Here is a 228,133-nt window from a genome sequence, read left to right as displayed (position 1 = left end):
GCGCCCCAGGGCGCGGACGGGACCCGGCCCTCGCGCACACCTGGGCCTGCCCCTGCCGGAGCACCCGGGCCTGCCCCTGCCGGAGCACCTGGGCCTGCCCCTGCCGGAGCACCCGGGCCTGCCCCTGCCGGAGCACCCGGGCCCGCCCGTGCCGGAGCACCCGGCCCCGCCCGCGCCGGAACACCCGGGCCCGGCCCCGCCGACGCTCTCGATCCCGATGCCGATCCCGTGCAGGCCGCTGCCGTACGTACCGACGCCGCTGCCGTGCCTACCGACACCGACACCGACACCGACACCGGTCCCAGCGCCGATGCCCCACGGGGCGGTCCCGACGCCGACTCCCTGCCTGCGGGCGACGCGAACCCCGACGCTTCCGCCGACCGCGCGCCCGGGACCGGTCGCGGCGGGGCGCCGCGCGGGCTCTCCACCGGGCGCCGAGGACCCGTCGACCCGGTGAAGGCGCTGATGCACCGGCACCGCGCACTCTGCGAACGCGCCGTCGACCCGCTGGAGATCGCCGCCGGGCTGGAGGCCCACGGCGTCACCGACCGCACCGCCGCCCGCTACCGGCACCGGGATGTGTTCTCGCTCGCCGAGGAACTCTTCGCACGGGTCCCGGGGGTGGCGGGGGAGAGCACGGAGGCGCCCTGCGCTCCGGCGCGCGACATCGAGACGCGCGCCGCCTGGTCGCTGCGGGCCCTGCTGCCCGGGGCCGCCTGCCTGGCGACCTTCGTGACCCTGAGGCTCACCGACGGGGTCCTCGGCGGCGGAGCCAGGCTCGCCGTCGGCGGGGGCGGCGCGCTCCTCGCCCTCGTCTGCCTCGCCGTCGCCCTGCGCAGCGGCCCGCTCAGCGCCCACGGCCGGACCACCGGCGCCACCGGCCCCCTCTGCTGCTGGCTCCTCGGCTACGTCGTCTACGGCGAGGCCTTCCTCCACCAGGTGCTCACCGGCGGACCCGAGGGCCCGTGGGACCTCACCCCGGCCCCGCTGCTCGGCCTCGCCGTGGCGCTCGCCCCCGCCGCCTGGTGCGCCCACCTCTTCTCCGTGCACGCCCACCGCCGGCTCCGCGGCAGCCGCGCGCTGGAGGAGTTCGCCGCCGGGGTGCGCCCCCTGCTCTTCGCCGCCGTCGCCGCCTTCCTCTGCGTGCTGGCCGTCCTGCTCTATCTGGCGGGCATCGGGGCGGGACCGGGCGGTTCGGCCGTCGGGGCCGCCGCGCTCGGCGTACTGCTCCTGCTGGCCCGGCTCCTCACCGTGCACGGCTTCCCGGAGCCGGCCGCCACCGGGCTCGGCGTCGCCTGCGCCGTCGAGGCCGCCGCCCCGGCCCTCGTCCTGGCCGGCCGGCTGCCCGGACTCGACCTCGTCGCCCGCCCCGTGCGAGCGCTCGTCGAGGCCGGGGGAACCGGCGCCGTACCGGCTCTGGCCTGCGCCGCAGCCGCACTCGGCCTGCTGGTCACCGCCACGGCCGCCCTCTCCCGGGCCTCCGCCCACACCGCCGTCTGAGGCGGCCCCAGACGCCCCGCGGAGCCGACGCCGCGGGTTTCCCTCCCCACCGCAACTTCCCCAAGGAGACAACGGACATGACGCCCCAATACCCCGCACCGGCAGCCCGCCGTCGGCACCGAGGGGGCGCACGATGAGGGTGCTGCTGCTCGGAGCCAACGGCTTCCTCGGCCGGTTCGTGGCCGACCGGCTGCTCGCCGACCCGGCCGTCCACCTCACGGCGCTCGGCCGGGGCGACGACGCCGACGTGCGGTTCGACCTCGCGGGCGGCAGCCCCGGAGCGCTCACCCGCTTCCTGGACGCCGTCCACCCCGGAGTCGTCGTCAACTGCGCCGGCGCCATCCGGGGCGGCGCCCGCGACCTGACCCGGCACAACACCGTCGCCGTCGCCACCGTCTGCGAGGCCATGCGGCGCAGCGGCTGCACCGCCCGCCTGGTCCAGGTCGGCTGCTCCTCGGAGTACGGGCCCTCGCAGCCCGGCTCCTCCACGGCCGAGGACGCCATCCCGCGCCCCGGCGGCCCGTACGGCGTCAGCAAGCTCGCCGCCACCGAACTGGTCCTGGGCTCCGGCCTGGACGCGGTCGTCCTGCGGGTGTTCTCGCCGGTCGGCCCCGGCACCCCGGCCGGCTCCCCGCTCGGCCGGCTCGCCGAGGCGATGCGCCGGGCCATGCAGGCGGGCGACGGCGAGCTGAAACTCAGCGGACTCGGCGTCCAGCGCGACTTCGTCGATGTGCGCGACGTCGCGCGCGCCGTGCACGCCGCCTCGCTCTCCGCCGCCCAGGGCGTCGTCAACATCGGTACCGGCCGCGCCGTGCGCCTGCGCGACGCGGCGGCCGTCCTCGCCAAGGTCGCCGGATACGCGGGCGCACTCCACGAACTGGACACGCCCCCCGCCCGGCTGCCCATCGGCGCCCCCCGCACCTCCGCCGAATCGGTCATGGAGCACCTCTCCGCGACGCCCTCCCCCTACCCGGACGGCTGCGGCGCCTGGCAGCAGGCGGACGTGCGCACCGCGCGCGACCGGCTCGGCTGGCGCCCCCGGATCAATCTGGAGGAGTCGCTGGCCGATATCTGGATGGAGGCGGCGTGCCGTATCTGACCCGTACCGGCACCGTCCCCCGGGCCGGTGGCACCGAACGGTTCGGCTTCGGCGTCCCCGGCTGCGCCCATCCGCTGCTGGCCCCGGCCGAATGGGCCGAGCTGGCCCGCCCCGGCACCCCGCTGCACTGGGCTGTCCTCGACGTCGACAACGGCCCGGGGACCCGCCCCGACCCGCACTGCCTGGACGCCGCGGGCCGGCTGCGCAACGCCAGGGAGCGGGCGGAGCACGACGCCGGACCGCGCGACGCCGTCCGCGCCTCGGCCGGCCGGCTGCTGGGCCGGCTCGACCTCGGGCACGGCACCCGCCCCTTCGGCGAACTGCTCGACGACGCCCGCTGCTATCTGGAGTGGTACCGCGTCGACGGCTTCTACCTCGACCGCTGCCCGGCCGGCCGCCCCGGCCTGCCGGGCGTGCGGCGCCTCACCGCCACGCTCGCCGCCTTCCTGGCGGACACCGGCGGCGGGCGCCGCGGCCATCTGGTGCTGGGGCACGACACCCACCCGTATCCCGGATACGCGGAGGCCGCCGACCAGCTCGTCACCTTCCGCGGCGCCTGGTCCGACTACCGCTGGTCGCAGGTGGCGGAGTGGACCGCCGACTATCCGCCGAGCCGCTTCGCCCACTTCGTCCACGGGGTGCCGCGCACCCATCTGGACGAGGCGATGCGGATCGCCCGCTGGCAGGGCGCCGGGACGATCTTCTTCACGGACCGGACCACGGACACCGCACCCGGCGGCGCACCCGGCAGCGGACCCGGACAAACCGATCCATTCGCGACGCTGCCCAGGTACTGGGACGAAATCGTCTCGCGGATCGGACCTCCTATCTCGGAATGAGAAGGGGCGTGGCAGTGTTACGGCAAGAACAACCGTACGTAGTCGAAGTACGTAGAAACCGACCACCTGCATTGTTGAGGTTCCTGTGTCGCTGCCACCCCTGGTCGAGCCAGCTGCTGAGCTCACCGTCGACGAGGTCCGCAGGTACTCCCGCCACCTGATCATCCCGGACGTCGGGATGGACGGGCAGAAGCGGCTGAAGAACGCGAAGGTGCTCTGTGTCGGCGCCGGCGGCCTCGGTTCGCCGGCCCTGATGTACATGGCCGCCGCCGGTGTCGGCACGCTCGGCATCGTGGAGTTCGACGAGGTCGACGAGTCGAACCTGCAGCGCCAGGTCATCCACAGCCAGGGTGACATCGGCAAGTCCAAGGCCCTGTCGGCCAAGGAGACCGTGCAGGGGATCAACCCCCTGGTCAACGTGGTCCTTCACGAGGAGCGGCTGGAAGCCGACAACGTGATGGACATCTTCTCCCAGTACGACCTGATCGTGGACGGCACGGACAACTTCGCCACCCGCTATCTCGTCAACGACGCGGCCGTCCTGCTGAACAAGCCGTACATCTGGGGCTCGATCTACCGGTTCGACGGCCAGGCGTCCGTCTTCTGGTCCGAGCACGGTCCCTGCTACCGCTGCCTCTACCCGGAGCCGCCCCCGCCGGGCATGGTGCCGTCCTGCGCCGAGGGCGGTGTCCTCGGTGTGCTCTGCGCCTCCATCGGCTCCATCCAGGTCAACGAGGCCATCAAGCTGCTCGCCGGCATCGGCGACCCGCTGGTCGGCCGGCTGATGATCTACGACGCCCTGGAGATGCAGTACCGCCAGGTCAAGATCCGCAAGGACCCGGACTGCGCGGTCTGCGGCGAGAACCCCACCGTCACCGAGCTCATCGACTACGAGGCCTTCTGCGGCGTCGTGTCCGAGGAGGCCCAGGAGGCGGCGGCCGGTTCCACGATCACTCCCAAGCAGCTCAAGGAGTGGATCGACGCCGACGAGAAGATCGAGATCATCGACGTCCGCGAGCCGAACGAGTTCGAGATCGTCTCGATCCCGGGCGCGACGCTGATCCCGAAGAACGAGTTCCTGATGGGCAACGCCCTCCAGGACCTCCCGCAGGACCGCCGCATCGTCCTGAACTGCAAGACCGGCGTCCGCAGCGCCGAGGTCCTCGCGGTCCTCAAGTCGGCGGGCTTCGCCGACGCGGTGCACGTCGGCGGCGGCGTGATCGGCTGGGTCAACCAGATCGAGCCCGAGAAGCCGGTGTACTAGAACGACGCGAAGGGGCCGGTCCGCACCGCAGGGTGCGGACCGGCCCCTTCGCCGTGTCCGGAACGCGGGCCCGTCAGGAACAGGTCGTGCCGTACTTCGGCACCTTCCCGTTCAGGAAGTACGCGTCGACCGTCGTGGTCACACAGCTGTTGCCGCCGTAGGCACCGTGCCCCTCACCCTTGTTGGTGACCAGCACGCCCACGCCCTTGCCGAGCTTGTCGGCCATCCTGCGGGCGCCCTCGTACGGCGTCGCCGGATCGCCCGTCGTCCCGACGACCAGGACCGGACCGGCGCCGGGGGCGCTCGCCTCCGGGGTGAGGTGCTCGCCCGCCACCGGCCAGCCCGAGCACCAGCCCGCCGTGTCCCAGGCCAGGAACGGACCGAAGACCGGGGAGATCCGGGTGAACTCCGGCAGCAGCGCCTTCGCCTGCTCCACCGTCGGCCGGGCCTTGCTGTCCGCGCAGGAGATCGCCCGCTGCGCGTGGTTCTGGGTGTCGTAGCGCCCGCTGTCGTCCCGGCCGTTGTACGAGTCGGCGAGCCGCAGCAGCATCGAGCCCCGGCCGCCCTCCGCCTCGTCGAGGGCCTGGGTGAGCGTCGGCCAGCTCTCCTTCGAGTACAGCGGCAGCACGATCCCGGTGATCGCCATCGACTCGTTGAGCGTGCGGCTCGTCCCGGTCGGCAGCGGTTTCGCGTCGATCCGCTTCAGCAGGGCGGCGATCCGCCGGGTGCCCTTCGCCGGGTCCTGCCCGCGGTCCTTCAGATAGTTGTCCAGCGCCCGCTGGAAGCCGATCGTCTGGTTGCGGGCGTGGCCCGTGCTGTCGGCGGTCGGGTCGACGACGGCGTCGAGGACGGTCCGCCCCACACGCTCCGGGAACAGGTGCGCGTACGTGCCGCCCAGCTCCGTCCCGTACGACATCCCGAAGTACGTCAGCTTCCGGTCGCCGAGCACCTGCCGGATCAGGTCCATGTCACGGGCCGCGTTCGTCGTGGTGACATGCGGCAGGACCTTGCCCGAGAGACGCGCGCACCCCGCCCCGAAGTCCGCGCCGTCCTTCATGAACGCCGCCGCCTCGGCCGCCGTGTCCGGCGTCATGTCGACGTCCCGGTACGCGATGTCCTGCTCGCGGTCGCTCCGGCAGCGCACCCCGGCGCTCCGCTCCACCCCGCGCGGGTCGAAGCCCACCAGGTCGTAGCGGGTGTTCAGCGTCCCGTAGCCCCCGGCGGCGCGCGGCAGGATCGACACCCCGGAGCCGCCGGGGCCGCCGAAGTTGAACAGCATCGAGCCGAGCCGGCGCCCCTTGTCCCGGGCCGCCTTGCGGATCAGCGCGATGCCGATGGTGTCCCCGTCGGGCCTGGCGTAGTCCAGCGGCACGCGGACCGTCGTGCACCGCCACGCCGAGCCCGGGGCGCTGTCGCCCTCGGGGGCCTTGCAGCGCTTCCAGTCCAGGCGCTGACCGGTGAGCGAGGCGGGCAGCGGCCGCGCGGCGTCCGCGGTGGGCGAGGCCGACGCGGCGGAGGAGGGGGACCCGGCCGGGGAAGGCGACGACGACGCCCCACCGCCGTCCGCCCGCTCACCCGGCTTGTCGTCCGACCCGTCCCCGCAGCCCGCGAGCGCCCCCGCCAGCAGCAGTGCGACGGCGGCCAGCGCCCCGGTCCGTGCGTGTACGACCACGTGTACGTCCCTCCCCCTGTGACTGCCGCTCCGGCAGTGCGCCCCATCGTAGGCGCGGCCCGGGACCCGGCTAACCGCACACCGTTCCGGCCGGCGGCACCTTCCCGTCCAGCAGATAGCCGCCCACCGCCTTCTGCACACAGGCGTTCTTGCTGTTGTACGCACCGTGGCCCTCGCCCCGGTACGTCATCTCCACACCGACGCCGTCGCCCAGGGCCCGCGCCATCGCCCGCGCGCCCGCGTACGGGGTGGCCGGGTCGCCGGTGTTGCCGATGACGAGGACCGGGGCCGCGCCCGGGGCGCTGACGTCCGGGTGGTTCCAGACGCCCTCGACCGGCCAGTCGGTGCAGCCCATCAGGCCCCAGCCGAGGTAGTCGCCGAAGACCGGCGAGGCCTCGCGGAAGGCGGGAAGCTTCTCCTTCGTCGTGTCCAGGGTGAACCGCTGCTTGGAGTCGGCGCAGTTGATGGCGGTGTTGGCCGCGGCGGAGTTGTCGTAGTGGCCGTCCTCGGAGCGGCCGTTGAGGGAGTCCGCGAGGGCCAGGAGCAGTCCGCCGTTGCCCCCGTCGGCCTCGTCCAGGCCCTGTTCCAGCAGCGGCCAGGTCTCCTTGGAGTACAGGGCGGCCGCGATGCCGGTGGTGGCCTGGGTCTGCGTCAGCTTCCGGTCGCCCAGCCCCGCGATCGGCCGCTTCTCCAGCTGGTCGAGGAGGACCGCGACCCCCTGCTCGACCTCCTGCGGGGTGGCGCCGGGCAGTTTGCAGGCGTCGCCCCGGTCCACACAGTCCTTCGCGAAGTTGTCCAGGGCGAGCTGGAAGCCCCTGGCCTGGCCGAGGGCCGACTCCTCGGCGTCCTCGGTCGGGTCGACGACCGCGTCCAGGACCGCCCGGCCCACCTTCTCGGGAAACAGGTGCGCGTAGACGCCGCCCAGTTCGGTGCCGTACGAGATGCCGAAGTAGTGCAGCTTGTCGTCCCCGAGGACCTGGCGCATCAGATCCATGTCGCGGGCCGCGTTCGTCGTGCCCACGAAGGGCAGTTCCTTGCCGGAGTTCTTCTCGCAGGCCGCCGCGTACGTCTTCGTCTGCTCGGTGAACGCCTTCTCCTCGGCCGGGGTGTCCGGCGTCCCGTCGCCCTGGAAGCGCTTGTCGAGCTGCGCGTCGTCCTCGCACTCCACCGCGGCGCTGCGGCCGACCCCGCGCGGATCGAAGCTCACCAGGTCGTAGCGGGTGCGGAGCTTGTCGTACGTGGTGCCGAAGGCGGGCAGCGTGGCGACGCCGGAGGCGCCGGGGCCGCCGAAGTTGAAGACGAGCGAGCCGATCCGCTTCTTCCCGTCGAGGGCACGGGCGCGGACGAGGGCCAGTTCGATGGTGTCGCCGTCCGGGCGCGCGTAGTCGCGCGGGGCCTTCATGAACGCGCACTCCCACACGGCCCCGCCCGGCAGCGGCGTGGGCGAGGCACCGCCGCCCTGGGCCTGCGAGGGGGCCGGGCACGGCGACCACGTCAGGCTCTGCGAGGCGAGCGAGGACGGGGTGGTGGACGCGGCCACGATCTCGGCCGTGCGCACCGTCCCGTCCGGCAGCTCGGTGCTCTCCTTGTCACCGCCGTCCGAACAGCCGGTGAGCGGAAGGAGCACGGTCGCGGTGGCGGCGAGGGCGGCGGCACGCAGGGCGGGGGAGGTCCTCATCACCCCATCGTGCGGCGGCGCCCCGGGGGGTGCACGGGGCGCCGGTCCATGCGGGTCAACCGGCCGGGGCCGGTCCTACAGCTCGCCCTTGCGGGTCAGATGGTTGAAGCACAGCCAGCCCGGGAGCACCGGCAGCCACAGCGTCATCAGGCGGAACAGCAGAACGGCGGGCGCGGCGACCTCCTTGGGCAGACCGACCGCGATCAGACCCAGCGTCAGCGCGCCCTCGACCGCGCCCATGCCGCCCGGTGTCGGGGCCGCCGAGCCCAGCGCGTTGCCTGCCAGGAAGACCACCGCGATGCTCGCGTAGCTGAGGTGCGGGGTGTCCGGACCGCTGAACGCCCGGACCGAGGCGTCCAGACACATCACGAACACACCGGTCAGCAGCAGCATCCCGCCGATCCCGGTGAGCAGCTTCTGCGGCCGCTGCACCACGTCCAGCATGCGCGGCACGACGCCCGCGAACAGCGACCGCACCCGGGTCACCACGAACTTCCGCAGGAACGGGATGGCCGTCACCACCAGCACCAGCACCGCGACCGTCAGCAGACCCGCGATCACCGTCCTGGACGGGGTGAGCGAGGACGGCGTCTTCTCCGTCCCCGTCAGATAGCCGAACGCGGCCAGCAGCACGATGTGGCAGCCGAGACCGAACAGCTGCGAGGCGCCGACACTGGCCACCGCCAGCCCCGGACGCACCCCCGACCGCTGGAGGAAGCGGGTGTTCAGCGCCACCCCGCCCACCGCGGCCGGTGCCACGATCTTCACGAACGAACCGGCCACCTGGGCCAGCACCGTCTTCCCGAACGGCACCCGCTCGGGCACGAAGCCCAGCAGACTCATCGCCGCCGCCACATAGCTGAGCGCCGAGAAACCGAGCGCCGCCGCCACCCAGCCCCATTCCGCCTGCTCCACCACGGCCCCGAAGTCGGCCTCGGTGACCTGCGAGATCAGGAAGTACGCGGCGATGGCACCGGCGATGAAGCTGAACAGGGTGCGCGGCTTGATCCGCTCCAGCCGGACCGGCTCGACCGGGGCCTGCGGCCGGATCAGCAGCACCTCCTGGCGGATCCGGGAGAGCAGATCCTCCTCGCGGGCGCCGTCCAGCGCGTCGTCCATGGCCCGTTTCTCGGCCTGCTTCTCGGTGCGCTGCGACTTGCGGGCGGCCTTGCGCCCGGTGCCCCTGGCCAGCTCCGCGTCGTGCGCCCGCGCCCGCTTCGCCGCGTCCGACGCCTCCAGCACGGCCTCGCGCTCGCGCTGCGAACGCTCCCGGGCCAGCCGGCGCAGCTGCGCCCGGGTGGACCGGCTGAGCGCGATGGGCTGGAGCAGCGGCAGACAGTCCGCGACGGCGTCCGGCCCCAGCACCTCCAGCGCCGCCGCCACCGCCCGCTCGGGACCGATCCGCAGCCCCGTCGTGGTGAGCAGCTGCGCCACGTCCATCCGCAGGACCAGATCGCCCGCGGCGATCTCGCCGCCGCGCAGATCGGTGACGAAGACCGTGCCAAAACGATCCACCAGCACGGCGTCGCCCGTGAGCCTGCGGTGCGCGATGCGCCGCGACTGGAGCGCCTTCACCTGGTGCCAGGCACCGCGCACCAGCGCGTCGGTGATCTCGTCGTCCTCCAGCGCGTCCAGGGAGCGCCCGCCGATGTGCTCGTAGACCAGCATCACGGCGTCCGGGCCCAGCTCGGAGGTGGCGATCAGCTTGGGGGCGTTGGCCCCGGCGGCGATCGCCGCGTACGCGAGCAGCGCCTCCTGCTCCAGGGCCTGGCGCAGCGACTGGATCGACCGCCGCTGGGTGATGCCGCGCAGCGTCAGCCGGCGCCACACCCGGTAGAAGAAGCCCTGGGCCTGCTGCTCGCGGTCCACGACCGTCACGTCCAGCGGCGGTCCGTCCTCCAGCGAGACCAGATAGCGGCGCCCCCGGTCGCCCTGGTCGACGAAGTCCGGCGCGTCCTCGGCCCGTATGGCGCTGACCGGACGGAAACCCACGTGGCGCAGCCCGGCCATCAGATGCTGGCCGGTCGGCCGGACGTTGGGCGAGCCGACCGCGTACAGCGTGCCGTACGCGACGGTCCAGCCGATGAGCACGGTCAGGATGATGGAGAGCGGTGTCGTGAACCCGCCCACGAGCATGGTGAAGGCGTCCAGCAGCAGCACCATCCACAGCACGACCCGCCAGCGCGGCCGTCTCGCCATGCCGACGGCCGTCATATAAGCGATCACCGGGGCGAGATAGCCGTGGACCGGATCGGTCAGTTCGGCGCCGGGCTGCGGCTGGGTCAGCGCGTCCTGGATGGTGCCGGAGGCGGACTTGGACACCCAGAGGTCCGTGGCGAGCGTCACCCCGTGCGCCAGCACGGCGGCCAGCACCCCGTCGGCGATCCGCAGCCCGTCGCGTTTGACCAGCCGCTCGATGGCGAAGGCCACCGGGACGAGCAGCACGGCGATGCTGGAGACCAGACCGGCCAGCTTGATGAGGAGGTCGGGCGCCTGGCCGGTGCCCTTGTTGATGTCCTGTTCGAGGCCGGTCGTGGTGCCGTGGGCGAACGCGGCGACGGAGAACAGCACGACGATCGCCAGCACGCCGACGAGCAGCCGCAGCAGATCGGAGGGGCGGTGCACCCGGGCGGGCAGCAGCGGTTCGTCGCCCGAGACCCGGTCGGCACCCGTCTCGTCGGCGGTCGCGAGCGTCGACCCGGACGGATGCTCCGCGGGGTCCCGCGGTGCCGTGTCCAGCTGCCGCTCCGCCTCCTGGGGGCGCGGCTCGGCATCAGAGGCGTCGGCCGCCTTCGGTGGCTGCACGCCCTGCTCCTTCGTCGCCTCTGATGGGTCTTCGTGGTCTCGTATCACCGGTCACCGTCCGCACGATGGTGGCACGGTCGCCCCGCGGAGGGGGGCATCAGGGTGGGATGCCCCGATGCGCGATGCGCAACATACGCTCCATTCCCCCCGCCCGCACACTTCCCGGGGACGTGGACGCGGGTCCGCCCGCACTGTCGGTGGCGTACGGCAGGATGGGCCGGATGAGCGAACCTTCGACCGCCGACGCGCTGCCGGAGTACGCGGAGCGCGTGCTCGACGTCGCCGAACTGATCCCGCCCGGCCGCGTCATGACCTACGGCGACGTCGCGGAGTGGCTGGGCGACGGCGGACCGCGCCAGGTCGGCCGGGCCATGGCGCTGTACGGGGCCGCGGTGCCGTGGTGGCGGGTGGTCCGCGCCGACGGGACGCTGCTCCCCGGCCACGAACTGCGTGCGCTGGATCACTACCGCGAGGAAAACACCCCGCTGCGCGAGGCCCCGCGCGCGGCGCAGGGGCACGTGCCGCGCCTCGACATGCGGCGCGCGCGGTGGGACGGCGTGCCCGGGGGGCCGGCCGGTGCCGGCGGGGAAGCTCACACCTGACAGCTTCGGCCATCCGGACGCCCAACCGGCGGAGCCGGGTCCGTACGACGTACAGGGAGTACGGGGCGTACGCGCGCCGCGCGCCCCCTCGGGCGCCCGCGCCGGGCCGGAACCACCGGGCGACGGCGGCCCGCACCCCGGCGCCCCGGCGGAACGTGACGATCCACGCATCCGTCCCGCCCCGATCCGGGCCCCGGCCGGAGTAGCGTCGTCAGTTCGCGGCATCCGCCGCACCCCGAACCCCGGCAAGCCCAGCAGCCCCGCAGACCCACCAGGACCGGCGATCCCCACGTGAGCTCCTCCTCCACCACCCGGCACAGTCCGCACCGTCCGACACGGCGCCGGACCGCGGGCGCGTACCGTCTGGTGCGCACCCGGCCGGGCTCCGTGGAGCCCCCCCTCCTGGACGCGGCGCAGCGCGCCGTGGTTGATCACCCCGGCGGACCGCTGCTGGTCCTCGCCGGTCCCGGCACCGGCAAGACCACCACGCTCGTCGAGGCCGTCGCGGCCCGCGTCGACCGGGGCGCCGACCCGGCCCGGATGCTGATCCTCACCTTCAGCCGCAAGGCCGCCGTCGAACTCCGCGACCGCATGGCCGCCCGGCTCGGCGCCCTCCGCGGCCCGCAGGCCACCACCTTCCACTCCTTCTGCTACGCCCTGGTCCGCGCCCATCAGGACGCCGATCTGTTCGCCGACCCGCTGCGGCTGCTCTCCGGCCCCGAACAGGACGTCACCGTCCGCGAGCTGCTGGCCGGCCAGCTCGACCTGGAGAAGGAGGGGCTCTCCGGCATCCGCTGGCCCGAGGAGCTGCGCGCCTGTCTGACCACGCGCGGTTTCGCCGACGAGGTGCGCGCGGTGCTCGCCCGCAGCCGTGAGCTGGGCCTCGGCCCCGACGCGCTCGCGGACTTCGCCCGCCGCACCGGCCGCCCCGACTGGGGCGCCGCCGCCGCCTTCCTCGCCGAGTACCTGGACGTCCTGGACGCCCAGGGGGTGCTCGACTACGCGGAGCTGGTCCACCGGGCCGTGCTCCTCGCCGAGCGCCCGGAGGTGGCGGCGCTGCTGGCCGGCCGCTACGACACCGTCCTCGTCGACGAGTACCAGGACACCGACCCGGCCCAGGTCCGGCTGCTGCACGCGCTGGCCGGGAACCGGGGGAGCACCCCGGGCGGCGGCGGGGGCCGGGACCTGATCGCGTTCGGCGACCCGGACCAGTCGATCTACGCGTTCCGGGGCGCCGATGTGAACGGCATCCTGGACTTCCCCGAGCGCTTCCGCCGCGCCGACGGCGCCCCCGCCCCCGTCGGCGTCCTCACCACCTCGCGCCGCTCCGGCGAGGCGGTGCTGGCCGCGACCCGGCTGCTGACCCGGCGGATGCCCCTCAACCGGCTGCCGTCGGCGAAGGTCCGCGCCCACCGCGAGCTGGCCGCCGTCCGCGAGGGCGGCAGCGTGGAGACGTACACCTACCCGACCGCCTCCGCCGAACTGGAGAACATCGCCGATCTGCTGCGCCGGGCCCATCTGGAGGACGGGGTGCCGTGGCGCGAGATGGCCGTGCTGGTGAGGGCCGGCGGCCGGACGATCCCCGCCGTCCGCCGCGCCCTGACCTCGGCGGGCGTTCCCCTGGAGGTCGACGGCGACGACCTGGCCCTGCGCCACGAACCGGCGGTCGCCCCCCTGCTGACCGCACTGCGCACGGTCGCGAAGGCCGCGCTGCGACGGGGCCGGGACACGGAGGCGGAAGCGGCGGGCGGTGCCGACGGGGCCGGTGGTGCCGACGGGGCTGAAGGTGCCATCGGAACCGGTGAGGCCGACGGAGCCGGTGATGCCGACAGGACCGGTGATGCCGCCGAGGCCGGTGGCGCTGACGTGGCTGACAGTGCCACCGGGACCGAAGCGGCGACCGAGGCGGCGACCGAAGCGGCGTCCGAAGCCCGGCCCGTCACCTCCTGGCTGGACACCGAGACCGCGCTGACCCTGCTCTCCTCGCCGCTGGGCGCCATGGACGCCGCCGATCTGCGCCGGCTGGGCCGTGCCCTGCGCGACGAGGAGCGCGACGCGGGCAACCGGCTGCCCGCGCCCTCCGGCGAACTGCTCGCCCGCGCGCTCGCCGAACCGGAGCGGCTGGTGACGCACGATCCGGCGTACGCCCGCGGCGCCCAGCGCCTCGGCGCGCTGCTGCGCGCGGCGCGCGAGCTGCTGGAGCGCGGCGGCACCGCCGAGGAGGCCCTGTGGGAGCTGTGGTCGGGCACTCCGTGGCCGGCCAGGCTGGAGCGCGCGGCCCTGCGCGGGGGCGCCGCCGGGCGCAACGCGGACCGCGACCTCGACGCGGTGTGCGCCCTCTTCGAGACCGCGGCCCGCGCGGAGGAACGCACCGGGGGGCGGGGCGCGCTCAACTTCCTCGAAGAGGTCGACGCCCAGGACATCGCCGCCGACACCCTCACCCGCCGCGCGGTGCGGCCCGACGCCGTCCGCCTGATGACCGCCCACCGCTCCAAGGGCCTGGAATGGCACCTCGTCGTCGTCGCCGGGGTGCAGGAAGGGCTCTGGCCGGACCTGCGGCGGCGCGGTTCACTGCTCGAAGCGGACCGGATCGGCCGCGACGGCATCGCCGAACCCCTCACCCCGGGCGCGCTGCTCGCCGAGGAGCGCCGGCTCTTCTACGTGGCGGCGACCCGCGCCCGCGACCGCCTCGTCGTCACGGCGGTCAAGGCCCCGGCCGACGACGGCGACCAGCCCTCCCGCTTCCTCACCGAGCTGGGCGTCGAGCCCCGCGACGTCACCGGCCGCCCGCGCCGCCCCCTCGCCGTCGCCGCGCTCGTCGCCGAACTGCGCGCCACCACCGTCGACCCCGAGGCCTCCGAAGCGCTGCGCGAGGCCGCCGCCCACCGCCTCGCCCGGCTCGCCGCGCTCGCCGACGACGAGGGGCAGCCGCTCGTCCCCTCGGCCCACCCGTACCGGTGGTGGGGGCTGCACGAACCGACCCGCTCGTCCGTTGCGCTGCGCGACCGGGACCAGCCGGTGACCCTCTCCGGCAGCGCCCTGGACCAGCTGGCCCGCACCTGCGCGCTCCAGTGGTTCCTGGGCCGCGAGGTGAAGGCCGACGCCCCGGCGACCGCCGCCCAGGGCTTCGGCAACGTCGTCCACGTCCTGGCCGACGAGGTGGCCTCCGGCCGTACGCCCGCGGATCTGGCCGTCCTCCTGGAACGGCTCGACTCGGTCTGGGACGGGCTCGCCTTCGACGCCCCCTGGAAGTCGGGGCAGGAGAAGGAGCAGGCCCGTGTCGCCCTCGAACGCTTCCTGCGCTGGCACGTCATGGACCGCGCCGGCCGCACCCCGGTCGCCAGCGAGCACGACTTCGACGTGACGCTGGAGGCGGGGGAGTACGAGGTGCGCATCCGGGGCTCCATGGACCGGGTCGAGCGCGACGCCGAGGGCCGGGCCTACGTCGTCGACTTCAAGACCGGCAAGCAGGCCCCGACGAAGGACGAGGTGGCCCGCCACCCGCAGCTCGCCGTCTACCAGCTCGCCGTGCGGGAGGGCGCCGTCGACGAGGTCTTCGACGGCACCCGCCCCGAGTCCGGCGGCGCCGAACTCGTCCAGCTGCGCCAGGCCGCCCCCAAGAAGGAGGGCGGCGACACCGCGCCCAAGGTGCAGTCCCAGCAGCCGCCCGACACCGAGTGGGTCTCCGACCTCCTGGCGACCGCCGCGGGACGGGTCCTGGACGAGCGCTTCACCCCGTCGGCCGGCCAGCACTGCACCCACTGCGCGTTCCGCGCCTCGTGCAGCGCGCGGCCGGAGGGCCGGCACATCGTGGAGTGAGGCCCGCCCGTCAGACCTTGCGGGCCACCACCCCGTACACGCTCACGTCCGCGTCCGTGACGTCGTCGATCCGCCGGTAGCGCGTACGGTCCAGCGCGTCCAGACCCGCCACGAACTCCGGGTCCGGATCGGCGGCCTCCGGCAGGTCCACGACCTCCTCGGGACGCCACCGGTGCACCGGAACGACACCCGGCTCCAGCATCTCCAGGCCGTTGTCGGTGACGAAGCGCTCCACCTGGGCGCGCGAGCGGCGGACCATGGCGAAACCGCGCTCCTCGAACGCCTTCGTCACCTGCCCGACCTGCTCGGGGTTGAGGTCCGAGCTGAGATTGCTCAGGATCAGATGGCTGCCGGGCGCCAGGGCGCCGAGCAGCCGCTCGACGATCGGGTACGCCTCGTCGTCCTCGATGAAGTGCAGCACCGCGGCGAGCACCAGGGCCACCGGCCGGTCCAGGTCCAGGGTGCGGCGGGCCGCCTCCAGGATCGTGTCCGGATCGCGCAGATCCGCCTCGATGTAGTCGGTGCGCCCCTCCGGACCGCTGGTCAGCAGGGCCTGCGCGTGGACGAGGACGACCGGGTCGTTGTCCACGTACACCACCCGGGCGTCCGGGGCGATCGCCTGGACGATCTGGTGCACGTTCTGCTGCGTGGGCAGCCCCGTGCCGACGTCCAGGAACTGCCGCACCCCGGCCTCGGCGGCCAGGGTCACCGCCCGCCGCATGAAGTCCCGGTTGTGCCGCACCGTGAGGTATCCGCGCGGATTGGCGCGCAGCGCCATGGCCGCGGCCTCCCGGTCCGCCGGATAGTTGTCCTTGCCGCCGAGGAAGACGTCGTAGACCCGCGCCGGGTGCGCCTTCGTCGTGTCGATGCGCTCCCGGAGTTCCGCGGCGTCCGGGGCGGGGGCGTCGGCGCTCATATGACCGTCCTCGTAAGGCTGTTGATGCGACAGGCAGTCAATGTAGACGGTGAGCGGGGGCGGAGGTTGTCGGTGGGGCCGGTTAGCCTCGGTGGAGTGTCCCCTCGCCTCACCGATCCCGAGCAGCTCAAGGAGCTCCTGGGGATCCCCTTCACCCCGGAGCAGACCGCGTGCATCGTCGCGCCGCCCGCCCCCCAGGTGATCGTCGCCGGCGCCGGGTCCGGCAAGACCACGGTGATGGCTGCGCGCGTGGTGTGGCTCGTCGGGACCGGACAGGTCGCCCCCGAGCAGGTCCTCGGCCTCACCTTCACCAACAAGGCGGCCGGCGAGCTGGCCGAGCGCGTCCGCAGGGCCCTGGTCGCCGCCGGGGTCACCGACCCCGACACCCTCGACCCGGACGACCCCCCGGGCGAGCCCGGCATCTCCACGTACCACGCCTTCGCCGGGAAGCTGCTCACCGACCACGGGCTGAGGATCGGACTGGAGCCCACCACCCGGCTCCTCGCCGACGCCACGCGCTACCAGCTCGCCGCCCGCGTGCTGCGCGAGGCCCCCGGCCCGTACCCCGCGCTGACCAGGTCGTTCCCCACGCTCGTCAGCGATGTGCTGGCCCTCGACGCCGAGCTGGCCGAACACCTCGTACGCCCCGAACAGCTCGCCGCGTACGACACGGGGCTGCTGCACACCCTGGAGAGCGCCCGGCTCACCAACGCCGACCTGCGGAAGATCCCGGAGACCGCCGGGGCCCGCCGGGAGCTGCTCGCGCTCACCCGCCGCTACCGGGACGCCAAGCGCGCCCGCGACCTCCTCGACTTCGGCGACCAGATCGCCCTCTCCGCCGAGCTGGCCCTCACCCGCCCCGAGGTCGGCGCCCTCCTGCGCGAGGAGTACCGGGTGGTCCTGCTCGACGAGTACCAGGACACCTCCGTCGCCCAGCGGCTCCTGCTCTCCGCCCTCTTCGGCAGCGGCCCCGGCGGCGTCCCGACCGGCCACGCCGTCACCGCCGTCGGCGACCCCTGCCAGGCCATCTACGGCTGGCGCGGCGCCTCCGTCGCCAACCTCGACGACTTCCCCCGCCACTTCCCGCACGCCGACGGCACCCCCGCCGCCCGGTACTCCCTCAGCGAGAACCGCCGCAGCGGCGGCCGCCTGCTGCACCTCGCCAACGGGCTCGCCGCCCCGCTGCGCGCCATGCACGAGGGCGTCGAGGCCCTGCGCCCCGCCCCCGGGGCCGAGCGCGACGGCCTGGTCCGCTGCGCCCTGCTGCCCACCCACGGCGAGGAGATCGCCTGGCTCGCGGACGCGATCGCCCATCTGGTGCGCACCGGCACCGCACCCGGCGAGATCGCCGTCCTGTGCCGCACCGCGGGGGACTTCCCGCAGATCCAGGCCGCGCTGGTCGCCCGCGACGTCCCGGTCGAGGTGGTCGGCCTGTCCGGACTGCTCCACCTGCCCGAGGTCGCCGACCTCGTCGCCGTCTGCGAGGTCCTCCAGGACCCGGGGGCCAACGCCTCCCTGGTCCGGCTGCTCACCGGCCCCCGCTGGCGGATCGGCCCGCGCGACCTGGCCCTCCTCGGCCGCCGCGCCCGCCTCCTCGTCCACCGGGCCGCCCACGGCGAGGACGCCGACCCCGACCGCAGGCTCGCCGAGGCCGTGGAGGGCGTCGACCCGGCCGAGGTCATCTCGCTGGCCGACGCCCTGGACACCTTCCTCGACTCCGGCGGCGAGGACGACCGGCTGCCCTTCTCCACCGAGGCCCGCGTCCGCTTCGCCCGGCTCGCCGCCGAGCTGCGCGAGCTGCGCCGCTCGCTCGCCGACCCGCTGATGGACGTCCTGCACCGGGTGCTGGCCGCCACCGGCCTGGAGGTCGAGCTGTCCGCCTCCCCGCAGGCCCTGGCAGCCCGCCGCCGCGAGACCCTGGCCAACTTCCTCGACGTCGCCGCCCGCTTCGCCGCCGTCGACGGCGAGGCCACCCTCCTCGCCTTCCTCGCCTTCCTGCGCACCGCCGTCCAGTACGAGAAGGGCCTCGACAACGCGCTGCCCGGCGGCGAGAACACCGTCAAGGTCCTCACCGCCCACAAGTCCAAGGGCCTGGAATGGGACGTGGTGGCCGTGCCCGGCCTGGTCACCGGCCAGTTCCCCAGCAGCAGGGCCCGCGAGGCCTGGACCACCCAGCCCCAGGTCCTCCCGCACGCCCTGCGCGGCGACACCGCCACCCTCCCCGCCCTGGACACCTTCGACGCCCGCGGGCTCAAGGGCTTCAAGGAGGAGATGAAGGACCACCAGAACACCGAGGAGCTGCGCCTCGGCTACGTCACCTTCACCCGCCCCCGGAGCCTGCTCCTCGGCTCCGGCCACTGGTGGGGCCCCGACCAGAAGAAGCCGCGCGGCCCCTCCGCCTTCCTGCACGCCCTGTACGACCACTGCGCCGCCGGCCACGGCGAGATCGAGGCATGGGCGGACGAGCCCGCCGAGGACGCCGAGAACCCGTCCCTGGACGGGGCCGCCGCCGACCACGCCTGGCCGCTGCCCCTGGACGGCACCGCGCTCGCCCGCCGCCGCGCCGCCGCCGACCTCGTCATGGCCCATCTGACCGCCCTGGAGTCCGGCGGCCCGGCCCCGGACGCCGTTGCGCACGACGCCGTCCCCGAGGAGCCCTGGGCGGACGGCAGCCTCTTCGCGGACGGGGACACCTTCCCGGACGGGGACCCGTTCCCGGACGGGGACCCGTTCCCGGACGAGGACCCTTTTTCGGACGAGGAGCCGTTCCCGGACGAGGAGCCGTTCCCCGAGGACGAGCCGTTCCCGCAGGACGGGCCGTTCCCCGACGAGCAGCGGCCCGCCGGCCGCCCGGCCCGCGACCAGGCGCCCACGCGCCCCGACGACGGCCCGGCCCCCGCCCCCGCCCGGACGGCCGCCCCGCACGTCCCCGCGGCCCGCGCCCCCGAGCGGGCGAACGGCCGGCTCACCCCGGAGGAGGCCCGCACCCTGGCCTCCTGGGACCGCGACCTCGACGCCCTCGCCGGAGAGCTGCGCCGCGCCCGCGCCACCGTGCGCGACGTCCTCGTACCGGCCTCGCTCTCCGCCACCCAGCTGCTGCGCCTGGCCGACGACCCGGACGGCTTCGCGCAGGAGCTGGCCCGGCCCATGCCCCGGCCCCCGCAGCCCGCCGCCCGCCGCGGCACCCGCTTCCACGCCTGGGTCGAGTCCCGCTTCGAGGAACTGCCGCTGCCCCTGCTCGGCCCCGACGAACTGCCCGGGGGTGACGAGAACGACACCGACATCGCCGACGAGCGCGATCTCGCCGAACTGAAGGAGGCCTTCGAGCGCACCCCGTACGCCCGGCGCACCCCGTACCGCGTGGAGACCCCGTTCCAGATCACCCTGGCCGGCCGGGTGATCCGGGGCCGTATCGACGCCGTGTACCGCACGGGCGACACGTACGAGATCGTCGACTGGAAGACCAGCCGCACCCTCACCGCCGACCCGCTCCAGCTCGCCGTCTACCGGCTGGCCTGGGCCGAACTGCACGGTCTGCCGCTCACCGACGTCACCGCCACCTTCGTCTTCGTCCGCACCGGCGAGTGCGTCCGGCCGGCCCGGCTCCCGGGCCGGCCCGAACTGGAGCGGATCCTCCTGGACGAGCCACCGCCCGCGGCCCGATAAGCTGAAGGTCATGAGCGACACCCCGGACAACGCCGTCCGTACGTACACCGAGCAGCACCGCGCGGCCTTCCTCGACGACCTCGCCGAGTGGCTGCGCATCCCCTCCGTATCCGCCCAGCCGGAGCACGACGGGGACGTACGGCGCAGTGCCGAGTGGCTGTCCGCCAAGCTGAAGGAGACCGGATTCCCGGTCGCCGAGGTCTGGGAGACCGACGGCGCGCCCGCCGTGTTCGCCGAGTGGCCCTCCGACGACCCGGACGCCCCCACGGTCCTCGTGTACGGACACCACGACGTCCAGCCCGCCGCCCGCGAGGACGGCTGGAGCACCGACCCCTTCGAGCCGGTGATCCGCGACGGACGGATGTACGGGCGGGGCGCGGCCGACGACAAGGGGCAGGTGTTCTTCCACACGCTGGGCGTCCGCGCCCACCTCGCCACGACCGGCCGCACCGCCCCCGCCGTCCACCTCAAGCTCCTCGTCGAGGGCGAGGAGGAGTCCGGTTCCCCGCACTTCCGGGCCCTGGTCGAGCAGCGGGCCGGCCGCCTCGCCGCGGACGCCGTGATCGTCTCCGACACCGGCATGTGGGACGAGACCACCCCGACCGTCTGCACCGGCATGCGCGGCCTCGCCGAGTGCGAGATCGAGCTGCGCGGACCGGACCAGGACATCCACTCCGGATCCTTCGGCGGAGCCGTCCCCAACCCGGCCACCGAGATCGCCCGGCTGGTCGCCGCGCTCCACGACGCCGACGGACGGGTCGCGGTCCCCGGTTTCTACGACGGGGTGGCCGAGCTGACCGAAACCGAACGCGCCCTCTTCGCCGAGCTGCCCTTCGACGAGGCGACCTGGCTGCGCACCGCCCGCTCCGGCGCCGCCTCGGGCGAGGCCGGATACTCCACGCTGGAGCGGATCTGGGCCCGCCCCACCGCCGAGGTCAACGGCATCGGCGGCGGCTACCAGGGCGCCGGAAGCAAGACCATCATCCCCTCCGCCGCCCGCGCGAAGATCAGCTTCCGGCTGGTCGCCGGCCAGGACCCCGACCACGTCCAGCGGGTCGTCCGCGCCTGGGCCGAGTCCCGCGTCCCCGCGGGAATCAGCCGGACCATCACCTTCCTCCCGGCCACCCGGCCCTGCCTCACGCCGCTGGACCACCCCGCCCTGCAGGCCGTGGCCCGCGCCATGGGCCGGGCCTTCGACCGGAAGATCCTCTTCACCCGCGAAGGAGGCTCGGGACCCGCTGCGGACCTCCAGGACGTGCTCGGCGCCCCCGTCCTCTTCCTGGGCATCTCCGTACCGTCCGACGGCTGGCACGCCCCCGACGAGAAGGTCGAACTGGACCTCCTGTTCAAGGGTGTGGAGACCACCGCCCATCTCTGGGGCGAACTGGCGGCCGCACTCCGCTGAATCCTGAACACCCGATCCATCCCGGGGGAGTAGGAAGCACCTGTGAGCACCTTCGACAACGCCACCACGGACCGTCCCATCGGCCTGACCGCGCCCAGCGGCATCGACCGCGCCGCGCACCACCGCCTCGACGAGGCCTGGCTGGCCGCCGCGTGGAGCCACCCGACGACCCGGGTCTTCGTCGTCTCCGGAGGGCAGGCGCTGATCGACGACACCGAGGACGGCACCGAACTCGTGATGACCCCGGCCTTCGAGGCCCCGGTCACCGAGACCCACCGCTACTTCCTCGGCACGGACGCGGACGGGGTCAGCTACTTCGCGCTCCAGAAGGACTCACTGCCCGGCCGCATGGACCAGTCGGCCCGCCCGGCCGGTCTGCGCGAGGCCGGACTGCTCCTCGGCCCCCGCGACGCCGGACTGATGGTGCACGCGGTGGCGCTGGAGAACTGGCAGCGGCTGCACCGCTTCTGCTCGCGCTGCGGCGAGCGCACGGTGATCGCGGCCGCCGGCCACATCCGCCGCTGCCCGGCCTGCGGCGCCGAGCACTACCCCCGCACCGACCCGGCGGTCATCATGCTCGTCACCGACGACCAGGACCGCGCGCTGCTCGGCCGCCAGGTCCACTGGCCCGAGGGCCGCTTCTCCACCCTGGCCGGATTCGTCGAGCCCGGTGAGTCGATCGAGCAGTCCGTGGCCCGCGAGGTGTTCGAGGAGGCGGGCATCACCGTCGGCGAGGTCGAGTACCTGGCCAGCCAGCCCTGGCCCTTCCCCTCCAGCCTGATGCTCGGCTTCATGGCGCGGGCCGAGACCTTCGAGATCAACGTCGACGGCGAGGAGATCGAGGAGGCCCGCTGGTTCTCCCGCGAGGAACTGACCGCCGCCTTCGAATCGGGCGAGATGCTTCCCCCGTTCGGCATCTCGATCGCCTCCCGCCTGATCGAGAGCTGGTACGGCAAGCCGCTCCCGAAGCCGGTCCGCGCGAGCTGACCGGTCCCCGGTCCCCGGTCCCGGCACGAACGCGACCGCCCGCCGCTCCCCGCCCTCGCGGACGGGAAACGGCGGGCGGTCGTGGTCCGGCTCCGCGGGCGGCGCCGGACCGGACGGTCGGATCAGGCGCCGATCTTCTGCTTGACCTGGGCCAGCGAGGGGTTCGTCAGGGTCGAACCGTCCGGGAAGAGCACGGTCGGAACCGTCTGGTTTCCGCCATTCGCCTTCTCGACAAAGGCCGCCGACTCCGGGTCCAGCTCGATGTTGACCTCGGTGTACGCGATGCCCTCGCGGTCCATCTGGCCCTTGAGCCGACGGCAGTAGCCGCACCACGTGGTGCTGTACATCGTCACAGTGCCCGGCATGTCTTCGCGCTCCTCTGTCTCATTCGGTTCCGGCACCCCACCACGCCCCGTCACGGTGCGATCCCTCACGTCCGGACCGCCGGGGCGCGCGTTGCCGCACGGAAGGGGAACGTACGTGACCTGGCCACCATTCCCGCGACCGCCCCCGGGTGTCCGGGATTACGCCGTGCCGGAACGCCCCTCGCACGACCCGCGCCGGTCCTACTAATACGGCACCCCTGTGGACAGGCCCCGCTCCCGCCCCTCACGACCTGGCAGCATGGCGGGGTGACATCAGCAACGCATTCCACCCTCTTCCCTCAGGTCCCCGACTCCGCCGACGCCGTCCTGGACGGGCTCGACCCCGAGCAGCGCGAGGTCGCCGTGGCCCTCCAGGGACCGGTCTGCGTGCTGGCCGGAGCCGGTACGGGCAAGACCCGGGCGATCACGCACCGCATCGCCTACGGGGTGCGGGCCGGGATCCTCCAGCCGACCAGCGTGCTGGCCGTCACGTTCACCAACCGCGCTGCCGGGGAGATGCGCGGACGCCTCCGCCAGCTCGGCGCGGAGGGCGTCCAGGCCCGCACCTTCCACTCCGCGGCCCTCCGCCAGCTCCAGTACTTCTGGCCGAAAGCAGTCGGCGGTGACCTGCCCCGGCTGCTGGAGCGCAAGGTCCAGCTGGTCGCCGAGGCCGCCACCCGCTGCCGCATCCGGCTCGATCGCACCGAGCTGCGCGATGTCACCGGCGAGATCGAATGGGCCAAGGTCACCCAGACCGTCCCCGCCGACTACCCGGCGGTCGTCGCCAAGTCCCAGCGCGAGGCCCCGCGCGACCCCGCCGAGATCTCCCAGGTCTACGCGATGTACGAGCAGCTGAAGCGCGACCGCTCGGTGATCGACTTCGAGGACGTCCTGCTCCTCACCGTCGCCGTCCTCCAGGACCGCCACGACATCGCCGACCACGTCCGCCGCCAGTACCAGCACTTCGTGGTCGACGAGTACCAGGACGTCAGCCCGCTCCAGCAGCGGCTCCTGGACCTCTGGCTCGGCGACCGGGACAGCCTCTGCGTCGTCGGCGACGCCAGCCAGACGATCTACTCCTTCACCGGAGCCACCCCGGACCACCTGCTGAACTTCCGCACCCGCCACCCCGGGGCCACCGTCGTCAAGCTCGTCCGGGACTACCGCTCCACCCCGCAGGTCGTCCACCTGGCCAACGGACTGCTCTCCCAGGCCCGCGGCCGGGCCGCCGAGCACCGCCTCGCCCTGGTCTCGCAGCGCGAGCCCGGCCCCGAGCCCTCCTACGTGGAATACGCGGACGAGCCCGCCGAGGCCGAGGGCACCGCCCGCCGCATCCGCGACCTGATCGCCGCCGGGGTCCCGGCCGGCGAGATCGCCGTGCTCTTCCGGGTCAACGCGCAGTCCGAGGTCTACGAGCAGGCCCTCGCGGACGCCGGCGTGCCCTACCAGCTCCGGGGCGCGGAGCGGTTCTTCGAACGGGCCGAGGTGCGCGAGGCGGGAGTGGCGCTGCGCGGCGCGGCACGCGCCGGTTCCAACGACTCCCTGCTGGACGACGCCGAGGGCCTGCCCTCCGAGGTGCGCGCCGTGCTCTCGGCCCTGGGCTGGAGCGCCGAGCCGCCCGCCGGATCGGGAGCGGTGCGTGACCGCTGGGAGTCCCTGGCCGCCCTGGTCCGGCTCGCCGAGGACTTCGAACGGGCCAGGCCCGGCGCCACCCTCTCCGACCTCGTCGCCGAACTCGACGCGCGGGCCGCGGCCCAGCACGCCCCCACCGTCCAGGGCGTCACCCTCGCCTCCCTGCACTCGGCCAAGGGCCTGGAGTGGGACGCCGTGTTCCTGGTCGGGCTCACCGAGGGCATGATGCCGATCACCTACGCCAGGACGGACGAGCAGATCGAGGAGGAGCGCCGGCTGCTCTACGTCGGCGTCACCCGGGCCCGACTCCACCTCGGCCTGTCCTGGTCGCTGGCCCGCTCGCCCGGCGGCCGGGCGAACCGCCGCCCCAGCCGGTTCCTGAACGGGCTGCGCCCCGGCTCGACGGCCCCCGGCGGCCGCGCCGCGGCCGTCGGCGGCGGAGGCGTCGAGCGCCCGGCCGGTGCCGCCCGCCGCCGGCAGCGCGGGCCCGCGCGGTGCCGGGTCTGCGGCAGGACCCTGACCGACGCCGGCGAGATGAAGCTGATGCGCTGCGACGACTGCCCGTCCGACATGGACGAGGCGCTGTACGAGCGGCTGCGGGACTGGCGCGCCGTCCGCGCCGGTGAGATCGGCCAGCCCGCCTACTGCGTGTTCACCGACAAGACCCTGATGGCCATCGCGGAGGCCGTGCCCGGCACCGAGGGCGAGCTGGCCGGGATCTCCGGGGTCGGCGCGCGGAAGCTGGGCCGGTTCGGCGCCGCCGTGCTGGACATCTGCGCAGGTGGGGACGGGTTCGACCGGTCCGAGGAGGACGACGGCGAGGAATGAGAAAAACTCGTCGGAAAAATAGTTTGCGCCCGCCCCAGTCATCACCATAGGTTCTTAACCACGGGAACAGCGGCTTCTCTGAAGCCCGGATCCTGTGCTGTACTTATCCAAATACGCAGGACCGGTTCACCCGGTCCCCCGAGACGCCGAGAGGAGGCGATTGAAGTGATCAGCATCATCGAGACCAACAAAATGACCGATCTCTCGGTCGTCTCCGCCTGCTCGCTCGGCCTCGCCTGCTCCAAGGATGTCTCGCTGCGCGGCACCGGTCTGTCCGGCATTCCTGCCTTCGGTCCGCTGTCTCTGTCGAGCCTTCCCGTGCGGGAGCGCAATGAGCGACCGGCCCAGGCACCGGCAGCAGCAGTAGCGAAGGGACAGGCCCAGGCCTATGCCTTTGCCGCCGTCGGTGCGGGAGCGGGAGCCGAAGCCGGTCAGAAGATGACGCACCACCACACGATGTGGGCCTTCCGTGGGCCTGAACCCTGGAGTGATCCAGCCTGATCGACGATCAGGCCGGCGCCTTCAGGGCCGCGGAACCCCACTCGGGATCCGCGGCCCTTTTGTTTTGTCCGAACGGACGAGACAGCACGAAGGAGCCTCGGAACAAGCAGGACCTGGTACCAGCCACCCCCCGGCCAACACGCCGGAAACGACCAGACGAGGACACCACCACCGTGCAACTCGAAGCGCACGCCCCGTCCGTACCGCCTTCCGACACGATCCCCCCGCCCGGCTCCACGGAGGACTCCACCTTGATGCCCCTCACCGCGCTCACCGCGCTCGACGACGCCATCGAGAACCTCGGCGTACCCGTCCCCTGCCGCTCCTACGACCCGGAGGTCTTCTTCGCCGAGTCGCCGGCCGACGTCGAGTACGCCAAGTCCCTCTGCCGGACCTGTCCGCTCGTCGAGGCCTGCCTCGCCGGCGCCAAGGAGCGCCGCGAGCCCTGGGGCGTCTGGGGCGGTGAGCTCTTCATCCAGGGCGTCGTCGTCGCCCGCAAGCGGCCCCGTGGCCGTCCGCGCAAGAACCCGGTCGCGGCGTGACCGCCGACCTGGGGGTTCCGGCCCCCAAGCACCTGAAGCGCATCGGAACCATCGACCGTCCCCTCACCCACGACCCCCGAAACCAGGCAGCAATGACCCTCCCCACCAGTGAGCCCGTCGGCTCCGCGACACCGGACGTCACCATCATCGGCGCGAACGACTCGCGTCAGAACAGGACCCGTGAGATGCAACTCATCCCAGAAGCCCTGGCTCGTGCCCATATGCACGACCGCCTGCGCGAAGCGGAGTCGGAGCGCCAGGCCCTGCGCCTGGTGGCCGCCCGCCGCATGCAGCGCCGGGCCGAGCGCGCCTCGATGCGCGCCCGCCGCGCGCTCGCCATGGCGGTCATGCACTGACCCGAGCAGGACCGCAGTACCCGCAGTACCCGCCGGGGCACGGCCGCTCTCCGTGCCCCGGCCCGCACCACCACCCACAGCAGTACCCCTACCGCGGGGCCGGTCCGCTCGGACCGGCCCCGCGGTCGTGTGCGCGGGACCGGCCCGCCGTGACCCTCGCTCGTCGGGGCCTCGATGCCCGGTGGAGGCGGGCGGGAGCCGGGGCCGGGGAGCCGGCCGCTGTGGAGGCGGGGGCGCGAGGACGGCGTTATCGTCACGAGATGGACGAGCACCAGCACCCCGGAGAGGCCGGTCCCGACGACATCGTGTGCGCGCTGTGCGGCGCCCGCGCCGAGAACGGCACCCCGCCCCCGACCTGGCTCTTCTCCGTGGAGAACGGCAGCCGCCGCTACTTCTGCGAGGTCTGCTCCCGCGCCCACATCAGAGCGGTCGAGGGCCGCCTCGACTCGACCTGGTGGTGACGGCCGGAGCCCACCGGGACACCCCGCCGGAACCCACTCACACCATGTCCGCCGGCTCCGGCTTCACTTCTACCTCCGCCTTCGTCCTCGGTTCGACGCCCGGTTCGACGGCCGGTTCGACGGCCGGCTCGGTGTCGGGCTCGTCGGAGGACTCGGCGGTGAATTCGGGGTCGGTTCCGGCGGGGGTTCCGTCGGCGGTCGCGGCCTCCGGCAGGACGAACCCCGGGAGCCAGGACTCCAGTTCGTCGCGCAGCCGGACCGTGGCGCCCAACTGGCACAGCACCCCGATCGTGCTCAGCGTCACCCGGTGTATCAGCAGATAGGAGGGCGGCAGGTTCAACTGTTTGCCCAGCTGATGGGCGGGCGAGCGGGGGTCCGCTATGCGCGCGGCCTGGCTGCGCATCCACCCCCGGGTGAAGGTGAACTCCTCCACCTCGGCCGGCTCGATGATCGGCAGGAGATAGTCGAGCACCGCTTCGGGATCGAGGTCGATGGAGTCCTTGACGAACCCCTCCGCGCGCAGCATCTCGTACACCGCGACGGCGTCGCCCCCGAGCGTCAGCCGCAAGGAGTCCCCGATGGGCCGGGGCAGTCCGCCGGGCAGCCGGTCCACGGTCCCGAAGTCCAGCACCCCCAGCCGCCAGCCGTCCACCCCGTCCCGAGGGTCCGCGCCCTCGTCACCGGCCGGAGGCAGCAACCGGAAGTTCCCCGGGTGCGGGTCCGCGTGCAGCAGCCCCGTGCGCGCCGGACCCGAGAACAGGAACCGGGCGAGCAACTGCCCGGCCCGGTCCCGCTGCTCGCGGGTTCCCCCGCTGATCACCTCGGCCAGCGGCACCCCGTCGACCCACTCGGTGACCAGCACCTGCTCGCCCTGGTGGACCACCCCGGGGACCACCACATCGGGATCGTCCGCGAACTCCTCGGCGTGCTCCCGCTGCGACCGCGCCTCCTGCTCGTAGTCCAGCTCCTCCGACACCCGGTCGCGCAGCTCCGTGATGAGCGGCTTGATGTCCATGCCCGGAACCAGCGGGCCGAGCAGCCGGGCGAACCGGCTCAGCTGCGTCAGATCGGAGAGCAACGCCTCTCCGGCGCCCGGATACTGCACCTTCACCGCGACATCCCGGCCGTCGTGCCACACCGCCCGGTGCACCTGGCCGATCGAGGCGGCGGCCGACGGCCTGTCGTCGAACTCCAGGAACAGCTCCCGCCACCCCTCACCGAGCCGCTCCTCCAGCACCGCGTGGACCGTGGCCGCCGGCAACGGGGGCGCGGCCTCCTGGAGTTTGGTCAGAGCCGCCCGGTACGGTCCGGCGACCTCCTCGGGCAGCGCCGACTCGAAGACGGACAGCGCCTGGCCGAGCTTCATCGCCCCGCCCTTCAACTCGCCCAGCACCTTGAAGAGCTGATCGGCCGTGCGCTGCTGGACCTCGCGGGCCACCAGCTCCGCGGACTTCCCTCCGATGCGCCTGCCCAGCCCCCACGTGGCACGGCCGGCGAAACCCAAGGGCAGCGCGGCCAGCTTGGCGGTACGGGTGACCGCCTTCCGGGGAAGATCAGACATGTGCCCCTCCAATTCCCAGACTGCCGCGCTGCGTGCGGCGGTTACCCGGCCATTGTGTCGTGCGCCGCGCCGGCGCCGGAGGTGCGCACCCCCTCAGTGTGCCCACCCGCGCCACAGGAACAGTCGAGGTGCGCCGCGATCCGTTCCCGCCGCCAGTCCAACAGCGGCAGCGCCGCCTCCCAGCGTGCCCCCGTGCTGCCCGGCAGCTCTCCGTCGAGGAAGGCCAGGGCGTGCGCGGCGGCCAGCCCCGCCACCGCCGTCGCCAGGGCGAGATCGCAGGCCTGGGCGCCGGAGCGCCGGCCGGACCGCCACTGGGCCACCATCCGGGGCCACTGCGGATCCCGCTCGCGCCGCCCCCGGTCGAGGCAGCCCGCGCAGGCCGTGCCGCCCGGCAGCACCAGCGGCCCGACGAACCCGGTCGCCTCCACGACCCCGGCATAGAGATGCGGAGTGCCCGAGGCGATCCACGGCTCGGCGGTGCCCGGATCGGGGACGTACGCCGTGAATCCGTCACGCGGAGCGACGACGATCAGCGACAGTCCCGGCTCACCGCTCCGGTGGCAGGAGCCCCGGCCCCCGGAGCGGGGCAACGGTCCGGGGGAGGAGCGGCGGACGAGCCGGCCCGCCGCCGTGTCCCGGCGTTCGCCGACCGCCGAGGGCGGCAGCCCGCCGGGCGCCACGTCCCGGGGCTCCGCGCATCCGCCGTCCATGACCTCGACCCGGCCGACCCCGGCCCCCGACAGCACCGCCGCGAGCGTGGCACCGACCCGGCCCGCGCCCCGGACCTGGACCCGCATGGAGCGGCGGGCGGCGAGGCGGCGCATCGCACCGCCCGGTTCGGGATGGACGACGGAGAGCGAGGCGAGGTCGGGCCGCCGGCGCTCCAGCGCGTCGGCCCGTGCGCGCAGGGCCTCGGCGTCCGGACCGCCCGCCCGCACGTCGTCGACGAGCCCCGCCTCCGACAGCCGTCCCACCAGCGTGTCCACATGGTGATCGCTCAGGTCGAGCGCTCTGGCCTCCTCGCGCAGCAGCGGCATGCCGCGCGTTCCGTCGAGTAGTTCCAGGAAACAGCCCGTCGCCCCGTCCATCGGGCCGACCTTCACGGCATGCGCGGGTGTCACGCCGAATTGCACGGTTCCGTTGCCGCGCCAGGCGCGACGCAATGCGGGTTTCAACATCGGATGCACGGCTTCCCCCGGTCTGTGCGGCTGTGCGAGATCCATTGCCAGAATGCGACGGACCGGGGAAGCGCGGGAAAAGTTGTCCACAGGGGAGGGGTATTAGTCGTTCAAATGGTGCAAGGCTCGGGACGGATCATGGGCGAACCGTCCCGGAGGCGGGACTTCCCCCACGTACAGCGGGTAACGTCGGGGCGTGCCCGCCGACCCGTCACCCGGCTTCGGGGAGACTTCCGCGCGCCGCGCCGGAACCCACCGGCGCAGTGCGGCCGACCACCAGCCCCGTGCGTCGGCGACGAGCGCGGTCGAGGTCCGCAGGAGCACCCGCCGCAGCAGAACGGTCTCCGCGTACCGGGAGGGCGACCGCACGATCGTGCTGATCCCGGCCCGGATGTCCGAGGCCGAGGAGCAGCGCTGGGTCAGTGTGATGCTCGACAAGCTCGCCGCCCAGGAGAACAAACGCACCCTCGGTGACACCGAGCTGGCGGAGCGCGCGGAGCGGCTGTCCGCCCAGTACTTCGACGGCCGCGCCCGGCCCGTGTCGGTGCGCTGGGTCACCAATCAGAACACCCGCTGGGGCTCGTGCACCCCCGCCGAGGGCAGCATCCGCCTCTCGCACCGGCTGCAGGGCATGCCGGAGTACGTCGTCGACTACGTCCTCGTCCACGAGCTGGCGCATCTGCTGGTTCCCGGGCACGGCCCGCGGTTCTGGCGGCTGCTCGACGCCTATCCCCGCACCGAGCGGGCGCGGGGCTATCTGGAAGGCGTCGTGGCGGCCGAACGGCTGCCCCACCTGCCCGCCGCGCGCGGCGAGTGACGTTCGCGATTCTGTACCGGGTCGGTACCGGCTTGGTCCGGTGCCCGAGTTTGCGGTTAGCCTGGCGCGACGCATTCACCTTCCGGATGGGGGACGGTCGTTACGCATGGCCAGGGAATTCCAACGCGGCCACAAGGCCAAGATCAGTGATCTGACACCGGGGACGGACCTGTACGTAGGGGTGCAGATCGCCGGCCCGGGGCTGTCCTTCGACATCAGCTGCTTCGGCCTGGACGCCAATGAGCAGTTGTCCGACGACCGTTATTTCATCTTCTTCAACCAGCCGAAATCGCCCGAGGAGTCCATTCAGCTGCTCGGCGCCCAGGCCGGTGACACGGAGTCCTTCCGCGTCACGCTGGACCGCATTCCGGCGAACATCCACAAGCTCTCCTTCACCGCGACGGTGGACGGCGCAGGGCAGATGTCGCAGGTCGGGCCCGGGTACATCCGGATCGTCGCGGGCGGCGAGGAGGTGGTGCGGTACGCGTTCACCGGCGCGGAATTCACCACCGAGCGCGCGGTGATGCTGGGTGACTTCTATCTCAAGGACGTCTGGCGGTTCGCCGCCGTCGGCCAGGGCTTCGACGGCGGTCTCGAAGCACTCCTGAAGAACTTCGGCGGCGAGGTCGCCGAGGAGGAGGCCCCCGCCGCCCCGCAGCCGCAGTCCGCCGCCCCGGGGTTCGCCCCGCCCGCGCAGGCCGCGGCGCCGCCCGCGTTCGGTGCCCCGGCCGCCCCGGCGCCCGCCGCGCCGCAGGCCCCGCAGCCCGTCGCGCCTCAGGCCCCGTCCTTCGGCGCCCCCGCGGCCCCGGCCCCCACGCCGCAGCAGCAGATGCACGCGGCGCCGACGATCGTGGCGCCCCTGGCCCCGCAGGGCGGCAGCGTCCCGCCCCCGCCGCCGCCCGCCCCGTACGGCCAGCAGCCCCCGCAGCAGTTCGGGCAGGTCCCGCCGCAGGCGCCCGCCGCCTTCGGCCAGCCCGCCCCCGCCCCGTACGGTCAGCCGGCCCCGGCTCCGTACGGCCAGCAGCCGCCCGGCATGCCGCCGCAGGGAATGCCGCCCCAGGGCATGCCTCCTCAGGGGATGCCCCCGATGGGCATGCCGCAGGGGGTGCCGCAGACCGGTGCCGGACTGGTCGCCGCGCTCCAGCCGTACAAGGAGACCCCGACCGGTCAGCGCTGGACCCCGCAGAACCAGAAGCTCATGCGCGTCGACCTCACCGTCGGCGGCGCCGGGGTGCTGGCCCGCCAGGGCAGCATGGTGATGTACCAGGGCAAGGTCGACTTCTCCTACAAGGGCGCGGGCTTCGCGGGCCGGATCGTCGGCAACGCCACCGGCCAGGAGATGCAGCTGATGCGCTGTACCGGCCGCGGCCAGGTCTTCCTCGCCGAGGACGCCTCCCATCTGCACTCCATCGAGCTCCAGGGCGACGGCATCTGCGTCTCCGCGGAGAACGTCCTCGCCTTCGACGAGTCGCTCCAGTACGAGGTCCGCAGGATCGAGGGCCACGGCATCCCCGGCGGCGCCCTGTTCACCATGCAGTTCCAGGGCAGCGGCACCATCGTCGTCAAGACCCACGGCACCCCGGTGGTCCTGCCCGTCACCCCGACCACCTTCGCCGACTGCAACGCCGTGGTGGCGTGGTCCTCGGCCTCCCAGGTGATCATCTCCAGCCAGGTCCGGCTGCGCCGCAACGCCTACCCCGGCCACAGCGGCGAGACCGTGAACCTGCAGTTCCGGGGCGCCCCCGGCAACTTCATCGTCGTCCAGCCCTACGAGGTCTGAGGGAGCCCGTCATGAACCAGCAACTCGCGGGCTACGCCCCGACCCCCGTCACGGCCCGGATGGAGAACCACGGCCATTCGATGCTGAAGGTCGCCATGGCGACCGGCCAGGACCTCTTCGCGCGCACCGGCTCGATGGTCGCGTACGAGGGCTTCATCCAGTACGAGCCCAACCCGCCGGCCGTCCGCCAGATCGCCTCCCAGTGGATCACCGGCGAGGGCATGCCGCTCATGAAGTGCACCGGCGACGGACTGCTCTACCTCGCCGACTACGGCGCCGACGTGGTCGTCGTCCACCTCAACAACGAATCGCTCTCGGTCAACGGCACCAACGTCCTCGCCTTCGACGCGAGCCTCACCTGGGGCGTCGAGCGGGTCAAGGGGCTCGCCAAGTTCGCGGGCCAGGGCCTGTGGAACGTGTGCATCTCCGGCAGCGGCTGGGTCGCCATCACCTCGCGCGGCACGCCGATCGTCGTCGACTGCGGGCGCGGCGAGGACGAGACGTACGTCGACCCGGACGCCCTCGTCGCCTGGTCCCCGAACCTGAAGGTGAAGGGCAAGCGCAGCTTCAAGGCGTCCTCCCTCATCGGGCGGGGCAGCGGCGAGGCGTTCCAGATGGCCTTCTCCGGCCAGGGGATCGTCGTCGTCCAGCCGAGCGAGGACAGCACCGACCGGCTGCGCGTCCGGAACTGACGGGGAGGGAGAACACCACCATGCAGAGTTCGCTTTTCGGCTACACGGAACAGCAGTCCCAGGAGCGGTACACCGTTCAGAACCCGCAGCTCCTCAGGGTCGCGCTCACCGGCCAGGACGACGTCCTCGCCCGCAAGGGGGCCATGGTCGCCTACCAGGGGCTGATGGAGTTCGACGGCGAGTACCAGTCGCACGGCCAGCGCCGCGCCCGCGCGAGCACCGGTGAGGGCCTGGACCTGATGCGCTGCTCCGGCCAGGGCACCGTCTTCTTCGCCAACCTCGCGCAGCACGTCCACGTGGTGGACGTCGACCACGACGGTCTGACCGTCGACAGCGCCTACGTCCTCGCGCTCGACTCGTCGCTGCACTTCGAGGTCATCGCCGTGGACAGCCAGTACGGCATCTCCGGCACCGGCAAGTACCAGCTCAACATCTCCGGCACCGGCAAGGTCGCGCTGATGACCTCCGGCCAGCCGCTGATGATGCAGGTGACACCGGACAAGTACGTCAACGCCGACGCCGACGCGATCGTCGCCTGGTCCAGCTCGCTGCGGGTGCAGATGCAGGCCCAGACGCACTCCTCGGGCGTGTTCCGCCGCCGCGGCAACACGGGCGAGGGCTGGGAGCTCAGCTTCCTCGGACAGGGCTACGCCCTGGTGCAGCCGAGCGAGGTGCTGCCTCCGCAGAGCGCCCAGATCGGACAGGGCCTGCGCGCCCAGTACGGCATGGGCCAGCAGGGCGTCCACGCGCAGAACCAGGGCAACGCCTGGAACTGAGCCACCCGCCCCCGTGTGCGACGGGTGAGCCGGGCGCACGGCGGTGGACGGGTAAGGGGCGGTCTCCCAGGAGACCGCCCCTTACCCGTGTCCGAGGTGCCCGTCCTACCGGGCGCCGTCCAGCAGCGCACGCGTCCGTTCCACGAGCCGGACCACCGAGGCGTCCGCGACGGCGGCGACCTCGTCGTAGCCGAACCAGCGCAGGTCCAGGGACTCGTCACTGATCCGCTCGGTCGCACCCGACGGCGCCAGCGCCGCGTACTGCACGTCCAGATGCCAGTGGCACGGTGCCGGGATCGGATGGCGGTCCAGGACCACCGGACCGCCGTCGAGCAGGGTCAGCCCCGGGATACCGGACTCCTCCGAGGCCTCCCGCAGCGCCGCCGCGGCCGGCGTGGTGTCACCGGGCTCGCAGTGGCCGCCCATCTGCAGCCACATCCTCAGCTTCCGGTGCAGCGTGAGCAGCACCTTGCCGCGCTCCGGGTCGACGACCAGGGCGCTGGCCGTCAGATGCCCGGCCCCGCAGGCCTTCCACATGCCGTCGGGATGGCGCGCCAGATGGTCCAGATAGGCCAGGCGCAGCTCCTCCTGGGCGGCGTCCGCCCCGGTCCCGTACCCCTTCAGCACGAGGACGGCTTCGTCGTACAGGCTCACTTGTCGGTGTCGTCCTTGCCCTTGCCGTGGTCCTCGCCGCCGGCCTCGTCCGGGCCGGGGGCGTCCTCGGGGGAACCGGCCGCGGTCCCGCCCGATCCGCTCGCCGCCTCGCCGAGCATCTTGTCCAGCTCGGAGAAGTCCATCTGCTCGTGGTGGACGAAGCCGTCCGGATCGTCCAGGTCGTGGGCGGTGGGCAGCATGTCGGGGTGCTCCCACAGCGCGTCGCGCCCGTCGAGCCCGCGCGCGTCCGTGAGCGAGGCCCAGAGCCGCGAGGCGTCCCGCAGCCGCCTCGGCCGCAGCTGGAGGCCGATCAGCGTGGCGAAGGTCTGCTCGGCGGGACCGCCGGAGGCACGACGCCTGCGCATCGTCTCGCGCAGCGCGTCCGCCGAGGTCAGCCGGGACTTCGCGGCCTCGTGCACCACCGCGTCCACCCAGCCCTCGACCAGCGCGAGCGCCGTCTCCAGACGGGCCAGCGCGGCCTTCTGCTCGGGGGTGTCCTCCGGCTGGAACATGCCCTGCTGGAGGGCCTCCTGCAGCTGCTCCGGCTGCGAGGGGTCGAACTGGCCGACCACGTCCTCCAGCTTGCTCGTGTCGACCTTGATGCCGCGCGCGTACCCCTCGACCGCACCGAACAGGTGCGAGCGCAGCCACGGCACATGGGCGAAGAGCCGCTGATGGGCCGCCTCGCGCAGGGCCAGGTACAGCCGCACCTCGTCCTGCGGCACGCTCAGGTCCTTGCCGAAGCGCTCGACGTTCAGCGGAAGCAGTGCGGCCTTGCCGGCCGGGCCGAGCGGCAGCCCGATGTCCGTCGAACCGACCACCTCGCCCGCCAGCACGCCGACGGCCTGCCCGATCTGCTGACCGAACATGGCCCCGCCCATCGAGCGCATCATGCCGATCAGCGGCCCCGCCATCGCCTGCATCTCCTCGGGCAGCACATCGCCCATGGCGAGGCCGACCCGCTCGGCGACCGGGTCGACGAGCTTCTGCCACGCGGGCAGGGACGCCTCCACCCACTCCGCACGGCTCCACGCCACCGTCGACACCGCGCCGGAGGGCATCGAGGTGACCCCGTCCAGCCAGAGATCGGCCAGCCGCAGCGCCTCGTCGACGGAGGCACGCTCCGACGGGCCGACGCTCGCGTCCTTGGTGCCGTCGGAGGTGCCCTGGGAGACCGTCTGGCGCGCGATCTGCTTGGCCATGTCCCAGTTCACGGGACCGCCCTCGTAGCTCAGCATCTGGCCGAGCTGCTGGAAGGCCGCGCCCAGGTCGTTCGGATTCATCGAGCCGAACATGGCGGCGAAGGGGTTGTCACCGCCCGTGCCGGGACCGAAACCGAACGGGTTCGCCGGACCGCCCGAACCCTGCCCACCTCCGGTGGGGTCGTTCTTCTTGCCCTTGTCGCCGTCGTCCGGCTCCTCCGGCGGAAGGCCGAATCCGAATGGGGTGTCACTCACGGGTTTCCTCGGCTCGTAGGGCCGTCGGTTCTCACCGACGGCGACTGCCCGACATCACCATCCAGCGTAGACACCAAGTCCGCTCGGGGCCTCAGTGCTCCGCCTGCTCCCGGGCTGCGGCAGGATGGACGCCACCTGGTACGCACGCGTCCTTCGGGTACGTACTGAAGACAACCGCTGGAGACGCCCGGTGAGTTCCCCAGATCCACAGGTTCGCGCAGCGCGAAACCTGCCCGCTTCCCCCTACGAGGACGAGCCCGAGAAGAAGTCCGCCCCCCACCGCTCCAGAAGCCGCGGTCCGGTCGTGGCCGTCACCGGAGCCGCGACGGGCGTCGGTGAGCTGCTCACCGCCCGCCTCGCGGCCTGCGAGGAGATCAAGCAGGTCGTCGCCATCGACGAGCGGCGCGGCGAGGTCTCCGACGCGACCTGGCACATCCTCGACGTGCGCGACCCCGCCATCGCGGAGAAGCTGCGCGGCGCCGACGTCGTCGTGCACCTGGCGCTCGATCTGGACCTGGAGACCGACCCCGCCGCCCGCACCGCCTACAACGTGCGCGGCACCCAGACCGTGCTGACGGCGGCGGCCGCCGCCGGTGTCCACCGCGTCGTGCTGTGCACCTCGGCGATGGTCTACGGGGCCCTGCCCGACAACGACGTGCCCCTCGCCGAGGACGCCGAGCTGCGGGCCACCGCCGAGGCGACCGGCGTCGGCGACCTGCTGGAGATCGAACGGCTCGGCCGCCGCGCCCCCCGCGCCCACCCCGGCCTCCAGGTCACCGTGGTCCGCCCCACCGTCCTGGTCGGCGGCACGGACACGGCGCTGACCCGCTACTTCGAGTCCCCGCGCCTCCTGGTCGTCGCCGGATCGCGTCCCACCTGGCAGTTCTGCCACGTGGACGATCTGGTCACGGCCCTGGAGTACGCCGCCCTGGAGAAGATCGACGGGGAGTTCGCCGTGGGCTGCGACGGCTGGCTCGAACAGGAGGAGGTCGAGGAGATCAGCGGCGTCCGCCGCATGGAGCTGCCCTCCGCCGTCGCGCTGGGCGCGGCCGCCCGGCTGCACCGGATCGGTCTGACCCCGTCCCCGGCGGGCGACCTCGCCTACACCATGCATCCCTGGGTGGTCAGCGTCAGCAGGCTGCACGACGTGGGCTGGCGCCCGGCCTGGACGAACGAGGAGGTGCTGGCCGCGCTCCTCGAAGAGGTCGAGGGCCGCCACACCGTCGCCGGCCGCCGTCTCGGCCGCAAGGACGCCACCGCGGCCGGGGCGGCCGGGGCGACCGTGGCCCTGCTCGGCACCGCGGCCCTGGTGCGCCGCGCCCGCAAGGCCCGCCGGCGCATCTGAGGCGCGGTCCCCGCAGGGGGAGCCGCGAGCGGCCGGGGCCCTCCGCGGGAGCTGTAGAAGGCTCCAAGGCGGAGGGCGGCCCGCCGGGCGAAAGCGCTATTCCGCGTTGTCCGAGCCGTACGGCACGATGGACTCCATGGCACCCACGCATGACCATCCCGGCGAGCACGCGGCACAGGACCCGATCCGGCTGCTGGAGATCCGCGACACCCCGCTCTCCGTCGACGAGGTCTTCCGGGCCGTCGGGGACGACGCCGCCGGCGGCATCGCGCTCTTCGTCGGCACCGTGCGCAATCACGACGGCGGCCAGGACGTCGGGGCGCTGGGCTATTCGTGCCACCCCTCGGCCCAGGACGAGATGCGCCGGGTGGCGGAGAAGGTCGCCGCCGACTTCCCGGTCCGGGCGATGGCCGCGGTCCACCGGGTGGGTGAACTGGCGGTGGGCGATCTCGCGGTCGTCGTGGCGGTCTCCTGCCCGCACCGCGCGGAGGCCTTCGAGGCCTGCCGCAGACTCATCGACGACCTCAAGCACGAGGTCCCCATCTGGAAGCACCAGCGCTTCTCGGACGGCACCGAGGAGTGGGTCGGCGCCTGCTGAGCGCCGGCCGTGCGGGGCGGCGGCCACCCCGATTTGCGTAACCGACCCCCTGCCGTGAGCGTTGGTCCTGCAGATGGTTAATCTGCTGATCGTTCAGTTGCGGTCGCTCATGGGGTAGGGAGGTCGTGATGGCAGCACTCGCCTGGTTGTTGATTCCGCTTTTCGCTGCGTTCGGTGCCGCGATATGGGGAAGCTGGGCTGCCCGTAATCGTACGACCGGCGATGTCACCGAACTCGCCGGTTATGCCCGGTTCCGCGAGGCGATGGAGAAGTCGCACTCCGGTTCCGAGCCTGTCGAGCAGATATCGAACGTCTGACGCCATTCCCGGCGTACGCAGTCGCCAATCCGCGATCCGTCGTCCGCCGCCGCGGCAGTACCGCGCCCTCGCCGGCCGCGGCCGCCGCTCCCGTACGGACCGGCCCCGACGGTGCACGGGCGGGCCCTTCCCGTACTGTCGTTCCATGCCACGCCGCACCGCGACGATGCTCGCCTCCACCCTGATCCTCATCGCGCTCCTCTGTGCGGGCGTGCTGATCAAGGTTCCGTACTCGGAGATGTCCCCCGGACCGACCGTGAACACGCTCGGCGACGTCGACGGTGAGCCCGTGCTGCAGATCACCGGCCACAAGACCTACGAGACCTCCGGCAACCTCAACATGACGACGGTCAGGGTCACGGGCGCCGACTACCACATGAACCTCGTCGAGGCCGTCTACGGATGGCTGGCCCACGACAGCGTCGTGGTCCCGCACGACACGCTCTACCCGAACGGCAAGACCGAGGAGCAGTCGACGCAGGAGAACGCCGAGGAGTTCAGCCAGTCCCAGGAGAGCGCCAAGGTCGCGGCCCTCACCGAACTCGGCATCCCGGTGAAGTCCCGGGTCGTGGTCTCCAGCGTCATCAAGGACAGCCCCGCGCAGGGCAGACTGCACGCGGGCGATGTGATCAGGAACGTCGACGGCACGGCCGTCGAGCAGCCCGAGGACGTGGCCAAGCTCGTCACCCGCCACCGGCCCGGTCAGGACGTCACCTTCACCATCGTCCCGGCCAAGACCGCGGCGGCGGCCGAGAAGGCCGGCAAGGAGCCCGAGGGCACCGAGAAGGTCGTCATCACCACGGAGAAGGCCCCCAAGGAGAACCGGGCGATCGTCGGCATCCAGGCGGGGACCGACCACACCTTCCCGTTCAAGATCGACATCAAGCTCGCCGACGTCGGCGGCCCCAGCGCCGGCCTGATGTTCTCCCTCGGGATCGTCGACAAGCTGACCCCGGGACAGCTGACCGGCGGCAAGTTCGTCGCCGGCACCGGCACGATCGACGACAAGGGCAAGGTCGGCCCGATCGGCGGGATCAACATGAAGCTCGTCGGCGCGCGGAACGCGGGCGCCCGCTACTTCCTGACCCCCGACGCGAACTGCGAGGCGGCCGCCTCCGACACCCCCGACGGGCTCACCCTGGTCAAGGTCAAGACCATCGACGACGCCAAGAAGTCGCTGGACCTGATCCGCACCGGGGACACGGACGGCCTGCCGAGCTGCTCGGCGGGCTGACCGCGCCCCCGCGCGGCGGGGACGGGACGGGTCAGGACTCGAAGGTGGCGGCCAGTGCCTCGGCCAGCCCCGGGACCAGGCCCGCGCCGGTCAGCACCTCGTTCGGCGAGTCCTTCTCGCGCAGCCGCACCGCCGACTCACGGGCGCCGTCGCGGAGCACCGCCACGGTCATCCGGACCTCCTGACGGTCCGGATGGCGGGCCACCCACGCGGTCAGCCGGGCATCGTCGAGGTCGTCCGGCACGGAGGCCTCGGCGGACGGCGGCAGCATCAGCCGCTCCACCGTCATCGCACAGCCGACGACCGCGTCCGGCCAGGCGATCGTGGCGAGGAACTCGTCCAGCGCCGTACCGGCGGGCAGCTCCTCCTGCTCGATGGGGGTGAGGGCCGAAGCGTTCGTCGTATCGCCGTCGAGCCCGAGCTGGGCGGCCAGGCCCGGCTCCTGGACCCGCAGCTGAGCGGTGTCGACCAGGGCGAACAGCCGGGCGGGCTGGTCCCAGCCGAGCGTGGAGATGTACTCGTCGATTTCGAGCACGGCGACGGTCAGCGGACTGGCTGCCATCGGGGGGCCCGAGGGGGAAACGTTGGACATGGGCAACATCCTGCCTCCTTCCGCCCCGGGAACGGGAACTAGGTAAAGCGTCAGTAAGTTGCATAGGTGGGCTCTACGATCGCTGGGCCCGCTCCACACGACCGCGAACTTCGAGGTGCGCACGTTGGCTTTCCAGATGCCGGACCGCGGCGGAGGCCCGACCGGGCCACGGATCAGAGTCGGCCGCCCGTCCCGGCGCGCCCGAACCCTGCTCATGACACTGGGCGTCCTGGCGATTCTCGCCATGGCGTTCGTCATGTTCGCCGGGTTCTGGACGGACTGGCTCTGGTACAGGTCGGTCGCGTATTCGTCCGTCTTCACCACCACCCTGTGGACCAAGATCGGGCTGTTCCTCGTCTTCGGACTCCTGATGGCGCTGGCCATCGGCGTGAACATCTGGCTGGCGCACCGGCTCCGGCCGCCGCTGAGCGCGATGTCCCTGGAGCAGCAGAGCCTGGACCGCTACCGGATGACGCTCGCCCCGTACAAGAAGTGGGTGCTGCTCGCGATCACCGCGCTCGTCGGTCTGATCGCCGGAGCCTCCGCCTCCGGCCAGTGGCGCACATGGCTGCTGTACGTGAACGGCGTGTCGTTCGGCCAGAAGGACCCCCAGTTCCACCTGGACGTCTCCTTCTACGCCTTCGATCTGCCCTGGTACCGCTTCCTGCTCGGCTTCGGCTTCGCGGCCACGGTGCTCTCGCTGATCGCCGCCGCGCTGACCCACTACCTGTACGGCGGGCTGCGCATCACCAGCCCCGGCGCGCGGGCCACGGGAGCGGCCACCGGCCACCTCTCGGTGCTGCTCGGGATCTTCGTCTCGCTGAAGGCGGTGGCCTACTGGCTCGACCGCTACGGCCTGGCCGTGAAGTCCAGTGACTTCAAGGCCACGGACAACTGGACGGGTCTGCGCTACGTCGACGCCAACGCGTACCTGCCGGCGAAGACGATCCTGTTCTGCATCGCGGCGATCTGCGCGGTGCTGTTCTTCGCGACGCTCTGGCGCCGCACCTGGCAGCTTCCGGTGATCGGCTTCGGACTGATGGTCCTGTCCGCGATCCTGATCGGCGGGCTCTACCCGGCGATCGTCCAGAAGTTCCAGGTCCAGCCGAACGAGCAGGCCAAGGAAGCCCCGTTCATCCGGAAGAACATCGAGGCCACGCGCCAGGCGTACGCCATCGACGACGCGAAGGTCACGGACTACTCCGGCAAGTCCACCACCGACGACGAGGCGAAGCTCCGCGCGAGCGCGGACAGCGCCGCCAGCTACCGGGTCATGGACCCGAACGTCGTCTCCCCGGCCTTCCAGCAGCTCCAGCAGAAGAGGAACTACTACCAGTTCCCCAAGACGCTGGACGTCGACCGGTACAAGGACGAGAACGGCCGGGAGCAGGACACGGTCATCGGTCTGCGCGAGCTCAACCTCCAGGGCATCCCCAAGCGCAACTGGATCAACGACCACTTCACCTACACCCACGGCTACGGCGCCATCGCCGCCAAGGGCACCTCCACGGGCAAGAACCCGACGGGTTCGCCCGACTTCACCGAGTCCGGTCTGCCGACCACCGGTGAGCTGGGCGAGTACCAGCAGGAGATCTACTACGGCGAGAAGACCGAGCAGTACTCCATCGTCGGCGGGCCCCAGAAGGAGCTCGACTACGAGGACGACGGCGAGAAGACCACCAGCTACCAGGGCAAGAGCGGCGTCAGCCTCTCCAACGCGTTCAACCGCGCCGCCTACGCGGTGGCCTTCAGCGAGCCGCAGATCCTGTACTCGGGAGCCATCGGCGACGGTTCGCGGATCCTCTACAACCGCACGCCCAAGGAGCGCGTCGAGGCGGTCGCCCCGTGGCTGACCATCGACGGCGACGCCTACCCGGCCGTGGTGAACCACCGCATCCAGTGGGTGGTCGACGCCTACACCACGACCAACGGCTACCCGTACGCCTCGCGCACCACGCTCGGCGACACCACGGCCGACTCGCTGACCACCAACCAGCGCGCGGTCGTCGCCCAGCAGAACCAGGTCAACTACATCCGCAACTCGGTGAAGGCCACCGTCGACGCGTACGACGGCAAGGTCACGCTCTACGAGTGGGACACAGAGGACCCGGTCCTCAAGACCTGGCGCAAGGCCTTCCCGGGCACCGTGAAGCCCAAGGCGGACATTCCGCAGGACCTCATGGACCACCTGCGCTACCCGCAGGACCTGTTCAAGGTGCAGCGCGAACTGCTCACCCGCTACCACGTCACCAGCCCCGCGCAGTTCTACAGCGGCAGTGACGCCTGGCAGGTGCCGGACGACCCGACCAACAAGGAGTCGGGCTCCGTTCCGCCGTACTACCTGAGCATCAAGATGCCGGACCAGACGGACCAGAAGTTCTCGCTGACGACGACGTTCACCCCGAAGGGGCGGCCCGACCTGGGGGCGTTCATGGCGGTGGACGCGGATGCCGCCAGCAAGGACTACGGCACGATCAGACTGCTCAGAGTCACCTCCACGGTGAAGGGGCCCGGCCAGGTACAGAGTGAGCTCAACGGCAACGACGACGTCGCCGAGTTCGTGAGGAACCTGAAGGGCACCGACTCCGACATCGAGTACGGCAACCTGCTCACGGTGCCGCTCGAAGGGGGCTTCCTGTACATCGAGCCGGTGTACACGCGCGGTGGCACGCAGAACTACCCGCTGCTGCGCAAGGTGGCCGCCTCCTACGGTTCGAAGATCGTCTTCGAGAACAGCCTCGGGGAGGCGCTGAACGCGGTCTTCGGGGTGGAGGGCTCCGACACGGGCGAGCCGCCGGGTGACACCACGCGGCCGCCGAGTGACACCACGCAGCCCCCGGCCACCGGGGACACCGCTCTGAAGAAGGCCATCGCCGACGCGCAGAAGGCCTACTCCGAGGGCGAGGCGGCCCTGAAGAAGCAGGACTGGGCGGCCTACGGCAAGGCCCAGGACGACCTCCAGGACGCACTGCAGAGGGCGGCCGCCGCGCAGCCCAAGGCCGGTGCGCAGGGGGCCGCGGACACGCCGAAGAAGCCGGCTGCCTCGGCGAGCGCCGACAGCGGCGGCTGAAAACCCGGTAAGGCTCCACCTCCGCGTCGTGATACGGTTTGAACACAACGACGCGGGGTGGAGCAGCTCGGTAGCTCGCTGGGCTCATAACCCAGAGGTCGCAGGTTCAAATCCTGTCCCCGCTACTGAATGACGAAGGCCCGGATCCTCCAGGGGATCCGGGCCTTCGTCATGTCGTGGTGACTTTTCTGTGCAGTCTGCGTGAAGTGCGGTTCATGTGACGCCAGTTGGGCACGAGCGTGTTTGACTTGTCTCCCTGTGGGCATGTCGACAAAACGCTGAAGTGACCTCACACGCCGCGCTATACCAGGTGTACGCGGGTTGCAGGTGGTGGGACGATGGTATTTATGGGGGACAGGGCAACTCTGTTGGAGACAGGGCGGTTTGTGCAAAAGCACGTCCATCCGGCGGAAAAAGTGGCGGATGCGCGGTTTGCCGCTGCCGCCACGCAGTACAACGACCACATCGAAGCCTCCGAGACCGACGACCGCACCGAGACCGCCGAGACCGCGGAGAGTGCCGCGACCACAGAGAGTGCCACCACCGCCCCGACCGCCGACGCCGTGGAGGACGCCGACCGCGCGGACAGCGAGGCGACCGAGGACAGCGCCGAGAACGAGGCGCGCCACCGCCGTGCAGCCGACGCCGGGGACACCACGTCCATGAGCGTGCTCGGCGCGTTGCTGCTGCGCCGCGGGGACCTGAGCGGCGCCGAGCCCTATCTGCGCGCGGCCACCGCCGACGGCGACCGCGCCGCCGCCAACAACCTGGGCGTCCTGCTGCACCAGCGCGGCTATCCGGACGAGGCGGCCGGCTGGTGGCGGATCGCCGCCGTCGCCGGTTCCGCCGCCGCCGCGCACGCGCTGGGCCGCCACTACCGCGAACGCGGGGACGAACCGGCCGCCGAGTACTGGCTGCGCCAGTCCGCCGAGCAGGGCCACGCGCTCGGGGCGTACGCCCTCGCCGACCTGCTGGAACACCGGAGCGACGTGGGCGCGGAGCGCTGGCTGCGCGCCGCCGCCGAGCAGGGCCACCGCGAGGCCGCCTACCGGCTCGCCCGGCTGCTGGAGCGCGGAGCCACCGACGACGCCTTCGGCCCCGGTCTCGGACCGCGCGGCGGCCGCGAGCGCTCCGCCGCGCGCCGCGACGACGGCCCGGTCGCCGGGCCCGACGCGGGTCGCGTGGGGGAGGCCGAGCAGTGGTACCGGCAGGCCGCCGCGCGGGGCCACCGCCGTGCCGCCCTGCATCTGGGCGCCATCCTCGAACAGCGCGCCGAGCCCAAGGAGGCCGGCCGCTGGTACCTGATGGCCGCCAAGGCCGGGGAGGCCCGTGCCGCCTGCGCGCTGGCCTTCCTGCTGCGGGACGCGGGAGACACCGAGAGCGCCGCCGTGTGGTGGCTGCGCGCCGCCCAGGACGGCGACGGCAACGCCGCCAACGCCCTCGGCGCGCTGCACGCGGCCCGCGGCGAACAGCAGACCGCCGAGCGCTGGTACCGCGCGGCGATGGACGCCGGAGACGTCAACGGCGCGTACAACCTCGGCCTGCTCTGCGCCGCCCAGGACCGTACGCCCCAGGCCGAGCAGTGGTACCGCCAGGCCGCGTACGCCGGGCACCGCGAGGCCGCCAACGCGCTGGCCGTGCTCCTGCTCCAGGCCGGGGACGCGACCGGGGCCGAACCCTGGTTCTCCAAGGCGGCCGAGGCGGGCAGCGTCGACGCCGCCTTCAACCTCGGCATCCTGCACGCCGGACGCGACGAGGACCGTACGGCCCTGCTCTGGTACGAGCGTGCCGCCGCGGCCGGGCACACCGAGGCCGCGCTCCAGGTCGGCATGGCCCTGCTGCACCACGGCGAGGAGCGCGAGGCCGAGCGCCATCTGCGCTGCGCGGCCGGGGGCGGCAGCGCCGAGGCCGCCTTCCGGCTGGCCGGGCTGCTCGACGCCCGGCAGCCCCCGCCCGGCCCGCCCGCCCTCGGGGAGCCGATGCCGCAGAAGAGCGAGTGCGAGGAGTGGTACGAGCGCGCGGCCGAGCAGGGGCACCGCCGCGCCCAGGTCCGCGTCGGCATGCTCGCCGCCGCGCGCGGGGACGTGGAGAGCGCCGGCCGCTGGTACCGGGAGGCCGCCGAGGCGGGCAGCCGCAACGGGGCCTTCAACCTCGGACTGCTCCTCGCCCGCGAGGGCAGCGAGCGCGAGGCCGCGCTCTGGTGGAGCCGGGCCGCCGCCGACGGCCACGGCCGGGCGGCGCTGAGGCTGGCCCTGCTGGCCGCGCGGCGGGGCGAACTGGCCGAGGGGCAGCGGTGGTGCGCGCGCGCCGTCGAGCTGGGCCCGGCCGAGGTCGCCGAGCGCGCGGCACGGCTGCGCGAGGCGCTGCACCAGGAGCTGACCGCGTAGGCCCGGTCCGGGACCCGCCCCCGGGCGGGCCCCGGACCGGCCCGCCTCAATGAATTTGCGCTGGTCCGGGGCGTCACGTACTGTTGGGTTCACCGACGCGGGGTGGAGCAGCTCGGTAGCTCGCTGGGCTCATAACCCAGAGGTCGCAGGTTCAAATCCTGTCCCCGCTACTGAAGACAGAGGGCCGGGTCCTGAAAAGGACCCGGCCCTCTGTGCGTGTCCGCGTGCCGGCAGCCGGTCAGGGCCGGTGGCCGACCGCCTCCTCGTACAGGGACCGGTTCACGGCCCTGTCCTCCGGTACGGGCGCGCCCTCGGAGACGCCCGCGTCGGCGTACGCCCGCTGGAGCCGGTCCGTCGTCCCCTTGCGGATCTCCCAGTCCATCCGCAGGGACGGGGTGGACTTCAGGGTGGCCTCGTCGATCTTCATCAGCCGGGCCAGTTCGGTGACGAAGGCAGGGCTGGATTTGTAGTCACCGGCGAAGTAGGTGTTCACCGTGCGGATGTAGGCGCGGAGGAAGGCGACGCCGGCGTCCGGGTCCTTGTGCAGGAGGTTCGGGCCGAACAGCAGACCGCCCAGCGGTTCGCCGAGCGGCTGGCCGCCGAGGAAGGCGTACCGCTTGTCGCCGTCGACCTTCCGCCAGACCGGGTCGAGCAGCCAGGCCGAGTCCACCCCGCCGTTGCGCAGTGCGGTGAGCACATCGGCGGAGCCCAGCTGCTGGAAGCTGATCCGGTCCAGTCCGCCGCCGTGCTTCTTGAGCGAGGTGTCCATGGCGTACGCGATCACGGAGCCCTTGCCGATCATCGTGCCGAGCTTCCGCCCCGCCATGTCCACGTGCTCGGCGCTCTCGCCGTCCTTGAGGCGCACCCACAGTCCGCTCCTGGAGCCCGGGTCGGGGGAGAAGTTGCCGGCGACCCAGGCGATCGCGAAGCCGCCGTTGATGCCGTTCATCACGGCGGCCTCGGGGGCGGCCCACTGGGCGTCCACATCGCCCTTGGCGAGCAGGGGCAGGGCGTCCGGGGTGGGCAGCACCTTCAGCTCGACGTCCAGCCCCTCCGCGGCGAACTCGCCCTTGGCGACGGCGACCTGGAGGGGTGCCACGTACTCGGCGCTCAACGTGCCGGTGGCCACGGTGATCTTCCGCTTCCCCGCCAGCGGCCGGGCGGCGGGCGCGCCCTTCTCGCAGCGGGCCGGCGCCCGGGTGGGGGAGAGGTCGGCGGGATCGGTCCAGCCGGTGGCGGAGCAGCCGGCCACGGGCGTCACGGTGCGGGGCGACGCGGCCGGGGCGGCACCGTCCGCGGGGTCGTTCGCGGCGCAGGCGGCCGCGCCGAGCAGGGAGACCGCGACGAGCAGCGCGGTGCGGGCGAGGGAAGGACGTATGCGCACAGTGCCTCCGTACGGGGAGCGGGTGGAGCCGTTCACGACTGGCCGCGGCCGCGGTCGCGCGGGGCCCACGGGGTGAGCACCCGGCCCGCGATCCGCACCACTTCGGAGAAGACGACGCCGAGCACGGCGACGCAGACGATGCCGACGAACATCACGTCGTTGCGGAACAGGGCGCGCGAGTCGAAGATCAGGTGCCCCAGCCCGTCGGCCGCCGCGATCTGCTCGGAGGCGACGATGACGAGGACCGCGACCCCGGCGGCGATACGGGCGCCGACCAGGACGGCCGGGAGCGAGGCGGGCAGCAGGATGTGCCGGAACATCTGCCAGGGCGAGGCGCCGAACACCTGCCCCGCGTCCCGGTGGCCGGACGGGACGGCGAGGACGGCCGCCATCGTCGAGATCCAGACGAAGAAGAAGACGGTGGCGGCGACCAGAGCGATCTGCGGCCCCTCGCCCAGGCCGAACATATTGAGGAACACCGGCAGCAGGGCCAGCTTCGGGACCACGTAGAGGGCGTCGAGCAGCGGTTCCAGGGCGGCTCTGACCAGGGCGAGCGAGCCCATCAGCAGCCCGAGGGCGTAGCCGGCGACGGTCCCGACGGCGTAGCCGCCGAGGACGCGCTTGAGGGTGGCCCGGACATCGGGCCACAGCTCGCCGTCGGCCGCGCGGTCCCAGCCGTCCGCGAGGATGGTGGAGGGCGCCGGGTAGACGCGCGCGTCGATCCAGGACCGGGCGGCGGCCAGCTGCCAGAGCAGGACGAGCACCAGCGGCACGGCGACGGCGAGCGCCACCTCCAGGGTGCGGCGCCTGCGGTGGGTGCGTACGGGATGCAGCTCCCGGGGGCCGGGGCGGCGGACCAGGAGCTGTTCGTCGGCGGGGGCGGACTTCACCGTGGTGCTCATGCGCGCACCGCCCCGGTGGTGACCTCGCCGCGCAGCAGCTCCCACAGTTCGCTCTTGAGCGCGGTGAACTCGGGCGCGGAGCGGACGGCGCCGGTGCGCGGCCGGGCGAACGGGGGCCGGCGTTCGGCGATGATCCGCCCCGGCCGGGCGGACATCACCAGCACGCGGTCGCCGAGCACCAGGGCCTCCTCCAGGCTGTGGGTGATGAAGAGCGTGGTGGTGCGGGTGGTCTGGGTGAGTTCCAGCAGTTCGTCCTGGAGGATCGTGCGCAGTTGGGCGTCGAGCGCGGCGAAGGGCTCGTCCATCAGCAGCAGTTCGGGTTCCACGGCGAGCGCGCGGGCGATCGCCACCCGCTGGCGCATCCCTCCGGAGAGTTCGGCCGGGTAGGCGTCGGCGAAGTCGGCCAGTCCCAGCCGGGCCAGCCAGTCGCGGGCCCGGCCGTCGGCCTCGCGGCGGGGCACGCGCTGGATGTCGAGGCCGAAGCGGACATTGGCCAGGACCGTCTTCCAGTCGTGGATCCCGTAGTCCTGGAAGATCATCGCCGCCGGACGCGGCGAGGCCGTACGGATCGACAGCTCGCCGGCGCTGGGGCGCAGCAGTCCGGCGGCGATTCTCAGCAGGGTGGACTTGCCGCAGCCGGAGGGGCCGACGAGGCAGGTGAACTCGCCGGGTGCGACATCGAGGTCGACGGGGCCGAGGGCGGCGAGGGCGCGGCTGCCGCGTCCGAAGGAGCGGGACAGGGCGCGGGCGCGCAGCTTGGGGGCGGTGGTGGGCGCGGCTGACGGGGGTGGGTTCGGGTGCGGGTCTCCCACGGGTCTCTCCTCGTACGGGTCGAGGTGCCCGGCCGTCCCGGGGGCGGCCGTGATCGCCGACGACGATATGACGGTCCGTCAGATTCGGGAAGGGGGTGCGCGCCGGATCGCCGGATCGCCGGAGGTGCGAGGTTCGGGTGGACGCGCGACGCCCCCGCCGGGAGGCCGGCGGGGGCGTCGGTGAGCGGGGTGGTTCAGCCGGTCGCGGCGCAGCTCGGGCAGATGCCCCGGTATGTCACCTCGACGCCGGAGACGGTGAAGCCGAAGCGCTCGCCGTCCGGCAGGTCGGCCAGCGGGTCGCCGGCGGGGTGCACGTCCCGGATCACGCCGCAGCGGCCGCACACCAGGTGATGGTGGGGGCGGTGGGCGTTCGGGTCGTAGCGCTTGGCCCGGCGGTCGGTGGTGACCTCGACGACCTCGCCGAGGGTCACCATCTCGCCCAGCGTGTTGTAGACGGTGGCGCGGGAGATCTCGGGCAGCCGGGTGACGGCGCGGGCGTGGACCTCGTCGGCCGTCAGGTGCACATGGTCCCCGTCGAGGACCTCGGCCACGACGCGCCGCTGCGCCGTCATGCGCCAGCCGCGTCCGCGCAGTCGCTCAAGGAGGTCACTCATGCGCACCAGCCTAACAGTGGTGTGGACCAGGTTCTGAACTGGTGTGACTTTGGACCCCAGATTGACTTGGACTTAGTCCAATGTAGGATCGATTTCGCAGAAGGCAGGGACAGGCCGCGCACGCCACGACCGCATCGCGGGAGACGGGTGGGGCGCGGGATCGACGCAGGAGGCGCACGTGACACAGGGACCGCTCACCACGGAGGCCGGCGCACCGGTGGCCGACAACCAGAACAGCGAGACCGCGGGTGCCGGCGGCCCGGTCCTCGTCCAGGACCAGTCGCTGATGGAGAAGCTCGCCCACTTCAACCGGGAGCGCATACCGGAGCGCGTGGTGCACGCCCGCGGCGCCGGCGCGTACGGCACGTTCACGCTGACTCGCGACGTCTCCCGGTGGACCCGGGCGAGGTTCCTCTCCGAGGTCGGCAAGCAGACCGAGACCTTCCTGCGGTTCTCCACCGTCGCGGGCAACCTGGGATCCGCCGACGCGGTGCGCGACCCGCGCGGCTTCGCGCTGAAGTTCTACACCGAGGACGGCAACTACGACCTCGTCGGCAACAACACCCCGGTGTTCTTCATCAAGGACGCCATCAAGTTCCCCGACTTCATCCACACCCAGAAGCGCGACCCGTACACCGGCTCCCAGGAGGCGGACAACGTCTGGGACTTCTGGGGGCTCTCGCCCGAGTCGACCCACCAGGTGACCTGGCTCTTCGGCGACCGGGGCATTCCGGCGACGCTGCGCCACATGAACGGCTACGGCTCGCACACCTACCAGTGGAACAACGAGGCCGGTGAGGTCTTCTGGGTCAAGTACCACTTCAAGACCGACCAGGGGATCAGGAACCTCACCCAGGACGAGGCGAACAAGCTCGCCGGTGAGGACCCGGACAGCCACCAGCGGGATCTGCGCGAGGCGATCGAGCGCGGCGACTTCCCGTCCTGGACCGTGCAGGTCCAGATCATGCCGGCGGCCGAGGCGGCGGCGTACCGCTTCAACCCGTTCGACCTCACCAAGGTGTGGCCGCACGCGGACTACCCGCCGATCGAGATCGGGAAGCTGGAGCTCAACCGCAACCCCGAGAACGTCTTCGCCGAGGTCGAGCAGTCGGTCTTCAGCCCGGCGCACTTCGTGCCCGGCATCGGCCCGTCCCCGGACAAGATGCTCCAGGGCCGTCTCTTCGCGTACGGCGACGCGCACCGCTACCGCGTCGGCATCAACGCCGACCACCTGCCGGTCAACCGCCCGCACGCCGCCGAGGCCCGGACCAACAGCCGGGACGGCTATCTCTACGACGGCCGTCACGCCGGCGCGAAGAACTACGAACCGAACAGCTTCGGCGGACCGGCCCAGACCGGCCGCCCGCTGTGGGAGTCCACCCCGGTCACGGGCGGCACCGGCACCCACGAGGCCCCGTCGCACGCCGAGGACGACGACTTCGTCCAGGCCGGGAACCTCTACCGGCTCTACTCCGAGGACGAGAAGGCCCGGCTGATCGACAACCTCGCGGGCTTCATCGCCAAGGTCTCGCGCGACGACATCGCCGAGCGCGCGATCGGCAACTTCCGCCGGGCCGACGCCGATTTCGGCAGGCGGCTGGAGGCCGCCGTCCGCGAGCTGCGCGGCTGACCGGAGCGGGTCTCAGCCCGCCAGCTCCACCGGACGGCGCCGGGCCGGCGTCCAGCAGCGGATGATGTCGCGCACCGAGACGATGCCGACCGGCCCGTCGCCGTCCAGCACGATCAGATGCCGGAAGCCGCCGTGCGTCATGGCCTCGGCCGCCTCCTCCAGGGTCCAGGTGGGGGCGGCGAAGACCACCTCGGTGGTGGTGTGGGCGGAGGCGGTCTCCGTGTCGGGGTCCTGGCCCGACCCGACCGCGTCGAGGATGTCGCGCTCGGTGAGGATGCCGAGGCCGCAGGTGTCGGGATCGTGCACCACGGCGGCTCCGATCCGGCGCGCCGACATCAGCCGGGCGGCGTGGCGCAGGGTGTGGGCCGGGCCGATGGTGAGGACCAGCGTGCTCATGGCGTCTCGGACGAGCATGGGGGAGCCACCTCCTTCGTGAAGCGGCCACGTGAGCCGATTCACAAGTTCACAAGTGGGGGGACTCTCAGAGTCGCACCGATACGGGGCGGCAACAAGGGGTGGTGAGGGACGTTCGAGGGGCGTGCGGTGGTGCGGCACGCCCCTCGAACGCCGTTCCGGCCCGGGAGGGCGCGGCGCTTCCGTCAGTAGCGCTGGTTCAGATAACCCAGCAGTTCGCGGTGGAGCGTCCCGTTCGAGGCCGCCGCGTTCCCGCCGTGCGGGCCGTCCACGCCGTCGAGACTCGTGAACCGGCCGCCCGCCTCCTCCACGATGATCGCGTTGGCCGCCATGTCCCACAGCGACAGCTCGGGCTCCGCGCAGATGTCGACCGACCCCTCGGCGACCATCATGTACGGCCAGAAGTCGCCGTAGCCGCGCGTGCGCCAGCAGGCCCGCGTCAGATCCAGGAAGCCGTCGAGCCGGCCCTGCTCCTCCCAGCCGGTCAGCGAGGAGTACGCGAACGAGGCGTCCGCGATCCGCTCCACCTGGGAGACCCGGATCCGGCTCGCCGAGGTCAGACTGCGGCCGGTGAACGCGCCCGCGCCCTTGGCCGCCCACCAGCGCCGGTTCAGCGCCGGGGCCGACACCACGCCGACCACCGGCCGGAAGCCGTGCTCCCCGGCCTCCATCAGGGAGATGAGCGTCGCCCAGACGGGAACGCCGCGCACATAGTTCTTGGTGCCGTCGATCGGGTCGATCACCCAGCGGCGCGGACCCGTCCCCTCGATCCCGTACTCCTCGCCGAGGATCGCGTCCCGCGGCCGTGCCCGCTGGAGATGGCCGCGGATCAGCTCCTCGGCGGCCTTGTCGGCCTCGCTCACCGGCGTCATGTCCGGCTTGGTCTCGACCTTGAGGTCCAGGGCCTTGAACCGGTCCATCGTCGCGGCGTCGGCGGCGTCCGCCAGCACGTGGGCGAGGCGCAGATCATCGTGGTAATCGGGCATGCGGTCACAGTATCCACCGCCGCCGGGGCGAGCCACAGGGCCCCGGAGGGCCGCGAGGACCCTTGACAGCACCGGAGACCCGCTCAAATCTGAAACCAGGATCCCCTGGGGCTTCGGGTGCATGGCGGTCCGGGAGGCGACGATGCCGACGGCGCGGGAGGCACTGCTGGACGCCGCGCACGCGGCGCTGTCCGCCCGGCCCTGGCCCGCCGTGCGCATGGTCGACGTGTCCGCCGCCGCCGGGGTCTCCCGGCAGACCCTCCACAACGAGTTCGGCGGCAAGGACGGACTGGCCGCCGCCCTCGTCGCGGGCGCCGCCACCCGCTATCTCGCCGGAGCCGAACGCGCCCTGGCGTCCCCCGGCTCCCCCGGCGACCGGCTGGCCGCCCTCGCCGCCTGGACGGTCCGCGCCACCCGGGCCGACGCCCTGGTCGCGGCCCTGCTCACCGGCCACTGGGACGCGCGCCTACCGCGACCCGCCGCCCTGTCCCGGCACCTGCCGCCCCAGGCCCGCCCCCGCACCGGCGCGGGGCCCCCGACCCCCGGCGAACTCCTCGGCCGGGTCCGTGACCGGGCCGTCGCCGTACTCACCGCCGGACACCCCGCAGGCGATCCGGCCGCCACCGCCGTGACCTGCGAACTGGCCCTGCGTCTCGCCCTCTCCTACGCCCTGGTGCCTCCGCCCCCGGGGCTGCCGGGGGACGGGATGCCGCTGGTGCGGGACGTGGTGGACCGGCTGCCGGACGTGGCCGCCTGAGCGGGGCGCGGCGGACGGATCAGTGGGAGGAGCCGGAGAGCTGGAGCCCGATGACCCCGAGGATGACCAGTGAGATCGACACCAGTTTGAGCGTGGAGACCACGTCGTTCAGGAAGATCATGCCGTAGATCGCGGTCCCCGCCGCGCCGATCCCGGTCCACACCGCGTACGCGGGCCCCACGTCGAGCTTCTTCAGCGAGAGCGTCAGCAGACCGAAGCTGCCCAGGGCGAACACGGCGAAGGCGATGGTCGGCCAGAGCCGGGTGAAGCCGTGCGAGAGCTTGAGGCAGACGGCGAAGCCGGTCTCCAGAAGTCCCGCGACCACGACCAGCAGCCACGCCATCGTCAGTGCCCTCCCACTCGGTGGCCGCCCAGGGCCATGGGCGTGATTATGCACTTACCGGTCGCGGGTGATCGCAAACGTCGCCCGGCCGGTCACCGCGCGTCGCCCGCCGGGCAGCCGCTCAGTCGCCCTCGCGCCGCTCCCGGGTGTCCAGCAGCCGCCGCAGCGAGTCCAGCCGCGCCGGATCCGCGTGCCCGGCCGCCACCCAGGCGTCCAGTGCGCATTCCGGTTGCCGGCTGTCGTGGGTGCAGCCGCGCGGGCACTCCTCGGCGCCGGGCTGGAGGTCGGGGAAGGCGTTGATGACCCGCGAGGGGTCGATGTGGTTCAGCCCGAAGGACCGGACGCCGGGGGTGTCGATCACCCAGCCCCGGTAGTCCGGCAGCGGCAGGGCGAGCGCCGAGGTGGTGGTGTGCCGGCCCCGGCCGGTGACCGCGTTGACGACCCCGGTGGTACGCCGTCTGTCCTTCGGCACGAGCGCGTTGACCAGGGTGGTCTTGCCGACGCCGGAGTGGCCGACGAAGGCGGTGACCCGGTCGTTCAGCTGCTCGCGGACCCGGTCCGCGGCGTCCCCGTTCTCCAGTTCCTCGCGGCTGGTCACGATGAACGGCACCCCCAGCGGGGTGTACGCCTCCAGCAGCTTCTCCGGGGAGGCCAGATCGGACTTGGTCAGCACGAGCAGCGGCGAGAGCCCGCCGTCGTACGCCGCCACCAGACAGCGGTCGATCATGCGCGGGCGGGGTTCCGGATCGGCCAGCGCCGTGACGATGGCCAGCTGGTCGGCGTTGGCCACGACCACGCGCTCGAAGGGGTCGTCGTCGTCCGCGGTCCGGCGCAGCACCGAGCGGCGCTCACCGATCCGGACGATCCGCGCCAGGGTGTCCTTGTCGCCGGAGAGGTCGCCGACCAGGGAGACGGTGTCGCCGACGACCGCGGCCTTGCGGCCGAGCTCGCGGGCCTTCATCGCCATGACCGTGCGGCCGTCGACCAGGCAGGTGAGCCGCCCGCGGTCCACGGTCAGGACCATGCCGTCCTCGGCGTCCTCGTGCTTGGGCCGGATGTTCGTCCGCGGCCGGTTGCCCTTGCGGTTGGGGCGGACGCGGACGTCGTCCTCGTCGGGGTTCTTGCCGTAGCGGCGCATGTCTCAGGCCCCGAGCATTCCGGTCCACATCCGCGGGAAGTCGGGCAGGGTCTTCGCGGTCGTCGCCACGTTCTCGATCTCCACTCCGGGGACGGCAAGGCCGATGACCGACCCGGCGGTGGCCATCCGGTGGTCGTCGTACGTATGGAAGGTACCGCCGTGCAGCGGTCGCGGCCGGATACGGAGGCCGTCCGCGGTCTCGGTGACGTCGCCGCCCAGCTCGTTGATCTCCTTGGTGAGGGCGGCCAGCCGGTCCGTCTCGTGCAGCCGCAGATGGGCCACGCCGCTCAGGGTGGAGGGGGAGTCGGCCAGGGCGGCGACGGCGGCGATGCCCGGGGTCAGCTCGCCGACCTCGCCGAGGTCGACGTCGATGCCGTGGATCCGGCCCGATCCGGTGAAGGTCAGCCCGTGCTCGGTCAGCTCGCAGGAGCCGCCCATCGCGGTGAAGATCTCGCGCAGCGCGTCACCGGGCTGCGTGGTGCGCAGCGGCCAGTCGGGAACGGTGACCCGGCCGCCGGTGACCAGCGCCGCGGCCAGGAACGGCTGGGCGTTGGACAGGTCCGGCTCGATGGTCAGATCGCGGCCCAGCAGCGCCGAGGGGGAGACCCGCCAGACGTTCGGCTCGCCGCCCGTCTCCGGCTCGTCGACCTGGGCGCCGACGGCCCGCAGCATGTCGACGGTCATCCGGATGTGCGGCATCGAGGGCAGCCGCTCGCCGGTGTGGCGGACCTCCACGCCCTGGTTGAAGCGCGGCGCCGACAGCAGCAGCGCCGAGACGAACTGGGAGGACGAGGAGGCGTCGATCGCCACCGGTCCGCCGTCCAGCGCCCCGCCGCCGTGCACCGTCATCGGCAGCCGGCCGCGGCCGTCGTCGTCGATCCGGGCGCCGAGCACCCGCAGGGCGTCGATGACCCCGGTCAGCGGGCGCTCGTAGGAGCGCGGGTCGCCGTCGAAGCGGACCGGGCCGTTCGCCAGCGTCGCCACCGGCGGCAGGAAGCGCATCACCGTGCCGGCGTTGCCGACGTCGACGGTGACCGCGCCGCGCAGACCGGCCGGGATGACCCGCCAGGCCTCGCCGGAACCGCCGCCGGAGGAGCTGGAGGACACCGTCTCCTCGATGCCCACGCCCATCGCGCGCAGCGCGTCGGCCATCAGCAGGGTGTCGCGCGAGCGCAGCGGGCGGCGCAGCCATCCCGGCTCGGCGGCGAGCGCGGCCAGGACCAGCGCGCGGTTGGTGACCGACTTCGATCCGGGCACGGTGACGGTGGCGTCGACGGGGCCGCTCGCGTGAGGGGCGGGCCACAGGGCAGGGTGCACGGAACTTTCGGTCATGGCCTCACTTTAGTGGTTCCCAACGAACCCCGATTTCGATCAAATGCGATGAAATCCGGGCGTAACCCTGACGTGGTAGAGGGTGCCCGCACCGTGCGGACCGGCATCGGTCACAGCCCCAGCAGCCAGCGCCCGCCACCGATCAGCGAGCAGAGCGACACCGCGTGGAACAGGAACAGCCACAGCGCCGCCGGGACGTCCGTCAGCCGGGAGAGCTGGTCCGCGTCCGAGTCCGGGGCCCCGCCGCGCCGCCGCTTGGACTGGAGCTCGAAGGGCGGCCGCACCCCGCCCATCAGCAGGAACCACACCACGCTGTACGCGAACAGCGACTGCCAGGCCGCCGAGGCCAGCCACGACATCAGCAGGAACAGCGAGCCGGTGAGGATCACCGTCAGCGCCCCGTACACATTGCGGATCATCACCAGCATCACCGCGAGCAGCGCCGTGGCCAGCCAGAGCAGCAGCGTGATCCGCCCGTTCACCAGCAGCCAGGCCCCGCCCAGCCCGAGGAGCGAGGGCGCGGTGTAGCCCGCCGCGGCCGTCAGCACCATCCCGATGCCGGTGGCCTTCCCCCGGCTCACCGTCAGTCCGCTGGTGTCCGAGTGCAGCCGGATGCCCGACAGCTGCCGCCCGGTGAGCAGCGCGACCAGCCCGTGGCCGCCCTCGTGGGCGATGGTGATCGCGTTGCGCGTGAGCCGCCATATGAGGTTCGGTACGACGGCGATCATCGCCGCCGTGGCCGTGACCACCACCAGCCACTGCTCCGGGGCGGGCTGGGTGCCGAAGACGCGGTCCCACAGGTGGCCGAGGTCGGTGCTGTCCATGGTGCGGGCGGCTCCTTGCGCTGTTGGCGTCCGGGCGGGGCGGCGGTCGTGGCAGTCTGGCACTTATGTGCGGACGGTATGCAGCGAGTCGGCGGCCCGAGGACCTGACCGGACTCTTCCAGGTGGAGAAGTGGGAACCGGCCGAGGAACTGGAACCCGATTACAACGTGGCGCCGACCAAGGAGGTCTACGCCGTACTGGAGCGTCCTGTGAAAGACGCCGACGACCGCCGTCCGGTTCGCCAGCTGCGCGCCCTGAAGTGGGGACTCGTCCCCTCCTGGGCCAAGAACCCGGACGGCGCCGCCCGGATGATCAACGCGCGCTCCGAGACGCTCCACGAGAAGCCGTCCTTCCGCCGCCCCTTCTCCGCCCGGCGCTGCATCCTGCCCGCCGACGGCTATTACGAGTGGGTGACCGGCGCCGAGGAGCGGCAGCTGGAGGAGACGGGCCGCCGCAAGCGCCCCCGCAAGCAGCCCTACTTCGTGACCCCGGCCGACGGTTCGGTCTTCGCCATGGCCGGAATCTACGAGTTCTGGCGCGACCGGACCCTGCCGGACGACCACCCCCGGGCCTGGTGGGTCACCTGCTCCGTCATCACCACCGAGGCCGAGACCACCCCGCTCGCCGTCGCCCCCGCCGACGGCCCGTCCGCCCTCGCCGACATCCACCCCCGGATGCCGCTGATGCTCACCCCCGACCGCTGGGACGCCTGGCTGGACCCCGCCCGCACCGACGTGGACGAACTGCGCGGACTGCTCACGCCCCCGCCCGGCGGCCTGATGCGCGCCTACCCGGTGGCCACCGCCGTCAGCAACGTCCGCAACAACGGCCCCGAACTCCTGGAGGAGCTGGCCGCCCCGGAGGTGGGCACCCTCTTCTGAACGACGCGCCGGACCCCGGCCCGCTTGCCCCGGCTTGGTTGGATGGGCGCGTGACAGCCTCCGAGACACAGCCCCGCACCGAGACGGTCGACACCGGGGCGGGCACCGCCCGGATCACCTGGGCGCCCGCCGAACGCCCCCGCCTCCTGCTCGCGCTCGGCCACGGCGCCGGGGGCGGCATCGAGGCCCGCGACCTCCGGGCCCTGGCCGCCGCCCTCCCCGCGCACGGGGTGGGCGTCGCCCTGGTGGAGCAGCCCTGGCGGGTCGCCGGGAAGAAGCTCGCGCCCGCCCCGAAGACCCTGGACACCGCCTGGCGCGGGCTCTGGCCGGCGCTGACCGCCCCCGGGCTCCCCGTCGTCGCGGGCGGCCGCAGCGCCGGCGCCCGGGTCGCCTGCCGCACCGCGGCCTCCCTCGGCGCCCGCGCGGTCCTCGCCCTGAGCTTTCCGCTGCACCCGCCGGGCCGCCCCGAGCGGAGCCGCGCCGACGAACTCCTCGGCACCGGTCTGCCGACGCTCGTCGTCCAGGGCGGCAACGACCCGTTCGGCCGCCCCGCCGAATTCCCTCCGGGCGACTACCGGACGGCCGAGGTCCCGCACGGCGACCACGGCTTCGCCGTACCGAAGAAGTCCGGTCTGACCGAGGCTCAGGCCATGGACGTGCTCACCACCGCGGTGACGGACTGGCTGGCCGGAATCGAGTGATCCACGCCCGGGAATGCCGGGTGGACGACCGCTGTTGTTCCGGACGTCGGTACACCAACGTCGTATGTGGAGAGGGAGTCCGTCGCATGGGTTCGACCATCTGCCCGCGCCGCTCGAACGCCGCTGACCTGGAGTGGACGGTGCTGCATGCGGCCAAGACCACTTCCGAGCGGGCCCGGGGCGGATCCAATCGACCCGCCGTCGCGGACCAAGGTCGACTATTCTCCGATGCGAGCGGCCCCGGTCTCGCGGCCGCCACAGCGTTGGAGGAGGTGGGTCCGGTCACAGGGACCGACACAGGGACCGACGACGGCCGCCCGCAGGAGACGACCGCCGAGCGAAACGCGCGCTTCGAGCGCGACGCGCTGGGCTTCCTCGACCAGATGTACTCGGCCGCGCTGCGCATGACGCGCAACCCCGCGGACGCCGAGGACCTGGTCCAGGAGACGTACGCGAAGGCCTACGGTTCCTTCCACCAGTTCCGTGAGGGCACCAACCTCAAGGCGTGGATGTACCGCATCCTCACCAACACCTTCATCAACTCGTACCGCAAGAAGCAGCGCGAACCCCAGCGCAGCGCCGCCGAGGAGATCGAGGACTGGCAGCTGGCGCGTGCCGAGTCGCACATGTCGACCGGTCTGCGCTCCGCCGAGTCCCAGGCGCTCGACCACCTTCCCGACTCCGACGTGAAGGCCGCACTGCAGGCGATCCCCGAGGAGTTCCGCATCGCGGTCTATCTCGCCGATGTCGAGGGCTTTGCCTACAAGGAGATCGCGGACATCATGGGAACCCCCATCGGTACGGTGATGTCCCGACTGCACCGGGGCCGCCGTCAACTGCGCGGCATGCTGGAGGACTACGCCCGTGACCGCGGGCTCGTCCCCGCCGGTGCCGGTGAGTCGGACGATCGGAAAGGCTCGGGCTCATGAGCTGCGGAGAGCCGCACGAGACGGAGTGCGCAGAGGTCCTCGACCACCTCTACGAGTTCCTGGACCGGGAGATGCCGGACAGTGACTGCACCAAGTTCGAGGTGCACTTCGGCGAGTGTTCGCCCTGCCTGGAGAAGTACGGCCTGGAGCAGGCCGTGAAGAAGCTCGTCAAGCGCTGCTGCGGCCAGGACGACGTCCCGGCCGATCTGCGCTCGAAGGTGATGGGCCGGATCGAGCTGATCCGGTCCGGGCAGGCGGTACCCGACCAGGACGTCGCGGTGGCCGACACCGAACTGCCGACCGCCACCAAGGACTGAGCATCACCCGAACGTGCTAATCGCCGACGACTCCGCTCGGCCGCGGAGCCCCGCTCGTTAGCCTGGCGCCTCCATTGGCGACCTGGGGGGCGGGCGGATCGGGTGAGAGCCACACGGCGCGCGGTGTGGGCGCACGTCCTGACCGTCGCGCTCCTCGCCACCGGGTGCGTCCTGCCCGCGCTGCTTCCCGGCGCGGGCACCGCCTGGACCACCGTCGGACTGCTCGCCGGGCTCTGTCTCCTGTGCGAGCTGCCCGGCCGCCGCCCCCTCCTCGGCGGCTCCGTGCCGATCACCGCCGGATCGGTCTTCCCGCTGCTCCTCGTCGCCGCCTTCCTGCTGCCGCCGGCCGCCGCCGCGCTCGTCGCGGTGCCCGGCTCCCTGGCCGGACGGGTCGAGAAGCCGCCGGCCGCCGCCCGCCGTGTCTGGCGGGCGGCGCGGCTCGCCGTCTCCGTCTGGGCGGCCTCCGCCGTCCACGCCCTGCTCGGCGGGGACGGCACCCTGCCCGGTGCCCTGCTCCCCGCCTGCGCCGCGGCGGCCGTCTTCAGCCTCGTCCTGACCGCCCTGGACGGCTCGATCCTCGTCGTCGCCGAACATCTGCCGCCGGCACGCGCCTGGAGCGGGCTGCTGCCGCGCGCGCTGGGCCCGCACCTGGTCCACGGACTGGCCGGACTGATGATGGCGATCCTCTGGAACAGCTCGTACGGGCCGCTGGCCGCGCTCTTCGTCCTGCTCCCCGTGTACCTCTCCTGCTGGGTCTTCGCCCAGTACCACCGGGAGGAGGCCGCGCACCGGGCCACGATCCGCGCCCTGGCGCAGGCCGTCGACATCAAGGACGCCTACACCCGGGGCCACGGCGAACGCGTCGGCCGCGCCTCCGTCCTGATCGCCCGGGAGCTGGGCATGGCCCGCGAACGCGTCGAGATGCTGCGCTTCGCCGGGATCCTCCACGACATCGGCAAGCTCGGTGTGCCCACCCGGGTCCTGCGCAAGGACGGCCCGCTCACCCCCCAGGAGCGCCGGGTGATCGAGCTGCACCCGGAGTACGGCCACGAGATCGTCCGGGGCATCGGCTTCCTCGGCGAGGCGCGGGCCGCGATCCTCCACCACCACGAGCGGCTCGACGGCAGCGGCTACCCCTACGGACTGTCCGGCCGCCGGATCCCCGAGTTCGCCCGCGTCGTCGCCGTCGCCGACGCCTTCGACGCCATGACCTCGACCCGGTCCTACCGGCCGGGCCGCCCGGTCCCGGCCGCCCTCGACGAACTCAAACGGTGCGCCGGCACCCAGTTCGACCCGCGCATGGTCCGAGCGCTCGCGCGCGGCCTGGAACGGCACGGCTGGGCCCCGAACGCGGTCACCGGCGACGAACTCCCCGGCCCCCGGCACGCGGCCCGCCCGGACCCTCCGGCGGACCGGCCCCCGCGGCACGGCCGCCCCGCCCCGTCCCGGCCGGCCGAGCGGTGAGCGCCGCCCTGTGCGTCCGGGGCGCGGCCCTGGCGCTCTGCGTCACCGCGCTCGCGCACACCCTCTGGCACGGCATCCACCAGCCCGGCCACGCCCTCGCCTTCGGACTGCTCATCACCGTCGGCGAGCTGGCCCGCCGGGGCGCCCTGCCGCAGGAGCGGGAGCCCGCGCCGCTCGGGGCCGCCGGGGCCCTCGCGTACGCGCTGCTCGGCCGCAGCGGCGGGGAGCCCACCGGCCACGGCGTGCTCCAGGTGATCGCCGTGCTCGTCGCCGCCCAGCTCGTCGCCTCGGTGCCCCACATCGCGCGCGGCAGCGGGCCGGGCCCCGACCGGCCGGCCCGCCGGGTCCTCACCGTCGCCTTCGCCGCCGTCTGCTTCCAGCCGCTGTACAACTCCGGCCGCTCCGCGTCCTGGTTCGGCGACGGACCGTACTACGCGGCCTTCCTGCTCGTGCTGCTCGGGCTCACCGCCCTGTGCGACGCGGTGCTCGGCGCCCTGCTGGCGCGCTCCCGCGCGGTGCCGCGCGGACTGCGCGCCGCGGGCGCCACCCCCGCACCGTACGGTCCGCTGCTCCGCGACGAGCTGCGCGGGCTGCTCGGCATCGGCTCGGCGGTCTGCGCCACGGGCGCGGTGATGGCGCTCGGGGTGGCCGCGGCCGGACTGTGGGCGCTGCCCGTGCTGTGCGTCCCCCTGCTGCTCACCCAGGTGTCGTTCCGGCGCTTCACGGCGGTGCGCACCACCTACCGGCAGACGATCGCCTCGCTGGCCCGCGCCACCGAGATCGCCGGATACACCCCGCCCGGCCATGCCCGCCGGGTGGCCGGGCTCTGCACGGCCGTGGGGCGTGAGATGGGTCTCTCCGGCAGCGAGCTGACCGTCCTGGAGTACGCGGCCCTGATGCACGACATCGGCCAGCTCTCGCTCGTCGACCCGGTGCCGGACGGGGCGACCGCGCCGCTGCCCGCCGCCGAGCAGCGCCGGATCGCCCTGCTCGGCGGGGCGGTGGTGCGGCAGACCGGGGTGGACCCTCGGGTGGCCGTCGTCGTGGAGTCGCAGGCCGACCCCTACCGCGAGCAGCCGCTGTCCGCCAGGATCGTCCGGGCGGTGAACGCATACGACGACCTGTGCGGGGAAGGTCCCAGCGGGCCGCTCGGAGCGCTGGAGCAGCTCAGGCTCGGGACGGGCCGGGACTACCAGCCGCAGGTCGTGGAATCGCTCGCCCGGGTTCTCGCCAGGGGCGGTCTGACCCCTGTCCCACCTGGGTAACCCATGGGTAATGAGCGGGTGCCCTGCCGGGCATGGTTGGATGCGAAGAGAGCGGAAAACGAGGGTGTCCAGTCGGGACAGGCGGGAATCGTGAGGATCTTCGGGAAGGTACGGCATCGGCCCTCCGCCTCTTGGCGGCAGGCCACGGACCGCGCGTTCACGCTGATCGGCGACGGCCGGTACGAGGACGCGGGCGCGCTGCTGACACGCGCGGCGGACCTGGAGCCCTGGCTCTCCGAGTCGTGGTTCAACCTGGCGCTGCTGCACAAGTTCCGGCACGACTGGGAGCAGGCCCGTGCCGCGGGTCTGCGGGCCGTCGCGCTGCTCGACAAGGAGTCCGGGGCCCCGGACTGGTGGAACGTGGGCATCGCCGCCACCGCGCTCCAGGACTGGCCGCTGGCCCGTCGCGCCTGGCAGGCGTACGGGCTGCGGGTGCCCGGCGGCGGGCAGCAGTCGCCCGCCGCGGCGAACGAGCCGGTCGGGATGGAGCTGGGCAGCGCCGCCGTGCGGCTGTCGCCGGAGGGCGAGGCCGAGGTGGTCTGGGGCCGCCGGCTGGACCCGGCCCGGATCGAGGTGCTGTCGATCCCGCTGCCGTCCTCCGGGCGCCGCTGGGGCGAGGTCGTCCTGCACGACGGGGTGCCGCACGGCGAGCGGATCACCGCGGCCGGGCCCTCGTACCCGGTCTTCGACGAGATCGAGCTGTGGGCCCCCTCGCCCGTGCCGACCTGGGTGGTGCTGCTGGAGGCGGCGACCGAGGCGGACCGGGACGCGCTGGAGCAGCTGGCCTCCGACGCCGGATTCGCCGCCGAGGACTGGTCCTCCTCCGTCCGGCTGCTCTGCCGGGCCTGCTCGGAGAGCCGGATGGAGAGCGACGAGGGCGACGGCGAGCACCTGGACCCGCACGACCACAGCGAGCCGGGCCACCCCGGCCCGCTCGGCCACCGCACCTCCGGCGAGCTGTGGGTGCCGGAGCGCGAATGCGGTCTGGCCGCCCCGGCCGGGCTGGTGCGCGGGCTGCTGGACGGCTGGGTGGCCGACAGCCCGGACAGCCGTGAGTGGCGGGATCTCGAAGAAGTCTGCTGACGGGTGCCCGTAGGCTGTACGGGCACCGGGTTCCGGTGCCGGTGCCGGGTGAGAAAGGCGTATGGCGGAGATGGCGCAGCAGGAGACGGACGAGCGGACCACCGGTGTCGACGAGGAGGGCTTCCTCATCGACACCGAGGACTGCGAGGCGCGGGAGACGGCCCACCGCGAGCGCGGTACGTCCCGCCCGATCACGGTGGTGGGCAATCCGGTCCTGCACAAGGAGTGCAAGGACGTGACCGTGTTCGACGAGGAGCTGGCCCGGCTCATCGACGACATGTTCGCGAGCCAGCGGACGGCGGAGGGCGTGGGCCTGGCCGCCAACCAGATCGGCGTCGACCTGAAGGTCTTCGTCTACGACTGCCCCGACGACGACGGCGTCCGGCACACGGGGGCCATCTGCAATCCGGTGCTGGAGGAGCTGGCGCCCGAGCAGCGCGTGCTGGACGACTCCAACGAGGGCTGCCTCTCGGTCCCGACCGCGTACGCCTCGCTGGCGCGCCCGGACTACGCCGTGGTGCGCGGGCAGGACGCCGAGGGCAGGCCGGTGCGGGTGCGGGGCAACGGCTACTTCGCCCGCTGCCTCCAGCACGAGACGGACCACCTGTACGGGTACCTGTACATCGACCGGCTCTCCAAGCGCGACCGCAAGGACGCGCTGCGGCAGATGGCGGAGAACACCCCGCGCTACGAGACCGTCCCGAACGACTGAGACCGTGTGACGGCTGGGACCGTGGTGAACGTCCGTGACCACGGTGAACGGCCGATCGCGACCGCAGGCCCCGTCCCGGAACCCCGGGACGGGGCCTGCGGCCTCTCACTCGACGGTCAACTTCCGTTCCTACGCGCGTAGTTGACGCGCGTTGACTCCTCCGACAGGCTTTCCCCCCACAGAGTCTCCGTCAGAGGGAGCCCCCCATGCTCAGACGTTCCGCACGCCTCCTGCTCGGCCTTGTCATGATCATGGCATCGGCCTTGGGCGGGGTGGTGCTCACCGCCTCCTCGGCCCAGGCCGACGGCTGCTACACCTGGACCCGGACCCTCTCCCCGGGGGCCACCGGCAACGATGTCGTCCAGCTCCAGATCCGGGTGGCCGGATACCCCGGGTACAACTCCGTGCTCGCCATCGACGGCTCCTACGGGCCCGCCACCACGGCCGCCGTCAAGCGCTTCCAGGCCGCCTACGGACTGGCCGCCGACGGCATCGCCGGCCCCGCCACGCAGTCGAAGATCTACGCCCTCCAGGACAACGACTGCACCCCCGCCCACTTCACGTACGCCGAGCTGAACCGGTGCAACAGCACCTGGTCGGGCGGGGCCGTCGCGGCCGGAACGGCCAAGGCCAACGCGCTCAGCACCATGTGGAAGCTGGAGGCGCTGCGCCACGCCCTCGGCGACCGCCCCATCAACATCAACAGCGGATTCCGCTCGTACTCCTGCAACAGTGCCGTCGGCGGTGCCTCCGGCAGTCGCCATCTGTACGGTGACGCGGCCGACCTCGGCGGAATCGCGTTCTGCACCCTCGCCAAGCAGGCCCGCTACCACGGCTTCCGGGGCATCCTCGGCCCCGGCTACCCCGACCACAACGACCACGTCCACGTGAACCAGGGCCCGACGCACTTCTGGTCGGCGCCCAACTGCGGCATCTGACACCGCGGAGGGGGCCGTCGGACGTCCGGCGGCCCCCTCCCGTGCGTCCGGCCTCAGGCCGCCTCGGTGAGCGCGTCCGGCCCGCGGAAGGTCCTGCGGTACGCCTGCGGGGTGGTCCCGAGCGCGCGGACGAACTGGTGGCGCAGGGCCGCCGCGTTCCCGAAGCCCGTCCGCCCGGCGATCGTGTCCATCGTCTCGTCGGAGGTCTCCAGCAGATGCTGGGCCAGCAGGACCCGCTGGCGCAGCAGCCAGCGGTAGGGCGTGGTGCCGGTCTCCTGCTGGAAGCGCCGGGCGAAGGTGCGCGGCGACATATGGGTCTGGGCGGCCAGCTGCTCCACGGTCATCTCCTGTTCGAGATGGCGCTCCATCCACGCCAGCGTCTCGCCGACCGTGTCGCAGCGGTCGCGGGGCAGCGGGCGCTGGATGTACTGCGCCTGGCCGCCGTCGCGGTGCGGCGGCACCACCATGCGGCGCGCGATCCCGTTGGCCGCGGCCGGACCGTACGCCTGCCGGACCAGATGCAGACAGGCGTCGATGCCGGCGGCCGTGCCCGCCGAGGTGATGACCGGCCCGTCGTCCACGTACAGCACGTCCGGCTCCACCCGGGCGCGCGGGAAGCGCTGGGCCAGGACGTCCGCGTGCCTCCAGTGCGTGGTGCAGCGCCGGCCGTCGAGCAGCCCGGCCGCGCCCAGCAGGAACGCCCCCGAGCAGACGCTGAGCACCCGCGCGCCCCGGTCCACGGCCCGCCGCAGCGCGTCCAGGACCTCCTCGGGGAACTCCCGGTCGCCGAAGCGGCTGCCGGCCGGGACCGCGATCAGATCGGCCTCCTCCAGCCGGTCGAGGCCGTACGGGGTGTGGATGGTGAACCCCGCGTGGGTGCGCAGTTCGGGGCCCTCGGCGGAGACCACCGCGAAATCGTGCACCGGCAGTCCGTCGTCGCTGCGGTCGAGTCCGAAGACCTCGCACAGCACGCCGAGTTCGAAGGGGTGGACGTCGTCGAGCATCAGGGCGGCGACATTCTTCAGCATGACCCCAGTGTGGCAGTAATTCGATGCTCCATGACAGTCCTGCCACTGACGCTCCGGCGTGCGAGCGACGACAGTAGAGACATGAACGCAATCGTGAACATCCTGGGCATATCGGCCGTCATCGTCCTCGTCCTGACCCCCGCCCTCCTCGGCATCGCCCGCGAGCGGCGCATCGACCACGCCCTGCGCGAGGCGGAACGCAGCCGCGCCACCGAACCCCCCGGAACGGCGGACGCCGCACGGCCGGTGGCGGCCGCACGGCGTCCGTACGTCAGAAGCTGGGCGCGCGTCTGAAGGCTCTAGAAGTCGTCGTCGAACCCGACCGTGCCCTCCACCGCCACCTGGTACGCCGAGGGGCGGCGCTCGAAGAAGTTGGTCAGCTCCTGGACCCCCTGGAGCTCCATGAAGGAGAACGGGTTCTCCGAGCCGTACACCGCCGGGAAGCCCAGCCTGGTCAGCCGCTGGTCGGCGACGCACTCCAGGTACTGGCGCATCGAATCGGTGTTCATCCCCGGCAGCCCGTCCCCGCACAGATCGCGGCCGAACTGCAGCTCCGCCTCGACGGCCTCCCGCAGCATGGCGGTGACCTGCCGCTCCAGCTCCTCGTCGAAGAGCTCGGGCTCCTCCTTGCGGACCGTGTCCACCACCTCGAAGGCGAAGTTCATGTGCATGGTCTCGTCGCGGAACACCCAGTTGGTGCCCGTGGCGAGACCGTGCAGCAGCCCGCGCGAACGGAACCAGTACACGTAGGCGAACGCACCGTAGAAGAACAGTCCCTCGATGCACGCCGCGAAGCAGATCAGGTTCAGCAGGAAGCGGCGGCGGTCGGCCTTCGTCTCCAGCCGGTCGATCTTCTCGACCGAATCCATCCACCGGAAGCAGAACTGCGCCTTCTCCCGGATCGACGGAATGTTCTCCACCGCCGCGAACGCCGCGGCCCGGTCCTCCGGATCGGGCAGATAGGTGTCGAGCAGCGTCAGATAGAACTGGACGTGCACGGCCTCCTCGAAGAGCTGCCGCGACAGGTACAGCCGCGCCTCGGGGGAGTTGATGTGCTTGTACAGCGTCAGCACCAGATTGTTGGAGACGATCGAGTCCCCCGTCGCGAAGAACGCGACCAGCCGGCCGATCATGTGCTGCTCACCCGGTGAGAGCCGGGCCAGATCGGCCACGTCCGAGTGGAGGTCGACCTCCTCGACCGTCCAGGTGTTCTTGATCGCGTCCCGGTAGCGCTCGTAGAAGTCCGGGTAGCGCATCGGCCGCAGCGTCAGCTCGAAGCCCGGGTCCAGCAGGTTCTTGCGGTCGTCGGTGCTCACTGGCAGGCCTCGCAGGATTCGGGATTTTCGAGGGAGCAGGCGATCGCGTCCGCGTCCGGCGCCGGCGCCTGCGCGGGGACGGCGGCGCCGGAGGCCGCACGCGCGATCCGGGTCGCCGGACGGGACCGCAGGTAGTACGTCGTCTTCAGCCCCTGCTTCCAGGCGTACGCGTACATCGAGGAGAGCTTGCCGATCGTCGGCGTCTCCAGGAACAGGTTGAGCGACTGGCTCTGGTCGAGGTACGGCGTACGGGCGGCCGCCATGTCGATCAGGCCGCGCTGCGGGATCTCCCACGCCGTGCGGTACAGCGCCCGCACCTCCTCGGGGATCCAGGCGAAACCCTGCACCGAGCCGCTCGCCTCGCGCAGCGCCTCACGGGTCCGCGCGTCCCAGACGCCGAGCGCCTTCAGCTCCTCCACCAGATAGCCGTTGACCTGGAGGAACTCACCGCTGAGCGTCTCGCGCTTGAACAGGTTGGACACCTGCGGCTCGATGCACTCGTACACCCCGGCGATCGAGGCGATCGTCGCGGTCGGCGCGACGGCCAGCAGCAGCGCGTTGCGCATCCCGGTCCGCGCCACCCGGGCGCGCAGCGCCTCCCAGCGCTCCGGCCAGGCCGGCTCCGTGGCGTAGTGGTCCGGGTGCAGCACACCGCGGGCGGCACGCGTCTCGGACCAGGCGGGGAGGGGGCCGGAGCGCTCCGCGAGATCGCACGACGCCTCGTACGCGGCGAGCATGATCCGCTCCGAGATCCGCGTGGACAGCGCACGGGCCTCCGCGGAGTCGAAGGGCAGCCGCAGCTTGAAGAAGACGTCCTGGAGCCCCATCGCGCCCAGCCCCACCGGGCGCCAGCGGGCGTTGGACCGGGCGGCCTGCTCGGTCGGGTAGAAGTTGATGTCGACGACCCGGTCCAGGAAGGTCACGGCCGTGCGGACGGTGGCGTCCAGCCGCTCCCAGTCGATCGTGCCGCCCTCGACGAACGCGCCGAGGTTGACGGAGCCCAGGTTGCAGACGGCCGTCTCGCCGTCGTCGGTGACCTCCAGGATCTCGGTGCACAGGTTCGAGGAGTGCACCACGCGGCCCGGCTCGGCCGTCTGGTTCGCGGTCCGGTTGGAGGCGTCCTTGAACGTCATCCAGCCCTGCCCGGTCTGGGCCAGCGTCCGCATCATCCTGCCGTACAGCTCACGGGCCGGCAGGGTCCTGCGCGCCAGGCCCCGGGCCTCGGCGTCCCGGTACGCCGCGTCGAACTCCTCGCCCCACAGGTCCACCAGCTCCGGCACGTCCGACGGCGAGAACAGCGACCAGGCGCCGTCCGCCTCCACCCGGCGCATGAACTCGTCCGGGATCCAGTGCGCCAGATTGAGGTTGTGCGTGCGCCGCTGGTCCTCGCCGGTGTTGTCGCGCAGTTCCAGGAACTCCTCGATGTCCGCGTGCCAGGTCTCCAGGTAGACCGCGGCCGCGCCCTTGCGCCGGCCGCCCTGGTTCACCGCCGCCACCGAGGCGTCGAGCGTCTTCAGGAACGGCACGATGCCGTTGGAGTGCCCGTTGGTGCCCCGGATCAGCGAACCCCGGGCGCGGATGCGGGAGTACGGCAGACCGATGCCGCCCGCGTGCTTGGAGAGCCGCGCCACCTGGTGGTAGCGGTCGTAGATCGAGTCCAGCTCGTCGAGCGGCGAGTCCAGCAGATAGCAGGAGGACATCTGCGGGTGGCGGGTGCCGGAGTTGAAGAGCGTGGGGGAGGAGGGCAGATAGTCCAGCCGGCTCATCAGCCCGTACAGCGCGGCGACCTCGTCCAGGGCGCGCGCCGACTCGTCCTCGGCCAGTCCCGCGGCGACCCGCAGCATGAAGTGCTGGGGCGTCTCGACGACCTGGCGGGTGTGCGGGTGGCGCAGCAGATAGCGGCTGTGCAGGGTGCGCAGCCCGAAGTAGCCGAAGCGGTCGTCGGCCCCCTCGGCGAGCGCCTTCTCCACCAGCGCGTCCAGCGCACCCGCGTGCCGCGCCGTGAACGCCGCGGTGCGGTCCGCGATCAGTCCCTCGCGGTGACCCACGGCGACCGAGGCGGAGAACGAGGTGGCGCCCTGCCCGGCCGCCTCCTGGGCGATGGCCAGGGTCAGCAGACGGGCGGCGAGCCGGGAGTAGGCGGGGTCCTCGGAGATGAGCCCCGCGGCGGCCTCGGTGGCCAGCGACCGCAGTTCGGCCTCGTCCGCGCGGGCGCTGCGGCCGCGCAGCGCGGCGGCGGCGACCCGTCCGGGGTCGGTGTCGGGCAGATCCGCGGTGAGCGCGGTCAGGGTCCGCAGCAGCGCGGCCCCCGGTCCGTCGTCCGTGGTTCCCGTTGACTCGGCCGCTGAGACCGGATCGGCTGGCGCGATGGTCACCTGGTGCTCTCCCTCGCTCGGCTCGGGGCCGTCGGGAGCGCGGGGCAGCCGGGCGGAGCGGCACCCGGACAGGGCGGCACTCCGTGCGGCGTCCACCGGCCCATCCACGAGGCCCGGACGTCTGGGCACCCGGTTCGGTCGAGCCGGGTGCGCTGTCGGCAGGTCCTCGGACTGGAGGTGCGCGAAAGCGCACCGAACACACCGTTGCGGGACAGTTCCGGATTCGCACCGGATTCCCCTGCGGCGACAGCGAGCACGAGCATACATGTGGGGGCCGCCGGATGAGGCAGCCCCCACATGTTGTGTCGTACGCGAACTCAGACGGAGGAGCGCAGCTCCAGCCGGTAGGTCAGCAGCTTCAGGTCGTCGATCGGATCCCAGTCCCGCTCGGGGGTCCGCACGAAGCCGAGGCGCTCGTAGATCCGGTGCGCCCCGTACATGGTCGGCTGGGTCGACAGGACCAGGCCCGTGACGCCTTCGGTGGCCCGTGCGCGGGCGATGCAGGCCCGTACGAGCGCCTCGCCCGCACCGGCCCCGCGAGCCTCCCGGGCGACCGCCAGCATCCGGAACTCCGCCTCGTCCGGCCGCGCGATGTCCGCCCAGGGATTGCCGGGCGGCGCGTAGGTGACCCCGCCCAGCACCCGCCCAGCGGCGTCCGCGGCCACCAGCACCTCGGCCTCGGCGGCCCGCCGGGCCACGTCGCGCAGCTTCAGCAGATACGGATCGCCGGTGCCGAAGTCCAGCAGATCGTCACCGAGATAGGCCTCGGCGGTGATCTCGCCGAGAAGGGCGTGCTCCGAGGGCTCGACCGGCCGGATCGTCATGTCCATGGGCGGAGTGTGCCCCACACCCCCGCCCGGTCCGCAACCGGGTTACCGCGCCCGCGCGCGAACGGGCCGCCGCGCCCCCGGCCCGCGGGGGTGCGACGGCCCGTGACCTCGTGTCAGTGGCCGCCCGGCGCACCGGCGGTGGCCGGCGGGAGCACCTCGGACACCCCCGGGTCGCCCGAGTCCGCCGTGTAGTCCTCCGGGGAGGTCTCGTCGACGCCCGCGGGGGCCTTCAGGGCGTTCAGCACGAACGTGAGGACCACCACCACGACGACGTTGAGCACGAAGGCGGTCAGACCGATGTAGCCGATCTCGCCGAGGCCCGGGATCTCCTTGGAGGAGCCGCCGAAGTGCTTCTGCGTCGGGCTCGCCACCCCGTACGCGGCGGCGGTGCCGTAGATCATGCCGACCGCCCAGCCGGCCAGCAGCGCCCAGCGGTGGAACCAGCGGGTGAAGAGCCCGCCGACCAGGGCCGGCATGGTCTGGAGGATCCAGATCCCGCCCAGCAGCTGGAAGTTGATCGCGACCGTCTTGTCCATGGTGAGGACGAAGGCGAGGGCGCCGACCTTCACCAGCAGCGACACCAGCTTGGAGACCTTGGTCTCCTGCTCGGGCGTCGCGTCGGGCTTCAGGAAGTCCTTGTAGATGTTGCGGGTGAACAGGTTGGCCGCCGCGATGGACATGATCGCGGCGGGCACCAGCGCGCCGATGCCGATGGCGGCGAAGGCCACGCCCGCGAACCAGTCCGGGAACATGTTCTCGAACAGCTGCGGGATCGCCAGCTGGCCGTTGTCCACCTTGACCCCGGCGGCGATCGCCATGAACCCGAGCAGGGCGAGCAGGCCCAGCATCAGCGAGTACAGCGGCAGGATCGTGGTGTTGCGGCGGATCACGTCACGGCTGCGGCTGGAGAGCGTCGCCGTGATCGAGTGCGGGTACATGAACAGCGCCAGCGCGGAGCCGAGTGCCAGCGTGGCGTATCCCCAGTGCCCGGCCTCGCCCGGGGCCAGCGCCCCGGTCGGCTTGCCGCCGGGCGGCCCGGCGAACTTGTCCGCCGCGGCGGAGAAGATGTCGTCGAAGCCGCCGAGCTTGATCGGGATGTAGATGATCGCCACGGCGATGACCAGGTAGATCAGCCCGTCCTTGACGAAGGCGATCAGCGCGGGCGCGCGCAGCCCGGAGGAGTAGGTGTACGCGGCGAGCACCGCGAACGCGAGCAGCAGCGGCAGGTCCTTGACGAACCAGTTGGTGTTCTCGCCGCCGCCGACGCCCATCACGTCCAGCACCGCCTGGATGCCGACGAGTTGGAGCGCGATGTACGGCATGGTCGCCAGGATGCCGGTGACGGCGACCGCCAGCGACAGCCCCTTGGAACCGAAGCGGCCCCGGACGAAGTCCGAGGTGGTGACGTAGCCGTGCTTGTGCGACACCGACCAGAGCCGGGGCAGGAAGGTGAAGATCAGCGGGTAGACCAGGATGGTGTAGGGCACCGCGAAGAAGCCGGCCGCGCCCGCCGCGTAGATCGCCGCCGGGACGGCGACGAAGGTGTACGCGGTGTAGAGGTCGCCGCCGAGCAGGAACCAGGTGACCCAGGTGCCGAACGACCGTCCGCCCAGGCCCCATTCGTCGAGGCTGGCCTCGTTCTCCGCCTTGCGCCAGCGGGCCGCCATGAAGCCCATGACGGTCACGGCCACGAAGAAGAAGATGAAGACGCCGAGCGCGACGCCGTTCACGCCGTCCTTCATGCCGACTCACCCCCCTTGCGGGCGCGCTGGTCGCGCTGCCACAGCTTGTACGCGATCATGGTGAGTGCCGTGGAGATGAGCACCCAGAGCATCTGGTACCAGTAGAAGAACGGGATCCCGATGAAGGTCGGGTCGATCTTCGCGTACGAACCGACCCACAGCATCGCCACGAACGGCGCGACGAGGCACAGGGCGATGACCACCCGGACCGGGGTGATGGTGGGTGGTTTCTCGTCAGGATCTGCTGACATGGCGGCGACTCCGTCCCCTCGCTGAGCACCTGTAATGCGCAGGAAATCTAGGGCAGTGTCCCGGCCACCGTCACCCCCCGTCCGCATTGCGGTCCGGCAACGGTCCTCGTGAGGCGTACGGCTGGTCGAAATGGCCTTATGTGTCGGGGAGTTGGTCCAGACCAATGAGGGTGCGGGTGCCGATTCCGGGCAGCGGAAAGCCCCCGTGGAAGGGCTCCCACGGGGGCTTCGGTTCCGGTGGCCGGAAGAGGCCGCCCCGGTCAGTCCAGCGGCCGCTTCAGACGCGCCACGAACTTGTACCGGTCGCCCCGGTAGACCGACCGCACCCACTCGACGGGCTCGCCCTGCTCGTCCAGCGAGTGACGGGACAGCATCAGCATCGGCAGGCCCACGTCCGTACCGAGCAGACCGGCCTCGCGCGGGGTGGCCAGCGAGGTCTCGATGGTCTCCTCGGCCTCGGCCAGCCGCACGTCGTACACCTCGGCCAGGGCCGTGTAGAGGGAGGTGTACTTCACGAGCGAACGCCGCAGCGCCGGGAAGCGTTTGGCCGAGAGATGGGTGGTCTCGATGGCCATCGGCTCACCGCTGGCCAGGCGGAGCCGCTCGATCCGCAGCACCCGCCCGCCCGCGTTGATGTCGAGCAGCCCGGCCAGGGTGTCGTCGGCCGTCACATAGCCGATGTCCAGGAGCTGGGACGTGGGTTCCAGCCCCTGGGCGCGCATGTCCTCGGTGTACGAGGTCAGCTGCAGGGCCTGCGAGACCTTCGGCTTGGCGACGAAGGTCCCCTTCCCCTGGATGCGCTCCAGCCGGCCCTCCACGACCAGCTCCTGGAGCGCCTGGCGCACGGTGGTGCGCGAGGTGTCGAACTCGGCGGCCAGGGTCCGCTCCGGGGGCACGGGTGTGCCCGGCGGCATGGTGTCCGTCATGTCGAGGAGATGTCGCTTCAGCCGGTAGTACTTCGGGACGCGTGCGGTGCGCGTGCCCGCACCCGCGCCCGTCTCGTTCTCCGCACTGCCCCCGTCGGCACCCATGGCCCGCCTTCCCGACTGCTGCGTTGCTGCCGTCACCGGCTCCTCCGTCTGTCGCGGCTCACATGGTGGCACGGTCCGGTCACGGCTCGTCGCCCTCCCTCAGGTGTCGGTCCTATAACGGACGCGAGTGCACTTCTTATACACCCTTGACACCCCTAAAGGTCTAGGCCAAGCTCCCGGTACTGGTCTAAACCATTAAAGACCAGGTCCCAGCCCCAGCAGTACTCGTCGGCGTTGTCTTGCGTGGTGGCAGGGGGTTGCAGCATCCCTGAGGAGGGTGGCGTGAAGCGCAAGCTCATCGCGGCGATCGGCGTCGCGGGCATGTTGGTTTCCATCGCGGCGTGTGGTTCGGACGACGACAAGGCGTCGTCGAAGGACCCGAAGGACCGCAAGGAAACGCTCACTGTCTGGCTGATGTCGGACGCGCAGAGCACGTGGCCCGAACTGGTCAAGGACGTCAACAGCCAGTTCAAGGCGAAGTACCCCAACGTCAAGGTCAACGTCCAGTACCAGACGTGGGCGGACAAGGCCAAGAAGCTGGACGCCGCTCTGGCCGGCGACAAGTACCCGGACGTGGTCGAGCTCGGTAACACCGAGACGATGACCTACATCCTCAACGGGGCCCTCGGCGAGATCGACCCGAAGAAGTACGAGAACTCGGACACCTGGATCAAGGGTCTCAAGGACACCTGCTCCTTCGAGGGCAAGCAGTACTGCGTTCCTTACTACGCCGGCGCCCGCGTAGCGATCTACAACAAGGACATGTTCAAGGCCGGCACCGGCAAGGACACCCTCCCCGCCACCCAGGACGAGCTGACCGCCGCGCTCGACAAGATCGGCGAGAAGTACGGCAAGGACAAGGCGTTCTCGCCGCTGTACCTGCCGGGCCGCTACTGGTACGCCGCGATGTCCTACGTCGCCGCCGAGGGCGGGTCCATCGCCAAGTACGACGAGGGCAAGAAGGAGTGGAAGTCCACTCTGTCGACGCCGGAGGCCCAGAAGGGCATCACCGACTTCGTCGAGCTCGTCAAGAAGTACAACCACGGCGACAAGACCAAGGACGAGGCGGACCACGCCAACGTCATGGCCAACGAGAAGACCGCTCTTCTCTACGGCAACGGCTGGGAGGCCGGCAGCGTCGTCGACTCCAAGGCGAACGGCAACCCGAAGCTGAAGGACAAGATCCTCACGGCGGGTATGCCCGGCCCGAACGGCAAGGCGCTCCCCTCCTTCATCGGCGGCTCCGACCTCGCCACCATCTCCAAGTCGAAGATCCAGGATCTCGGCGAGGAGTGGATCTCGATGTTCACCTCCGAGAAGTCGGAGGAGGTTCTCGCCTCGAAGAACATCCTTCCGAACAACACCAAGCAGCTTGAGCCCCTGAAGGCCAAGCCGGAGACCGCGGCCATCGCCAACGCCGTGCCGGACGCCTGGTTCACCCCGATCGCCCCCGGCTGGACCGCGATCGAGAAGAAGGAAACGCTCGAGATCATGCTGCTCGACATCATCAAGGGCAAGTCGGTCGAGGAGGCCACCAAGGCCGCCGACGCGGAGATCGACTCGATGATCAACAAGGAGTCCTGAGCCCCGAGCTCACGGAGTCCGAGCCGGTGAGCGTGTGAGGCACCGACTCATCTGATCGTCCACGGGGGTGGTGGGCCCGAAAGGGGCTGCCACCCCCGTCCTCCGGTACCCGGTCCGAAACGGAAGGCAAGCACAATGAGTGCCGCCGATATGAAAGCAGCCGACCCGCCGGTGTCCGTCCCGCGGGCCCCTGAGGGTGCGGATCCTCAGCTCGCGAGAAACGTGAACCGTAAACCGCGGAAGGCCGGCGCTCTGCTGCCGTACCTCCTCATAGCACCGGCGTTCATCGCCATCGCCGCAGTCTTCGTCTGGCCGTTCATCAAGACCGTCATCATGTCCTTCCAGGACGTGGGCCGGCGCGAGCTGTGGTCCGGCGCGGACGCTCCCTGGGTCGGATTCGACCAGTTCACCAACATCCTCGGCGACGGCGAGTTCTGGGACGTCGTCTGGCGGACGATCATCTTCATGGTCGTCTGCGTGGCCGCCACCATGGCCGGCGGGCTCGGCCTGGCCATGATCATGCAGCGGATGTCCACCTGGGTCCGGCTGCTGCTGACCGCCGCGCTGGTCGCCGCCTGGTCGATGCCGCTGCTGGTCGCCACCTCCATCTTCCGGTGGTTCGCGGACTCCGACTACGGCGTCCTCAACATGGTGCTCGACAAGTACCTCGGGATCGACGCGCAGGGCCACAACTGGTTCCTCGACCCGAAGCAGGGCTTCGTCATCATCGGCTCGGTCGTCGTCTGGGGAGCCATCCCCTTCGTCACCGTGACGCTCTACGCCGCGCTCACCCAGGTCCCCAAGGAGCTGGAGGAGGCCGCGTCCCTGGACGGTGCCGGAACCACCGGGGTCTTCCGCTACGTCACGTGGCCGGTCATCAAGCCCGTCTTCCAGATGGTCGCCACCCTCTCCGTGCTGTGGGACTTCAACGTCTTCGCCCAGATCTTCCTGATGCGCGGCAACAAGCCGGAGCCGGAGTACTCCGTCCTCGGCATCTACTCGTTCGAGAAGGCATTCGAGTCCAACTCGTTCAGCCAGGGCGCTGCCATCTCGCTCATCACGGTCCTGCTGCTGTCCGGCGTCGCCGTGTACTACCTGCGCCAGCTGCTCAAGATCGGAGAGGTCGAGTGAGCACCTCCACCCCCCAGGTCCTCCGCCCGGACCGCAAGAAGAGCCGGATCGGCTACAACATCGCCGGCCTCGTGGCCTTCGTGCTCATGGCCTTCCCGGTCTACTGGCTGGTCATCAGCGCCCTGCGCCCCAACGCCGAGATCCGCAGCTACGACCAGACGCTCTGGCCGTCGTCGATCACGTTCGACAACTTCTCGCGCGCGATCAAGCAGCCGAACTTCGGCACGGCCATCGAGTCCAGCCTGATCGTCTGCGGCGTCGCCGTCCTGGGCGGCATGCTGCTCGCGACCATCGCCGCGTTCGCCATCGGCCGGTTCCAGTTCCGCGGCCGCAAGTTCTTCATGATCGTGCTGCTCGTCGTCCAGCTGCTGCCCCCGACGGCCATGCTGATCCCCATCTACATCCAGCTGAACGACCTCGGCGGGCTGAACGAGTACTGGGGCGTCATCGTCATCTACCTCGTCTCCACCCTGCCGTTCGCCACCTGGATGATCCGCGGCTTCGTGATCAACATCCCGCAGGAGCTGGAGGAGTCGGCCATGGTCGACGGCTGCAGCCGGATGGGCGCCTTCTGGCGGGTCACCTTCCCGCTGCTGGCCCCCGGCCTCGCCGCCGCCTCGATCTTCTCGCTCATCACGGCCTGGAACGAGTACCTGCTCGCCTACGTCGTCCTCCAGGACAACGACAAGTACACCCTCAACGTGTGGCTGATGAACTTCACGACCTCGCGAGGCATCGACTACGGCGCGCTGATGGCCGCATCCACACTGATCGCCATTCCGGTCGTGGCCTTCTTCCTGCTGGTGCAGAAGCACATGGCAACCGGCCTCACCTCCGGCGCCGTGAAGGGATAACGCCTCCCATGACCACCCTCGTTTCCAGCACGGACACCGTCACGCGCGACGCCCTCGCGGTGCTCCAGCCGGGCTTCACCGGCACCACGGCTCCCGAGTGGCTGCTGCGCCGGGTCTCCGAAGGCCTCTCCTCCGTCGGCCTCTTCGGCCGCAACATCGAATCGCCCGAGCAGCTCGCCGCGCTCACCGCCCAGCTCCGGGCCGAGCGCGACGACGTCCTCGTCGCGATCGACGAGGAGGGCGGTGACGTCACACGGCTGGAGGTGCGCCACGGCTCGTCCTTCCCGGGCAACCTCGCGCTCGGCCACGTCGACGACACCGACCTGACCCGCGACGTCGCCCGGGAGCTGGGCCGCCGGCTCGCCGCCTGCGGCGTCAACCTCAACTGGGCGCCCTCCGCGGACGTCAACTCCAACCCCGGCAACCCGGTCATCGGCGTCCGCTCCTTCGGCGCCGACCCCCACCTGGTCGCCCGGCACACCGCCGCCTACGTCGAGGGCCTCCAGGCCGCCGGCGTCGCCGCCTGCACCAAGCACTTCCCGGGGCACGGCGACACCGCGGTCGACTCCCATCACGCGCTGCCCCGCATCGACGTGGACCTGGAGACCCTGCACGCCCGCGAACTGGTCCCGTTCCGGGCGGCCATCGCGGCCGGCTCCAAGTCCGTGATGAGCGCGCACATCCTGCTCCCGGCGCTCGACCCGGACCGCCCCGCCACCCTCAGCCCGCAGATCCTCACCGGTCTGCTGCGCCGGGAGCTGGGCTACGAGGGCCTGATCGTCACCGACGCCGTGGAGATGCAGGCCATCGCCTCGACGTACGGCATCGAGCGGGGCTCCGTCCTCGCGATCGCGGCGGGTGCCGACGCCCTGTGCGTCGGCGGCGGCCTCGACGATGACGAAACGGTCCTGCGGCTGCGCGACGCCCTCGTCGCGGCCGTCCGCACCGGTGATCTGCCCGAGGAGCGGCTGGCCGACGCCGCTGCCCGGGTGAGGGCCCTCGCGTCCTGGACGCAGCGGGTCCGGGGGGCTGTCCCGGAGCCGGGCGCGGCAGTGCAGGAGGGGACCGCGCCCGGCACCGGACACGGTGTCCCGTCCGACATCGGCCTGATCGCCGCGCGCCGCGCGGTGAAGGTCACCGGCTCCGCCGAGCCGCTGACCGGCCCGGCCTACGTGGCCGCGTTCACCCCGGTCGCCAACATCGCGGTCGGCGACGAGACCCCCTGGGGCGTCGCCGCCGAGCTGGCCCGGCTGGTGCCGGGCACCGGGACCGACACGTACGACGGCGGCGCCGAGGACCCGGCGGCCGCGGTGCTCGCGGCCGCGGGGGAGCGGCGCATCGTCGCGGTGGTGCGCGACGCGCACCGCCACGCGTGGATGGCGGGGGCGCTCGACGCGCTGCTGGAGAGCCGTCCCGACACGGTCGTGGTCGAGATGGGCGTGCCCCAGGCCGAGCCCCGGGGAGCCCTGCACATCGCCACGCACGGCGCCGCGCGGGTCTGCGGCACGGCGGCCGCCGAGGTCATCGTGGCCGGCCACACGGGCGCCTGACGCCCCGGGGCCACCCGAGACGAGAGGGCCGGGACACCGAACGGTGTCCCGGCCCTTTCGCGTACGCCGGTTCAGATGCCCTGCCAGGCCGGCTTCGCCGCGTAGGTGGCGCGGAAGTAGTCGGCCAGCTTCAGCTTGGAGGCCGCCGCCTCGTCGACGACGACCGTCGCGTGCGGGTGCAGCTGGAGCGCCGATGCGGGCACGATCGAGGCGACCGGACCCTCCACCGTCTGGGCCACCGCGTCCGCCTTGCCCTCGCCCGTGGCGAGCAGGATCGGGTGCCGGGCCTCCAGGATCGTGCCGATGCCCTGGGTGATGACGTGGTGCGGCACCTGCTCGATGTCGTCGTCGAAGAAGCGCGCGTTGTCGACCCGGGTCTGCTCGGTCAGCGTCTTGATCCGGGTGCGGGAGGCCAGCGAGGAGCACGGCTCGTTGAAGCCGATGTGGCCGTCGGTGCCGATGCCGAGCAGCTGGAGGTCGACCCCGCCCGCCTCGGCGAGCGCCTTGTCGTACGCCTCACAGGCGGCCTGGACGTCCTCGGCGCTGCCGTCGGGGCCCATGAAGGAGGACTCGGAGAGGCCGAGCGGCTCGACGACCTCGCGCAGCACCACGGAGCGGTAGGACTCCGGGTGGCCCGCCGGCAGCCCGACGTACTCGTCGAGCTGGCAGATCCGGGCGCGCGAGGCGTCCACGGCGCCGGAGCGGACCTTGGCGGCCAGCGCCTGGTAGATGGGCAGCGGGGTCGAGCCGGTGGCAACGCCGAGAAGTGCGTCGGGCTTACGGCCGAGCAGGGCACCGATGGCCTCTGCGATCAGTTCGCCGCCTGCCTTGGCGTCCGGGACGATGACAACTTCCACGCGGGGCCTGCCGATCTAGAGTGACGTCATGTGGTATAGACCAATCAAAGGCATAATCTAGCAGAACTCGCGCCCCCGGACACGGCTGTGGGGGGCCCGTCGGGCGAACGGCGGAAGGCCGTCCGGGCGACCCGCCCCCGCGGTCCGCTGGTGGCCCCCGGCCCGCGGTCCGCTGGTGGCCCCCCGGCCCCCGTGGTCGACTGGGACCCATGCATCGCGACACCGCGCGGGAGGTACCAGACATGACCGCCACGTACCCGGCGGACGAGAACGAGCGTCCCGGCCGGATCATGGCCGGGGAGATGGCCGAGCAGCCCGCGATGCTCCGCCGCGTCCTCGGCCGAGGGGCCCCCGCCATCCGCGCGGTGGCCGCCGAGATCGCCGCCCGCGCCCCCCGCTTCGTCCTGCTCACCGCGCGCGGCAGCTCCGACAACGCCGCGCTGTACGCGAAGTACCTGCTGGAGATCAACCTCGGGCTGCCCTGCGGACTGGCCTCGATGTCCACCACCACCGCGTACGGCGCGAAGCCCGACCTCAGGGACGTCCTGGTCGTCACCGTCAGCCAGTCCGGCGGCTCGCCCGACCTGGTCGCCTCCACCCGCGCGGCCCGGGAGGCGGGAGCCGTCACCCTGGCCGTGACCAACAGCCCGGACTCGCCGCTGGCCGCGGTCTCCGAATACCACATCGACATCCTGGCGGGCCCGGAGAAGGCCCTCCCGGCCACCAAGACGTACACCGCCTCGCTGCTCTCCCTCTACCTCTTCACGGAGGGCCTGAGGGGCGGCGACGGGGCGGCCGCCGAGGTCCTGCCGGACCTCGCGGAGGCGGTCCTGGCCCGCCGGGACGAGGTGCGGGCCCTGGCGTCCCGCTACCGCTTCGCCGGGCGCATGGTCATCACCTCGCGCGGCTACGGCTACCCGACGGCCAAGGAGGCCGCGCTCAAGCTCATGGAGACCAGCTACATCCCCGCGCTGTCCTACTCCGGAGCGGACCTCCTGCACGGCCCGCTCGCCATGGTCGACAACGTCTCCCCGGTGATCGCCGTGGTCCCCGAGGGCCGGGGCGGCGAGGCCCTGCGGCCCGTGCTCGACCGGCTGCGCGGGCGGGGCGCCGATCTCTTCGTGGTCGGGGCGGGGCCGCGGGTGGAGGAGGCCTCGGCGGGCTTCGTGCTGCCGACGGCCGGGGTCGCCGAGGAGGTCCAGCCGGTGCTGGAGATCCTGCCGCTGCAACTGCTCGCCTACGAGGTGACGATCGCCCGGGGCCAGGACCCCGACGCGCCGCGCGCGCTCGCCAAGGTCACCGAGACCCGCTGACCGGGTCCGGAAAAACCCGCGGGCCGCGGCGCCTGGCCGGGACCCTCAGCCCGACCGGCACCGCAGCCCGGAGGAGGACCGCCCTCGCGGGCGGCCGGCTCGGCCGGCGGTGTGCGGTGCCCCCGGCCGGGGGGAGGCGCCTGCGCGGTCAGGGCAGAGAGCGCGGCGGCCTCGTTCCGCCCTCCTGTGCGGGGAGAGCGGAGCCTTGTCTTGAGCATTGTGGACTAGACCATTAACCCCTGTCCATCTGTGGGGTACGACAATTTCCGGCCCTTCTGTATGCACGGACGGGCGGGCCGCCCGGTTCGGCGCTGTGCGCGTGCGCGGGTACGCTCGCACCCGTGCCCTCCATGAACGACCTCGTACGCCAGCACACCGCCCTGAGCGATTCCGACCTGGAATGGCTCCACCTGCTGGTCTCGGAATGGCAGCTGCTCTCCGACCTGTCCTTCGCCGACCTCGTTCTCTGGGTCCCCACCCGCGACGGCACCCGCTATGTGTCCGTGGCCCAGATGCGGCCCAACACCGGCCCCACCTCCTACCAGGACGACATGGTCGGCCATCTGGTGCCGCGCGGCCGCAGGCCGCTGCTGGACGCCGCTCTGGACGAGGGCCGGATCGTGCGCGAGGGCGACCCGGAGTGGCGCGAGGAGGTGCCCGTACGGGTCGAGTCGATCCCCGTCCGCAGGGAGGGCCGGGTCCTCGGCGTCATCGCCCGCAACACCAACCTCCTCACCGTCCGCACCCCCTCGCGGCTGGAGCTCACCTACCTCCAGTCCGCCTCCGATCTGGCGCAGATGATCGCGGCCGGATCCTTTCCCTTCCCCGGCCAGCAGGTCGACATGGACGCCTCGCCCCGGGTCGGCGACGGGCTGATCCGGCTCGACGCCGACGGCGTGGTGCAGTACGCCAGCCCCAACGGCCTCTCCGCCTACCACCGGCTCGGCCTCGCCTCCGACCTGGTCGGCCAGCACCTCGGCGGCATCACCGCCGAACTCGCCCCCTCCCGGGGCCCGGTGGACGAGGCCCTGGTCAAAATGGCCAGCGGCTACGCGCCCCGTGAGTTCGAGGTCGAGTGCGCCGGCGGGGTCATCCAGCTCCGTGCCATCCCGCTCAAGCCCAAGGGCGTCCGCATCGGCTCCCTGGTCCTGCTCCGCGACGTCACGGAACTGCGCCGCCGCGAACGCGAGTTGATCACCAAGGACGCCACCATCCGGGAGATCCACCACCGGGTGAAGAACAACCTCCAGACGGTGGCCGCCCTGTTGAGGCTCCAGGCCCGCCGGATGGACTCCCCCCAGGGCCGGGAGGCGCTCAACGAGGCGGTCAGGCGCGTCGGTTCGATCGCCATCGTCCATGAGACGCTGTCCCAGAATCTGGACGAGCGGGTGGAGTTCGACGAGATCGCCGACCGGGTCATCGCGATGGTCGCGGAGATCTCGCCCGGCAAGGTCACCTGCCGCCGCACCGGACGGTTCGGCATCCTCGACGCCGAAGTGGCCACCCCACTGGCGATGGTTCTCACCGAAGTGATGCAGAACGCCCTGGAACACGCCTTCGGCGTCGCCGAGTCGGGCACCGTCGAGGTCTCCGCGGTCCGCGGCGGCCCGTCCGCCGAGGCGCGGCTGCTGATCACCGTGCAGGACGACGGCTGCGGACTGCCCGAGGGCTTCGACCCGCAGCGGGCCGGCAACCTCGGACTCCAGATCGTGCGGACCCTGGTGGAGGGGGAGCTGGGCGGCACCTTCGGCATGGTCCCCGCTCCGGAGCGCGGGACGCAGGTGGTCCTCGACATTCCGGTCCGCGCCGAGAAGTAGTCTCCGCCGCCGCCCTCGGGCGGCGGCGCGCACAGCAGAGAGCCCGGACCGTGGGTGACGGTCCGGGCTCTCTGGTCAAGCATGCGCTTCGGGGGTACTGCGCGCTGCGACTCGGGGGGCGGGATGGTGCGTACGCGCTGTACGCGCCGCCTGGCTGAGGTTCGTAGCGGTGGCGTCGGTCAGGCGCTGGCGTTGCGCGCCCGGTTACGAGCGGCGCGGCGCTTCATTGCGCGGCGCTCGTCCTCGCTGAGGCCACCCCAGACGCCGGAGTCCTGGCCGGACTCGAGCGCCCACTGCAGGCACTGCTCCATGACGGGGCAGCGACGGCAGACGGCCTTGGCTTCCTCGATCTGCAGCAGCGCAGGACCGGTGTTGCCGATGGGGAAGAACAGCTCGGGGTCTTCCTCACGACAAACGGCGTTGTGACGCCAGTCCATGGCTGCTACCTCTCCTTGGTATTACGTAACTGTTGCTTGTGAATGTGAACGCTTTCACGAATCCCTCCGCACGAGTCGGGCCGACGCCCAGATGAACTGGTTGTGGACCTGTGCGGTGAGGAGGGGTTCTGGCTCTCAGTGGAGGCTGGTGTTGCGGGCCGTCCCGATCGCCATGTAGAGATTCGCAAACCTCGGCGACGGATACAACCCCTTCTGGAAAGTTTTTTTTGATTCCTCGGTGTCGGCTAGGTCACAGCCGTACTTCTAGAGGGTGGAGCCCAGTCCAAACGTTCGAGTTAAAGGACTTTGGTCCCTTCCACTCACACAATCACACGCAGTGCACGGCGAACGCCTGTGAACGTCACACTCGTACGCAGTCCCAAGTGGTCGCCGTCCATCTGGAAGGGCAGCGGCGCCTTGGAATGCAAGGTGAAGTCCGTGAGGTCGTGCAGGGAAACGGCGTGCTTGCCGCGCGGGCCCTTCTCGGGGCTCGACGTCAGCAGCTGGGTCGCGTAGCGGGTGACCGCCGGGGTGGAGAGTTTCCGCAGGCCGAGGACGTCGAGCCCGGTGTCGAAGGAGGCGCGGGGGGAGGCGTACATCGGCTTGTTCCCCAGATACGTCCAGGGCGCCGTGTTGCAGATTATGGAGAGCGCCAGATCGGTGACCGGATCCTGTCCGGGCACCTCCAGCGTGATCGCTCCCTTGCGCCGGTTCGGTTCCTCCAGGAATTGCCGGACGACCTGGCGCACATAGAGCGCGTGCGTCGAACGCTTGCCGCGCTCCCGGTGCTGTTCGACCCGGCCGACCACACCCGCGTCGAATCCGAGACCGGCGCAGAAGGTGAACCAGCGCGCGGGCACGGATTCGTCCTCGGAGCCCGGGGTGCCGGCCGCCAGACCGAGCCCCACCGTGCGCTCCGTACGGTTCGCCAGGGCGTCCAGGATCGCGCCGGTCGCCTCCACCGCGTCGTTCGGCAGCCCGAGGGCGCGGGCGAAGACATTGGTGGAGCCGCCGGGGACCACGGCCAGCTTCGGCAGGTGGTCGATGTCGGGGCCGTTGTGCAGCAGCCCGTTCACGACCTCGTTGACCGTGCCGTCGCCGCCGAGGGCCACCACGAGATCGATGTCGTCGCTCTCGGCGGCCTGCCGTCCCAGGTCCCGCGCGTGCCCGCGGTACTCCGTGGTCACGGCCTCCAGCTTCATCTCGCTGGCCAGCGCGTGGATGAGCACGTCACGGGTCCGCGCACTGGTGGTGGTAGCAGCTGGATTGACCACGAGAAGTGCGCGCATGACCGCCAGACTACCTATCGCGGCGCACGGGTCTGAAGTCCTGCCCGCAGGGCATCACGCTGCGTGAGGGTGCGGGCGCGGTGGGCCCACGCGGCGGAGCCGGGCCGGCGGCACGGCGACCCCGGCTTCGCTTTCGCGGCCCCGGGATGCCAACCTGCAGGGGTGAGTACTCAGGAGAACGCGCCCTCGCCGCTGCCGATGGCCGAGCCCCCCAAACCGGCCAGGATCGCGCTCGTGGCCGGACTCAACGTCCTGGAGGGCGCCGCCCTCGTCGTCGGCGGCGTCTACATGCTCGTCATGGGACTGCTCGGCCGCCCGGACAGTCCGCAGCAGGCGGAGATGGGCGGGCTGACGCTGATCGCGCTCGGGCTGATCCCGCTGGCCGCCGCCCGGGGACTGCTCCGCCGCCGCAGCTGGAGCCGGGGACCGGCGCTGATCACGCAGATCATCGCGCTGCCGGTGGCCTGGACCCTCCTCCGCTCGCACGGCGCGCTGATCCCCGCCGGGATCGTGCTCGCCGCCGTCGCGCTCACCGCGCTCTTCCAGCTGGCCAGGCCCGCGACCATCCAGGCCCTCGGCATCCGCAGGCCTGGGGCGGACCCCGGCACGGACACCGGGGCCTGAACCCGGTCCGCCACCCGTCGGACTCCTCCGCCGGGGTCCTCCCGCCGGAAGTCTCCCGCCGGAAGTCTCCCGCCGGGGTCCTCCCGTGCGGACGCCTACTCCTCGACGAGCAGCCGCTCGCGCAGCTGGGCCAGGGTGCGGGCCAGCAGCCGGGAGACGTGCATCTGCGAGATGCCGACCTCCTGCGCGATCTGCGACTGGGTCATGTTGCCGAAGAACCGCAGCAGCAGGATCCGCTTCTCGCGCGGCGGAAGGTCCTCCAGCAGCGGTTTCAGCGACTCCCGGTACTCGACGCCCTCCAGGGCCTCGTCCTCCGAACCCAGCGTGTCCGCGACCGCGGGGGACTCGTCGTCCGTGTCCGGCACGTCCAGCGAGAGCGTGCTGTACGCATTGGCCGATTCCAGCCCCTCCAGGACCTCTTCCTCGGAGATGCCCAGCCGCTCCGCCAGTTCGTGCACCGTGGGCGAGCGGCCGTGCAGCTGGGAGAGCTCCGCGGTCGCCGAGGTCAGCGAGAGCCGCAGCTCCTGGAGACGGCGCGGCACCCGCACCGCCCAGCCCTTGTCGCGGAAGTGCCGCTTGATCTCGCCGACGACCGTCGGCGTCGCGTACGTCGAGAACTCGACGCCGCGCTCCGGGTCGAAGCGGTCCACCGACTTGATCAGACCGATCGTGGCGACCTGGGTGAGGTCGTCCAGCGGCTCCCCGCGGTTGCGGAAGCGCCGGGCCAGATGCTCCACCAGCGGCAGATGCATCCGCACCAGCCGGTTGCGCAGCTCGGCCTTCTCCGGCGAGCCGTCGGGCAGCTTGCCCAGCTCGATGAACAACGCCCGCGCCCCGCTGCGGTCGTGTGGGTCGTGGTGTCCGTGCTCGCTCATCTGGCCTGCCCGCTCCGCCTGCGACTGCTCCACCGCGACCGTACGGCCCGCGGGCCTCTGCACCCCGTCCACCGCACGGGCGAGGTCCGCCCCGTCCACCGGATGAGGCAGGGCCTGCTGCTCGGGGATGCCCGCTGGGCGCGCCACCCCCGGTCGGATCGTCTCGTCCCGCACCGGACCGTCCCCGTTCCCGTCGCTCACGCCGGCCCGGGTCCCGCGCCGCGCTGTTTGTACAGGCTGATGCTGACCGTGTTGTCGTCGCCGACCGAGGAGTCGACCTTTCCGGCCAGTGCGGAGAGCACCGTCCAGGCGAAGGTGTCGCGCTCCGGTGCCCGGCCGTCGGTGGTCGGTGCCGCCACCGTCACCTCGAGCGAATCGTCGACGAGCCGGAACACGCAGCTGAGGACGGAACCGGGCACGGCCTGCTGGAGCAGGATCGCGCAGGCCTCGTCGACCGCGATGCGAAGGTCCTCGATCTCGTCGAGCGTGAAGTCCAAACGGGCTGCGAGACCGGCCGTGGCCGTTCTCAGCACCGACAGGTAGGCACCCGCAGCGGGCAGCCGGACCTCTACGAAGTCCTGATTCCCGGGCTCGCCTGCGATCTGGGACACCCTCACCTCCAAGGTGGCACAAACTCGTTCGAGGATCCGGGAAGGGCGCCCCGGAGCCATGTGGTACGTCTTCGGTTCTTGGTCCGGCGACGCTATCGCGATCCATGATGCCGTGTCGTCGAAACCCCGTCCCATGACTGTCACTCATGGTAAGCCCATGAGCACACACAGTGCCTAGGGGTGTGTGGTGGTCAATTACGAACAACAGGCGCCGGTTTGACGTACCCAGACGTCACACGATCGAACCGTCCTCGAAGCACCAGCGCCAGCTCTCGCCGGGTTCGAAGCTCCGCATCACCGCGTGACCGGTCTCCTTGAAGTGCCCCGTCGCATGCTGTCCGGGCGAGGAATCGCAGCAGCCGACATGGCCGCATATCAGGCAGAGTCGCAGCTGTACGGGGTGGGTGCCGGTCTCCTCGCACCCGGGACAGGTCACCGTGAGGGGTGTGGGTTCGGGGCGCGGCAGATTCGAGACGTGCGGGCACTCACTCATGATGGCCAGGTTACGACGGATGTGAGGACCTCCGAGATGGACGCTCTGCCCCTGGTGGCACTGGTCGCGGCGAGCGCCGCGGTGGCGGGACTGGCCCGCCGGACCCCGGTGCCCGCCCCCCTGCTGCTGGTGGCCCTGGGGCTGATCGGGGCGTACGTGCCGGGGGTGCCCGACTACACCCTGGACGCGCACATCGTGCTTCCGCTCCTGCTGCCGCCGCTGCTCTACACCGCCGCGGTGGACAGCTCGTACCTGGACCTGCGGGCCAACGTCCGCCCCGTCGCGCTGCTCTCGGTCGGCTACGTACTGTTCGCGACGGTGGCGGTGGGGTGGCTGGCGTACCGGCTGGTGCCCGATCTGCCGCTCACCGCGGCCCTGGTGCTCGGCGCGGTGATCGCCCCGCCGGACGCCGTGACCGCCGCGGCCATCGCCCGCAGGGTCGGTCTCCCGGCCCGCGTCACCACGATCCTCCAGGGCGAGTCCCTGGTGAACGACGCCACCGCGATCACCGCCTACAAGGTGGCGCTGGCCGCCGCCGTGGGCGAGGGGATGAGCTGGGGCGAGGGCGTCGGGGAGTTCCTGCTGGCCTCGGTCGGCGGCGTCGGGGTCGGCCTGCTCCTCATGGTGCCGCTGCACTGGCTGCGCACCCACCTGACCGAACCGCTCCTCCAGAACACCCTGTCGCTGCTGATCCCCTTCGTCGCCTACGCGGCGGCCGAGCGCGTGCACGCCTCGGGTGTGCTCGCCGTGGTCGTCGTCGCCCTCTATCTGGGCCACCGCTCCTGGCAGGTCGACTTCGCCACCCGGCTCCAGGAGGCGGCCGTCTGGAAGATGGTCGCGTTCGTCCTGGAGTCGGCCGTCTTCACCCTGATCGGCCTCCAGCTGCCCGTCGTCCTGAAGGGGCTCGGCGCGTACGCCGTCGACGAGGCCCTCTGGTACGCGGTCGCGGTGTTCCTGGCGGTCGTCGTGGTCCGGTTCGTCTGGGTCTACCCCGCCACCTATCTGCCGCGCGTGCTGTCCGCGCGCATCAGGAGAAGGGAGCCCGAGACCAACTGGACCTCGCCGCTGATCGTCGGCTGGGCCGGGATGCGCGGGGTCGTCTCGCTGGCCATCGCCTTCTCCATCCCGATGGTGACGAGCGCCGGCGACGACTTCCCGGCCCGCAACCTCGTGCTGTTCCTCACCTTCACCACGGTCATCGGCACCCTGGTGATCCAGGGCCTCACCCTGCCGGTGCTCGTACGCCTGCTGAAGCTCCCCGGTCGTGACGCGCGGGCCGAGACGCTGGCCGAGGCGCAGGCCCAGAGCCAGGCGTCCGCGGCGGCCGAGGCGCGTCTGGAGGAGCTGCTCGCCGACCGGCGCAACCATCTGCCCCAGCCCCTCACGGACCGGCTGCGCACCGTGCTGGAGCGCCGCCGCAACGCCGTGTGGGAACGGCTGGGCGCGGCCAACCCGGTCACCGGGGAGTCCGCCGACGACACCTACCGCCGGCTGGCCGGCGAGATGATCGAGGCCGAGCGCGAGGTCTTCGTCCGGCTGCGGGACGAGCGGAGCATCGACGACGAGATGATGCGCACCCTGCTGAGGCGGCTGGACCTGGAGGAGGCGGCGGCCTACCGGGAGGAGTCCGGCTGAGCCGGGGCGTCACCGGCCGGCTCCGGGCGCCCGGTGACGACGGCCGCGACCGTGGTGCCGGCCGGGAAGGCACCCTCCTCGGCGAGCGCGGTGAGGGCGTACAGGAGTTTGGCCACATAGAGCCGTTCGACCGGCAGTCCGTGGCGGTCCTCGAACGCGTCGGCGAAGGCGTGCAGCGCGGGGGTGGTCCGGGCGTAGCCGCCGAAGTGGAAGCGCTCCTCCAGCCGCCAGTCGCCGGCCGGCCCGCCGAACGCCTCGTGCTGGAGGGCGCGCACGGTGTCGCCGAGGAAGCCGCCGCGCAGCACCGGGACGCCGAGGGCGCGCTGACCGGGGGCCAGTCCGGCGGCGAGCCCGGCCAGCGTGCCGCCGGTTCCGCAGGCGACCGCCACCACGTCCGCCGCCCCGCGCAGTTCGCGCCCCAGCTCCGTACAGCCGCGCGCGGCCGCGGCGTTGCTGCCGCCCTCCGGGACGACCACGCAGTCCTCGTGGCCCCTCAGCAGCTCCGCCAGGACGCCGGGGTCGTCCTTCGCCCGGTAGGTCCGGCGGTCCACGAAGCGCAGCCGCATCCCGTCGGCCGCGCACCGGGCGAGCGAGGGGTTCAGGGGGCGGCCGGCCAGCTCGTCGCCGCGGACGATCCCGACGGTGCCGAAGCCCAGCAGCCGGCCCGCGGCGGCCGTGGCCCGCAGATGGTTGGAGTAGGCCCCGCCGAAGGTCAGCAGGGGCCGGCCGGCCGCGGCGGCGATGTTCGGGGCGAGTTTGCGCCACTTGTTGCCCGGCAGGTCCGGGTGGATCAGGTCGTCGCGCTTGAGGAGGAGCGTGACGCCGCGGCGGGCGAACCGCTCGTCGTCGACGGGCCGGAGGGGCGAGGGGAGCGCCGGCCGCAGCCCGGAGAGGTCCGGGCCCCGGTCCGGCACCCCGGGAGGCGTGGCGGGCATGCCTCCATTGTCGCCGCTCCCCGGTGGCGGCCGGGGCGGGCCGCCGGCTACTTCAGGCGTTCCTGGATGCGCGTGCGCATCGACGTCATGGAGAAGCCGCGCGGATCGACCTTCCCGGGCTGCCACTCGCGGTGGCCGATGACCGAGCGGGACGTCCAGCGGTGGTGGCGGCAGACGGCGGCCGAGGCCCGCGCGATGGCGTCGAGCTGGACGGCGGGCCAGGGGTCCTCGCCGTCGCCGAGGTTCTCGCACTCGAAGCCGTAGAAGTGCCGGTTGCCGTCGGTGTTGGCCTCGTTGTCGGGCGGCAGGCCCTTCTCGGCGATCACCGCGCGCAGCACGTCGTCGTCGCCGAGACCGGCGTGGTTGGCCCGGCCGTAGCCCACGAGGTGGACCCGGCCGTCCTTGGCGATCACCCCGTGGCAGAGCGGTCCCGGCAGGGCCGGGTAGCCGTCGCGGCAGATCCGGACGGTGGACGCGGTGCCCCGGGTGACGGTGTGATGGATCATCACACCGTTGACGGGTCCCCAGGCGCCCTTGTGGTTGCGGTTGTGCGTACGCCAGTCGCCGACCTGGACCACGGTGAGCCCCTCGTTCTTCAGGGCGGCGAGGAAGGTGCTCGCGGACATGGGTGTGGACATGACCGACTCCTTCGTACGTGGGGGAGTATGTCCGTACAGCGCTTCTACCCGACGCGTGGGGCCCCGGACCACTCGGGCGAGTGTTCCGGGGCCCTGTTCGGACGCTGTGCGAGCCGATCCGGTCAATTCCGGGTGCGCGGCGCGGCGTTTCAGTCCTGGGCGAGCCAGAGGTCCGGGCCGAAGACCTCGTAGTGGATGTCGGCGGCCGGGACGCCCTTGGCGAGCAGCTGGGTGCGCACGGCGCGCATGAAGGGCAGCGGGCCGCAGAGGTAGGCGTGGGTGCCGGAGGCGACCGTCACCGCGGACAGGTCGACCAGACCGGTGCGGTCGGCGGGGTGACCCGGCTCCGGGTTCTCGTACCAGAAGTGCGCGGCGGAGTCCGGCAGCTTCCCGGTGAACAGGGCGTGGTCGGCGCGCAGCGCGTGGTCGGCGGGGGAGCGGTCGCCGTGCACCACGGTGACCGGGGCGCTGTGGCCGGTTCCCGCCAGGTGCTCCAGCATCGCGAGGATCGGGGTGCAGCCGATGCCGGCGGAGGCCAGCAGGAGGGGGGCGTCCTCGGACTTCAGGACGAGGTCGCCGTACGGCGCGGAGACGCGGAGCCGGTCGCCCTCGCGGACGTGGGCGTGCAGATGGCGCGAGACCTCGCCGTCGGGGGCGTTGTCGCCGAGCACGCGCTTGACGGTGATGGTGCGGTACGGGGAGCCGGGGGCGGAGGAGAGGCTGTACTGGCGTATCTGGTGGGCCCCGTCGGCCAGTTCGACCTGGACGGACACGTACTGGCCGGGGCGGAAGGCGGGGGCGGGCGAGCCGTCGGCGGGGCGGAGGCGGAAGCTCGCGACGTCCGGGGTCTCCTCGGTGCGGCCGACGACCTCCCACGCGCGCCAGACGTCCCCGGCGACGACGCCCTGCTGCGCGTAGAGCCGCTCCTCGACGGCGATGAGCGCGTTGGCCATCAGCCAGTAGACCTCGTCCCAGGCCGCGGCGACCTCGGGGGTCACCGCCTCGCCCAGCACCTCGGCGATGGCCGCGAACAGATGGGTGTGCACGACCTCGTACTGGTCCGGGGTGACACCGAGCGAGGCGTGCTTGTGCGCGATGCGGTCGAGCATCACGTCCGGGCGGGTGCCGGGCCGCTCGACCAGCTGCGTCGCGAACGCGGCTATGGAGCCGGCGAGCGCCTGGCGCTGCGCGCCGGAGGCCTGGTTGCCGCGGTTGAACAGGTCGCGCAGCAGCTCCGGGTGGGCGTCGAAGAGCTTCGTGTAGAAGAGATCGGCGATGTCCCCGATGGCCGCGCCGACGGCGGGCAGGGTGGCACGGACGGTGGCGGTCGACTGCTCGGAGAGCATCGGATCCTCCTCGGTTCTTTGAATTGGCATCTGAGATGCGTATTTAAGGGCAGTGTAGGAGCCCGGCCGCGGGGCTCCTGCGGCGGGGGGTGGTTCGGGGTGTGCGGCTGGGCCGGTGCGGGTGCGAGGGGCCTCGCCGGCGCGCTCTCAGGCGTCCGGCGGGGGCCGCCGGCCGATGCCGAGCAGCAGGGGGCCGGTGGGAGAGGCGACCAGTTCGGCGACGGTGAGCGGGTCGAGCGAGGCGTGGAAGGCCTCCGTGGCCGCGCGCAGCGCGTGGCGCAGCCGGCAGTCCGAGCGCAGCGGGCACGGGGTGGCGCCCTCGCACTCGACGACGTCCTCCGGGCCCTCCAGCTCGCGCACCAGCGCGCCGATGGAGGCCGTGCGGCCCGCTCCGGTGAGGGCGAGACCGCCGCCCCGGCCGCGCCGCGCCTCGACCAGGCCGAGGTGCTGGAGGCGGGCCACCACCTTCGCGGTGTGCGAGTACGGCACCTGCATCGTCGCCGCCACCTCGCGGGTGGTCGGCGGGTGCTCGTCGGTGTCCGTGACGACGGCGAGACGCATCAGCACGCGCAGTGCCACGTCCGTGAATCTCGTCAGCCGCATGCCGGTCACGGTAGGTGAATTTGCATGGCGGATGCAAATTAATGGAGGGTGGCGGCATCGCGCGCCGTTGTGCCCATCCCAAAGGCCGATTAGTCACACTCTTTTGTGTAATGGCGTCCCGAGTCCTCATGCTGAAAGGCTTCTTCTCGCAGGTCAGCCGATGATTCGAGAGGACGACAGATGTCCGTTGGTGAAGAGGTTCAGAACGCGCAGCTGCCCCCGCAGCAGAGTCTGGGGACGGCAGCGGCGCGGAACCTCGCGACGACCACCAAGTCCGCTCCGCAGATGCAGGAGATCACCTCGCGGTGGCTGCTGAAGATGCTGCCGTGGGTGCAGGTGCAGGGCGGCACCTACCGGGTGAACCGCCGACTGAGCTATTCGGTCGGCGACGGCCGGGTCACGTTCGTGCAGACCGGGGGCCGGGTCGCGGTCATCCCCGCGGAGCTGGGGGAGCTTCCGGCCCTGAGGGACTTCTCGGACGAGGAGGCGCTGGCCGAGCTGGCCCGGCGGTGCGAGCAGCGGGAGATCCCGGCCGGCCAGGTCCTGGCCACCGCCGGGGACGACGCGGACCAGGTCTTCCTGCTGGCGCACGGCAAGGTCGAGAAGACCGGCACCGGACCCTACGGCGACGAGACGAAGCTGGGCGTCCTCGCCGACGGGGCGTACTTCGGGGACCACTCCCTCATCGCCGGCGACGCCACCTGGGAGTACACGGCACGCGCCGTCACCGACTGCACGGTCCTGACCCTGTCCCGGGCCGATGTGCTCAACCTCGCCGAGCGCGCCCCCGCGCTCCGCGCCCACCTGGACGGACTGCTCGCCCTTCCGCAGCAGCGCACCAACAAGTACGGCGAGGCGGAGATCGACCTCTCCGCGGGCCATGTCGGCGAGGCCGTCGTCCCGCACACCTTCGTGGACTACGAGGCGGCGCCGCGCGAGTACGAACTGAGCGTCGCCCAGACCGTCCTGAAGGTCCACAGCAGGGTGGCCGACCTCTACAACCAGCCGATGAACCAGACCGAGCAGCAGTTGCGGCTCACGGTCGAGGCGCTGCGCGAGCGCCAGGAGCACGAGCTCATCAACAACCGCGAGTTCGGCCTGCTCAACAACTGCGACTACGGCCAGCGGCTCCAGCCGCACGACGGGGCGCCGAGCCCCGACGACATGGACGAACTGCTCTCGCGCCGCCGGGGATCCAAGCTCTTCCTCGCCCACCCCCGCGCCATCGCCGCCTTCGGCCGCGAGTGCAACAAGCGCGGTCTGGTGCCCGAGAGCGTCGACGTCGGCGGCCACCACGTGCCGGCCTGGCGCGGCGTCCCGATCTTCCCGTGCAACAAGATCCCGGTCTCCGACGCCCGCACCACCTCGATCATCTGCATGAGGACCGGCGAGCAGGAGCAGGGCGTCATCGGCCTCCAGCAGTCCGGCATCCCGGACGAGATCGAGCCCAGTCTCTCGGTCCGCTTCATGGGCATCGACGAGCAGGCGATCATCTCGTACCTCGTGACGGCCTACTACTCCGCGGCCGTCCTCGTCCCGGACGCCCTCGGTGTCCTGGAGAACGTCGAGGTCAGCCGCTGGCGGTGAGTCCGCGGGGCCCGGACCCGGTCCGGGCCCCGCCGGCCCGCCGCCGGCGCACCCACCGCAACCACCACGTCCCGGCCCCGGCGGCCGGCGCCCCGGCCAGTCCACCGGGCGGGCCGCCGGGGCCGGGACGGCAACGACCGGGGTGACCGATTGACCATGACCCGTACCGACGCCGCGACCGAGGGCAACGAGGCCGCGGCGCTCCTGGAGTACACCCGGACCCTCGTCGATCCGCATCTGCGGGCCGCGATCGCCTCCCTGCCCGGCTCGATCCGCCGCGTCGCCATGTACCACTTCGGCTGGGAGAACGCCGACGGCAGCCCCGCCGCGGGCGGTGCGGGCAAGGCGATCAGACCCGCGCTCGTGCTGGCCGCGGCCCGCGCGCTGGGCGGCGACCCGGACGACGCCGTGCGCGCCGCCGTCGCCGTCGAACTGGCCCACAACTTCACCCTGCTGCACGACGACGTCATCGACGAGGACCGCACGCGCCGTCACCGGGCCACGGCCTGGACGGTGTTCGGGATCCCCGACGCCGTCATCGCGGGCGACGCGATGCTCGCCCTGGCCCAGCGCCTCCTCGCCGAGGACCCGCGGCCGGTGTCCGGCCGCGCCTCGGCCCGCCTCTCCACCTGCGTCATCGAGCTGTGCGCCGGCCAGCAGGCCGACTGCGCCTTCGAGGAACGCGGCCCGGAGGAGGTCTCGCTCGACGAGTGCCTGACCATGGCCACGGCCAAGACCGGGGCGCTGCTCGGCTGCGCCTGCGCGCTGGGCGCGCTCTGCGCGGGCGGGGACGAGCGGGCCGTCGGCGCGATGGACGGCTTCGGCCGGGAGGCCGGACTGGCCTTCCAGCTCATCGACGACCTGATCGGCATCTGGGGCGACACCGCGCGGACCGGAAAGCCCGTCGGGGCCGATCTCGCCGCGCACAAGAAGTCGCTGCCGGTCGTCGCCGCGCTGACCTCGGGCACCCCGGCGGCGGCCGAACTGGCCGCGCTCTACCGCGGCCCGATGAACACGGCGTCCGAGGTGCGCCGGGCGGCCGAGGCCGTGGACCGGGCCGGCGGCCGGGACTGGGCGCAGGTCTGCGCCGCCGACCGGATGGCCCGCGCGGTGCACCACCTGTCCCGGGCGGTGCCGGACCTCTCGGCGGCGGGCGATCTGCTGGCCCTCGCGGAGTTCGTCACGCGCCGGACGCACTGACCGCGCGCCGGAGCGCGGCCGGGGAGCGCCCGGAACCCGCTCCGGCACCGGCCGGGAGCGGGACGGAAGGCGGCGGAGACCAGGGGGAGGAGGGAGGCGGAGCCGGATCGGACCGCGCCCCCGCGGGGAACCGGGGGGCGCGGGGAAGGGAACGCGCCGAACCGGCCACCCCGGCCGGGGAACGGCGTGCGGGCGCGGACCCTGCGCGGCGGGCGCGCGCGGCGAGCGCGGCGGGAACAGGAGGGAGGACGTCGGCGGCGTGGCGGAGACCGGACGGGAGGGTGCGGCGAAGATGCGGGGCAGGAGGATCGGCCGAGGTCACAGGGGTGATCCGAGTAAGCGGAGGGCGGCCGGGGGCATGTCCGTGCCACGGGCTACAGTCCGTGCCCATGACAGATGAGTCGTGGGCCGGGTGGTACCGGGACCGACAGGGATCCGATGCCGTCATCCTCACCACCGACGGACAGCAACTGCGCCTGCGCATCAGGGGCGTCGACTTCGAGGGCGGCAGCTTCGACGCCCTGCGCCCCGTCGTGGGCGTGGCCGGGGAGAGCGGGGTGTTCACCCTCGCGGACGGGGCGCTCGACGACTGCCTCCTGGAGTGGGACCTGCCGTTCCCGGTGACCTCGGAGGGGGAGGTGCACCAGGCGACGCTGAGCTGCCTGTTGTCGCTGCGCAGGCCGGAGCCGTATCTCTCGCTGGAGCTGCGCTACGGCGGCGCCGCCTTCCGGTCCCACCGGGCCGAGAACGACTTCGCCTCCGCGCTCGCCACGATCCAGCGCGCCCTCCCGCCGGGGATCCGGCTCCAGACGTGCATCGCCTGTGCCTTCTCGGACTACTTCCCGGCACCGGGCCGGGGCCTGTCGGGCGGCCTCGCCTGCTTCCGGGGCGCGAAGGACGCGTACCGCGAGGTGGCGGGCGAGGGCGATGTGCTCGGTCTCTGGGACCGGCGCAGCGGTTTCGTCCAGGAGGTCTGGAGCTGCCGGGAGTTCGAACCCCGCCCGGACACGGGCGCGGGCACCGGCCACCGCGGGGCGTTCCCGCTCGAAACGGCCTGAATCGGCAGAAGGGCCGGTCCGCCCGCGTCGGACCGGCCCTTTGCCACGCCTTCATTGTTCTACTAACATGCGAACAAGGGAGGTTTTAATGAACCGGAAGACCATCGGCCGCGCCGCTCTCGCCGCGTTGCCGTTCCTGCTGGCGCTCGCCGTCGACCTGATCCTGTACGCCGCCTGGCGCGACCGGCTGCCCGCCCGGGTGGCCAGCCACTTCGTGGGCAACGGCCGGGCGGACGACTACGCGGACCGCGGCTCGTACCTCGTCGTCACCGCCGTGCTGCTCGTCGGCATGGCAGCGCTGTGGGCGGCGATGCCCGCCAACGGAAAGGTCCGCGGCCGCTCGTACGCCCTGACGCTCGCGGGCGGATACGGCACCGCTGCGTTCCTGGGCTACCTCATGGCCGTGGTCCTGTACGTCAACGTGGACGCCGCCGTCGACGCGGAAGGGGCCGCCCGGGACGTCTCGTTCCCGATGTGGCACCTGGCCGCCGCACTGGGCGTCGGTGCCGTCGGCTTCGCCGTCGGACTGCTGCCGGCCGGGCTGTTCCCCGTACCCGAGGAACCCGCGAAGGACATCACGGCCGACGCGGAACGCATCGCGCTGGCCGACGGCGAGGTCGCCGGGTGGGGGCGCAGTGCCGGGTCCCGCTGGCTGCCGGCGGCGGCGGCCGCGACGGGCGCCGGCGGGGTCGCCCTGATCGTCACCACGGGCTGGGCCTCCGGCCTTCCCCTGCTGGTCGTGGGCCTGCTCCTGGCGACGTTCTCCCGCCCGTACGTCACCGTCGACCGGCGCGGCATCACCGTCTCCGGGCTGCTCCCGTGGCCCCGCGTCAGGGTGCCGCTCGACCGCATCGAGACGGCGGCCAGCCGCGACATCAGCCCCCTCGAATACGGGGGCTGGGGCTACCGGATCCGTCCCGGGCGCACCGGGGTGATGATCCGCTCCGGCGAGGGCATCGTGGCGCGGCTGGCGAACGGCCGGGACTTCGCGGTCACCGTCGACGACTCCGCCACCGGCGCCGCACTCCTCAACACCCTCATCGACCGCCGCCGGACAGGACACTGACCATGCTCTTCCGGGTCGACCCCACCTCCACCGTGCCGCTCGGCGACCAGATCGCGGCCTGTGTGCGCCGTGCCGTCGCCGACGGCACGGTGACCCCCGGCGAACGGCTGCCCGCCGCCCGCGTCCTCGCCGAATCCCTCGGGGTGAACGTCCACACGGCCCTGCGCGGCTACCAGCGGCTGCGCGAGGAGGGCCTGATCGAACTGCGCCGGGGCCGGGGGGCCGTCGTCGCGGACGGCGCCTCCCCGCACCGCGCCCGCCTGCTGGACCGGCTGCGCGAGGCGATCGCCGAGGCCCGTGAACTGGGCCTGACGGAGGACGAACTGCTGACCCTGGTCCGCACCGAACTCGCCTCCGGCTGAGCCGCACGCGTACGCCGAAGGGCCACCCCGTCCTGCGAGGTGGCCCACCGGCGTCAGCGGGGAAGGACCTGGACGGTCAGGAGCGGGCCCCCGCGAGCGCGGCCGCGAAGCCCCACTGCCAGAGGTAGTTGACCTGGTTCCGCTCGGAGGCGTTCGGGTACGGGTTGGTGCACGAGGTGCCGGGGCCGCCGCCGGACATCAGCTCGCTGCACGGGCCCGAGTAGTGGTCGGGAAGGCCGAGGACGTGCCCGGTCTCGTGGGCCGTGACGCGGGTCGAGTTGTACTGCTGGTTCTGCGCGTAGTCCAGCAGGATGTAGCCGTTGCCGTGGCCGTCGGTGCTCGCGTACGAACCGCGCGGGTCGCTGCCCTCGTAGTACGCGAAGTCCGCGTTCGAGCCCTCCTGGAGGCGCACGCTGGAGACCGAGCTGTTCCAGATCTGGGCGCTCGCGGCTATCTGGGAACGGAAGCTCGGGGCGTTGGCGGCGCTGTAGACGATGGTGACGGCCTGGACGCCGGGGTTGGCCGCCCGCTTCTCGGCCACGGACTTGGCCACCGCCTCGAAGAACGCCTTGTTCCCGGCCTCGTTCTCCCGCGCCGCCGAGGAGGAGGCGTACGCGGCGGTCGGGGCGCCGGCGGACACGGGGGCCGGGGCGGGGGAGGCGGAGGCGATCGCGGGGCCGCCGCCCAGCGCGGCGGCGAGGCCGAGGCCGAGTCCGAGCACGGCCGACATGACGGTCCTGGGGTGTCTCATGGGGGGTGTCTCCTGCCGGTTACCGGTTGGGGGGACCCCGTCCGGTCAGCGGACAAGGACGGGGGCGGTACGCAGCGAGTGTCGGGGAACCGGGGCCCGTGCGGATGATGCCAACCACCGATAACGCCGCCCTATCACCCGCCTCCGCCCGCCCGGCACAGGACTCCCCGGCCGGGGGCACGGCCGGTCGACATCACGCCAAACACCCGCTGAATCCGGGGTGTTCGATGGCGTAGCACCCTCTGGTGCCGGTGGCGGAGCCGCCCTACCCTCGACGGCATGGAGCTTGAGGTGAGACACCTCAGGGCGCTGTGCGCCATCGCCGACACCGGCAGCCTGCACCGGGCGGCCCGCACGCTCGGGGTCAGCCAGCCCTCGCTCACCACCCAACTGCGCCGCATCGAGAAGGCGCTCGGCGCCGAACTGTTCAGCCGCGAACGCACCGGCTGCCGCCCCACCCTCTTGGGCCGCGCCGTCATCGGCCGGGCCCGCCCCCTCGTCGACGGCATGAGCGCGCTGGTCACCGACGCCAAGGCGGAGGCCGACGCCGCCCGCGCCGGCGGCCCCCGGCTGCGCATCGGCTGCACCGCGAGCCGCGTGATCGGCGGCTGGCTGCGCCGGCTCCGCACCCGGCTGCCCGGCACCGACATCTCGCTCCGCGTCGACGTCTCCGCCCGCGCGCTGCTGGGAGCGGTCGACGCCGGCCGGCTCGACGTGGCCTTCGTGCACGAGGTGGAGGGCTGCCCGCTGCCCGTGCCCGAGGGGCTGGAGCAACGGGTGCTCCTGGAGCGCGAACCGCAGTTCGTCTCGATGGCCCGCGACCACCCGGCCGCCGCGCTGCCCGTCGTCGACCTCGCCGACCTGGCCGCCGACCGGTGGATGGTCGACCCGACCGTGGACGGCGAATGGGACGGGCTGCGCCGGGTGTTCGGAGCCGCCGGTCTGGCCCCGACCGTCCTGCACGGCGACTACCTCACCGCCGCCTCGCTCATCGTCCTCGGCGAGGCGGTCGCCCCCTGCCAGCCCACCTCCGGCCCGCGCGACGACATGGCGATCCGCCCGCTGCGTGACGACCCGCTCGCCGTCCGCCTGCTGCTGGTCGCCCGGCCGGGCACCGACACGACGGCCGTGTACGGCGAACTGGAGGCGGCCTACCGCGAGGCGGCCCGCCGCGCCGACGACTACCACGCCTGGCTGCTGCGCCACCGCAGCCCGCTCGCCCGCTAGGGCGTGTCCGGAAAGTAGCGCCGTCCGCCCGTAGGGCTGAACTTCGAGGGAGCGGGCCCCGATTCAGCCCAGAGCGAGGACCGTTCCGGTGCGGCGCGCGGCCGGGCAGAGTCGGACGCATGAGGCTTCTGATCCTGGGCGGTACGGAATTCGTCGGCAGGGCGGTCACCGAGGCGGCGCTCGCGCGCGGCTGGGAGACCACGCTGTTCCACCGGGGCCGCCACCCGGCCCCGCCCGGGGCAGCCGAGATCTTCGGCGACCGCACGGAACCGGACGGACTGGCCGCGCTGGCCGCCGCGGCGGATTCCGGCGGCACCGGCCCGGCCTGGGACCTGGTCGTCGACACCTGGAGCGGCGCGCCCCGGGCCGTCCGGGACGCCGCCCGGCTGCTGTCCGGCCGCGCCGCGCGGTACACCTACGTCTCCAGCCGCTCGGTGTACGCCGATCCGGCACCGGCGGGCCTGCCCGAGGACGGCCCGGTGGTCGCGGACGCCTCGCCCGACGCGGGCGACGACGTCGGCTACGCCGAGGCCAAGCGCGGCGGCGAACTGGCGGCGCTGGACTCCTTCGGCGACCGGGCGCTGCTGGCCCGCGCGGGACTGATCCTGGGTCCCTGGGAGAACATCGGCCGGCTGCCGTGGTGGCTGACGCGGATCGCCCGCGGCGGCCCGGTGCTCGCCCCCGGCACACCGGACCTGGCCGTGCAGTACATCGACGTCCGCGACCTCGCGAGCTGGCTCCTGGACGCCGCGGAGGCCGGGCTGCACGGCCCGTACAACCTGACCAGCCGCTCCGGGCACGCGACCCTGGGCGAGCTGCTGGACGCCTGTGTGCGGGCCACCGGTTCGGACGCCGAACTGCGCTGGACCGATGCCGGGCGGATCCTCGCGGCGGGCGTCGCCCCCTGGACGGACCTGCCGGTCTGGCTGCCGCCGGGGGAGGTGTACGACGCGATCCACCGGGGCGACGTCGGCAAGGCGTACGCGGCGGGGCTGCGCTGCCGGCCGGTGGAGGAGACCGTCGCGGACACCTGGACGTGGCTGTGCGGCATCGGAGGAACGGCTCCGCACCGCCCCGACCGCCCGCCGGTGGGCCTCGATCCGGCCGTGGAGGCGAAGCTGCTGGCGGACTGAGCGCGCCGGACCCCGGGCCATCCGGCGTGGCATGCCACGCGAATGACGTATAAACCTGCATATTGCGCTGTATGGGAACAAAGAAGAGTAGAAGCGGCAAAACATACCGCGTGGCGGTGACGGTGGCGGCGGCGACCGCCGTCGTGGGCGCTCTCGCCCCCACGGCGGCCGCCGATCCGCTGCCGGGCGGGCTCGGCCCCTGTCTCGGCGACGACTGCCCTTCGTCCTGGCAGGACCCCAACAGCGATCCCGTCACCCACCACGACAGCAACATCAACATCTATGTGGGCGGCGACTACCTGGTGCGCGAGGCCGCCGCGGAGGCCGAGGGGAAGATCGTCGCCCTCGGCCGCTTCGACATGACGAAGCGGGAGGGGGCCTCGCAGATCTACAACGTCGGCGTGGCCGGAGTGGGCTCGCGGGTGCCGCCGCCCAACGGCTCCGACTATCTGACCGTGGGCGGCGATCTGACGGTCCAGAGCGGGAAGCGGCTCCTCGCCGAGGAGGGGGAGAACCACGGGGTGGTGCGCCACGCCGGGGACCTCTCCGGGACCGTGATCCCCGACGCGGTCCACGACCCGGACGCCGCCGCGCCGTACACCGCGCTCCGCGGGGAACTGGCCGAGGCCAGCCACTGCTACGCGTACGACGACGACGCCGACCACCGGCGCCCGGCCAACGGCACGGTGGAGCGGGACGGTTCGGACACGTACTTCACCGGAGACGGGACCTCCGCCCTCCAGGTCTTCGCCGTGGACGCCGATGTGACCTCGGCCTCCGGCGGCCAGACGGGCATCGTCTTCCGCGACGTCCCGGACGGGGCGACGGTGCTGGTCAACGTGTACGGGAGCGCGCGCAGCGTCAGTACGTACATGGGCTCGCTGCCCCAGGCCGGACTGCGCGAGCGCCTGATGTGGAACTTCCCCGACGCCACCGAGGTCGGGCTGAAGGGCACCGGGCAGTTCCAGGGCAGCGTGCTGATCGGGCAGCCGTCCAGCATGGCGACCGTCGCCGTCAGCGGGGTCAACGGCCGCTTCTACAGCGCCGGATCGCTCACCCACACCTCGGAGGGGGAGTCCGGCGGACAGGAGTTCCACTCCTACCCCTTCGACGGCGATCTGCCGGACTGCGGCGAGGAGCCCTCCCCCTCGCCGACCCCCACCGACTCGCCGACGCCGACCCCGACGCCCACCCCCACGGACACCCCGACCCCCACCCCGACGCCCACCGACACCCCCGGCCCGTCCCCGTCGCAGACGACCCCCGGCCCCCGGCCCACCCCGACCCGCCCCGCGCCGCCCCACCCCGGCGGCGAACTGCCCGACACGGGAGCGCGCGGCGGTGAATGGGTGATCGGCGGGATCGCCGCCGCCCTGCTGGCCGCCGGAGCGGCGGCCACGGTGATCGCCCGCAGGACGCGCCGGCGCGGCTAGCTTGGGCTCATGGCCGAACTGCTGCACCTGACGGAACGCCCGTTGTGGGAGGCGGCCCGCGGGACCGGGACGTACGAGATGTCCACCCGCGGCCGCACCCTGCGCGACGAGGGCTTCATCCACTGCTCGCTGCCCCATCAGCTCGCCGGGGTGGCCCGCATGCTGTACGGCGCCGGGGACACCGGCGAGGACCTGGTGGTCCTCGTCATCGACCCCGCGCGCCTGTCCGCCCCCGTGCGCCACGAAGCGCTGCGGCCCGGGGGCGAGGAGTTCCCGCACATCTACGGACCGGTTCCCGTCGGGGCGGTCGTGGAGGTGCGCCCCTGGCCGTACGAGGAAGGCGACCCCGTATGAACGACGTTCACCCGTCCGAGCCCGTCACCGAGGGCCCGTTGACCGCCGTCACCGGAGCGAGCGGCGCGCTCGGCGGCCGGGTCGCCGCCCGGCTGGCGCGGGCCGGGGTGCCGGTGCGGCTGCTGGGCCGCGATCCGTCCCGGCTGCCCGAACTGCCGGGCGCCGTCGCCGCGCCGCCCGCCCCCTACGACGACGGCGAGGCGATGCGGCGCGCGCTGGCCGGGGCCCGCACCCTGTTCCTCGTCTCGGCGCACGAGAGCCCGGACCGGGTGCGCGCCCACACGACGGCGGTGGACGCCGCGGTCGCGGCCGGCGTCGAACGGATCGTGTACGTCTCCTTCCTCGGCGCCGCGCCCGACGCCACCTTCACCTTCGCCCGGGACCACTGGGAGACCGAGGCCCGCATCCGGACCTCCGGGGTCCGGTACACCTTCCTGCGCGACAGCTGGTACCTCGCCGGCCTCCCGGCGATGACCGGGGCCGACGGCGTCCTGCGCGGGCCCGGCGGCGACGGCCGGGTGGCCGCGGTGGCCCACGAGGACATCGCCGACGCGGCGACCGCGGTCCTGCTCTCCGACACCGACCCGACCGGCCCGACGCACGACGCCATGACGTACGACCTGACCGGCCCCGAGGCGTTCACCCTCGCCGAGGCCGCGGCGGAACTGAGCCGGGCCAGCGGACGGACCGTCACCTATGTGCCCGAGACCCGGGAGGAGGCGTACGCCTCGCGCGCCGGCTACGGGGCGCCGGACTGGGAGGTGGCCGGCTGGGTGACCTCGTACGAGGCCATCGCGGCGGGGGAGATGGCCACGGTCTCCGACGCCGTGCCGCGCCTCACCGGCCGTCCGGCGACGAGCCTGGCCGCGTATCTGCGCGAGCACCCGGCGAGCTACCGCCATCTGCTGACGCACGACTGACCGCACCCACCACGGGATCCGCCGTCACGGCCGTGCGATCCGGACGGGAACACCATGCGTACGGAAACCCCCTGGGGCCCTTGGGAGCCGATGGCGCTCGACGAGGCGGTGCGGCTGCTCGCCCCGCTCGGCGGGCCGTGGTGGATCGCCGGCGGGTACGCGATCGAGCTGGCCGTGGGCCGGGCCTTCCGGGCCCACGCCGATCTCGACGTCCTGCTGCCGCGGGGGGACCAGCTCGCCGTGCAGCGGATCCTGCCCGGAGCGCAGTGGTGGGCCGCCGATCCGCCCGGCACGCTGCGGCCCTGGCTCCCCGGCGAGATCCTGCCGCCGGGGGTCCACGACATCTGGTGCAGGCCGGGCCCGGACGAGCCGTGGCGGGTGCAGTTCATGCTGGACGACGTGGTGGACGGCGACTGGGTGTACCGCCGTGATCCGCGCATCCGGCTCCCGCTGGACCGGATCGGCCGGGTCACCGCCGACGGGATCCCCCACCTCGCGCCCGAGGTCCAGCTCCTCTACAAGTCCCGGTCGCCCCGGCCCAAGGACGAGCGGGACTTCGAGGAGGCGCTCGCCGTGCTGGACGAGGACCGCCGCTCCTGGCTGACCGAGACGATCACGCTGGCCGAGGGGGCCGGCCACCCCTGGGCGGCCCAGCTGCGCGCCCCGGCCACGGGCTGACCGCGGTCCGCCGGGCGCCTCACCGTACGTACGCGCCGGCTTCGGCGGCGGCGGCGGCCGCGGTGGCGGCCCGGTCGGCGGCGGCCTCGTCGAGCGGGTCGCCGCTGGCCAGCAGGCGGTAGTAGAGCGGGGCCGAGACGGCGCGGATCACCTCGTGGGGGTCGGTGCCGGCGGGCAGCTCGCCGCGTTCGACGGCGTCGGTGACGCAGCCGGACCACTCCTCGATGCGGATCGCGTAGAAGCGGTGGAGGGCCTGCGCCGTGCGGTCGTCGCAGGTCGCGGCGGCGATCACCGAGCGGAACAGGGCGCCCTGGCGCGGATCGGCGAGCGTGTCGAGCACCAGACGGGCGTTGGCCCGCAGGTCCCCGGCGAGGGAGCCGGTCCGGGCGCGCGGGACGGACTCCTCGGCCATGGCGTCCAGCAGGTCCGCGATCAGACCGGTGGGGGTGGACCAGCGCCGGTAGACCGTCGTCTTGCCGACCTCGGCGCGGCGCGCGACATCGGCGAGGTCGAGCCGGTCGAAGCCCTGCTCGGCCAGGGCGTCACCGGCCGCACGCAGGACGGACTCGCGCACCCGGGCGGTCCGGCCGCCGGGCCGGACCGTACCGGGCTCGCCCTCCGCGCTCCGCGCGCTCTCCACACCCTTCGACGTCATAACGGGTCTCCAGTTCCATTAGTGCCACGTCTTCTGCTACGGTCGCCCCATCTTAACGGAACCACGGAACCATTAAGACTTCCGTTCGAGGAACGTCCGAGGAGGACGACCATGTCCGCACCCAGCCACGCCACGCAACGCGACACGGGCACCGCCCCCGCCGCCGCCCGCGCCACCGCACCGGCGCCGCCCCGTATGACGGGCCGGCAGCGGCTCGTCCTCACCCTGCTCCTCGGCGCCCAGTTCATGATCGCCGTGGACTTCTCCATCCTGAACGTGGCACTGCCGGTCGTCGGCGAAGGACTCGGCTTCTCCCTGGCGAACCTCCAGTGGATCGCCACCGCCTTCGCCCTGGCCGCCGCCGGATTCACCCTGCTCTTCGGGCGGATCGCCGACCTCGTGGGCCGCAAACGCCTCTTCGTCGGCGGCATGGTCGTCCTCGGACTCGCCTCCGCGCTCGGCGGACTGGCGACCACACCCGAGGTGCTGCTCACCGCCCGGGTCCTCCAGGGACTGGCCACCGCCGCCGTCACCCCGGCCGGACTCGCCCTGCTGACGACGGCGTTCAAGGAGGGCCCGCTGCGCGAGCGCGCCCTCGGCCTCAACGGCGCGCTCATGTCCGCCGGCTTCACCGCGGGCGCCGTCCTCGGCGGGCTCCTCACCGATCTGCTCTCCTGGCGCTGGGCCTTCTTCGTCAACGTCCCCGTCGCCGCGCTCGTCGTCGCCCTGGCCCCGTCCGTCCTCACCGACTCCCGCCCCGCGACCCGGCCCCGGCTCGACATCCCCGGCGCCACGACCGTCACCGGCGGTCTGCTGCTCCTCGTCTACGGGCTGACCCGGGCGGGCGAGAGCGGCTGGACCACCCCCGTCACACTCGCCGCACTCCTCGCCGGGGCCGTGCTCCTCGTCGCCTTCCTGTTCATCGAGCGCCGGGCGGCCGCCCCGCTCGTCCCCGTCCGCATCCTCCGCCGCCGCAGCGTCATCTGGGGCAACACCACCGGCCTGATCGCGTTCGTCACCGAGACCTCGCTGGTCTTCCTGCTGACCCTCTACCTCCAGAAGGTCCTCGGCTACACCCCGCTCGCCACCGGACTCGCCTTCGGCGTCCTCGGCCTCGGCACGGTCACCGGCGGCACCCTCGCCGGCCGGGTCGTCGGCCGCCTCGGCACCCGCGCGACCATCGTCACCGGCGGAGCGGTCCAGGCCGCGGCCACCCTCGCACTCGTCGCCCTCGGAACCTCCGGCGCCTGGATCTGGCTGCTGCTCGCGGCCACCTTCGTCGGCGGCGTCGGCAACATGCTGATGATCGTCGGCTTCATGGTCACCGCCACCTCCGGACTCCCCGACGAGGAACAGGGCCTGGCCACCGGCCTCGCCACGATGACCCAGCAGGTCGGCATCACCCTGGGCATCCCCGTCATGAGCGCCGTCGTCACCGCCCGGATGGCCGGACTCGACGCCACCGGCCCGCATGCCGTCCTCTCCGGTGTCACCGTCGCCGTCCTGGTCAACGCGGGCCTCGTCCTGGCGGGCGCCCTGCTCGCCGGAGCGTTCCTCCGCCCCCGCGCGGCCGGGAAGTGACCCCCGCCACCACCCGCACCGCAGCCGGCCTTGACCGGCCCGTTCACCGCGAACGGGCCGGCCCCGCCGCGTACGCACCGGGTTCCGCATACGCCCCCGCAACACCCCATGCCCTGCGATGGACGTATGAACGACACGCTCTCCCCGTCCGCGCCGCCCGGCCGGACCCACCGGACGGTGCTCCTCGTCCTGGCCGTCCTCGGCACGGCCGGCGCGGCCCTCGTCCTGCGCGGACCGCTGATGATGGTCGCCCCGCGCTGCTTCTCCGGGAACGGGTACGCCTGCTACGGCACCTTCAACGGCGTGGTGCTCCTGACCCTGCTCGCCCTGCCGCTCTCCGCGCTCCTCGTGTGGGCCCTGGCGCACCGGCGGCGGCGCGCGGGGGAGACGGCACCCTGGCGGACCTCGGTGGCCGAGGTGGCGATGGTCCACGGCACGGTCCCGTTCGTCTGGATGACGATGATGCCGGGATCCGCCCCCGGGGTCGCGCCCGCGCGCGTCAGCCTGGTCCCCCTGCGGGACCTCGTCACGATGGGCCCGTTCGGCATCATCGGCAATCTGCTCGTCCTCGCGGCGGTGGGGGCCTTCGCCCCGGTCCGGTACGCCGCCGTCGCCACGCTGCCGCGCGTCCTCGCCCTGGGGGCGGGCTGCTCGGCGCTGATCGAGACCGCGCAGTACGTGTTCCGGCTGGACCGGGTCTCCTCCGTGGACGACATCCTGGTCAACGCTGCCGGGGCCGCCCTGGCCGGACTGGTCTCGCGCCCCTGGTGGGCCGCCCGGCCGAAGGCCCCCGCACGGACATCCCCGTATATCCCGGACGCGGCCTAGGCTTCCGGCATGCGCGTACTGATCGTGGAGGACGAGCCGTACCTGGCCGAGGCGGTACGGGACGGGCTGCGGCTGGAGGCGATCGCCTCGGACATCGCGGGCGACGGGGACACCGCTCTGGAACTGCTGTCCGTCCACACCTACGACGCCGCGATCCTCGACCGCGACATCCCGGGACCCTCCGGCGACGAGGTGGCCCGGCACATCGTCGCCTCCGGGAGCGGCACCCCGATCCTCATGCTGACCGCCGCCGACCGGATCGACGACAAGGCCACCGGCTTCGGACTGGGCGCCGACGACTATCTGACGAAACCGTTCGACCTGCGCGAACTCGTCCTGCGGCTGCGCGCGCTCGACCGCAGACGCGCGCACCCCCGCCCCCCGGTCCGCGAACTGGCCGGACTGCGCCTGGACCCCTTCCGCCGCGAGGTCCTCCGCGACGGGAACCACGTCGCCCTCACCCGCAAGCAGTTCGCCGTCCTGGAGGTGCTGCTCGCGGCCGAGGGCGGGGTGGTCAGCGCCGAGGACCTGCTGGCCCGCGCCTGGGACGAGAACGCCGACCCGTTCACCAACGCCGTCCGCATCACCGTCTCCGCCCTGCGCAAGCGGCTCGGCGAACCCTGGGTCATCGCGACGGTGCCGGGGGTCGGCTACCGGATCGAGGCCCGTCCGGAGCCCGGAACGGACCCGTCGGACCATGCGTAGGGCACCGGGCGGCCGCCGCCCCGCCGACCGGGCGTCCGGCCCGAGCGTCCGTCTGAAACTCACCCTCAGCTACGCCGGATTCCTCATGCTGGCGGGGACCCTGCTGCTCGCGGCGGTGTGGCTGTTCCTCCTGCGGTACGTCCCCGAGCGGGCCCTGCTCGTCACCGACGGCGCGCCGGTGCACGGGGTGTTCCCCGTACGCTCCAACCTCCTGCGGGTCTTCGCCCCCAGGGCCGCCGCCGTGCTGGTGTTCCTGCTGGTCCTGGGGCTGGCGGGCGGCTGGATCCTGGCCGGGCGGATGCTGGCGCCGCTCGCCGCGATCACGGACGCGGCCCGGACCGCGGGCACCGGGACCCTCTCGCACCGGATCGGGATGACGGGCCGCCGGGACGAGTTCCGGGAGCTGGCGGACGCCTTCGACTCGATGCTCGGACAGCTGGAGTCCCACGTCGACGAGCAGCGGCGCTTCGCCGCGAACGCCTCGCACGAACTGCGCACCCCGCTGGCCATCTCGCGGACCCTGCTGGACGTCGCCCGCAAGGATCCGGGCCGCGACCGGGACGCACTCCTCGACCGGCTGGACGCGGTCAACACCCGGGCGATCGACCTCACGGAGGCGCTGCTGCTGCTCAGCCGCAGCGACCGGGGCCTCGCCGCTCCCGAACCGGCCGACCTCTCGCTCCTGGCCGAGGAGGCCGCCGAGACCCTGCTGCCCCTGGCCGAAGCGCGCGGTCACGCGCTGGACGTGACCGGGGGAGCGGCCCCGGTGACCGGCTCCCCCGAGCTGCTGCTGCGGATGGTGACCAACCTGGTCCAGAACGCCCTGGTCCACAACCTCCCCGACCACGGCACGGTGACCGTCCGCACCGGTACCGACGGCGGGACGAGCGTGCTCCGCGTCGAGAACACCGGCCCCGTGCTCCCGCCCGGACCGGTCCACACGCTCGTCGAACCCTTCCAGCGCGGCACGGAACGCACCCGCACCGACGAGCACGCGGGCGTGGGGCTCGGACTCGCCCTCGTCGACAGCGTCGTTCGCGCCCACTCCGGCACCCTGTCCCTCACCCCGCGCCCGGCCGGCGGACTCGTCGTGACGGTCCGGCTGCCGGGCGCGGGCGGCTGACGCCGGAGGGCTCAGCCGGTGGGGCCGGCCGGGGGAAGGGTGGGCAGGTAGCGGGGGGCCCGGCGGCCGTCCAGCCGGTGTTCCACCGCCGCGCCCAGGGAGAGCAGTTCGGTGTCCTGGTGGCGGCCGGCCATCAGGAGCAGCCCGACCGGCAGTTCACCGACGAAGCCGGCGGGCACCGACAGCGAGGGGTAGCCGGAGACGGCGGCGGGGGTGGACGACGGGATCACGTCGTTGTCGCCCCGGGCGCAGTCGGTGGTCCAGGCGGGCGGGTTCGCCGGGGAGGCGATCGCGTCCAGCCGGTGCTCGGCCATGACCTCGTCGATGGAGCGCCGGGAGAGGTCCGCCAGCTCGGCGCGCATCGCCACGTACGCCGGATCGGTGGTGGGCGGCGCGACGAGCGCCTGCTCGAAGAGCTCCTGCCCGGCGAAGCAGCTCTGCTCCTGCGGGTGGGTGCGGTTGAACTCGATCAGCCCGGCCAGATCGCGCGGCCCCTCGCGGGTGGCGAGGTAGGCGTCGATGTCCCGGTGGAACTCGCTGAGCAGCGCCGGGAATTCGAGTTCGGCCAGACGGTCCTGGTAGGGCAGGTCCACCTCGACGACCGTCGCGCCCGAGGCCCGCAGCCGCTCGGCGGTGCGCGTCATGAGGGCGTCCACCTCGGCCCCGAGGACGGGCAGCCGCCACAGGCCGATCCGCTTGCCGCGCAGGGCGCCGGGCCGGGCCGCCGCCTCGGCGAGGTCCGGGGCGTTCGCGGCGCGTACGGTGTCGCCGCCGATGACCGACAGGGTGAGCGCGGTGTCGATGACGTTCCGTGCCATGGGCCCGGCCGTGTCCTGTTCGGCGGAGATCGGTACGACGCCCGACTGGCTGACGACGCCGAGGCTCGGCTTGAGCCCGACGACGGCGTTCATCCCGGCGGGGCAGACGATGGAGCCGTCCGTCTCGGTGCCGATCGCCACCTGGGCCAGCGACGCGGCGAGCGCGGCGGCCGAACCGGCGGACGATCCGCAGGGGTTGCGGTCCAGGACGTACGGGTTGTGGGTCTGGCCGCCCACCGCCGACCAGCCCGAGGTCGGCCTCGCCCCGCGGAAGTTGGCCCACTCGGAGAGGTTGGCCTTGCCGAGGATGACCGCGCCGCCCGCCCGCAGTTTGGCGACGAGCTCCGCGTCGGCCGCCGGAGGCTTGCCGGCGAGCGCCAGGGAGCCCGCGGTCGTCGGCAGGTCGCGGGTGTTCACGTTGTCCTTCAGCAGGACGGGGATGCCGTCCAGCGGGCCGCGGGTCCTGCCTAGCCGGTGCCTGAGATCGCTGGCCACCGCCTGCTTCAGGGCCGTCGGACTGGTGCGCAGGACCGCGTTGATTCTCGGGTCCACGGCCTTGATGCGCCGCAGGTACGCGAGGGTCAGCCGGACCGAGGAGAGGGAACCGCGGTCCATCCGGGCCTGCAGTTCGGGAATGGTCACCGTGTCGAGGTCGATGCCGCCGACCAGCGTCGATTCGGCGGATCGCGCCGAGCCGCCGGGGCGGGACTGGGCGGCCGCCGGGGAGCCGGGCGCCGCCGCGACCAACGGGGCCACGACCAGGATCGCGGTCAGGGCCGCCATGCTTCTCGTTTTCATGGCGCACACCCCACTACATGGGGGCCGTACGGCACAAGAGGTACCGGCGCGTCGTCGCGCCGTGCTTCCGGATGCCTCAACTCCGCCCGTTGCAAGGGGTGTTCGCGCCGCAGGTCGGGGCCCGTGCGCCCGTTCCGAGGGGCGCGGAGGGCCGTGCGAGGCCCCTTGACGGCCCCCGCTCCTTCGCTAAGGTCTAGACCTGCAAGCGTCGGTCTAGACCTTCGCATGTGGGGTTGCCTCATCGGCAACGTCGTACGTTCCCCCGGGCGGACCCGACGTGTACCGAAGGGAAATTGATGTCATGCGCATGAAGAAGATCTGGGCCGCGGCCCTGGGCGCCCTGGTCGCCCCCGCAGTGGCCCTGAGCCTCCCCGCCCCCTCCGCGAGCGCCCACGGCTGGGTGGTCTCCCCGGCCAGCCGGCAGGACCAGTGCGCCAACGGCGTGGTCAAGTGCGGCCAGATCAAGTGGGAGCCGGCCAGCGTCGAGGGCCCGAAGGGGCTGCGCACGTGCAGCGGCGGCGACGCCCGCTGGGCCGACCTGAACGACGACAGCAAGGGCTGGCGCGTCACCCCGGTCGGTACCACCGAGACCCTGACGTGGACCATCGAGGCGCGGCACGCCACCAGCAACTGGCAGTACTTCATCGGCGACACGAAGATCGCCCAGTTCAACGACGGGGGCCGCATCCCCGCCGCCTCGGTCAGCCACCAGCTGAACTTCGGCGGGTTCACCGGCCGGCAGAAGATCCTCGCCGTCTGGAACATCGCGGACACCGCCAACGCGTTCTACGCCTGCATCGACGTCAACATCGGCGGTGGCGGCGACGGCGGTACGGGCGGCGGCGACGGCGGCACCGGAGGCGGTGACGGCGGAACGGGCGGCGGCGACGGCGGAACGGGCGGCGGCGACGGCGGCACCGGGGGCGGCGGTGAGGAGCCGGGCACCTGCACGGCCGGGGCCTGGGGCGCCGGCACCGTCTACAACGGCGGCGAGACCGTCTCCCACAACGGCCACACCTGGCGGGCCAAGTGGTGGGTGACGGGCGAGGAGCCCGGCACCACCGGCGACTGGGGCGTCTGGGAGGACCTCGGCGCCTGCTGATCCCGTACCACCGGGCACGACCACCCGAATCGAGCACAACCGGCCGGCGCGGCCTTCCGACGAGCCCGCGCCGGCCGCTGCGCACACGCCCGCACCCCCGGCCTCTGCGCGCACCCCCACTCGCCACCCCCTCCTCCCCCCCCCGCATCGGATCTCCTCCACCCCACCGGGAGACAGCGTGAGAACGCGATACCGCCATCGTCTGCTCGCCTGCGCCACCGCCGCCCTGCTGGGCGGCGCCGGCGCACTGATGACCCCCACCCCCGCCCAGGCGGCCAACCTGCTGACCAACCCGGGCTTCGAGACCGGCACCCTCGGCGGCTGGAGCTGCTCGGGAAGCACGGGCTCCGTCGTGAGCACGCCCGTGCACGGCGGCACCCGCGCCCTGGCCGGCGCCGCGAGCGCCTCGGACACCGCGCGGTGCGCCCAGACCGTGTCCGTACAGCCGAACACGCAGTACTCCCTCTCGGCCTGGGTGCGCGGCTCGTACACGTACCTCGGCGTCACGGGCGGTACGTCCACCTGGACGGGCTCCGCCGCCGACTGGAAGCAGCTGACGGTCTCCTTCACGACCGGGGCCTCGCAGCAGAGCGCGGAGATCTACCTCCACGGCTGGTACGGGCAGGGCACGTACTACGCGGACGACATCAGCCTCGACGGTCCCGGCGGCACCGGCGACACGCAGGCCCCCTCGGCCCCGGGTGCCCCGCACGCCACCGGCACCACCGCCACCAGCGTCTCGCTCGCGTGGAGCGCCGCCACCGACAACGTCGGCGTCACCGGATACGACGTCTACCGCGACGGCACCCTCGCGACCTCGGTGACGGGGACCACGGCGACGGTCGGCGGGCTCGCGCCCAGTACCGCGTACCGCTTCACCGTCCGGGCGAAGGACCGCGCGGGCAATGTGTCGCCCGACTCGGCGGCCGTCACCGTGACGACCGGTGAGGGCGGGGGCGGCGGCGACCGCTTCGTCCAGGCCGCCCCGTACCTCTACCTCGGCTGGGGCAATCCGCCGAGCCCCACCGAGGTCATGCAGGCCACCGGCATCAAGTGGTACACCATGGCCTTCGTCCTCGCGCAGAACGGCTGCAACCCCGCCTGGGACAGCCAGCGGCCCCTGACCGGCGGCTCCGACGAGGCCGCGATCAAGGCCATCCGCGCGGCCGGCGGCGATATCGTCCCCTCCATCGGCGGCTGGAGCGGAAACAAGCTCGGCCCCAACTGCTCCACCACCGAGGCACTGGCCGGCGCCTATCAGAAGGTCATCGACGCCTATGACCTCAAGGCCATCGACATCGACATCGAGAACACCGACGAGTTCGAGAACGCGGCCGTCCAGGACCGCATCCTCGGCGCCCTGAAGACCGTCAAGCAGAACAACCCCGGCCTTCGCACCATCGTCACCATCCCCACCCTCAACACCGGCCCCAACTCCTGGGGCAACCGCCTCATCGAACGCGCCCAGGCCCTCGGCGCCGACATCGACAACTTCACGATCATGCCGTTCAACTTCGGCGGCCAGGCCGATATGTACGGCAACACCGTCAAGGCCACCGAAGGCCTCAAGGCCAAGCTCGTCTCCACCTTCGGCTGGACCGACGAGCAGGCCTACCACCACATCGGCATCTCCGGCATGAACGACTCCAGCGACGCCGGTGAGGTCACCACCGCCCAGATCTGGACCCAGATCCGCGACTGGGCCAACGCCCACGACCTCGGCCGGCTCGCCTTCTGGGCCGTCAACCGGGACCGCCCGGCCTGGCAGTTCACCTCCATCACGGCAGGGTTCACCGGGTGACCCGCCCCGGCGTACGCCCTTCCTCCCGGGGGCGTACGCCGGGTCATTCCTCGACGAAGTACGACCAGAAGTCCACGGTGACCCGCCCCCCGAGGTCGCTCGCCCGCCCGCCGAACTCATGCCGCACATAGTCGGCGAGATCGTTCCCGTACACGATGATGTCCGTCTGGACCACGGACAGCACCGGATGCCCGCCCGCACCCCCCACCCCCGGCAGATACCGGTGCCCGTACACCGGCACCAGCTGCGGCACACCCTCCAGTTCACTCCGCGCGACCCGCACCGCCTCGTCCGTGCCGGCCGGCCTGGGCGCCCACCCCGGATACCAGAACCCGTTGTACTCCACGTCGAACAGCACCCCCTCCACCGGCCGCGCCAGCCGTGCCGCCAACTCCTCGTGGTCACCGTCCCGCCAGTCGGGCCAGCGTGCTGCCCCCCGGGGCAGCCCGACGGAGAGAAAAGCCCGATGATCAGCCGCGAACACAAACCCGAACCGGCTTTCGGCGGCGTCGAGTTCCTGCTCGGTGAGCCCCGGCCCGATCTCGGTCCGGAGCAGCCCTTGAAGGGCGCGGGCGGCGTCGGGGGTCAGCGGGGTGTCCATACCGGCAGCGTAGTGAGGGAGCGGCGTACCCCTCTCCAAGCACTGGCGCCATGCATCCGGCACCGTACCTGCTGCCGTTCCACGCGGGCGGTGACTCCAGCCGGTACGCCGTTCGGGCTGCCGGTGAATCAGGATGCCTTCCCCGCGGCTCCTGGGTAGCGTCCCCCGGGTGAATCCTCACCTCATCGACGATGTGCCCGACGGCCTGACCCGGCGAGCGCGGTACTTCGTCGCCGTGCACGGCGTCAAGGTCGACGTGCGCCCCGTCGAGGGCTGGGTGGAGTCGATCGCCCTGGCCCACCACGCATCCCTGTGGGCCAAACAGATCACCCAGTTCGTCGGTGACGACGCCGATGGCATCGACCTGAACGGCTACGCGCCCGTGCGCGAGGTGCGGGGCCTGTCCGACACCTGGTGGAGAGGGCCCGACTCCCTGGTGGCGGTCTACGGCGGGGAGGCCACGGCGCTCAACTTCCCGAGAGGGCGCGTCGCGGTGGTCTACTCCGGACTCGACGCGTGGGGACTGCGAGGCGATGCGGACGACGTCGGCTGACCTTGTCGTCCGACGGGGTTCGCCGGCCCCCGTCAACGGCCCGGAAAAGCAGACCGCACCCGGGCCGTCAGCGACGCCGTGGTCGGCGGACTGCGGCCCGGGTGCGGGCAGCTGAGCGGCGTGACCCGCGGAGGTGCAGGTCAGGCCGTTCAGAGGGAGATCAGGCCTTCTTGGTCTCCCAGAAGATCTTGTCGATCTCGGCGATCAGGTCGAGGGCCTTCTGGCCCGTCGCCGGGTCGGTCGAGCCCTTGGCGGCCGAGAGGGCCTTGAGGGCGTCGTTGACCAGCTGGTGGAGCTGGGGGTACTTCTCGAAGTGCGGGGGCTTGAAGTAGTCGCTCCACAGCACGGAGACGTGGTGCTTCGCCAGCTCGGCGCGCTGCTCCTTGATGACCACCGCGCGGGCCCGGAAGTGCGGGTCCTCGTTGGCCTGGTACTTCTCCTGGACGGCCTTGACGGACTCCGCCTCGATGCGGGCCTGGGCCGGGTCGTACACGCCGCAGGGGAGGTCGCAGTGGGCGCTGACCTTCACCTTGGGGGCAAACAGGCGGGAAAGCATGGAGCTGTCCTTCCTCGTGATCGTCTTCTCAGGTGGGACATTACTCCGTGAGAGACGTGAATTCGTGGGTGCCCCCATGGGCTTAGGCCAAAAGTCCAGGGTGAGGATGAGACCAGTGGCCGAATGTACGTAACCCTGTGGGGGACACGGTGTACGGGACGGACCGGGGAGGTGCGGGAGAGATGCGGGAGGTGCCTGAGGTGCCGGAGCCGGCCGGGGAGCAGCCCGGACGGGGGGCGGGGGCGCGGGCGCGGTTCCAGGTGGTGGAGGTGACGGGGCCCTCGATGGTGCCCACGCTCCATCACGGGGACTGGCTGCTCGTGCGGTACGGGGCGCGGGTGCGGACCGGGGACGTGGTGATCCTGCGTCATCCGTTCCAGCAGGACCTGCTGGTGGTGAAGCGGGCCGCGGAGCGGCGGGCCGGCGGATGGTGGGTGCTGGGGGACAACACGTTCGCGGGCGGGGACAGCACGGACTACGGGGTGGTGCCGGAGGAGCTGGTGCTGGCCAGGGTCCTGGTGCGGTACCGGCCGCTGACGAAGGATCAGCGCTCGGTGCTGGGCGCCGTCGGCTGGGCCGTGTCCGCGCTGCGGCCGGTCTCGTCGGCGCGGCCGGGCGCGGCGGCGCGTTCGGTCTCCAGGCGTTTGCGGGCCCGGTAGGCCGCCACGTTGGCACGGGTCGCGCAGCGGTCCGAGCAGTAGCGGCGCGAGCGGTTGGTCGAGGTGTCGAGGTAGGCGTTGCGGCACGGCGCCGCCTCGCACAGGCCGAGCCGGTCCGCGCCGTACGAGGTCAGGTGGAAGGCGAGCCCCATCGCCGCGATCGCCGCGTAGCCCGAGGTGGCGTTGGACGGGTGGTCGGCCAGATGCATGTGCCAGTCGGGCTTCCCGTCCGAGTCCCGGTGGTCGTGCCCGGAGATCTGCGGGCTCACCGGGAACTCCAGCAGCAGGGAGTTCAGCAGGTCGACCGCCAGGGTCTCGTCGCCGGTGTCGGCCGCCTCGAAGACCGCCCGCAGCCGGGCCCGTACCGACCGGAAACGCGTCACGTCCGCGTCCGTCGCGCGCCGCGCCGCCTGCTGGTTGACGCCGAACAGTTCGCGGACCGCCTCGACCGAGGTGAGCGTGTCCTTGCCGCGGGCCGGCTCCTCGGTGTTGACCAGGCGCACGGCGTAGTCCGAGTAATAGGCCAGTTCCACTTGTAGTCCTTACGGCGTCGGTCTAAAGTCGGTCCGGTGGTGAAGTAATGGGCTGTTGCCAGTCCAGGGTATTACATCGGGAGGTACGGATGACCGAGACAGTGACCGGCGCCGACTGGCAGGCCTGGCAGACGAGCTGGGACCGCCAGCAGGAGTGGTACATGCCCGACCGTGAGGAGCGCTTCCGGGTGATGCTCGACATGATCGAGGCCTTCACCGGACCCGCCCCGCGGGTGCTCGACCTCGCCTGCGGTACGGGAAGTATTACGGACCGGCTGCTCCGCCGGTTCCCGGAGGCCACCAGCACCGGCGTCGACCTGGACCCGGCCCTGCTCGCCATCGCCCGCGGATCCTTCGCCGGGGACGAGCGGGTCGCCTTCGTCACCGCCGACCTCAAGGACCCCGACTGGACGGCGAAGCTGCCGTACGACGCGTACGACGCGGTCCTCACCGCCACCGCCCTGCACTGGCTGCACAGCGAACCGCTCGCCGCGCTCTACGGGCAGATCGGCGGGCTCGTCCGCGACGGCGGCGTCTTCATGAACGCCGACCACATGATCGACACCGGCACCCCCCGGATCAACGCCGCCGAGCGCGCCCACCGGCACGCCGGCATGGACCGGGCCAAGGCCGCCGGGGCCCTCGACTGGGCCGAATGGTGGGCCCTGGCCGCCAAGGACCCGGTCCTCGCCGGACCGACCGCCGAACGGTTCGCCATCTACGGAGAGCACGCCGACGGCGACATGCCGTCCGCGGCCTGGCACGCCGACACCCTGCGCGCCTCCGGTTTCGCCGAGGCCCGTGCCGTCTGGTCCTCGCCCTCCGACAGCCTGGTGCTCGCGGTGAAGTAGCCGGCCCCGCCCTCCGGCGGCCCTGCCGCGCACCTTCCGGCCTCCCGGTTCTTGCCCTGGAGCGGGACGGGGGAGAACCATGGTCCGGGGCGGTGCGGACGACGGTCCGCGCCGCCCCGCCAACATTTCCGGAAACCCCTGCAACCCCGGCGCCCACCCGCCGCACTGGAAGGGTGAGACGGTCCGCGCCCGCGGACCCGGAGAGGGGCGCTGACGATGCGGAGCGATGACGACGCCGCGCTGCACGCCTTCGTCGAGAGCCGACGCACCGCACTCTTCCGCAGCGCCTACCTGCTCTGCGGAGACCGGCACGAGGCCGAGGACCTGGTCCAGGCCACGCTGGTCAAGGTGGTGCTCGGCGGACGGCGGCACGGACGGCTCGACAACATCGAGGCGTACGCGCGCAAGACGTTGGTCAACACCTTCATCGCGGCCCGCCGCCGGTTCTGGCGGCGCGAGCACTCGTACGGCGAGCTGCCCGACCGGGCGGCCCACGCACCCGACACGGACACCGGCCTCGCGGTACGGGCGGCGCTCGCCCGTCTCACGCCCAGGCAGCGGGCCGTACTGGTGCTGCGCTACTGGGAGGACCTGAGCGTCGAGGCCACCGCCGCGGTGCTCGGGATGCGGGAGAACACGGTCAAGAGCCACACGGCTCGGGGGTTGGCGGCGCTGCGCGCCGAGATGGCGGAGGAACTGGTATGAGCGACGTACGGGAACTGCTGGGGCGGGCCGCGGAGGACGCGGGGCACCCGGTGATCAGCACCGAGGTGGTGTACGCCAGGGCCGCACGGGTCCGCAGGCGGCGCCGCGCCGTCGTGTCGGCCGCCGCGGTGTGCGCGGTCGCGGCGGGGGCGTTCGCCCTGCCCGGCCTCACCGCCGGACCGGAGAACAGCCCGCGGACCGCGTCGGTGGCGGCCCCGGTCGCGGCCGACGGCGGCCGCGCCGAGCGGGTGGCCGCGCTGCTGCCCGAGGGCGTCGGCGCGATCCAGCAGGTGTCGCTGGCGCAGATCATCAAGAACGCGACACCCGCCCAGGCCAAGGAGAAGCTCTACGGACCGCTGGACGGGCAGTACGCCGTGCGCCGCGACGGCGGCGTCGGCTATCTGACCATCACCCTCCAGCCGGCGAAGTCCCTGGAGAGGAAGCGCGGCGGCTTCCCGCCCGAGGCCGACCTGTGCCACCCGGGCAACGGCGAGCCCGCGCCCGCCGACTGCGTCCGCGAGGCGCTGCCGGACGGCCGCGTGCTCACCCTCTGGAGCGACGCCATGAACTACGGCGACGGCACCCCGCAGTGGGGGCCCGAACTGGTGGCCCGCCTGACCCTGAAGGACGGATCCGAACTGGCCGTGCGCGACAGCACCGGTTTCGAGTCCGACCGTTCCCAGGGACCGCTCCTGAAGACGCCGCCGCTCACCCGTGAACAGCTGCGCGCCCTCGCGCTCCGGCCGGAGCTGGTCGCGAAGAAGTAGCCGGCCGCGAAGAAGCAGCCGGCCGCCGGGACACGACGAGGGCGGTACGGAACCGGTCCGTACCGCCCTCGTCGCGTGCGTCCTACAGCACCTTCGACAGGAACGACTTCGTCCGGTCGTGCTGCGGACGGGTCAGGACGTCGCGCGGATGGCCGGACTCGACCACCACACCGTCGTCCATGAAGACCAGCGCGTCGCCCACCTCGCGGGCGAAGCCCATCTCATGGGTGACGACGATCATCGTCATCCCGTCCTCGGCCAGTCCGCGCATCACGTCCAGGACGTCGCCGACCAGCTCCGGGTCGAGCGCCGAGGTCGGCTCGTCGAAGAGCATCAGCTTCGGCTCCATGGCCAGCGCACGGGCGATCGCCACGCGCTGCTGCTGGCCCCCGGAGAGCTGCGAGGGATAGTTCCTCGCCTTGTCGGACAGGCCGACGCGGTCCAGCAGGCGTTCCGCGCGGGCGCGGGCGACCGCCTTGGACTCCCGCCTGACCTGGACCGGCGCCTCCATGACGTTCTCCAGCGCCGTCATGTGGGGGAACAGGTTGAAGCGCTGGAAGACCATGCCGATGTCCCGGCGCTTCAGCGCGACCTCGCTGTCCTTCAGCTCGTAGAGCTTGTCGCCCTTCTGGCGGTAGCCCACCAGTTCGCCGTCCACGTACAGCCGGCCGGCGCTGATCTGCTCCAGGTGGTTGATGCACCGCAGGAACGTCGACTTGCCGGAACCGGACGGGCCGATCAGACAGAACACCTCGCGCGGGGCGACCTCCAGGTCGATGCCCTTGAGGATGTGCGCGGTGCCGAAGGACTTGTGGACGCCCTCGGCCTTCACCATGGCGGTCATGCCATGCCTCCCTTCGGGCGGCCCAGCGACAGCACGTTGGTCCGGAGCTTCTGCAGCGGTGTGGGCGGCAGACTGCGGCTGGATCCGCGTGCGTAGTACCGCTCCAGGTAGTACTGCCCGACGCTGAGCACCGAGGTCATGATCAGGTACCAGGCGGCGGCGAGGAAGTACATCTCCACCGGCGACCCGGAACTCTGCCCGATGTCCTGGGCGTTCTTGAACAGTTCGTAGAACTGGACGGCCGCCACCAGCGAGGTCGTCTTGAGCATGTTGATGACCTCGTTGCCCGTCGGCGGCACGATCACGCGCATCGCCTGCGGGATGATCACCCGGCGCAGCGTCTTGCTGTGGCTCATGCCCAGCGCGTGCGAGGCCTCCGTCTGGCCCTCGTCGACCGAGAGCAGTCCGGCGCGGCAGATCTCCGCCATGTACGCGGCCTCGTTGAGACCGAGCCCGAGCAGCGCCGTCAGCAGCGGCGTCATGAAGCTCGACCAGTAGTCCTTGTAGATCGGCCCGAGGTTGATGTACTCGAAGACCAGACCCAGGTTGAACCAGACGAACAGCTGGACGAGGACCGGGGTGCCCCGGAAGAACCAGATGTAGAACCACGCGATCGACGAGGTCACCGGGTTCTTCGACAGGCGCATCACGGCCAGCAGGACGCCGCCGACCACGCCGATCACCATCGACAGCGCGGTCAGCAGCAGGGTCTGGCCGACGCCGTCGATGATGCGGTCGTCGAAGAAGTAGTCCGGGACCGCACCCCAGTTGATTTTGCCCTGGCTGAAGGCGTAGACGATCGAGGCGAGTGCGGCGAGGGCGACGAGCGCCGCGACGTACCGGCCGTAGTGCCGGACCGGGATCGCCCGGATGGTCTCCGGGGCGGCCGTCGCGGCGGTGGGGGGCGCGGCCGGGACGTCGTCCGGGCCCGTCTTCTTGATGTCAGTCACGGCTGATGCCTTTCATCGCCGGATCCGGTCAGGAGCCGCCGTTCACCTTGGCCTCGGTGATGGCACCGGCCTCGACGCCCCACTTGGCGATGATCTTCTCGTACTCGCCGTTCTTGATGATCGCGTCCATGGCCGCCTTGATGGCCTTGGTCAGCTGGTCGTTGCCCTTGGCGACGGCGATGCCGTACGGGGCGGCCTCGACCTGCTCGCCGACGAGCTGGAAGTCCTTGCCGCCGCCCGAGGTCTTCACCGCGTACGCGGCGACCGGGAAGTCGGACGAGCCGGCGTCGGCACCGCCCGAGCGCAGCCGGGTCTGGGCCTCCAGGTCGGTGTCGTAGGACTCGATGGCGATCTTCTTGCCGCCGGTGCACTTCTTGGACTCGGCCTTGGCCAGGTCGTTGGAGACCGTGTTGCGCTGGACGGCGATCTTCTTGCCGCAGAGGTCCGCCCAGGTCTTGATCCCCTGGTCGTCCCCCTTCTTGGTGTAGATGGAGACGCCCGCGGTGAAGTAGTCGATGAAGTCGACGCCCTCGCCGACCTTCTTCTTCGTCTCGGGGTCGACACCGTTCTGACGGTCCTTGGTGTCGGTCATCGCCGACATCGCCAGGTCGTAGCGCTTGGCGCGCAGACCCGTGATCAGGGTGTCGAAGGTGCCGTTCTCGAACTGGAACTCCACGCCCAGCTCCTTGCCGAGCGCGGCGGCGAGGTCCGGGTCGATGCCGACGGTCTTGCCGGACTTGTCCTTGAATTCGACCGGCGGGTACGCGATGTCCGAACCGACCTTGATGACGCCCTTGGACTTGATGTCCGCCGGGAGCAGGTCGGCGGGGGAGGACCCGCCGTCACCCGACTGGGCCGAGGCCGAAGCGGCGTCGGTCGTGTCGTTCTTCGTCTGGTCGCCGCAGGCGGTCAGCAGCATGGTGCCGGCGACCGCGATGGCGCCGACCGCGGCAAGCCGGGACTTAGCGGTTCGACGGATGGTGCGTGCGGTCATGGTGGGGCTCCTCCGGCAGGTGAGGGGGGCATTGCCAGGCGATTGACACACAGCGTCGGGAGTCGCCGCCTTGTGTGATTACGGCATCTTGCCATTCGGACTAGCCCAAACAGGGGGCGCAGCATGTCAAAATCGGGTAACGGGACACCCCCGTAGCCAGTGGGCCGGCACACACAGGCCGGACCTTTCTCTGGAAACGCTTCTTCCTGCCGGAAGATCCTCCGCCTCGGACCCGTTCCGGGCGGATTTCGTCTCGGTGGGCCGACGTGCGCGTATGTCCCCCTATGAGACGCGTCACCGTGGGCATACCGACTCGTCCGCGGTACCCCCTGTCCGGTAAGAAGGACGCTTACACCCCTCATCCGGGGCTCAGGGCGCGTGTGCGGCGCGCCCGCGCGTACGTAGTTCCCCCTGCCGGGGCGGGCCAAATCGCCCGGCGCAGGGCATGTACGCGGTGCCCGCCCACCCCTCCTCAACCAGGAGTGGCCACCCTCAAACGATGAAGACTTAAGGGGTCAACACCATGGCAGCGGAGATCGTCAACCCTCGCAGCGACAGCAGTACGGAGAGCGCCACGGACGAGCCGTTCGATCCGGCCTTCGCGCTCCACCGGGGCGGGAAGATGGCCGTGCGGGCCACCGTCCCGATCCGGGACAGGGACGACCTGTCCCTCGCCTACACACCGGGCGTGGCGAAGGTGTGCAGCGCCATCGCCGAGAATCCCGAGCTCGTGCACGACTACACCTGGAAGTCCCAGGTCGTCGCGGTCGTCACGGACGGCACCGCGGTGCTGGGGCTCGGCGACATCGGGCCCGAGGCCTCCCTCCCCGTGATGGAGGGCAAGGCCATCCTGTTCAAGCAGTTCGGCGGGGTGGACGCGGTGCCGATCGCGCTCGCGACCACCGACACGGACGAGATCGTGGAGACCGTCGTCCGGCTCGCCCCGTCCTTCGGGGGCGTCAACCTGGAGGACATCTCGGCGCCGCGCTGCTTCGAGATCGAGCGCCGGCTCCAGGAGCGGCTCGACATCCCGGTCTTCCACGACGACCAGCACGGCACCGCCGTGGTCACCCTCGCGGCCCTGCGCAACGCGGCGAAGCTCTCCGGGCGCAGCCTCGGCGATCTGCGCGGCGTGATCTCGGGCGCGGGCGCCGCGGGCGCGGCCATCGCCAAGTTCCTCCTGGAGGCCGGGATCGGCGATGTCGCCGTCGCCGACCGCAAGGGCATCGTCAGCCGGGACCGCGAGGACCTGACCGACGTCAAGCGCGAGCTGGCCGCACTCACCAACCGGGCCGGGCTCTCGGGCCCGCTGGAGGTGGCGCTGGCGGGCGCCGACGTCTTCATCGGCGTCTCCGGCGGTACGGTCCCGGAGGCGGCCGTCGCCTCCATGGCCCCCGGGGCCTTCGTCTTCGCCATGGCGAACCCGAACCCCGAGGTCCACCCCGACATCGCGCACAAGTACGCGGCCGTCGTGGCGACCGGGCGGTCCGACTACCCCAACCAGATCAACAACGTCCTGGCGTTCCCCGGCATCTTCGCCGGCGCGCTCCAGGTGCGGGCCTCGCGGATCACCGAGGGCATGAAGATCGCCGCGGCGAACGCGCTGGCCGACGTGGTGGGCGACGAGCTGGCCGCCGACTACGTGATCCCGTCGCCGTTCGACGAGCGGGTCGCCCCCGCCGTCACGGCCGCCGTGGCCGCCGCCGCCCGCGCGGAGGGCGTCGCCCGGCGCTGAGTCCGGGCGGGCGGAGAAACGGGGCCGGTGTCTCCCCCGGGGACACCGGCCTCTGCCGTTGGCGCGGGGCGGCGCGTGTCACAGCCGCAGCCGGTTACGCGGGAGTAGCGCGGCCCCTATCGTCGGCCCCATGTTCGCCGCCTACGCATCCCGCCTCGACCGCGACCACCCCCTCGACGGCCTTGAGCTGGGCGAACGCCCGGCCCCTCAGGCGCGTCCCGGGTGGACCACCGTCAACGTCCGGGCCGCCTCCCTCAATCACCACGACCTCTGGTCCCTGCGCGGCGTCGGCCTCGCCGAGGACCGGCTGCCGATGATCCTCGGCTGCGACGCCGCGGGCGTCGACCAGGACGGCAACGAGGTCGTCCTGCACTCCGTCATCGGCCAGACCGGCCACGGAGTCGGTCCCGACGAGCCCCGGTCCATCCTCACCGAGCGCTACCAGGGCACCTTCGCCGAGCAGGTCACCGTCCCCAGCTGGAACGTGCTGCCCAAGCCGAAGGAGCTGAGCTTCGAGGAGGCCGCCTGCCTGCCCACCGCCTGGCTCACCGCGTACCGCATGCTCTTCACCAACGCCGGGGTGCGGCCCGGTGACTCCGTGCTGGTGCAGGGCGCCGGCGGTGGGGTCGCGACGGCCGCGATCGTGCTCGGCCGGGCCGCCGGGCTGCGGGTGTACGCCACCAGCCGCGACGAGGCCAAGCGCCGGCGGGCCGTCGAACTCGGCGCCGTCGAGGCGTACGAGCCCGGCGCGCGGCTGCCGCACCGGGTCGACGCCGTCATCGAGACCGTCGGCGCCGCCACCTGGTCGCACTCCGTCAAATCGCTGCGCCCCGGCGGCACCCTGGTCATCTCCGGTGCCACCAGCGGCGACCGCCCCGCGCACGCCGAGCTGACCCGCATCTTCTTCCTGGAGCTGAAGGTCGTCGGCTCGACCATGGGGTCCCGGGACGAACTGGAGGACCTGCTCTCCTTCTGCGCCGCCACCGGGGTGCGGCCCGTGATCGACGAGGTGCTGCCCCTCGACCGGGCCCGGGAGGGCTTCGAACGGATGGACTCGGGCGGCCAGTTCGGGAAGATCGTGCTCACCGTCAACCAGGGTTGACACCTCCCGGATGTCAACGTAAGTTGACATCATGACGGAAGCAACGGATCTCGCCGAGCGTGCGGGCGACCGCGACCCCCGGGTGGGGCTGCGGTCGGTCGCCGCGCTGCGGCGGCTGCTGGAGCAGCTCGAAGCCGTACAGGTCAGAAGCGCCCGGGTGCAGGGCTGGTCGTGGCAGGAGATCGCGGCCGAACTGGGCGTCAGCCGACAGGCCGTGCACAAGAAGTACGGGAGGCATTGATGTTCGAGCGATTCACCAAGGGCGCCCGCGCCACCGTGACGGGCGCCGTGACCCTGGCCGAACGGGCGGGCGCGGACCGCGTCACCGAGGAGCATCTGCTCCTCGGCCTGTTCGACACGGCCGAGGGGCGGGCCTCGTTCGCCCTCGGGGCCCTGGGCCTCGTGGACCACCGGGCCGCGGTCGAGGCCGCGCTGTTCGAGGCGCGCAGGCGCGGCGGCATGAGCAGGGCCGACGCCGACGCCCTCGCGGACATCGGCATCGACCTCACCGCGGTCGTCTCCCGGATCGAGGAGGCGCACGGCGAGGGCGCCCTGTGGGACGGGCGCCGCCCCCGGCGCGGCCGCACCGGCGCCCCGCGCTTCAGCCGGCCGGCCAAGAAGATCCTGGAGAGGTCGCTGCGGATCGCGCTCGGCCGCGGCGACCGCTTCATCGGCGAGGAGCACCTGCTGCTCGCCCTCACCGCCACGCCCGGCGTGGTCGCCGACGTCCTCGCCGAACACGGCGCGACGTACGCGACGGTCGAACGCGCCCTGTACGGCGAGGGCGGCGCGGGCCGGGAGCGCAGGGCGGGCTGAGCGCGGGGCGGGTTCCGACGGCGGGCGTCCCGCCTGCCGCCGGAACCCCGCCGGAACTCCGGCCTACGTCCCGGCGCCTCCGCCGTCCTCCGTGTCGCCGCGCAGCAGCGCGCCGATGTGCGCCGCCGCCGTGGACAGATGGCGGCGGGCCTCCGCGAGCTGGTCCTCCGTCACCCCCCGGTCCCTGGCCGCGTCCCGGATGTCGTCACGGAAGCGGTCGAGCAGCCGGTCCAGATCGCGCGCCGGATCGCCCGTGCCGCCGGTGTCCTTGCCCCATTCGGGATCCGTGTCCGCGGCGTCCGGCTTGATGTACGGGGCCCAGGTGCCGGTACGGGCGAAGCCGCCCAGCTGACCGGTGATCTCGGCCAGCCCCTCGCGCACGCCCGCGGGCCAGTCGCCCCGGGCGAAGTGCTCCTGGACCTGACGGGCGGCGTTCTGCATCTGCTCACGCGCCCGGTCCTGGGCCTCCTTGGCCTGACGGCGGGCCCGCTGGGCCTCCTCGCGGGCGCGCCGGGACTCGTCCTTCGCCCGGCGGGCCTGCTCCTTCCACTCCTGCTTCGCCTTGCGCAGCTCCTCCTTCGCGCTGCGCCAGGCCTCCTTGTCGCCCAGATCGGCGAAGTCGCCGAGATCGCCGAACGGGGAGGACCCGCCCGCCTTGCGGCCCGCGCGGGAGGGGCCGGGGTGCCGGGACTCGTCGGCCGCCGCGCGCATCTCGCTGCGCAGCTGACCGGCCGCGCCCCGCACGTCGTCGCGGATCTCGGCGGCCAGCTCGGAGACCGACTCCCTGATCTCCAGCTCCAGATCGGCCAGCTCGCCGGTGCGCCCGGCCAGTTCGGCGCGGCCCGCGTCGGTGATCGAGTACACCTTGCGGCCGCCCTCGGTGGCATGGGTGACCAGGCCCTCGGCCTCCAGTTTGGCCAGCCGGGGGTAGACCGTGCCCGCCGAGGGCGCGTACAGGCCCTGGAACCGCTCCTCCAGGAGGCGGATCACCTCGTAGCCGTGGCGCGGGGCCTCGTCGAGCAGCTTCAGCAGATAGAGGCGGAGGCGGCCGTGGGCGAATACGGGCGGCATGTCAGAGCACCTTTCCGGTCGGCTCGGCGTCGTGCGGACCGTCCTCGGCGGGCGGGCGGCGCAGCAGGGCGATCGATCCCGAGACCGTCGTCGCCCTCAGTGTGCCCGTGCCGGAGCCCAGGGTGCCCGTGATCTTCTTCGCACCCCACTGGCCGCTGACCCGCAGGTCCTCGAAGCCGTTGGAGACGGAACCGCTGGCGGTGTTCGCCTCCACCTTCGCGTCGGCCGGGTGGGGCAGCCGGATGGCGATCTCGCCGGAGACCGTGGTCAGCCGGATGTCGGCAGGGCGGCCCGTCGGGTCCAGGTCGAGCACCATGTCGCCGCTGACCGATTCGGCCTTCACCGCCGTGCCCGCGCCCTCGACGACGGTCAGATCGCCGGAGACGGACTGGAAGCGCAGCTCCCCGGTGACGCGCTGGGCCTCCACATTGCCGGAGACGGTCTCCGCGCCGACCGGGCCGGCGAGCCCGACGAGCGTGGTGTCGCCGGTCACGCCGCGGACGTCGGTGCGTCCGCGCACCCCGGAGACGAAGGCCCCGGCCCCGACCACGCCGACCTCCACCCGGGAACCGGCCGGGACGGCCAGCGAGACCTCGGCACGGCGGGTCCAGCCCTTGCGGTCCAGCCACTTGAGGAGGCCGTGCCAGGCCAGGTCCTCGTACGCGACCGTCAGGACGCCGTCCTCCTGGGTGACCACCAGCGGCGGTCCCTCGATGCCGGAGACCTCCAGCCGGGCGGTCGGTTCGTCGGTGCCGACGACATTGACCGTGCCGTTGACGATGCGGACGTTCAGCGCGGTCACGGGTTCCTCGAAGGCGAGCTTGCGCGGCTCGGCGACGGCCCACGTCGACACAGGCATGGATCTGACCTCCCAGGGAGTGCGACGACGCAACATATCGCGTCTCTTGAAGAACACGATATATCGCGGATTCGTGAAGTCAAGACGCGAGGGGAGGGGATGGGGGAGTGCCCATACGGGATCAAAAGAGGTCATCACGGGTGGATCTGCCCTACCGTGTGGGGCATGGACGCGACCTCACCCGTGGGTGCACTGCTGCTGTGCCGGGCCGAACCGGAGACCGTGCGGCCGGTCGCCCAACTGCTGCGCGACCGGATGCTGCTGGCCCCCGCCGGGGACGGCTGGAGCGTGCTGGTGCCCGAGGGGCGTCCCTGGCGGGGCGGGGGCGACGACGCCGGGGCACCGGCACCGGACGGGACCGTGGAACCCGTCGACCGGGTGCTCGGCGGCTGGGCCACCGCGCTCGCGGTCGGATCCACCTGGCCGGTCCTCGCACTGTGGTGGGACGCCGACCGGGCCGGATACACGCTGGCCGCCGGGTTCCGCCGCCCGGTCGGCTACGTCTGGCTCGCGGACGGCACCCCGGCCGGCGAGGACGAGGCGATGCGGACGTTCGCCGAGCGGCTCGGCCTCGATCCCGTCCTGGACGTCCAGGTCCTGGAGGCGCTGACCCGGCCCGATCCGGAGGCCGACGGACGGGCCAGGCTGCGCGGGCTGCTCGCCGTCCTCACCCGCACCGGGCTGGAGCTTCCGCCGGGACTCGACCCGGGCGAGCCCTCGCACCGGCTGGCGGCGGGTGCGGACGCCTGGCCGCACGCCGAGCGGATCACCTGGACCGGCTGGCGCGACGCGGTCCTGGCCGAACTCGACGTCGTGGAGTCCAGCCGCGTCGGCCCCTGGATGCGCGGACCCCGGGCCCGCGCCCTGGCGGGCGCCCAGCTCGCGGCGGGTCTGCCCCTCGCCCTCTGGGGCGCGTCCCGGCGCAGCGGCGGCTGGGTCGTCGCCGGGGTCCTGCTGATGGCGCACGGGGCGCTGGGGCTGGCGTACGACCGGATCAGGGACGACGGTCCGGGCGGCACGTCCCCGGGGAACGGGGCCTGAACGCGGGGGCCCCGGGCCCCGGCGTTCAGGCCCGGTCCGGCTCCGGTCCGCCGGGCGGGTCCTACTCCTCGTCGTCCTCGTCGTCCAGCCGGGCCAGCCACGTGGCCAGCCGCTCGACCGGAACCTCGAAGTCGGGGTTCAGGTCGACGAACGTACGCAGCTGCTCGGCGAGCCACTCGAACGTGACCTCTTCCTCGCCACGCCGCTTCTCCAGCTCCTCGATACCGCGGTCGGTGAAGTACATACCCACAGTTTAAGGGCCTGTCGGACGCCGTTCGGACGCGGTCGCGGAGCCCCGCGCGCACGGTCGAGAACCGACCCGCCGCCCCCTCGCGTCATGGTCGATGTCTCTCGCATCGGCCCCCTGCGGCCGTTAATCTGCGGGTAGTTGGGGAACGGGGGGTTCATGGAGGACAACGGGTCCCGCATCACGCGCATCGAGATGCCGGACGGCACACCGGTCTGGGCGCGCATCTCCGGGGCCGGGGAACTGGACGGGCCCGAGCCGGGCGGTCTCACGTTCACCGACACCGGCTTCGCCGGTGACGTCGCCGACCGGGTGCAGGCCGGGGTGCAGGCCCGGGTCGAGAGCCTGCACTCCGTCGTGACGAGCGTCGCGCGCTCGCTCGCCGTACCGCTGCGGGCCGTCCGGCCGGACGCCGTCAGCGTCGAGTTCGGCATCGAGCTGACCGCCAAGTCCGGCAGGGTCGTCGGGCTCCTCGCGGACGGCGAGGCCAAGGGCGCGATCAAGGTGACGCTCACCTGGAACGGCGGCGGCCCCCCGGTCGACCCGCCGGCCCCCGCCGCCCCGCCCGCGCAGATCCCGGCCCCGTCACCCGCACCGGCCCCCGCGGGACCCTTGGTGCCGGCCCCCGCGGGGCCGCCCGTGCCGCCGCCCCTTCCCGCGCACGCCCCGTCCGCGCCCCCGGTGCCCGAACCGGCCGCCGGCGCACCCGTGGTGGCGCCGCGCGCCGGGGCAGACCCCGGCGCACCGGCCCATCCGGACGGCGCGGACGGCACCGACGGCGACGGGGCATGACCTCGGACGGCGGCTGGGGCGCAGAGGAGGACCGGCGCCGCTACGAGCGTGCGCTCATGGCCCTCGTCCAGGACGCCACCGTACGAATTCACCGGCCCCCGTCCGGGTATGCCCCTGAAGGGCCGGGGGACTTCCTGGGGAGCGGCTTCTTCATCGCTCCGAGCTGGATTCTCACGTGCGCGCACGTGGCGATGCGCGGGGAGGGGGGCGCGGTGAACGTGGTGTTCCGGAGCGACCGGTACGGCGGCGACCGTGCCGAGGTCCCCGGCCGCGTCGTCGTCGCCCTGCCCGGCGCCCGGCCGCCCGGGGCCGGCGGCTGGCCCGCCCCCGACCTGGCGCTCGTCCAGCTCACCCGCCCGGTCGAGCACTCCTGCGTCTATGTCACCGAACGCTCCGGCGGACTGCTCTGGGGCAGCGACATCCGCTGCGTCGGCTGGGCCGACGCGCCCGGCGGCGAACTGAACCTGCTCAGCGGCGCCTACCGGGTGCGCGGCGCGTACGGGGCCGCCGACGACGTCGACCAGCTCGTCCGGCTGGACGAGGACTGGCTGGTGCCGGGCATGTCCGGCGGGCCCGTGATCGACTTCGCCCGCGGCGAGGTGGTCGGGGTCGTCAAATCGCAGCTGGACCGGCAGCAGGGCGGCATCGCCGTCGGCATCGAGCGGCTGCGCACCCTCAAGGTGCCGTCCACCCCCATGGAGGCGGAGACCGACGACGTCTACCAGGCCGTCTTCCACGCGCACGACCGCTACCACGCCGACCGCCACAACAGCGCGGCCGGAACCGAGCGCACCTGGGCCGACGTGCAGAGCGAACTGCCCGTCCCGCCCGGCGGGGTCCTCGGCCCCAAGCGCCGCGCGGACCTGCTGGGCCGGCTCGCCGAACTCACCCCGCCCGCCAGCACCCGCTCCCTGCTCAACCTGCTCGACGGCCTGCCCGGCGTCTACTCCCGCGACCACCGCCCCGCCCCGCGCGGCTGGCGCGACGGCCTGGGCGTCCTCTACGACACCGAGGCCCGCGACCGTACGGCCCGCTTCGAGCTGATCGTCCGCTACTGCCTGGGCGTCCTCGCAGCCGACCGGCCCCACGGCCGGCTCTCGGTGCGCAACGCCAAGGCGCTGTGGGGCTGGGCGAAGACGATCGCCGACGTCGAACTGCCCCGTGACCTGCGCCGCCGGCTCGACCAGGAGTGGGCGGACATCCGGCTGGGCCTGGAGCAGAACCGCCAGCAGGCCGTCCCGCCCCCGCCCGCCGAACCCGTCCGCGACGGGGAACGCGACGGGGTCGTCCTCCGCATCGACCAGCAGGGCTGGGCACGCGGCCGCTACGACTGGCGGGTCTCCGTCGGCCGGCACACCGGCGAGGCGCAGCCCATCGACGAGGACAGCCGGGGCGTGCCGCTCGACACCGTGCCCGACCGGCTCGCCGCCGCGCTGACCGAGGCGTTCCGCCGCTGCGACGAACCGGGCAGCCCGGCCGTGCTCTACGCCGTCGTCGCACCCGGGCAGTTCGGACTGCCGGTCGACGGCTGGACGCTGACCCCGGACGGGCCGCCGCTCGGATCCGTACGCCCCGTGGTGCTGAGCAGCTCCTACCGGGGCCCGGACGGCACCGGCCCGGACGACGCGGAGCCCGGCCACCGGCCCGGCGCCCTCGCTCCCGGCATCCGGGCCGAGGTGGTCGACTGCGAGGACGATGTGCGGGTACGCGTACCGGAGGTGGCCGGGCTGCGCTCCCTGCCGCCCGCCACCGTGCCCGTCCTGTGCCGTTACGGATCGCGGCCGGACGCCGAGGCCACGGCCGGGGTGGTGCGGCTGATCGACGCCGGGTTCGCGGCGGCGCTGATCCAGCGGCGGCCCGCCGAGGCGGATCTGGTGTGCCGGGCCTTCCACCGGGGCGTGGGCCGGACGGTGCCGGAGGCCGGGACCCACGAGCGGCTGCCGTGGGCGGTCCACGAGCTGCGCCGCGGGGTGAGCGCGGGACGGTCGGAGCTGTACTGGTCCGACGGCGTCGCCCTCTACGTCCGCGACGCGCCCCACGAACTGCCCGGAGCCGACGACCCGTTCCTGGTGGCGCCGTGAACGGCGCCGTCGGGGGACAGCTCCGACCCGATCCCCGGGGCCGCGCCGGCCGGCCCCTTAACGGGAGTGTGCCGGATCGCTACGGTGAGGCGGCGGCGGGTGCGACGGCCGCCGTCCGTGGCGGACGAGTGACATCGAGGAACACGTTATGAGTGAATCCAGCGAGTGGCTCATCTACCGGGGCATCGGCGAACCCCACGACGACGTACCCCGGCTGCCCCCGCCGCCGCCCTGGCGTGACTTCGCCGGCGGACGGGAGGGCGAGAGCGGCGCGGGCGAGTCGGCCGACCGCCGTCTGGGCATTCCCGGACGCGTCGCCGAGGAGCACCGGCCGGGCGCCGAGGAACTGGAAATGATCAACGCCGCGCTCTATCTGCGGCGCCCGCTGCTGGTCACCGGGGACCCCGGGGCGGGTAAGAGCACCCTGGCCCACTCCGTCGCCCGGGAGCTGGAGTTCGGCAAGGTGCTGCGCTGGCCCGTCGTCAGCCGCACCACCCTCCAGGACGGGCTCTACCACTACGACGCCATCGCCCGGCTCCAGGACGTCCAGATCGCCTCGCACGCCGCGGCGGGCGGCGGCGAGCCCGCCGACTCGGCCCAGAGCGTGGGCAGTTACATCCGCCTCGGCCCGCTCGGCACGGCGCTGCTGCCCTCGGACCGGCCCCGGGTGCTGCTCATCGACGAACTCGACAAGAGCGACATCGACCTTCCCAACGACCTCCTGAACGTCCTGGAGGAGGGCGAGTTCGCCGTCCCCGAACTGGAACGGATCGCGGACCGGCTGCCGGACGGCGAGGCCGTCGTGCTGGACCACGACGGCAACAAGGTGCGGATCAAGGGCGGCCGGGTGCAGTGCCGGGCCTTCCCCTTCGTGGTGCTCACCAGCAACGGGGAGCGCGACTTCCCCGCGCCGCTTATGCGCCGCTGCGTCCACCTGGAGCTGGGGCGCCCCGACCACAAGCGGCTGGCGGCCTTCGTCAAGGCGCATCTGGGCGAGGAGGCGGCCCGCTCCAGCGAGGACCTGATCACGCACTTCCTGGAGCGTTCGCGCAGCGAACTCCTCGCCACGGACCAGCTGCTCAACGCGATCTACCTCACCCAGACCGCCGCCCCCACCGGCCGCGACCGCCTCGCGGACCTGCTCATCCAGCGACTCGACCGGCCGAGGTGACGACGCGATGGACGGGGCGGACGAGGTGAGAGGCGCGGCATCGGCCCGGGAGGCGGGTGCCTCCGCGGGGGCGGACGGGGGGCCGGTGCCGGCCGCGGAGCCCCGGGCCGACGCGGGGCGGGCCGGGGAGGACGCGCTGACGGCGCTGGTCGTCCGGCTGCGCGGCGCCGGGCTCGATCCCGACGTCGAGCAGCTCTGCGACGCGCTCTGGCTGGCGCGCTGGACCCGGGGCACGGAGACGGAACCCGCGGACACCGCCGCGGACGCCCACGGCGAGGGCGGCCCCGGAACGGGGGAGGCGACGGCGGAGCGGACCGCCGGAACGGACTCCGCGAACGCGGGCCCCGGCCCCGGCCCCGGGGAGACCGCCCCCGACCCCGGAGCCGACGACGAGGCCGCCGAGGACGCGCCCCGCCCCCGGGCCGACGGCAAGGTCGCGCTGTACCCGCTGCCCGGCCGCTCCCGCCCGGACCGCGACGACAGCGCCCCGCCCGACGGCCGGAGCACCCCGGCACCCGGCCCCGCGACCGTGCTCACCTTCGGCGTGCCCGCCGCCCCCGTGCTGCCCGCACCCATCGAACTGACCCGCGCCTTACGCCCGTTGCAGCGCTACCGTCCCGCGTCCGCCCCGCTGCGCCGCGTCCTGGACGAGACGGCGACGGCCGAGCGCAGCGCGCGGGCCGGCGGGACCGTGATACCGGTGTTCCGGGGCGTGCGCCGGGCCGACGCCATCCTCCAGTGCGTCATGGACGCCTCCACCTCGATGCTGGTCTGGGACCGGCTTTTCGGTGAACTCCAGCGCATCTTCGCGCAGTTGGGCGCCTTCCGGGATGTGCAGGCGCGCTACCTCCACCAGGGCCCGGACGGCGGCTGCGCCGTCAGCCGCAGCTCCGACCCGGCCGCCGCCCCGCTGCACTCCGCCGACCGGCTGAGCGATCCGACCGGGCGCCGCGTCACCGTCCTGATCAGCGACTGCGCCGGACCGCTCTGGCACAGCGGCCGGGCCCACCGGCTGCTGCACCAGCTGGCCCGGCAGGCCCCGGTCGCCGTCCTCCAGCCGCTGCCGCAGCGCATGTGGAACCGCACCAGGCTGCCCGTCACCTTCGGCTCCCTCACCCGCGGCGACGGCCCCTCCGGGGCGGCCCTCCTCAAGGTCACCGAGGACACCGGGACCGGCCCGGCCGTGCACCCGGGCGCCCTGGCGGTCCCGGTGCTGCCACCCGTACCGGAGGCGCTGGCCGCCTGGGCCCGGCTGCTGTCGGGGACGGGCGCCGGGATCGACGGAGCGGTCGGCTGGGTCCGGGCCGACCAGCCGGCGGCCGCCGCCCAGCGCTCCGGCGGCACGCTCTCCTCGCTCCAGCTCGTCAGCCGCTTCCGCTCGGTGGCCTCGCCCGCCGCCGGACAGCTGGCCGTCTATCTGGCCGCCGCGCCCCTCTACCTCCCGGTGATGCAGCTCGTCCAGCGCACGATGCTGCCCCACTCCGGCCCCTCCGAACTGGCCGAGGTGCTGCTCAGCGGACTGCTGACCCGCGCGGACGGGGGCGGCGGACGCGGCCAGTGGTACGCGTTCGAGCCCGGCGTCCAGGACGCGCTGCTCGGCCCGCTCGGCCGTGACGAGGCCCTGCTCGTCCTCAAGCACTGCTCGCAGTACATCGAGCAGCGGTTCGGCAAGGGCGGCCCCAACTTCCCGGCCCTGGCCCTGGCCCAGCTGGGCGAGGGCCCACGGCACGGCACGGCACGGACCACCGGGGGCGCGGCGGGGGGCGAGGGACCGGGCCCGGACGCGTACGGGACGGAGCCGGAGGAGCCGGAGGACCACGACGACACGGAGTACGGCGACGAGGGCGAGGAGCGGACCGGGACACCCGGCCGCGGCGCCCGGCCCGGGACCGCGGGCGGCTGGGGCGGTCCGGGCGCGGGGCGCGACGTCCCCCACGCCTTCGCCGAGGTCGCGGCCCGGGTGCTGGAGCGCTTCATGCCGATGCCCCCGAGCTTCGTACCCCGCGACACCCCGGTCCCGGACGCGGCCGCCGGCACCAGCCCCGCCGTGGAGCAGGCCCGGTCCCTGGTGCGGCAGTTCGACGCCGACCGGTCGGTGCAGCGCCTCATGGACGCCGTGCAACTGCTGCGCGGGGCCGCCGAGAACGGGCCCCGGCCCGCCGGACCCGAGGTCTGGGCCGAGTACGCCCGCTGCGCCCTGCGGCTCTGGGAGGTCCGCGGCGGCGCCGATCTGCTGAACGAGGCGGGACGCGCGGCCGAACGGGCCGTCGACCACCCCGGCGCGGTCCGCGAACGCGCGGTGCTCGCCCAGGTCCTCCACGCCGCGGCCGACGACCGCCGCCGCCACGGGGACCGCCGGGGCGCCCTGGAACTCCTGCGCCGCGCCGAACGCGAATACACCGCCGCCTGCGCCGCACCCGGCATGGCACCCGCCGAGGCCCTGCGCCTCACCCTCGAACGCGTACGGGCACTGGAGGCGCAGTGGCGGCTCGACGGCGACAGCGCCCTGCTGCAGAGCGCCTGCGGCATGCTGGAGGCCTTCGCCGACGCCTGGCCCGACCGGGAGAACCGCCCGGCCGCCCTGCCGCTCCAGCACGGCCGCACCCTGCTCAAACTCTCCGGCGTCACCGACGACCCGGAACAGTCCCGCCAGTACGCCCGCCAGGCGGCGCGCTCCCTGCGCGCGGCCCTCGCCCAGGGCGGCGTCCGCACCGCGAACACCAACGGCCGCATCGTGCTGGACCTGGTGGACGCGCTGCTCGCCTCGGGCGACGAGCCGGAGGAGGCCGCGGTCCTGACCGGGCAGGCCCTGGAGACCGTACGCGACCACCGGCAGCGCGCCCAGCTCCAGGCCAGGGCCGGCCGCGCCCACAGCGCCCGGTACGACCACACCGGCGACCCCGGCGAACTCGTCGCCGCCACCGAATGGTTCGCGCGGGCCGCCCGGGGCATCCCCCGCGACTCCCGCGCCTACACCGACCTCCTCGCCGAATGGGGCGCGACCCTGCTCCGCCGCGCCGCGCTCCCGGACGGCCGCCCCTACATCGGGGACGCCGTACGCGTACTGCGCGACTGCCGCTCCGAGATGCCGGCCGGCGGCGCCCACCAGTCCGAGCGCCTGCTGATGCTGGGCCGCGCCCTGATGCTCCGCCACCACGCCACCGCGGACCGGGTGGACCTGCGCGAGGCCGAGTACCTCTTCAGGCTGGCCGCCGAGGAGGCCACCGACCCGCACAACGCCGCCCGCTGCTGGCTCGACCTGGGCCGCACCCTCCTCCGGGCGGCCGACGTCCTCGACCGGCCCGCCCGCCGCGACGAGGCCGCCGAGGCCTTCCGGTCCGCCGCCGAATCCGCCACCGACGCGCAAACGGAGCCCAGCAGTCCGCAACGCGCCCGCGAAGCAGTCGAGTTGGCTGCTACAGCCAACCACTGGCGGGGTATGACCTACGAGAGAGCGGGCCGCCCCCGGGCCGCGCGGGACGCGTACCGGGCGGCCCGCCAGGAGTGGCGCAAACTGCCCGACGGCGGCGGTTCGGCCGGTGAGTCCACCGCCGAGCGGCTGGCCGAACTGGAGAACTGAGCGCGGCCCGCCCGACGACGTGCGGGCCCGCGCCGCCGCATCCGGCGGGCGGGAACGGGAACGGAAGCGGAAGCGGGAGCGGTCAGGAACGGGGGACCGGCACGACGCGCGCACAGGCGGGCGCGTCGCGGACGGGCCCGGTGCTGCGATACGGGGAGGCGTGATGAGCGAGTCGACACGGAACGACGGAACGGACCCGGCGGACCCGGCGGGCCCGGCCGAACTGCCGGACCTGCTGGGGCTGGACCTGGCGACCCTGCGGACGCTGGACCATCCGGTGCTGGCGGAGGTGGTGGCGGATCTGCGGGGGCGGGCGGAGCAGCCGAAGGAGATGCTCTGGGGGTTCACCAACGCCTTCTGACCCGGGCCCGCTCGCCGGTGCCTTCCCGGCAGCCGGGGGGAAGGACCGGCCGCCCCGTGCCATCAGGCCTTGTACCGCGCGGTTTCGGCCGGGCGTGTGCCCGATCAGGACATCATCGCGGGGGCCGGGCCTGCGGCCCGCGCATGCCGGGGACACTCCCCCCTGGGCCGGCAGCGGGGCCACCCCGGCCGGCGTACCGCACGGGGGTGCTTGAGTGGCTGGACCCACGACGCCCTGGGAAGGGCGGCCCACAGCACGGACGCCACGGCGCGACGCGCGTGCGCACCGGGCCGGGCCGACCCGTGTGCCCCCGACCCGGACCTCACCGGTCCCCTTCGGCCAGTTCATCGTGAAGGTGCACGGCCGCTGCAACCTGGCCTGCCGGTACTGCTATCTGTACGAGGGCCCCGACCGCACCTGGCGCGACCGGCCGGCCGCGGCCCCGCCCGCCGTCCTCGAACGCACCGCGGCCCGGATCGCCGAACATGCGGCGTCGCACCGGCTCGGCAGCCTCGCCCTCGTTCTGCACGGCGGCGAACCCCTGCTCGCCGGACCCGGCCGGCTCGGTGCCCTCGCCGATGCCGTGCGCGACCGCGTACCGGCCGACTGCGCCGTCCTCGCCACCGTGCAGACCAACGCCACCCTGCTCACCGACGCCGGCATCGCCACCCTCGCCGGCCACGGCATCCGCGTCGGCATCAGCCTGGACGGCGGCCTCGCCACCCACAACACCCTGCGCACCGACCACGCGGGCCGCCCCTCCTGGCCCGCCGCCTCACGCGGCGCCCGGCTGCTGGCCGACCGCCACCCCGAGGCGTACGCCGGCATCCTGACCGTCGTCGACCCGCGCACCGACCCGCTGGACATGTACGAATCACTGCTCGCCCTGCGCCCCCCTGCCCTGGACCTCCTGCTGCCCCACGGCAACTGGACCAGCCCGCCCCCCGGACTGGAACCGGCGGAGCTGCGCACCGGTCCCGGCTCCGGCCGCGCCACCCCGTACGGCGACTGGCTCTGCGCCGTCTTCGACCGCTGGTGGCTCGCCCCCCGCAGGGAGACCCGCATCCGTCTCTTCGAGGAGTGCGTCGCACTGCTTCTCGGACTGCCCGCCGCCACCGAATCGCTCGGGCTGGAACCGGTCAACGCGGTGGTGGTGGAGACGGACGGCTCCATCGAGCAGGTCGACTCCCTCAAATCCGCGTACGACGGCGCGGCCACCACCGGTCTCGACGTCTTCCACCACACCTTCGACGAGGCGCTGCGGCACCCCGGCATCGCCGCCCGCCAGGCCGGCGCCGACGCGCTCGCCGCCGACTGCCGGACCTGCCCGCTGCTGACCGTGTGCGGCGGCGGCCACTACGCACACCGCTACCGCGCGGACGACGGTTTCCGTCACCCCTCCGTCTACTGCGCCGATCTCGAACGGATGATCCGCCACATCGCGCACCGGCTCGCCGAAGCAACCGCTGGAGACCCCCCATGAGTCCCGCCATCCCGGACCACGTCCTGCGCGCACTCGGCCGCACCGAGGGCGACGCCGACAGTCTCGGTCTGCTCGTCCGTGATCAGGACACCCGCCGCCTCATCCTCCTGCGGGCCCTGCTCGACGCGGCACACGCCGCCCCCGCCGTCCTGTGCCCCCCACACCTGCTGAACCGGCTCCGCGAGGACTGGGCCCTCCTCGAAGCCGCCGACCGTGCCGACCGGACCGCGACCCGCACCGTCCTCTTCCACCCCCTGGCCGGTCCCTGGGCCCAACGCCTGCTGGGCCGCCTCACCACCGCGACCGCCGGCGCCCCCGGCCTCCGCACGGAACTGGCCCACCTCACGGCACTGGCGGCCGCGGCAGCCGTACGGGCGGGCGTGGGCTTCGACATCCGGCTCACCCCGCGCGGGGGGCTGGTCTCCCTGCCCACACTCGGCGCCTTCCGGGCCGGAACGGCCCCCGTCCGGTTCGTCCATCGCGACGACGAACTGATCCTGACCCCGCAGGACGGGCCATCGTTCACCGTTCTGCGCCACCCGGACCGGACACTGAGCGCGGCCGACCCGCGCTGGCTTCCGGTGCTCACCTTCCGCCCCGTCGTGCCGGGCGGCGCGCCCGTCGTGCTCGACGACGTCGACCCGTACGGCGTTGAGGTCGGCGATCTGCCGCGCTACGGGCTGAGCGGCGCCGCGCGCGTGGACGACCAGGAGCGCAAGCAGTGGGCCGGGTGCTGGGCCGGTGTCGAGCCCCTGCTCCGGGTCGGCGGTGACCACCGCATCGCCGAGGCGGCCGCGCTGCTGCGCTGTGTGGTGCCCCTCGGCCACGCCGTCGGAGCCGGCCCGGACGGCGGGCGCGCCGCGCACTGCAGCGGCACCAGGCAGGAGGCGTTCGGAGCCGTACTCAGCAGCAAACCCGCCACTCCCGCCTACTTCGCCTCGACCCTCGTCCACGAACTCCAGCACACCAAGCTGGCTGCCCTCGCCACCCTCGTACCGCTCCACCGCGAAGATCCGACCCCGCGGTACTTCGCTCCCTGGCGCCCCGACCCCCGGCCGTTCGACGGTCTGCTCCAGGGCGCCTACTCGCATCTGGCGCTCGCCGACTACTGGCAGCGGTTCGCCCTCCACGCTCACCAGGTCACCCACCGCGACCTGGCCTGGGCCGAACACGCCCGCTGCCGCGAACAGGTCGGTGCCGTGCTTCCCGCGCTCGCCGGCTCGGCGGCGTTCACCGCCGAGGGCCGGACGCTGGTCAACGAGATGATCTCCGTCTACCACCGTCTGGACGACAATCCGCCCCCCTCGGGGCACCTCGCGCGCGCACAGGCCTACGTGAGCACCGCCAAGGTGATATGGCAGCAGAGGAACGGCTCGCGACGGCAGTGAGAAGCCGGTGATTCCCATCGGAGCGACGAACGGCTCCGGTATATGTTGGCAAGGCTCGTATCGAGGCAGGGAGACGGTTGAATGCCCGGAACGCGTAAGCACGTTGGAGCAGCCGGGGCGAACGCCGTCACGATCAGTTTCGCCGGCTTCAACCGCGCCTGGGCGGCGTGGATCACCGACCGGCTGGAGCGGCGCGGTGTGACGGTCGTCCAGCAGCGGTGGGACCCGCCGGTGTCGATCCCCCTGGAGGAATCGCTGCGGGACCTCAGGCTCGCCCGCGGTCGTGTCCTGGTGCTCCTGAGCGACTGGTACTTCCAGCTCGGGCCCCGCAGCCACGAGGAGTGGAACCAGGCCCTTCGTTCCGAAGTGGCCCCCTACTCCGACCGGTTCGCCGCCGTGTCCGTCACCACCTCCGCGCTCCCCGGGGCCACCTCCGCGCTGGCGGCGGCCGACCTCACCAACGTCGGGGCCGAGGAGGCGGAGCGGCGGCTGCTCGTCCGGCTGGGCCTGCCCACCGACCCCCTGCCCGGGGCGGCCTCCCCGGGGCCCCGGTTCCCGGCCGACACACCGCAGGTGTGGGGCGGGGTGCCGCGCCGCAACATCCGCTTCACCGGCCGGGAGCAACTGCTCGCCGACGCCTACCGGGCGCTCCAGGAAGCCGGTCCCGGCGCCGGGGTCGTCACCCTGCACGGCATGTCCGGCGTCGGCAAGACGCAACTGGCCGCGGAGTACGTCTACCGCTTCGGCTCCGAGTACGACGTCGTCTGGTGGGTGCCTGCCGACCGGCGCGCGCTCTACCGGCAGAAGCTCGCCGAACTCGCCCCGGAGCTGGGGCTGTCCACCGGCGTCGAATACGGCGAGCGTCTGCGCGCCGTACGCGACTCGTTGCGCCGCGGCGACCCGCACGCGCACTGGCTGCTGATTCTGGACGGTGCCGACGAACCCGACCAGATCGGGGACCTGCTCCCGACCGGCCCCGGCCACGTCCTCATCACCTCCCGCAACCCGGAGTGGAGCGAGCACAACAGCAACCTTGTCGAGGTCCCCGTCTACCGGCGGGACGAGTCCGTGGCCTTCATCCGCCGCCGCGCCCCGCGTCTGACCCCGGCCGAGGCCGACCAGCTTGCCGAGGCACTCGAAGACCTGCCGCTGCTCCTCGACCAGACCGCGGGCTGGCTCAACGACTCGGACCTGTCGGTCGAGGAGTACATCGAACTCCTCGAAGGCGGGATCGACCAGGACGTCGTCAAGGTCTCCGCCGACTTCCCGCTCGCGTTCCAGACCGCCTGGTCGATACTGCTGAACAAACTCCGGGACACGGTCCCCGAGTCCGTCGACCTGCTGCGCCTGTGCAGCTTCTTCGCGCCTGGCTCCATCCCGGTGCGGCTTCTCAAGGACCTGCCGCCCGGCGACCTGCCAGAACAGGTGTCCGGATTGATGAGTGACCCCCTGCTGTGGAACAAGGCGATCAACCAGCTCCGCCAGTACTCCGTGGTCCGGCTGGAATCCCATGAACTGGGCGTCGACACCACGTCCTCCGGGGAATCCCTCTACATGCACCGCATGGTCCACCAGATCGTCGGACACGACATGACCGAGGAGAACCGTCAGGAGTTCATCGACGTCGTCCGGCGCGCCCTGGCGGCAGCCGATCCGGGGCGCCCCACGGACACCCGCCTGTGGCCGACGTACGCCGAGATCACTCCGCACCTGAAGTGGGCCGACGTCCTCAGGAGTTCCGATCCGGCCGTGCAGAACCTGGTGCTCAACTGCCTGCGGTACATGTACCTTTCGGGGGAGTACCGGGCCGGCATCAAGCTGGGTGAACGCGCCATGGCCGCCTGGCGGGAGCTGTTCGGCGAGGGGCATCCCAGGATCTGGGACGTCAGCTACCACTACGCCAACCTGCTCAGGGCCGTCGGCGACTACTCCGGCACCGAGGCCATCGAACGCGCCGTGGTGGAGCGTCTGCGCGTCGAACGCGGTCCCGACGATCTGGAGCATCTGCGCGCAGCCTCCGGGCTGGCCGCCGATCTGCGGGGCCTCGGCCGGTACGACGAAGCGCTGGAATTCTCCAGCTCGGTCCTCACCGCCTACCGGAGACTGCTGGGCGAGCAGGACTCGCGGACGCTCAACGCACAGAGCAACCTGGCTGTCACCCTGCGGCTGTTGGGCCGGTACCAGGAGTGCCAGGACCTCGACCAGCGCACGCTGGAATCCCGCCGTCAGCTCCTGCGGCACCGGCACACCTGGACCCTCTACTCCGAGATCGCCTACGCCACCGACCTGCGCCTGCTCGGCCGCTACAACGACGCCTTCTCCCTCCAGAACCAGAGCGTCCACGTACACCGCCGTGTCATGGGGGCGGACAACCCGCAGACCCTGCGCGCCGAGTACAACCTCGCGCTGTGCCACTACCGCAATGGTGAGCGGGCCAAGGCGACCGACTTGTTCACCCGTGTCCTCGAGCGATGCGAACGGGTCCTGGGCGAGGGCGACCCGCTGACGATGATGTTCGCGGCCGGCCAGAGCTGCTTCGCCCGCGAGCACGGCAACATCGACCAGGCCAGGGCCATAAGCGAGAGAGTGGTCAGCGGTTACGCGGACATGCTGGGCGAGGGACATCCGTACGCGGCCGGTACCCGCTCCAACCACGCCATGATCCTGCGCAACGTGGGGGAGCGGGAGCACGCTCACGTCCTGCTGGAGGAGTCGCTCGCCACCATGAACCAGGCCGTCGGCGAGAACCACCCGTGGACGCTGGGCTGCGGCATCAACGCCTCGGCGCTGCGGAACCTCGTGGGTGATCCCGAGGGCGCGGCCGCGTTGACCGACTCCGTGGTCACCCGTGCCGTCGAGGTCCTCGGCCGGACCCATCCGCTGACGTTGTCGGCGCGCATCGCCCACGCCGCGGACCTGCGGGGCCTACGTGACCGGCAGAAGGCGGAGAAGATCGAGAACGAGGCGCTGGAGGACCTGGCGGCGACCCTCGGCCCGCAGCACACCCATACCGTGTCGGCCCGCTCCCGCAACCGCCCGTACTGGGACTTCGAGCCGCTGATCGCCTGAGCCGCCCGAACACACCGATGGGGCCCGCCCCGCGAGAGAATCGCGGGACGGGCCCCATCGGTGTACTGCCTGCCGGTCAGGCCTCGAAGACCTCCGCGACCAGCTGCGCCTGCTCGGCCTGGTGGCGCTTGGCCGAGCCGACCGCCGGGGACGAGCTGTGCGGCCGCGAGATGCGGCGCAGGCGCTCGCCGTGCGGGACGTCCGCGCCGACGGCCAGGTCCAGGTGGTCGATCAGGTTCAGGGCGATGAACGGCCAGGCGCCCTGGTTCGCCGGCTCCTCCTGGGCCCAGAGGTACTTCTCGGCGTTCGGGTACTTGGCGATCTCGGCCTGGAGCTCGGCACCCGGCAGCGGGTACAGGCGCTCCAGACGGATGATCGCGGTGTCCGTGACGCCGCGGCTCTGACGCTCGGCCTCCAGGTCGTAGTAGACCTTGCCGGCGCAGAAGACGACCTTGCGGACGGCGCTCGGGTCGACGCTGTCGTCGCCGATCACCGGGCGGAAGCCGCCGGTGGTGAACTCCTCCGCCTTCGAGGCCGCCGCCTTGAGGCGGAGCATCGACTTCGGGGTGAAGACGATGAGCGGCTTGTGGTGCGGGTTGTGCACCTGCCACCGCAGCAGGTGGAAGTAGTTCGACGGCAGGGTCGGCATCGCGACCGTCATGTTGTTCTGCGCGCAGATCTGGAGGAAGCGCTCCGGGCGGGCGGACGAGTGGTCCGGGCCCTGGCCCTCGTAGCCGTGCGGCAGCAGCAGCGTGACGCCGGAGGTCTGGCCCCACTTCTGCTCGGCGGAGGAGATGAACTCGTCGACGACGGTCTGCGCGCCGTTGACGAAGTCACCGAACTGGGCCTCCCAGATGACCAGCGACTCCGGACGGGCCAGCGAGTAGCCGTACTCGAAGCCCATCGCCGCGTACTCGCTGAGCAGCGAGTCGTAGACGTTGTACCGGGCCTGGTCGTCGGCGAGGTAGAGCAGCGGGGTGTAGTCCTCGCCGGTCTTCTGGTCGACGAGCACCGCGTGGCGCTGACCGAAGGTGCCGCGGCGGCTGTCCTGGCCGGCGAGCCGGACCGGGGTGCCCTCCATCAGCAGCGAACCGATGGCCAGGGTCTCGCCCATGCCCCAGTCGATCGTGCCGTTCTCCACCGAGGTGGCGCGGCGCTGCATCTGCGGCATCAGGCGCGGGTGGACGGTGATCGAGTCGGGGATGTTGACCTGGGACTCGGCGATCCGCTTGACGACCTCGGCGGAGACCGCGGTGGTCACGGCCACCGGGAACTCGGCCTGCGGGTCGGAGACGTGCGGCTGCGCCGGCTGCGAGGTGGCCTCGCGGACCTCGGCGAAGACCTTCTCCAGCTGGCCCTGGAAGTCCTGGAGCGCCTGCTCCGCCTCTTCGAGGGTGATGTCGCCGCGACCGATCAGGGACTCGGTGTAGAGCTTGCGCACCGAGCGCTTCTTGTCGATCAGGGTGTACATCTGCGGGTTGGTGAACTCCGGGTTGTCGCCCTCGTTGTGACCGCGGCGGCGGTAGCAGATGAGGTCGATCACGACGTCCTTGTTGAACGCCTGCCGGAACTCGAAGGCGAGCCGCGCGACGCGGACGACGGCCTCGGGGTCGTCGCCGTTGACGTGGATGATCGGCGCCTCGATCATGCGCGCCACGTCCGTGGCGTACATCGAGGAGCGCGAGGACTCCGGGGCGGCGGTGAAGCCGACCTGGTTGTTGATCACCACGTGCACGGTGCCGCCGGTGCGGTAGCCGCGCAGCTGCGACATGTTGAGCGTCTCGGCGACGACGCCCTGGCCCGCGAATGCCGCGTCGCCGTGGAGCGCGACGGGCAGGACGGTGAAGTCCGTGCCGCCCTTGTTGATGATGTCCTGCTTGGCGCGGGCGATGCCCTCCAGGACCGGGTCGACCGCCTCCAGGTGCGAGGGGTTGGCGGCCAGCGAGACCTTGATCTGCTCGCCGTCCAGTCCGGTGAAGGTGCCCTCGGCGCCCAGGTGGTACTTGACGTCGCCGGAGCCGTGCATCGACCGGGGGTCGAGGTTGCCCTCGAACTCGCGGAAGATCTGGGCGTACGACTTGCCCACGATGTTGGCGAGGACGTTGAGCCGGCCGCGGTGGGCCATGCCGATGACGACCTCGTCGAGGCGGGCCTCGGCGGCGGAGTCGATGACCGCGTCGAGCAGCGGGATGACGGACTCGCCGCCCTCCAGCGAGAAGCGCTTCTGGCCGACGTACTTGGTCTGCAGGAAGGTCTCGAAGGCCTCCGCGGCGTTCAGCCGGCGCAGGATGCGCAGCTGCTCCTCGCGCTCGGGCTTGGGGCGCGGGCGCTCCACCCGGTCCTGGAGCCACTTGCGCTGCTTCGGGTCCTGGATGTGCATGAACTCGATGCCGGTGGTGCGGCAGTACGACTCGCGCAGCACACCGAGGATGTCGCGGAGCTTCATCATCGTCTTGCCGGCGAAACCGCCGACCGCGAAGTCCCGCTCCAGGTCCCACAGGGTGAGGCCGTGCTCGGTGATGTCCAGGTCGGGGTGCTTGCGCTGGTGGTACTCCAGCGGGTCGGTGTCGGCCATGACGTGGCCGCGGACCCGGTAGGAGTGGATCAGCTCGAAGACCCGCGCGGCCTTGGTGACGTCGTCGTCGTGCGAGGCGTCGATGTCCTTGAGCCAGCGGACCGGCTCGTAGGGGATGCGCAGCGCCTTGAAGATCTCGTCGTAGAACTCGTTCTCGCCGAGCAGCAGCTGGGAGAGGACCCGCAGGAACTCGCCGGAGGCGGCGCCTTGGATCACCCGGTGGTCGTACGTCGAGGTCAGGGTCATGACCTTCGAGATGCCCAGCTTGTTCAGGGTGTCCTGGGAGGTGCCCTGGAACTCCGCCGGGTAGTCCATCGCGCCGACGCCCATGATGAGGCCCTGTCCGGGCATCAGGCGGGGCACCGAGTGGACGGTGCCGATGCCGCCAGGGTTGGTCAGCGAGGCGGTGACGCCGGTGAAGTCGTCCATGCCGAGCTTGCCGTTGCGGGCGCGGCGGACGATGTCCTCGTAGGCCTGCCAGAACTCGAAGAAGTTGAGCGTCTCGGCCTTCTTGATGGCCGCGACGACCAGCTGGCGGTCGCCGTTCGGCTTCACCAGGTCGATGGCGAGGCCGAGGTTGACGTGCTCCGGCTTGACGAGGGTCGGCTTGCCGTCCTTCTCCGCGAAGGAGTAGTTCATCGCCGGCATGGCCTTGAGGGCCTGCACCATCGCGTACCCGATGAGGTGCGTGAAGGAGATCTTCCCGCCGCGGGCCCGCTTGAGGTGGTTGTTGATGACGATGCGGTTGTCGAAGAGCAGCTTCACCGGGACGGCGCGCACGGACGTGGCCGTGGGCAGCTCCAGCGAGGCGTTCATGTTCTTCGCGACCGCGGCCGACGGGCCGCGCAGCGTCACGTACTCCGGGCCGGCCGGGGCCTCGGTGTCCGCGGCGGCCTTCGCCTTCGCGGCGGGGGCCTTCGCGGCGGGCGCCGGGGCGGCCTTCGCGGGGGCGGCCTTCGCCGGGGCCGGGGCCGCCGGGGCGGCGGGCGCGGCCTGGGCCGCGGGCTTCGGGGCGGCAGCGGCGGGCGGTGCGGCCGGTGCGGCGGCCGGGGCCGCCGGGGTCACGGGCGCGGCACCGGGAACGGGCTTGTCCGCCGTGCCGGACGTACCCGGCTTGTAGTCGGCGAAGAAGTCCCACCAGGCGCGATCGACCGAACTGGGATCCTGGAGGTACTGCTGGTAGATCTCGTCGACGAGCCACTCATTGGGGCCGAAGGCAGCGGCCGGGTTCGTACCCGGGCCTGCTTGGTCGGTCGAGATGCTCGAGTTACTGGGGGACTGAGACGACACGGCGGCAACCGCCCTCTTCCGCTTCACAAGGTGATGGACAGCGGAAATCAAGGCTACGCCTCCCTGACCATTCCTTGCAGGCCGGGCCGGGCTTCGTCGTGCAAGTCACATCGGAAGACGGGTTTCGGCGCAGGAAATGGCGGGAAACAAGCCTGGTTCCGCTTCAGTCCGGGTACGCGAGGCCGAAGGTACGGCCCCCTGGACCGTACCCCTTGAACAGAACACGCAGAACGTGCCCTTCCGGTTCGAACCCTATGTCAACCTCGGGGCTGAGGGATCCCCGGAAGAGTGACGCGTATGCGGCAGCCGCGCGCGGATTCGGCCACGCCGATCCGGCCCCCGTGCAGATCCACCGCCCAGCGGGCGATCGCCAGGCCGAGGCCCGTGCCGCCGTCGCTGCCGGGGCCGTGCGGAGAGGGCACCTCGCCCCGGTTGAAGCGCTCGAAGACCCGGTGCCGCTCGGACTCCGGGATGCCGGGACCCTCGTCCGTCACCTCGATGAGCAGTGACTCGGGCTGCGGGCCGCGCCGGGCCAGGACGGTGACCCGGCCGTGCGGCGGACTGTGCTTCACCGCGTTGTCGATGAGATTGGCCACCACCTGGTGCAGGCGCTCCGCGTCGGCGTGCGCGGTCAGCTCCGGCGGCGAGACGTCCAGATGCAGATGGACGTCCTTGCGGGAGTGGTTGCCCGAGCCCGAGGAGAGCCGGCGGTGCGTGGCGGCCAGGTTCGCCTCCTTGAGGACCCCGGAGAGATAGGGCCACACCTCGAAGCGGTTCGCCTTCAGCGTGACCACGCCGTTGTCCAGCCGGGACAGGTCCAGCAGCGTCTCCACCAGCCGGCCGAGCCGCTCGGTCTGCTTCAGCGCCGTGCGCATCGTCTCGGGATCGGCGGAGGACACCCCGTCCACCACGTTCTCCAGGACGGCCCGCAGCGCCGCGATGGGTGTGCGCAGCTCGTGCGAGACGTTCGCCACCAGCTCCTTGCGGTGCCGGTCCACTGCGGCCAGGTCGTCCGCCATCAGGTTGATCGTCTGGGCCAGGTCGCCCAGCTCGTCGCGCCGGTCGGCGCCGCTCACCCGCCGGGTGTAGTCGCCGTGCGAGATCGACCGGGCCACCGCCCGCATCTCGTCCAGCGGCGCGGTCAGGCCGTGCGCCACGAACTGGGTGATCAGCAGCGTCGCGATCACCGAGAACACGGTGATGAAACGCAGTTCCGTACGGGTGCGCAGCGCGACCATGAGCAGCCCGGTGGTGATGAACACCGAGACCACGACCAGTGTGCCCAGCTTGGCCTTGATGGAGAACGGCCGAAGCCCCGGTCCGGGCGGTGTCATGGCGCGGGGGTCTCCAGCGCGTAGCCGACGCCGTGCACGGTACGGATCCGCTCCGCGCCGATCTTCCGGCGCAGCGCCTTGATGTGACTGTCGACGGTGCGGGTGCCCGAGGCGTCCGCCCAGTCCCAGACCTCCGCCAGCAGCTGCTCCCGGGAGAGCACTGCGCGCGGGGTGTTGGCCAGGCAGACCAGCAGGTCGAACTCGGTCGGGGTGAGGTGCACGTCCTCGGCGCGGACCCGGACCCGCCGCTGGGCGTGGTCGATCTCCAGCTCGCCGAGGCGCAGTATGCCGCTGCGGGGCGTCACGGCGGCCAGCGCGGCCCGCTCCACCCGGCGCAGCAGGACGTGCACCCGGGCCGCCAGCTCGCGCATGGAGAACGGTTTGGTCATGTAGTCGTCGGCACCGACGCCGAGCCCGACCAGCATGTCCGTCTCGTCGTCCCGGGCGGTCAGCATGAGGACCGGGACGGGCCGCTGGGCCTGGACCCGGCGGCAGACCTCCAGGCCGTCGAAACCGGGAAGCATGATGTCGAGGACCATCAGGTCCGGCTGCCAGGCCTCGGCCGCGTCCACGGCCGCCGGCCCGTCGAGCGCGGTCTGCACCAGGAAGCCCTCGGCCCGCAGCCGGGCGGAGATGGCATCGACGATCGTGGCGTCGTCCTCGACCACCAGCACACGGCGCTGCGCGCCCGGGGTGGCCGCGACACCTGTGTGGGTGGTGTGTGTCTGTTCCATCGCCCCGCCCCTGCCCGTTCTCACGGGGGTCATTCCCCCGGACGTACGGTCTTCGCTCGTGGATTTCGTGGGTGATCCCGCTATCGGTCAGCAGCGTAGAGGCAGCGGACGGCATCCGGCTACGCAGGGTGCAAGCCGGCACGGGCGCGCGGGGCGCGGAACGGGCGCGGGGAAGAGGCGGAGTGTCGCGCTTGTGGCGCTTGGCCCCCGGGCGTCCCGGGGGCCCGCATACCCGGTGGGGGGATCTCAGGCCGGCCGGATTGCGAGATGAACCACGTCGGGCACACCTCGGGCAACGCCCACTTCTTCGGTACGCACCCCCGTGAATCCGGCATTCCGCAGGGCTTGTTCGAACGTCTCGGACGGTTGTGCCGACCACACCGCGAGCACCCCGCCCGGCGTGAGCCGCGCCCGGCAGTCCGCCAGACCGGCCGGCGCGTAGAGGTTCCCGTTGTCCTCCGTCACCGTCCAGTCCGGCCCGTTGTCGATGTCCAGGCACAGTGCGTCGTAACAGTCCGTAGTCATATGCAGATACGTGACGAGGTCCGTCGTCAGGATCTCCGTCCGCGGATCGGCGAGCGCCGGCCCCGAGATCCCGGCCAGCGGTCCGCTCCGGTGCCAGTCGACGATGGCCTCCTCCCGCTCGGCGACCGCGATCCGCCCCCACCGGGGCTCGTCGGCCGCGCGCGCCAGCGAGAATCCCACCCCCAGCCCCCCGATCAGCACCGCCGGATCCGTCCGCTCCGCCGGCAGCGCCTCCAGCGCGGCATCGATCAGCAGCCGCTCGGACCGCCCGTCCGAGGTGTCCATCAGGAAGCACCCGTTCGCGATGATCTCGAAGTCGTCGCCCCGCCTGCGCAGCACGACCTCTCCGTACGGCCCCTCCCGGCGGTCCAGGGTCACGGGGGCGAGGGCGTCGGGGCCGAAAGCAGCAGGCATGGCGCGGGAATCTCCGGTGGGTGTCCGTCGGTCGGTCTCCCGCCATCCTGTCGCGACGGGGGCGGGCGGGGCCAATGGGGCCGTGGGCGCGGGGCGGCGCCCCGTCAGGGACGCGGCGTCTTCTCCCCGTGCGCCGCGAGGTGCTCGGCGGCCAGCCACGGCGCCAGGTCGTCGACGAGGAGGGAGAGGACGGCGGGGTCGGCGCTCGGGGTGCGGGCGACGTGGGCGGCGGTGCGGATCTGCTCCGCCCGGTCCGGGGCGTCGGGGCGGTAGCGGGCGAAGAGCTCGGCGGAGCGGGCGAGGTCGCTGGTCCAGCCGCCCCACTCGGGCATGACGAGGGTGAAGGCGGTGCGCACGAGGCGCCGGGCCACGCCCCGGCTCAGGGCGCGGCGGGCGTCGTCCGTGGCGGCCTCGGCGGCGCGGGCGCGCCAGCTCGGGAGCAGGAGGCACAGATCGCCGTTGGTCTCGCGGGCGAGGAGCGAGGTGGGGCGGTAGCGGGGGAGCCGGCCCGCGAGGTCGTCGCCGAGCAGCGGGGTGCAGAGGCAGGCGGTGAAGAAGCCGAGGTCGTGCCGTTCCAGCCGGCTGAGCAGCGTGTCGGCGGAGGCCAGCAGCACCCCGGCGCCGTCGATCACGTCGAAGGCGGCGTCGAGTTCCGCCCCGAGGGCGTCGGCGGCCCTCCGGTCGGCGTCCGTGGGCGCCGAGCGCAGGGCGATCTGCAGATCGAGGTCCGAGACACCGGGGACGGCGGTGCCGCGCGGGACGCTGCCGTAGACGTACGCGCTGTCGAGCCGGTCCGGGCCGAAGGCGGCGGCGATCGCCTCGCGCGCGGCCGCCACCACGGGGGCGAACTCCTCGGTGACCCGGTCGAGCGCGCCCTCGCGCCGGATCAGGCCGTCCCGGTCCAGGCCCCGTTCCGCGTACGTGCCGGCGGACCGCGCCCCTCCGGCCGGGAACGGCGGCGCGGCGAAGGACACCCGGGCGGCCGGTGTCGTCACGTCGGCGTCGGCGCTGATCGCCCAGGCGGTGACCCGGGACACCACGGCGGCCGGGACCGCCCCGCTGATCCCCGGCACGGCCGGGACGTCCTGTGTGGCGTGGGCGTCATGGGGGAGGACCACCCGGTAGTCCCGCTCCAGCGCGGTACGGGCCGTCGCCTGGACGCACATCTCCGACATCACCCCGCACAGCGCGACCGCCTCCACCCCGGCCCCGCCCAGCAGCGCGCCCAGGGGCGTCCCCGCGAACCCGTCGTCCCGGGTCTTGCGGACCACGAACTCCGACGGGCCCGGCCGGACGGGCAGGTGCAGCTCCCAGCCCGGGGTGTACGGGGCGTCGCCCGACCCCGGGCCGCCGTCGTTCTGGAGGTGCACCACCAGGGCGCCCGCGGCCCGCGCCCGCGCCAGCAGCCCCGCCGTCCGCTCCAGCAGCGCGTCCGCGCCGGGCACGGCCCGGTCGCCGGTCACCCCCGCCTTCTGCACATCGACGACGATCAGGGCCTGGACGGGAAGCGGGAAGCCGGTCATGGGGCCATCCTGTCGGGCCGGGGCGCGCCGTTCCACACGATTCCCGCCCGGCCGCGGGCGGAGGACGGGACCGGGGACTACCCGGGGCCCGCGCCGTGTTGGCAGGGGTGTCCGGAAGCGGCGTCCCCCGGACGGCGTACCGCGATCGCTCACAGCGAACACACCCTCGGGAACATTGGGCGGCTCATATGCATTGAGTCCACATAGCTCAACTTGAATGCCGAAGGGGAGATCATGGCTACTGAGTCCACTGCCGTCACGCCGCTGGTTCTGCCTGTGCTGCCGCTCGACGACGAGGTCGTGCTGCCCGGCATGGTGGTGCCTCTGGACCTGTCCGACACCGATGTGCGCTCCGCGGTCGAGGCCGCGCAGGCCGCCGCCCGTGACGGCGGCGGCAAGCCCGAGGTGCTGCTCGTCCCGCGCATCGACGGGACCTACACCGGGATCGGTGTCATCGGCACGGTCGAACAGGTCGGCCGGCTCTCCGACGGCGACCCCGGCGCGCTCATCCGCGGTCGCGGAAGGGTGCGGATCGGGGCCGGGACCAGCGGCCCCGGCGCGGCCCTCTGGGTGGAAGGGACCCGGGTCGACGTCTCCGTCCCCGACCCCCTCCCCGGAGCCGTCGCCGACCTGGTCAAGGAGTACAAGGCGCTCGCCACCAGCTGGCTGAAGAAGCGCGGCGCCTGGCAGGTCGTGGACCGGGTCCAGCAGATCGAGGGCGTCTCCGCACTTGCCGACAACTCCGGATACTCCCCCTTCCTCACCACCGCCCAGAAGGTGCGCCTGCTGGAGACCGCCGACCCGGTCGCCCGGCTGAAGCTCGCCATCCAGTGGCTCGGCGAACACCTCGCCGAACAGGACGTCGCCGAGTCCATCGCCAAGGACGTCCAGGAGGGCGTCGACAAGCAGCAGCGCGAGTTCCTGCTCCGCCGCCAGCTCGACGCCGTACGCAAGGAGCTGTCCGATCTCAACGGTGGGCCTGGTTCGGGCGCAGACGAGTCCGACGACTACCGGGCCCGCGTCGAGGCCGCCGACCTGCCCGAGCACGTCCGCGAGGCCGCGCTCAAGGAGGTCGACAAGCTGGAGCGCTCCTCCGACCAGAGCCCCGAGGGCTCCTGGATCAGGACCTGGCTCGACACCGTCCTCGAACTGCCGTGGACCGAGCGGACCGAGGACGCGTACGACATCAGGGGCGCCCAGGAGATCCTGGACGCCGAGCACGCCGGCCTCCAGGACGTGAAGGAACGCATCACCGAGTACCTCGCCGTGCGCAAGCGCCGGGCCGACCGCGGTCTGGGCGTCGTCGGCGGGCGGCGCGGCGGCGCGGTCCTGGCCCTCGTCGGCCCGCCCGGTGTCGGCAAGACCTCGCTCGGCGAATCCGTGGCGCACGCCATGGGCCGCAAGTTCGTCCGCGTCGCGCTCGGCGGCGTCCGGGACGAGGCGGAGATCCGCGGCCACCGGCGTACGTACGTCGGCGCGCTGCCCGGCCGTATCGTCCGCGCCGTCAAGGAGGCCGGTTCGATGAACCCGGTCGTCCTGCTCGACGAGATCGACAAGGTCGGCTCCGACTTCCGGGGCGACCCGGCCGCCGCCCTCCTCGAAGTCCTCGACCCGGCGCAGAACCACACCTTCCGCGACCACTACCTGGAGGTCGAACTCGACCTCAGCGACGTCGTCTTCCTGGCCACCGCCAATGTGCTGGAGGCCATCCCGGAGGCGCTGCTCGACCGCATGGAGCTGGTCAGGCTCGACGGGTACACGGAGGACGAGAAGGTCGTCATCGCCCGCGACCACCTGCTCCCGCGCCAGCTGGAGCGGGCCGGTCTGGAGAAGGACGAGGTCACCCTGGACGAGCCGGCGCTGCGCAAGCTGGCCGGCGAGTACACCCGGGAGGCCGGGGTCCGGAACCTGGAGCGGGCCGTGGCCCGGCTGCTGCGCAAGGTCGCGGCCCAGCACGAGCTGGGCGACCGTGAGCTGCCGTTCACGGTGGGCGAGGACGATCTGCGCGGTCTCATCGGCCGTCCGCACCACGTCCCCGAGTCCGCCCAGGACCCGGCCGAGCGCCGTACCGCGGTGCCGGGTGTGGCCACCGGGCTCGCGGTGACCGGAGCCGGCGGTGACGTGCTCTTCGTGGAGGCCTCGCTGGCCGATCCGGAGACCGGGGCGTCCGGACTGACCCTGACCGGTCAGCTCGGCGACGTCATGAAGGAGTCGGCGCAGATCGCGCTGAGCTTCCTGCGGTCGCACGGGGCGGAGCTGGAGCTGCCGGTCGCGGATCTGAAGGACCGCGGCGCGCACATCCACTTCCCGGCGGGCGCGGTGCCCAAGGACGGTCCGAGCGCGGGCATCACGATGACCACGGCGCTGGCCTCGCTGCTGTCCGGCCGGCTGGTCCGCACGGATGTGGCCATGACCGGTGAGGTCTCGCTGACCGGACGGGTGCTCCCGATCGGCGGGCTGAAGCAGAAGCTGCTGGCCGCCCACCGGGCCGGCATCACCACCGTGGTGATCCCCAAGCGCAACGAGGCGGACCTGGACGACGTCCCCGCCGAGGTGCTGGACACCCTGGAGGTCCACCCGGTCACCGATGTCCGCCAGGTCCTGGAGATCGCCCTCGCCCCGGCCCAGGCCCCGGCGGAGCGCAGGATCCCGGCCGCGGCGTAGCCCCCACGGCGTGACGGGCGCGGCGGCACGCACACGGCCGGTACGGACGGCCCGCTTCCCCTCGCAGGAGGGGAGGCGGGCCGTTTCCGTGCGTACGGGGAGGGGATGGGTCAGGGACGGTAGATCGTGCCCGGGACCGGCTCGGCGGGGGCCATCAGCTGGGGGACGGTGACGAAGGTGTAGCCCCGCTTCTTCAGCGCGTCGATGATGCCGGGGACGGCGGGCACGCTGCCCTTGTAGATGTCGTGCAGCAGGATGATGCCGTCCCGGCTCGCCTGGTCGAGTATCCGCTTCTTGATCAGTGCGGAGTCGGTCGTGGAGTAGTCCTTGGCGGTGGCGCTCCACAGGATCTGGGAGAGCCCGAGGTCCTTGCTGATCCCGGAGACGGTGTCGTCGGTCCGGCCCTGCGGCGGGCGCATCAGCCGGGGCTTCTTGCCGGTGATCGCCTCTATCGCGTCCTGCGTCTTCTCCAGCTCGGCGCGTATCTCGGCGGGCTTCTTGTCCGTCAGGATCTCGTGCGACCAGGTGTGGTTGGCGACCTCGTGCCCCTCCGCCTCGATCCGGCGGACGGTCTCGGGGTGCTTCTTCACGTGGTTCTTGCCCAGCAGGAAGAAGGTGGCGTGGACCTTCTTCTCCTTGAGGATGTCCAGGAGGTGGGGGGTGTCCTCGGCGGGCCCCGCGTCGAAGGTGAGCGCGATGCACTTCGCCTTGCGGCAGTCGACCGGGCCGAGCTCCCCCTTGGCGTCCGTACCGGCGTCGGCGCGGGCGGTCGCGGGAGCGGTGGTCTCCATCGAGCAGCCGCTCAGTGTCAGCGTGAGCACGGTCACAAGGCCGGCGGCCAACCCCGCGGTGATCGATTTCGTCCTACTGGGCACTACAGGTCACTCCCTCGTGGTTCAGCCCGCACGCATGTGCGGACTGCCAGGACTATACATAGCGCGTATACATGCGATGTATAGGGGGTGCCTTTTGATCTGAGCGCGTCATCGTACCTGGTCAGGGCTGTGGATACGGGCGGAGCCCGGCGACGGGGTGCGTCACCGGGCTCCGTAACGGCCGGGGCCGATCGCTCTTCTGTGCGTACGGGACTAGCCGTTGGCCAGGGCCTGTACGCGGTCGAGGGCGCCGTTGAAGTGGTTGTGGTCGCCCACCGTCGGGCCGGACGAGGTGTACTGCCAGATCGTGTAGTAGCCCCAGCCGGCCGGGAGCGTGCCGACCGTGGTGTTGTAGCGGGCCACCCACAGCGGGTTGGTGGTGCCGAAGCTCGCGTTGTTCCCGGTGCAGGTCTGCCACCAGCTCGTCGCGGTGTAGATGACCGCGTCGCGTCCGGTGCGCGCCTTGTAGGTGTTCACGAAGTCGCGGATCCAGGAGACCATTCCGGCCGCGGTCTTGCCGTAGCACTGCGCGCCGTACGGGTTCCACTCGATGTCGAGCACGCCGGGCAGCGTCTTGCCGTCCTTCGACCAGCCGCCGCCGTGGTCCACGAAGTAGTTGGCCTGGGTGGCACCGCTCGTCGTGTCCGGGGTGGCGAAGTGGTACGAACCCCGGATCATCCCGACGTTGTACGAGCCGTTGTACTGCTGGGCGAAGTACGGGTTGGTGTAGTACGTGCCCTCGGTGGCCTTGGTGTAGGCCCACTTCACGCCGCTGTTCCAGAGCGTCGACCAGGCGACGTTGCCCTGGTGGCTGCTGACGTCCACACCTTCGGTCTGGACGGCGCGGGTGGTGGGCAGGCCGCCCTTGCCGTCGTGGGCGATGACGCCCATGCCCATGGTGGCCGTGCCCCGGGCGGGTGCCGTGGGGTCACCGGCGGTGGCGGCCGCGCCGGCGGTGGTGGGCAGGGCTATGAGCAGGGAGAGGGCGGCGAGGAGGGTTCCGGCCGCGGCGAAGCGCGAGCGGCGGCGGGTCCTGGTGCCGGATCTGTGCACGAGCATGACGTGCCTCCGAAGGGCATGGGTGGGGGGAGCTGCGGGGGGACGTGCGGACCCGGAGGCGCGTGGGGCGCGCCCCTGGTACGGCATGCAATGGTGTGAACATGCCATGCATGACGCTACGCACGTAGACCCGGTGGCGGAAGAGGGCCTGGGCGCCGCCGTTGGTCTACTCCTGCGAAATACTGGCCAAGCTGCGGCGATGACCTGTGGTGAAAGAAATTTTCAGCGACGGGAAAGCTCATGAGGGGTGTTGACGTGCACGGGAGCGAAAGCGGGAGTGAACCCGGCGCATCCGGGGGGAATGGTGTGGACCACGAATTTCTCGCCCTGGAGGTGGAGTTGGCCGTTTTCCTCCGCCGCGCCCGTGCCAACTCCGGTGAGATGGCGCGCGAGGTCCATCCCGAACTGGAGTCGGCGGCCTACGGTCTGCTCGTCCGCCTCGAATCGGCCGGCCGTCAGCGCGCCACCGACCTCGCCGCCTACTTCGGCGTCGGCAAGGCGACCATGAGCCGCCAGCTCCGCGCCCTGGAGAACCTCGGGCTGGTGGCCAGGGAGCCCGATCCGGCCGACGGGCGGGCCTTCCTCGTCCACCTCACAGACGAGGGCCTGGCCCGTTTCCGCAGCGTCCGCGACGCCCGCCGCGACCGCTATGTGCGCAAGCTCGCCGACTGGGACCGCGCCGAAGTCGCCGAGCTGGCCCGGCTGCTGCACCATCTGAACGCCCGCGCCGAGGACTGACGTCCGCACGCCCGTGGCGGGGGCCGGCGTCCGCACGCCTGCGGCGGGGGTCGAATTCCGAGTCACCGCGGCGCGGCCGGCGCCTGAACGCCCGTGCCGAGGGCCGGCGGCGGCTCCGGCACGCGCCGCGGGCCCCGCTCACAGTCGCGCGTAGACCGCCGTCGCGTCGTCGTGCGCCTTGCCTCGGCCCAGGTGCGTACGGTCGGTGTCCGCGTTCTCCAGGGTGCGCACGCGGTCGATCAGCCCTTCCGGGCCCTCCTTGCGGAGCACGCCCAGGCAGGCCGCCCAGTCGCCCTCGCGGAACATCTCCGTCCAGCGGCTCGCCCCGTCCGTCAGCGCCGCGAGCGCGCGCACGCCGGCGCGCGGGGTCCGCCCCGTCACCGCGCGTTCCGCGACGGCCGGATCGGCGGCTGCCGTGAAGAAGCCGCCCTCCTTGTTCCGCACCCGGGCGTCGGCGATCTCCTCCGAGGCCAGGAACTCCGCCGGCACCCGGTCCAGCCGGTCGTCCAGCACGGCCGAGACACCCCCCGCCGGGGACTCCATCAGCAGCACCGAGTCGGAGAGCACCAGATGCTCCACCTCCTCCTCGTCCCAACGCGCCAGGACCACCGTCGCCTGTGGCGTGCGGACGTGAGAAAGGTCACACACGGAACGGTGAGTGTCAGCGGTGCGCCGGATGGACTCGGCGAGGATGTCCCGGAGGGTCAGATCTCGCCGCGATCCGGACAGTTCGACCAGGGACCCACCCAGCCGCGCGGTGAACCAGGGCACCGAGTGCACACAACCGTCGTCCCCCCGGGGCGGGGTCACCCCGTCGAGCAGGACGAGTCCCCCGCCCTGGCCGGACGCCGGAAGGACGGTGGCGGCCCAGTCCTCGTTCGGACGCCCCGGAGTACCGGCCGCCGTCGAGAGTTCGATACGCATGCAGCCAGTCTGCACGATGCCTTCACGGGCCCTGCACGGCCCGTGGATTGGCCCGTACCAGCAGGTCAGGGGGGCGGGGGGAGCGGAAGGAATCCCTCCGGCCGGAGTGCGGCGGGGCATCTTGCCAAAGCCTGCCCCGAAGATCCAGCCGACCACCGGGGCGTGACGGGCGGTGCCCGGGGCGTGACTTGTTCGCCAACTCAGGAGTGCGGTTCACTCGTTCGAGTGGCGGAGCGGTTGATGCGCGCCCCCCTCTCAAAAGCACTGGAATGGTCAGAAGCCGTACCAGGAGACGGGGCGCTCGTTCACGTGACCGAGCGTCACCTCTGCTTCAAGGGCGGACGAGTCGAGATTGCGAGCACCGGTGCAGAAGAAGCGGCCTCGGAGCAAGGGCGGCAAGCAGAACGGTTCCGGGGCGACGGCTTCGGCGCAGGCCGGAAGCGGGCGCACCGTGCGCGTCCGCACCCGCCTCGTCGCGGGCGTCGCGGTCGTCGGAGTCACCGTCATAGCCGCAGGGGCGCCGGCGGTCCTCACCGCCTCCTCCGACCTGACCGACTCCCAGCGTCTGGTCACCCTCGCCGAGCTCAACCAGCAGGCGATCGCGCTCGCCCACTCCCTCGCCGACGAACGCGACGAGGTCACCGTCTTCATCGCGGCCGGCCGCACCGGCAAGCCCGGCCAGGACGGCACCGGAAGCCGCAGCGCCAGGGTCGACCAGCAGGTCGACGAGATCCGCGACGCGGCCCCCGTGGCCCTGCGCCGCGACCTCTCCACCATCCCCTCGCTGCGCCGGAACGCGATCGGCGGCAAGGGCACCGCCCTGGAGGCCCACCAGGCGTACTCCGAGGTCATCGCCAAGCTCCACGACCTCGCCGACGAACTGGCGGACAGCACCCCGCCGCGCGCCGCCCAGTCGGTCCGCGCCCCGCTGGCCCTCGGCCGCGCCACCGAACAGGCCTCCGCCACCCGCGGACTCCTGCTCGCCGCGCTCGCCGTCCCCGTCAAGGAGCCGGCCGCCCCGCAGATCGACCCGTTCACCGGGCTGCCCGTCCAGACCCAGGACGAGGGCGAGACCAAGGAGGACCGCCTCCGCGACGAGCTGAGCGCCGCCGCCCAGCGCTCCCGGACCGGCGAACTGTCCGCGCTCGCCGAATTCGACCAGGCCGCCGGCGCCACCGGCCGCGACAAGCTGGCCACCACGGTCACCGGGCCCGAGGTCAACAGCGCCGAGAAGTACCTCGGCGCCCTCACCGACCGCCCCGAACTCTCCGAGTCCGACCGGAAGGTCAGCCGCAAGAAGCTCCAGGCGACGCTGTCCGCCCGGGTCGACCGGATGCGCGGTGTCGAGTCCGCCCTGGGCACCGCCCAGGTGCAGCGGCTCGGACAGCTGCGCGACGACGACGTCACCGCGCTCGAACTGCGCATCGCGCTCCTCGGCGGCTGCTTCCTCGTCGCCGTCGGCGTCTCCACCGCCGTGGCCCGCACCCTCACCCAGCCGCTCGCCGTCCTGCGCATCGGCTCCGGCCGCCTCGCCGCCGAGCCCGAGAGCGCCGAGCCCGTCCGCTACACCGGCCGCAACGACGAGTTCGCCCAGGTCGTCCGGTCCATCAACGCCCTGCACGGCCGGCTCCACGGACTGCTCCACGAGTTCAACGGACGGTTCGAGACGCTGGAGCGCGAACGCGGCGAACTCGTCGCCGGACGCGAGGCCCTCACCCTCCAGCGCGCCGAACTCCAGGTGCAGACCGCCGACCTGACGGCCCAGCTGGAGAAGCTCCGCAACACCGTCCACCACACCTTCGTCAACCTCTCGCTGCGCACCCTCGGCCTCGTGGAACGCCAGCTGGGCGTCATCGAGTCCCTGGAGGAGCGCGAGCAGGACCCGGAACGGCTGGGCACGCTCTTCAAGCTCGACCACATGGCCACCGTCATGCGCCGCCACAGCGAGAACATGCTGGTCCTCGCCGGTGCCGAGCACGGACACGGGCACCCCGGGCCGATCCCGCTCGTCGACGTCCTGCGCGCGGCCGTCAGCGAGATCGAGCGGTACGAGCGGGTCACCATCCAGTCCCTGCCGCCGCACGCCCAGATCGCCGGGTTCGCCGCCGACGACCTCAGCCACCTGGTGGCCGAACTGCTGGAGAACGCCACCGCGTTCTCCCCGCCGGACTCCCAGGTCCAGCTCTCCGGCTGGCTGCTGGAGAGCGGCGAGGTGATGCTCTCCGTGCAGGACGAGGGCATCGGCATGTCGGCCGTACGGATGGGCGAGCTGAACACCCGGCTCGGCGACCCCGCGCTCTTCGAGGCGGGGGAGCAGAGCGCCGACGGGGCCGGTCTCGGCCTCCAGGTCACCGCGCTGCTGGCCGCCCGCCACGGCGTACGGGTCGAACTGCGCGAGCAGAAGGGCAGCGGCGTCACGGCGGTCGTCGTCCTGCCCACCGCCCTGCTGCCCACGGCGCCCCCGGCCGCCACCCCGCCGCCCGTCCGCACCCCGGGCGAGGCCCCCTCGCTCAACCTCCCCGGCTCGGTCGCCGAGGCCAACTCCAACGCCCTGCCGCAGCGCGGCGCGCTCGCCCCGGCCGGCGACCCGCTGATCGCCGCCGCCGAACGGACCCTGGCCGCCCAGGAGGCCGAGCCCGCCGCCGCGCCCGCCGCGCCCGCCTCGGCCGAGGAGACGGTGGAGCCCGCGGCTCCCGCCGGCACGGCTCCGGTGGACCCGGTGGACCCGGAAAGCACGGTGCCGACGGTGGAGACCGCGAGCGCCGAGTCCCCGGTGGAGACCGCGAGCGCCGAGACTCCCGAGGAGTCCGGGGCCGCCGTGGAGCCCGAGGAGTCCGGGAGCGTCCGGCCCCCGGTCGAGTCCGAGGCCGAGCGGACGATGCAGGTCCGGATGCCGAAGCCGCCGCCCGTACCGGACGGGTTCGGCGCCGCCCCGGCACCGGCCCGCGGCGAGGCGCCGGAGCCCGCCACCGCCGGCGGACCGTACGCCATCGGACCCGACCGCCACGAGCGCACCCCCGACGAGGGCGCGCACGAGCCCGTCGCGGCCCCCGTCGCCGAGGTGCCCGGACCGCGCAGGCCGGAGCCGGAGACGCGCGGGACCACGGAGCCCCAGGCCCCGGCGGTCACCGACAAGGGGCTGCCCAAGCGCACCCCCAAGGTCGTCAAGTCCGCCCCGGCCCCCGCGGCCGAGCGCAAGGGTGGCATCGACAAGGAGGCCCTGCGCCGCCGCCTCGGCGGATTCCACCAGGGCGCGAAGAACGGCCGCAGGGACGTCGAGGCGGAGATCGCCGAGGCCACCGCCCCCGCGGGCAGCACCACACGTACCGAACACACTGAGCCGGCCGGCCGTACCGACGGCCGTACCGGAGAGACGGGGGACACAGTCGAGGAGGCACGCAGTTGACTGCGCCCAGCACATATGGGCTGAGTACCGAGGCCCGTAACCTTCACTGGTTGCTGAGCAATCTGGTGGAGGAGGTGCCAGGGGTCCACTCGGTCACCGTCGTCTCGTCCGACGGACTCATGCTGCTCTCCTCCGACCCCGGCCACCAGCACGCCGGAACACCCGACGGCCGGCAGGACGGGCCCCGCGGCTCCAGCGCCGATCTGGCCACCATCGTCTCGGGCATCGGCAGCCTCACCATCGGCGCCGCGAAGCTCATGGACGGCGGCGGTGTCAAGCAGACCATGGTCGCCATGGACGAGGGCAGCGTCTTCGTCATGTCGATCAGCGACGGCTCGCTGCTCGGGGTGCACGCCACCCCCGACTGCGACATGAGCGTCATCGCGTACCACATGGCGCTCTTCGTCGGCCGCGCCGGACACGTCCTCACCCCCGAACTCCGCAGCGAGCTGCGCAAATCGATGGAGAGCGCCCAGTGACCCCCGCCGCCGCCCAGCCCGCCCGGAAGCTTCCGGTGCGCGGTGCCGACAAACGGCCCGCGCGGGTACGCCCGTACTCCCTCACCGGCGGCCGCACCCGCTTCGGCCATGTGCTGCTCGTCGAGACCTTCGTCGCCGCCCTCGAAGCACCCGAGGAGCGCCGCGAACTGCCCAACGGCAACCTCGCCACCCGGGTCATGCCCGAACTGCGGGCCATCGTCGAACTCTGCCGCCGCATGCGCACGGTCGCGGAGATCTCGGCCCTGCTCAAGATGCCGCTCGGTGTGGTCAGAGTCCTCCTCAGCGACCTGGCCGACCAGGGAAAGATCCGCGTGTACGGAACCGGTCACGGCACCGGCCAGCCCGACCGCGCACTGCTCGAAAGGGTGCTCAATGGGCTCCGCCGTCTCTGAGTCGCCGCTGTTCGCCCCTCGCCAGCCCGGACCGGCGGACCGGACCGAGGAAGCACCACAGGACTGGCAGCTCGACCACACCCGGGCCCCGATCGCCACGAAGATCGTGGTCGCCGGGGGCTTCGGCGTCGGCAAGACGACCTTCGTCGGCTCGGTCTCGGAGATCACCCCGCTCCAGACCGAAGCGATGATGACCCAGGCCAGCGAGGACACCGACGACCTCAGCGCCACCCCCGACAAGGTCACCACCACGGTCGCCATGGACTTCGGCCGCATCACGCTCGACGACGACCTCGTGCTCTACGTCTTCGGCACACCGGGACAGCAGCGCTTCTGGTTCATGTGGGACGACCTGGTGCGCGGCGCGATCGGCGCCGTCGTCATGGCCGACACCCGCCGGCTCGCCGACTGCTTCCCCGCACTCGACTACTTCGAGAGCTGCGGACTGCCGTACATCGTGGCGGTCAACCACTTCGAGGGCACGCCCGGCTTCGAGGCCGGCGACGTCCGCGAGGCCCTGACCGTTCCGCCGCACGTACCGGTTGTGATCATGGACGCGCGCAACAGGATCACCGTCGTCGAATCGCTGCTGACCCTGGTCGGCCACGCCCTCGACGCCACCCCCGCCTAGCCCGTACGCACCCCCGTACGTACGCACAACGGAGAACCACGATGCGGAAGATACTCATAGTCGGAGCCGGTCAGTCCGGGCTCCAGCTCGCTCTCGGACTGCAGTCCAGAGGGTACGAAGTCACCCTCATGTCCAACCGTACGGCCGACGAGATCCGCTCCGGCCGGGTCATGTCGACGCAGTGCATGTTCCACACGGCCCTCCAGCACGAGCGGGACTACCAGCTCAACTTCTGGGAGTCCCAGGCCCCGCGCATCGAGGGCCTCGGTGTCTCGGTCGCCGGTCCGGACTCCTCGCGCGCCGTCGACTGGGTCGGCCGGCTGGACGGCTACGCACAGTCCGTCGACCAGCGCGTGAAGATGGCCGGCTGGATGGAGACCTTCGCCCAGCGCGGCGGACAGCTCGTCATCCACGGCGCGGCCGTCTCCGACCTGGACTACTTCTCCCGCACCTACGACCTGGTGCTGGTCTCGGCCGGCAAGGGCGAGCTGGTGTCCATGTTCGGCCGGGACGCCTCCCGTTCCCCGTTCGACGCCCCGCAGCGCGCCCTGGCCGTGGCGTACGTCCACGGCATGGGCCCGCGCCCCGAGCACCCCGATTTCGACGCGGTCCGCTGCAACCTGGTCCCGGGCGTCGGCGAACTCTTCGTCATGCCCACCCTGACCACCTCGGGCCGCGCCGACATCCTGTTCTGGGAAGGCGTCCCGGGCGGGCCGCTCGACGTCTTCCAGGGCATCAAGGACCCCTCCGAGCACCTGGCGAAGACCCTGGAGCTGATGGAGCGGTTCACCCCGTGGGAGTACGCCCGCGCCACCAAGGTCGAACTGACCGACGCCAACGGCACCCTGGCGGGCCGCTACGCCCCCACGGTCCGCAAGCCCATCGGCCGGCTGCCCGGCGGCGGCCTGGTCCTCGGCGTCGCGGACGTCGTCGTCGCCAACGACCCGATCACCGGCCAGGGCTCCAACTCAGCGTCCAAGTGCGCGAACGCCTACCTGGACTCGATCATCGAGCACGGCGACCGCGCGTTCGACGCCGAGTGGATGCAGGCCACCTTCGACCGCTACTGGGAGACCGCCCAGCACGTCACCAAGTGGACGAACGCGATGCTCGGCGTCCCGCCCGAGCACGTGCTCAACCTGATCGGGGCCGCCGGACAGCTCCAGCCGGTCGCCGACCGCTTCGCCAACGGCTTCAACAACCCGGCCGACTTCGAGAACTTCTTCTTCGACCCGGAGAAGACGAACGCCTACCTCGCTTCGGTATCCGGGGCGTGATCGCTTGACCGTTTGATCGCTCGGTGATCGATGAGTGATCGGCATGAGCGATTGATCGTTTGGCTGATCGATCGACCGGTCGACCGATCAAACGATCACGGCCTCCGTGTCCGACGCCCTACGCGTCGGGTGCGGAGGCCTCTCCGTATCCCCGGTCCGAACCGGCGGAGGCGCCGTCGGGGAGTTCCGGCGGGGAGTACGAGGCCAGCGGGGTGCCCTCCGGATCGGGGCGGACCGCGCCGAGCAGCGGGTTGGCGGCCAGGGGCGAGACCTTCACCACGGAGCCGGGGCGGGGCGCCTGCACGACGAGGCCGTTGCCGATGTAGATCGCCACATGGGTCGCCTTGGGGAAGTACACGATCAGATCGCCGGGGCGCAACGCGCTCACCGAGACCTTCCGCAACTGCCGCCACTGCTCCTGGGAGGTGCGCGGGATGGCACGGCCGGCGCTCGCCCAGGCCTGCGAGGTGAGGCCGGAACAGTCGAAGGAGTCGGGGCCCTCCGCCCCCCAGACGTACGGTTTGCCGATCTGCCGGATCGCGTACCGGACGGCCGCGCCGCCCTCCTGCGTCGGCGGCCGGGACGAGGACAGCGCACCGGAGGCGACCAGTGCGTCCTGGGCCCGGTCCGTGCCCTCCTGTTCGAGACGGTTCACACCGGCGAGCTGGTCGGTGGAGAGCGAGGCCAGCAGGGCCTCCACCTCGCCGAGCCGGGTGCGCACCGCGTCGCGTTCCTTCTTCTGGCGCGCCGCCAGGACCTGCGTGCGATCCAGGACCGCACGCGAGGACTTCGCGAGTGCGGCGGCCCGCTTCTCCGCACCGTCGAGCCGCTTCATGACGGCCACCCGGCCGGCGGCCAGCCGCTGGATGACCTGTCCCTGGTCCAGTGCGGTCGCGGGGTCGCGCATCAGCAGCAGCCGCAGATAGAGGGAGAGATCGGAACGGCCCTGGTACTGCTCGCGGGCCAGCCGGCCCGCATCGTCCCGGCTGCGGGACAGCGCGAGCCGCGCGGTGACCAACCGGGCGTCGAGCTTCTTCGCCTCGGCGGTCCGCTTCTTCAGCTCGGCGGCCGTCCCGTTGTACGTCTCGGTTGCCTCCTCGGCCTGCTGGTAGAGGCTCTGGAGCCGGGTCAGCAGCGCGGGGACACCGGTCGGTGCGGTCTGCGGCCCGGCCGCCGGGGCGGCGGGGTCCGAGGGGCCGGGCGGGGGCGCCGGAGCGGCGGCGGCCGGTGAGGTCACGACGACGGCGGCCAGCGCCGCCGTGCCGATGGAGCGCAGGAGCCTGCCCGACACGACATCACCTCCGGGAACGGGGTGAATCGTGCGACTACCCCATGAGTGAGCGCAATTCGTCCATACGCTCACTCACCGAGGGGCGATGCAAGAACCTCCGGGGGTGGCGGCCGATCGATTCGCCCGACCGGCCGACCGCTGACTGATCGTTCGGCCCGTTGCGTGATCGATTGACCGCTTTGCCTTTCCATTGATCGTTTTGCTGATCGGCCGATCGATTGACCGATCGCTTCACCAAACGAAAGTCAGTCGACAGGGAAGGCGTAGACGACGCGGCCGCGCCGCACCAGGGCGGTCCGGCCGAATGTCAGCACCTGGTATCCGGCGGTGACGGTGCCGCCCTGGGGGTCCTGTTCGCCGACGTCCTGGAACTTCCACAGCCGTCGCCCGTCCGCCGCAGCGAACGCGGTGACCTGGCCGGTGCTCGCCGCGAGCAGTGTGCGGCCCGAGCCGCTGACGGCCAGCGAGGGCGCCGAACCGTTGGGCACCGCTTCCGTGGAACGGCGCCAGCGGAGCTTGCCGGAGGCCCGGTCGACGGCGCCGACCTCCTGGTTCCGGCTGGTGGTGTGCAGGGTGGCGCCCGCCTCGACGGAGGGTCCGAAAACGGAACCCGGTGTGCCGTTGAGCGTCCACTTCGGCCGGCCGGCCGGGGTTTCGAAAGCGCGCAGGTCGTCGCCGACCGCCGCGAAGAGCGTGCCGTCGGCGTCGCCCGTCGCCGCGTCGTCGGGCGTCACCGTGCCGAAGGACTTGGTCCAGCGGAGCTTGCCGGTCCCGCGCTCGAAACAGCGGAAGACGGCTTTGCCCTTGGCCGCTTTCACATCGGCCGGGGTGAGCGTGGGCCGACTCTGCCGTACGACGATGTCGTCCGGGCGGACGGCGGTCAGCCGGTACACCGGGGCGGCCGGGCCCCGGCCGGTCGGGACCGGGGCGCGCCACAGTTCCTTGCGCTGCTCGACGTCGTACGCGAACAGAAAGGACTTGACGACCTTCTTGTCCTTGCCGGGCTTCTTGCCCTTCTTCGGCTTGGGCGCCTTCACGGTGACCTGGTGCGAACCGGTGAACCAGACGTTCGCCCCGGACGCGCCGACGATCTGCGCCACGGCGAGGCCGGGCGCGTTCTCGAACCCGTCGGCGTACGCCACCCGGTGGGCGACCTTCCCGTCCTTCGCCGCCAGCCACAGGAACTCCGAGGGCCCCGCGACGAAGCAGAACTCCTTACCGGCCTCCAGGGCCGTCTGGCCCTTGGCGGCGTCGGGGCTCTCCCAGATGCGGCGGCCGGTGTTCAGGTCGACGGCGGAGGCGTGGTTGTCGCCCGTCAGGACGAGCAGCCGCTCGTTCCAGAGCGCGGCGGTGAGCGGCGACGGTTCGGCCGCGGGCAGGGTGTGGATCCAGCGCGGCTGCGGCGCGAGTCCGGCGACGGTCGGCCGGCTCGGTGCGGGCGCGGGCTTGGCGTCCGGCTCGGGGGCCGTCTCGTCGTCTCCCAGCGCCAGGGCGCCACCGCCCCCGATCACCAGTCCCGCCACACCGGCGGCGGCCCCGATCAGCAGCGTCCGCCGGTCGACCGGTGCGGCCTTCACCGCGGGACCCGACGCACCCGGACCCGCCGGAGACACACCCTCGGGCATGCCACCGCCCACCACCGGAGGCCGCACCTCGGACGAGGCCGAGGCCGAAGACGGAGCCGGGGAAGCCGGCGCCGGTACGGGCAGCGGCTGCGGAGCCGCCGACAGATCGGGCCCGGACGGCAGTTCACGCGGTACCGACAGCTGGGCCGTCACCCGGTCGGGCCGGGGCGCCATCGGGTCGATGACCCCCAGCTGCGCGGTGCGGGTGTCCCGGACGGCCGGGGGAGTATCTGTGACCGCCGCGTCCGCGATCTCCGCGCTCTCGGCCTCCGCACCCGCCCCCGCCGCGCCGTCCACCGGCGCATCGGCGACGACCGCGTCCTCGACCGGCCGCTCCTGGGCCGGGCCGTCCGGTGCCTCCAGCTTGCGGGCCGCCGCTTCCTGATCGGTCACCGCCGTGGCGAGAGGGGCCGGGAGCCAGCCGCCCCGGGCGAGGCCCGCGGCGCCCTCCAGGGCGAGGTCAGCGGCGACGGTGCCCGCCTCGGGGCGGTCGGCGGGGTCCTTGGCCAGACAGCGGGCCACCAGATCGCGCAGGGCGTCCGGGACCTCGTCGAGGCGGGGTTCGGAGCGGGCGATCCGCTCGGCGGCCTCCTCGGCGGGGCCGTCGGCCAGCGGGGTGCTGCCCGTCGCCGCGTACGCCAGCAGCAGGCCGAGGACGAAGAGGTCGGAGGCCGGTCCGGCTTCCTGGCCGGTGACCTGTTCGGGGGTCAGATAGTCGAGACGTACGGAGAGCTGGCCGCCGGGCCGCGCCTCGGCTGCGGCCGCCGCGCCCAGGGGGCCGAAGGCGGTGAGCCGGGGGCCGTCCTCCGCCAGGAGCACGGTCCGGGGCGCGAGGCCCTGGAGGACGGCGCCGGTCGCGTGGACCCGGGACAGGGTCTCGGCGATGCCTGCGCCCAGTATCCGCACGGCTCGTTCGGGGAGCGGCCCGGCGAGGTCGATCGCCTCGGCGAGCGTCAGGGCCGGGACGTAGGGCGAGACGGTCCACAGCCCGTCCGCGTCGTCCGCCGTGCCGTCCGGGGTGTCGATCCGGGGCGCGACCCAGCCGCCGGCCAGTCGGTCGGCGGTGCGGGACTCGGCCTGGAAGCGGCGCCGGAAGGCGGGCAGTTCCGCCAGGCCGGGCCGGGCGGCGGTCACCACGACGAGGTCGTCCCCGGAGGCCTCCCGCGCGAGGTACTGGAGGGCGGCGGCCGTCTCGCGGAATCGCGCCAGCACCGTGTACGGGCCGAAGCGGCGTGGATCGTCCTGACGCAGCGCCTCCATGGCGCACCCCCTCTTGACCGTCCCTCGGACCTGAGCGCCGATCTTAGAGGGTCCGCCGTGCCCTGCGCGGGGGCGGTCAGGCCCGCTTCGACCAGGGCCACTTCGGGCGGTGCGGTCCCCGCCCCTCGGGGACGTACTCGTACACCCAGCCCCGCTGGATGCCCAGCCGCGGTGTATGACCGGCCGGAGCCCTCCGGTACGCGTGCACGGTGGCCGGGGCGTCGTCGGTGGCCGGGACCGGGACCTCGTACCACTTGGGCGGGTGACCGGTCGCGCCGACCAGGACGGGCAGCACCCGGCCGTCCAGCGGGCCGCCGGTGAAGCGGGTGTTCTCTGATCTCACCGCTCCAGTCTGACCGATCGGCGCACCGGCCGGCCGACGGCCATTCGATCAATCGATCAGCGCACCGATCAATCGATCAATCGATCACCGGCGCTTACGAACGAAAGCCGAGCGAAAGTCGGACCGCTCGGAGGAACCGCTCCGGCACACCGCTCATGCCTCGCCCGACGGCAGCAGATGCTCCGCCACACCGACGAGCGGTGCGAGCCGCTCCGCGAGCCGGCCGGCCGGACCGGCCGCGGTTTCGAGGGGCAGGAGGGCGGCCACGGCCTCGGCGGTGCGCGTGTCGGTGGCGGCGGTGACGGCGAGGAGGCCGATGAAGTGGTCGACGAGCCAGTCGCGCAGCTCTTCCGGGTGGGGCCGCTTGCCCTCGTCGAGCCAGATGAGCGAGGCGGCCTCGACGGCGGCGATCCAGGTGCGGACCATCATGCGCAGCCGGGGCGCCGGTTCGCTGTTCTCGTCGTGGCCCAGGTGGAGGAGGATCTGTTCGGCGGCGGACCGCCGTACCTCGTCGACGATGGTGCTCGTCCGGGACGTCTCGGCGACGCTGCCGCCGCGCAGGAGGGCGCTGAAGCCGGCGTCGTGCTCGTCGACGAAGGCGAGGTAGCGGTCCAGGACGCGGGTCACGCGCTCCGTGGGCGGGCCCATGGCAGGCTCCGCGAAGCAGAGCTTCAGTTCCTCGGCGGCGGAGCGCAGCGCGGCTTCGTACAACTGCTGCCGCCCGCCGGGGAAGTAGCGGTAGACCAGCGGGCGCGAGACTCCGGCGACGGACGCCACCTCGTCGAGGGAGACCTCGTCCGGTGCCCGGTGGGCGAAGAGCGTGAGGGCCGCACCGAGGAGCTGGGTGCGGCGTTCCTCGACGCTGAGCCTTCGGTACGCACGGCTGGGCGCTGCGGCTGCGGCAGGGGTCATAACAGGCAGCTTAGGTCCTCGTCCGCGGAACGGGCCGGGCCGCAGCGACGGATGCGGGGCCTCATGCGAGCAGTCCCGACTGCTTCCAGAGCCTGCGGCCGACCCCGTTGAGGACGCCGATGTCGTCGAAGAAGTCCGTCAGTTTCCTGGCCCCGGTCTGCATGACCTCCGCGCGGTGGCCGCTCGCCCGGACCTGGGCGACGGCCTCGCGGCGGTCCAGGCCGACGTGCTCGTACACCTGGGGGTTGACGAAGCAGACGGAGAAGACGCGGGCGGCCTCCCCGCAGTTGAGGCGGGTCAGTTCGCGCTGCCAGCGCGGGGCGGTGATCATCTGGCGGCGCAGTTCCTCGCGGGCGTACCGCACGTGCCGGGCCTCCTCGATCACATGGATGCGGGTCACCCCGCGCACGAGCGGCTGGACGCGCTCGTCCGGGAAGGTCAGCCGCTGCATCCAGTCGAGGATCTCCTCGCCGAGGAGGGTCGAGGCGAAGGAGCCCGGGGTGGTGGAGACGGTCTTCAGGACGCGGGCGAGGTTGTGGTAGCGGCGCGGTACGGAGTAGCTGGGGGAGCCGCCCCAGGTGATCATCCGGCCGAACATCATCGAGTGCCGGCACTCGTCGGCGATTTCGGTGAGCGCGTAGCGGACGTGGTTGCTGACGACGGGCTTGTCGTAGATGTGCCGGACGAGCAGCTGCATGAGGATGATCTCGAACCAGATGCCGAGGGAGGCCAGCGAGGCGGCTTCGTGCCGGGACAGCTCCTGGCGCTGCTCCTCGGACATCCGCCGCCACATGGGGGTGTCGTACAGGGAGAGCAGCTCGGGCGGCCAGAACCACTTGCCGTCCACGGGCGGGGTGTCCCAGTCGAGCTCCCGGTCCGGGTCGAAGGAGTGCTTGGCGGAGGCCTCCAGGAGACGCAGGGCGACCTGTTCGCGGTCGCGGAGCGGGCCCAGTGCGTCACGGAGCAGCTGTACATCGCGTTCGGTCGCGGTCGTCATGGCGGGACGTGCCTCTCCCAGGGGTTACCGGCGGTCACCCACTATGAGACGCCCTGTCAGCAAGCCAGTCAATCCCCTTGCGTGCGACTTGTTGACCCGGCGTCTACCAACGTGTGAACCTGCCAACTGAGCCGGGAACCAGGTGACTTACCGGAGTATCGCGAGGCGAAGGAGCCGTCCGTGTCGACACACGACCTCTACACCACCGCCCCCGAGGAGCCGCTGTGGACGGTGCCCGCCACCGGCGCGGCCCGCTTCAGCTGGGACTACGACGACGGCCGCGAACGCCTGCTCGCCCTCTACCAGAAGGGCAAGGACAAGCAGTGGGACGGCAACAAGCGCATCGACTGGAGCCTGGAGGTCGACCCCACCGACCCGCTCGGCACCCCCGACGAGGCACTGACCCTCTACGGGACGCCGCACTGGACGAAGATGACCGAGAAGGACCGGGGCGAGCTGCGCAAGCACTACACCTCCTGGCAGTTCAGCCAGTTCCTCCACGGTGAGCAGGGCGCGATGATCTGCGCCGCCCGCATCGTGGAGTCGGTCCCCGACCTGGACGCGAAGTTCTACTCCTCCACCCAGGCCATGGACGAGGCCCGGCACGCCGAGATCTACGGGCGCTTCCTCCACGAGAAGATCGGGATGCTCTACCCGGTCAACGACAACCTCCAAGGACTCCTCGGCGACACCCTGCGCGACTCCCGCTGGGACATGCCCTACCTCGGCATGCAGGTCCTCATCGAGGGGCTGGCACTCGCCGCGTTCGGCATGATCCGCGACACCACGACCAAGCCGCTGCCCAAGCAGATCCTCGCGTACGTCATGCAGGACGAGGCCCGCCACGTGGCCTTCGGCCGCATGGCCCTGCGGGACTACTACAAGCAGCTCGGCGAGGCGGAACTGCGCGAGCGCGAGGAGTTCGTCATCGAGGGCTGCTACCTGATGCGCGACCGGCTCAGCGGGGTGGAGGTGCTGGAGAACTTCGGCATCCCCAAGCAGGAGGCAAAGGACCTCTCCGAGCACTCGGAATTCCTCCAGCTCTTCCGCAAGCTGCTGTTCAGCCGGATCGTGCCCTGCGTCAAGGACATCGGCCTGTGGGGCGAACGCCTCCAGAAGGCCTACGTCGACATGGGCGTCTTCGACCTCGGCGACTCCAACCTCGACCTCCTCATGGCCCAGGACGAGGAGATAGCCGAGGAACTGGACCGCCAACGCTTCGCCGCCGAGGAGCAGGCCCGCGTCGCGGAGGTCGCCGAGGCGATAGCCGAGGGCGCCTGAACCCTCGGCGGCACGAACCGCTCGTGGTCCGAACCGCCCCTGGCCCGACCCGCCGACGGGACGCGGCCGGAAACCGCTGTACGGTCCCGGGCCGGTGGCGGGAGGATACGTGCGTGTCCACCGAAACCACCGCCCAGGACCTCGCCGCCGCCCGCCGGAGCCTCGAAGCGCTCGCGCTCGGGGACGCCTTCGGCGAGCGGTGGTTCCCGCTGTTCACACCTCCCCGGCAGGCGGTCAACGCGATCCGGGCGCGTCGAATCCCCCGGGAGCCCGTCTGGCACTGGACGGACGACACCGCCCTCGCCCGCGCCCTGAACCGGATGCTCGACGAGTGCGGACGCGTCGAACAGGACCGGCTCGCCCTCCTCTTCGCGCTCGCCTTCGACGCCGACCGGGCACGGGGGTACGGCCACGGCATGCACCTGCTGCTGCCCCAGCTGCTCACCGACCCGGCCGAGTGGCGCACCCTGGCCCCCGGGCTCTTCGAGGGCGGCAGCCTCGGCAACGGGGCGGCGATGCGCGTCGCCCCGCTGGGCGCCCGCTTCCACCACGACCTGGACCTCGTCGCCGAACAGGCCACGCTCCAGGCCGAGGTCACCCACGCCCACCCCGAGGGGATCGCCGGCGCGGTCGCCGTCGCCGTCGCGGCGGCTCTCGCGGCGGAGGGCCGCCTCACGCTCGCCCGGGTCGCCGGGGCGACGCCCCCGGGCACCGTGCGGGACGGTCTGCTGCGCGCCACCGAGGTCCCCTTCGACACCGCGCCGTGGCGCGCGGCCGACCTCCTCGGCAACGGGCAGCGCATCCGCGCCGACGACACCGTGCCGTTCGCGCTGTGGACCGCCGCCCGCCACCCCGGCGATCTGGAGGCGGCGCTCTGGGCCACCGCCGAAGGGCTCGGGGACGTCGACACCACGTGTGCCATCACCGGCGGGGTCGTCGGCGCGGCCACCGGCGTGGAGGGCATGCCGGAGAGCTGGCTGAGCCGGCGTGAATCCCTTGACTGACCCGACCGCCGCCGTCCGGGGCACTCGAAATCGTGTTCGCCCCGATGCCGTAACTTGGGCGCCATGACCACCCCGCCGCCTCCGCCCCAGGACCCGTACGGCTCGCCGCAGGACCCGTACGGCCCCCCGCCGGGTCCGTACGGTCCCGCGCAGCCGTCCCCGCAGCCGCAGTACAACCCGTACGCACAGCCGGGGCAGCCCGCCCCGGGGCAGCCGCCGTACGGGTACGCGCAGCCGGGGCAGCCGTGGGGCGGTCCCGGGTTCGTCCCCGTGCCGCCGCGGCGCAGGCGGACGGGGCTCGTCGTCGGGATCGTGGTCGGCGCCCTGGTGGTGGCGGGCGGCATCACGTTCGGCGTCGCGCGGCTGCTGGACTCGGCGGTCGAGAAGGGCGACCTCCCGACGGTCGGCGCCTTTCCGGAGGCCAAGTACCGGCTGACCGTGCGGAAGACGCTCCTCGACGACGAGTACAGGCTGGTGAAGGACTCCTCGGCGACCGACGGGCGGGAGATCGAGGACACCTACGACCCGTCCATCAGGGACGCCAAGGCCGTGGTCGCCCAGTACGCCTCCGACGACGGCGGCAGCCTGATCGTCTCCGGCATGTGGGGGCGTATCAAGAGCCCCGCGTTCACCCGGGAGAAGATCCTGGAGGGCGCCACGCAGAACGACGGCATGACGATCGCCGTCGCCGCCCGCGACTTCCGGCCCGAGGGCTACGACGTCACGGTCTCCTGCCAGGTCGTGCGCTCCGTGCAGGGAGGCGTCACCAGCACCCTGCCCATGTGCGCCTGGGGCGACGCCAACACCGCGTCCTTCGTCGCCGTCGTCACCCCCGAGACCGCCGTCCAGGCCCCCGAGAAGGTCGACCTGGACAAGGCCGCCCTGGACGCCGCCCGGGTCCGTGCCGAATCGCGCGAGCCGATCGGCGGCACGGCGGCCGGCTGAGGGACGCGCCTCGGGGCCGTACGAAATCCTCACCACGTACGACTCCGCAGGCCGAACGCCCCTCAGGACCCAAGGAGTCCCCGCAGGGCCGAACGGGCCCCGCAAGACCCCGAGCCCCGCAAGACCCCGAGCCCCGCGAGGCCTCCGACCCTCGCGAGGCCCCCGACCCCCGCGAGGCCGGCGGCTCCTCAGGGTCGCACGGTCCCCAGCACCCGTTCCGCCGCCGCGGCCATGGCGAGCAGGGCGGCGTCCGCGCCCCGGTCGGCGACCAGTTGGAGTCCGACGGGGCAGCCGTCCCCGGTGAACCCGGCGAACAGGCTCGCCGCCGGATGTCCGCTCAGGTTGAACCCCCAGGTGAGCGATGTCGAGAAGGTGTCACCCGGGCCGTCGTGGCCGTGCGGGCGGTTGGGGGTGACCGGGGTCAGGAGGAGCGGCGTGCGCGCGAAGAAGGCGTCGAGTCTTCGGTCGTTCTCCTCGCGCGCCTCGGCCAGCTCTCGGGGCACGTGCCCGGCGCGCACCGCCTGCCAGACCGGCGCCGGGTCCAGCAGCGCGCACGCGGGGCCGGTGAGGCTGACGACGCCCGCCGCGACGAGCCGGTCCACCGCGCCCCGCACCACCGCCGCCACCTCCGGTTCGACCTCGGCGTAGCCGAGGCCGGGGCTGTGGGCGGCGGGCAGCGGGAGCGTCACGGGGGCCGGGGCGCAGCCGTCCAGGACCGCGCGGAGGTACGTCTCCGCGTCGGCGGCCGTCCGGGCCAGTACCCCGGGCGCCGCCAGCCCGGACCGGTCGGCGGACGGCAGCAGCCCGTTCGTCGTCTTCAGGCCGAACACCCCGCACCAGGCGGCCGGGATGCGCACCGACCCCGCCCCGTCGCCGCCGGTCGCCAGCGGGACCGAGCCCGCCGCGACCGCCACCGCCGCCCCGGCCGACGATCCGCCGGGGGTGCGGTCGGGCCGCCACGGGTTGAGGGTCCGGCCGCGCGCCCCCAGCCCCCAGGTCTGCCAGGGCGTGCCGGGGCCCGGCACCGACGTCGAGCCGACGGGGACCGCGCCCGCCGCGATCAGCCGCCGCGCGGCGGGGGAGCGCACGCCGGTGCGGCCCTTCACCGCGAACGGCAGTCCGCCGAGGGGGAGACGGGCGGCCCCGGGCACCCGGGCGAGCGCCTCCTGGTGCCAGACGTCGAGGAAGGCGTGGAACCGCCCGTCCGCGCGCTCGGCCGCGGCCAGTGCGCCCGCCACGTCCCGGAGTGCGTCCATCGCCTGACCGCCCGCCTCTCGGATCACGCGCCCCGCCCCGGTCCGGGCGGGGGTTCGCCGGCACGCTCTCAGTCTCCCAGGGCCGCTTCCATCACGGAACGGGCGATCGGGGCCGCGCTGCCGCCGCCGCTGATATCGGCGCGGTCGGCCGCCGCGTCCTCCACGACGACGGCCACGGCGACCGCGGGGCGGCCGCTGTCGGGTGCCTGGGCCCAGGAGATGAACCAGGCGTACGGGGTGCCCGAGTTGTCCACGCCGTGCTGGGCGGTGCCGGTCTTGCCGCCGACGGTCACCCCGTCGATCGCCGCGTTGGTGCCGGTGCCGTCGCGCACCACGTCGATCATCATCTGGCGCAGCCGCATCGCCGTCATCGGGTTCATCGCCCGGTGGTACGTATGCGCTCCGGTGGTGCGGACGGTGGAGCCGCCGTGTGTCGTGGTGCGTTCGACGAGGTGCGGAGCCATCAGTTCGCCGCCGTTGGCCACGGCCGAGGCCACCATCGCCATCTGCAACGGCGTAGCCGTGGTGTCGAACTGGCCGATCGAGGACAGGGCCAGCTGGTCGTCGCTCATCTCCGTGTCGAAGTTGCTCTTCGCCACCCCGGACGGGATCCGCAGCCCCGTGTCGTTGAAGCCGAAGCGCCCGGCGGCCTCCACCATGCCCTTCAGCCCGACCTCCACCCCCAGATGGGCCATCACGGTGTTGCAGGAGACCCGGATCGCGTCGGCCAGCGAGGCCTCCTCGCAGCCGCGCGACTCGTTGGGCAGCGTCGTGGTGGTGCCCGGCAGGACATAGGGCACCGGGGTGTCGGTCGGCGCGTCCGGATCGGTGACGACCTCCGCGTCGAGCGCGGCCGCCGCCGTCACGATCTTGAACGTGGAGCCGGGCGGATACGTCTGCCGGATCGCCCGGTTCAGCATCGGCAGGCTGTCCGCCGCGTTCAGCTCGCGCCAGGCGTCCGTGACGGCGGTGCCGGTGCCCGAGAGCAGCCCGGGGTCGTAGGACGGGGTGGAGACCAGTGCCAGGATCCGCCCGCTCGTCGGCTCGACGGCCGCCACCGCGCCCCGCCGCCCGTCGAGCCCCTGGTAGGCGGCGCGCTGCACGGCCTCCCCGATCGTGGTGACGACGTTCCCGCCCGGCTGCCGGCCGCGGGTGATCTCGTTCCAGAACGGCAGCGGCGCCAGCATCGGATCGGTGCCCGCGAGCACGTCGTCCTCGGCGTTCTCCAGCAGGGTGGTGCCGTACGTCTGCGAGGCGTAGCCCGTCACCGGCGCGTACAGCGGGCCGTCGCGGTAGGTGCGTTCCCAGGCGAGCTGTTCGCCGGTGTCCTTGGAGCCGGTGACGGGCCGTCCGCCGACCAGGATGCTGCCGCGCGGCTGGTCGTAACGGGCGATCGTGGTGCGGCGGTTGGCGGGGTTGTCGTCCAGTTCGTCGGCGTCGAGGACCTGGACGCGGGCCGCGTTCAGCAGGAGGGCCACGAGCAGCAGCAGACAGAAGGCGGCGGCGCGCCGGATGTAGCGGATCACGAGCCGGCTCCTTCGGGGGCGGGGGCGACGACTCCGGTCTCCACCCGGTCGGGGCGCGGGCGCCGGGCGAGATCGCTGAGGCGGATCAGCAGGGCCACGATGATCCAGTTGGTGACCACGGAGGAGCCGCCCTGGGCGAGGAAGGGCATCGCCATCCCCGTGAGCGGGATCAGCCCCATCACCCCGCCCGCGATGACGAAGACCTGGAGCGCCAGGATCGAGGCGAGTCCGATGGACAGCAACTGTCCGAAGGGGTCGCGCAGGGCCAGCCCGGCGCGGTAGCCGCGCGCCACCAGCAGCGCGTACAGCAGGAACACCGCCGTGAGCCCGGCCAGGCCCAGCTCCTCGCCGGCCGTCGCCAGGATGAAGTCGGACTTGGCGGCGAAGCCGATGAGGACGGAGTGGCCGAGGCCGAGCCCGGTGCCGAGCATCCCGCCCGCCGCGAACGCGAACAGCGACTGGGCGAGCTGCCCGGGGCCCCGCCCGGCGTCGATGGAGGCGAACGGATCGAGCCAGTCCTGCACCCTGCTGTGCACATGGGGTTCGAAGGAGCCGACGACGAAGGCCCCCACGGCGGCCAGCAGCAGTCCGACGGCGATCCAGCCGGTCCGCCCGGTCGCCACGTACAGCAGGATCACGAAGAGGCCGAAGAACAGCAGCGAGGTGCCCAGGTCCCGTTCCAGGACCAGGACGCCGACGCTGATCAGCCAGATCGCCACGATCGGGCCGAGCACCCGGCCGGTGGGCAGCCGCAGGCGCTGGGCGGTGCGCCCGGTGTACGCCAGCGCGCCGCGGTTCGCCGCGAGATAGGCGGCGAAGAACACCGCGAGCAGGATCTTGGCGAACTCGCCGGGCTGGAAGGAGAACCCGCCGATCCTGATCCAGATCTTGGCCCCGTTCACCGCCGGGAAGAAGATCGGCACGATCATCAGCACGAGGGCCGCGGCGACCGAGAGGTACGCGTACCGCTGGAGCACCCGGTGGTCGCGCAGGAACACCACCACCGCGATGAAGAACGCGACCCCGAGCGTGGACCAGACGAGCTGGGTCGGGGCCGCCCGGTCGTGCGGGGTCTCCAGGTCGAGCCGGTAGATCAGCACCAGCCCCAGCCCGTTGAGCAGCACGGCGATGGGCAGGAGCAGCGGATCGGCGTACGGGGCGCGCAGCCGGACCGCGAGATGCGCCAGCAGCGCGAGCAGCCCCAGCCCGCCGCCGTATCCGAGGACGTCGGGCGGGACCGCGTTGTCGTGGGCCAGACCGACGGCGGTGTAGCCGTAGACGGAGAGGAGGACGGCCCCGATGAGGAGCGAGAGTTCCACGCCGCGCCGCCGAGGCAGGCGCAGCTCGGGCGGGGGAGCGTCCGCCGTCGATGCGGTCATGCCCCGCAACGTAGCAAGACGTGGGGCTTATTTCCCTTATGTCATAGATGTCATGGTGCGGAGGTTCGCAGGTCCCGCGCCGTGCCGCGCGGGCCCCGTCGCGCCCTCAGTGCTGACGGGGCCGGTCGCCCTGGGCCCCGGGGGCGCTTCCGGGCTGCGGGCTCCCGCCGAACGGGTTCCCGTCCTGCGACGCCACGTGCTGGGCGAGCAGCTGGTCGGCCTGCTCCTTGGGGATGCGCTGCTCCCCGCCGCAGAAGGTGCACTGCGTGGCGTACTTCGTCGAGAACGGGAACAGCGGTACGAAGAACAGCGTGAACTTCGTCACCCGCTTGCGCAGCGTGTGCGCGGCCGGGTTCCCGCACCAGCCGCAGACCAGCGTGAGGATCGCCAGCTGGTACAGATAGCCTCGCGTGCCGAAAATGATCATGTCGTGGGTCCCTTCCCCGTATCACCCAGGAGCGCCCGGCGGCAGAGCGCCAGCAGCTTCTCGTCCTCGTATGTGTCATGGCTGCCGTAGCCGCCGTCCATCGCGTTGTGGCGGCGTACGGAGGCGAGTTCGGCCCGCAGCACCCGCGCCGCGTCCGGCCCCGCGCAGGCGGCCCCCGCCCGTGCCAGATGCCCGGCGACCCGGACCCTGACGTGACGGTTCTTCTCCCAGGCCGCGAGGAGCACCGGTACGGATTCCCCGGCCCGACCGGAAACCTCCCACAGCGCGATCGCCGCGTCCACCCGCAGCCACAGCTCCTCGTGGCGCAGCAGCCCCCGCAGCCGGGGCGCCTCCGCCGCCGCCTGCCCGCCGAGCCGGCCCAGCGCGCCCGCCGCCGCCCGCCGTTCGTTCACCTGCTTCGCGCGCAGCCCCTCGGCCAGCACCGGCAGCACCGCCCCGGCATCGCCCTCGACCGCCCACAGCGCCTGCGCGGCCTCGACCGCCGCCGCCGTACCGGCCCGGCCCATCAGCGCCCGCAGCTCCGGGACCGCGCACCGCGCCGCCGGCCCGAACGAGCCGAGCGCCCGCAGCGCCGCCGTCCGCAGCCAGTCGCCCCGGTAGGCCGGCGCCCCGCGCAGCAGCCGCAGCACCTCCGGCGCCGCCTCGCCCGCCCGCAGCGCCGTCAGCCCGGCGAGCAGCGGACTCGCCCGGTCGTACGCCTCCTCGTCCAGTGCCACCTCGCCCAGCCGGCGGCGCAGCGCATCGGCCAACGGCCGGGCGGCCTCGCCGAGATGGGCGAGGGCGTACCCCACGTCGTGCGGCACCTCGGACCGCTCCAGGGCCGCGCCGAGCGCGGGCAGCGCGCGGACGTCGCCCAGCCGGGCCAGGGCCTTCACCGCACTGCCCAGACAGGGCGGCCCGCTCGCCCACTCCTTCACCCAGCCGTCCGGATCCGCCGCCACCCGGGCCGCCAGCGCGTCGGCGGCCGGCGCGGCCAGACCGAACAGCTCCTCCAGGACGTGCGAGGCGGCCTCGGACAGCCGAGGCTCGTCCGAGGCCAGCTGCTCCCCGACGAGCCGGACCAGCTCCCCGTACGAACCGCGCCAGGTGCGGATCAGCCCGCCGCTCATCCGCACCGCGTCGATGCGCTGCCCGGGGTCCGGGCTGCACAGCTGGTCGGTGAGCAGGGCCGTGCGGTCCGCGATCCGGTCGTCCAGGCCGACGTGCAGGGTGCGCAGCAGATCGGCGGTCCACGGCGCGGTGCGCCCGGCCCGCTCCTCGGCGGACAGGGACCGCAGCTGTCCCAGCAGGGTCACCGGCGCGGCCTCGGTCCCGGCCGGCTCCTCGCCGTGCGCCTCGGCGGTGCGCGGGCCGCTGTCGCCGGGGTCCGTCCCCGGCGCGTCCCCGGGCTCCCCGTCGGGCGCCGAACGCAGCTGCCGCAGGAGTCCGGCGACCACCCGCACCACATCGCCGGGCAGTTCCTCGGGGGCGCACCGGGCGAGCTGGGCCAGGGCGGCCAGCCGGAGTCCCGGCGGATGCGCCCCGGCGGCCAGCCGGCCCAGGCACGCGGCGCTGCGCCCGGCCACCGGGCGGTGCCGCAGGGCCAGCCGCCCGGCCGCCTCGACCAGGGCGAGGCGCACCTCCTCGTCCCCTTCCACGGTGATCCGCTCGCAGAGCACGGTCAGCACCCTGGACGGGTCGCCGTGCAGCGTGGCCAGGGCCAGGGGCGCGCTGACCCGGACGCCGGGGTCGTCGTCGGCCAGCAGGGCGAAGAAGGCCTCGGAGCCCGCGCTGACGGCGGCGGCGGCCATCGCGTAGTTCGCCGCGCCGTCCGCCTCGTCCGCCGCCTCCCCGATGTCCTCCTCGTCGACGTCGATGCCGCCGATGCTGGTCAGCAGCTCGACGACACCGCCCCGGTCGGGGACGCGGGGGTCGGCGACCAGCTCGAACAGGAACGGGATGCAGGCGAGCGTGCAGGCGTAGACGTCGCCCTGGTGGTGCACCGCCCCGTACATCCCGTCCAGCGCGGCCTCCCGGCGCACCGGATCGGCGGACGCGAGGCCCTGGAGCAGCCCCGGAACGTCGTCGGCGGGCCCGTACGCATGTTCCATCGAGGCCCAGTCGACCTCGTCGATCCCCGCGAACACGCCATCGCCTCCCCACGGTCTCCCTTGCGCAGTGTCTGCGCAGAGTGTGCACCACCGCTCGGACAATCCGACCGCCCCCGGCCAGCTTTTGGCCTTGCGCATGACAATGGGGGTGGCCATACGGTATATCCCGGCCGCACACGGCCACCGCACCCCCGCCGGCTATCCGGCGTCGGGCACCGGACGTCCCCGGTCCGCCTCGGTGAGCGGGGCGAGCAGATCGCCGTGGAGCGCCAGCCGCCCGGCCATGTCCCCGGCGAGGAACACCAGGTCACGGGCGTCCCCGCACTCCTCGATCTCCGTCCAGGTGACCGGTGCCGACACGGTGGGCTCGGCGCGGGCGCGCAGGGTGTAGGGGGTGGCGGTCGTCTTGGCCGCCGCGTTCTGGCTGAAATCGACGAACACCTTGCCCGGCCGCAGCGCCCGCCGCATCCGGTGCACCACCAGCTCGGGCAGCTCCCGCTCCGCCCGGACGGCGAGCGCCCTCGCGTACGCCGAGACCCGCGCGGAGGGCGTGGGCTCCACCGGGACGAGCAGATGCAGCCCCTTGGAGCCCGAGGTCTTCCCGTACGCCTCCAGGCCGTCCGCCGCCAGACGCTCGCGCAGCCAGAGCGCGACCCGGCAGCACTCCACGACGGTGGCCGGCGCCCCCGGGTCCAGGTCGAACACCATCCGGTCGGCCGTCCCCGGAGCCTCGGCCCGCCACTGCGGGGTGTGGAACTCCACCACCAGATTGGCCGCCCACATCAGGGACGCCAGCCCGTCCACGACGACCTGCCGGGCACTCTCCTTCTCGTGGTGCGGCACCGGGGCGGTGCGTACCCAGGACGGCGTACCGGGCGGCGGGTTCTTCGTGAAGAACAGCTGCCCGTCCGGACCGTCCGGATAGCGCAGGAAGGACAGCGGCCGGTCCCGCAGGTGCGCCAGCAGGGGACCGGCGACCGTGGCCGCGTAGTAGTGCAGCACCTCGCCCTTGGTGGTGCCCGTGGCCGGGTACAGCACCTTGTCCAGATTGCTCAGCGCCAGGCGCCGCCCCTCCACCTCTGTGATCGGCGTCATACGATAAGAGTCACACGAAATACAGATCTGTACGGATTTGTACGGATGGAACGGAAGGGGTGACCGGTGAGGTCCATATGGAACGGCGCGATCTCCTTCGGGCTGGTCAGCATCCCGATCAAGCTGGTCAACGCCACCGAGAACCACTCCATCTCCTTCCGGCAGATCCATCTCGCCGACGGCGGCCGGATCCGCTACCGCAAGGTGTGCGAGATCGACGGCGAGGAGGTGGGCTCCGGCGAGATCGGCAAGGCGTACGAAGAGGCCGACGGCACGATGATCCCGATCACCGACGAGGATCTGGGGTCCCTGCCGCTGCCCACCGCCAAGACCATCGAGATCGTCGCCTTCGTGCCGGCCGACTCCATCGACCCGCTCCAGATGGACGCCGCCTACTACCTCTCCGCCAACGGCGTACCGGCCGCCAAGCCGTACACCCTGCTGCGCGAGGCGCTGAAGCGGAGCAACAAGGTCGCCCTCGCCAAGTACGCGCTCCGCGGCCGTGAGCGCCTGGGGATGCTGCGCGTCGTGGACGGCGTCATCGCCATGCACGGGCTGCTCTGGCCGGACGAGATCCGGGCCCCCGAGGGGGTCGCACCGGAGGCCGACGTCACCGTCCGCGACGCCGAACTCGACCTGGCCGACGCCCTGATGGACACACTCGGCGAGGTCGACATGGACTCGCTGCACGACGACTACCGCGAGGCCGTCGAGGAGCTGATCGCGGCGAAGGCCTCCGGCGAGGCCCTGGAGCCGGCCGCCCCCGACTCCTCCGGCGGCAAGGTCATCGACCTGATCGCCGCCCTGGAGGGCAGCGTCCGCGCGGCGAAGGAGGCGCGCGGCGAGGAGACGGGCGACGGGGAGGGCCCGGTGGCCGAGGTGACCCCGCTCTCCGGACGCGGGAAGTCCGCCCCGAAGGGGGCCGGGGCGAAGAAGAAGACGTCCGGGTCCCGGAAGCCGGCCGCGAAGAAGAGCGCGCCGGCCGGCCGGTCCGCCGCCAAGAAGAAGACCGCCGAGAAGAGCGCCGGTGGGACCAAGAAGGCCGCCGCGAAGAAGACGTCCGAGCGGCGCACCCCGCGCAAGCGCGCCTCCGCCTGACCCGTCCGCCCGGCCCCTCCGCCCGTACGCCGTACGCCCGTCGACGCGCCCGTCATCGCCCCAGGGGCTTGCGCGCGGCGCCCCGCGTCCCTAAATTGAACACCGACCAATTGGTCACTGTTCAATTCTCGGGGAGGGGTGGTTCCGGTGGCGGTCGACGCAATGGCGGGGACGGGGACGGGGAAGACGCGCGGAGGTCCCGGGCGCCGGGTGGTGTGGGCGCTGGTGGGCGTGCTGCTCACCGCGTTCCTCAGCGCGCTCGACCAGACGATCGTGTCGGTCGCGGCGTTCCCGATCGCCACGGACCTCGACCCCGTCGACGGGGTGCGGCTGATGCCCTGGCTGATCACCGCGTACATGCTCGGCTCCACGGCCACCCAGCCGCTGTACGGCAGGATCTCCGACCTGTACGGGGCGAAGCGGGTCTTCGTCGCGGCGGCCGGGATCTTCCTCGCGGCCTCCGCACTCTGCGGGACCGCCGGATCGATGGGGCAGCTCATCGCCTGCCGCGCGGTGCAGGGCATCGGGGCCGGCGGCCTCTACAGCGTCTCGCTGATCCTGCTGGGCCGGGCCGTCCCGGCCCGCGACCGGGCCAAGTTCCAGGGCGTCGGCGGTCTGGTCATCGCGCTGGCCACCGTCGCCGGCCCGCTGATCGGCGGCTTCCTCACCGGCGACCACAGCCTGTTCGGCCTGCACACCTCGTGGCGCTGGCTCTTCTACGTCAACCTGCCGATCGGCATCGCCGGCATCACCATGGTCGTCACCCTGCTGAAGCTCCCCGAGGCCGCCGGACGCGGCAGCCACCGCATCGACGTCGCCGGCGCGCTGCTCGTCGTCGCCGCGACCTGCGCCCTGCTGCTGATGACCACCTGGGGCGGCCACACGTACGCCTGGTCCGACCCGGTGATCCTCGGCCTCGCCGCCGCCGGCGTCCTGCTCCTCGGCCTCTTCGCGCTGCGCCAGAGCCGGGCCGCCGAACCGCTCATGCCACTGCGAATGTTCCGCGAACGCACCGTCGCCGTCGCCACCCCGATGCTCTTCGTCACCGGCTTCGCCCTCATGGGCGCCATCACCTACGCCGCCCTCTACCTCCAACTGGTCAAGGGCCTGACGCCGGCCGCCACCGGACTGCGCCTCATGCCGATGATCGTCGGCATCATGGCCTCCTCCATCGGCTCGGGCCTCGTCATCTCGGCCCGCGACGGCCGCTACAAGATCTTCCCGGTCATCGGCACCGCCGTGGCCGCCGCCGGACTCGGCGCCCTCGCCACCCTGCGGGCCGACAGCGCGTACGCCGTCCTCGCCGTCGGACTGCTGCTCCTCGGTCTCGGCCTCGGCCTGCTGATGCAGGTCCTGGTCCAGGCGGTCCAGAACACCGTCCCCGACCGCGAGCTGGGCTCCGCCACCACCACCGCCACGTTCTTCCGGACGATGGGCCAGTCCTTCGGCGCCGCGGTCTTCGGCGCGATCCTGACCAACCAGTTCGCCTCCCGCGTCGCCGCGAGCACCGTCCCCGGACTGCACGGCCGGGACCTCGCGCCCGAGCGGCTGGCCGCCCTCCCGGAGCCCGCGCGCACCGCGGGGCTGGACGCCTTCACCTCCTCCCTGGGGGTCGTGTTCGTCACCGGGGCCGTCATCATGCTGGTGGCCCTGGCCCTCTCCTTCTTCCTCAAGGAGATGCGCCTGCGGGAGATCGACGACATCGACGCGCTCATCGGGGACAGCGGCGAGAGCGGGGAGCCGGGGCGCTCGTCGGCCGAGGACCCGGCAGCGGATGATGGGGGCGCGCAGGGCTCCGGAACAGCTGAGGTCCGTGACGAAGGGACGGGACGGCGCGATGCCGCTGCAACGGTCTGAACTGGTGGACACGGCACTGGAACTGCTCGACGAGATCGGCCTCGACGCCCTCTCCACCCGCAGGCTCGCCACCGCACTCGGGGTACGCCCCGGCGCCCTGTACTGGCACGTGAAGAACAAGCAGGACCTGCTGGACGCCCTGGCCGAGAAGATCCTCGGCGAACTGGCCCCGGTCCCGCCCGCCGACGCCGCCACCTGGCCCGACGCGGTGCGCCGGATGGCCGTCGACATGCGGCGGGTGCTCCTCGCCCACCGGGACGCCGCCCGGCTGGTGGCCGGATCCGCCTGGCTCGGCCCGCACCGCCTCGGCTTCGCCGACGGACTGATGCGCGTCCTGAGCGTCACCGGAGCCCCCGTCGCCGCCGTCGCGCACGGCTGCGACACGGTGGTCAGCTACGTCACGGGCTTCGTCCTCCAGGAGCAGAGCGAGACCGGCACCGCCGAGGACGCCGAAAGCGCCCAGGAGCCCGGCGAGGCCCCCGATTTCAGCGGGTTCCCGCATCTGGGGGCCTGGGCGGCCGAATGGAACCCCGGGGTCCGGCAGGAGGCGTTCGCGGCGGGCCTGGAGATCCTGGTCACCGGCCTCGACCGGTACCTGTCCCACCGGCCGCACGCCTGAGACGGGACGGACGGACGGACGGACGGCCGCCGCGGGGCATCCCCGCGACGGCCGTCCGTATCGTTCCCCCGTTTTCCCGTTCCCCCGTCCCCGCGGGTGTCAGCGCCTGCGGAAGGAGCTCACATAGCCCGGGGCCGGAGTCCCGACGCCCGTGACGTCGTCGTAGCCGCGCACGGCGGCCAGCGAGGCGTCCTTGCCGAGGCTGCGCACCGAGGTCCGCAGCCCGTCCGCCGCGTCGACCCCGTTGACGAAGTCCACCCGGGCCACGGCCAGATCGCGCTTGGCGCCCAGCGGGTGGTCCGTCACGTCGTGGTACGTCTTCGAGCCGTAGCGGGCGTAGATCGCCGGGTTGGCGAAGCCGAGCGGACGGCCGTGCGCGGCCTGCTGGGCGAGGGCCTGCACCCCGGCGACGACCGGCGCGGCCAGCGAGGTGCCGCCGATGCGGTACTCGTCGTAGGCGAGGGAACCGTCGGGCATGGTCTGCGTCTGGCCGACCAGGAAGCCGGTGTTCGGGTCCGCGACGGCCGCGATGTCCGGCACGGTGCGCATCCGGGTCTTCCCGTTGGCGCGGGCCAGCGCGTCCGGCACGGTGCCGCGCTGGTAGAACGGCTGCTTCACGGTGGCGCTGGTGCCGCCGCCCGCGCCCGAGGTGTACGCGCCGGGGAAGTCGGTCCAGCTGCGGCCGTCCTCGGACAGGAGCGCGTTCTTCGTGCCCCAGCCGGTCTCCCACTGGTACGCGTCGTGCTTGCCGACCGCCAGCGAGGTGCCGCCGACCGAGGTCACCCAGGCGGAGTTGGCGGGGACGTCGACCTGCTTGGTCCCGGTGGACGCGACGTTGTCACCGGCGTCGCCCGAGGAGAAGTAGAAGCCGATGCCCTCGATCGCGCCCATCTTGAACACCTGGTCGTAGGCGAGCGCCAGGTCCGGGGTCTGGTTGGCCTCGATGTCGCCCCAGGAGTTGGAGACGATGTCGGCGAGCCGGGAGTCGACGACCTTGTTCAGCGAGTCCAGCAGATCGTTGTCGTAGCAGGACGCGCCGCCCACGTACACGATGTTCGCGTCCGGCGCGACGGCGTGCACGGCCTCGACGTCGAGGGTCTCCTCGCCGTACCAGCCGGAGGCCCCGCACTCCTCGGTCCTCGTGTAGTCGTCCGGGAGGACCTGGGAGAGCTGGCCGCGCCGGTAGGGCGCGTCGCCGTTGCGCCTGGCGTACTCGGAGGCGTCCTTCGCGATGGTGGGGGAGGCGTACGCGTCGGTGATCGCGACGGTCACGCCCTTGCCCGTGTAGCTCCCGGCCCCGTACGCGGAGCGCAGCTGCTTGCCGGTGTAGCCCTTGACCGCGTACGGCACCTTCGCGCCGTAGGCCTTCGGGAGGGAGGAGGCGGTGTTCGAGCCGAAGTAGCTGGAGAACGGACCCGAGTTGCGGAACACGGCGTCCGGCGGCGGAAGGACCTCGTCGTGGCTGGACCGGTGCGGCGCGTTGTCCAGACCGGAGACGGCGAGGACGGCGTCGCCGAGCGCGGCGGGCACGGTCGCGGTGGCCGCCGGCGCCCGGTAGGTCCGGCCGCTCCTGCGGTACTCGCGCAGCTGGGTGCCGAAGGCCTTCTCGGCCGTGGCGACGTCACCCGTGGCCGAGACGTAGTGCTGGTTGGCGCCCGTGACCGTGAGCCCGGAGTCCTTGAGCCACCGGCTCACCCGGTCGATCTGCTCCGGCGTCGCCCCGAACCGGGCCTGCGCCTGGGCCGGGCTCAGATACTTCCCGTACGAGGCCGACTCCGGGTCGGACACGGCGGCGGCGTACGCGGTGAGGCCCGCGGCGTCCCGTCCGGCCAGGTGGACCCGGACGGAGACCTTCGCGCTGTCGGCCGAGGCGCCCCGGTCGGCCGATGCGGTGGCCCAGGCCGGCTTGGTCCCCTGCAACGCCGCTCGGGCGCCGGGTGCGGCGTCTGCGCTGGCGTCGGGTATCCCGAGGGCGAGCGCCCCGGCGAGCATGGGCAGTGTCACTGCCATGCTCAGCCCGGCGCGTCGTCCGGCGCGGCTGATTCTCAACGTAACCCCCTGCGATATGGGTCTCGCGTGTGGACCATGTGCCGGATGATGTGCACATGTAAGGGGACACTCTGGCGAGGAACGTCTCATGTATGGGGCATGTATAAGCCAAGAATCGGCCAAGGGAGCCTCAAGCATGGCCGGTTGACGCCAAATCGCCGGGCTTCGCACCCTCGCCCGACGGACCCCGCCGGCGGCGGGTAGAGTCCGAAGGGCCGCGACTGGCGTGCACCCTCCGGGGTGTTCCGTGGAACCGACCACGAGGGAGCGGCACACCCGGGCGTGCCCGGGGGCCATCGCCGGAGAGCCGTCCGCCTGGGCGATCCGGGTCCATGTCGCCGCGTGCGACCGACCCGGGAGGACTCCCATGACCGTGTCCGTACCCACCCCGCCGCGCCACTCCGCCCTGACGGCGGCCGATCCCGAACTCGCCGCCCTCGTGGCCGCCGAGGAACGGCTCCAGGCCGACACCCTGCGCCTGATCCCCAGCGAGAACTACGTCTCCGCCGCCGTGCTCGAAGCGTCCGGCACGGTCCTCCAGAACAAGTACTCCGAGGGCTACCCCGGCAAGCGCTACTACGAGGGCCAGCAGGTCATCGACCAGGTCGAGGCGATCACCGTCGAGCGGGCGAAGGCCCTGTTCGGCATGGAGCACGCCAACGTCCAGCCCTACTCCGGCTCCCCGGCCAACCTCGCCGTCTACCTCGCCTTCCTGAAGCCCGGCGACACCGTCCTCGGCATGTCCCTCCCGATGGGCGGCCACCTCACCCACGGCTGGGGCGTCTCGGCCACCGGCACCTGGTTCAACGGCGTCCAGTACGGCGTCCGCCGCGACACCGGCCGCGTCGACCTGGACGAGGTCCGCGACCTGGCCCTGGCCGAACGCCCCAAGCTCATCTTCTGCGGCGGCACCGCCGTCCCCCGCACCATCGACTTCGCCGGCTTCGCGGAGATCGCCCGGGAGGTCGGCGCCGTCCTCGTCGCCGACATCGCCCACATCGCGGGCCTGATCGCCGGCGGCGCCCACCCCTCGCCCGCCCCCCACGTCGACGTCGTCTCCACCACCACCCACAAGACGCTCCGCGGCCCCCGCGGCGCCATGCTCCTCAGCCGCGCCGAACACGCCCGCGCCCTCGACCGCGCCGTCTTCCCCGGCCTCCAGGGCGGCCCCCACAACCAGACCACCGCCGCCATCGGCGTCGCCCTCAACGAGGCCGCCACCCCCGCCTTCTGCTCCTACGCCCACACCGTCGTCGCCAACGCCCGCGCCCTCGGCGAAGAACTCGCCGCCCGAGGCTTCGACCTCGTCTCCGGCGGCACCGACAACCACCTCCTCCTCATCGACCTCACCACCAAGGACATCCCCGGCAAGGTGGCGGCGAAGGCCCTCGACCGCGCCGGCATCGTCGTCAACCACAACACCGTCCCCTACGACCCCCGCAAGCCCTTCGACCCCTCCGGCATCCGCCTCGGCACCCCGGCGCTCACGTCCCGGGGCCTCTCCACTTCCGACATGGCCACCGTCGCCACCTGGATCGACCGCGCCGTCACCGCCGCCCGCACGGGCGACGAGACCACCCTCACGGCGATCCGCGCCGAGGTGAAGGACCTGATGGACGCGCACCCGGCCCCGGGCCTCCCGATCGCCTGACCCGGCCACCGCACACGACAGCGCCCCGCCCCGGACGACTCCGGGACGGGGCGCTGGGCGTCCGGGCGTCAGCCCTGGACGGCGTACGTGATGAAGTCGCTCCACACGGTGGGGGAGACGGCGAGTTCGGGGCTGTGCCGGTCCTTGGAGTCCCGGACGTGGACGGCCGTGGGGCAGGCGGCGACCTCGACGCAGTTGTCGCCCTCCGAGCCGCTGTAGCTCGACTTGTGCCAGGACATCGCCACCTCGACGCAGTCGTCACCCTGCGAGCCGCTGTAACTGCTCTTGAACCAGGCCAGTTCGGACGTGCTCATAGCGCTCCTCGCATTCGCTTCAGCAGGCTCAGCGAATCCTCGGGCGTCAGAGCCTGCGAGCGCAGTTTCGCATATCGCTGCTGGAGCACGCTGATCTCCTTCGCGTCGGAGATCAGCCGTCCATTCTGTTGCCCTTCCGAATACGCGAACCAGCGGTGCTCTGGCGTCTCGGCCAGTCGCATCGGCCCATCAAGCCCCGCGTGACGTGGCTGCCGCGTGGGCATGATCTGGATCTCCACGTTCCAGTTGCTCTCGGCCAACTCGATGAGGTGATCCAGCAGTTCTCGCGTGACCTCGTCGCCGCCCGTCCTGCGCTCCAGCACCGACTGCTCGATGATGAAGCTGAAGGCCGTGGGCGGCTTCCGGTGGACGGACAGGAGGTCCTGACGGGCCATACGCGCCGCGATGCGCTGGTCAAGTTCCTCCGGGTCCGGGAGGGGCGGCACGTCCAACGAAACGGCCCGCGCGTACGCCTCGGTCTGCAACAAACCGGGCACCACACGGCACTCGTACGTGTACAGGCTGATCGCCGTCGCCTCGAAACGAGCCCACTGGACGAACCAACTCGCCAGCCCCGCCTGCCGGGTGAGGAAAGGTGCGGCGCGGCGCAAGGCGCCCGTGTTGCCGAGGGCCGGTTCCGCGCCCTCCACGAAATCGCGATCGGGCATACGACGCCCCTGCTCGATGGAGGCGATCGTGTGCTTCGAGTACCCGACGAGCGCACCGAACTCCTCGCGGCTCAGCCCCGCGTGCTCCCGTAACGCGTGGACGACCGCGCCGAAGGTGCGAAGGCTGTCCGACGCCTCCGGTTCCGTACCGCCCGCCGATGCCGTGCCGTTGCCGTCCATGCCCTCGTAGGCCATCGCCGGACACCTCCCGTGCTGTTCGCCCGCCGTACCGCTTCCGACTGGCGTACATCGTCACGGACCGTGACGCGTACTGTCTACCGAACGTGCGCGTACGCTGACCTTGCGTACGCGCTCCGCCCCTGGTGAAGGGGGACGTCCCGGCGGCACCGTGGGCATATGGCAGCACCCTCCGCCTCCGGCACCCTCGAAGCGTCCGTCACCGTATGTGTGTTCGTCCAGCGCTTCAGCTCCACCCCGCGCGGCGCCCGCCTCGCCCGCCGGCTCGCCCTGCACCAGCTCGACCTCTGGGGACTGCCGTACGGCAGCCCGACGTCCGACACCGCCGCCGTCCTGGTCGCCGAGCTGGCCGCCAACGCCGCCACCCACGGACGGATCCCGGGCCGCGACTTCGAACTGGTCCTCGGGCTCGTCCCCACCTCCCTGCGCATCGAGGTGTCCGACACCCGGGGTGAGTGCCGCCCGCCGTCCCCGGGGACGCCCCGCCCCGCGCCCCTCCCGCTCGCGGAGGGAGGGCGGGGTCTCCTCCTGGTCGAAGCGCTCGCCGACCGCTGGGCGGTGCTCGACCGCGACCCGATCGGCAAGACGGTCGTCGCGGAGCTGGACCTGCCGACGGCGGATCACGGGCTCGTCCACAGGGACCGGGCGCGGTTCTTGACCGAGCGGTGGCAGACAGGCGAGCGTGAGGCGAGCGAGGACATCGCAACCGGACGCACGACCCGGCACGAGGGCGTGGACGACATGTTCAGGCACCTCGGCGAGGAGAACTGACCCCGGCGCCTGGGCGGCCCATGGCTGGCTTTCGGGACGACCGCTCGCTTCCGGCGTGCGTCCCGTCATGGAAGTGACATGGGCGCCCGGTGGGTGTGCTACCTGGCAGTATGCGGACGCGTTCCGCGTGGGGGGAGCCCCATGGGCAACAAAAAGCGCTGACCCACATTTCTGTCGGTCAGCGCTTCTGTGGCACTTCCTGCGAAGTGCCCCCGGCAGGATTCGAACCTGCGCACCCGGCTCCGGAGGCCGATGCTCTATCCCCTGAGCTACGGGGGCGTATCGCTGTGTTGCTCGGCGACGGGTGAAACACTACCAGCTTCCACGGGGTGCCCGTGAACAGGTATTCCGCGTCATCGCGGGAGGGCGTACGCCCCCTCGCACACACATTTGGCCAACCTTGCCGCCGCCGTCCGGGGGCGGAAGTGGGCAAAACCCGGACGCAGCCCCTCCGCCCCGCCTACTCTCGAAGGGTGTCAGGCGCGTGCGGCCGTGTGCTTGTTGTCGACGACAACAAGGTCATCCGGCACTTGATCAGGGTCAATCTCGAGCTGGAGGGCTTCGAGGTCGTGACCGCGGCCGATGGTGTCGAGTGTCTGGATCTCGTTCATCGGGTGAGTCCCGACGTGATCACACTCGATGTCGTCATGCCGCGGATGGACGGGCTGCAGACGGCCACCCGGCTGCGCTCCGATCCGCGGACCCGGCATCTGCCGCTGGCGATCGTCAGTGCCTGCACGCCGTACGAGGTGGACAGCGGGGTCGCGGCCGGGGTGGACGCGTTCCTCGCGAAGCCCTTCGAGCCCAGTGAGCTGGTGCGGCTGGTACGGACGTTGGCGGAGCGCGGGCGGACCGCCGTGCTGGACGGGCGGCAGGGGGCCGGGCGTGCGGAGAGCGCGGCCGGCTGACCGGATGGCGAAACGCGTTCGCTAAAGGCCCCCCTCCCTCGCCTACGCTTGTCCCGTGACCCCCGCAGACCTCTCCGCGACCGTGCTGCACGCCGTGCGCAGCGCGGTCGACGAGCATGTGCTGCGGGCGCCCGTGCCCAGCCGGGTGCGGGTCGAGCGGACGCGGCCCGGCGGCACCGGGGACTACGCCACCGCGGTCGCCCTCCAGCTCGCCGGACCAGCCGCGCGGCCCGCCCGCGAGGTCGCCGAGATCCTGTGCGCGCGCATGAGCGGGGTGCCGGGGCTCGGGCGCGTCGAGGTGACCGGCGCCGGGTTCCTGAACTTCACCCTCGACGCCGGTGCCGACACCGCCGCCCATCGCGCGGTTCTCGCCGGGGTGCGGGAGCGGGGCGCGCGGTACGGGTACGGGGACGCGCTCGCCGGGGAGGTGCTGCGCCTGCGCCCCGCCGACGAGGTCAGGGCCGCCGTCACCGCCGACGCCGTCCGCCGCCTGGCCCGCGCCCAGGGAGCCCGCGTCCGCGTCGACCACGCGGCCGGGACCGCCGGCCCGGACCTCGTCCGGCTGGGTGTGGAGGACGGCACGGACACGGACGCCGTCCCGGACACCGCGCCGTCCGCCGCGATACGGCCCGTCCCCGCCGGGACCACCGCCCCGGACTCCGCCCCCGCCATCACGATTCGGCCCGTCCCCGCCGGGACCACCGCCGCGGAGCTGCTGCGGCGGCTCGGCCCCGACGCCGCCCGATGGGGGCTGCTGCGCGCCGCCGGGCACGACCGCGCGGCGCTCGGGGACGGCCTCCTGGTCCAGGGCGAGGGCAACGCGCTCTTCCTGGTCCGCCACGCCCACGCCCGTACGCACGCGATGACCCGGGGCGCCGCCCTGCTCGGCTTCGCCGCCGCCGGTCCGGACGAGGCGGCCGCCGTGCCCGCGGGGCCCGAGGCGGACGCGCTGTACGGGCTGCTCGCCGACCACCCCGCCGAGCTGGCCGCCGCCGCCCGGCACCGCGCCCCCGACCGGCTCGCCCGCCACCTCGAAGCGGTGGCCCACGCCTTTCTCGACGTCCACGACGCCGCCTCGCCGCTGCCCGTCGGGGACGAGAAACCCTCGGCCGCCCACCGCTCCCGGCTCGCCCTCGCCGAGGCCGCCGGGACGGTGCTGGCCGGCGGCCTGTCCCTGCTCGGCATCAGCGCGCCCCCGTACCTCTGACAGATCCGAGAGAGCAGAACCACACGATGAGCCGATCCGCACACCCCGCCGGACCCCGTCACGCCGACGTCCTGTCCGAGGGCCACTACGCCGCCCCCGCCGAGGACCTCAACGTGCTCGACCCGAAGGTCTGGTCCCGCACGGTCGCCCGCGACGAACGCGGTGCCCTCACCGTCGGCGGTATCGAAGTCGCCCGGCTGGCCGAGGAGTTCGGCACCCCCGCCTACTTCATGGACGAGTCCGACTTCCGGGCCCGCTGCCGTGCCTGGGCCGAGGCCTTCGGACCCGGCGCCGACGTCTTCTACGCCGGGAAGGCCTTCCTCTCCCGCGCCGTCGTGCGCTGGCTCAAGGAGGAGGGGCTCAACCTCGACGTCTGCTCCGGCGGCGAGCTGGCCACCGCGCTGGACGCCGGGATGCCCGCCGAGCGCATCGCCTTCCACGGCAACAACAAGACCGTCGCCGAGATCGAGCGCGCCGTCGCCGCGGGCGTCGGCCGGATCGTCCTCGACTCCTTCCAGGAGATCGTCCGCGTCGCCCACGCCGCCCAGCGGCTCGGCAGGCGCCAGCGCGTCCAGATCCGGGTGACCGTCGGCGTCGAGGCCCACACCCACGAGTTCATCGCCACCGCGCACGAGGACCAGAAGTTCGGCATCGCGCTGGCCGGGGGACAGGCCGCCGAGGCCGTGCGTCGCGCGCTCACCCTCGACGGGCTGGAGCTCGTCGGCATCCACTCCCACATCGGCTCGCAGATCTTCGACATGGCCGGCTTCGAGGTCTCCGCCCGCCGCGTGGTGCAGCTGCTCGCCGAGGTCCGCGACGAGCACGGCGTCGAACTGCCCGAGATCGACCTCGGCGGCGGCCTCGGCATCGCGTACACCTCCGAGGACGACCCGCGCGAGCCGCAGGAGATCGCCAAGGCGCTCGGCGACATCGTGACCCGCGAGTGCGAGGCCGCCGGCCTCGCCACCCCGCGCATCTCCGTCGAGCCGGGCCGCGCCATCGTCGGCCCGACCGCCTTCACGCTGTACGAGGTCGGCACCATCAAGCCCCTGGAGGGGCTGCGCACCTACGTCAGCGTCGACGGCGGCATGTCGGACAACATCCGCACCGCGCTGTACGACGCCGAGTACAGCGTCGCGCTCGCCTCGCGGACCTCGGACGCCGAGCCCATGCTTGTCCGCATCGTGGGCAAGCACTGCGAGAGCGGGGACATCGTCGTCAAGGACGCGTTCCTCCCGGCGGACCTGGCCCCCGGCGATCTGGTCGCCGTTCCCGCCACCGGCGCGTACTGCCGCTCCATGGCCAGCAACTACAACCACGCCCTGCGTCCGCCGGTCATCGCCGTGCGCGACGGGGAGGCGCGGGTCATCGTCCGGCGCGAGACGGAGGAAGATCTCCTGCGTCTCGACGTCGGCTGACGACGATTTTCCGGGGGCGCGCCCCCGGGTCGCAGTAAACATCTCAGGATCCGGACGGGTGACAGAATCGCCCGTCCGGTGAGTGAGACTGGTTCACACATCAGATGTTGAGGAAACGAGGTCGGATGATGCGTACGCGTCCGCTGAAGGTGGCGCTGCTGGGCTGTGGAGTCGTCGGCTCAGAGGTGGCCCGCATCATGACGACGCACGCCGACGACCTCACGGCGCGCATCGGCGCCCCGGTCGAGCTCGCCGGTGTCGCCGTGCGCCGGCCCTCCAAGGTGCGCGAGGGCATCGACCCCGCGCTGATCACCACCGATGCGACCGCCCTGGTCAAACGGGGCGACATCGACGTCGTCATCGAGGTCATCGGCGGCATCGAGCCCGCCCGCACGCTCATCACCACCGCGTTCGAGCACGGCGCGAGCGTCGTCTCCGCCAACAAGGCGCTGCTCGCCGAGGACGGCGCCGCCCTGCACGCCGCCGCCGAGCAGCACGGCCGCGACCTGTACTACGAGGCCGCCGTCGCCGGTGCCATCCCGCTCGTCCGCCCGCTGCGCGAATCGCTGGCCGGCGACAAGGTCAACCGGGTCCTCGGCATCGTCAACGGCACCACGAACTTCATCCTCGACAAGATGGACACCAGCGGCGCCGGCTACTCCGAGGCGCTCGACGAGGCCACCGCCCTCGGCTACGCGGAGGCCGATCCGACCGCCGACGTCGAGGGCTTCGACGCCGCCGCGAAGGCCGCGATCCTCGCCGGCATCGCCTTCCACACCCGGGTGCGGATCGGCGACGTGCACCGCGAGGGCATCACCGAGGTCACCGCCGCCGACATCGCCTCCGCCCGCCGCATGGGCTGCACGGTCAAGCTGCTCGCCATCTGCGAGCGCGCCGCCGACGGGCAGTCCGTCACGGCCCGGGTGCACCCCGCGATGATCCCGCTCAGCCACCCGCTGGCCTCCGTCCGCGAGGCGTACAACGCGGTGTTCGTCGAGGCCGAGGCCGCCGGTCAGCTGATGTTCTACGGTCCCGGCGCCGGCGGCGCACCGACCGCCTCCGCGGTCCTCGGCGACCTCGTGGCGGTCTGCCGCAACCGGCTCAACGAGGCGCCCGGCCCCGGCGAGTCCGCCTACACCCGCCTGCCGGTGAGCCCGATGGGCGACGTCGTCACGCGGTACCACATCAGCCTCGACGTGGCCGACAAGCCCGGCGTGCTCGCCCAGGTCGCGACGGTCTTCGCCGAGCAGGGCGTGTCCATCGACACCGTCCGCCAGCAGAGCCGGCCGGACAGTCAGGAATCGGACGGCGAGGCCTCCCTCGTCGTCGTCACCCACCGCGCGCCCGACGCCGCCCTCTCCGGGACCGTCGAGGCGCTGCGCAAGCTCGACACCGTGCGCGGTGTCGCCAGCATCATGCGTGTTGAAGGGGAGTAAGGACCCATGACCACCAAGGGCACCCACCAGTGGCGCGGCATCATCGAGGAGTACCGGGACCGGCTCCCGGTCACGAGCACGACGCCGGTCGTCACGCTCCGTGAGGGCGGTACGCCGCTCGTCCCCGCTCAGGTCCTGTCCGAGCGCACGGGCTGCGAGGTGCACCTCAAGGTCGAGGGCGCCAACCCCACCGGTTCCTTCAAGGACCGCGGCATGACCATGGCCATCACCCGGGCCAAGGAGGAGGGTGCGCAGGCCGTCATCTGCGCCTCCACCGGCAACACCTCCGCCTCCGCCGCCGCGTACGCGGTGCGCGCCGGCATGGTCTGCGCCGTCCTCGTCCCGCAGGGCAAGATCGCCCTGGGCAAGATGGGCCAGGCGCTCGTCCACGGCGCCAAGATCCTCCAGGTCGACGGAAACTTCGACGACTGCCTGACGCTCGCCCGTTCACTTTCGGACAACTACCCGGTGGCGCTGGTCAATTCGGTCAACCCGGTCCGCATCGAGGGCCAGAAGACCGCCGCGTTCGAGATCGTCGACGCGCTCGGCGACGCCCCGGACATCCACGTCCTCCCGGTCGGCAACGCGGGCAACATCACCGCCTACTGGAAGGGCTACACCGAGTACGCCAAGGACGGCGTCTCCTCGCGCACCCCGCGCATGTGGGGCTTCCAGGCCTCCGGCTCCGCGCCCATCGTGCGCGGCGAGGTCGTCAAGGACCCGTCGACCATCGCCACCGCCATCCGGATCGGCAACCCGGCCTCCTGGCAGTACGCCCTGGCCGCGCGCGACGAGTCCGGCGGCTTCATCGACGAGGTCACGGACCGTCAGATCCTGTCCGCCTACCGTCTGTTGGCCTCCCAGGAGGGCGTCTTCGTGGAGCCCGCCTCGGCGGCCTCCGTGGCCGGTCTGCTGAAGGCCGCCGAAGAGGGCAAGGTCGACCCCGGCCAGAAGATCGTCTGCACGGTCACCGGCAACGGCCTCAAGGACCCCGACTGGGCCGTCGCGGGCGCCCCGCAGCCGGTCACCGTCCCGGTCGACGCCGCCACCGCGGCCGAGCGGCTGGGTCTCGCGTAACACCCGGCGCACCCGGCAGCCGCCCCCGGGCCCGTCCGCGCGACGGGCCCGGGAAACGGCGACACCTCGTCAGAAACGCAGCTCAAACGCCCCTTTTCGGGGCGGCGAGCGCACCGGCGGCGTGCGACACGCATCGTGCGCCTCCTGTGCGCCCTATGTCGCGACAGAACCTTCCTTCGATAAGCTGTACCCAACCCAGTCCGCCCCGCCGTACGAGCCGGGGTGCACGGGTCGTTGCGGTCCCCCCTGAAGTACGCCAGGAAAACCCCCGTACCACCCCGAAGTACCCCCATCCCCAGAAGCCCCGCAGCTTCTCGCATGTCCCCGCCGCCTCACAAGGAGAGTCGTCAGAGCGATGGCCGGTCCCGCCTTCCGAGCCGCCGCCGTCCGGGTGCGCGTCCCCGCCACCAGCGCCAATTTGGGCCCGGGTTTCGATGCCCTCGGCCTGTCGCTGGGCCTGTACGACGACGTCGTCGTCCGCGTCGCCGACTCCGGACTGCACATCGACATCGCCGGTGAGGGCGCGGACACGCTGCCCCGCGACGAGAAGCACCTCCTCGTGCGGTCCCTGCGCACCGCCTTCGACCTGCTCGGCGGACAGCCCCGCGGCCTGGAGATCGTCTGCGCCAACCGCATCCCGCACGGACGCGGCCTCGGCTCCTCCTCCGCCGCCATCTGCGCCGGCATCGTCGCGGCCCGCGCCGTGACCACCGGCGGTGACGCCCGGCTCGACGACGCCGCCCTGCTGGAGCTGGCCACCGAGATCGAGGGCCACCCGGACAACGTCGCCGCCTGTCTGCTCGGCGGATTCACGCTGGCCTGGATGGACGGGGGATCGGCGCGCGCGATCAGGATGGATCCCGCTGATTCCATCGTTCCGGTGGTTTTCGTCCCCGGCAAGCCGGTGCTCACCGAGACCGCCCGCGGCCTGCTGCCGCGCTCCGTCCCGCACGTCGACGCCGCCTTCAACGCCGGCCGTGCCGCGCTCCTCGTCGAGGCCCTGACCAGGCGCCCCGAGCTGCTGCTCACGGCCACCGAGGACCGGCTCCACCAGGAGTACCGCGCCCCGGCCATGCCGCAGAGCGCGGAACTGGTGGCCCGGCTGCGCGCCGAAGGCGTTCCCGCGGTCATCTCCGGTGCCGGACCCACCGTGCTGGCACTGGCCGAGGACGGTGCGGCCGACAAGGTCGCACGACTGGCGGGCGAGGGCTGGGCGGCCAACCGGCTCGCTCTCGACGCCCAGGGAGCGAGTGTGCTGCCGCTCGCCGCGTAGGCGAGAAGTGGTTGCCGGTGACCGAGAGGGGGAATGTTTGTTGGAGCCGGTAGTGTTAATCTCAAGTCTGCAATCGACGTCTATGTGGCGCGTTGCTTCGTGTCCCTTTCCGGGACCACCAATTCTTCCGGGAGCCTCCCCAACTGCCTGAGCAGCCTGCCTGAGCAGTTTCGAGCACGCTCCGGAACCGGCACGACACCCCTCGCTTGTCCAGGAGTGGGCCGAGCAGGGGGATGCTCGCGCCGGACCCATGCACACGTTCACCTCTCCGCCGTACCTACCCGGCGGGACCACCGCCCCGGCACGGTCCGCACCGAAGACCGCAGTCGGACAGCACAACCGGTCGCCGAGCCAGAAGGCCGACGTCCGCTCCAGGGAAGGACCCTTCGTGAGCGACACCACCGATCTGATGGGCGTGACTGCCGACAAGAACGTCGACAGCGCCGCGCCCGCCGAAGGTGCTGCCACTGGCACCACCGCACGGCGCCGCCGCTCCGGCACCGGCCTTGACGGCATGGTCCTGGCCGAGCTGCAGCAGGTCGCGTCCGGCCTCGGCATCAAGGGCACTGCGCGGATGCGCAAGAGCCAGCTGATCGAGGTCATCAAGGAGGCCCAGGCCGGCGGCTCCGCCGCGCCGAAGGCCAAGGCCGCGGCCCCCGCCGAGGAGGCCAAGACCGCGCCGAAGCGCCGGGCCACCTCCAAGGCGCGCACCGGCGCCGGGGACGAGACCCCGGCCGCCGCCCCCGCCGAGCAGCCCGCGGCCCAGCAGCAGATCGACATCCCCGGGCAGCCCGCCAGCGACGAGGCGCCCGCGGGCGAGCGCCGCCGCCGCCGCGCCACCGCGCAGGCCGGCAGCCCGGAGACCAAGTCCGAGACCAAGGACCGGGCCAAGGACGAGCCCAAGCACGAGGCGCCCGCCGAGGACCGTTCCGAGTCCAAGGCCGAGGCCGCCGCCGACAACGCCGAGGGGCGTCGCGGCGACCGCCAGGAGCGCGGTCAGCGCGGCGACCGCCGCGAGCGTCAGCGCGACCGCCGCAACAAGGGCGACGAGCAGGGCCAGGGCCAGGGACAGGGCGGCCAGAGCCGGCGCGGCCAGCAGAACCAGGGCCAGCAGGGCGGCGGACCGCAGGACGACTTCGACGACGAGGGCGGCCGGCGCGGCCGCCGGGGCCGCTACCGCGACCGCCGGGGCCGTCGCGGACGCGACGACTTCGCCGGCGAGGTCGCCGTCTCCGACGACGACGTGCTGATCCCCGTCGCGGGCATCCTCGACATCCTCGACAACTACGCGTTCATCCGGACCTCCGGCTACCTGCCCGGTCCGAACGACGTGTACGTCTCGCTCGCCCAGGTCCGCAAGAACGGCCTGCGCAAGGGCGACCACGTCACGGGTGCCGTGCGCCAGCCCAAGGACGGCGAGCGCCGCGAGAAGTTCAACGCGCTGGTCCGGCTGGACTCGGTCAACGCCGGAGCGCCCGAATCCGGCCGCGGCCGGCCGGAGTTCCAGAAGCTGACCCCGCTCTACCCGCAGGACCGGCTCCGTCTGGAGACCGACTCCAACGTCCTGACGACGCGGATCATCGACCTGGTCGCCCCCATCGGCAAGGGCCAGCGCGGTCTGATCGTGGCCCCGCCGAAGACCGGCAAGACCATGATCCTCCAGGCCATCGCCAACGCGATCACGGTCAACAGCCCCGAGTGCCACCTGATGGTCGTCCTGGTCGACGAGCGTCCGGAAGAGGTCACCGACATGCAGCGGTCGGTGAAGGGCGAGGTCATCTCCTCGACCTTCGACCGCCCCGCCGAGGACCACACCACCGTCGCCGAGCTGGCCATCGAGCGCGCCAAGCGCCTCGTGGAGCTGGGTCACGACGTGGTCGTCCTGCTGGACTCGATCACCCGCCTGGGACGCGCGTACAACCTCGCGGCCCCGGCCTCCGGGCGCATCCTGTCCGGTGGTGTCGACTCGACCGCGCTCTACCCGCCGAAGCGCTTCTTCGGTGCCGCGCGCAACATCGAGGACGGCGGCTCGCTGACCATCCTGGCCACCGCGCTCGTCGAGACCGGCTCGCGCATGGACGAGGTGATCTTCGAGGAGTTCAAGGGCACCGGCAACATGGAGCTCAAGCTCGACCGCAAGCTCTCCGACAAGCGGATCTTCCCGGCGGTGGACGTCGACGCGTCCTCCACCCGCAAGGAGGAAATCCTGCTGGGCAGCGAGGAGTTGGCGATCGTCTGGAAGCTCCGCCGGGTGCTCCACGCGCTGGACCAGCAGCAGGCGATCGAGCTGCTGCTGGACCGGATGAAGAAGACCCAGTCCAACGCGGAGTTCCTGCTCCAGATCCAGAAGACGACGCCGGCCCCGGGCAACAACGACTAGGGCCGTCCCGCTTCGCACGACCGGGCCGCCCCGGCACTTCGGTGCCGGGGCGGCCCGGTCGTTGCCGTCCCGAGACCTTCGCCACACGGCCGTCCGCCGCCACGGGGCCCGTCCGGTCGCTGTAGAGGACAAGAAACCGCAGGTGAGCGCGGGGTCACGGGCTGCTGCCCGGCCCCTCGCGCGGTTCCGTTCCTTACCCGGAGGCCACAACCCCCTGTGCAACCCTTTCTGTCGCCGCCACGTCGTACCCGACAGTGACAAAGCGGCACACACACCCGCACACCACGCAGGGGGCGGTAGCCGGGACCGGGCCGAGGGATCGAGGAGAGCGATGAGCGGACAGCGCGGGAGCACCAGCCGAATACGGGCCACCGGCCGCCGCCGGAGGAAGCCGTCGCGCCGCCGCAGGGCGGCCGTCGTCGCCGCCTGGGGCCTGGCCGGACTGGTCGTCGTCGGGGGATCGGGTCTCGGATACGCCTACTTCCACCTCAACGGCAACCTCAAGGCCGTCGACATCAACAACGCGCTGGGCAAGAACCGCCCCGAGAACGTCGACAACGGCTCCGAGGACATCCTCGTGCTCGGCTCCGACTCCCGTTCCGGCGCCAACGCCGCGTACGGCGAGGACCAGGGCGGCGCCCGCTCCGACACCGCGATGGTCGTGCACGTCAACAAGGGGCACAAGTCCGCGAGTGTGGTCTCCATCCCGCGCGACACCCTCGTCACCCGTCCCGAGTGCACCGGCGACGTGAGCGGCGAACCCGTCGCCGGCCAGGAGCGGGCCATGTTCAACACGGCGTACGAGGTCGGCGGACCGGCCTGCGCCGTCAAGACCGTCGAGGCGATGTCCGGGATCCGGATGGACCACTACATCGAGGTCGACTTCACCGGCTTCAAGAAGCTCGTCGACAAGCTCGGCGGTGTCGAGATCACCACCAGCCGGGCCATCGACGACCCCAAGAGCCATCTGGACCTGGCCCCCGGCACCCACACCCTGAACGGCGAGCAGGCGCTCGGCCTGGTCCGCACCCGCAAGAGCGTCGGCGACGGCAGCGACCTCGGGCGCATCCAGCTCCAGCAGGACTTCATCAAGGCGCTCATCAAGCAGGCCACAAGCGTCGGCGTCCTCGACGGCACCAAGCTCTACGGCATCGCGGACACCGCCACCAAGGCCGTCACCACCGACTCCGACCTCGGCTCGGTCACCAAGCTGGCGGGCTTCGCGACCGGGCTGAAGGGCCTCGGCGCCGACGACGTCCGCATGGTGACCCTGCCCGTGCGCTACGACCCCGCCGATCCCAACCGGGTCGTCCCGCTGGAGGAGGAGTCGAAGCAGGTGTGGACCGCGCTCCGCGCCGATCGGCCGATTCCCGCCTCCGCCCTGGAGAACTCCGCGGGTGACAAGGGCGACGCCGGGCAGATCGTGCGCTGACCCCGGCCAGGGAATAGCCGGCGGCCCACCCCGGTTTTGGGAGATACGGCCGGTCCTGGCAGACTGGTACGTCGGCCCCGGTTCACGGACGCGCAATCCGCACGGACGACCCGGTGCCCTCCCGAACCTAGGAGAAACCCTTGAAGCGCGACATCCACCCCCAGTACGTCGAGACGCAGGTCAGCTGCACCTGTGGCGCGTCGTTCACCACCCGTTCGACGCTGGACAGCGGCACCATCCGTGCCGACGTCTGCTCCGAGTGCCACCCGTTCTACACGGGCAAGCAGAAGATCCTCGACACCGGTGGCCGCGTGGCCCGCTTCGAGGCCCGCTTCGGCAAGGCCGCCGGCACCGCCAGCAAGTAGCGAGCCGACAGCGCCGGTCCTCGGCGCCCTCGTTCCGGGGGCGCTGGGGCCGGCGTTTTTTCGGCCGGGGCGCGGGCCCCGCACCCTGGCCGGACAGGCATCTCTCCGGCAGGCACGACGAGCGAAGGAACCAGGAGCCCGAAGATGTTCGAGGCGGTCGAGGAACTGATCGGCGAGCAGTCCGATCTCGAGAAGAAGCTCGCGGACCCCGCGGTCCACGCGGACCAGGCCAACGCGCGCAAGCTCAACAAGCGCTACGCCGAGCTGACTCCCATCGTCTCCACCTACCGCTCCTGGAAGCAGGCCGGCGACGACATCGAGACCGCCCGCGAGTTCGCCGCCGACGACCCCGACTTCGCCGCCGAGGTCAAGGAGCTGGAGCAGGAGCGCGAGGAACTCACCGAGAAGCTCCGCCTGCTGCTCGTCCCGCGCGACCCCAGCGACGACAAGGACGTGCTCCTGGAGATCAAGGCCGGCGCGGGCGGCGACGAGTCCGCCCTGTTCGCCGGCGACCTCCTGCGCATGTATCTGCGCTACGCCGAGCGCGTCGGCTGGAAGACCGAGATCATCGACTCCACCGAGTCCGAGCTGGGCGGCTACAAGGACGTCCAGGTCTCCGTGCGCACCAAGGGCGGCAACGGCGCCACCGAGCCCGGCCAGGGCGTCTGGGCCCGGATGAAGTACGAGGGCGGCGTGCACCGCGTGCAGCGCGTGCCCTCCACCGAGTCCCAGGGCCGTATCCACACCTCCGCCGCCGGGGTGCTCGTCACCCCCGAGGCCGAGGAGGTCGACGTGGAGATCCACGCCAACGACCTGCGCATCGACGTCTACCGCTCCTCCGGCCCCGGCGGGCAGTCCGTCAACACCACCGACTCCGCGGTCCGCATCACCCACCTGCCGACCGGCGTCGTCGCCTCCTGCCAGAACGAGAAGAGCCAGCTCCAGAACAAGGAGCAGGCCCTGCGCATCCTGCGCTCGCGGCTGCTGGCCGCCGCCCAGGAGGCCGCCGAGCAGGAGGCCTCCGACGTGCGCCGCAGCCAGGTGCGCACGGTCGACCGGTCCGAGAAGATCCGTACGTACAACTTCCCGGAAAACCGCATCTCGGACCACCGGGTCGGCTTCAAGGCGTACAACTTGGACCAGGTGCTCGACGGGGACCTGGACGCCGTGATCCAGGCCTGTGTCGACGCCGACTCGGCGGCCAAGCTCGCCAACGCGTGAGCCGAGCCCCTCTGACCGCACCGCCCGTGAACCCGTACGGAGAACCGCGATGAACCTGCTGCTCGCCGAGGTGGCCCAGGCCACCCAGCGGCTGGCCGACGCCGGTGTCCCTTCGCCGCGCTTCGACGCCGAGGAACTCGCCGCGTTCGTGCACGGCGTCAAGCGGGGCGAGCTGCACAGCGTGCCGGACGCCGACTTCGACGCCCGCTACTGGGAGACGATCGCCCGCCGCGAGGCCCGCGAGCCGCTCCAGCACATCACCGGCCGGGCCTTCTTCCGCTATCTGGAGCTCCAGGTCGGCCCCGGGGTCTTCGTGCCCCGGCCGGAGACCGAGTCGGTGGTCGGCTGGGCGATAGACGCCGTCCGCGCGATGGACGTCGTCGAACCGCTGATCGTCGACCTGTGCACCGGATCCGGCGCCATCGCCCTCGCCATGGCCCAGGAGGTGCCGCGCTCGCGCGTGCACGCCGTGGAGCTGTCCGAGGACGCCCTGAAGTGGACCCGGAAGAACGCCGAGGACTCCAGGGTCACCGTCCACCGGGGCGACGCCCTGACCGCCCTGCCCGAGCTGGACGGCCAGGTCGACCTGGTCATCTCCAACCCGCCGTACATCCCGCTCACCGAATGGGAGTACGTGGCGCCCGAGGCCCGTGACCACGACCCGGAGATGGCCCTCTTCTCCGGCGAGGACGGCCTCGACACCATCCGGGGCATCGAGCGCACCGCGCACCGGCTGCTGCGTCCCGGCGGGCTCGTCGTCATCGAGCACGCCGACACCCAGGGCGGCCAGGTGCCGTGGATCTTCACCGAGGAGCGGGGCTGGGCGGACGCGGCCGACCACCCCGACCTCAACCGGCGCCCCCGGTTCGCCACGGCCCGCAAGGCCATGCCGTGACCGCCGGCACCCGTCCGTTCCAGCCCTACCCGTACATGCTTGAGGAGGCCGGCTAGATGGCACGGCGATACGACTGCAACGACGCGACCGACCGTACGACGGGTCTGCGCGAGGCCGCGTCGGCCGTCCGCCGCGGCGAGCTGGTCGTGCTGCCCACCGACACCGTGTACGGGATCGGTGCGGACGCCTTCGGCTCCGAGGCGGTCGGCGATCTGCTGGAGGCCAAGGGCCGCGGCCGGAACATGCCCTCGCCCGTGCTGATCGGCTCGCCGAACACCCTGCACGGCCTGGTCACCGACTTCTCCGAGATGGCCTGGGAGCTGGTCGACGCCTTCTGGCCCGGCGCCCTGACGATCATCGCCAAGCACCAGCCCTCGCTCCAGTGGGACCTGGGCGACACCCGGGGCACCGTCGCGATCCGGATGCCGCTGCACCCGGTCGCCATCGAACTGCTCACGGAGGTCGGCCCGATGGCCGTCTCCAGCGCCAACCTCACGGGCCACCCCGCCCCCGAGGACTGCGACGCCGCCCAGGAGATGCTCGGCGACGCCGTCTCCGTCTATCTGGACGGCGGTCCGACCCCGGGCATCGTGCCCTCCTCGATCGTCGACGTCACGGGCAAGGTACCGGTCCTGCTGAGGGCCGGCGCGCTCTCCGCGGAGGACCTGCGCACGGTGGTACCCGACCTCGAGGTGGCCAATTGACCGCCCCTGAGGGGCGTGGCATAGCGGGGCGGACCGACACCTTCCGCATCCTCCACGTCAGCACCGGCAACGTGTGCCGCTCACCCATCACCGAGCGGCTGACCCGGCATGCCCTCGTGGACCGGCTGGGCGATCCGCTCCAGGGCGGGCTGATCGTGGAGAGCGCCGGCACCTGGGGGCACGAGGGCGCCCCCATGGAGGCCAACGCGGAGGTGGTCCTCGCCGACTTCGGCGCCGACGCCACCGGCTTCGTGGGCCGCGAGCTCCTCGACGAGCACGTGATCCGCGCCGACCTCGTCCTCACCGCGACCCGCGACCACCGGGCCCAGGTGATCTCCATGGGGCATTCGGCGGGGCTGCGCACCTTCACGCTCAAGGAGTTCACCCGGCTCGTCCGGGCGATAGACCCGGCGACCCTGCCCGACGCCCGGGACGAGGGCGTCGTCGAGCGCGCCCGCGCCCTGGTCCGGGCGGCCGCCGCACTGCGCGGCTGGCTGCTCGCCCCCACCGCGGACGCCGACGAGGTCCACGACCCGTACGGCGCCCCCATCACGTTCTTCCGGTCCATCGGCGACGAGATCAACCAGGCCCTGGACCCCGTCGTCACGGCGCTGACGGGCGTGCCCGCCGCGCACTGATCCGCGCGGGACGCCCCGCGGGCGCGCCCGCGGCCGTACGGCGCGGACGCGGTGCCCGGGGTCCGGACGGGTGCACCCGGGTCCGGCAGCGGGCAGCGGCCGCCGTACGGGCCTACATTGGAGCCGACGCCACCCCTCCCCAGGCCCGGAGCCCCCGATGCCGGTCACCAGCACCAGCTCACCGTCCGCCGCCGCCGTCCCGCCGCAGGACTTCGGGGCGCTGCTCCGGGAGGATCCGGAGATCGCCGACGTGCTGGCGGGGGAGGCGCACCGGCAGGCGCACACGCTCCAGCTGACGGCCGCGGAGAACTTCGTCTCGCCCGCCGTCCTGGCCGCGCTCGGCTCCCCGCTCGCCAACAAGTACGCCGAGGGATATCCCGGCGCCCGCCACCACGGCGGCTGCGAGCAGGCGGACGCCGCCGAGCGGATCGCGGTCCGCCGGGCCACCGCGCTCTTCGGCGCCGAGCACGCCAATGTGCAGCCGCACTCCGGCTCCTCGGCCGTCCTCGCCGCCTACGCCGCGCTGCTGCGGCCCGGGGACACGGTCCTGGCGATGGGTCTCCCGTACGGGGGCCATCTCACCCACGGTTCGCCCGCCAACTTCTCCGGCCGGTGGTTCGAGTTCATCGGCTACGGAGTGGACCCGGAGAGCGGGCTGATCGACTACGACCAGGTCAGGGCCCTGGCCCTGACGCACCGGCCCAAGGCGGTCGTCAGCGGTTCGATCTCCTACCCGCGCCACATCGACCACGCGCGCTTCCGGGAGATCTGCGACGAGGCGGGCGCCTTCCTGATCGCCGACGCCGCGCATCCGATGGGGCTGATCGCCGGGGGAGCGGCGCCGAACCCCGTTCCGTACGCGGACGTCGTCTGCGCGACCACGCACAAGGTGCTGCGCGGTCCGCGCGGCGGGATGCTGCTGTGCGGGGCGGACCTGGCGGAGCGGATCGACCGCGCGGTGTTCCCGTTCACCCAGGGCGGCGCGCAGATGCACACCGTGGCCGCGAAGGCGGTGGCCTTCGGGGAGGCGGCGGCGCCGTCCTTCGCCGCGTACGCCCATCGGGTGGTCGCCCACGCCCGGGTGCTGGCCGCCGGTCTGGAGGCGGAGGGCTTCGAGATCGTCACGGGCGGCACCGACACCCATCTGATCGTCGCGGACCCGGCGCCGCTGGGCGTCGACGGCCCCGAGGCCCGCGCCCGGCTGGCCGACGCGGGGATGGTGCTGGACACCTGCGCGCTGCCGTACGGGAACGCCCGGGGCATCCGGCTGGGCACCGCGGCCCTCACCACCCAGGGCATGGACGACGCGGACATGGCCAGACTCGCCGTGCTGATCGGCTCCGCCGTGCGCCGGGAGGGCGATGCCGGCGCCGAGGTGCGCGAGATGGCCGAGGCGCATCCGCCGTACCCGGGGTGACATCGCACGTTTGTCCGTAAAGGGGTGCCCTGTGCAACCATCACGGGGTGCTCCGTGTCCTCAACCATGAGGTGGACCTAGTTAAGGTGTGGGCTGAGATGGCCGGCGACATTTATGGGGCAGCCCGTGCGTGATTACTTGCTGACGCTCTGTGTCACGGCCGCGGTGACGTACCTGCTCACCGGCCCGGTGCGTAAGTTCGCCATCGCGGTCGGGGCGATGCCCGCGATCCGCGCGCGCGACGTGCACCGCGAACCGACACCGAGGCTCGGCGGCATCGCCATGTTCGGCGGGCTCTGCGCGGGGCTCATCGTCGCCGACCACCTGGCCAATCTCGACGGCGTCTTCGACCTCTCCAACGAACCGCGCGCCCTGCTCTCGGGCGCCGCGCTGATCTGGCTGATCGGTGTCCTGGACGACAAGTTCGAGATCGACGCCCTGATCAAGCTCGGCGGACAGATGATCGCCGCGGCGGTCATGGTGCTCCAGGGCCTCACCATCCTCTGGCTGCCGATCCCCGGCGTCGGCACGGTGCCGCTCACCCAGTGGCAGGGCACGCTGCTCACGGTCGCGCTGGTCGTGATCACGATCAACGCGGTCAACTTCGTGGACGGGCTCGACGGTCTGGCGGCCGGCATGGTCTGCATCGCCGCCGCGGCGCTCTTCCTCTACACCTACCGGCTCTGGTACGGCTACGGCATCGAGGCGGCCGCCCCCGCGACGCTCTTCACGGCGATCCTGATGGGGATGTGCCTGGGCTTCCTGCCGCACAACATGCACCCGGCCCGGATCTTCATGGGGGACTCGGGGTCGATGCTGATCGGCCTGGTCCTCGCCGCGGGCGCGATCTCGGTGACCGGCCAGGTCGACCCGGACGCCATGAAGCTCTTCGCGGGGAGCGAGCGGCAGGCCACCCACGCGATGCTCCCGGTCTTCATCCCGCTGCTGCTGCCGCTGACGATCATCGCCATCCCGGCGGCGGACCTGGTGCTCGCCATCGTGCGGCGGACCTGGAACGGTCAGTCGCCGTTCGCCGCCGACCGCGGCCATCTGCACCACCGGCTGCTGGAGATCGGCCACTCGCACAGCCGCTCGGTGCTGATCATGTACTTCTGGTCGGCGCTGATCGCCTTCGGCGCGGTGGGCTACTCGGTGCACTCGACGTCGATGTGGATCGTGCTGGCGATCACCGGGCTCTCCACGCTGGGTCTGATCCTGCTGCTGATGCCCCGGTTCACCCCCCGCGCGCCGCACTGGGCCGAGCACTTCGTGCCGCCCCGCTACCGGCGCCGGAGGCGGGGCGGGGCCCAGGACCCCGGGGTGGTCCCCGAAGGCGCCCAGGAGGGCCAACAGGGGCCCCAGGACGGGCGGATGGGGCAGGAGGGGCAGGAGCCCGCACCGCAGGCACCGATCGCCGCGGGTGTCTCCGGCGTCAACGGGGCGACGGCGATCGGCCCCCGTGCGAGGTTCTCGGACCGTCGCAAGGCGGATTCCACCCGCTGAAATTTCGGTCATCGAGGGGCAATACCAGACAAGAGTCGAAGTTGTCTTGCTCACACGCGCGAATTAGCTCTCACGTGTGACAGCAAGCACACTTTCTTGGTAAAGACCTCATCAAATAGTTTGTGATACCGTTCACGAACCCGGTGACAGAGCCGAAGGACCTGAGTAGCACGGTCCCTTGGCCCCCGAGGGTTCGACTCTCACCGGCCCTACGCTCGTCCATGACGACACACTGCCCACCCCCAGCAAGCGGAGCTGCCGCCATGCCGTCCAACGACGTCCGGACTCTCCTCCAGACCGCCGTACCCACCGCCACCGCCGGCGTCGCAGCCGTCGCGATCAGCGGTGGCGTCGCGGGCGGCAAGGGAGCCCTGGGCGCGCTCGTCGGGACGATCGTGGTGATCCTCTTCATGGGGATCGGGATGGTCGTCCTGCAGCGGACCGCCCGGTCCATGCCTCACCTCTTCCAGGCGATGGGGCTCGCGCTCTACACGGCGCAGCTCCTGCTCCTGTTCATCTTCGTCGCCGTATTCAAGAACACCTCGCTGTTCAACCCGAAGGCATTCGCGATCACGCTGGTCGCGACCACCCTCGTGTGGATCGGCGCACAGGCGCGTGCGCACATGAAGGCCAAGATCCTTTACGTGGAACCCGAGTCCGACCAGGCCGAGAAGCCGAAGAAGCCGGGATCCCGAGCGTGAAGGGTAGGGGCGGAATAAGTGCAGGTTCAGGACCCTGCTATCGTCCGGTTCCAACTGCGGCACTGCGGGCGCGTGCATGTGAGCTGACGCCTGCTCGATCGCGAGGCTCACATGCCTGACTGCCGCTCACACATCCGAAACACCAGTCCAGTGCCGAACCGCGGCTGCGCGCCGCGCCGACACAACGAGGTTGCCGTACCTATGCGCCACGCTGAAGGAGCCCGCGGTGAGTGCTGACCCGACACAGGTGCTCGCCTTCGAGACCGATTGCCACCTCTTCGACGGTTGTGGCTTTCCGGCACCCGGCCTGCACTCGTTCCTGTTCGAGCCCCTCTGGGGCGACGCGGACAGCAACTTGTACTTCAACAAGACGATGCTGCTGGCCCTGCTCGGCTCGGTGATCATCGTTGGCTTCTTCTGGGCCGCCTTCCGCAAGCCGAAGTTGGTGCCCGGCAAGCTTCAGATGACCGCCGAGGCCGGTTACGACTTCATCCGCCGCGGCATCGTCTACGAGACGATCGGCAAGCGCGACGGCGAGAAGTACGTCCCGCTGATGGTCTCGCTGTTCTTCGTCATCTGGATGATGAACCTCTGGTCGATCATCCCGATCGCCCAGTTCCCCGTGACGGCGATCATCTCGTACCCCGCGATCCTCGCCGGCATCGTCTACGTGCTCTGGGTCGGTCTGACCTTCAAGAAGCACGGCTTCGTCGGAGCCCTCAAGAACTTCACGGGCTACGACAAGAACCTCGGCGGGGTCCTGCCGCTCTCGATGACCATCGAGTTCTTCTCGAACCTGCTGGTCCGGCCGTTCACGCACGCGGTCCGACTCTTCGCCAACATGTTCGCGGGCCACACGCTGCTGCTGCTGTTCACGATCGCCAGCTGGTACATGCTCAACGGCATCGGGATCGCGTACGCGGGCGTCTCGTTCGTGATGGTCCTCGTGATGACGGCCTTCGAGCTCTTCATCCAGGCTGTCCAGGCCTATGTGTTCGTCCTGCTGGCCTGCAGCTACATCCAGGGCGCTCTCGCCAAGGGCCACTGAGCACCCACCTCCTGAAGCACCCGGTGGCCAACCCCCACCGGACATTGAAAGAGAAGGAAGAACCGGCATGTCCGCTCTCCAGACCCTCGCCGCCGGCGTCGAAATCAAGGGCAACCTCGGCTCGATCGGTTACGGCCTCGCCGCGATCGGCCCCGGCGTCGGCATCGGCATCATCTTCGGTAACGGCACCCAGGCGCTCGCCCGTCAGCCCGAGGCTGCCGGTCTCATCCGCGCCAACCAGATCCTCGGCTTCGCCTTCTGTGAGGCGCTCGCCCTGATCGGTCTGGTCATGCCGTTCGTCTACCCGACCTCCTGACCGGTCGCGAACAGCCCATTCGACGGAAGGCACTGACGTGAACCCCCTGGTTCAGCTCGCGGCGGAGGAAGCGGAAAACCCGCTCATTCCGCCGATCCCTGAGCTCGTCATTGGCCTCATCGCTTTCGTCATCGTCTTCGGCTTCCTCGCCAAGAAGCTCCTCCCGAACATCAACAAGGTTCTGGAAGAGCGCCGCGAGGCCATCGAAGGCGGGATCGAGAAGGCCGATGCGGCCCAGACCGAGGCCCAGAGCGTTCTTGAGCAGTACAAGGCTCAGCTCGCCGAGGCCCGCCACGAAGCCGCTCGTCTGCGCCAGGAGGCGCAGGAGCAGGGCGCCGTGATCCTGCAGGAAATGCGTGCCGAGGGCCAGCGCCAGCGCGACGAGATCGTCGCCGCCGGCCACGCCCAGATCGAGGCCGACCGCAAGGCCGCCGCCGCCGCGCTGCGCCAGGACGTGGGCAAGCTCGCCACCGACCTGGCCGGCAAGCTCGTCGGTGAGTCCCTTGAGGACCACGCCCGGCAGAGCGGCACCGTCGACCGCTTCCTCGACGAGCTCGAGGCGAAGGCCGAGGCCGTCCGATGAACAGCGCGAGCCGCGAGGCACTGGCTGCCGCACGCGAGCGCCTCGACGCGCTGACCGACAGCACGTCGGTCGACGCGTCGAAGCTCGCCGAGGACCTGGCCGGCGTCACGGCGCTGCTGCACCGCGAGGTGTCGCTGCGCCGGGTCCTGACCGACCCGGCGCAGGCCGCCGAGGCCAGGGCCGAGCTCGCCGGACGTCTGCTGAACGGCCAGGTGGGCGGCGAAGCCGTCGATCTGGTCTCCGGCATGGTCCGCTCGCGCTGGTCGCAGTCGCGCGACCTGGTCGACGCGATCGAGGAGCTGGCGAACACCGCCGACCTCACCGCCGCCCAGCGCAGCGGTGACCTCGACGACGTCGAGGACGAGCTGTTCCGGTTCGGCCGGATCGTGGCCTCGGACACGGAGCTGCGCTCCGCGCTCACCAGCCGGACCGCGAGCCCGGCCGCCAAGGGCGAGCTGCTGCGCAGCCTGCTCGGCGGAAAGGCCCGGCCCACCACCGAGCGCGTCGTCGTGCGACTCGTCACCCAGCCCCGGGGACGTAGCCTGGAAGCGGGACTCGACTCCCTCTCCAAGCTCGCCGCGGAGCGCCGGGACCGTACGGTCGCGGTCGTCACCTCGGCGGTGCCGCTCAGTGACCGCCAGAAGCAGCGCCTCGGCGCGGCCCTGGCGAAGCTCTACGGCCGGCAGATGCACCTGAATCTCGATGTGGACCCCGAGGTCCTCGGCGGGATCGCGGTGCGGGTCGGCGACGAGGTCATCAACGGCACCATCGCGGAGCGCCTCGACGAGGCGACCCGTCGCATGGCCGGCTGACCGAGCGCGGCGCACCCAACAGAACAGAGCAAGACCAGCGGCCCGGTTGGGCCGTGCAGAAACTGCAGAAGATTCCTGGGGGTCGGCCCCCAGACCCCCTTAAGAAACTTCGGGCCCAACAAGGAGAGCAGGGAACCCAGATGGCGGAGCTCACGATCCGGCCGGAGGAGATCCGGGACGCGCTGGAGAACTTTGTCCAGTCGTACAAGCCGGACGCGGCCTCGCGCGAGGAGGTCGGTACGGTCAGCGTTGCCGGCGACGGCATCGCGAAGGTGGAGGGCCTGCCCTCCGCCATGGCGAACGAGCTGCTGAAGTTCGAGGACGGCACCCTCGGTCTCGCCCTCAACCTTGAGGAGCGCGAGATCGGTGCGATCGTTCTCGGCGAGTTCAGCGGTATCGAGGAGGGCCAGCCGGTGCAGCGCACCGGTGAGGTGCTCTCCGTCGGCGTCGGCGAGGGTTACCTCGGCCGTGTCGTCGACCCGCTCGGCAACCCGATCGACGGTCTCGGCGAGATCGCGACCGACGGCCGCCGCGCCCTCGAGCTGCAGGCCCCTGGCGTCATGGTCCGCAAGTCGGTGCACGAGCCGATGCAGACCGGCTACAAGGCCGTCGACGCCATGGTGCCGATCGGCCGCGGCCAGCGTCAGCTGATCATTGGTGACCGTCAGACCGGCAAGACCGCTCTGGCCGTCGACACGATCATCAACCAGCGCGACAACTGGCGCTCGGGCGACGTGAACAAGCAGGTCCGCTGCATCTACGTCGCCATCGGTCAGAAGGGCTCCACCATCGCCTCCGTGCGCGGTGCCCTCGAAGAGGCCGGCGCGCTGGAGTACACGACCATCGTCGCCGCCCCGGCGTCCGACCCGGCCGGCTTCAAGTACCTGGCGCCGTACACCGGCTCGGCCATCGGCCAGCACTGGATGTACGACGGCAAGCACGTCCTGATCATCTTCGACGACCTCTCGAAGCAGGCCGACGCCTACCGCGCCGTGTCGCTTCTGCTGCGCCGTCCGCCGGGCCGCGAGGCCTACCCGGGCGACGTCTTCTACCTCCACTCGCGTCTGCTGGAGCGCTGCGCCAAGCTCTCCGACGACATGGGTGCCGGTTCGATGACGGGCCTCCCGATCGTCGAGACCAAGGCGAACGACGTGTCGGCGTTCATCCCGACCAACGTCATCTCCATCACCGACGGCCAGTGCTTCCTGGAGTCCGACCTGTTCAACGCCGGCCAGCGCCCGGCCCTGAACGTCGGTATCTCGGTCTCCCGCGTCGGTGGCTCCGCCCAGCACAAGGCCATGAAGCAGGTCTCCGGCCGCCTCCGTGTCGACCTCGCCCAGTTCCGTGAGCTGGAGGCGTTCGCCGCCTTCGGTTCCGACCTGGACGCGGCCTCGAAGGCCTCGCTGGAGCGCGGTAAGCGCATGGTCGAGCTGCTGAAGCAGGGCCAGTACCAGCCGATGCCCGTCGAGGAGCAGGTCGTCTCCGTCTGGGCCGGTACCACCGGCAAGATGGACGACGTCCCGGTCGAGGACATCCGCCGCTTCGAGACCGAGCTGCTGGAGTACCTGCGCCGCGAGCGCAAGGACCTCCTGACCAGCATCGCCGAGGGCGGCAAGATGTCCGACGACACGCTGCAGTCGGTCGCCGACGCGATCGCGGCCTTCAAGCAGCAGTTCGAGACCTCGGACGGCAAGCTCCTGGGCGAGGGCTGATCGATGGGCGCTCAGCTTCGCGTTTACAAGCGCCGCATCCGCTCCGTCACCGCCACGAAGAAGATCACCAAGGCGATGGAGATGATCGCCGCCTCGCGCATCGTCAAGGCACAGCGCCAGGTGGCGGCGTCGACGCCGTACGCGACCGAGCTCACCCGCGCGGTGAGTGCGGTGGCGACCGGCTCCACCACCAAGCACCCGCTGACCACCGAGGCCGAGTCCCCGGCCCGGGCCGCGATCCTGCTCATCACGAGCGACCGCGGTCTGGCCGGCGGTTACTCCTCCAACGCCATCAAGGCGGCGGAGCAGCTGACCGCACGGCTCCGCGGTGAGGGCAAGGAGGTCGACACGTATGTGATCGGCCGCAAGGGTGTCGCCTACTACGGCTTCCGTGAGCGCAAGCTCGCGGACTCGTGGACCGGCTTCACCGACAGCCCGACGTACGCGGACGCCAAGCGGGCCGCCGCCCCGCTGATCGAGGCGGTGACGCGGGAGACGGCCGAGGGCGGCGTCGACGAGCTGCACATCGTCTTCACCGAGTTCGTCTCGATGATGACGCAGAACCCGGTCGACGACCGGATGCTGCCGCTCAGTCTCGGTGCCACGAAGGACGAGGACGGCAAGGGCGAGATCCTGCCGCTCTTCGACTTCGAGCCGTCGGCGGAGGACGTCCTCGACGCCCTGCTTCCGCGGTACGTCGAGAGCCGGATCTACAACGCCCTGCTGCAGGCCGCCGCTTCCGAGCACGCCGCCCGCCGCCGTGCGATGAAGTCGGCGACCGACAACGCCGGAGAGCTGATCAAGAGCCTCTCCCGGCTTGCCAACGCGGCCCGCCAGGCCGAAATCACCCAGGAAATCAGCGAGATCGTCGGTGGTGCCAGCGCGCTGGCCGACGCGACCGCGGGGAGTGACAAGTAATGACGACGACAGTTGAGACGGCCGTTGCCACGGGCCGCGTCGCCCGGGTCATCGGCCCGGTCGTCGACGTGGAGTTCCCCGTCGACGCGATGCCGGACATCTACAACGCGCTGACCGTCCAGGTGGCCGACCCGGCCGAGGACGGCAAGCTCAAGACGCTGACCCTCGAAGTCGCCCAGCACCTCGGCGACGGCGTGATCCGCGCGATCTCGATGCAGCCCACCGACGGTCTGGTCCGCCAGGCCCCGGTGACCGACACGGGCACGGGCATCACGGTGCCCGTCGGCGACATCACCAAGGGCAAGGTGTTCAACACCCTCGGTGAGATCCTGAACAAGCCCGAGGCCGAGGCCGAGGTCACCGAGCGCTGGCCGATCCACCGCAAGGCGCCCAGCTTCGACCAGCTCGAGTCCAAGACCGAGATGTTCGAGACCGGCGTCAAGGTCATCGACCTTCTCACCCCGTACGTCAAGGGTGGAAAGATCGGTCTGTTCGGTGGTGCCGGTGTCGGCAAGACCGTGCTGATCCAGGAAATGATCTACCGCGTCGCCAACAACCACGACGGTGTGTCGGTGTTCGCGGGCGTCGGTGAGCGTACCCGTGAGGGCAACGACCTCATCGAGGAGATGGCCGAGTCCGGCGTCATCGACAAGACGGCGCTCGTCTTCGGTCAGATGGACGAGCCGCCGGGGACGCGTCTGCGCGTCGCCCTGGCCGGTCTGACCATGGCGGAGTACTTCCGCGATGTGCAGAAGCAGGACGTGCTCTTCTTCATCGACAACATCTTCCGGTACACCCAGGCCGGCTCCGAGGTGTCCACCCTGCTCGGCCGTATGCCGTCCGCGGTGGGTTACCAGCCGAACCTGGCCGACGAGATGGGTCTGCTGCAGGAGCGCATCACGTCGACCCGCGGTCACTCGATCACCTCGATGCAGGCGATCTACGTCCCCGCGGACGACCTGACCGACCCCGCGCCGGCCACCACCTTCGCCCACCTCGACGCGACGACGGTTCTCTCCCGTCCGATCTCCGAGAAGGGCATCTACCCGGCCGTGGACCCGCTGGACTCGACGTCCCGCATCCTGGACCCGCGGTACATCGCCGCGGACCACTACTCCACGGCCATGCGCGTCAAGGGGATCCTCCAGAAGTACAAGGACCTCCAGGACATCATCGCGATCCTCGGTATCGACGAGCTGGGCGAGGAGGACAAGCTCGTTGTCCACCGTGCCCGTCGCGTCGAGCGCTTCCTGTCGCAGAACACCCACGTCGCCAAGCAGTTCACCGGCGTCGACGGTTCGGACGTGTCGCTCGACGAGTCGATCACCGCGTTCAACGCGATCTGCGACGGTGAGTACGACCACTTCCCGGAGCAGGCGTTCTTCCTGTGCGGTGGCATCGAGGACCTGAAGGCCAACGCCAAGGAGCTCGGCGTCTCCTGAGCCCCCGGCTCACCGAGGGGGGCGGGTGCGTCCCGTCCCCCTCACCACGCCCCGTAGAATTGACCCAACACCCGGCACGACCGCCGGGTGGTGACCCGAGGAGCCACCCTTGGCTGCTGAGCTGCACGTCGAGCTGGTCGCCGCGGACCGCAGTGTCTGGTCCGGCGAGGCCACCCTGGTCGTCGCGCGCACCACGTCCGGCGACATCGGCGTCATGCCCGGTCACCAGCCGCTTCTGGGTGTGCTGGAATCGGGCCCGGTGACGATCCGTACGAGCGAGGGCGGCACCGTCGTCGCCGCTGTGCACGGCGGTTTCATCTCCTTCGCCGACGACAAGCTCTCGCTGCTGGCGGAGATCGCCGAGCTGGCGGACGAGATCGATGTCCAGCGCGCCGAGCGCGCGCTGGAGCGTGCGCAGTCGGACGCGGACGCCGCGTCCGAGCGGCGCGCCGAGGTGCGACTGCGTGCGGTGGCGGCTCACTAGCCACCCCGCGCAACGGCTTTACCCTCAGCCGCGGCCCGTTCTGGAGACCCTCCAGACCGTGTCGCGGCTGAGGCGATGCAGGTGCGGTTGAATTATTTGGTTATCCGTTTACTCGATGACGCGAGGAGGTCGGTGGAGATGTACCTCGCGCTGTGGGTGGGCGGGCTCGTGGTCGCACTGGTCGCTGTGGGGCTGTTCGTCTTCGGCCTGCGCCGGCGGCTGATCCAGCGTTCGGGCGGCACCTTCGACTGCAGTCTGCGGTGGAACGTTCCCGCCGAGCCCGATCTGTCGGGCAAGGGCTGGGTGTACGGCGTCGCCCGGTACAGCGGCGACAAGGTGAATTGGTTCCGTGTCTTCAGCTACTCCCCGCGTCCGCGCCGGGTCCTGGAGCGTTCGGCCATCGAGGTGGTCGCCCGCCGGATGCCCGAGGGCGAGGAGGAGCTGGCGCTGCTGTCCGACGCCGTCGTGCTCGGCTGTCTCCACCGGGAGACCCGCCTGGAGCTGGCGATGAGCGAGGACGCGCTGACCGGCTTCCTGGCGTGGCTGGAGGCGGCTCCGCCCGGCCAGCGGGTCAATGTGGCCTGAATAGCGCTCCCGCTGGGTGGGGGCACCTCCCGGACGGAGTCCGGGGGAGGGTGAACGTGGCCCGACCGGCCTCTCAGGCCGCCGTGCGGCCTGCATCGATGACCGGGCGGACCCGGGTGAGCATCAGCTCCAGGAAGCGGTCCGGGTGGCGGAACGCGGCGAAGTGGCTCGCGTCCTCGATGAGGGCGAAGTCCTTGACCGGTGCGGTGACGGCGTCCAGGAAGGCGCGGGCCGGCTCCGGCGGCGTGAGCACGTCGTGCGCCCCCTGGAAGACGAAGACCGGCAGCCGGAACACGGTTCCCTCGGCCCGTTCGTCGATCGCCACGGCCTCGGGCGCCAGCCGCTCCGAGAAGGTCATCCCGGCCATGTAGGAGCGCAGCCCGCGCAGGGTGTGCAGCGGTGAGAACCAGAGCGAGCGGACCACCACCGTCTTCATGGTGTCGTACGACAGCGGGTCGGACGTGATGACGAGCTTGGCGTGCTCGGACCACTGCTGCGGGGTCCAGACGGAGGCGTCGGGGCCCATCGCGGTCGCGGTGGCCAGCTCCTTGCGCTTCCCGGCCCTCTCCAGACGCTCCAGCAGGGCCCGGTGGGCGCCGTGGTCGCGGCCGCCCCCGACGATGTTCTGGTCGGTGCCGACGTACGCGGAGTAGAGCTCCGGGTGGTTGCGGGCGAGCCGGAGGCCGGTGACGGTGCCGAAGGAGTTGGCGATCAGGAGCACCTTGTCGACGCCCAGCCTCTCGCGGATGTGCGCGGTGACCTCCAGCGCGTCCCCGTACAGCCGGTCGAGGGTGAAGGGGCCCTGGCCCGCGGCGCCGTGCCGGGCGAAGGTCCGGCCCGCGCCGCGCATGTCCCAGCGGACGACGGTGAAGTGCTTCTCCCAGCCCCGGGTGCGGGGGAGAAAGATGTGGTTGGAGGCGCCGGGGCCGCCGTGGATCTCCAGCACGACGGGGTTGGCGCGGTCGTCGCCGCGGACCGAGATCCACTGGTCGAGTCCGCCGATCCGGACGAAGCCGGCTTCGTCGATCCCGTCCGGCGCGGTGATGCGCAGCTTCCTGGCGCGGGCGGTGCGTGTGATCTGCCGGTGGCCCAGCAGGCCCGCGGCGGGACCGGCGAGGAGAGCGGCGGCGGAGGCGGTGAGGAGTGTGCCGAGCATATGCTGACCCCTTAAACTGTTTATGCAGTAAGCGATTGGGTTTAAGGTATATACAGTTGTTGGGGCGGTGTCAATCGCCAGGGGAACACCGAGGAGGTACGTGATGGCCACGACCAGGGGCGGCGGGAGCGGCGCGACGGGCAAGCGCAACGGGCCGCGCGATCTGCGGGCCGGGATCGAACTGCTCTGGGGCGAGCGCGGGCAGCCGGCCCGGGGCCCCAAGCCCTCGCTGACCCCGCGCCGGATCGCCGACGAGGCGGTCGCCGTCGCCGACGCCGAGGGGCTGGACGCCGTCTCGATGGGGCGGGTCGCGGCCGGGCTCGGCGTCTCGGGGATGGCGCTCTACCGCTATGTGCCGGGCAAGACGGAACTGGTCGAGCTGATGGTCGAGGTCGCCCTGGAGGACGTGCCCGACCTCTCCGCCGGGGCGGGGGACTGGCGGGCCGGGCTCACGGTCTGGAGCCGTCGCAGCTGGGAGGTGTACCGGCGGCACGGCTGGCTGCTCGCGGCGACGGCGATGCGCCGCCAGATCATGGGCCCGCACCAGCTCGGCTGGCTGGACGCCGCCCATGCCGTACTGGAGCCGACCGGTCTGGGCGCGGCCGACCGGCAGCGGACCGTCCTGCTGCTGATCGGGCAGGTGCGCAGTATCGCCCAGCAGGCGGCCGACTTCGACGAGGAGCACAGCCGGGAGTGGGGCCGGCTGACGGACGAGCTGCTGGAGCGGCACGCGGAGCGGTTCCCCGCCCTGACCCGGGCCATCGCCCACGGGGCCTTCGCGCCCGAGGAGGGGGACGATCCGCTCGCCTTCGGCCTCGAACGGATCCTGGACGGGGTCCAGGTCCTGGTGGACCGCGCCGCGCGGGACTGACCCGGCGGGGCCGGGGCGACGGACGGGCGCGCACAAGGGAAAGACCGGGGAGACAGGGGGCGGACCTGTCTCCCCGGCGGCTATTTCCGGGTGGTGCTAGCAGCGGCGGCGGTGCGTCGCGGCTACTTCAGACCGTTGTTCATCGCGGTCACGAGCTCACCGTTGCTGGTGTCACCGCTGAACTCCCAGAAGAACGCGCCTCCCAGACCCTGGTTCTTGGCCCAGGCCATCTTGGAGCCGATGGTGGCGGGGGTGTCGTAGCTCCACCAGTTGGTGCCGCAGTGGGCGTACGCGGTGCCGGCGATGGTGCCGGTGGTGGGGCAGCTGTTCTTGAGGACCTTGTAGTCCTCGATGCCCGCCTCGTAGGTGCCCGGGGCCGCGCCGGTGGCGGTGCCGCCCGGGGCGTCCTGGGTGACGCCGGTCCAGCCGCGGCCGTAGAAGCCGATGCCGAGCAGCAGCTTGGAGGCCGGGACGCCCTGCGCCTTCAGCTTCGCGATGGCGTCGGCGGAGTTGAAGCCCTGGATCGGGATGCCGGAGTACGAGTTCAGCGGGGAGTGCGGGGCCGTCGGGCCCTTCGCGTCCCAGGCGCCGAAGAAGTCGTACGTCATCACGTTGTACCAGTTGAGCGACTGGGCCGCGCCGGCGTAGTCCGCCAGGTCGATCTTGCCGCCCTGCGAACCGTCGGCCGTGATGGCGGCGGTGACCAGGTAGTCCTTGCCGAACTTGGTGCGCAGCGCCGAGGTGAGCTTCTTCAGCGCGTCCGGACCGCTGGTGTCACAGGTGAGACCGCAGGCGTTCGGGTACTCCCAGTCGATGTCGATGCCGTCGAAGACATCGGCCCAGCGCGGGTCCTCGACCAGGCTGTAGCAGGAGTCCGCGAACGCGGCCGGGTTCTGCGCGGCCTGGCCGAAGCCGCCGGACCAGGTCCAGCCGCCGAAGGACCACAGGATCTTGATGTGGGGGTACTTGGCCTTCAGCTTGCGGAGCTGGTTGAAGGAGCCGCGCAGCGGCTGGTCCCAGGTGTCCGCCACGCCGTCGACCGACTGGTCGGCGGTGTAGGCCTTGTCGTAGTCCGCGTAGGAGTCGCCGATCGTGCACTTGCCGCCCTGGACGTTGCCGAAGGCGTAGTTGATGTGCGTGATCTTCGCGGCCGAACCGGAGGTGTCCAGGTTCTTGACGTGGTAGTTGCGGCCGTAGACGCCCCACTCGGCGAAGTAGCCGAGGTTGACCTTGTCGCCGGTCTCGTTGCCGCCGTCACCTCCGCCGGTGCCGGTGGTGTGGACCTTGACCGCGGCGCTGACCGGACCGGTCTGGTCGGCGGTGTCGCGGGCCTGCACGGAGTACGAGTAGTCCGTGCCCGCGCTCAGGCCGGTGTTGGTGTACGTGGTGCCGGTGACGGTGGCCACGACGGCGCCGTCGCGCAGCACGTCGTAGTTCTTGACGCCCTTGTCGTCGGTGGCGGCGCTCCAGCTGAGCTTCACCGAGGTGTCGGTGATGTTGCCGGCGGTGGGGGTGCCCGGCGCGGTGGGGGGATTGTCACCGGGAACGGTCGGGCCGCCGTCGCAGGAGGCGCCGTTGAGCTTGCAGTTGGTGGCCGCGCCGCTGCCGGAGCCGGTGCCGTTGAAGCCGAAGGAGACACTGGCGCCGGGGGCGATGGTGCCGTTCCAGCCGACGTTCTTGGCGGTCCAGTGGTCGCCCGTGTGGGTGACGGTGGCGTCCCAGGCGGAGCCGACGCCGGTGCCGCTCGGGAAGTCCCACTCGATGGTCCAGGAGCTGAGGGACGTGGTGCCGGTGTTCTTCACCGTCCACTGGCCCTCGAAGCCGGAGCCCCAGTCGGACTTCTTGAGGTACGTGGCCGTGGCGGAGGTGGCCGCCTCGGCGGGCGAGGCCAGACCGACCATGGCGGCGAGGGGAAGGAGCAGCGCGGAGAGGCCCGCGACGGCTCTGGTTCTGGTGGCTTTTCCGGACCCGATTCTGAACCGGGTCCGGCGGGGGGTCTCAGTGCTCAACGGTGCGCTCCTCGGGAGAGGTCCGGACAAACGGGGGTGGTCCGTGGACTGCAAACCCTGCGCCGCCCTGAGCCCGACTTGTCATGTTGGGCTCACCGCAGTGTGCTCGGTGAGATTAGGAAGGTCTGGACCAATCGTCAAGAGGTCTGGACCAAAGATCGGGGACCCGCCCACTTAAACCTTCAGATCCCCAACTCCTGTGCCAGTACCGCCGCCTGGACCCGGCTGCGCAGCTCCAGCTTCCCCAGCAGGCGGCTGACGTGCGTCTTCACCGTCGCCTCGGCCATCGACAGCCGCACCGCGATCTCGGCGTTCGACAGCCCCTCGCCCAGACACCCCAGCACCTCGCGCTCACGGCGCGTCAGCGCGTCCAGCACCTCCGCGCCCGGCGCCGCCGGAGTCCGGGCCGGCCCCGACCGGGCGAACTCCGCGATCAGCCGCCGCGTCACCGACGGGGCGATCAGCCCCTCGCCGCCCGCCACCGTGCGGACCGCCTCCAGCAGATCGCGCGCCTCGGTGTCCTTGAGCAGAAAGCCCGCCGCCCCCGCCCGCAGCGCCCCGAACACATAGGCGTCCAGATCGAAGGTCGTGAGCACCAGCACGTCCGCGAGCCCCTCGGCCACCACCCGCTCGGTCGCCGACACCCCGTCCAGACGCGGCATCTGCACATCCATCAGCACCAGATCCGGCCGCAGTTCCCGGGCCAGCCGCACCGCCTCCTCGCCGTCCGCGGCCTCCCCGACCACCTCCATGTCGGGCGCGCTGCCCAGGATCAGCACCAGCCCGGCCCGTACCGCGGACTGGTCCTCCGCCACCAGGATCCGGATCGTCACGGCCCCACCTTCCTCTCGTCCACGGGCAGTTCGGCCCGCACCCGCCACACCCGGGAACCGTCCGGACCGGATCCGGGCCCCGCCTCGAACACGCCCCCCAGCAGCGCCACCCGCTCCCGCATCCCCACCAGCCCCGCCCCCGAACCCGGCGCACGCGGCCGGGGCCGCTCCCCGAGCACGCTGCGCACCTCCACCGTCAGCCGGTCCGCGCCCTGCCCCAGCCGCACCGTCACCGCACCGGGCGCCGCGTGCTTGAGCGCGTTGGTCAGGGACTCCTGCACGATCCGGTACGCCGCCAGCTCCACCGGCGCCGGCAGCGGCCCGGACCCGTCGCGCTCGTCCAGGAGCGTGCAGCTCAGCCCGCTGGAGGCGGCGTTCGTCCGGTGCTGCTCGACCAGCGCGTCCAGCGAGGCCAGCGTCGGCGAACCTCTCGGCTCCGGATCCGTCGCCCCGGTCCGCAGCAGCCCGATCAGACGGCGCATCTCGGCCAGACCGGCCACGCTGTTCTCCCGGATGACCCCGAGCGCGTCGCGCGAGGTGTCCGGGTGGTCGAGGGAGAGCGCGGCCGTGGAGTGGATGGCGATGGCGGAGAGGTGGTTGGCCACCATGTCGTGCAGCTCGCGGGCCATCCGGGCGCGCTCGGCGGTCACCGCCTGCGTCCGGTCCATCTCGGCCAGCAGCGCGGTCTGATCGGCCCGCAGCCGGGCGGTCTCCGCCGCGTTGCGGTGGTTGCGGACGCTGACCCCGGTGAGCGCCGGAAGGAACGACACCAGACCGGTGGCGATGCCGACCAGCAGCGCCTGGGCGTCACGGAACCACGCCACGAAGCCGATGGTGACCCCGACCGTGATCAGCAGCGTGGTCACCGGGATGCGCCGGGCCGCGGCCGGGGAGCCGTACAGCACCGCCGCGTACATCAGGTCCGTGTACATCAGCACGGTCGCCAGGTTCCCGGACGTGAACTGGTCCGCGACCAGCGCCAGCGTCCCGAGGACCAGGGCCGTCTGGGGGGCGCTGCGCCGGGCCAGTTCCAGGGCGGACATCGCGACGAGCGGGAGCAGGGAGACCCAGTCCGCGGCGAAGAGGCGCCCGTTCTGCATATGCAGACCGAGCAGCCACAGGACCGCTCCGCCGAGCAGCCCGGCGACCGCGATCAGCGCGTCGTCGCGGTGGGGGCGGGTCAGTGGGAGCACCCGTCCATCCAACACGCCCCCGCCGCATCGGAGCGTCCTCGGCGAGGCCGATCCGCGACTACATCGAAGGATGCAGTGCGCTTTCGTCACCGGGGCCGATGAACCGGCCCGGTGCGGCGGCCACGCTGGAAGGGACCGAAAGGAAGCGGAACGTGATCGTCACACTGATCGTCCTCTGCGAGATCGCCTTCTGGGTGCTGCTGGCCCTCGGACTCACGCTGCGCTACGTGGCGAAGAAGCCCCGGCTCGGCGCGGCCGTCCTGCTGTGCGAGCCGGTGCTGGAACTCGTCCTGCTGGTGGTGACGGCCATCGATCTGAAGAACGGCGCGGCCCCGGACTGGAAGCACGGACTGGCCGCGGTCTACATCGGCTTCACCGTCGGCCTCGGCCACTCCACCATCCAGTGGGTCGACGCCCGCTTCGCCCACCGCTTCGCCGGCGGCCCGCCCCCGGTGAAGCCCCCGAAGTACGGCCGGGCGCGGGCGGTGCACGAGTGGAAGGTCGCCGCACGGTGGAGCGTGGCGGCCGTGACCGCCCTGGCGCTCCTCCAGGCGGCGGTCTGGTACGTCGGCGGGGACGGCGACATCAGCTCGCTGCGGTCCTGGCAGAGCAGGATGCTCTTCGTCCTCGGCCTCAACCTGGTGATCGCCCTCAGCTACACGCTGTTCCCGAAGCAGGCCCCGCGCGGCGGGGCGGGGAGCCGGCGGGACGCCGCCGAGAAGGCGGACGGCCCGCCCGCGCGGTGAGCGCCCCGGTTCAGCGTTCGCCGCCCGGCACCCACAGCACGTCCCCGACCTCCTTGTTCGCCACCCGGGCCAGGATGAACAGCAGGTCCGAGAGCCGGTTGAGGTAGGTCGCGGTCAGCGGGTTCATCACCTCGCCGTGCACCTCGAACGCGGCCCAGGTGGAGCGCTCGGCGCGCCGGACCACCGTGCACGCCTGGTGCAGCAGCGCGGCGCCGGGGGTGCCGCCCGGGAGGATGAAGCTGCGGAGCTTCTCCACCTGCTCCAGATAGTGGTCGCAGTCCGCCTCCAGCCGGTCGACGTAGTGCTGCTCGACCCGCAGCGGCGGGTACTTCGGCTCCTCGACGACCGGGGTCGACAGGTCGGCGCCCACGTCGAAGAGGTCGTTCTGCACCCGGACGAGGACCCTCACCACGTCGTCCGGGAGCTGTCCCAGTGCGAGGGCCGTCCCGAGGACGGCGTTGGCCTCGTTGGCGTCGGCGTACGCGGAGATCCGCAGATCGGTCTTGGCGGTCCGGCTCATGTCGCCGAGGGCGGTGGTGCCCGTGTCGCCGGTGCGGGTGTAGATACGTGTCAGATTGACCATGCCGTCACCTTAGTTACGCCCCCGCCCTCCGGAAGACGGCTGTGCCCACCGTCACGGCCAGGGCGGTGAATCCGAGGGCGACGAGCCCCCCGTACAGCATGTGCGTCGTGGCGTACGCGCCCACGTACGCGTCCCGCACCGCGTCCACCAGGTAGCGCAGCGGGGTGAGGTGCGAGAGGACGTCGAGCCAGCCGGGGCCGAGCGTCATCGGGAGCATCAGCCCGGACAGCAGCATGGCGGGCATGGTCACGGCGTTGACCACCGGGCCGAACTCCTGCGGGCCGGCGACCCGCAGGGCCAGGGTGTACGAGAGCGAGGCCAGCGAGACGGCGAGCAGTGCGACGAACACGAAGCCGATCAGGATGCCGGGCAGCGGCGCGCGCAGGCCCATGAGGACGGCGGCGAGCACCAGCAGCACGGCCTGGAAGACGAACAGCAGCGCGTCGCGCAGCACCCGTCCCAGCAGCAGCGCGGCCCGGCTGACGGGGGTGACCCGCATCCGTTCGACGACCCCGGTCGACGCGTCGATGATGAGCGCGAAACCGGCGAAGGAGGCGCCGAACAGGGCGAGCTGGAGCAGCAGTCCGGGCACCAGCACCTGCCAGGAGTCGCCCCGGCCGCCGAGCGGCAGCCCGGTGAGCAGCGGGCCGAAGAGGAGCAGGTAGAGCAGCGGCATCAGGATGCCGAAGAGGATCTGGAACTTCGAGCGCAGGGTCTGGCGGGCGTAGCGCCCGAAGACGAGCGCGGTGTCGTGGAGCAGCATCGGACTCGATCCCTAGACGGTGGCGGGCGTGGTGTCGGCGGGGGCGGGGGAGCGGCCGGTGACGGCGAGGAACGCGTCCTGGAGCGAGGCGGTGGCGGAGCCCGCGTACCGCTCCTTCAGCGCGGCCGGGGTGCCCTCGGCCGCGATCTCCCCGTGGTCGACGACGACCACCCGGTCCGCGAGCGCGTCCGCCTCGTCGAGGTAGTGCGTGGTGAGCACGACGGTGGTGCCCGCGTCCGCGCGCAGCCGGCGGACCAGCTCCCACAGATCGGCGCGGCTGCCCGGGTCCAGTCCGGTCGTCGGCTCGTCGAGGAAGAGCACGGCCGGGCGGTGGGTGAGCCCCATGGCGATGTCCAGCCGGCGCCGCTGGCCCCCGGAGAGGGTGACGGCCTTCCGGTCGAGGAGTCCGGTCAGATCCAGCTCCCCGGCCAGCTCCCGGGCCCTGGCCTCGGCGGCGGTCCGGGACAGCCGGTAGAGCCGGCCCTGGGTCACCAGTTCCTCGCGGACCGAGAGATACGGGTCGACCCCGCCCGACTGGGCGACGAGACCGCAGACCCGGCGCACCCCGGCGGGGTCGGTGACCAGGTCGTGCCCGGCCACCGTGGCGGCGCCGCCGGTCGGGGCGAGCAGCGTGGTGAGCATCCGCAGGGTGGTCGTCTTGCCCGCCCCGTTGGGGCCGAGGAGGCCGACGATCTCGCCGGCCCCGACCGTCAGGTCGAGCGAGCGCACGGCGTCCACCGGGCCCGCCTTGGTGGTGAAGGTCCGGGCGAGCCCGGCCGTACTGATGATTGCCATGGCGACCACAAAAACAGAGTCACTGAAAAATTGCAATGACACCAAAAATTCAGCGGCTCCAGTACGGGCCTACGATGAGGGCATGAGCGAGGGACTGCGGGAGCGCAAGAAGCGGCAGACCAGGCAGCACCTCTCGGACGTGGCCAGCGGCCTCTTCCTGGAGCGCGGTTTCGACGCCGTCACGATCGCCGAGATCGCGCACGCCGCCGACGTCTCGGTGAACACCGTCTACAACTACTTCCCGACCAAGGAGGACCTCTTCCTCGACCGGAGCCGCAGCCTCGTCGACCGGCTCTCGCGGTACGTCCGGGGCCGGGACAAGGGGGAGTCGGCGGCCGACGCCGTTCTGCGCGAACTGCGCGACCAGGTCGAGAGCGTCTCGCCCACCGTCGGACTGATGGAGGGCTACAAGCGCTTCATCGAGGTCATCGAGGGCGCCGACGGCCTCAAGGCCCGGCTCTGGCGCGTCCAGCAGGAGGCCCTGGAGCATCTGGAGGCCACGCTCCTGGAGGAGTCCGGTGCCGGGCCCGGCGACCGCACCCCGGTCCTGGTCGCCGGCCAGCTCGCCTGGGTGCACGGCACGCTGATGGCGTACATCGGACGCGAGATGGTGTCCGGCCGCCGGGCCGCCGAGGTCTCCCGGGACGCCCTCGTCCTCCTCGACGACATCGAGGAGCTGCTCGGCGAACAGGTGCTCAACTACGCCCGGCGCGCCGCCGAATGACGGCTCCCGGTGTGATGTCCGTCATTTGAGACGTGACGCGCATCTCTTCACCGCCCCTGCACCCCTCACGGGTACTAACCTCCGCCGGAGAGCAAGGACGAAGAACCGTCGCAGAAGAAGCAGAGGGGTGCCAACGTGGCCAGGAAGCTCGCCGTCATCGGCGCCGGACTCATGGGGTCCGGTATCGCACAGGTCTCCGCCCAGGCGGGCTGGGACGTCGTGCTGCGCGATGTCACCGACGCGGCCCTGACCCGCGGCCGTGACGGCATCAAGGCCTCGTACGACAAGTTCGTCTCCAAGGGCAGGCTCGACGCCGCCGACGCCGAGGCCGCCCTCGGCCGCATCACCACCACCACGGACCTCGACGCGGTCGCCGACGCCGATGTCGTCGTCGAGGCGGTCTTCGAGAAGCTGGAGGTCAAGCACGAGATCTTCCGCTCCCTGGACAAGATCGTCCGGGACGACACCGTGCTCGCCTCCAACACCTCCGCCATCCCGATCACCAAGATCGCCGCGGTCACCGAGCGCCCGGAACGCGTCGTCGGTGTGCACTTCTTCTCGCCGGTCCCGATGATGCAGCTCTGCGAACTGGTCCGCGGCTACAAGACCAGCGACGAAACCCTCGCCACCGCACGGGAGTTCGCGGAGTCCGTCGGCAAGACCTGCATCGTGGTCAACCGCGACGTGGCCGGCTTCGTCACCACCCGGCTGATCTCGGCGCTCGTCGTCGAGGCCGCCAAGCTGTACGAGTCGGGCGTCGCCTCCGCCGAGGACATCGACATCGCCTGCAAGCTCGGTTTCGGCCACGCCATGGGACCGCTCGCGACCGCCGACCTGACCGGTGTCGACATCCTGCTGCACGCCACCGGCAACATCTACACCGAGTCCCAGGACGAGAAGTTCGCCGCCCCGGAGCTGATGCGCCGGATGGTGGATGCAGGTGACATCGGGCGCAAGAGCGGGCAGGGCTTTTACACCTACTGATCGTTTCCGGTCCCCGGTTGTCTGACGTGGCGTCGATTCCGCCGCCGCTCGGACCCGGGGACCCAGGGCGCTGCCGTCGGGCGGCACCCGCGGAACCGGTGGATCCGGCACGGATCCACCGCGGTCCCGGTCACCCCTCGGGGTGAATTCGGTATCGGTTCGCTTACAGACGGCAACTTCACCGTCTCTGCCGCAGTCAGTGGGGGAGAGACAGTTTCAGACACACCGGCCATGCCACGGAGCATTCCAGGGGAGCGCATATGCACATCAGGGGCGACCACGCCGAGCTCGCCGTCGGGGGCCGCCTCGATGTCCGCAGCGCGGCGGACGCCCGTACGGTCCTGCACTCGGCCCTCGACGACGGCGTCGGCGATCTGGTGCTCGACCTGACCGAGCTGGACTCGTGGGACGCCACCGGACTCGGCGTCATCATGGGCGCGCACCGCCGCGCCGGACGGGCCGGGCGCAGACTCGTGCTCCGCGGCGTGCCTCCGCAGATGCAACGCCTTCTCGTCGCCACCCGGCTGCACCGGATCCTGGCCATCGAGGGCGGAATCGCCGCGGAGTCCCTGCCGCGCGTCTGACGTCACCCGCCCTGCTCGGGACGCGGACGGAATCCACACAATCCTCACCGGACCGTGATCTGCGGTGCGGCGCGGCACCCCGGGTGTTCGTAGATACTGTGCGAAGGTTTAGGGTTCGGCCGTCTGCCGATTGACGGACCCACCTGGCGGACACCGGACCGAGAGCGACAGCTTGGGCGTGTGAGGCCGGGAGGGGCACCCGTTCTCGACGCGTCTATGGGGGCTTTGGCGATGGACCCGACACACCGCGGGCCGGAGGAGTACGGCCACGAAGGCAGCGGATTTCCCGAGGAGACCGGCCGGCGCCGTCCCCCGCGCGATCCACTCACTCCGGATTTCGGTCAGCAAACACCGCAACAGGTACGTGTGGTCCCGCTGATATCCGGCGACCTCCTCCTCACCGTGAACCCGGTGGACGGCAGCGAGGTCGAACCCTGCCCGCCCGGCGAGCAGCCCGCGGCCCCCGTCCGCCGCACCCCCGCCGAGCGCGCCGACCGCGAGCGCGGCACCGCACCCCCCGTGCCGCCCGGCCCGCCCGCCCTCCAGCTCCCCCTCCTCCAGCGCGAGGACGAGCGCGAACGGCTGACCCGGCTGCTGGCCCGGGGCCGCTCCGTACGCCTCACCGGACCGGCCGGATCCGGCCGCACCACGCTCCTGGACGCCGTCGCCGCCGACTGCGCCGGCTTCGCCCCGGACGGCGTCGTCCGGCTCAACGGCCACCGGCGCAACGTCACCGATCTGCTGTACGGCCTCTTCGACGCGGTCCACGACGCCCCGCTGCACCGCCCGGACCGCGAGCTGCTGCACGAGAAGCTGCGCACCACCGGTGCCGTGGTCGTCCTGGACGACCTGGAGTTCGGCGGCGCCGCCCTCGACGAACTGCTCGACGCCACGCCCGAGTGCG

At 72.3% G+C, this 228,133-nt stretch carries 202 protein-coding genes, 3 tRNA genes, 2 pseudogenes and 1 riboswitch (1 of these 208 only partly in view); of the genes and pseudogenes, 127 read left to right on the top strand and 80 right to left on the bottom strand.

Going from position 1 to position 228,133, the window contains the following annotated elements:
- Positions 1-264: 264 nt before the first annotated feature.
- The 4 genes from ACZ4FH_RS05405 to moeZ all read left to right on the top strand — a co-directional run bounded on the left by ACZ4FH_RS05405 (position 265) and on the right by moeZ (position 4,702).
- Positions 265-1,500: a hypothetical protein gene (locus ACZ4FH_RS05405; protein WP_467302403.1), complete on the top strand. Its 1,236-nt coding sequence runs from the start codon at positions 265-267 to the stop codon at positions 1,498-1,500.
- 133 nt (positions 1,501-1,633) lie between these two features.
- Complete coding sequence (locus tag ACZ4FH_RS05400) at positions 1,634-2,599, top strand: NAD-dependent epimerase/dehydratase family protein (RefSeq protein ID WP_467302401.1); 966 nt, start codon at positions 1,634-1,636, stop codon at positions 2,597-2,599.
- Positions 2,587-3,438 (top strand): spherulation-specific family 4 protein, encoded by an 852-nt coding sequence (locus tag ACZ4FH_RS05395; RefSeq protein ID WP_467302399.1) that lies wholly within the window; start codon positions 2,587-2,589, stop codon positions 3,436-3,438. Before ACZ4FH_RS05400 ends, ACZ4FH_RS05395 begins: the two co-directional genes overlap by 13 nt.
- An 85-nt stretch (positions 3,439-3,523) precedes the next feature.
- Positions 3,524-4,702 carry an adenylyltransferase/sulfurtransferase MoeZ gene (gene moeZ / locus ACZ4FH_RS05390; RefSeq protein ID WP_467302397.1) on the top strand — a complete coding sequence of 393 codons (1,179 nt, stop codon included), beginning with the start codon at positions 3,524-3,526 and terminating at the stop codon, positions 4,700-4,702.
- Between the two features lie 73 nt (positions 4,703-4,775).
- On the opposite strand, the gene ACZ4FH_RS05385 is transcribed toward moeZ, so the two are convergent.
- The 3 genes from ACZ4FH_RS05385 to ACZ4FH_RS05375 all read right to left on the bottom strand — a co-directional run bounded on the left by ACZ4FH_RS05385 (position 4,776) and on the right by ACZ4FH_RS05375 (position 10,857).
- On the bottom strand, positions 4,776-6,374 hold the full coding sequence (locus ACZ4FH_RS05385; protein WP_467302395.1) for an alpha/beta hydrolase: 1,599 nt from the start codon (positions 6,372-6,374) through the stop codon (positions 4,776-4,778).
- Positions 6,375-6,444: 70 nt separating this feature from the next.
- A complete protein-coding gene (locus ACZ4FH_RS05380; protein ID WP_467302393.1) occupies positions 6,445-8,052 on the bottom strand; it encodes an alpha/beta hydrolase in 1,608 nt (535 codons plus the stop codon).
- Between the two features lie 75 nt (positions 8,053-8,127).
- Positions 8,128-10,857, bottom strand: coding sequence for a lysylphosphatidylglycerol synthase domain-containing protein (locus tag ACZ4FH_RS05375; RefSeq protein ID WP_467302391.1), 2,730 nt, complete (start codon positions 10,855-10,857; stop codon positions 8,128-8,130).
- Positions 10,858-11,078: 221 nt separating this feature from the next.
- Between ACZ4FH_RS05375 and ACZ4FH_RS05370 the strand changes: the two genes are divergently transcribed.
- Entirely contained in the window at positions 11,079-11,459 is a 381-nt protein-coding gene (locus ACZ4FH_RS05370; RefSeq protein WP_383634724.1) for an MGMT family protein, read from the top strand.
- A 291-nt stretch (positions 11,460-11,750) separates the two neighbouring features.
- On the top strand, positions 11,751-15,278 hold the full coding sequence (locus ACZ4FH_RS05365; RefSeq protein WP_467302388.1) for an ATP-dependent helicase: 3,528 nt from the start codon (positions 11,751-11,753) through the stop codon (positions 15,276-15,278).
- Between the two features lie 10 nt (positions 15,279-15,288).
- Here ACZ4FH_RS05365 and ACZ4FH_RS05360 read toward each other — a convergent pair whose 3' ends face one another.
- Positions 15,289-16,194, bottom strand: coding sequence for an SAM-dependent methyltransferase (locus tag ACZ4FH_RS05360; RefSeq protein ID WP_467302387.1), 906 nt, complete (start codon positions 16,192-16,194; stop codon positions 15,289-15,291).
- A gap of 96 nt (positions 16,195-16,290) precedes the next feature.
- Between ACZ4FH_RS05360 and ACZ4FH_RS05355 the strand changes: the two genes are divergently transcribed.
- The 3 genes from ACZ4FH_RS05355 to nudC are packed head-to-tail and all read left to right on the top strand — an operon-like array spanning position 16,291 to position 22,252.
- Positions 16,291-19,860 (top strand): UvrD-helicase domain-containing protein, encoded by a 3,570-nt coding sequence (locus tag ACZ4FH_RS05355; RefSeq protein WP_467302386.1) that lies wholly within the window; start codon positions 16,291-16,293, stop codon positions 19,858-19,860.
- A 10-nt stretch (positions 19,861-19,870) separates the two neighbouring features.
- A complete protein-coding gene (locus ACZ4FH_RS05350) occupies positions 19,871-21,265 on the top strand; it encodes a dipeptidase (protein ID WP_467302384.1) in 1,395 nt (464 codons plus the stop codon).
- A gap of 42 nt (positions 21,266-21,307) precedes the next feature.
- A complete protein-coding gene (nudC, locus tag ACZ4FH_RS05345; protein ID WP_467302382.1) occupies positions 21,308-22,252 on the top strand; it encodes an NAD(+) diphosphatase in 945 nt (314 codons plus the stop codon).
- Positions 22,253-22,374: 122 nt separating this feature from the next.
- Here the strand turns inward: nudC and ACZ4FH_RS05340 are convergent, their stop codons facing one another.
- Positions 22,375-22,617 carry a mycoredoxin gene (locus tag ACZ4FH_RS05340; RefSeq protein WP_073744993.1) on the bottom strand — a complete coding sequence of 81 codons (243 nt, stop codon included), beginning with the start codon at positions 22,615-22,617 and terminating at the stop codon, positions 22,375-22,377.
- Positions 22,618-22,884: 267 nt separating this feature from the next.
- Between ACZ4FH_RS05340 and ACZ4FH_RS05335 the strand changes: the two genes are divergently transcribed.
- The 5 genes from ACZ4FH_RS05335 to ACZ4FH_RS05315 all read left to right on the top strand — a co-directional run bounded on the left by ACZ4FH_RS05335 (position 22,885) and on the right by ACZ4FH_RS05315 (position 26,937).
- Positions 22,885-25,077, top strand: coding sequence for an ATP-dependent DNA helicase UvrD2 (locus ACZ4FH_RS05335; protein WP_467302379.1), 2,193 nt, complete (start codon positions 22,885-22,887; stop codon positions 25,075-25,077).
- 165 nt (positions 25,078-25,242) lie between these two features.
- Positions 25,243-25,578: a hypothetical protein gene (locus ACZ4FH_RS05330; RefSeq protein WP_467302377.1), complete on the top strand. Its 336-nt coding sequence runs from the start codon at positions 25,243-25,245 to the stop codon at positions 25,576-25,578.
- A gap of 173 nt (positions 25,579-25,751) precedes the next feature.
- Entirely contained in the window at positions 25,752-26,120 is a 369-nt protein-coding gene (locus ACZ4FH_RS05325) for a WhiB family transcriptional regulator (protein ID WP_467302375.1), read from the top strand.
- Positions 26,117-26,476, top strand: a complete 360-nt coding sequence (locus ACZ4FH_RS05320; protein ID WP_383634742.1) for a hypothetical protein — start codon at positions 26,117-26,119, stop codon at positions 26,474-26,476. The genes ACZ4FH_RS05325 and ACZ4FH_RS05320 overlap by 4 nt, the downstream gene beginning before the upstream one ends.
- Before the next feature lie 260 nt (positions 26,477-26,736).
- Entirely contained in the window at positions 26,737-26,937 is a 201-nt protein-coding gene (locus ACZ4FH_RS05315) for a hypothetical protein (protein WP_467302373.1), read from the top strand.
- Positions 26,938-26,974: 37 nt separating this feature from the next.
- Here ACZ4FH_RS05315 and ACZ4FH_RS05310 read toward each other — a convergent pair whose 3' ends face one another.
- Together ACZ4FH_RS05310 and ACZ4FH_RS05305 are read right to left on the bottom strand one after the other, a co-directional pair.
- A complete protein-coding gene (locus ACZ4FH_RS05310) occupies positions 26,975-28,498 on the bottom strand; it encodes an ABC1 kinase family protein (RefSeq protein ID WP_467302371.1) in 1,524 nt (507 codons plus the stop codon).
- Positions 28,499-28,539: 41 nt separating this feature from the next.
- Positions 28,540-29,685, bottom strand: a complete 1,146-nt coding sequence (locus ACZ4FH_RS05305) for a ThiF family adenylyltransferase (protein WP_467302370.1) — start codon at positions 29,683-29,685, stop codon at positions 28,540-28,542.
- 187 nt (positions 29,686-29,872) lie between these two features.
- Here ACZ4FH_RS05305 and ACZ4FH_RS05300 point away from each other — a divergent pair, with 187 nt between their 5' ends.
- From ACZ4FH_RS05300 to ACZ4FH_RS05285, 4 genes are all read left to right on the top strand, one after another.
- Positions 29,873-30,493: a M48 metallopeptidase family protein gene (locus tag ACZ4FH_RS05300; protein ID WP_467302368.1), complete on the top strand. Its 621-nt coding sequence runs from the start codon at positions 29,873-29,875 to the stop codon at positions 30,491-30,493.
- Between the two features lie 106 nt (positions 30,494-30,599).
- Entirely contained in the window at positions 30,600-32,273 is a 1,674-nt protein-coding gene (locus ACZ4FH_RS05295) for a TerD family protein (RefSeq protein WP_467302366.1), read from the top strand.
- Between the two features lie 11 nt (positions 32,274-32,284).
- Positions 32,285-32,965: an AIM24 family protein gene (locus ACZ4FH_RS05290; RefSeq protein WP_385112443.1), complete on the top strand. Its 681-nt coding sequence runs from the start codon at positions 32,285-32,287 to the stop codon at positions 32,963-32,965.
- A gap of 20 nt (positions 32,966-32,985) precedes the next feature.
- Positions 32,986-33,741 (top strand): AIM24 family protein, encoded by a 756-nt coding sequence (locus ACZ4FH_RS05285; RefSeq protein ID WP_467302364.1) that lies wholly within the window; start codon positions 32,986-32,988, stop codon positions 33,739-33,741.
- A 105-nt stretch (positions 33,742-33,846) separates the two neighbouring features.
- Here ACZ4FH_RS05285 and ACZ4FH_RS05280 read toward each other — a convergent pair whose 3' ends face one another.
- Positions 33,847-34,395 carry an NUDIX hydrolase gene (locus tag ACZ4FH_RS05280; protein ID WP_467302362.1) on the bottom strand — a complete coding sequence of 183 codons (549 nt, stop codon included), beginning with the start codon at positions 34,393-34,395 and terminating at the stop codon, positions 33,847-33,849.
- Positions 34,392-35,852 carry a zinc-dependent metalloprotease gene (locus ACZ4FH_RS05275; RefSeq protein WP_467302361.1) on the bottom strand — a complete coding sequence of 487 codons (1,461 nt, stop codon included), beginning with the start codon at positions 35,850-35,852 and terminating at the stop codon, positions 34,392-34,394. The genes ACZ4FH_RS05280 and ACZ4FH_RS05275 overlap by 4 nt, the downstream gene beginning before the upstream one ends.
- Positions 35,853-36,042: 190 nt before the next feature.
- Here ACZ4FH_RS05275 and ACZ4FH_RS05270 point away from each other — a divergent pair, with 190 nt between their 5' ends.
- The 4 genes from ACZ4FH_RS05270 (at position 36,043) to ACZ4FH_RS05255 (ending at position 39,346) form a co-directional block, all read left to right on the top strand.
- A complete protein-coding gene (locus tag ACZ4FH_RS05270) occupies positions 36,043-37,197 on the top strand; it encodes an SDR family oxidoreductase (protein WP_467302359.1) in 1,155 nt (384 codons plus the stop codon).
- A 136-nt stretch (positions 37,198-37,333) separates the two neighbouring features.
- Entirely contained in the window at positions 37,334-37,795 is a 462-nt protein-coding gene (locus tag ACZ4FH_RS05265) for a molybdenum cofactor biosynthesis protein MoaE (protein WP_467302358.1), read from the top strand.
- Between the two features lie 128 nt (positions 37,796-37,923).
- Complete coding sequence (locus tag ACZ4FH_RS05260; protein WP_123523681.1) at positions 37,924-38,112, top strand: hypothetical protein; 189 nt, start codon at positions 37,924-37,926, stop codon at positions 38,110-38,112.
- Between the two features lie 145 nt (positions 38,113-38,257).
- Entirely contained in the window at positions 38,258-39,346 is a 1,089-nt protein-coding gene (locus ACZ4FH_RS05255) for a YlbL family protein (RefSeq protein WP_467302355.1), read from the top strand.
- A gap of 31 nt (positions 39,347-39,377) precedes the next feature.
- On the opposite strand, the gene ACZ4FH_RS05250 is transcribed toward ACZ4FH_RS05255, so the two are convergent.
- A complete protein-coding gene (locus ACZ4FH_RS05250; protein ID WP_383634767.1) occupies positions 39,378-39,947 on the bottom strand; it encodes a PPA1309 family protein in 570 nt (189 codons plus the stop codon).
- A 127-nt stretch (positions 39,948-40,074) separates the two neighbouring features.
- Here ACZ4FH_RS05250 and ACZ4FH_RS05245 point away from each other — a divergent pair, with 127 nt between their 5' ends.
- From ACZ4FH_RS05245 to ACZ4FH_RS05230, 4 genes are all read left to right on the top strand, one after another.
- Complete coding sequence (locus ACZ4FH_RS05245) at positions 40,075-43,008, top strand: UPF0182 family membrane protein (RefSeq protein ID WP_467302451.1); 2,934 nt, start codon at positions 40,075-40,077, stop codon at positions 43,006-43,008.
- A 51-nt stretch (positions 43,009-43,059) separates the two neighbouring features.
- Positions 43,060-43,133 (top strand) — tRNA-Met (locus ACZ4FH_RS05240).
- A gap of 213 nt (positions 43,134-43,346) precedes the next feature.
- Positions 43,347-45,395: a tetratricopeptide repeat protein gene (locus tag ACZ4FH_RS05235; RefSeq protein ID WP_467302353.1), complete on the top strand. Its 2,049-nt coding sequence runs from the start codon at positions 43,347-43,349 to the stop codon at positions 45,393-45,395.
- Between the two features lie 96 nt (positions 45,396-45,491).
- A tRNA-Met gene (locus ACZ4FH_RS05230) sits at positions 45,492-45,565 on the top strand.
- Positions 45,566-45,633: 68 nt separating this feature from the next.
- Here ACZ4FH_RS05230 and ACZ4FH_RS05225 read toward each other — a convergent pair.
- From ACZ4FH_RS05225 to ACZ4FH_RS05210, 4 genes are all read right to left on the bottom strand, one after another.
- Positions 45,634-46,779 (bottom strand): ABC transporter substrate-binding protein, encoded by a 1,146-nt coding sequence (locus tag ACZ4FH_RS05225; RefSeq protein WP_467302351.1) that lies wholly within the window; start codon positions 46,777-46,779, stop codon positions 45,634-45,636.
- 32 nt (positions 46,780-46,811) lie between these two features.
- Positions 46,812-47,681, bottom strand: coding sequence for an ABC transporter permease (locus tag ACZ4FH_RS05220; RefSeq protein ID WP_467302349.1), 870 nt, complete (start codon positions 47,679-47,681; stop codon positions 46,812-46,814).
- Positions 47,678-48,493 (bottom strand): ABC transporter ATP-binding protein, encoded by an 816-nt coding sequence (locus ACZ4FH_RS05215; RefSeq protein WP_467302347.1) that lies wholly within the window; start codon positions 48,491-48,493, stop codon positions 47,678-47,680. Before ACZ4FH_RS05215 ends, ACZ4FH_RS05220 begins: the two co-directional genes overlap by 4 nt.
- A 194-nt stretch (positions 48,494-48,687) precedes the next feature.
- A complete protein-coding gene (locus ACZ4FH_RS05210) occupies positions 48,688-49,107 on the bottom strand; it encodes a Fur family transcriptional regulator (protein WP_467302345.1) in 420 nt (139 codons plus the stop codon).
- Between the two features lie 178 nt (positions 49,108-49,285).
- Between ACZ4FH_RS05210 and ACZ4FH_RS05205 the strand changes: the two genes are divergently transcribed.
- A complete protein-coding gene (locus ACZ4FH_RS05205) occupies positions 49,286-50,737 on the top strand; it encodes a catalase (protein WP_467302343.1) in 1,452 nt (483 codons plus the stop codon).
- Positions 50,738-50,749: 12 nt separating this feature from the next.
- Here ACZ4FH_RS05205 and ACZ4FH_RS05200 read toward each other — a convergent pair whose 3' ends face one another.
- Positions 50,750-51,151 carry a CBS domain-containing protein gene (locus ACZ4FH_RS05200; protein WP_383634779.1) on the bottom strand — a complete coding sequence of 134 codons (402 nt, stop codon included), beginning with the start codon at positions 51,149-51,151 and terminating at the stop codon, positions 50,750-50,752.
- A gap of 185 nt (positions 51,152-51,336) precedes the next feature.
- Entirely contained in the window at positions 51,337-52,137 is an 801-nt protein-coding gene (hisN, locus tag ACZ4FH_RS05195; protein WP_467302341.1) for a histidinol-phosphatase, read from the bottom strand.
- 142 nt (positions 52,138-52,279) lie between these two features.
- On the opposite strand from hisN, the gene ACZ4FH_RS05190 reads away from it, so the two are divergent.
- Positions 52,280-52,894, top strand: coding sequence for a TetR family transcriptional regulator (locus ACZ4FH_RS05190; RefSeq protein WP_467302339.1), 615 nt, complete (start codon positions 52,280-52,282; stop codon positions 52,892-52,894).
- A 19-nt stretch (positions 52,895-52,913) separates the two neighbouring features.
- On the opposite strand, the gene ACZ4FH_RS05185 is transcribed toward ACZ4FH_RS05190, so the two are convergent.
- From ACZ4FH_RS05185 to ACZ4FH_RS05170, 4 genes are all read right to left on the bottom strand, one after another.
- Positions 52,914-53,237, bottom strand: coding sequence for a DMT family transporter (locus ACZ4FH_RS05185; protein WP_383635420.1), 324 nt, complete (start codon positions 53,235-53,237; stop codon positions 52,914-52,916).
- A gap of 121 nt (positions 53,238-53,358) precedes the next feature.
- Positions 53,359-54,375, bottom strand: coding sequence for a ribosome small subunit-dependent GTPase A (gene rsgA, locus ACZ4FH_RS05180; protein WP_383634797.1), 1,017 nt, complete (start codon positions 54,373-54,375; stop codon positions 53,359-53,361).
- A gap of 3 nt (positions 54,376-54,378) precedes the next feature.
- Positions 54,379-55,707, bottom strand: a complete 1,329-nt coding sequence (gene aroA, locus ACZ4FH_RS05175) for a 3-phosphoshikimate 1-carboxyvinyltransferase (protein ID WP_467302337.1) — start codon at positions 55,705-55,707, stop codon at positions 54,379-54,381.
- Positions 55,708-55,817: 110 nt separating this feature from the next.
- Complete coding sequence (locus tag ACZ4FH_RS05170) at positions 55,818-56,531, bottom strand: M50 family metallopeptidase (protein WP_383634801.1); 714 nt, start codon at positions 56,529-56,531, stop codon at positions 55,818-55,820.
- Between the two features lie 65 nt (positions 56,532-56,596).
- Between ACZ4FH_RS05170 and ACZ4FH_RS05165 the strand changes: the two genes are divergently transcribed.
- The 9 genes from ACZ4FH_RS05165 (at position 56,597) to ACZ4FH_RS05125 (ending at position 64,821) form a co-directional block, all read left to right on the top strand.
- Positions 56,597-57,412, top strand: coding sequence for an SOS response-associated peptidase (locus ACZ4FH_RS05165; protein WP_467302335.1), 816 nt, complete (start codon positions 56,597-56,599; stop codon positions 57,410-57,412).
- 50 nt (positions 57,413-57,462) lie between these two features.
- On the top strand, positions 57,463-58,113 hold the full coding sequence (locus ACZ4FH_RS05160) for an alpha/beta hydrolase family protein (RefSeq protein WP_467302333.1): 651 nt from the start codon (positions 57,463-57,465) through the stop codon (positions 58,111-58,113).
- Positions 58,114-58,385: 272 nt separating this feature from the next.
- A complete protein-coding gene (locus tag ACZ4FH_RS05155) occupies positions 58,386-59,042 on the top strand; it encodes a sigma-70 family RNA polymerase sigma factor (RefSeq protein ID WP_383635423.1) in 657 nt (218 codons plus the stop codon).
- Positions 59,039-59,359 carry a mycothiol system anti-sigma-R factor gene (rsrA, locus tag ACZ4FH_RS05150; protein WP_383634807.1) on the top strand — a complete coding sequence of 107 codons (321 nt, stop codon included), beginning with the start codon at positions 59,039-59,041 and terminating at the stop codon, positions 59,357-59,359. Before ACZ4FH_RS05155 ends, rsrA begins: the two co-directional genes overlap by 4 nt.
- Positions 59,360-59,461: 102 nt before the next feature.
- Positions 59,462-60,823, top strand: coding sequence for an HD-GYP domain-containing protein (locus ACZ4FH_RS05145; protein ID WP_467302330.1), 1,362 nt, complete (start codon positions 59,462-59,464; stop codon positions 60,821-60,823).
- On the top strand, positions 60,820-62,088 hold the full coding sequence (locus tag ACZ4FH_RS05140) for an HD-GYP domain-containing protein (RefSeq protein WP_467302328.1): 1,269 nt from the start codon (positions 60,820-60,822) through the stop codon (positions 62,086-62,088). Before ACZ4FH_RS05145 ends, ACZ4FH_RS05140 begins: the two co-directional genes overlap by 4 nt.
- 90 nt (positions 62,089-62,178) lie before the next feature.
- The gene (locus tag ACZ4FH_RS05135) at positions 62,179-63,171 is read left to right on the top strand and encodes a tetratricopeptide repeat protein (protein WP_383634813.1); all 993 of its coding nucleotides are present in this window, start codon (positions 62,179-62,181) and stop codon (positions 63,169-63,171) included.
- A 70-nt stretch (positions 63,172-63,241) separates the two neighbouring features.
- Complete coding sequence (def, locus tag ACZ4FH_RS05130; protein WP_383635426.1) at positions 63,242-63,883, top strand: peptide deformylase; 642 nt, start codon at positions 63,242-63,244, stop codon at positions 63,881-63,883.
- A gap of 206 nt (positions 63,884-64,089) precedes the next feature.
- Complete coding sequence (locus ACZ4FH_RS05125; RefSeq protein ID WP_467302326.1) at positions 64,090-64,821, top strand: D-Ala-D-Ala carboxypeptidase family metallohydrolase; 732 nt, start codon at positions 64,090-64,092, stop codon at positions 64,819-64,821.
- Between the two features lie 53 nt (positions 64,822-64,874).
- Here ACZ4FH_RS05125 and ACZ4FH_RS05120 read toward each other — a convergent pair whose 3' ends face one another.
- Positions 64,875-65,849, bottom strand: a complete 975-nt coding sequence (locus ACZ4FH_RS05120) for a GlxA family transcriptional regulator (protein WP_467302324.1) — start codon at positions 65,847-65,849, stop codon at positions 64,875-64,877.
- Positions 65,850-65,930: 81 nt separating this feature from the next.
- On the opposite strand from ACZ4FH_RS05120, the gene ACZ4FH_RS05115 reads away from it, so the two are divergent.
- Entirely contained in the window at positions 65,931-66,143 is a 213-nt protein-coding gene (locus ACZ4FH_RS05115) for a hypothetical protein (RefSeq protein ID WP_467302322.1), read from the top strand.
- Between the two features lie 5 nt (positions 66,144-66,148).
- On the opposite strand, the gene ACZ4FH_RS05110 is transcribed toward ACZ4FH_RS05115, so the two are convergent.
- The 6 genes from ACZ4FH_RS05110 to ACZ4FH_RS05085 form a co-directional block, all read right to left on the bottom strand.
- A complete protein-coding gene (locus ACZ4FH_RS05110) occupies positions 66,149-67,105 on the bottom strand; it encodes a ribonucleotide-diphosphate reductase subunit beta (RefSeq protein ID WP_467302448.1) in 957 nt (318 codons plus the stop codon).
- A gap of 56 nt (positions 67,106-67,161) precedes the next feature.
- Positions 67,162-69,540, bottom strand: coding sequence for a ribonucleoside-diphosphate reductase subunit alpha (locus ACZ4FH_RS05105; RefSeq protein WP_467302321.1), 2,379 nt, complete (start codon positions 69,538-69,540; stop codon positions 67,162-67,164).
- 140 nt (positions 69,541-69,680) lie between these two features.
- Positions 69,681-69,803: riboswitch (cobalamin riboswitch) on the bottom strand.
- A gap of 54 nt (positions 69,804-69,857) precedes the next feature.
- Complete coding sequence (locus ACZ4FH_RS05100) at positions 69,858-70,370, bottom strand: GNAT family N-acetyltransferase (RefSeq protein ID WP_467302319.1); 513 nt, start codon at positions 70,368-70,370, stop codon at positions 69,858-69,860.
- 113 nt (positions 70,371-70,483) lie between these two features.
- Positions 70,484-72,112 carry a monocarboxylate uptake permease MctP gene (mctP, locus tag ACZ4FH_RS05095; RefSeq protein WP_467302317.1) on the bottom strand — a complete coding sequence of 543 codons (1,629 nt, stop codon included), beginning with the start codon at positions 72,110-72,112 and terminating at the stop codon, positions 70,484-70,486.
- Positions 72,109-72,363: a DUF3311 domain-containing protein gene (locus ACZ4FH_RS05090; protein WP_383634827.1), complete on the bottom strand. Its 255-nt coding sequence runs from the start codon at positions 72,361-72,363 to the stop codon at positions 72,109-72,111. The genes mctP and ACZ4FH_RS05090 overlap by 4 nt, the downstream gene beginning before the upstream one ends.
- 260 nt (positions 72,364-72,623) lie before the next feature.
- Entirely contained in the window at positions 72,624-73,394 is a 771-nt protein-coding gene (locus ACZ4FH_RS05085) for a GntR family transcriptional regulator (RefSeq protein ID WP_450685045.1), read from the bottom strand.
- A gap of 282 nt (positions 73,395-73,676) precedes the next feature.
- Here ACZ4FH_RS05085 and ACZ4FH_RS05080 point away from each other — a divergent pair, with 282 nt between their 5' ends.
- The 4 genes from ACZ4FH_RS05080 to ACZ4FH_RS05065 all read left to right on the top strand — a co-directional run bounded on the left by ACZ4FH_RS05080 (position 73,677) and on the right by ACZ4FH_RS05065 (position 78,513).
- Complete coding sequence (locus tag ACZ4FH_RS05080; RefSeq protein WP_383634829.1) at positions 73,677-74,978, top strand: sugar ABC transporter substrate-binding protein; 1,302 nt, start codon at positions 73,677-73,679, stop codon at positions 74,976-74,978.
- 135 nt (positions 74,979-75,113) lie between these two features.
- Positions 75,114-76,109 (top strand): carbohydrate ABC transporter permease, encoded by a 996-nt coding sequence (locus tag ACZ4FH_RS05075; protein ID WP_467302314.1) that lies wholly within the window; start codon positions 75,114-75,116, stop codon positions 76,107-76,109.
- Entirely contained in the window at positions 76,106-76,963 is an 858-nt protein-coding gene (locus ACZ4FH_RS05070) for a carbohydrate ABC transporter permease (RefSeq protein WP_467302312.1), read from the top strand. The genes ACZ4FH_RS05075 and ACZ4FH_RS05070 overlap by 4 nt, the downstream gene beginning before the upstream one ends.
- A gap of 8 nt (positions 76,964-76,971) precedes the next feature.
- Positions 76,972-78,513, top strand: a complete 1,542-nt coding sequence (locus ACZ4FH_RS05065) for a glycoside hydrolase family 3 protein (protein WP_467302311.1) — start codon at positions 76,972-76,974, stop codon at positions 78,511-78,513.
- A gap of 71 nt (positions 78,514-78,584) precedes the next feature.
- Here the strand turns inward: ACZ4FH_RS05065 and nagB are convergent, their stop codons facing one another.
- Positions 78,585-79,370: a glucosamine-6-phosphate deaminase gene (gene nagB / locus ACZ4FH_RS05060; RefSeq protein ID WP_383634837.1), complete on the bottom strand. Its 786-nt coding sequence runs from the start codon at positions 79,368-79,370 to the stop codon at positions 78,585-78,587.
- Between the two features lie 242 nt (positions 79,371-79,612).
- Between nagB and ACZ4FH_RS05055 the strand changes: the two genes are divergently transcribed.
- Together ACZ4FH_RS05055 and ACZ4FH_RS05050 are read left to right on the top strand one after the other, a co-directional pair.
- The gene (locus ACZ4FH_RS05055) at positions 79,613-80,683 is read left to right on the top strand and encodes an SIS domain-containing protein (protein WP_467302309.1); all 1,071 of its coding nucleotides are present in this window, start codon (positions 79,613-79,615) and stop codon (positions 80,681-80,683) included.
- Positions 80,684-81,033: 350 nt separating this feature from the next.
- Positions 81,034-82,500, top strand: coding sequence for a sensor histidine kinase (locus tag ACZ4FH_RS05050; protein WP_383635434.1), 1,467 nt, complete (start codon positions 81,034-81,036; stop codon positions 82,498-82,500).
- A 179-nt stretch (positions 82,501-82,679) separates the two neighbouring features.
- On the opposite strand, the gene ACZ4FH_RS05045 is transcribed toward ACZ4FH_RS05050, so the two are convergent.
- Positions 82,680-82,937, bottom strand: a complete 258-nt coding sequence (locus tag ACZ4FH_RS05045; RefSeq protein WP_003953983.1) for a WhiB family transcriptional regulator — start codon at positions 82,935-82,937, stop codon at positions 82,680-82,682.
- 320 nt (positions 82,938-83,257) lie between these two features.
- Entirely contained in the window at positions 83,258-84,226 is a 969-nt protein-coding gene (locus tag ACZ4FH_RS05040; RefSeq protein WP_383634841.1) for a diacylglycerol/lipid kinase family protein, read from the bottom strand.
- A 234-nt stretch (positions 84,227-84,460) separates the two neighbouring features.
- Between ACZ4FH_RS05040 and ACZ4FH_RS05035 the strand changes: the two genes are divergently transcribed.
- The gene (locus tag ACZ4FH_RS05035) at positions 84,461-84,850 is read left to right on the top strand and encodes a hypothetical protein (protein ID WP_467302444.1); all 390 of its coding nucleotides are present in this window, start codon (positions 84,461-84,463) and stop codon (positions 84,848-84,850) included.
- Positions 84,851-84,945: 95 nt separating this feature from the next.
- On the opposite strand, the gene ACZ4FH_RS05030 is transcribed toward ACZ4FH_RS05035, so the two are convergent.
- The 3 genes from ACZ4FH_RS05030 to ACZ4FH_RS05020 form a co-directional block, all read right to left on the bottom strand.
- Positions 84,946-85,899 carry an RNA polymerase sigma factor SigF gene (locus ACZ4FH_RS05030; RefSeq protein ID WP_467302442.1) on the bottom strand — a complete coding sequence of 318 codons (954 nt, stop codon included), beginning with the start codon at positions 85,897-85,899 and terminating at the stop codon, positions 84,946-84,948.
- A gap of 23 nt (positions 85,900-85,922) precedes the next feature.
- Entirely contained in the window at positions 85,923-86,336 is a 414-nt protein-coding gene (locus ACZ4FH_RS05025; RefSeq protein WP_383634845.1) for an ATP-binding protein, read from the bottom strand.
- A gap of 232 nt (positions 86,337-86,568) precedes the next feature.
- Positions 86,569-86,829, bottom strand: a complete 261-nt coding sequence (locus ACZ4FH_RS05020) for a UBP-type zinc finger domain-containing protein (RefSeq protein WP_467302308.1) — start codon at positions 86,827-86,829, stop codon at positions 86,569-86,571.
- A 36-nt stretch (positions 86,830-86,865) separates the two neighbouring features.
- Between ACZ4FH_RS05020 and ACZ4FH_RS05015 the strand changes: the two genes are divergently transcribed.
- A complete protein-coding gene (locus ACZ4FH_RS05015; protein WP_467302306.1) occupies positions 86,866-88,464 on the top strand; it encodes a Na+/H+ antiporter in 1,599 nt (532 codons plus the stop codon).
- Here ACZ4FH_RS05015 and ACZ4FH_RS05010 read toward each other — a convergent pair.
- From ACZ4FH_RS05010 to ACZ4FH_RS04995, 4 genes are all read right to left on the bottom strand, one after another.
- The gene (locus tag ACZ4FH_RS05010) at positions 88,443-89,399 is read right to left on the bottom strand and encodes a 1-aminocyclopropane-1-carboxylate deaminase/D-cysteine desulfhydrase (protein WP_467302305.1); all 957 of its coding nucleotides are present in this window, start codon (positions 89,397-89,399) and stop codon (positions 88,443-88,445) included. The two genes, ACZ4FH_RS05015 and ACZ4FH_RS05010, sit on opposite strands and share 22 nt — an antisense overlap.
- A 47-nt stretch (positions 89,400-89,446) precedes the next feature.
- Entirely contained in the window at positions 89,447-90,037 is a 591-nt protein-coding gene (locus tag ACZ4FH_RS05005; RefSeq protein WP_383634852.1) for an N-acetylmuramoyl-L-alanine amidase, read from the bottom strand.
- Between the two features lie 149 nt (positions 90,038-90,186).
- Complete coding sequence (locus tag ACZ4FH_RS05000; protein ID WP_467302440.1) at positions 90,187-91,383, bottom strand: globin domain-containing protein; 1,197 nt, start codon at positions 91,381-91,383, stop codon at positions 90,187-90,189.
- A 147-nt stretch (positions 91,384-91,530) separates the two neighbouring features.
- Positions 91,531-91,986, bottom strand: coding sequence for an RrF2 family transcriptional regulator (locus tag ACZ4FH_RS04995; protein ID WP_467302303.1), 456 nt, complete (start codon positions 91,984-91,986; stop codon positions 91,531-91,533).
- A 180-nt stretch (positions 91,987-92,166) separates the two neighbouring features.
- Between ACZ4FH_RS04995 and ACZ4FH_RS04990 the strand changes: the two genes are divergently transcribed.
- The 5 genes from ACZ4FH_RS04990 to ACZ4FH_RS04970 all read left to right on the top strand — a co-directional run bounded on the left by ACZ4FH_RS04990 (position 92,167) and on the right by ACZ4FH_RS04970 (position 97,259).
- Positions 92,167-93,573, top strand: a complete 1,407-nt coding sequence (locus ACZ4FH_RS04990) for a family 2B encapsulin nanocompartment shell protein (RefSeq protein ID WP_467302301.1) — start codon at positions 92,167-92,169, stop codon at positions 93,571-93,573.
- Between the two features lie 156 nt (positions 93,574-93,729).
- The gene (locus ACZ4FH_RS04985) at positions 93,730-94,773 is read left to right on the top strand and encodes a family 2 encapsulin nanocompartment cargo protein polyprenyl transferase (RefSeq protein WP_467302299.1); all 1,044 of its coding nucleotides are present in this window, start codon (positions 93,730-93,732) and stop codon (positions 94,771-94,773) included.
- Positions 94,774-95,162: 389 nt separating this feature from the next.
- A complete protein-coding gene (locus ACZ4FH_RS04980; protein WP_467302298.1) occupies positions 95,163-95,831 on the top strand; it encodes a DUF6304 family protein in 669 nt (222 codons plus the stop codon).
- A gap of 88 nt (positions 95,832-95,919) precedes the next feature.
- Complete coding sequence (locus ACZ4FH_RS04975) at positions 95,920-96,897, top strand: SdpI family protein (RefSeq protein WP_467302297.1); 978 nt, start codon at positions 95,920-95,922, stop codon at positions 96,895-96,897.
- Between the two features lie 2 nt (positions 96,898-96,899).
- The gene (locus ACZ4FH_RS04970) at positions 96,900-97,259 is read left to right on the top strand and encodes a GntR family transcriptional regulator (protein WP_467302296.1); all 360 of its coding nucleotides are present in this window, start codon (positions 96,900-96,902) and stop codon (positions 97,257-97,259) included.
- 76 nt (positions 97,260-97,335) lie between these two features.
- Here the strand turns inward: ACZ4FH_RS04970 and snpA are convergent, their stop codons facing one another.
- Positions 97,336-98,010: a snapalysin gene (gene snpA, locus ACZ4FH_RS04965; RefSeq protein ID WP_383634866.1), complete on the bottom strand. Its 675-nt coding sequence runs from the start codon at positions 98,008-98,010 to the stop codon at positions 97,336-97,338.
- 279 nt (positions 98,011-98,289) lie between these two features.
- Here snpA and ACZ4FH_RS04960 point away from each other — a divergent pair, with 279 nt between their 5' ends.
- From ACZ4FH_RS04960 to ACZ4FH_RS04935, 6 genes are all read left to right on the top strand, one after another.
- Positions 98,290-99,237: a LysR family transcriptional regulator gene (locus ACZ4FH_RS04960; RefSeq protein WP_467302294.1), complete on the top strand. Its 948-nt coding sequence runs from the start codon at positions 98,290-98,292 to the stop codon at positions 99,235-99,237.
- A 119-nt stretch (positions 99,238-99,356) separates the two neighbouring features.
- On the top strand, positions 99,357-100,370 hold the full coding sequence (locus ACZ4FH_RS04955) for an NAD-dependent epimerase/dehydratase family protein (RefSeq protein WP_467302292.1): 1,014 nt from the start codon (positions 99,357-99,359) through the stop codon (positions 100,368-100,370).
- A gap of 110 nt (positions 100,371-100,480) precedes the next feature.
- Positions 100,481-101,803, top strand: coding sequence for a choice-of-anchor A family protein (locus tag ACZ4FH_RS04950; protein ID WP_467302291.1), 1,323 nt, complete (start codon positions 100,481-100,483; stop codon positions 101,801-101,803).
- A gap of 9 nt (positions 101,804-101,812) precedes the next feature.
- Positions 101,813-102,157, top strand: a complete 345-nt coding sequence (locus ACZ4FH_RS04945; RefSeq protein WP_383634874.1) for a DUF952 domain-containing protein — start codon at positions 101,813-101,815, stop codon at positions 102,155-102,157.
- Positions 102,154-103,077 (top strand): SDR family oxidoreductase, encoded by a 924-nt coding sequence (locus ACZ4FH_RS04940; RefSeq protein ID WP_467302290.1) that lies wholly within the window; start codon positions 102,154-102,156, stop codon positions 103,075-103,077. The genes ACZ4FH_RS04945 and ACZ4FH_RS04940 overlap by 4 nt, the downstream gene beginning before the upstream one ends.
- A gap of 54 nt (positions 103,078-103,131) precedes the next feature.
- Positions 103,132-103,755 (top strand): nucleotidyltransferase domain-containing protein, encoded by a 624-nt coding sequence (locus ACZ4FH_RS04935; RefSeq protein ID WP_467302289.1) that lies wholly within the window; start codon positions 103,132-103,134, stop codon positions 103,753-103,755.
- A 19-nt stretch (positions 103,756-103,774) separates the two neighbouring features.
- On the opposite strand, the gene ACZ4FH_RS04930 is transcribed toward ACZ4FH_RS04935, so the two are convergent.
- On the bottom strand, positions 103,775-104,410 hold the full coding sequence (locus ACZ4FH_RS04930; protein WP_467302288.1) for a TetR/AcrR family transcriptional regulator: 636 nt from the start codon (positions 104,408-104,410) through the stop codon (positions 103,775-103,777).
- Between the two features lie 111 nt (positions 104,411-104,521).
- Here ACZ4FH_RS04930 and ACZ4FH_RS04925 point away from each other — a divergent pair, with 111 nt between their 5' ends.
- The 4 genes from ACZ4FH_RS04925 to ACZ4FH_RS04910 all read left to right on the top strand — a co-directional run bounded on the left by ACZ4FH_RS04925 (position 104,522) and on the right by ACZ4FH_RS04910 (position 108,647).
- The gene (locus tag ACZ4FH_RS04925) at positions 104,522-105,991 is read left to right on the top strand and encodes an MFS transporter (protein ID WP_467302287.1); all 1,470 of its coding nucleotides are present in this window, start codon (positions 104,522-104,524) and stop codon (positions 105,989-105,991) included.
- A gap of 126 nt (positions 105,992-106,117) precedes the next feature.
- A complete protein-coding gene (locus tag ACZ4FH_RS04920; RefSeq protein ID WP_467302286.1) occupies positions 106,118-106,819 on the top strand; it encodes a VanZ family protein in 702 nt (233 codons plus the stop codon).
- Positions 106,820-106,828: 9 nt separating this feature from the next.
- Positions 106,829-107,524: a response regulator transcription factor gene (locus ACZ4FH_RS04915; RefSeq protein WP_467302284.1), complete on the top strand. Its 696-nt coding sequence runs from the start codon at positions 106,829-106,831 to the stop codon at positions 107,522-107,524.
- Positions 107,517-108,647 (top strand): sensor histidine kinase, encoded by a 1,131-nt coding sequence (locus ACZ4FH_RS04910; RefSeq protein ID WP_467302282.1) that lies wholly within the window; start codon positions 107,517-107,519, stop codon positions 108,645-108,647. Before ACZ4FH_RS04915 ends, ACZ4FH_RS04910 begins: the two co-directional genes overlap by 8 nt.
- A gap of 11 nt (positions 108,648-108,658) precedes the next feature.
- Here the strand turns inward: ACZ4FH_RS04910 and ACZ4FH_RS04905 are convergent, their stop codons facing one another.
- Positions 108,659-110,263: an amidase family protein gene (locus tag ACZ4FH_RS04905; RefSeq protein ID WP_467302281.1), complete on the bottom strand. Its 1,605-nt coding sequence runs from the start codon at positions 110,261-110,263 to the stop codon at positions 108,659-108,661.
- A gap of 301 nt (positions 110,264-110,564) precedes the next feature.
- Between ACZ4FH_RS04905 and ACZ4FH_RS04900 the strand changes: the two genes are divergently transcribed.
- Both ACZ4FH_RS04900 and ACZ4FH_RS04895 read left to right on the top strand, forming a co-directional pair.
- Positions 110,565-111,365: a lytic polysaccharide monooxygenase gene (locus tag ACZ4FH_RS04900; RefSeq protein ID WP_467302279.1), complete on the top strand. Its 801-nt coding sequence runs from the start codon at positions 110,565-110,567 to the stop codon at positions 111,363-111,365.
- Between the two features lie 178 nt (positions 111,366-111,543).
- On the top strand, positions 111,544-113,166 hold the full coding sequence (locus tag ACZ4FH_RS04895; protein ID WP_467302277.1) for a carbohydrate binding domain-containing protein: 1,623 nt from the start codon (positions 111,544-111,546) through the stop codon (positions 113,164-113,166).
- A gap of 43 nt (positions 113,167-113,209) precedes the next feature.
- On the opposite strand, the gene ACZ4FH_RS04890 is transcribed toward ACZ4FH_RS04895, so the two are convergent.
- Positions 113,210-113,767: an SMI1/KNR4 family protein gene (locus ACZ4FH_RS04890; protein ID WP_467302276.1), complete on the bottom strand. Its 558-nt coding sequence runs from the start codon at positions 113,765-113,767 to the stop codon at positions 113,210-113,212.
- A gap of 169 nt (positions 113,768-113,936) precedes the next feature.
- On the opposite strand from ACZ4FH_RS04890, the gene ACZ4FH_RS04885 reads away from it, so the two are divergent.
- On the top strand, positions 113,937-114,320 hold the full coding sequence (locus ACZ4FH_RS04885) for a hypothetical protein (protein WP_467302274.1): 384 nt from the start codon (positions 113,937-113,939) through the stop codon (positions 114,318-114,320).
- Between the two features lie 160 nt (positions 114,321-114,480).
- Here the strand turns inward: ACZ4FH_RS04885 and sodN are convergent, their stop codons facing one another.
- Positions 114,481-114,876 carry a superoxide dismutase, Ni gene (sodN, locus tag ACZ4FH_RS04880; protein ID WP_148020672.1) on the bottom strand — a complete coding sequence of 132 codons (396 nt, stop codon included), beginning with the start codon at positions 114,874-114,876 and terminating at the stop codon, positions 114,481-114,483.
- Positions 114,877-115,058: 182 nt separating this feature from the next.
- Between sodN and sodX the strand changes: the two genes are divergently transcribed.
- Positions 115,059-115,535, top strand: a complete 477-nt coding sequence (sodX, locus tag ACZ4FH_RS04875) for a nickel-type superoxide dismutase maturation protease (RefSeq protein ID WP_467302273.1) — start codon at positions 115,059-115,061, stop codon at positions 115,533-115,535.
- Here sodX and ACZ4FH_RS04870 read toward each other — a convergent pair.
- A complete protein-coding gene (locus tag ACZ4FH_RS04870) occupies positions 115,421-116,068 on the bottom strand; it encodes a CGNR zinc finger domain-containing protein (protein WP_467302271.1) in 648 nt (215 codons plus the stop codon). The two genes, sodX and ACZ4FH_RS04870, sit on opposite strands and share 115 nt — an antisense overlap.
- 89 nt (positions 116,069-116,157) lie before the next feature.
- Between ACZ4FH_RS04870 and ACZ4FH_RS04865 the strand changes: the two genes are divergently transcribed.
- The 3 genes from ACZ4FH_RS04865 (at position 116,158) to ACZ4FH_RS04855 (ending at position 118,391) form a co-directional block, all read left to right on the top strand.
- Complete coding sequence (locus ACZ4FH_RS04865; RefSeq protein WP_467302270.1) at positions 116,158-116,919, top strand: class I SAM-dependent methyltransferase; 762 nt, start codon at positions 116,158-116,160, stop codon at positions 116,917-116,919.
- A gap of 216 nt (positions 116,920-117,135) precedes the next feature.
- On the top strand, positions 117,136-117,624 hold the full coding sequence (locus ACZ4FH_RS04860; RefSeq protein ID WP_451434297.1) for a SigE family RNA polymerase sigma factor: 489 nt from the start codon (positions 117,136-117,138) through the stop codon (positions 117,622-117,624).
- Positions 117,621-118,391, top strand: coding sequence for a hypothetical protein (locus ACZ4FH_RS04855; RefSeq protein ID WP_467302267.1), 771 nt, complete (start codon positions 117,621-117,623; stop codon positions 118,389-118,391). Before ACZ4FH_RS04860 ends, ACZ4FH_RS04855 begins: the two co-directional genes overlap by 4 nt.
- Before the next feature lie 82 nt (positions 118,392-118,473).
- Here ACZ4FH_RS04855 and ACZ4FH_RS04850 read toward each other — a convergent pair whose 3' ends face one another.
- Genes ACZ4FH_RS04850 through ACZ4FH_RS04840 form a run of 3 tightly spaced genes read right to left on the bottom strand, consistent with a single transcriptional unit; the run spans position 118,474 to position 121,179 of the window.
- Complete coding sequence (locus ACZ4FH_RS04850) at positions 118,474-119,235, bottom strand: amino acid ABC transporter ATP-binding protein (RefSeq protein WP_467302266.1); 762 nt, start codon at positions 119,233-119,235, stop codon at positions 118,474-118,476.
- Positions 119,232-120,185 (bottom strand): amino acid ABC transporter permease, encoded by a 954-nt coding sequence (locus ACZ4FH_RS04845; RefSeq protein WP_467302264.1) that lies wholly within the window; start codon positions 120,183-120,185, stop codon positions 119,232-119,234. Before ACZ4FH_RS04845 ends, ACZ4FH_RS04850 begins: the two co-directional genes overlap by 4 nt.
- Before the next feature lie 28 nt (positions 120,186-120,213).
- Positions 120,214-121,179 (bottom strand): ABC transporter substrate-binding protein, encoded by a 966-nt coding sequence (locus ACZ4FH_RS04840; protein WP_467302263.1) that lies wholly within the window; start codon positions 121,177-121,179, stop codon positions 120,214-120,216.
- Positions 121,180-121,702: 523 nt separating this feature from the next.
- On the opposite strand from ACZ4FH_RS04840, the gene ACZ4FH_RS04835 reads away from it, so the two are divergent.
- The 4 genes from ACZ4FH_RS04835 (at position 121,703) to ACZ4FH_RS04820 (ending at position 124,832) form a co-directional block, all read left to right on the top strand.
- A complete protein-coding gene (locus ACZ4FH_RS04835) occupies positions 121,703-122,914 on the top strand; it encodes an NAD(P)-dependent malic enzyme (RefSeq protein ID WP_383634920.1) in 1,212 nt (403 codons plus the stop codon).
- 130 nt (positions 122,915-123,044) lie between these two features.
- Positions 123,045-124,016: a zinc-binding dehydrogenase gene (locus ACZ4FH_RS04830; protein ID WP_467302260.1), complete on the top strand. Its 972-nt coding sequence runs from the start codon at positions 123,045-123,047 to the stop codon at positions 124,014-124,016.
- Between the two features lie 31 nt (positions 124,017-124,047).
- Positions 124,048-124,257: a sigma factor-like helix-turn-helix DNA-binding protein gene (locus ACZ4FH_RS04825; RefSeq protein WP_266782775.1), complete on the top strand. Its 210-nt coding sequence runs from the start codon at positions 124,048-124,050 to the stop codon at positions 124,255-124,257.
- Complete coding sequence (locus ACZ4FH_RS04820) at positions 124,257-124,832, top strand: Clp protease N-terminal domain-containing protein (protein WP_467302257.1); 576 nt, start codon at positions 124,257-124,259, stop codon at positions 124,830-124,832. The genes ACZ4FH_RS04825 and ACZ4FH_RS04820 overlap by 1 nt, the downstream gene beginning before the upstream one ends.
- Before the next feature lie 63 nt (positions 124,833-124,895).
- Here the strand turns inward: ACZ4FH_RS04820 and ACZ4FH_RS04815 are convergent, their stop codons facing one another.
- Together ACZ4FH_RS04815 and ACZ4FH_RS04810 are read right to left on the bottom strand one after the other, a co-directional pair.
- The gene (locus tag ACZ4FH_RS04815; RefSeq protein ID WP_467302255.1) at positions 124,896-125,903 is read right to left on the bottom strand and encodes a PadR family transcriptional regulator; all 1,008 of its coding nucleotides are present in this window, start codon (positions 125,901-125,903) and stop codon (positions 124,896-124,898) included.
- 1 nt (position 125,904) lies between these two features.
- Positions 125,905-126,762, bottom strand: a complete 858-nt coding sequence (locus ACZ4FH_RS04810) for a DUF4097 family beta strand repeat-containing protein (protein WP_467302253.1) — start codon at positions 126,760-126,762, stop codon at positions 125,905-125,907.
- 165 nt (positions 126,763-126,927) lie between these two features.
- On the opposite strand from ACZ4FH_RS04810, the gene ACZ4FH_RS04805 reads away from it, so the two are divergent.
- Positions 126,928-127,803, top strand: a complete 876-nt coding sequence (locus tag ACZ4FH_RS04805; RefSeq protein ID WP_467302252.1) for a hypothetical protein — start codon at positions 126,928-126,930, stop codon at positions 127,801-127,803.
- Positions 127,804-127,864: 61 nt separating this feature from the next.
- Here the strand turns inward: ACZ4FH_RS04805 and ACZ4FH_RS04800 are convergent, their stop codons facing one another.
- Positions 127,865-128,047 (bottom strand): DUF6104 family protein, encoded by a 183-nt coding sequence (locus ACZ4FH_RS04800; RefSeq protein ID WP_005312030.1) that lies wholly within the window; start codon positions 128,045-128,047, stop codon positions 127,865-127,867.
- A gap of 162 nt (positions 128,048-128,209) precedes the next feature.
- On the opposite strand from ACZ4FH_RS04800, the gene ACZ4FH_RS04795 reads away from it, so the two are divergent.
- From ACZ4FH_RS04795 to fxsT, 8 genes are all read left to right on the top strand, one after another.
- Entirely contained in the window at positions 128,210-128,842 is a 633-nt protein-coding gene (locus tag ACZ4FH_RS04795; protein WP_467302250.1) for a CU044_2847 family protein, read from the top strand.
- Positions 128,839-130,923: a VMAP-C domain-containing protein gene (locus tag ACZ4FH_RS04790; RefSeq protein ID WP_467302248.1), complete on the top strand. Its 2,085-nt coding sequence runs from the start codon at positions 128,839-128,841 to the stop codon at positions 130,921-130,923. The genes ACZ4FH_RS04795 and ACZ4FH_RS04790 overlap by 4 nt, the downstream gene beginning before the upstream one ends.
- A 148-nt stretch (positions 130,924-131,071) precedes the next feature.
- A complete protein-coding gene (locus tag ACZ4FH_RS04785) occupies positions 131,072-132,094 on the top strand; it encodes an AAA family ATPase (RefSeq protein ID WP_467302246.1) in 1,023 nt (340 codons plus the stop codon).
- Between the two features lie 7 nt (positions 132,095-132,101).
- Complete coding sequence (locus tag ACZ4FH_RS04780) at positions 132,102-135,674, top strand: SAV_2336 N-terminal domain-related protein (RefSeq protein WP_467302244.1); 3,573 nt, start codon at positions 132,102-132,104, stop codon at positions 135,672-135,674.
- Positions 135,675-135,837: 163 nt separating this feature from the next.
- A complete protein-coding gene (gene fxsA, locus ACZ4FH_RS04775) occupies positions 135,838-136,035 on the top strand; it encodes an FxSxx-COOH cyclophane-containing RiPP peptide (protein ID WP_467302242.1) in 198 nt (65 codons plus the stop codon).
- Positions 136,036-136,339: 304 nt separating this feature from the next.
- A complete protein-coding gene (locus ACZ4FH_RS04770; RefSeq protein WP_467302240.1) occupies positions 136,340-137,518 on the top strand; it encodes an FxsB family cyclophane-forming radical SAM/SPASM peptide maturase in 1,179 nt (392 codons plus the stop codon).
- Positions 137,515-138,906 carry an aKG-HExxH-type peptide beta-hydroxylase gene (locus ACZ4FH_RS04765; RefSeq protein WP_467302239.1) on the top strand — a complete coding sequence of 464 codons (1,392 nt, stop codon included), beginning with the start codon at positions 137,515-137,517 and terminating at the stop codon, positions 138,904-138,906. The genes ACZ4FH_RS04770 and ACZ4FH_RS04765 overlap by 4 nt, the downstream gene beginning before the upstream one ends.
- Positions 138,907-138,987: 81 nt before the next feature.
- A complete protein-coding gene (gene fxsT / locus ACZ4FH_RS04760) occupies positions 138,988-141,975 on the top strand; it encodes an FxSxx-COOH system tetratricopeptide repeat protein (RefSeq protein ID WP_467302238.1) in 2,988 nt (995 codons plus the stop codon).
- A 76-nt stretch (positions 141,976-142,051) separates the two neighbouring features.
- On the opposite strand, the gene ACZ4FH_RS04755 is transcribed toward fxsT, so the two are convergent.
- The 5 genes and pseudogenes from ACZ4FH_RS04755 to ACZ4FH_RS04735 form a co-directional block, all read right to left on the bottom strand.
- Complete coding sequence (locus ACZ4FH_RS04755) at positions 142,052-145,840, bottom strand: multifunctional oxoglutarate decarboxylase/oxoglutarate dehydrogenase thiamine pyrophosphate-binding subunit/dihydrolipoyllysine-residue succinyltransferase subunit (protein WP_467302237.1); 3,789 nt, start codon at positions 145,838-145,840, stop codon at positions 142,052-142,054.
- 257 nt (positions 145,841-146,097) lie between these two features.
- A complete protein-coding gene (locus tag ACZ4FH_RS04750; protein ID WP_467302235.1) occupies positions 146,098-147,174 on the bottom strand; it encodes a HAMP domain-containing sensor histidine kinase in 1,077 nt (358 codons plus the stop codon).
- Positions 147,171-147,908, bottom strand: a complete 738-nt coding sequence (locus ACZ4FH_RS04745) for a response regulator transcription factor (protein ID WP_383634951.1) — start codon at positions 147,906-147,908, stop codon at positions 147,171-147,173. The genes ACZ4FH_RS04750 and ACZ4FH_RS04745 overlap by 4 nt, the downstream gene beginning before the upstream one ends.
- A gap of 246 nt (positions 147,909-148,154) precedes the next feature.
- The gene (locus ACZ4FH_RS04740; protein ID WP_385109793.1) at positions 148,155-148,847 is read right to left on the bottom strand and encodes a spermidine synthase family protein; all 693 of its coding nucleotides are present in this window, start codon (positions 148,845-148,847) and stop codon (positions 148,155-148,157) included.
- A gap of 956 nt (positions 148,848-149,803) precedes the next feature.
- Positions 149,804-150,370: pseudogene (locus tag ACZ4FH_RS04735) on the bottom strand (isochorismatase family protein); the annotation flags it as partial.
- Between the two features lie 234 nt (positions 150,371-150,604).
- Here ACZ4FH_RS04735 and lon point away from each other — a divergent pair.
- On the top strand, positions 150,605-153,034 hold the full coding sequence (lon, locus tag ACZ4FH_RS04730) for an endopeptidase La (RefSeq protein WP_467302233.1): 2,430 nt from the start codon (positions 150,605-150,607) through the stop codon (positions 153,032-153,034).
- Positions 153,035-153,144: 110 nt separating this feature from the next.
- Here the strand turns inward: lon and ACZ4FH_RS04725 are convergent, their stop codons facing one another.
- Together ACZ4FH_RS04725 and ACZ4FH_RS04720 are read right to left on the bottom strand one after the other, a co-directional pair.
- Positions 153,145-153,825 (bottom strand): polysaccharide deacetylase family protein, encoded by a 681-nt coding sequence (locus ACZ4FH_RS04725; RefSeq protein ID WP_467302438.1) that lies wholly within the window; start codon positions 153,823-153,825, stop codon positions 153,145-153,147.
- 297 nt (positions 153,826-154,122) lie between these two features.
- A complete protein-coding gene (locus ACZ4FH_RS04720) occupies positions 154,123-154,968 on the bottom strand; it encodes a lysozyme (RefSeq protein ID WP_467302231.1) in 846 nt (281 codons plus the stop codon).
- Between the two features lie 240 nt (positions 154,969-155,208).
- Between ACZ4FH_RS04720 and ACZ4FH_RS04715 the strand changes: the two genes are divergently transcribed.
- A complete protein-coding gene (locus tag ACZ4FH_RS04715; RefSeq protein WP_383634959.1) occupies positions 155,209-155,706 on the top strand; it encodes a MarR family winged helix-turn-helix transcriptional regulator in 498 nt (165 codons plus the stop codon).
- A 138-nt stretch (positions 155,707-155,844) separates the two neighbouring features.
- Here ACZ4FH_RS04715 and ACZ4FH_RS04710 read toward each other — a convergent pair whose 3' ends face one another.
- Positions 155,845-156,630, bottom strand: a complete 786-nt coding sequence (locus ACZ4FH_RS04710) for a hypothetical protein (protein ID WP_467302230.1) — start codon at positions 156,628-156,630, stop codon at positions 155,845-155,847.
- Between the two features lie 364 nt (positions 156,631-156,994).
- On the opposite strand from ACZ4FH_RS04710, the gene ACZ4FH_RS04705 reads away from it, so the two are divergent.
- From ACZ4FH_RS04705 to ACZ4FH_RS04685, 5 genes are read left to right on the top strand one after another with little or no spacing between them, the layout of a single operon-like run.
- Entirely contained in the window at positions 156,995-160,036 is a 3,042-nt protein-coding gene (locus ACZ4FH_RS04705; protein WP_467302228.1) for a sensor histidine kinase, read from the top strand.
- Positions 160,033-160,515 (top strand): roadblock/LC7 domain-containing protein, encoded by a 483-nt coding sequence (locus ACZ4FH_RS04700; RefSeq protein ID WP_467302226.1) that lies wholly within the window; start codon positions 160,033-160,035, stop codon positions 160,513-160,515. Before ACZ4FH_RS04705 ends, ACZ4FH_RS04700 begins: the two co-directional genes overlap by 4 nt.
- Positions 160,512-160,928: a DUF742 domain-containing protein gene (locus ACZ4FH_RS04695; protein ID WP_467302225.1), complete on the top strand. Its 417-nt coding sequence runs from the start codon at positions 160,512-160,514 to the stop codon at positions 160,926-160,928. Before ACZ4FH_RS04700 ends, ACZ4FH_RS04695 begins: the two co-directional genes overlap by 4 nt.
- A complete protein-coding gene (locus ACZ4FH_RS04690) occupies positions 160,909-161,559 on the top strand; it encodes a GTP-binding protein (protein ID WP_383634969.1) in 651 nt (216 codons plus the stop codon). Before ACZ4FH_RS04695 ends, ACZ4FH_RS04690 begins: the two co-directional genes overlap by 20 nt.
- 41 nt (positions 161,560-161,600) lie before the next feature.
- Positions 161,601-162,836 carry a styrene monooxygenase/indole monooxygenase family protein gene (locus tag ACZ4FH_RS04685; RefSeq protein ID WP_467302224.1) on the top strand — a complete coding sequence of 412 codons (1,236 nt, stop codon included), beginning with the start codon at positions 161,601-161,603 and terminating at the stop codon, positions 162,834-162,836.
- A gap of 118 nt (positions 162,837-162,954) precedes the next feature.
- Here the strand turns inward: ACZ4FH_RS04685 and ACZ4FH_RS04680 are convergent, their stop codons facing one another.
- The 5 genes from ACZ4FH_RS04680 to ACZ4FH_RS04660 all read right to left on the bottom strand — a co-directional run bounded on the left by ACZ4FH_RS04680 (position 162,955) and on the right by ACZ4FH_RS04660 (position 169,264).
- On the bottom strand, positions 162,955-164,127 hold the full coding sequence (locus ACZ4FH_RS04680) for a C40 family peptidase (protein ID WP_467302223.1): 1,173 nt from the start codon (positions 164,125-164,127) through the stop codon (positions 162,955-162,957).
- Positions 164,128-164,372: 245 nt separating this feature from the next.
- Complete coding sequence (locus ACZ4FH_RS04675; protein WP_467302222.1) at positions 164,373-167,012, bottom strand: outer membrane protein assembly factor BamB family protein; 2,640 nt, start codon at positions 167,010-167,012, stop codon at positions 164,373-164,375.
- Positions 167,013-167,088: 76 nt separating this feature from the next.
- Entirely contained in the window at positions 167,089-167,355 is a 267-nt protein-coding gene (locus tag ACZ4FH_RS04670; RefSeq protein WP_383634977.1) for a hypothetical protein, read from the bottom strand.
- Positions 167,356-167,508: 153 nt separating this feature from the next.
- Complete coding sequence (locus ACZ4FH_RS04665) at positions 167,509-168,267, bottom strand: TetR/AcrR family transcriptional regulator (RefSeq protein WP_467302219.1); 759 nt, start codon at positions 168,265-168,267, stop codon at positions 167,509-167,511.
- A 61-nt stretch (positions 168,268-168,328) separates the two neighbouring features.
- Positions 168,329-169,264, bottom strand: a complete 936-nt coding sequence (locus tag ACZ4FH_RS04660; protein ID WP_467302217.1) for an AurF N-oxygenase family protein — start codon at positions 169,262-169,264, stop codon at positions 168,329-168,331.
- A 180-nt stretch (positions 169,265-169,444) separates the two neighbouring features.
- Between ACZ4FH_RS04660 and ACZ4FH_RS04655 the strand changes: the two genes are divergently transcribed.
- The 3 genes from ACZ4FH_RS04655 (at position 169,445) to ACZ4FH_RS04645 (ending at position 172,494) form a co-directional block, all read left to right on the top strand.
- Positions 169,445-170,545: a ferritin-like domain-containing protein gene (locus tag ACZ4FH_RS04655; protein WP_467302216.1), complete on the top strand. Its 1,101-nt coding sequence runs from the start codon at positions 169,445-169,447 to the stop codon at positions 170,543-170,545.
- Positions 170,546-170,658: 113 nt separating this feature from the next.
- The gene (locus tag ACZ4FH_RS04650; protein WP_467302214.1) at positions 170,659-171,549 is read left to right on the top strand and encodes an ADP-ribosylglycohydrolase family protein; all 891 of its coding nucleotides are present in this window, start codon (positions 170,659-170,661) and stop codon (positions 171,547-171,549) included.
- A gap of 63 nt (positions 171,550-171,612) precedes the next feature.
- Positions 171,613-172,494: a hypothetical protein gene (locus ACZ4FH_RS04645; RefSeq protein WP_467302212.1), complete on the top strand. Its 882-nt coding sequence runs from the start codon at positions 171,613-171,615 to the stop codon at positions 172,492-172,494.
- Between the two features lie 188 nt (positions 172,495-172,682).
- On the opposite strand, the gene ACZ4FH_RS04640 is transcribed toward ACZ4FH_RS04645, so the two are convergent.
- From ACZ4FH_RS04640 to ligD, 6 genes are all read right to left on the bottom strand, one after another.
- A complete protein-coding gene (locus ACZ4FH_RS04640; RefSeq protein WP_467302210.1) occupies positions 172,683-173,750 on the bottom strand; it encodes an amidase family protein in 1,068 nt (355 codons plus the stop codon).
- Positions 173,751-173,818: 68 nt separating this feature from the next.
- Positions 173,819-175,276: a peptidoglycan D,D-transpeptidase FtsI family protein gene (locus tag ACZ4FH_RS04635; protein WP_467302209.1), complete on the bottom strand. Its 1,458-nt coding sequence runs from the start codon at positions 175,274-175,276 to the stop codon at positions 173,819-173,821.
- Positions 175,273-176,655 carry an FtsW/RodA/SpoVE family cell cycle protein gene (locus ACZ4FH_RS04630; RefSeq protein WP_467302207.1) on the bottom strand — a complete coding sequence of 461 codons (1,383 nt, stop codon included), beginning with the start codon at positions 176,653-176,655 and terminating at the stop codon, positions 175,273-175,275. Before ACZ4FH_RS04630 ends, ACZ4FH_RS04635 begins: the two co-directional genes overlap by 4 nt.
- Before the next feature lie 106 nt (positions 176,656-176,761).
- On the bottom strand, positions 176,762-177,082 hold the full coding sequence (locus ACZ4FH_RS04625; RefSeq protein ID WP_383634993.1) for a zinc ribbon domain-containing protein: 321 nt from the start codon (positions 177,080-177,082) through the stop codon (positions 176,762-176,764).
- Positions 177,079-179,229 (bottom strand): HEAT repeat domain-containing protein, encoded by a 2,151-nt coding sequence (locus ACZ4FH_RS04620; protein WP_467302205.1) that lies wholly within the window; start codon positions 179,227-179,229, stop codon positions 177,079-177,081. The genes ACZ4FH_RS04625 and ACZ4FH_RS04620 overlap by 4 nt, the downstream gene beginning before the upstream one ends.
- Positions 179,230-179,391: 162 nt before the next feature.
- Entirely contained in the window at positions 179,392-180,288 is an 897-nt protein-coding gene (ligD, locus tag ACZ4FH_RS04615; protein ID WP_467302204.1) for a non-homologous end-joining DNA ligase, read from the bottom strand.
- A gap of 66 nt (positions 180,289-180,354) precedes the next feature.
- On the opposite strand from ligD, the gene ku reads away from it, so the two are divergent.
- The 3 genes from ku (at position 180,355) to ACZ4FH_RS04600 (ending at position 183,862) form a co-directional block, all read left to right on the top strand.
- A complete protein-coding gene (gene ku, locus ACZ4FH_RS04610) occupies positions 180,355-181,386 on the top strand; it encodes a non-homologous end joining protein Ku (RefSeq protein ID WP_467302203.1) in 1,032 nt (343 codons plus the stop codon).
- Between the two features lie 147 nt (positions 181,387-181,533).
- On the top strand, positions 181,534-183,243 hold the full coding sequence (locus ACZ4FH_RS04605; RefSeq protein WP_467302202.1) for an MFS transporter: 1,710 nt from the start codon (positions 181,534-181,536) through the stop codon (positions 183,241-183,243).
- 4 nt (positions 183,244-183,247) lie between these two features.
- Positions 183,248-183,862, top strand: a complete 615-nt coding sequence (locus ACZ4FH_RS04600) for a TetR/AcrR family transcriptional regulator C-terminal domain-containing protein (protein WP_467302200.1) — start codon at positions 183,248-183,250, stop codon at positions 183,860-183,862.
- A 99-nt stretch (positions 183,863-183,961) separates the two neighbouring features.
- Here the strand turns inward: ACZ4FH_RS04600 and ACZ4FH_RS04595 are convergent, their stop codons facing one another.
- Complete coding sequence (locus ACZ4FH_RS04595) at positions 183,962-185,872, bottom strand: S53 family peptidase (protein ID WP_467302198.1); 1,911 nt, start codon at positions 185,870-185,872, stop codon at positions 183,962-183,964.
- A gap of 406 nt (positions 185,873-186,278) precedes the next feature.
- On the opposite strand from ACZ4FH_RS04595, the gene ACZ4FH_RS04590 reads away from it, so the two are divergent.
- Positions 186,279-187,562 (top strand): serine hydroxymethyltransferase, encoded by a 1,284-nt coding sequence (locus ACZ4FH_RS04590; RefSeq protein WP_467302197.1) that lies wholly within the window; start codon positions 186,279-186,281, stop codon positions 187,560-187,562.
- A 68-nt stretch (positions 187,563-187,630) separates the two neighbouring features.
- Here the strand turns inward: ACZ4FH_RS04590 and ACZ4FH_RS04585 are convergent, their stop codons facing one another.
- Both ACZ4FH_RS04585 and ACZ4FH_RS04580 read right to left on the bottom strand, forming a co-directional pair.
- Positions 187,631-187,876: a DUF397 domain-containing protein gene (locus ACZ4FH_RS04585; protein WP_467302195.1), complete on the bottom strand. Its 246-nt coding sequence runs from the start codon at positions 187,874-187,876 to the stop codon at positions 187,631-187,633.
- Positions 187,873-188,739, bottom strand: a complete 867-nt coding sequence (locus tag ACZ4FH_RS04580) for a helix-turn-helix domain-containing protein (RefSeq protein WP_467302193.1) — start codon at positions 188,737-188,739, stop codon at positions 187,873-187,875. The genes ACZ4FH_RS04585 and ACZ4FH_RS04580 overlap by 4 nt, the downstream gene beginning before the upstream one ends.
- A 162-nt stretch (positions 188,740-188,901) precedes the next feature.
- Here ACZ4FH_RS04580 and ACZ4FH_RS04575 point away from each other — a divergent pair.
- Positions 188,902-189,351: pseudogene (locus tag ACZ4FH_RS04575) on the top strand (ATP-binding protein); the annotation flags it as partial.
- Between the two features lie 369 nt (positions 189,352-189,720).
- On the opposite strand, the gene ACZ4FH_RS04570 reads toward ACZ4FH_RS04575, so the two are convergent.
- Both ACZ4FH_RS04570 and ACZ4FH_RS04565 read right to left on the bottom strand, forming a co-directional pair.
- A tRNA-Arg gene (locus tag ACZ4FH_RS04570) sits at positions 189,721-189,792 on the bottom strand.
- A gap of 197 nt (positions 189,793-189,989) precedes the next feature.
- Positions 189,990-190,124, bottom strand: coding sequence for a hypothetical protein (locus ACZ4FH_RS04565; RefSeq protein ID WP_383635481.1), 135 nt, complete (start codon positions 190,122-190,124; stop codon positions 189,990-189,992).
- Between ACZ4FH_RS04565 and ACZ4FH_RS04560 the strand changes: the two genes are divergently transcribed.
- The 25 genes from ACZ4FH_RS04560 (at position 190,065) to ACZ4FH_RS04440 (ending at position 215,988) form a co-directional block, all read left to right on the top strand.
- On the top strand, positions 190,065-190,421 hold the full coding sequence (locus ACZ4FH_RS04560) for a response regulator (RefSeq protein ID WP_383635453.1): 357 nt from the start codon (positions 190,065-190,067) through the stop codon (positions 190,419-190,421). The two genes, ACZ4FH_RS04565 and ACZ4FH_RS04560, sit on opposite strands and share 60 nt — an antisense overlap.
- A 55-nt stretch (positions 190,422-190,476) precedes the next feature.
- Positions 190,477-191,628: an ArgS-related anticodon-binding protein NrtL gene (gene nrtL, locus ACZ4FH_RS04555; protein WP_467302191.1), complete on the top strand. Its 1,152-nt coding sequence runs from the start codon at positions 190,477-190,479 to the stop codon at positions 191,626-191,628.
- Positions 191,629-191,654: 26 nt separating this feature from the next.
- Positions 191,655-193,046: a diaminopimelate decarboxylase gene (lysA, locus tag ACZ4FH_RS04550; RefSeq protein ID WP_467302189.1), complete on the top strand. Its 1,392-nt coding sequence runs from the start codon at positions 191,655-191,657 to the stop codon at positions 193,044-193,046.
- A gap of 125 nt (positions 193,047-193,171) precedes the next feature.
- The gene (locus ACZ4FH_RS04545; protein WP_383635026.1) at positions 193,172-194,482 is read left to right on the top strand and encodes a homoserine dehydrogenase; all 1,311 of its coding nucleotides are present in this window, start codon (positions 193,172-193,174) and stop codon (positions 194,480-194,482) included.
- 6 nt (positions 194,483-194,488) lie between these two features.
- Entirely contained in the window at positions 194,489-195,559 is a 1,071-nt protein-coding gene (gene thrC / locus ACZ4FH_RS04540) for a threonine synthase (protein WP_383635028.1), read from the top strand.
- 355 nt (positions 195,560-195,914) lie between these two features.
- The gene (gene thrB / locus ACZ4FH_RS04535; protein ID WP_467302187.1) at positions 195,915-196,832 is read left to right on the top strand and encodes a homoserine kinase; all 918 of its coding nucleotides are present in this window, start codon (positions 195,915-195,917) and stop codon (positions 196,830-196,832) included.
- Positions 196,833-197,220: 388 nt separating this feature from the next.
- A complete protein-coding gene (gene rho / locus ACZ4FH_RS04530; protein WP_383635032.1) occupies positions 197,221-199,212 on the top strand; it encodes a transcription termination factor Rho in 1,992 nt (663 codons plus the stop codon).
- A gap of 331 nt (positions 199,213-199,543) precedes the next feature.
- On the top strand, positions 199,544-200,644 hold the full coding sequence (locus tag ACZ4FH_RS04525) for an LCP family protein (RefSeq protein WP_467302185.1): 1,101 nt from the start codon (positions 199,544-199,546) through the stop codon (positions 200,642-200,644).
- A gap of 140 nt (positions 200,645-200,784) precedes the next feature.
- Positions 200,785-201,009 (top strand): 50S ribosomal protein L31, encoded by a 225-nt coding sequence (gene rpmE / locus ACZ4FH_RS04520; protein WP_136203279.1) that lies wholly within the window; start codon positions 200,785-200,787, stop codon positions 201,007-201,009.
- Positions 201,010-201,153: 144 nt separating this feature from the next.
- The gene (prfA, locus tag ACZ4FH_RS04515) at positions 201,154-202,230 is read left to right on the top strand and encodes a peptide chain release factor 1 (protein ID WP_467302183.1); all 1,077 of its coding nucleotides are present in this window, start codon (positions 201,154-201,156) and stop codon (positions 202,228-202,230) included.
- A 49-nt stretch (positions 202,231-202,279) separates the two neighbouring features.
- Entirely contained in the window at positions 202,280-203,125 is an 846-nt protein-coding gene (gene prmC / locus ACZ4FH_RS04510; protein ID WP_383635039.1) for a peptide chain release factor N(5)-glutamine methyltransferase, read from the top strand.
- 56 nt (positions 203,126-203,181) lie between these two features.
- Positions 203,182-203,829 (top strand): L-threonylcarbamoyladenylate synthase, encoded by a 648-nt coding sequence (locus tag ACZ4FH_RS04505; protein WP_467302182.1) that lies wholly within the window; start codon positions 203,182-203,184, stop codon positions 203,827-203,829.
- The gene (locus ACZ4FH_RS04500; protein WP_383635043.1) at positions 203,826-204,467 is read left to right on the top strand and encodes an arsenate reductase/protein-tyrosine-phosphatase family protein; all 642 of its coding nucleotides are present in this window, start codon (positions 203,826-203,828) and stop codon (positions 204,465-204,467) included. Before ACZ4FH_RS04505 ends, ACZ4FH_RS04500 begins: the two co-directional genes overlap by 4 nt.
- 157 nt (positions 204,468-204,624) lie before the next feature.
- Positions 204,625-205,884 (top strand): serine hydroxymethyltransferase, encoded by a 1,260-nt coding sequence (locus ACZ4FH_RS04495; RefSeq protein WP_467302180.1) that lies wholly within the window; start codon positions 204,625-204,627, stop codon positions 205,882-205,884.
- A gap of 114 nt (positions 205,885-205,998) precedes the next feature.
- Positions 205,999-207,387 (top strand): MraY family glycosyltransferase, encoded by a 1,389-nt coding sequence (locus ACZ4FH_RS04490; RefSeq protein WP_467302178.1) that lies wholly within the window; start codon positions 205,999-206,001, stop codon positions 207,385-207,387.
- A gap of 263 nt (positions 207,388-207,650) precedes the next feature.
- The gene (locus tag ACZ4FH_RS04485) at positions 207,651-208,088 is read left to right on the top strand and encodes a hypothetical protein (RefSeq protein WP_383635049.1); all 438 of its coding nucleotides are present in this window, start codon (positions 207,651-207,653) and stop codon (positions 208,086-208,088) included.
- Between the two features lie 226 nt (positions 208,089-208,314).
- Positions 208,315-209,136, top strand: coding sequence for a F0F1 ATP synthase subunit A (atpB, locus tag ACZ4FH_RS04480; protein ID WP_450683122.1), 822 nt, complete (start codon positions 208,315-208,317; stop codon positions 209,134-209,136).
- A gap of 67 nt (positions 209,137-209,203) precedes the next feature.
- Positions 209,204-209,452 (top strand): ATP synthase F0 subunit C, encoded by a 249-nt coding sequence (gene atpE, locus ACZ4FH_RS04475; RefSeq protein ID WP_018102636.1) that lies wholly within the window; start codon positions 209,204-209,206, stop codon positions 209,450-209,452.
- Between the two features lie 37 nt (positions 209,453-209,489).
- The gene (locus ACZ4FH_RS04470; protein ID WP_361019640.1) at positions 209,490-210,035 is read left to right on the top strand and encodes a F0F1 ATP synthase subunit B; all 546 of its coding nucleotides are present in this window, start codon (positions 209,490-209,492) and stop codon (positions 210,033-210,035) included.
- On the top strand, positions 210,032-210,847 hold the full coding sequence (locus tag ACZ4FH_RS04465; protein WP_383635053.1) for a F0F1 ATP synthase subunit delta: 816 nt from the start codon (positions 210,032-210,034) through the stop codon (positions 210,845-210,847). The genes ACZ4FH_RS04470 and ACZ4FH_RS04465 overlap by 4 nt, the downstream gene beginning before the upstream one ends.
- 140 nt (positions 210,848-210,987) lie before the next feature.
- Positions 210,988-212,559 (top strand): F0F1 ATP synthase subunit alpha, encoded by a 1,572-nt coding sequence (gene atpA / locus ACZ4FH_RS04460; RefSeq protein ID WP_383635055.1) that lies wholly within the window; start codon positions 210,988-210,990, stop codon positions 212,557-212,559.
- Between the two features lie 3 nt (positions 212,560-212,562).
- The gene (locus tag ACZ4FH_RS04455; RefSeq protein ID WP_383635057.1) at positions 212,563-213,477 is read left to right on the top strand and encodes a F0F1 ATP synthase subunit gamma; all 915 of its coding nucleotides are present in this window, start codon (positions 212,563-212,565) and stop codon (positions 213,475-213,477) included.
- Complete coding sequence (atpD, locus tag ACZ4FH_RS04450) at positions 213,477-214,919, top strand: F0F1 ATP synthase subunit beta (protein WP_383635059.1); 1,443 nt, start codon at positions 213,477-213,479, stop codon at positions 214,917-214,919. Before ACZ4FH_RS04455 ends, atpD begins: the two co-directional genes overlap by 1 nt.
- Before the next feature lie 109 nt (positions 214,920-215,028).
- The gene (locus tag ACZ4FH_RS04445; protein WP_383635061.1) at positions 215,029-215,403 is read left to right on the top strand and encodes a F0F1 ATP synthase subunit epsilon; all 375 of its coding nucleotides are present in this window, start codon (positions 215,029-215,031) and stop codon (positions 215,401-215,403) included.
- Positions 215,404-215,541: 138 nt separating this feature from the next.
- Positions 215,542-215,988, top strand: coding sequence for a DUF2550 domain-containing protein (locus ACZ4FH_RS04440; RefSeq protein ID WP_383635456.1), 447 nt, complete (start codon positions 215,542-215,544; stop codon positions 215,986-215,988).
- 73 nt (positions 215,989-216,061) lie between these two features.
- Here ACZ4FH_RS04440 and ACZ4FH_RS04435 read toward each other — a convergent pair whose 3' ends face one another.
- Positions 216,062-217,144 (bottom strand): alpha/beta fold hydrolase, encoded by a 1,083-nt coding sequence (locus tag ACZ4FH_RS04435; protein WP_467302173.1) that lies wholly within the window; start codon positions 217,142-217,144, stop codon positions 216,062-216,064.
- 103 nt (positions 217,145-217,247) lie between these two features.
- Here ACZ4FH_RS04435 and ACZ4FH_RS04430 point away from each other — a divergent pair, with 103 nt between their 5' ends.
- Positions 217,248-218,015, top strand: coding sequence for a TetR/AcrR family transcriptional regulator (locus ACZ4FH_RS04430; RefSeq protein WP_467302171.1), 768 nt, complete (start codon positions 217,248-217,250; stop codon positions 218,013-218,015).
- Between the two features lie 122 nt (positions 218,016-218,137).
- Here the strand turns inward: ACZ4FH_RS04430 and ACZ4FH_RS04425 are convergent, their stop codons facing one another.
- The 3 genes from ACZ4FH_RS04425 to ACZ4FH_RS04415 all read right to left on the bottom strand — a co-directional run bounded on the left by ACZ4FH_RS04425 (position 218,138) and on the right by ACZ4FH_RS04415 (position 222,050).
- Entirely contained in the window at positions 218,138-220,024 is a 1,887-nt protein-coding gene (locus ACZ4FH_RS04425) for a glycosyl hydrolase family 18 protein (RefSeq protein WP_467302169.1), read from the bottom strand.
- 182 nt (positions 220,025-220,206) lie between these two features.
- Positions 220,207-220,857 carry a response regulator gene (locus ACZ4FH_RS04420; protein WP_467302167.1) on the bottom strand — a complete coding sequence of 217 codons (651 nt, stop codon included), beginning with the start codon at positions 220,855-220,857 and terminating at the stop codon, positions 220,207-220,209.
- Positions 220,854-222,050: a sensor histidine kinase gene (locus ACZ4FH_RS04415; RefSeq protein WP_467302166.1), complete on the bottom strand. Its 1,197-nt coding sequence runs from the start codon at positions 222,048-222,050 to the stop codon at positions 220,854-220,856. The genes ACZ4FH_RS04420 and ACZ4FH_RS04415 overlap by 4 nt, the downstream gene beginning before the upstream one ends.
- Positions 222,051-222,202: 152 nt before the next feature.
- On the opposite strand from ACZ4FH_RS04415, the gene ACZ4FH_RS04410 reads away from it, so the two are divergent.
- Positions 222,203-222,796, top strand: a complete 594-nt coding sequence (locus ACZ4FH_RS04410) for a hypothetical protein (protein ID WP_467302165.1) — start codon at positions 222,203-222,205, stop codon at positions 222,794-222,796.
- Positions 222,797-222,806: 10 nt separating this feature from the next.
- On the opposite strand, the gene ACZ4FH_RS04405 is transcribed toward ACZ4FH_RS04410, so the two are convergent.
- The 3 genes from ACZ4FH_RS04405 to ACZ4FH_RS04395 are packed head-to-tail and all read right to left on the bottom strand — an operon-like array spanning position 222,807 to position 224,937.
- Positions 222,807-223,379, bottom strand: a complete 573-nt coding sequence (locus ACZ4FH_RS04405) for a cob(I)yrinic acid a,c-diamide adenosyltransferase (protein ID WP_467302164.1) — start codon at positions 223,377-223,379, stop codon at positions 222,807-222,809.
- Positions 223,380-223,392: 13 nt separating this feature from the next.
- A complete protein-coding gene (locus ACZ4FH_RS04400; RefSeq protein ID WP_467302162.1) occupies positions 223,393-224,142 on the bottom strand; it encodes an ABC transporter permease in 750 nt (249 codons plus the stop codon).
- 12 nt (positions 224,143-224,154) lie between these two features.
- Positions 224,155-224,937: an ABC transporter ATP-binding protein gene (locus tag ACZ4FH_RS04395; protein WP_467302160.1), complete on the bottom strand. Its 783-nt coding sequence runs from the start codon at positions 224,935-224,937 to the stop codon at positions 224,155-224,157.
- A gap of 82 nt (positions 224,938-225,019) precedes the next feature.
- On the opposite strand from ACZ4FH_RS04395, the gene ACZ4FH_RS04390 reads away from it, so the two are divergent.
- The 4 genes from ACZ4FH_RS04390 to ACZ4FH_RS04375 all read left to right on the top strand — a co-directional run.
- Positions 225,020-225,661 carry a TetR/AcrR family transcriptional regulator gene (locus ACZ4FH_RS04390; protein ID WP_467302158.1) on the top strand — a complete coding sequence of 214 codons (642 nt, stop codon included), beginning with the start codon at positions 225,020-225,022 and terminating at the stop codon, positions 225,659-225,661.
- 135 nt (positions 225,662-225,796) lie between these two features.
- Positions 225,797-226,645, top strand: coding sequence for a 3-hydroxyacyl-CoA dehydrogenase family protein (locus ACZ4FH_RS04385; protein WP_467302156.1), 849 nt, complete (start codon positions 225,797-225,799; stop codon positions 226,643-226,645).
- Positions 226,646-226,905: 260 nt separating this feature from the next.
- A complete protein-coding gene (locus ACZ4FH_RS04380; RefSeq protein WP_383635086.1) occupies positions 226,906-227,229 on the top strand; it encodes an STAS domain-containing protein in 324 nt (107 codons plus the stop codon).
- A gap of 231 nt (positions 227,230-227,460) precedes the next feature.
- A protein-coding gene (locus ACZ4FH_RS04375; RefSeq protein ID WP_467302154.1) for an ATP-binding protein crosses the window boundary here: on the top strand, positions 227,461-228,133 show its 5' end (the start). It continues 1,808 nt past the right edge of the window; the window shows 673 of its 2,481 coding nt (coding positions 1-673); the start codon lies at positions 227,461-227,463; the stop codon falls past the right edge of the window.

Source organism: Streptomyces sp. NPDC024555 (assembly GCF_055559335.1).
Note: the sequence above shows the minus strand (reverse complement) of the source record. Positions and strands in the feature narration are given on the sequence as shown.

Bases quoted from the DNA above. Each gene is read 5' to 3' on its own strand.
- lon (WP_467302233.1), top strand. From the start codon at position 150,605: ATGGCTACTGAGTCCACTGCCGTCACGCCGCTGGTTCTGCCTGTGCTG.
- ACZ4FH_RS05045 (WP_003953983.1), bottom strand. From the start codon at position 82,937: ATGGACTGGCGTCACAACGCCGTTTGTCGTGAGGAAGACCCCGAGCTG.
- ACZ4FH_RS04765 (WP_467302239.1), top strand. From the start codon at position 137,515: ATGAGTCCCGCCATCCCGGACCACGTCCTGCGCGCACTCGGCCGCACC.
- ACZ4FH_RS04465 (WP_383635053.1), top strand. From the start codon at position 210,032: ATGAACAGCGCGAGCCGCGAGGCACTGGCTGCCGCACGCGAGCGCCTC.
- ACZ4FH_RS05265 (WP_467302358.1), top strand. From the start codon at position 37,334: ATGGCACCCACGCATGACCATCCCGGCGAGCACGCGGCACAGGACCCG.
- ACZ4FH_RS04820 (WP_467302257.1), top strand. From the start codon at position 124,257: ATGTTCGAGCGATTCACCAAGGGCGCCCGCGCCACCGTGACGGGCGCC.
- ACZ4FH_RS04585 (WP_467302195.1), bottom strand. From the start codon at position 187,876: ATGAGCACGTCCGAACTGGCCTGGTTCAAGAGCAGTTACAGCGGCTCG.
- ACZ4FH_RS05170 (WP_383634801.1), bottom strand. From the start codon at position 56,531: ATGGACAGCACCGACCTCGGCCACCTGTGGGACCGCGTCTTCGGCACC.
- ACZ4FH_RS05290 (WP_385112443.1), top strand. From the start codon at position 32,285: ATGAACCAGCAACTCGCGGGCTACGCCCCGACCCCCGTCACGGCCCGG.
- ACZ4FH_RS04645 (WP_467302212.1), top strand. From the start codon at position 171,613: ATGACCACCCCGCCGCCTCCGCCCCAGGACCCGTACGGCTCGCCGCAG.
- ACZ4FH_RS04910 (WP_467302282.1), top strand. From the start codon at position 107,517: ATGCGTAGGGCACCGGGCGGCCGCCGCCCCGCCGACCGGGCGTCCGGC.
- ACZ4FH_RS04690 (WP_383634969.1), top strand. From the start codon at position 160,909: ATGGGCTCCGCCGTCTCTGAGTCGCCGCTGTTCGCCCCTCGCCAGCCC.
- ACZ4FH_RS05085 (WP_450685045.1), bottom strand. From the start codon at position 73,394: ATGGGTGCCGACGGGGGCAGTGCGGAGAACGAGACGGGCGCGGGTGCG.
- atpE (WP_018102636.1), top strand. From the start codon at position 209,204: ATGTCCGCTCTCCAGACCCTCGCCGCCGGCGTCGAAATCAAGGGCAAC.
- ACZ4FH_RS04980 (WP_467302298.1), top strand. From the start codon at position 95,163: ATGACAGATGAGTCGTGGGCCGGGTGGTACCGGGACCGACAGGGATCC.
- ACZ4FH_RS04660 (WP_467302217.1), bottom strand. From the start codon at position 169,264: ATGACGACCGCGACCGAACGCGATGTACAGCTGCTCCGTGACGCACTG.
- ACZ4FH_RS04795 (WP_467302250.1), top strand. From the start codon at position 128,210: ATGGAGGACAACGGGTCCCGCATCACGCGCATCGAGATGCCGGACGGC.
- ACZ4FH_RS05020 (WP_467302308.1), bottom strand. From the start codon at position 86,829: ATGAGTGAGTGCCCGCACGTCTCGAATCTGCCGCGCCCCGAACCCACA.
- atpA (WP_383635055.1), top strand. From the start codon at position 210,988: ATGGCGGAGCTCACGATCCGGCCGGAGGAGATCCGGGACGCGCTGGAG.
- ACZ4FH_RS04435 (WP_467302173.1), bottom strand. From the start codon at position 217,144: ATGCTCGGCACACTCCTCACCGCCTCCGCCGCCGCTCTCCTCGCCGGT.
- prfA (WP_467302183.1), top strand. From the start codon at position 201,154: ATGTTCGAGGCGGTCGAGGAACTGATCGGCGAGCAGTCCGATCTCGAG.
- thrC (WP_383635028.1), top strand. From the start codon at position 194,489: ATGACCACCAAGGGCACCCACCAGTGGCGCGGCATCATCGAGGAGTAC.
- atpD (WP_383635059.1), top strand. From the start codon at position 213,477: ATGACGACGACAGTTGAGACGGCCGTTGCCACGGGCCGCGTCGCCCGG.
- ACZ4FH_RS05165 (WP_467302335.1), top strand. From the start codon at position 56,597: ATGTGCGGACGGTATGCAGCGAGTCGGCGGCCCGAGGACCTGACCGGA.
- ACZ4FH_RS04390 (WP_467302158.1), top strand. From the start codon at position 225,020: ATGAGCGAGGGACTGCGGGAGCGCAAGAAGCGGCAGACCAGGCAGCAC.
- ACZ4FH_RS04985 (WP_467302299.1), top strand. From the start codon at position 93,730: ATGACCCGTACCGACGCCGCGACCGAGGGCAACGAGGCCGCGGCGCTC.
- ACZ4FH_RS04380 (WP_383635086.1), top strand. From the start codon at position 226,906: ATGCACATCAGGGGCGACCACGCCGAGCTCGCCGTCGGGGGCCGCCTC.
- ACZ4FH_RS05050 (WP_383635434.1), top strand. From the start codon at position 81,034: ATGAACGACCTCGTACGCCAGCACACCGCCCTGAGCGATTCCGACCTG.
- ACZ4FH_RS04785 (WP_467302246.1), top strand. From the start codon at position 131,072: ATGAGTGAATCCAGCGAGTGGCTCATCTACCGGGGCATCGGCGAACCC.
- sodX (WP_467302273.1), top strand. From the start codon at position 115,059: ATGCGGGAGGTGCCTGAGGTGCCGGAGCCGGCCGGGGAGCAGCCCGGA.
- ACZ4FH_RS05115 (WP_467302322.1), top strand. From the start codon at position 65,931: ATGAACGCAATCGTGAACATCCTGGGCATATCGGCCGTCATCGTCCTC.
- ACZ4FH_RS05040 (WP_383634841.1), bottom strand. From the start codon at position 84,226: ATGCGCGCACTTCTCGTGGTCAATCCAGCTGCTACCACCACCAGTGCG.
- ACZ4FH_RS04825 (WP_266782775.1), top strand. From the start codon at position 124,048: ATGACGGAAGCAACGGATCTCGCCGAGCGTGCGGGCGACCGCGACCCC.
- ACZ4FH_RS05015 (WP_467302306.1), top strand. From the start codon at position 86,866: ATGGACGCTCTGCCCCTGGTGGCACTGGTCGCGGCGAGCGCCGCGGTG.
- sodN (WP_148020672.1), bottom strand. From the start codon at position 114,876: ATGCTTTCCCGCCTGTTTGCCCCCAAGGTGAAGGTCAGCGCCCACTGC.
- ACZ4FH_RS05200 (WP_383634779.1), bottom strand. From the start codon at position 51,151: ATGCTCGTCCGAGACGCCATGAGCACGCTGGTCCTCACCATCGGCCCG.
- ACZ4FH_RS04675 (WP_467302222.1), bottom strand. From the start codon at position 167,012: ATGGAGGCGCTGCGTCAGGACGATCCACGCCGCTTCGGCCCGTACACG.
- ACZ4FH_RS04430 (WP_467302171.1), top strand. From the start codon at position 217,248: ATGGCCACGACCAGGGGCGGCGGGAGCGGCGCGACGGGCAAGCGCAAC.
- ACZ4FH_RS05260 (WP_123523681.1), top strand. From the start codon at position 37,924: ATGGCAGCACTCGCCTGGTTGTTGATTCCGCTTTTCGCTGCGTTCGGT.
- ACZ4FH_RS04665 (WP_467302219.1), bottom strand. From the start codon at position 168,267: ATGACCCCTGCCGCAGCCGCAGCGCCCAGCCGTGCGTACCGAAGGCTC.
- ACZ4FH_RS04715 (WP_383634959.1), top strand. From the start codon at position 155,209: ATGAGGGGTGTTGACGTGCACGGGAGCGAAAGCGGGAGTGAACCCGGC.
- ACZ4FH_RS05380 (WP_467302393.1), bottom strand. From the start codon at position 8,052: ATGAGGACCTCCCCCGCCCTGCGTGCCGCCGCCCTCGCCGCCACCGCG.
- ACZ4FH_RS04810 (WP_467302253.1), bottom strand. From the start codon at position 126,762: ATGCCTGTGTCGACGTGGGCCGTCGCCGAGCCGCGCAAGCTCGCCTTC.
- ACZ4FH_RS05185 (WP_383635420.1), bottom strand. From the start codon at position 53,237: ATGGCGTGGCTGCTGGTCGTGGTCGCGGGACTTCTGGAGACCGGCTTC.
- ACZ4FH_RS04970 (WP_467302296.1), top strand. From the start codon at position 96,900: ATGCTCTTCCGGGTCGACCCCACCTCCACCGTGCCGCTCGGCGACCAG.
- prmC (WP_383635039.1), top strand. From the start codon at position 202,280: ATGAACCTGCTGCTCGCCGAGGTGGCCCAGGCCACCCAGCGGCTGGCC.
- def (WP_383635426.1), top strand. From the start codon at position 63,242: ATGGCGCAGCAGGAGACGGACGAGCGGACCACCGGTGTCGACGAGGAG.
- ACZ4FH_RS04745 (WP_383634951.1), bottom strand. From the start codon at position 147,908: ATGGAACAGACACACACCACCCACACAGGTGTCGCGGCCACCCCGGGC.
- ACZ4FH_RS04565 (WP_383635481.1), bottom strand. From the start codon at position 190,124: ATGAACGAGATCCAGACACTCGACACCATCGGCCGCGGTCACGACCTC.
- ACZ4FH_RS04750 (WP_467302235.1), bottom strand. From the start codon at position 147,174: ATGACACCGCCCGGACCGGGGCTTCGGCCGTTCTCCATCAAGGCCAAG.
- ACZ4FH_RS05340 (WP_073744993.1), bottom strand. From the start codon at position 22,617: ATGCCGGGCACTGTGACGATGTACAGCACCACGTGGTGCGGCTACTGC.
- ACZ4FH_RS04790 (WP_467302248.1), top strand. From the start codon at position 128,839: ATGACCTCGGACGGCGGCTGGGGCGCAGAGGAGGACCGGCGCCGCTAC.
- ACZ4FH_RS04850 (WP_467302266.1), bottom strand. From the start codon at position 119,235: ATGACCGCCATGGTGAAGGCCGAGGGCGTCCACAAGTCCTTCGGCACC.
- ACZ4FH_RS04815 (WP_467302255.1), bottom strand. From the start codon at position 125,903: ATGCCGCCCGTATTCGCCCACGGCCGCCTCCGCCTCTATCTGCTGAAG.
- ACZ4FH_RS04960 (WP_467302294.1), top strand. From the start codon at position 98,290: ATGGAGCTTGAGGTGAGACACCTCAGGGCGCTGTGCGCCATCGCCGAC.
- thrB (WP_467302187.1), top strand. From the start codon at position 195,915: ATGGCCGGTCCCGCCTTCCGAGCCGCCGCCGTCCGGGTGCGCGTCCCC.
- ACZ4FH_RS05295 (WP_467302366.1), top strand. From the start codon at position 30,600: ATGGCCAGGGAATTCCAACGCGGCCACAAGGCCAAGATCAGTGATCTG.
- rsrA (WP_383634807.1), top strand. From the start codon at position 59,039: ATGAGCTGCGGAGAGCCGCACGAGACGGAGTGCGCAGAGGTCCTCGAC.
- ACZ4FH_RS05010 (WP_467302305.1), bottom strand. From the start codon at position 89,399: ATGCCCGCCACGCCTCCCGGGGTGCCGGACCGGGGCCCGGACCTCTCC.
- ACZ4FH_RS04890 (WP_467302276.1), bottom strand. From the start codon at position 113,767: ATGGACACCCCGCTGACCCCCGACGCCGCCCGCGCCCTTCAAGGGCTG.
- ACZ4FH_RS04900 (WP_467302279.1), top strand. From the start codon at position 110,565: ATGCGCATGAAGAAGATCTGGGCCGCGGCCCTGGGCGCCCTGGTCGCC.
- ACZ4FH_RS04945 (WP_383634874.1), top strand. From the start codon at position 101,813: ATGGCCGAACTGCTGCACCTGACGGAACGCCCGTTGTGGGAGGCGGCC.
- ACZ4FH_RS04915 (WP_467302284.1), top strand. From the start codon at position 106,829: ATGCGCGTACTGATCGTGGAGGACGAGCCGTACCTGGCCGAGGCGGTA.
- ACZ4FH_RS05245 (WP_467302451.1), top strand. From the start codon at position 40,075: ATGCCGGACCGCGGCGGAGGCCCGACCGGGCCACGGATCAGAGTCGGC.
- ACZ4FH_RS04860 (WP_451434297.1), top strand. From the start codon at position 117,136: ATGCGGAGCGATGACGACGCCGCGCTGCACGCCTTCGTCGAGAGCCGA.
- ACZ4FH_RS04935 (WP_467302289.1), top strand. From the start codon at position 103,132: ATGCGTACGGAAACCCCCTGGGGCCCTTGGGAGCCGATGGCGCTCGAC.
- ACZ4FH_RS04545 (WP_383635026.1), top strand. From the start codon at position 193,172: ATGATGCGTACGCGTCCGCTGAAGGTGGCGCTGCTGGGCTGTGGAGTC.
- ACZ4FH_RS04905 (WP_467302281.1), bottom strand. From the start codon at position 110,263: ATGAAAACGAGAAGCATGGCGGCCCTGACCGCGATCCTGGTCGTGGCC.
- ACZ4FH_RS05000 (WP_467302440.1), bottom strand. From the start codon at position 91,383: ATGCTCTCCGAGCAGTCGACCGCCACCGTCCGTGCCACCCTGCCCGCC.
- ACZ4FH_RS04800 (WP_005312030.1), bottom strand. From the start codon at position 128,047: ATGTACTTCACCGACCGCGGTATCGAGGAGCTGGAGAAGCGGCGTGGC.
- ACZ4FH_RS05220 (WP_467302349.1), bottom strand. From the start codon at position 47,681: ATGAGCACCACGGTGAAGTCCGCCCCCGCCGACGAACAGCTCCTGGTC.
- ACZ4FH_RS04525 (WP_467302185.1), top strand. From the start codon at position 199,544: ATGAGCGGACAGCGCGGGAGCACCAGCCGAATACGGGCCACCGGCCGC.
- ACZ4FH_RS04400 (WP_467302162.1), bottom strand. From the start codon at position 224,142: ATGCTGCTCCACGACACCGCGCTCGTCTTCGGGCGCTACGCCCGCCAG.
- ACZ4FH_RS05250 (WP_383634767.1), bottom strand. From the start codon at position 39,947: ATGTTGCCCATGTCCAACGTTTCCCCCTCGGGCCCCCCGATGGCAGCC.
- ACZ4FH_RS04440 (WP_383635456.1), top strand. From the start codon at position 215,542: ATGTACCTCGCGCTGTGGGTGGGCGGGCTCGTGGTCGCACTGGTCGCT.
- ACZ4FH_RS04395 (WP_467302160.1), bottom strand. From the start codon at position 224,937: ATGGCAATCATCAGTACGGCCGGGCTCGCCCGGACCTTCACCACCAAG.
- ACZ4FH_RS04940 (WP_467302290.1), top strand. From the start codon at position 102,154: ATGAACGACGTTCACCCGTCCGAGCCCGTCACCGAGGGCCCGTTGACC.
- rsgA (WP_383634797.1), bottom strand. From the start codon at position 54,375: ATGCGCCGCTACGGCAAGAACCCCGACGAGGACGACGTCCGCGTCCGC.
- snpA (WP_383634866.1), bottom strand. From the start codon at position 98,010: ATGAGACACCCCAGGACCGTCATGTCGGCCGTGCTCGGACTCGGCCTC.
- ACZ4FH_RS04495 (WP_467302180.1), top strand. From the start codon at position 204,625: ATGCCGGTCACCAGCACCAGCTCACCGTCCGCCGCCGCCGTCCCGCCG.
- ACZ4FH_RS04685 (WP_467302224.1), top strand. From the start codon at position 161,601: ATGCGGAAGATACTCATAGTCGGAGCCGGTCAGTCCGGGCTCCAGCTC.
- ACZ4FH_RS05315 (WP_467302373.1), top strand. From the start codon at position 26,737: ATGGACGAGCACCAGCACCCCGGAGAGGCCGGTCCCGACGACATCGTG.
- ACZ4FH_RS05190 (WP_467302339.1), top strand. From the start codon at position 52,280: ATGCCGACGGCGCGGGAGGCACTGCTGGACGCCGCGCACGCGGCGCTG.
- ACZ4FH_RS04865 (WP_467302270.1), top strand. From the start codon at position 116,158: ATGACCGAGACAGTGACCGGCGCCGACTGGCAGGCCTGGCAGACGAGC.
- ACZ4FH_RS05235 (WP_467302353.1), top strand. From the start codon at position 43,347: ATGGTATTTATGGGGGACAGGGCAACTCTGTTGGAGACAGGGCGGTTT.
- ACZ4FH_RS04505 (WP_467302182.1), top strand. From the start codon at position 203,182: ATGGCACGGCGATACGACTGCAACGACGCGACCGACCGTACGACGGGT.
- ACZ4FH_RS04590 (WP_467302197.1), top strand. From the start codon at position 186,279: ATGACCGTGTCCGTACCCACCCCGCCGCGCCACTCCGCCCTGACGGCG.
- ACZ4FH_RS05400 (WP_467302401.1), top strand. From the start codon at position 1,634: ATGAGGGTGCTGCTGCTCGGAGCCAACGGCTTCCTCGGCCGGTTCGTG.
- ACZ4FH_RS05120 (WP_467302324.1), bottom strand. From the start codon at position 65,849: ATGCTGAAGAATGTCGCCGCCCTGATGCTCGACGACGTCCACCCCTTC.
- ACZ4FH_RS05055 (WP_467302309.1), top strand. From the start codon at position 79,613: ATGACCGCCACGTACCCGGCGGACGAGAACGAGCGTCCCGGCCGGATC.
- ACZ4FH_RS05065 (WP_467302311.1), top strand. From the start codon at position 76,972: ATGACCACCCTCGTTTCCAGCACGGACACCGTCACGCGCGACGCCCTC.
- ACZ4FH_RS04595 (WP_467302198.1), bottom strand. From the start codon at position 185,872: ATGGCAGTGACACTGCCCATGCTCGCCGGGGCGCTCGCCCTCGGGATA.
- aroA (WP_467302337.1), bottom strand. From the start codon at position 55,707: ATGACCGAAAGTTCCGTGCACCCTGCCCTGTGGCCCGCCCCTCACGCG.
- ACZ4FH_RS05360 (WP_467302387.1), bottom strand. From the start codon at position 16,194: ATGAGCGCCGACGCCCCCGCCCCGGACGCCGCGGAACTCCGGGAGCGC.
- lysA (WP_467302189.1), top strand. From the start codon at position 191,655: ATGAGCCGATCCGCACACCCCGCCGGACCCCGTCACGCCGACGTCCTG.
- ACZ4FH_RS04490 (WP_467302178.1), top strand. From the start codon at position 205,999: ATGGGGCAGCCCGTGCGTGATTACTTGCTGACGCTCTGTGTCACGGCC.
- ACZ4FH_RS04580 (WP_467302193.1), bottom strand. From the start codon at position 188,739: ATGGCCTACGAGGGCATGGACGGCAACGGCACGGCATCGGCGGGCGGT.
- ACZ4FH_RS04780 (WP_467302244.1), top strand. From the start codon at position 132,102: ATGGACGGGGCGGACGAGGTGAGAGGCGCGGCATCGGCCCGGGAGGCG.
- ACZ4FH_RS04920 (WP_467302286.1), top strand. From the start codon at position 106,118: ATGAACGACACGCTCTCCCCGTCCGCGCCGCCCGGCCGGACCCACCGG.
- ACZ4FH_RS04995 (WP_467302303.1), bottom strand. From the start codon at position 91,986: ATGCGGCTGACGAGATTCACGGACGTGGCACTGCGCGTGCTGATGCGT.
- ACZ4FH_RS05125 (WP_467302326.1), top strand. From the start codon at position 64,090: ATGCTCAGACGTTCCGCACGCCTCCTGCTCGGCCTTGTCATGATCATG.
- ACZ4FH_RS05255 (WP_467302355.1), top strand. From the start codon at position 38,258: ATGCCACGCCGCACCGCGACGATGCTCGCCTCCACCCTGATCCTCATC.
- ACZ4FH_RS05370 (WP_383634724.1), top strand. From the start codon at position 11,079: ATGAGCGAACCTTCGACCGCCGACGCGCTGCCGGAGTACGCGGAGCGC.
- ACZ4FH_RS05210 (WP_467302345.1), bottom strand. From the start codon at position 49,107: ATGAGTGACCTCCTTGAGCGACTGCGCGGACGCGGCTGGCGCATGACG.
- ACZ4FH_RS05285 (WP_467302364.1), top strand. From the start codon at position 32,986: ATGCAGAGTTCGCTTTTCGGCTACACGGAACAGCAGTCCCAGGAGCGG.
- ACZ4FH_RS04835 (WP_383634920.1), top strand. From the start codon at position 121,703: ATGGCAGCGGAGATCGTCAACCCTCGCAGCGACAGCAGTACGGAGAGC.
- ACZ4FH_RS05110 (WP_467302448.1), bottom strand. From the start codon at position 67,105: ATGCGCTACCCGGACTTCTACGAGCGCTACCGGGACGCGATCAAGAAC.
- fxsT (WP_467302238.1), top strand. From the start codon at position 138,988: ATGCCCGGAACGCGTAAGCACGTTGGAGCAGCCGGGGCGAACGCCGTC.
- ACZ4FH_RS04725 (WP_467302438.1), bottom strand. From the start codon at position 153,825: ATGGAGACCACCGCTCCCGCGACCGCCCGCGCCGACGCCGGTACGGAC.
- ACZ4FH_RS04405 (WP_467302164.1), bottom strand. From the start codon at position 223,379: ATGGTCAATCTGACACGTATCTACACCCGCACCGGCGACACGGGCACC.
- ACZ4FH_RS04455 (WP_383635057.1), top strand. From the start codon at position 212,563: ATGGGCGCTCAGCTTCGCGTTTACAAGCGCCGCATCCGCTCCGTCACC.
- ACZ4FH_RS04740 (WP_385109793.1), bottom strand. From the start codon at position 148,847: ATGCCTGCTGCTTTCGGCCCCGACGCCCTCGCCCCCGTGACCCTGGAC.
- ACZ4FH_RS05310 (WP_467302371.1), bottom strand. From the start codon at position 28,498: ATGTCTGATCTTCCCCGGAAGGCGGTCACCCGTACCGCCAAGCTGGCC.
- ACZ4FH_RS04930 (WP_467302288.1), bottom strand. From the start codon at position 104,410: ATGACGTCGAAGGGTGTGGAGAGCGCGCGGAGCGCGGAGGGCGAGCCC.
- ACZ4FH_RS04975 (WP_467302297.1), top strand. From the start codon at position 95,920: ATGAACCGGAAGACCATCGGCCGCGCCGCTCTCGCCGCGTTGCCGTTC.
- ACZ4FH_RS04855 (WP_467302267.1), top strand. From the start codon at position 117,621: ATGAGCGACGTACGGGAACTGCTGGGGCGGGCCGCGGAGGACGCGGGG.
- ACZ4FH_RS04640 (WP_467302210.1), bottom strand. From the start codon at position 173,750: ATGGACGCACTCCGGGACGTGGCGGGCGCACTGGCCGCGGCCGAGCGC.
- ACZ4FH_RS04630 (WP_467302207.1), bottom strand. From the start codon at position 176,655: ATGACCGCATCGACGGCGGACGCTCCCCCGCCCGAGCTGCGCCTGCCT.
- ACZ4FH_RS04710 (WP_467302230.1), bottom strand. From the start codon at position 156,630: ATGCGTATCGAACTCTCGACGGCGGCCGGTACTCCGGGGCGTCCGAAC.
- hisN (WP_467302341.1), bottom strand. From the start codon at position 52,137: ATGCCCGATTACCACGATGATCTGCGCCTCGCCCACGTGCTGGCGGAC.
- ACZ4FH_RS04625 (WP_383634993.1), bottom strand. From the start codon at position 177,082: ATGATCATTTTCGGCACGCGAGGCTATCTGTACCAGCTGGCGATCCTC.
- fxsA (WP_467302242.1), top strand. From the start codon at position 135,838: ATGAGCGAGTCGACACGGAACGACGGAACGGACCCGGCGGACCCGGCG.
- ACZ4FH_RS04840 (WP_467302263.1), bottom strand. From the start codon at position 121,179: ATGACCGCACGCACCATCCGTCGAACCGCTAAGTCCCGGCTTGCCGCG.
- ACZ4FH_RS04805 (WP_467302252.1), top strand. From the start codon at position 126,928: ATGGACGCGACCTCACCCGTGGGTGCACTGCTGCTGTGCCGGGCCGAA.
- ACZ4FH_RS04485 (WP_383635049.1), top strand. From the start codon at position 207,651: ATGCCGTCCAACGACGTCCGGACTCTCCTCCAGACCGCCGTACCCACC.
- ACZ4FH_RS05090 (WP_383634827.1), bottom strand. From the start codon at position 72,363: ATGTCAGCAGATCCTGACGAGAAACCACCCACCATCACCCCGGTCCGG.
- ACZ4FH_RS05100 (WP_467302319.1), bottom strand. From the start codon at position 70,370: ATGGACATGACGATCCGGCCGGTCGAGCCCTCGGAGCACGCCCTTCTC.
- ACZ4FH_RS05005 (WP_383634852.1), bottom strand. From the start codon at position 90,037: ATGTCCACACCCATGTCCGCGAGCACCTTCCTCGCCGCCCTGAAGAAC.
- ACZ4FH_RS04990 (WP_467302301.1), top strand. From the start codon at position 92,167: ATGTCCGTTGGTGAAGAGGTTCAGAACGCGCAGCTGCCCCCGCAGCAG.
- ACZ4FH_RS05350 (WP_467302384.1), top strand. From the start codon at position 19,871: ATGAGCGACACCCCGGACAACGCCGTCCGTACGTACACCGAGCAGCAC.
- ACZ4FH_RS04830 (WP_467302260.1), top strand. From the start codon at position 123,045: ATGTTCGCCGCCTACGCATCCCGCCTCGACCGCGACCACCCCCTCGAC.
- ACZ4FH_RS04955 (WP_467302292.1), top strand. From the start codon at position 99,357: ATGAGGCTTCTGATCCTGGGCGGTACGGAATTCGTCGGCAGGGCGGTC.
- ACZ4FH_RS05075 (WP_467302314.1), top strand. From the start codon at position 75,114: ATGAGTGCCGCCGATATGAAAGCAGCCGACCCGCCGGTGTCCGTCCCG.
- mctP (WP_467302317.1), bottom strand. From the start codon at position 72,112: ATGAAGGACGGCGTGAACGGCGTCGCGCTCGGCGTCTTCATCTTCTTC.
- ACZ4FH_RS04925 (WP_467302287.1), top strand. From the start codon at position 104,522: ATGTCCGCACCCAGCCACGCCACGCAACGCGACACGGGCACCGCCCCC.
- ACZ4FH_RS04720 (WP_467302231.1), bottom strand. From the start codon at position 154,968: ATGCTCGTGCACAGATCCGGCACCAGGACCCGCCGCCGCTCGCGCTTC.
- ligD (WP_467302204.1), bottom strand. From the start codon at position 180,288: ATGACGCCGATCACAGAGGTGGAGGGGCGGCGCCTGGCGCTGAGCAAT.